Genomic DNA, 230,686 nt, shown 5'->3' with positions numbered 1-230,686 from the left:
GCTTCAGGCCGAGGGCCATCGACTCTATAAATGAGCTTGGACGAAGCTCCTTTCCACTGCAATCAACTAAGCATTCCATTTCAATACAAAACTTAAACAATGGCATCTGAGCTGACGGTTGGAGTCATTGGAGGCGGCCACGCTGGAACAGCTTTAGCGGCCTGGTTTTCAAGCCAGAAAGTTCAAACAGCCATGTGGGCTCCGGCAAATCATCCAGGTTCATTGCCTTCAATTCGCCAACATGGTGGGATACTGGCCAGCGGCTTGATCGAAGGTAAGCATGAGGTTACAATATATCAGGAATTGTCTGATCTGCTTGCTTCAGCGAAATTTCTGATCCTCGCAACCCGAGCTGACGTGCACCAAGCTTTCGTTCAAGATCTCGAAAAGTTCGTCCTGAAAAAGCCCCTGCTCGTAATCTGCGGGCACGGATTCACTGTCAATTACGCGGCTCGCTTGATGTGCGAACGCATTCTAGAGACTGACGATTCCCCTGTAACTGCAAAGCTGATCGGCGGACAGGGAAACGAAGTTCACATCAAAGCGATACTGCCTTCGTTTGGTGTGTCGTGCTATCCTGTGACACGCGATGGCGGAGGCAATTTAAAACTGCCGAAGTCAATTAGCGAGACACTGGCAAAGATCTTTGGCTCCTCGATAACTGCTATCTCGCCACTCCACTCGCTTTTTTTCTCTAACTATATAATCCATGCAGTTTCAGCGACGCTCAATATTGGCCGGCTGCGCGATCCGGAAGGGTCGCTTACCGAGCGCGCTGAGGGTTGGCGCACGGAATTGGAATCCCGTGTGGGCGCCGATTATCGCTTTTACTTTTATGGCCAAGGTACCAATAGTTACGTGTGCGCTGTGATAGATGCTGCGGACAAGGAGCGTCTTAAAGTTGCAGGCGCTCTTGGGATAAAGCTAGACACCGTCCTGGCAGAGTGCAACACCCAGTCAAAGACTGACTATGTGAATATGAGGGAATTCAGTCTGGCACCGTTCCCGTACAACGTCAACTTTGCTTGTCCCGACACCTTGCAGCACCGCTATTTCTCAGAAGAAATCCGCACTATGGAGATGATATGCGCGATTGCCAAATCGCATCGTATCAAAATTCCAGTTACGAAAAGCATCATGTCGCTGATAAAGGCCGCAAGAGGCGACGATGTGGACGCACTTTCATTGATGGGCGGCCTGCCTTTCGATCCAACTAAACTGTCAATCTTTGGAGCGCGCACCGTCTAGTATCTGATGTCCGCTACGGCAGTCCAAAATTATATATGTGATGACATACTTATTAAAGTATCTCAATAAACGGCAGGGCGCTGATGTGAAGCGACTGCCTGTGTGTTGTGTGCACTGTTTTCGTTTTATTGTGTATAATAAATCATAATTATATTGCGTGTAATTTTCTTTGAGATTATCATGTTTATAATCATGAATGTTTATTTATAATTTATTATTTCTAGAAAATATTAAATAGTCAATATAATACACAATCATCACAACATAAGCTTTATTGGATTTTCAGCAACAAAAGAAAACAACAAGCTCCATAAACTATAAATATAAAATTCAACACAAACACTAACTCAATTCCCATAGAAGCAAGATACGAATTTTTTAAACCCCTTCGTCTTGGAAGGCACCTCTTGAATTGCTTCTAGGGGAATACTTGGGTCGAACAGAGTGTTGTCATTCGGAGAACTGTTGCGGAAGTGTGAGCGGCCAAAAGCAATGATATCGTATTTGGCTCTCACACCATCTGCGTGGAAAAATCCACAATATTCGCCGCTGCTTTCAAGTAAAAAGCTAGGGCCCTCTGCAAACGTCTGGTTTGGTAGAATAGCCACATAGTACTCCACATCAGCGTCAGTATTGTATGAAACAAAAGATAACCTATTGTGCAAACGGAGAATCTCTTGCTTGCATATCTCTCCTCTAAAAGGGGGCATTGTACAAGCTACGATGTCTTGCCTCCTGGGACGCCAGAGCGTTCGAGTTTTAACGTAATCAGCAATAAAATCCCTCGGCCCGTAGACATAGAGCAAAGCTCTATCAAGTTGGACCTCACGGAATCCACGCCCTTTAGCGGGGCAATCAAGGAGAGGTTTTGTGAAGAACTCACCAGCTACCACTCTCCAGTAGAAGTCTGCTGTGAGTGGTACCGTCTGCGCCCATTCCTTTTGCCGCTTCATCAAATCGAACACGACGAATTTCCTATATACGTTGAGAGCGATCTCAATGGCTATCGCCACCTGCTCAGGGCGAAAGACCAAACAGAGATTAGATGGAATGAAAACTGGCCTGTTAAACTCCATAATCAAACGTTGAATATCAATGCCAACCGTTCTGACCAGCTTTAATAAGCGAAAATGCGATCATTGCGGCCGCAGATTGGGCCGCCGTTTACGGCTTTAAAAAAAAAGACCTAAAATAAAGCGACAGGCTTTGAATAACTTTTAATGTACCTTCAAGCACTAAATGCACTTTACCATAGTACTCCGAAATTTCAGCCGTAATTGTATGATCTTTTTTTGAAAAAAGTCGTTTGATAAAAAATACCACTCTTTAATTGTAAATTCAGGACATTTGTTGATTTCAAAAATACAGTAGGTTGTCGGTTGGCGGGTGCCAGTGTAGAGAGACTACTAATTGGTTCACGTATCGAACCTAAGTCGATCTATTTTAGCACAAATGTTTACACACCAATATATCCTGCCAACGTCTAATTATGTTAAACAGCCTTTGGGACTTATCATCGGCTGGAATCACTAGAACATTCGGCGGCCTTCTGGTTCGATCCCTCGCAAGGCGGTGGCGATTTTGCTTCTGAGGTATGTTGATGCCTGAATAGCCCCGAGTTTCGTAGACACCCTCGGGTTAGATTTTCTGCTGCTTCTCGAACTCGACGGGCGACAGCATCCCGTTCCTGACGTGTTTGCGTTTCGGGTTGTAGAACATTTCGATGTAGTCGAACACGTCCTGGCGTGCTTCATCGCGTGAACGGTAAACCCTGCGACGTATCCTCTCTCGTTTCAGAAGATTGAAGAAGCTCTCGGCCACCGCATTGTCATGGCAGTTGCCGCGTCGGCTCATCGAGTGAACCAGATTGTGGTGCCTGAGGAACGAGGCCCAGTCCATGCTGGTAAACTGCGAGCCCTGATCCGAATGGATCAGCGCCTTGTCTTTCGGTTTGCGTCGCCACACCGCCATGAGCAGAGCCTGCAATACGACGTCCGTGGTCTGTCGGCTCTGCACCGCCCAGCCGATGACCCGGCGAGAATAGAGGTCGATGACAACCGCAAGGTAAGCGAAACCTTCGTAGGTTCGAATGTAAGTGATGTCCGTGACCCAGGCCTTGTCCGGAGCTGCTACGTCGAATTGCCGGTCGAGCTTATTATCGACGACGACAGACGGTCTGCCGCCATAGATGCCGGGACGGCGTTTATAGCCGATCTGCGCCTTTATTCCGGCGAGACGCGTCAGGCGCGCGACCCGGTTCGGGCAGCACATCTCTCCCTGATCGAGAAGGTCGTCGTGCAGCTTGCGATAACCGTAGACCTTGCCGCTCTCTTCCCATGCCTTCAGGAGCAGATCGGTCTGTCGCTTGTCCTCATTGGCTCACCTGCTCAGTGGGTTCTTCAGCCAGGTGTAAAATCCACTCGGGTGAACCCGCAGAAGGCGGCACATCGTCCGCACCGAAAACTGCAAGCGATGCAAAGCAATGAACGCGTACTTCACTTTGCATCCCTGGCGAAATACGCGGCCGCTTCCTAAGAAACACAGTCCCCAGGCGCCAGGGGTGAGAGATCATAGCCCATAGACCGAGCGCGGCGTTGGAGATTCGCAATGACACGGCCACGATGGCGCTCAGCATAGGCAGCAGCGCCTGGATCGCGATACACCATCCCATAACGCAGCGCATTGTAGAAAAGGACGGCAATCTTGCGTGCGGTCGCCGTGACGGCTTTCTGTTTTCCAATACGCCCTGCCAGCCGCCGGTAGAATGCGCCAAGTACAGTGTCGCTGCGGCCGAGCGTGGTCGCGGCCAACCACCATTTCTTCCCTTTGAACGTCACCACCACCTCATCGAGCTGCCACTTGTCGGCAAACTGGCCTCGTGAGCAGCCCCGGTGCGGATGTGCGAACTTCAAGCCAAATTTCGCCGCCCATTCCACGACGGTCTGGAATGAGACGGCGATGCCGCGTTCCGCCACCAGATCCTCGACGTCGCGGAAGCTGAGCGGAAAACCATAGTAGAACCAAACCGCATCGGCGATGATCTCGGCGGGAAAGCCATGGCGTCTAAAGTGGGCGGGCGGGGCTTCGGTCATGACAAGCCGTCTATCAAGCCCAGCCCAACCACGCGGTTAAGGCGACTTCATCCGTGAACTCATACCCGTGTAATTGTCGACATTGCTGGGAAATATGCTGACTGGCTAATCGCCCGACCATCTGAAGTTCGCGGAAATCGCGACAGCGCCTGGGTGTCCGCGTTGGTAGGTTGGTTGGCCTATCGTTGAAGAATGACCGGGACGCGAGGTGCTCTCTCGGACGACGAGTTCTCCGGGTAGTAGATTTAACGTCGGCGCGGGAAGTTTGGTGCCCACTTCCATTAACTGGACCAAGCGGGAGACTGCAGCTTTCGCAAGAGCTGCGCCGTCGTTCTGAACGCTCGTGAGTGAGGTGTGAGAAAACTTTCCAAACTCGATGTTGTCATATCCAACGATAGAAAGCTGTTCGGGAACTGAGATCCCATTGTCTTGTGCCCATCGCATAGCCCCCAGACCATAAACGTCCGAGCTCGCAAACAGCGCCGTCAAATCAGATTGGCGGGCTGATAGCTTCTTCATACCATTGTAACCTGCTTCCATGCTGAAACCGTCTGGTTCGACAATCTGCCGCTCATCGAGGGGGATGCCGTGGACGCGATGGGCATGCCTGAAACCATCGATCTTAAGCGGCTTCTCATTGAGTGGACCAAGCGCACCTATTCTGGTGTGCCCCAAGGCAATCAGGTGTGTAGTGGCATCAAAGGAAGCTTTGAATTCGTCCACCCCAACGCAATCAAGACCAGTATCCCGCATGCCGACCAGCATGACGATCGGAAAATTTCGCGCCCTCAGTCTGTGGAGATGGTCAAGGTTCGTGTGATCGACAGGATAAATGAGCAAGCCATCTACGCCGTGCCGACGAAACATCTCAATCGCAGCAGTTTCCTGTTCGGGCGTACTGCTTGTGGCGAACAAAACACCGTAGCCGCGCTCGGCCATCTCGCGCTGGAGCTCGGTGGCGACCGCGGTGGGCTGCGGGTTTGTAAGATATTCAAGGAGCATCCCGACCGTGTTGCTCCTCTTCAATACCAGTGATTTCGCAGAGTTATTCGGAATGTAGTCAAGTTCTGATGCGGCTTTTGCAATGACATCGCGTGCTTCCTGCGAGATGCGAGTACTGCCGCGAAGCGCCAGCGAGACAGTGTTTGTGCCATATCCCGTCTTGGCTGCAATATCAGCCAGCGTTGTTTTCCTTTGCCCCGTCATACCAGTCCTGTCCTCCCACACACCTACGATTCTAAATAAACGACACGAGGCCTATTGCAAACCACATGTAGTAACGCTACTACATTTACATGGCGCATCGTTATTGCACAACGGGCTCCGGGGTTCCTTAAAGAGGATAAGGCATCCAGAAGATCGGCCCACGCGTGTGGGTTAAAGATTTCCATTTCTTGAGGAGGAAGATGGAATGCATGCATTTATGAAATCCGCACTGCTTGGATTAACCCCCACACTTTTATCGACTGCCGCATTCGCTGAAGACAAAGACCTCAAAGTAGAGGTCTACTCGAACCTGGTTTCGGGTGGCGAATCCGCCGCGCTCAATGCGATTGCGGGCGCTTTTGAGGCCAAGGGCGGCAAGTGGATCGATTTTGCTGTTCCCGGCGACTCCACCGCCCCCGCGGTCTCGCGTATCGTCGCTGGTGACCCAATGGGCGCAGCAAAAATGCAGGCGACCGATCTGGATGAACTTCACGCAGCAGGACTCATGGCTGAAGTTGACGAGGTCGCTGCTGAAGGTAAATGGAAAGACCGTCTTCCGGATTTCGTCTGGGCTTCGATCACACGAGATGGGCATGTCTATGGTGCGCCGATCAACTCGCAATCGGAAGTTTGGCTCTGGTACAACAAGAAAGTGTTCACTGATCTCGGCCTTCAGGAGCCGCAGTCTTACGACGAACTATTTGCCCACATGGACAAGATCAAGGCTGCGGGCATTATTCCGTTCGCAGTCGGGGGCCAAAAATGGCAGCTCGCAATTCTGTTTTATAAGATTCTTGCGGGCGTTGCGCCTGATGCCTACCTTCAAATGCAGACAGACGATTACGAAACCGCCGTGAAATCGGAAGGTTTCAAAAAAGCTGCCGAAATCTTTGGCCGCCTCCGGCAGTACGACGATGAAGGGAGCCCCGGCAGACAGTGGAACGTTGCTGTCAACATGGTGGCGACGGGCCAAGCCGCAATGATGGTGATGGGTGATTGGGCAAAGGGCGAGTTCACGGCAGCCGGTCTGACTGCCGATGTTGAGTACGGATGCATGCTCGGCCCACAGAACGACGCAATCATCCTGACCGGTGACATGTTTCTGTTCCCAAAAGACGACGCTGAACGAGCTGGACAGTTGCTCCTTGCTCAGACGATGCTCGAACCCGAAACTCAAGTAGCCTACAACATCGCCAAGGGATCCATGCCCGCCGTCCTGGATGCTGATGTCAGCAAGATGGATGCCTGTACGCAGAAGGCCATGGCCGTTGTGAAGGATCCTGCCAAGCGTCTTCCAGGCCTCTCCTATGTCATGTCACCTGACAGACGCACGGGACTGCAGGACGTGATTGGCCAGTATTGGAGCGATGAGAAGGCAACTCCAGATAGCCTCGTCTCTGGGGTGCTACAGACCTTCCAGTCAACGAACTAGCCCTCCGTCTAGTTCGCGCCGGCGGGTTATTCTCCCAGCCCGTCGGCACTCCCAATCACAGCATCGTCCTTCTGGCGGTGCCTTGATGGAATCCGCTATGACCTTACCTCCACGACTACGCAAATTGCCTGCCGTCCTTGCGATGACGCCGACAATCTTTTTCGTTGTTGTTGTCCTCTGTTTTGGCCTTGCCTGGACAATCTGGACTTCGTTTACGGCATCGAAGCTTCTGCCAACAAACAGCTTCGTTGGCATGGACCAATACGTTCGTCTTTTCGCATCAAACCTATGGCAGGCTTCGATCGTCAACGTCTCCGTGTTCGGCCTTCTATTCATCGGTGGATGTCTCACGCTCGGCTACGTGCTGGCCGTGCTTCTCGATCAGAACATTCGTTTTGAAGACGGATTTCGAACCATCTTTTTAATGTCCGCGTCCCTGAGCTTCATCGTGACCGGAATCGTGTGGCAGTGGGTGCTTGATCCCACTTACGGAGTTCAGGCTGCGGTCCGTGGCTGGGGCTTTGAAGGATTCAGGTTCGACTTTCTGACACGACAGGATACCGCAATCTACGCTCTTGTGGGTGCTGGCGTCTGGCAGGCTACCGGGTTGGGTATGGTCATCATGCTTGCCGGGCTGCGCGGGATTGACCAGGATATCTGGAATGCTACGCGTATTGATGGCGTGGCCAAGTGGAAGGTCTACGTTCACGTCATTCCGGCAATGATCCGACCAATGATAGCGACTGCAGCCGTGCTCCTCTCGCTTACGGCCATCAAGATATACGATCTCGTGGTTGTCATGACAGGCGGTGGTCCCGGTACTGCGACTGAAGTCCCCGCGAAATACGTCATGGACATGCTTTTCCAGCGATCAAACCTCGGTCAGGCGACCGCTGCGGCCACCATCATGCTGCTTGCGATCTGCCTGCTTGTTGGCCTCCCGTTTGCCATTATTCATTTCCGTCGCAAACGCAGTGCAGGAGGAGCACATTGATGGACAGCGCTACGTTAATTCCCGAGGGGCGAAAGCCTCGACAGGTCTCGGCTTCTCGGATTGCACTCTACGTGTTCCTGGCTCTGACAGCCGTGTTCTTCCTGCTTCCCGTCTACGTAATGGTTGTGACCTCGTTGAAGCCGATGGCCGAAATACGAACGGGAAACATCTTTGCGCTGCCACAGGCGCTCACGTTCGACGCTTGGATCAAAGCATGGTCCGGTGCCTGCACGGGTCGCGTTTGCGAGGGCATGCGGCCGGGTCTTGTCAATTCGTTCAAGATCGCAATTCCGGGAACGCTGTTTCCCTTGCTGCTCGGTGCGATCAATGGCTATGCACTTTCGTTCTGGCGCTTCAAGGGAGCGAACCTGATATTCACACTGTTGCTCGTCAGCACTTTCGTACCGATCCAGGTCTTCATTTTTCCTCTCGTTCGGATGATGACGGCAACTGGTCTGTTCGGGTCCCTAACAGGTATCATCCTGATCCACACAGGCTTCACCTTGCCGATCATGACGTTGCTGTTTCGCAATTTTTATGCGGCGGTGCCAGAAGAGATGTTTAGTGCAGCCCGGATCGATGGTGGCGGGTTCTGGTCGATATTTGCCTTCGTACTTCTCCCCATCTCAACTCCGATCATCATTGTGGGTGTGATCCTTCAATTCACTGGGGCGTGGAATGATTACCTCTTTGGTCTGATTTTCGCGGGCCGCGAGAACCAGCCGATGACCGTTCTTCTCAGTTCCATCGTGACCAGCCAGTACGGCGAGAAGGAATACAACGTGAACATGGCGGCGACCATGCTGTCGGCCGCTATCCCACTCCTTGTCTATTTCGTTTCGGGGCGCTGGTTCGTCCGCGGGATTTCCGACGGCGCATTGAAGGGATAAACAATGTCAAAAGTTACCAATGGTGGACGCACCAAGGGCGTCTCGGTTCGCAACCTCAACGTCTCCTACGGCTCCCTGAGCGTTATACGCGATCTGAACATCGAAATCGAACCGGGCGAGTTCATCGTTTTGCTCGGCGCGTCCGGATGTGGCAAGTCTACACTGCTGAGTGTCATCGCTGGGCTCCGGGATGCCAGTGGCGGGCAGATCTGGATTGGCGACGAGAACGTCACCTGGCATGAGCCGAAGGATCGCGACATCGGAATGGTCTTCCAATCCTATGCGCTTTATCCGCAAATGACGGTTCGGGGAAACCTGTCTTTCGGGCTTCGCATGACCGGAGGCGACAAGGCTACGATCGAAAAGCGCGTCGCCGAAGCGGCTGAGGTGTTGCAACTCACGCACCTGCTCGACCGCAAGCCCAGGCAGCTTTCAGGGGGACAGCGGCAGCGCGTGGCCATCGGCCGTGCCCTTGTTCGTCAGGCGAGCGTGTTCCTCTTTGATGAGCCGCTCTCCAATCTCGATTCCAAACTCAGGACTGAACTGAGATCCGAGCTGAAGCGTCTCCACAAGCAACTCGGCGCGACAATGATCTTCGTAACACATGACCAGATTGAAGCTCTCACCCTCGCTGATCGGATCGCCGTAATGGAAGGCGGTAAAATCCGCCAGTTCGGGACCCCCAAGGAGATATATCGTCATCCGGAAAATCGTTTCGTGGCAGACTTCATAGGCTCGCCTGGAATGAATTTTTACGACGGTGAAGTTCGATTTCGCGGAGCAGAGCCTCGCTTCATTGGAGACGGTTTCGATCTTCCACTGTCGGGATACGAATTTGCCGCAGCGTTGACCGGGCCTACCAAGGCGGTTCTGGGGGTACGCCCGGAACATGTTAGAACACGACTGACTGGACAAACGCCTTTCCGTGCAACAACGCCAATTACATCCGTCGAACCAATGGGGGCAGAAACACTGCTAGTCGGTCGTCTGGGTGCCAATCCGCTAGGGATCCGCGTCGATACCCTACAAGGCCTTGATGAGGCTTCCGATGTCGAATTCGAGATCGACCCTTCGCTCGTCTCACTCTTCAGCGCAGGCTCAGGGCAGCGGCTCTGATTAGCAACCTCCACTAAAATTAACAGGATTTATATCATGGCTCACACTGATGAGACTGGTTTCGTTTCGCTCTTTGACGGCAAGACCCTCGACGGATGGTTCTCTACACCCCGCACGTATGGCCAGATGTGGCCAGGCGGACCTACGATCCAGGAAGCCCATCCCGGATCGATACCTGATGACTACAATGAGCAGGCGCCTAAGCATGAGGCTGTGTGGACGGTGGAAGACGGTGCCATCGTTGGCCGCCAGGATGAACCCGGAAGCGGCTGGGGCGGTTATCTGCTGACTGAAAAGACCTATGGGGACTTCGAGCTTCGTTTCGACGCTAAGCCCGATTGGCCCGCCGATACGGGCATCATGCTTCGAAAGAAGCCCGACACATTCCACGGTTTCCAGGTTCTGCTCGACCACCGCAAATCAGGCTCCATCGGTGGTTTTTATGGCAACGGCATCAGTGGCTTTCATGCGGTACCGTTCGCGCTCGATGTCAAAAACGACGCAAGCGGGAATCCGATCGGCCTAAAAGATGATGATCCCGCGACCTCCATTGAAATCTTCACCCAAGAGAAGCGAGACCTCCTGACCGAATATTGCAGCGTCGAGCAGTTTCTTGATGTCTGGAAATTCAACGACTGGAATTCATTCCGGATCGTCTTTGTTGGCGCAAAGCCAAAAGCGTCCGTCTACATCAATGACCTGCTTATCGCCTCGACAGACTTCGCCACAATGAAATTCCCGAACTACGACGCTGACGACGTGGCGGAGTTCCTTGGCCCCAAAGGCCATATCGCGTTTGAGGTGCACGACAACGACAAGAAGCTTGGTGAGGGTCGATGGGGCCGAACCGCGGCGTGCCGTTGGCGTAACATTCGCATCAAGGAGCTCTGAGGATGAAGGAGGAAATCGACATCCGTTGGGGTATAGTTGGACCAGGCTGGATCGCCAGCCTGTTCGCCGAAGATCTGGCGCACACACCAGGGTCAAGATGTGTTGCGGTTGCGTCCCGTGACCTTGGTAGAGCAAAGGCCTTTGCCGAAAAGCACGGCATCGACAAAGCGTATGGCGACTACGCAGCAATAGCAGCGGATCAAGATGTCGACATCGTCTATATCGCAACGCCGCATAGCCACCATCACCAGCATGCCAGACTTATGCTCGAGGCTGGCAAGCCACTGATGGTCGAGAAGCCGTTTGCGATGAATGCCGTGGAGACAGAGGAGATTCTGACACTGGCAAGCGAGCGAGGTCTGTTCGTGATGGATGCCATGTGGACCTTGTGCAACCCGTTGTTTCGCACACTTGCTGCGCGGGTTGAAGCGGGTGACATTGGCACGCCCCGCGCCTTTACTGCCTCGATTGGCCCAATGGGTGGTCCGAAGAACTCACGCGTGTCCGATCCCGAGCTTGGTGGCAGCTTTACGCTTGAGTGCATGGTCTACCCCATGAACATTCTCGCAGGGCTTGCTCCCAATCTTCTGACATCCCCCAATATTACGGCATCGGCTCGATTGACGGAACGCGGCGTCGACAGTGCATCAGCAATTCTGGTGAGCAACGCTGAGGGACACGCGGTCATGTCTGGAGGCTTTGTTCCCGGAGCGGGAGGCGCAGACATTTCCACATTCCGACTTATCGGGGACAACGGCTGGCTGTCTGTCACAGACAACCTTTTCAATCCAGGTAGGGCTCTTCTGAGTTCGGGAGATAAGGAACCAGAGGAAATTATCGAGCCTGCCAGCCAAGGGCGTTACCGCTGGGAGATCGAGGAAGCTGCAAATTGCCTTCGTGAGGGTTACAAGGAGAGTTCCCTTGTTCCACATGATCTGACTTTAAGTGTGATGAAGCTCCTCGATCAGGCTCTCATCCAAACGAGAGGACGCATCTTGCCATGAGTGTTCCACTGCGAAAACTAGCGCCAAATCAGGTATGTCAGATCTGGATCCATGACACAGCGACCGGAGACAATCTGTTGCTGTACGAAACGAAAGAACTCCTTCTGGAGGCTCCGAACTGGAACCTAGATGGTGACACCCTCATCCTCAATGGGGATGGGCATTTGTGGCGTCTTCCCCTCTCCTTGCCTCACCTTGAACTCATACCCCTGAGTGGCCTTCCCCCGGTGAACAACGACCATGTGCTCGATCCGGATGGCGAACATATCTTTGCCTCGACGTATGACGATTGGCAAATCTACCGAGCACCTTTGGATGGCGGCGAAGCTGTGAAGATCTCCGGCCGAGAGGGTCCTGAAAACCTGCTGCATTTCTTGCACGGCGTTTCGGCGGACGGGAGGCAACTTGCGTTCGTAGGCGTTGAGGCTCAACTCGTTGATGGACGGCTTTCGTTTCAGTCTGCAGAGATTTGCACACTCGGTGCCGATGGCAAGGGGTTTCAGCAGATCACATCTGGCGGTGTTCCAACGGATGGTCCGGAGTACAGTCCGGATGGAGCATGGCTTTATTTCAACACCGAGGCTTTCTCGGGCCATGCCCAAATCGCTAGAATGCGTGTAGATGGAACTCAAACCGAGCGGCTGACCGAAGACGAGACTGTCGACTGGTTTCCTCATATCTCCCCGGACGGCCAGAAAGCGGTATACCTTGCCTATCCTCCTGGTACGCGGGGCCACCCAGCCGATCTGTGGGTTGAATTAAAGTTGGTTGAGGACGATCAATGGTCTAAAGCCAAAACCGTTGCCCGTCTTTTCGGAGGGCAAGGGACGATCAACGTCAACAGTTGGTCTCCGGACTGCAAACGTTTTGCGTTCGTTGCCTATCCTATCAATGCCTCGTGAATGGATGATTTTTGATGACCTACACTTTGGAGAGCCTCGCCACCGAACAACAAGAGCTTCAGCTCGAAAGGTTCGACTACGATTTTGCATGGGCTCTCGGACAAGAAATTCGCGCACGGGCAAGCGCTGAAAATGCGCCTGTCGCGATCGAAATCAGTCACGGTCTATCCCCGGTGTTCACGACCCTGCTGCCCGGCGCAACCATAGACAATCTCGACTGGACCGCGCGCAAACGGGCAGTTGCGCATCGTTTTCACAAGAGCTCGCTTGCGGTTCGACTTGAGGCGGAGGCAGGGGGCTACGATTTTAACGACCGTTTTCGCTTACCAAACGACAGCTTTGTAGCGAGCGGAGGTGGCTTTCCGTTGATAATGCGCGGCGGCACTCTTATCGGAACCGCCTGTGTCAGTGGCTTGCCAGATACTGATGATCATCGATTGATTGTCGAAGCTCTACGGGCTGTTGCGTGAAAGCTGACCTTACCTGAACCGGTCAGCCAAGAGGGGAGTGCGAGCCGTATATGGAGCGGTTCTTCGAATAAAATCGCGATTAGTATCACCTTCCTTCGATGCCATGCGGCGCAGATCCTGGTTGAATTCGCAGTCAAAATTGACGTGGGAGCTAGCTAGGGACAGGACCCCCTAATTCGTGATTGCTGTACTTCTGACTGGCCCGTCACGGCGTTGGTCGACAGAAAGACCTCGACCCGTGGCGCTTAAGCCAACTATACCGCCGCGTTGGAGTTTCGAATGCAACGGATTGACCCAAAATTTAGTGCCCACGTGCGGGTTGAACAGATATAAACCTCACACCGGCGCGAAGGAGATTCTGACTGTCTGCAATTATGCGATGCATAATTATGCTTGGCACTATAGCCAGGAAGAGTGACATCATGCGGTATTGGCTTGCTCAAGATTTTGCTGCCGTAATCGCTCAGCAGCCGTTGCCAGACCGCACGGCTAAGGATGAAAGCCTGAGCGTCCATCAGTGGCTGCCTCCACCAACGCATCGATAACCACCCTAAGCTTTGGTTTCATATAACGGGATTGGGGCCAGACGGCGTGGATTGGCATTTCCGCACCCGCGTACTCTTCAAGCACGGGAACCAACGCGCCAGTCGCGATGTGTTCGCTGATAAGCCATGACGGAAGCTGGGAAAGGCCGGCGCTTCCTAAAACGGCGTCCAGCATCGCGTCGCCATCGCTAAACTCATGTCGGATTCTTGCCTCCTGAGAAAAGGCGGGGCCGCCTTCGTGCTTGAGCAACCAGGTCGCTCGTCCTTCTCGACGCCAGCCAACGACGCAGTCTCTTTGCAGTAGCTCAGCGGGATCACGCGGTATCCCGTGCTCTGCCAGATATTGGGGCGCTGCACAAATCATCAGCCGTTGTGTACCCAGGCGCCTTGCTGACAGACCGACGTCTTGTTTCAGCTCGCCAATTCGCACCGCGAGATCGGTCGCTTCCGCAAAAATATCGACCGTTCGCTCCGAAAACATGACTGACAGATCAAGCTTGGGATGACGCATCGCCAAGTCGAGCAGGACCGGCATGACGTGTCGCCGACCAAACGCGCCCGGCAGATCGATCCGTAGACGACCAACGGGAACACTCGCCCCGGCCGTTAGTGTCCCTTCCGCGCTTTCGAGTTCTTCGAGAATGTTCGTGCACGAGGCTAGGAAAGCTTCTCCCTCGCTCGTCAGGCTCAAACTTCTCGTCGTTCGATGCAGAAGTTTCGTACCAAGCCGCGCCTCGAGCCTTGAGACACTTTTCCCCACGGCCGAAGCCGTGACGCCCAATGTCACCGCAGCCGCAGTGAAGCTCCCTGTCCGTACAGTTTCCGCAAATTCCTGTATGCCATCAAATCTATTTTCATATGCCATTCCGGAATCATAGGACGAAATGAATGGAACTTGAAGGGGATTATCTTCGAATTCGCAATCATTATTTTAGATTGCAAACGAAGGATTTCAATTCATGACACTTCAGTGGAAACCGGAAGGCTCAAGCGGCACCATTTTCTCCGCTCCAATACAGCACCCCGGCAACAGGCGCCTATTTGCGAAGGACCACCTTACGGTCGGCCTGATCCTGCCGCTAGAAACGCATCCTGATACACCTGCACCAACCATGCGCCATCATATCCGGATGGCTCAACTTGCAGAGGAGAGCGGGATAGGTGCGTTGTGGATGCGCGACGTACCATTTTTCGATCCAAGCTATGGCGATACCGGACAGGTCTTCGAACCATTGATCTATATCGCAACGCTTTCAGCTGCGACAAAGTCTATCTCGCTCGGAACCGCAGGCATCGTCCTTCCGTTGCGCGAACCGAAAATCCTCGCCAAACAGGTGACATCCCTCGACCATCTTTCCGGCGGCCGCATGATCCTCGGTTTGTCGTCAGGCGATCGACCAGCCGAATATCCTCTGTTTGACATCGATTTCGACACACGGGGAGATCGCTTTCGAGATGCGTACAACGTCTACCGCACTGTCACCGATCAGGACTTTCCGGCCTTCATGTCGCCGCGCTTTGGCAATTCTCACGGTCACGTCGATCTGCTCCCCAAGCCGCCCTTCGACCGCACCCCGTCAATTGCGATTGGGCGTGGACAGCAATCGATCGAGTGGATCGCCGAAAATATGGACGGCTTTATCGCGCCCTCGCCCGCAGTTGAGAATTTGGGCGTGTTTGCAGGCGAATGGGCAAAGCTCGTCCGCTCCATCAATGGCGAAAACACCTTCAAGCCGATCGGCATCGCCGGATATCTCGATCTCGTCGAAGACCGCAATCATCCCCTTGAGCGTATCCGCGCAGGCTTTAGGACGGGATCAATCGCTCTGGCGGAATTTCTAGAAGCGGCACGGCTCGCTGGCGTCAGCCACGCCGCGCTCAACCCGAAGATCAGCCGTCGTCCCTATGACGAGTTGCTGGCTGACCTCGCGGAAAACGTCATCCCGTCCTTCCCGCCAATCTTATCCGAAGCTTCCTGAACACCAAGGATTTCCTATGACCAAGATTTTCGAACCCTACGATCTCGCTGGCATCACGCTTTCCAACCGGATTGTCATGGCCCCGATGACCCGTGCCCGTGCAATCGACAACGTTCCGGACGACCTGACGGCGCTCTATTATTCTCAGCGCGCAGGCGCGGGACTTATCATCACCGAAGGTGCACCTATCTCGCGTGAAGGACAGGGATATCTGTTCAATCCCAGCCTCTACACGGAAGCGCAGGTCGAAGGATGGCGCAAGGTCACGGATGGTGTGCATGCCAAGGGCGGCAAGATTTTCGCCCAGCTCTGGCATGTCGGCCGCGTATCTCACACGTCTCTTCAGCCGGACGGCGCAGCGCCGGTATCGTCGACAGCCAAGCGCGCAGAAAACAGCAACGCATATGCTTATGGCGATGACGGCAAGCCGCAGAACGTCCCGACCAGCGCGCCACGTGCACTGGAGACGGATGAAGTCGCAAGGATTACGCAGGACTTCGTGAAAGCCGCCCAAAAAGCCATAGAGGCGGGCTTCGACGGGATCGAAATCCATGGCGCGAACGGGTACATCTTCGAACAGTTCATCAACGGCTCGGTCAACGACCGGACCGACCGTTATGGCGGATCGATTGAGAACCGCCTCCGTTTTCTGCTGGAGACCGTCGATGCGGTTTCCGCCGCAATCGGCAGCAATCGCACGGGCGTGCGGATATCCCCGTTCGGTCGCCTCAACGACATGCGTCCATACGCAGACGAGGCGCAGACCTGGCTTGAAGTCTCCCGCGAACTCAATGAACGCAAGCTCGCCTATGTCCACCTGAGCGATCAGATCACCATGGGAATGGACGGCATCCCTGCCGACTTCGCCGAAAACTTCTGCAGGCTTTACAAGGGCACCCTGATCGCCGCCGGCGGCTTCGACCTCAAGACCGGCGAAGAGGCCCTTCAGAAAGGTCATCTCTCCCTGATCGGGATGGGACGACCATTCATCTCCAACCCTGATCTCATCGAGCGCCTGAAGAACGGCTGGCCGCTGGCTGATGTTGATCGTGAGACTTTCTACGGCCAGCACGGCGCCCGTGGTTACACCGACTATCCGAATTATCAAGCCTGAGCCGCGCGCCGCGCATCAAAACCATGGAGATATGATCATGACCGACGAACGAATTCAAAACCTCTTCGACATTGAGGAAATCCGCAACCTTCGCGTCCTTTACAGCCACTATCTGGACGGCGCCCACACCGAAAGGCTTGCAGACATCTTCACAGAAGATGCCGTCGTCAGCGTGACAGTCGGCAGCATGCGCGGCATCGAAGAGATCGAGAAGGGTCTGGGCGAGGCAGTGACCCTGTTCGATCGCGATGGCAAGGGCAACTATCCTTTCCTTCATGCGGTCACCAATCACTGGGTCAGGATCACAGGTCCGGATACGGCAGAAGGCCGTTGCTATCTTATCGACTTCGAAACCGCTTCGAAGCCCGATCCCAACCCTCTCCTGCTCCTCGGGCTTTATTCCGATCAGTACCGCCGCGTCGGTGGCCAATGGCGCATCAGCCGATCACAGCTGGAAACCGTCTGGCCTCAGCGCGCGGGTGGCGAAGGCCGTGGTCAGCCGGGCAACGGCATGACGTTTCCATCGTAATTGCGGAGGGAAAAAATGAACGTGACATCGTCCCCTGTCTCAACCGAACTTGCAACTGAAGCCGCTACGGCTCATCGGGCGGGCCTATCGGAAATCAGCAACGTCCTCTCCGCGCTGCAGTCTGGCAACGTTGAGGCGCTCAATACGCTGACTGTCGAGAATGTCAGGGCGCAAACAAGCCATCAAGGGACACTTTCCGGTCGTTCCGAACTTGCTGGCATGTTTGGTCCAATCCCTGAAGGGCAGAACTTCGAGCTTTCGTCGAGCAATCTGTATCTCGGCGGCACGATGACAGAAGCGCGCGGCAGCGGCTACCTCGCGTGCCGGATCGTCGGGAACAGCCAACTGTCGTTCGGTGTCGTGTTTATCATCGACCTCAGACGGGGTAAGGCAGAGGACCCGTGGATGGTGTCCGCACTGAAGGTGCAGATCTCCTGGGTCGAAGGCGACAAGGAACTACGTCCGACCTGGAGATTCCCGGCTCACGAAAGAATCTGGACGATCGGCGATCCACTTCATGTGATCGTCAGTGAGGTCGATGCACCATGGCACGTCTATCCCGACAATCTTCTGCGACCGGACGTAAAGCAGGAAGTCGAAGATACGTATGCTCGTTATAGCTGGGGCATCGACCAGGCGGATATCGGATTGCTGACCGGAAGCTACACCGAGGATGCAGCCGGCGTGTTTACTCCGATGGGACCGCTGTCCGGCAGGCACGCCATTGTCGGTGTGCAGAAGGACTTTCGACGGGCATGGCCTTGGATGCAGCATTACGGCCAGGTGCTGGCCAGCGCCGTCGATGGCGATGAGGCCGCCATGATCGTTGGTCGATCCATTCCCCAGTCTAACCTCGAGCCCGGTACGTTCGGTGCCTACTATCCTCTGCGCCTGAGACGACACGGGGCGCTGTGGCAGATCAGCTGGTTCGAATACCGCCCCGGATGGTTCAACGCAAAGGATGTCGACCTTGATCGGCTTCTGGCTGTGACGATGTCCGGAGAGGGCGACCGAACGGAATAAACGCGTAACACGGGTCTTGGACAAGCCGGAACGGATCCTTTTGGAACATCAATCGGACGGTCCCACATTGTCTGCCACCCCATCACAAGAAACGAATGAGGACATTCTCATGCGATTGAGCATTCTGGACTATTCACCCGTCGATGAAGGCCTTCAACCAAGCGACGCTCTGGCAGCGACCGTACGCCTCGCACAACATGTGGAAGAAAAGGGTTTCAAGCGCTATTGGGTTTCGGAACACCATGGCATGCCCGCAACAGCCAGCAACTCGCCGGAAATCCTGATGGGGCGCATTGCATCCGCCACCAGCCGCATTCGCGTCGGTTCTGGCGGCGTCCTCATTCCCAATTACAGCAGCCTCAAGCTTGCAGAAAACTATCAACTGCTCGAAGCAATGTTCCCGAACCGTATCGATCTCGGCTTCGGCCGCGCACCGGGCGCCCACCAGCGCACCACCTCAGCGCTCAATGACGAGAAACGCGAGGCGCTCCCCTATCCGCAGAAGGTTTCCGATCTGATGGGCTTCATCACGGGCGACCACCTGCCCGGTTCCCGCTACGCTGGAATGCAAGCCCATCCTTTGACCGCCGGGAGGCCGCAGCCATTCGTACTGGGAGCATCAGGCTCGACGGCGGAGTTTGCAGCTCAGATGGGGTTGGGGTTCACCTTTGCCCACTTCATCAACCCCACATCTCGTGGCCCGAATGCGGCCAAGGCTTATCGTGCCGCCTTCCGTCCTTCAGGCTTCTCCGAAACGCCTGACGTCGTGGTGGCGATCTTCGTCAGTGTCGGTGAGACCGAAGAGGAAGCCCAAACGTATGCGGACGCATTTCACCTCTGGTTGTCGCATGCAGAAAGCATGAACCCGTTCGAGCGGGTTCCGTCACTGGCAACGACCCGAAATCACCATTGGGAACCGCATGAGCTTGCTGTCCGCCAGCAAAATCAGGGCAGGCTTATTTCCGGAACGGGACCGCAGGTCGTCGCCCAGCTTCGCGCGCTCGCTGATGCCTACGGTACCGATGAAGTGATGATCAACCTTATGATGCCGGGTGAACAGGCGCGCCTAGAGGCCGTGGATGCCATCGTTGCCGCTATGAGCGCTGAACCTGCCGAACCGGCATCCGTAAAATTCGCCTAAGGAAGAGAAATGACTGTTGAAAATACGATGGCTAAGCGCCGTCATATAGCGCTTCATCTTGCTCATCGATGGTTCGCATTTCTGGAAGCACCGGGTGGCAATCTTGAAACGCATCTGACCATATTCCACCCGCAAGTGCGTCTTTCCGGACGTCGCGGCAGCCATCAGTTCGCAAATGACCACGCAAGCCTCGTCGCATGGTTTGCAGCCGTGCCCGATGAAATCAGCTCGCACCACATTTTGCACTCCAGCTATGCGACCGCGGAGAATGGCGACGGTCTCCTTTCCATGGTCGTCGCCTACCAGGCCAAGGGCGATGAAGACGTACACGGTTCCATCATCAGTTACGAAACGCGCATCGAGTTCGTGCCCGGTGGTGCCAGGTTCACCGCGTTGGACAAAACGCCGATCCTGCCCAACACCCGGACGGAGTACGAAACATCATGGGCCAGTAATCGCGTTGCAGCTTTGGTTCATGCGGAACTTGGAAGTGTGCCGACCTCGGAGAACTGCTTTCGGGCCCAGTTCGGGAACGATGTTCGTCAATTGACCGTGAGTACCGTGGCACCAGAAGGCAGTCGGCAATACGACGCCGTCATCACCTACAGCAAGGAAGGCGCTGCTACCGTCAACGTCTTGCACGTTAACGTAAGAGATGACGTTGGTTCGGAGTTGCCTGACATCGAGAAATGGACGGTTTTAAATTCCTGAGTTCGGTCGGGGCGCAACTGCTGCTTAGGCGAATATACGCCAGGTTCGTTATCTCAAGCAAAGCGAAGAGTACAACTCGTTCACCACCCGAAGGAACGGCTATAATGGATGTTATTACCTCAATACTTCGGAGAAAAAATAGTCGATGTCATGACAGGTGCGCGTTGAAATCGAATAGTGGCGCCCAAGCGCTTCTCATCCGAAATGTTGTTTTATTGAAAGGATCATGATGAAAGCCGTCGGCTACAAAACACCCTCTCCGGTCAATTCGCCGAATGCACTCGTGGACATCCAGCTCCCGAAGCCGTCACCGTCGGGGCGAGATATCCTTGTCGAGGTGAAAGCAGTTTCCGTCAATCCAGTAGACTACAAGGTTCGACAAAGCACCGCTCCGGCAGATGGGGAAGAGTGGAAAGTCGTAGGTTGGGATGCAGCGGGCACAGTGACTGCGGTCGGCGAAGACGTCGAAAACTTCAGCATCGGCGATGAAGTCTGGTACGCCGGTTCCATCACTCGACCAAGCGCGAACGCCGAGTTCCATCTGGTCGACGAACGAATTGTTGGTCGCAAGCCGTCCAGTCTCGGTTGGGCCGATGCAGCGGCTCTCCCACTGACGACCCTGACAGCATGGGAAGCATTCTTTGTTCCCGCTGGATGCGGCCGTTGATCGCCATCATCGAAGCACCAAGAACGACCCGCCGACGCTTCTCGAACAGTGACGGCCAGACGACGATGTTGGCCGGTCCAGTCTCGTCCTCGATGGTGATGAACATAACACCCTTGGCCGATCCAGGCTTTTGCCGCAACAACACCAGACCTGCAGTATAAACCCATCGCCCATCCCGAGCATTCATCGCCTCGGCACAGGGGATGATGTTGCGTGCCGACAGGTCCCTGCGCAGGAACGCAACCGGATGCTGCCGTAGCGTCAAGCCCGTATGGCTGTAATCCTCGATGACGTTGTGCCCGTCCGTCATCTGCCGAAGGGCAACCTCCGGCTCCTGCTGCTCGGCGACCGCAGCCATCTCCCGTTCGGCTGCGGCCGCAAACAAGGGCAATGGTTCGTCGCGCAGCGCCTTGATGGCCCAGAGGGCATCGCGTCGTTCGAGTTCGAGCGATGGTAGGAACGCATCGGCCTCCGCCAGCTGAACCAGCGCTTCCGTCGGTACGCGGGACCGGCGCCATATGTCGTCCACCGACGCGAAAGGACTGTTCATTCGAGCCGTCACGATCCGCGCTGCGTCTGCGACGGCCAGTCCTCTCACCTGCCGAAACCCACGCCGGACCGCATGACGATCGGTACTTCCGATCCTTTCCAGCGTGCAGTCCCAGCGCGAGCGGTTGACGCAGACCGGCCGCACCTCAACGCCGTGTTTGATCGCATCGCCGACGATCTGGGCTGGAGCATAAAAGCCCATCGGCTGGCTGTTCAAAAGCGCTGCGCAAAAGACATCGTGATAATGGCACTTGATATAGTTCGAGGCGTAGGCGATCAGGGCAAAGGAGGCGGCGTGGCTTTCCGGAAAGCCGTAGGAGCCAAAACCTTCAAGCTGGGAAAAAGTCTTTTCAGCAAATTCCGGCGAGTAACCGTTCTTCACCATGCCAGAGACGAGCTTGTCCTTGAAGCGTGACACGCCGCCCGTGAACTTGAAGGTGGCCATGGATTTACGCAGTTGGTCGGCCTCGCCGCCGGTAAAACCGGCACAGACCATAGCGACGCGCATGGCGCTCTCCTGAAACAGCGGCACGCCCAGCGTCTTACCAAGCACCGCCTCCAGCTCGGGCGTCGGATACTCAACAGGCTCCTTGCCTTCACGGCGACGAAGATAGGGGTGCACCATATCACCTTGGATCGGACCGGGCCGGACGATCGCCACCTGCACGACGAGATCATAGAAGGTGCGTGGCTTCAGGCGCGGCAGCATCGCCATCTGCGCGCGGCTTTCGATCTGGAATGTGCCGAGCGTGTCAGCCTTGCGGATCATGGCGTATGTCGCGGCATCTTCCTGCTCGATTTTCGAGAGATCAAGATCCTCGCCCTTGTGTTCGCGGATCAGATCGAAGGCTTTTGCCATGCAGGTGAGCATGCCGAACGCCAGCACATCCACCTTCATGAACTTCAGAGCCTCGACATCGTCCTTGTCCCACTAGATGATCTGCCGGTCTTTCATCGTCGCCGGTTCGATCGGCACGAGGTCATCAAGCCTATCGTGGGTGAGGACAAAGCCGCCGGGATGTTGGCCAAGATGACGCGGCGCTCCCATCAACTGCTGCGCGAGTTTGAGGGTGAGCGCTAAGCGCCGGTCGTCAGGATTGAGATTGAGCTCGCGGATGTTCCTGTCGGGCACCTCCTCCGACCAGGACCACATACCTGAAGATAGCGCCTTGATGACATCTTCAGGCAGGCCAAGCGCCTTGCCGACATCGCGTGTTGCACCCTTGGCCCGGTAGCGTCCGCCATCTTGCGCAGCTGCACCGCGCAAGTATCGTCCGGAAGGTCCGGCACGAGAATACCGATCACGCCCTCCGAGTACGCCACAACGTCGTCCCAGTGCAGTATGCAGTTGTTCTTGCCGCCGCGCGACTTGCCGAGCGTGATCAGCCGGGTCAGGCGCGAATAGGCAGGACGATCCATCGGATAAACGAGCAACGACATACCATCAGCCAGATCGAGGAGGCAGCCGACCACCAGCCGGACACCCGTCGCGCGGGAGGCTTCGAGCGCGCGGACGATCCCGGCCAGTGAGTTGCGATCGACGATGCCAAGCGCCTGTACACCCAGAGCTTTTGCGGTCTCGAACAGTTCCTGTGCCGAGGATGCACCGCGCAGGAAGGAAAAATGTGTCGTGACCTGGAGCTCGGCGTAGCTCATGCGAAAATCCCATGGCAGAACCAGCGATGCGAGCCGATCTCAGGATCAACACCGTCGCCGGAGCGAAAAACCCAGAGGCGCTCGCCTGCCTCATCCTCGATGACAAAGTAGTTGCGTACGGTCTCCATGTCGGCGTCGCGCTGCCACCACTCGCCAAAAATACGTTCCGTGTGGAACGTATGGCCCGCCCTGTTTGCAAGTCGTTTTTTAGATTCCCTGTTCAGTCTGCTTCAACGTATTCGGTCTTACGGTCACGCCGTAGCCAAGATGGATATCCGCAGGTCCAGAGCCACGATAACCAACACTGTTTCAAGAACCATTTCCACGCCTGGGCTTTCTGAACGCCGATTGACTGTCAGGCCATCTGTATTCCTTCTCGCAAACAATGATGCAAGTCGGCATCTTGCCGACAAACTCAATCAGCGTCTGACGTCGCATCGTTCGGCGGACAATCACCGCACCTTTGTCATTAACTCCGACAACGCTACAGCTGTTCTTTCATATGTCGATGCCAAGTATCGAAATCGTCATGATCTGGCTCCTCTTCCTTCAATGACGAGACATCATACTCGATTTTCTCGGAAGGGCGGGCCATCCCATAATCAACACATATTTATTCAATACGGGCAGTGATATGTTTTGGTCGGTCCAGGCTTCGTCTGGAGCTACAGCAAGACGGACAGAAGCGTCGTCCCAATAGGCGCAGAATCGTCGGTGACCTGTTCCAGTTCTCACGCTGAACTGCCAGCGCGCCTGCCGCAAGGGCTATCTGGTGCTGGATGGCGTCGCGGGTCTGATGCTCGGCAAGATACAACACAGTGACGACCATCGTCAGGATAAGTCCGGCAATGATCGAGGCGATTGGCAAAATCATGCGGCGTTGAAATCGTGTCTCGTTCGCCAACACGGTCATGGGGACTCGACACATCTGAACATTGTCCTTATACGCAAATTGATTGCGGTCGCGAAAGTTTGTGTAAAGCGGCGGTCTCTAATAGGCGTCCAACTGACCGATGCTCTTGGCATACTCCTCCCTTGCCATGCCAAGCGCTGCCAGAGTGTGCAAGATTCTCAGAACGCGTTCATCGTTTGAACGATAGTAAATGGTTTGCCCGTCACGCCTTGTCGAAACCAGATTGTGTTTACGTAGCTTGCCAAGATGCTGTGACAGTGCCGATTGACTGATGCCGACTGCTGTAGCGAGCTCGTTGACGGATCGCTCCGCTTCCTGTAGCAGCACGAGCACCTGCAGACGTCTTTTGTTCGCCATCGCGCTCAGTAGGACGGCATCCTCTGAAAAATTGAAAACGTCGTCACGCCCCATTTCATGCTCCGATCTGCAATCGTCACCCGATGAAGGTTGCCAGCAACAAGGTTCAGAAGTCTTCCCAACAATCTTGCTTGTGCGCCAAGGCTGTCCGACCGCGCACAATGTTTGCGGCGCTGGTCGGCTGCGTCGACTGAGATTGTGACGTCACTTCCTGTCGTACCTCAACAAACGTGCTAATCTTGAATTTGCTGATCAAGCTGAACAGTGCGTGGGCCTCTACCGCCAGATTGTGATCGGCAGCATTGGTCTCCTCCACCATGGCAGCGTTCTGCTGCGTGCCTTGGGATCGCATTGACAGCTATATTGATCTCTTTCGCAGCCTTGGCTGAACGCTGAGCGAGTTCGCGCAATTGCTGCGCGACGAGCGCAAACCCCTTACCGGCATCCCCCGTTCGAGCAGCTTCGAGCCCGGCGTTTAGAGCAATCAAATTGGTCTGGAACGCAATGTCATCGATAATACCAATGATATTGGTAATTTCGCGTGACGACCGTTCGATCTCGCCCATCGCCGCGAAGGCATTGCGGACGACCTCTCCAGATTGCTGGGCATTCTTTTTCGTGCGGCCGACCAAGCTGCCTGCTTCCTCGGCGCGCTGGCTAGAATCAATTCCGGTCGCCATAGTCTCCTCCAGCGCTGCGGCCGTCTCCTCAATCGATGCGGCCTGCTGTTCGGTGCGCTTGGCAAGATCGTCATAAGCCTCGTTCGAATTTGCAGAGATCGTGCGAGCATTCTGTGAAACCGTGCCGAGCGCGGCTCGAAGTTTCTCGAGTGTGGCGTTGAAGTCGGTCCGCAATTGCTCCAGCGACGTGATGAAGCTCTTTTGCAATCCGGCTGTAGAATCCCTCGATGCCAAGGCATTCAGGCCCGCAGCAAGCGCATGGACATTTTCGACACGTGTCATAAAATTGGTTGCGAACTTCGCAACTTTGAACACTCGTCCGTTTGTGTCGAAGATTGGATTGTAAGACGCCTCAATATAGACTTTCGCGCCGCCCTTCCCTATGCGCAAGAATTCCTCAGCTATGAACTCACCGCCGCAAAGTCTCTCCGAGGACCGGCGATAGTCATCCGTGCGTGTGTAGCGGGCGTCACAGAACATCGAGCGGTGGCGCCCCTCGATCTCCCTTATGGTGTACCCCAGTGAAGTGAGAAAATTCTCATTCGCAGTCAGAATGTCCCCCTCTGGTGTAAATTCAATAACAGCCTGGGATCGCGATAGGGCCGCCAGCTTTCCAGTATCTTCAGCCGCCTTTATTTTGATTTGTATAGTATCAGTTGCGAATTTGACGACCTTGTAAGGCTTTCCGCCGCGCATCACAGGATTGTAGGACGCTTCGATCCAAACTTTCTTTCCCCCGTTGCCATTGCGTTTGTACTGCCGCTGATCGAACTTGCCGCTGTTGAGGCGCGCCAAAAATTCACCGTATTCCCGAGCCCAAACCTCGCTCGGATCGACAACTAAGCAATTGTGCTGACCGATAACTTCGTTTTGTCGATATCCGAGCTTTCGGCAGAAACTCTCGTTGGCGCTCAGACTCCTGCCCCCCTTGTCAAATTCGATATTCGCCTGTGACTTGCCAAGGGCGTCGAGGATTCTCCCAGGGTTCGCTCTATAGTCCAGTATCATTGTCCGATTCACCATTTGTCCACGATAATGCAGAGTATACGACAGGTCTAGATGCTGAAATGTCACCTATGGCTTTAGATTAGTATGATTATAAATCGTTGTAATATATTTAACTGAAATAAAAATGCGCCAATTTCGTAATAATTGTACTTAGTTCGCTTTTATTTCATTGATTAGTGATTTATACAGTTCGCGTGAATGCGAATAATTATTGGACGACGACAGGTGCATTACGATACTCGGCGCAACGATCGACAGATACTGAAAGATCGCCAAGCTTGACCGTGACACCTGGCAGGACCGTCGAAGAGAAGCATCCGGCGACCGGACATCCCTACTGCTCGGCCTATTTGAAGCCATTTTTTCGCGGTCCATGCCACGCGACGTGTATGATGTCTTCTGTTCACCGCTAGGCTCCCTCGTAGCCCTATAGTGCGCAGCTGGTGCTCGACATTCGCATCGCTCCATGCTTCGACGGGATCCAGCCTCCATTCGGGTCAAATCGATATCAGCGCCCAGTCCTTCACATAGGTCATGATTGGGATCGAACTGCTAGTGAAAAAGAGAGCACCCGTCTTACGGATTCTTTGATGAAAGGTCCGTGGCGAGGCAAGCGTCATGCGGTTTGTGACGGAGAGACAGGAATCCATCGCTGGGCGGTTTCCTGATGTCAACACTATGTCGGCTGCGGGCGCGTCCCTTGCGTCGTTTGCACAGTGCGTGTTGACGGGAGAGGGACGGATCGCCTCGCTCCTGAGTGAATCCGGTTAGAGTGAAATTTTCAAAATGAAAGTAATATGTGGTTTAATAAAAGCGAATTGAATGTAAATTTTGCGAAATTATGGTGTATGTATTTGTATCGGATGCCGCAAAAAATCTTAATATCACAATTTAATTAATTAAATAGCGTATTTGTGTCGCTTGACATATGTTATTGATGAACCGAATCTTCACGGAGATCGCACTATGCTATCCGCCTGCGAAGTCAATTCGCGCAAGATTTCTAACGCACCGCGCGTCACGCTAGGAGTTTCCGAATTCGCAATGATGGAGGAGAGCCTCATAGCCAAGGCAACCAGCATGCCGCTTGCCTATAAGAAAGCCGGAAGTTTCAGCGTGGGCCTCCGGTTGCGCGTTGATGCAGACGGTACCGACACTTCGGGTTCCGATGCGTTCTGCGCCTCCTTAGCTTGCGGCGGGTCCGACCAACGGGCAATCAAAATCTTCGGTGAGAGTGGCAAGGCTGATGCGTCTTTCCTCAACCGCTGAGTACAGCGCAGCTAGTGCTGACGAGGGTCAGCATTCCGCACGTCCTTTTTCGGGCGTCTCATCAACCCATTTCCTCAGACTGGTAGAAGAACGAGGCCAGATAGGTTTCTGGATGCTGGATTTTGCAACCAACCGTATGACGCTGTCCGCTGGCCTCTATCGCCTGCTTGGATCGGACCGTCTGACGCCTCTTTGCTGGGACGATTTGATTATGATGATTCATCCTGAGGATCGAGCAGCCCAGCATGATATAGACGCGATCCTGCGCGCGGGCCAGCCCATAAACGACGAGTTCAGGATTGTTCGGCCTGACCGGACCGTGCGGTGGCTTCAGTACAAGGCAGAGGTGATCATCGGTGCGGAAGGCCGGCCATCGCGGGCCGTCGGCCTCATGACTGACGTGACTGTTCAGCACGCGGCTCGCAAATCGGTTGAGGAAGGGTGGCACCGATATAAGACCTTGGTCGCGGCCGTGGCCTCAATTGAATTCAAGGCTTTAGCGAGTGGTGAGATCACATTCTCAAGGGGGTGGCAGGAACTCACAAGCCAAACGCCGGCAGAGTCCGGCGGGTGGGGATGGCTCGATGCGCTACATCCCGATGATAGGGAAGGCGCGCGCGAGCAATGGTTATCGTGTGTGGGCGCCCGCGATCCCTATGCTGTCGACTTCAGGGTCCGGTGCAGAGAGGGCGCATATTTGATGTTTCTTGCTCGTGCCGCACCCATGCTCAATCAGGACGCAACTGTAAGGGAGTGGATTGGAGCACTTGTCGGAATGGCGCCGGACCAGCTTGGGGCGGATAACAATAGCGATGTACGCATTTCCAGCTTGGAGGCCGCGCATGTCCGGGCGGCTCGTGCGCTCCTCGACTGGACTATCGATGATCTGGCCTTCCATGCCAAGGTCTCAGTTTCCTCCATCCGCCGGCTTGAAAGAGAAGAGGAGAGCTCCGTTCGTGACCATGTGCGGGTTTGTGTCCGGACGGCCTTCGCTAAAAAGGGTATTTCCTTCACAGTAGGAGAAGACGGCGAGATCATCCTCCGTTTCGCAAAAAATCTATGACAATCGCCGCGCCTCACGCCACGTCATCTCGATCATTGTGGGAGCCTGGGTTTCAATTTGCCGACTAGCACTACTTTGGCAGAATGCATTTTGGCGGTCTGAAGCGGATTCTGCAGTGCGGACATCGTTCTGGGGCTGACGCTGCCAGGAGGGTGTTTATGACCGCGCGTCGGATGGCTTACAGTGTCGGTTCAGGCGGGCCGTGCCTCTTGGTTTTTTTCCCGCTTGGCCTGGTGTAGGCGCTGATGTTGCAGGAAGGCATAGGCGATCATTGTCATCAGCGCGTGTCGATGCAGACCTTGCCATGATCGGCCTTCGAAGTGATCGAGGCCGAGTTCTTCTTTCATTTGTTGATGCGCCTGCTCGCAGACCCATCGGGCTTTGATGGCAGCTGCCAGCTGCTTTAACGTTGCTTCGGCCGGCAGATTGGAGAGATAGTATTTGCGCTCGCCGTTCGAGCGCCATTCGCCCACCAGCCACGCCTCTTCGCCCGGCATATGCTGCTGTCCCTTGTCGAGGATACGTTGCGGACTACCATCAGCGATCCGAATGCGGAGCGCAGCAAAGCGCGCTGTCAGGCGACCTTTCGTGCCGCGACGCCAACTGACCTTCTTCCAGGAGGATGCTTCCAGGATCGTTTCGGCTGCCATCGACAGGGTGTCGGGGATCGAGTGCTTGCGCGGTCTGCCATGACCGGAAACCGGAAAAATCAGGGCGACATCATGGGGATAGACCGTTTGATGTTTAGGAATACCGACAGCCCATGTGAGGCCGCGTGCACTGAGCCCCTGGCGAAACGCGGCCGATAAACCATAGCCGGCATCGGCGAGCACGGTGCCAAACCGCACCCCCGCCGCGATCAGCCTGTCGATCTCGTCGAGCGCGATCGTCGGCTTGGTGCGGGATATACGCATCTCCTCGGGGACGCCAGCCTTCACCATCCGATCCTGGTTACTGGTCCAGCTTTCCGGCAAGAACAGTCGCAAACCAACCGGAACGGGAACCTCATCGTGTGCTAACGTCAGCGATACCAACGTCTGGCAATTAGCGCGTTTGCCCAGCATCGAAGCATATTGTGGAGCGACCCCGACCGAATGATCACCCTTCTTCGGTAGACCCGTATCGTCGACCACCAGAAAGGCGTCTGAAGCTCCGACTATTCTGTCCGCCTGCACAGCCAGTTCAGTCTCAAGCGGACTGGCGTCCCAAATCCCATCCGAGATGAAATGATGCAGACGGTCGTAGTGATCGGGCGCAAGGCGTTCCGCCATCGGCTCGAAACTCTTGCGATCACCCGGTCCGATCAGGCCTGAAACATATACCGGGCACATCTGCCGCCGCTTTTTGTGACCAAGCTTCTCAACGAACGGCTTCAGCCAATCCGCCAGTGCAATATTCTGCTCCACCATCCACCGCACCCCTTTTTGAGGGGCCAAAGATGGCCGATCATCGTTAACCGTCGGTTAATCTGCCAAAGTAGTGCTAGCACTTCTGTGGTTGCCGCCCGTTATGCAAGAAGTTTTTGTCCATCTGAACGTGTGATCGAGTGCCGGTCGTTGACGGCGGCGACAATCTATTCTTCCAACTCGTCAACGCGCGCTATGAACACGGCGCAATGATCCTGACGTAAATCCCGTCGCCGCCGCGGCGCGGCTCGACAGATTGTTGCATCATGCCGTCGTTGTGCAGGTCGAAGGGTCCAGCTATCGGCTGCAGCAACAAGCTGAACTCATGCCAGTATACGGTCCAAAGCCCTTGGCGCGCCTCGAGCATTTGCCCCTCCTCAAAAGCCACGCGGCAAGCCGCCGAAAAACCCTCGACTCTCCATGTCGTCGACATCGGCATAAATGGGGAATTCTACTTCGGCACTTCGGAGGTGCGGACGAAAACTTGGACTAACAGGAGATAGTTCATGTATTCGTATGAAGACCGCATGATGGCTCGGCGTAAACGACCCATTCGCTGCGACGAGCGTGCGCGTGGTGGCAGGTAAACGCGACCGGGTCGGCAAGATGTGCAAGCGCATTGGAGAAGGGAAGCTCTCCTAGAGGCCGTCTCCTGGTATAACGCAATGGACATGGGGATGGTGGGTCATCTCCTGGCCCCAAGGTGTGAAGCACGGTGATGATACGGATCTCGGCACCTAACCGCTTGCAATTGGCGGCGACCATTTGTAGCGCAAGAGAGCGGAGATGCGTGCCGCGACCCATTTCCTGCGAGGTATGCATTGGCAGTTCGTGCAGTGGCGATTGCGGCAGGAATTATAGGAAATGCGTCGTCGTGCCACAGTCATCGCAGGCATTACATGGCCGCCTAGCCGAAGTGTCCGACAAGCTTCGTTTACGCCCACGACACCTCATTCGCGACGACCAAGATGACCGGCGTTCTATTGCCTAAAGCGAGCGTACCGATCACGAAGGCTGGGCGCATAGATATCTGAGATAGTTCGGCAGGACCTGTATTTCCTGAAGTTCCTGCCGATTTGCTCACGCAGCGCCGATGATCGAGTTGAACCGCGACGGAGCCTTCGCCATCATAAAGGCTGCTCCGAGCGCTCCGACAAGAAAGGACACAACGAGGGTCGCAAGGATAATAATATTGACGACATCCCAACCTTCGCTGCCCGTTAAAGCTCCTAGATTGGTAAGTGCCAGGAGAACGAAGCCGACGAGACCGATCAACGAAACGATCGGAGCAACCTGCGTCCTCAAGTGTCCGCTCGTTGAAGGATTACTGCGAAAAAATAGGTAGACGGAAAGGCACGTCAACGCAACGAGGACCAGATAGCCAAGCGTGCCCGTAGCCGCGCCCCAGGTATAGATCTGGGTGACAGGATCTGCACCGTACACCGCCGCCCCCAGAAGAATGCTCAGCGAAATAAACGTCTGAACCGCCGATGCGACGTAAGGCGAGGCGTGCTCCTCATGCACTCGGCTGAGCTGCGCGAACAGTACGCCGCAACTGCCCAATACGTATTTATAGCGTGCAATGATATTGTGTATCGACAAAACTACCGCAAAAAGGCTGGTAACCAGAAGGACCTGAGCTATTTCCTCCGCTAAGTCACCCAAGTAACTCCTGACGATGTCCAGGTACATGGTTCCCGCATTGTAGGTTGCGACCTGAACCACCTTATCCCCACCGATCGCCGTCACTATTGCCCAAAAGGATACAAAATAGAGGAGCGTGATGAAGGTCACGGCCAGATAGGTCGCAATTGGGATCGAACGATCTGGATCCGCGGCCTCTTCACGGTACACCACTGTCGATTCGAAGCCGACAAAGCCCCATACGACAAACAGTATGCCGAGCCCAGGCGAACCCGACACAAAGGTAGTGGTGTTGAAACCTGATGTGTCCAAACCAGCTACACCAGCAGACATGAAGATCACGACATTGGCGATGAGGATCACGCCAATCTCGAGCAGAAGAGCGATTCCAAGAACCTTGGAGCTCACTTCGATATTCCGATATCCCAGGACGCCTACAATAGCCACTACCCCAATCGTATAGAGCCACCACGGGAGGTTCACACCTGTGAAGGTTATCACTGCTTCTGAAGCAACAAAACCAATGTAGGCCTCAAGTGCAATCAGCATAAGCGTGTAGGACACAACCGCCAATGAGGCAGCGCCCACACCGACGACGCGGCCCATGCCCTTAAGGATATAAGAATAGAATGCGCCAGCATTAGAAATCGACTTCGACATCTCAACGAAGCCCACTGAAAACAAAAGCATCACAAAGCCGACAAGAATTACGTCCACAGGTGCTGAGGCGCCATTGCCGAAGGCTATAATCAATGGGCTAACACCAGCCATCACTGTCAAAGGCGCAGCGGTTGCGACCACCATCATTGCGATACCGATTGGCCCAAGATTGCCCGTCAGTTTGAGCGTTTTCTCATATCTGCCAGAGCCCACCGGCGCATGAGCATCCAAGATAGCATGTTCGTGTTGCATAGTTCCCTCTTTTTTTTGGAGTTGCGGGCATACGGACCCGTGACCGTCGAAATTGGCGTCGCTCTCCTCCCCTTGAAATTCTTGCCCAGTGTGACCGCCGAGCCCGGAAAACGTTTCATCAACCGCTCATGAGTGATCCGTGAACCGTTGCTCGATGAATTGCGAACTTAGGGCCAGCGCGTAGTCAGAACCTGACGGCGGGTGTAGAAATTGATTGAATCCGGCCCATGCATGGCGAGATCTCCATTGAACGATTTCTTGTTGCCGCCAAAAGAAAAATAGGCAACCGGTGATGGAACAGGCACGTTCACGCCCGGCATGCCGCAGAGGATGTTGCGTTCAAATTTCGCGGCATCGGAGCCTGAGGCCGTGAAAAGCACGGCACCATTAGCTAGTTCGTGATCGTTGGCCAGCGTAATCGCTGCATCAAGGCTTTCCACCTTCATGACTGCCAGAACAGGACCGAAGACTTCCTCACGGTAGATCGACATGGACGTATTGACGTCTTCAACGATGGTTGGACCTACAAGATAGCCAGACGTCTCGTCACGGCGCCCGTCGAGACTAAGCCTTCCTCCTTCTTCAACAGCCCGTGCGATATGCTGCAATACGTGGCCGAACTGACGAGCGTTCGAGATTGGTGGCACGAAGCATTTTGGATCGGTGCCAGCCGATACCTGGAGCGCCTTTGCACGATCCAGGAGCAGAGGCACATAGCGATCATACGCGTCGCCAACGCAGACCGCCACGGCGATCGCCATGCAGCGCTGCCCTGCAGAATTGAACGCGCCGTTCAATGTGGCATCAACGACGAGGCTCATATCCGCGTCGGGCATGATGATAGCGTGGTTCTTAGCGCCTCCAAGGGCTTGCGCACGTTTGCCTTCGTGCGTAGCGAGTCGGTAAACGTCTCTTGCGGCAGCGGTCGAGCCAACGAAAGAGACGGCAGCGATGTCACGATGTTTGATCAACGCCTCCGCGGCCGTCTTATTGCCTTGCACGACATTGAACACCCCATCGGGAACGCCAGCTTCGTGCAACATCTCAGCCAAGCGGTTGGCTGCTCCGGGTACCGACTCCGACGGCTTGAGAATGAAGGTGTTGCCGCAAACAAGGGAAATTGGAAACATCCATAAAGGGATCATTACCGGATAATTGTAAGGCGTAATACCAAGGCAAACACCAAGCGGCTTTCGTGCTGAGCGGGTAGAAATGCCCGTTGCAACATGGTCCGCGTTTTCTCCCTTGAGCAGATGAGGCGCTCCTATGGCGAATTCAACGACCTCAATCCCACGCTGGATCGAGCCCAGTGCGTCAGCGATAGGCTTGCCGTGCTCGCGGGTAACGATCTCCGCCAAGTCCTGCTTGTCGCGGTTGAGGATTTCCAGGAACCGCAGAAGATATCGTGCTCGTTGGGCAGGTGCAACTGCGGCCCATGCCGGGAAGGCTTTTCTGGCCGCATCAACCGCCGCAATGACAGTTGGCTCGCCTGCCAAGCTGAGCTTCGAATGTGCTCGCCCCGTAGCCGGGCATACGACATCGATGAGCACACCGGTCCGGTCTTCTGCTCCGTTGACGATGGATCCCGAAACAGACAGCTCTTCAATCACATCAAACAATCTTCGTCCCCTTGGCCTAGATCTGCGGTCTCCAGCTGGGAACCGCTTCAGAGGAGAAATGGTAGGAAGGAGGATCGCTTTGGCACAGTCCCAGATTTTGAAACTCTTTAGGTCCAGTGAAGCGGGATCGATAGCACTGTGGTTCCAGGTGCACGCGTGCATCTTCACAGCGTACGGGACGGATCGCTTCAGCCAGCGACAGTTTTGCTTGTGACGATTTCCGCCAGTCTTTCGATGCCCGGACCGATCCGCTCTTCGGAAATCGATGAAAATCCGAGCCGGAAGAAACGATCGGCTTGCGGTTCTTTCCAAAAGAGGCTCCGTCCGGCTTCTATGACAACGCCGTGGTCCAAAGCTATTTTCGCGAGAAACGTAGCGCTAAATCCTTCAGGACCGCGAAGCCAGAAGGAAGAGCCACCAAAAATCGCTTGCTGATTCCAGCCAGGCAAGAAATTGCCTAGCGCTCGCTCGAGCGTTCGCCAACGCATGGCATACGCCCTCTGAAGTCGTGTCATAAAGGTATCGTGGTGTCCTAGCGAAAGAAAAAACGCCACTGCTCGTTGATTATTGCTTGGAGGGTGGCGCATAACTAGGCCGCGCATAGAGCGCATTTCCTCAATCAGCGACGGATGCGCAACGGCAAAACCGACTCTTAAGCCCGGCATTAGGGACTTTGACAGGCTGCCTATGTAAACCACTCGTCCATGAGTATCGAGCGCCTTTAGAGGCACCGTCTCATGACCGCTGAAATTGATTTCGGATTCGTAGTCGTCTTCGATGATTAGGCCGTCATTCTTGTGCGCCCACTGCATCAGACTGTGACGTCGTTTGAGACTCAACGCGACATTGGTCGGGAATTGGTGGTTCGGCGTTACGAAAACCAGTCTGGCATCCCCTAGATGGTCCGGATTGAGGCCATCCTCATCAATAGCAACAGGATGGATGTCGCCGCCGACCAGCTCAAATATGTTGCGAGCAGCATAATACCCAGGATTTTCCATCGCCACGGATGCGCCGGGTTTCACCAGCAGGCGACTAGCCAAGTACAGTGCGTTCTGCGAACCCAACGTGACAAGGATTTCATTGGGTTTCACATATATGCCGCGGCGTGCCAGTATCTTGCTTCTGATCTGTTCTACCAGAAGCAGATCGTCGCCGGTATAGAGATCGTCTGTCCAGGAGTTTTGCCACTTTTTGCTCATGGATTGCCGCACACAGTCGCGCCAGGCAACAATGGGGAACAATTCCGGATCGAGTTGCCCGTAGACAAAAGGAAAGGGGTACCGATACCAGTCAGCCGGTCTGGTGATGATCTGAAAGGCGCTCGGAAACGATGTTAGCTTTTCTTTCCAGTCTGGTGCTCGTCCGCCAGTCATTTGATGCGAAACCGGAGCTATATTGCGCGCTGTGCCCTCCGCAACATAAAAACCTGACCGCTCACGAGATACGAGAAAGCCGCCGGCAAGCAAGGCATGATAAGCCAGCGTCACTGTGTTTCTCGAGACGTTAAGCCGCGCCGCCATCATGCGGCTGGAGGGTATCGCAGCACCCGGCTCCAGGCGCCCCGAGACAATCGCGTCAAGCAGCATCTCGCGAATGCGAGCCTGCAGCGAACTGCCAGTGAAATCGCCGCTTTTGCGAAATGAGAACTCTCGGACTCCAGCCACGTACCCGCCCCATTGACCAACGTCATCTGGCCCTAAAATCTTTGACTATCTGGTTCTATTCCTACAGCTCTTTCGGCTTCAAGTTAAATCTCGATTGCGCTGAGGGGAAGCGGGCAAGACCGTTCCGGCATCAGAATGAAAAAGGGGAACTTGTGATGGCTGCAGATGTGCAAGGTCTGAGTGTGACGGCAAACAGTCACAGCATAGATGCCCTTGATAGAGCAATCAGCGATTACTATGCGTGGAAGGGAGATCCGGTTGGGCTGCTGATGGGCGCAGCTGATGCAGATCCGAAATTCTCTCTCGGCTACAGCGCGTCTGCTTCTCTCCTGTTGTTGAGTGGCTTTACACGGAGCAATCCTATGGTTGCTGAAGCTCTTCAGGGGGCGGAGCGCACTGTTAGCGAGGCAAATCCACGCGAGCGCAAACATCTGGAAGCCGCAAAGGCCTGGGCAGCCGGTGAAATGATCCGGGCGACAACAATCTGGGAGGACATTCTACTCGACCATCCACGTGATGCGCTCGCGCTGCGCTTCTGTCATGACACCTATTTCTATCTGGGAGCTTCGCAGACTATCCGTGATTCTGTCGCGCGGGTATTGCCGCATTGGAGCCATAGCGATCCGGCGTACGGGTATGTGCTTGGACAATACGCGTTCGGACTTGAAGAATGCAGCGAGTTGCGTCACGCTGAAAAGGTGGCCTATCAGGCGATTGAGATAAACGAGGAAGATGGGTGGGCAGTCCACGCCTTGGCCCATGTAATGGAAACTGAAAGCCGCCAGGAAGACGGCATCCGCTTTCTACGCAATTCGCAGCCGGCTTGGAGAAAAGCACATGCCCTTGCAGCTCATAATGGGTGGCACCTCGCCCTCTATCTGATCGAGCAACAGCGCTTTGACGAAGTTCTTGCCAGCTATGATAAATTTGTTCAACCAAAAATTAACAGCGACGCCATCCTCGATCTTGTAGATGCAGCCTCACTTCTTTGGCGTATCGAGCTTGCAGGTGGTAGTGTGGGGAACCGGTGGCGGGATATCTCGCGGCAATGGATGCACCACGTCGACGAGCATGTTCTCGCGTTCAACGACCTGCATATTGCCTTTTGCGCGGCGCGCAGCGATGACGCTGATGATGCAACTCGTCTTCGCGCCTCGCTTGATCGTTATGACCGAGAAGGTACGGGCGACAATCACCGTATTACCCGCAGCATCGGACGCGAGATCATCGAAGCGATGTTGGCATTCGGAGAAGGCAACTATGGTCGTTGTGTCGATCTAATTTTACCTCTGCGATATGATGCTATACGCGTCGGTGGTAGCCATGCGCAGCGTGATATCATTGGCCAGACCCTCATAGTTGCTGCCGAACGCGCCGGTCGAATGACGCTTGCCAGAGCACTTTTGAATGAACGTTTGGCGCAGCGCCCGACGTCGGCCACGGAACAACACCTTGCTCATGTGGTGAAGGCCGTGACGGCTGGGCACAATTTAAGTGCGCTGAATATGCTCTGAGGCAAAGTCAAAAGGAATAGGTTGCAAAAATTCTGCAGCAGGTCCGCCAACTCCTTGGATAAACGACGGCCTGCTATATTCTGTGCCAGATGCGAGAGCGACTCGAGATTGTCCTGCTTTCAACCTCCGAGTATCGCCCGGCGACATGATAGGCATCTGTCCATCTTTTTTGGAAAATCTGCAGCGTATACTTCTCTGATCGGTGAGGCGGATAAAAAATTAGAATGCTTTACAAGTTCAGGCCAAGGCTCTTACGATAGTCAACCGGGCTGAGCGATCCCAGCGATATTTTTATGCGCTTCTCGTTGTACCAGCGAATATAAGCATCGACCTCCGCGACGACCTGTTCGACTGTGTTGGCCTTCCAGTCGCGTGGATAGAATAGTTCAGTTTTGGGTCGGCCGAAGGAGCCTTCGCAAGCGGCGTTGGCTTAAGAGCAACCCTTTCGGGACATCGAGCGAACCAGTCTTGCTTCGCTGATACGGGTTAGCCAGACGGGCCAGCCATAATGGGCTCCGCGATCAGAATGAATGATGGGCCGTTCCGCCGCTTCAGTCGCGGTCTCAATAGCTGCATCTAGCATCGTGTTGACCAGCCCCGCATCTGGTTGCGTTCCGATCGATCAACTGATGACCATGCCGTCTGAGGAGTCGATGATGGGCGGAAGGTAGACCTTGCCAGAAGGTATCTGGAACTCTGTGATGTCTGTCAGCCCCTAGACGTTCGGCACTTTCGCATGGATATGATTAAGCATGGAATAAGGACCACGCAAATGGGGTGACCGGCGTCGTAACGGGGCTCTGATGCACTCTCAGGGAGCCGCTCCTCGATGGCTGTAACCGTCTTCGTTTGGGCCTTGGTCAAATTATTCCTTTCAAGGGTCATCAGACGAACGATCGTGCGTGCGGCGGGAGCCTAGCCGAGTCCGCTTTCAGTCTTTTCGGCACGTCTTCGTCGGATTGCCCACTCGGTAACGACACGGAGACCGCCGCCAAAGCCTGCCAGCTGAAGATACCGCCACAGTTCGGCACAGTTTTGCAATTCGGCATCCCATTGCGCCTCAAGCCAGGGCAGATGCTGTTCCAGGGATGTTTGCCGGACCCGGAAGATGTCGGTCCACTGACCACGAACGACGCTGCGAACCAGCTTTCGGCTGTGACCGGTTCTGCGCACGATTTCCTTGATGGACACGCCTTCGCTGACGAAGCCGCTGACAACGGCGTTTGCCTCTTCACGCCGCAGATATTCCTCTTATCGGAGCCGCTCAGCGGCGGTCACAGGCTTCGGATCTACTGTGGCTGTACCTATTGCCACGCGAACCCGCCGCATTGATTTGCGCACAGCGTCGAGAAAAGCCTGGCTGGCGTTCTCCGTACAATGCCAGCGGTCGGCGACCTGATCGGCATGTGGCAGGGGCTGCCTCTTCATGCACATCACCATGGGCCAGACTCTAATCAATTCTGGAGGAAATTCTTAGAGCCTGACCGAAAAAGAGTTGAGTGAAATCAGCCAGTTGTGATTCTGTTTGTTTGCTTAGGACGAACGGAGACCACAATGGGCTGGACTGATTTCACCCGTCGGCAATATGCCCGACGCGCCAGGCGGTATGCAAGTGACATGACGGACCGGGAATGGGGATTGATCTCGCCCCACTTGCCAGGGCCAAGGCGTTTGGGCAGGCCACGCAGCACCGATCTTCGGGAGGTCGTGAACGCACTGCTTTACATTGCTTCCACAGGCTGCCAGTGGCGGATGCTGCCAAGGGATTTTCCACCGTTTACGACAGTTCAGGCGTATTTCTACGAATGGCGCGCAACGGGGTTATGGGGACGGATCAACCATCATCTTGTGATGGAGGCGCGCGAGCTTGAAGGTCGGCAAGCCTCGCCGTCTGCTGGCGTGATCGACAGCCAGAGCGCGAAAACCACCGAAAGCGGAGGAATTGCGGGCTATGACGCGGGCAAGAAGATCAAGGGGCGCAAGCGTCACATCGTCGTCGACACACTCGGATTGATGGTCGGCCTCGTGGTTCACAGCGCCGATATTCAAGATCGCGACGGCGCGCCTGCCGTTCTTGGGACCATTCTCAAGCGCTGACCTTGGCTCAGACATATCTTCGCCGATGGCGGCTATGCCGGACCAAAGCTGAGGGGCGCGCTGCAAAAGATCGCTGCGTTCACCCTCCAGATCGTCAAACGCTCCGACAAAGCCAAGGGCTTCGAAGTCCTGCCGCGTCGCTGGGTCGTGGAACGCACCTTCGCATGGCTTGGCAGATGCCGACGATTGGCGAAGGATTGGGAAAAGTCCGTCGCATCATCCGAGACCTGGATCGCTATCGCCAACATCCGGGTCCTGACACGGCGATTGGCAAGGTACGGATATTGTTGAAACCTTTTCGAGTCAGGCTCTCAGGTCAACACCAATCAATACGGCGGCTTCCCTTTCCATGCGGAGTGCGGTTCATGTCCCAGGCCTAAAACAACTCATCACAAGTTTGAGCGATTTAGGTTCAGTCCGATTGACAAGTAGAACAAGTGCAAAGCATCTGAGCACTTTTTGCTCTCAGCAGTCGCAATTTCAACGCGTCGGGGGCAACTGACTTAAGCCTCACGATACCGCGTTGTGGGATCCTTTGCCTCACAAGCCTCCCGTATGGCTTGCCACGCTGCCAGACGCTTTTGGGTGATTTGGCGGCGCCGGTCGGTGACCATTCGGAACAGGCGAGGTTGAATTTCGTACCCATCCGCCTCGGCAGAATGAATTTGCTTGCTGGATCTTTTCAACACCCCGACAGGACATTCGCAAGGAGCTCGATTATGGCTCGTCCAAACAGCAAAGCCGCTCTCAGGGCCGTGCACTGGCTGATCACCGCCACAGTGGTCGGGTTCGCCTCGGCGACCTTTGCCGCCGATGAGTTGAGATCTGCACCAAGCTTCGCAACGGGCGACATCATGATCCGTGGCCGGCTGTCCGGCATGCTGCCTTACCATGTGGAATCGAGCGTCAGCTTGATCGGCGGCCATGTCGATGTGCCTGCGATGATCCTGCCAGACCTCGACGTCAGCCTATTTCTCAGCGAGCATTGGTCCATCACTATGCAAACAGGGGGCCTAAAAACTAAGATAGAACTCAAGAATACGCTCTATGGCGATATAGACGTGGGCTCGGTGTGGAGCGTGCCGATGTCGCTTGCGGTAAACTATCACATTAAAAGCAGTGAACGTTTCAAACCCTATATCGGTGCAGGGATGATCGCGACCTGGTACCTCGGAGAGAAACCCGCTGGAGGCTTTGTCCGGGATTTCAGCGTAACGCCCACATACGCGCCGCTGATAAAGGTTGGCATCGACTACCAGATGACCGACAACTGGTATGCGAACGTCGAAGCCAAACAGCTCTTTCTCCCGACCCAGACCATCGAGAACCAAGGCGTTACCGCCACAACAAAACTCGATGCAACCTCGGTCGGATTCGGGGTGGGGTATCGGTTCTGAGGCCGCCGTTCGAACCGTTTTCTTGATGTGATTGCCGCCCAGCCTGCGGATCTCGCTCAGTTCCGCAAAGCCAACCAACAAGTCGCATCGCGTGACCTAGAACCCGCGCGCCGGCTCCGAACAGGCGCCGAGCGCACCTTTCTGAAAGGCGGTGCGATGCGACAATGGTACACTTAGAGGGTGCGAGTGGATAAATAAGCCGTCTCTAAATCATGCGTGAAAGGGCTTATTCGAATCTAACAGATATAAATGCTTTCAATGCCTTATCTCGATGCTCGAGGGTTTCGTCTGGCATTTCCAAGCCGACAGGGGAGACGAAAAATGGTTGAAACTCAAACGTTGCTTTTCGCCAGCGTCAGCGCGCGCGCCGGCTTTATCATAATCTTCCTAATCGCCAGTTTCAGAAGCGAAGCACGTGTTGCATTTTGCTTTTGGACGGCAAGTATTGTCGGGTCGTCGATCGGCATGCTGCTGATCTATAGCGATCCCAACTATCCCTATTTCCTCGCGACGCGGGGGATGTGGATCTACATTATCATCGGTTTTAGCCTGTCCAGTCTCTGGGCAGGCGGTCATGCCTTTTTCGGAGGCGCAGTCAACAAGGCCGGCGTCGCCCTCATGGGACTGGTTCCTGGGGTCATCTATGGCATTGCCCGCACCTCCGGTCTGATGCCAGACGTTGCAGTGGCGCTGACAATCGCGGCTTTGTCCGTTTTTACGGCGGCCGGAGCATACCCGTTCGTTCGAAGAAGACGACGCCGGTATCTGCCTTCCCAATTGCTAGTAGGGGGTGCGCTGTCGGCTTATGCGATCGCCTTGGCTGCCTCTTTCCTCTTAATAATGATAAGACTCCACGTTTCTGGTGCAGTTCCGGCTCCCGGCGTGTCAGACATATCCTTGGCCTTGTTTATCGATCAGTTGATGAGTGTTCTGGTTTACGTTGGCCTCGTTGCGATGTCGCTCGAAGATGTGCAAATGCGCATGAAGGAATTGGCGGCGATCGATCCGCTGAGCGGCCTGGCGAACCGGCGCGGCGTTCAGGACCGTGCGTTGGATATCATTGGGGCCTGCCAGCGCGTCAATAGACCGATTTCTGTATTACTCATGGACCTCGACCACTTCAAATCGATCAACGATCGTTACGGCCACGGCGGTGGCGACATCGTACTCAGGGAGTTTGCGAGACGCCTGTCCTTGCATTGCCGGCACGACGATGATGTCACGGGACGGTGGGGCGGCGAGGAGTTCCTGGCACTTTTGAGCAATATGACCCTGTCGGAGGCCGCTGCCTTCGCAGAGCGATTTTGTCATTCCGTGTCACTCGAACCTTTCAACATCGGAGATCAGGAGTTCAGCGTCACGGTCAGCATCGGTGTTGCCGAAATTGATCTGAGCGCGCCTCGCCTCGACCAAACGTTGAAGGCGGCAGATGAGGCGCTTTATGAGGCGAAGCGAAGAGGAAGGAACCGGGTCCATACCTACCCAAACTTTTCGAATCCACCGCTTGCGCCACGCGACATAATCCCGGTACAGAATGAACGGCTAGGGCATGTTTTACTGTCGAAATAAAATGATACCGATAGAGACCTTGGCAAATAAACCGTACAAGGTCGTTGCGGTGCGCTCAAAAGTCCGCTGTTCGGTCACGTTGCTAGCACTACTTTGGCAGATTAACCGACGGTTAACGATGATCGGCCATCTTTGGCCCCTCAAAAAGGGGTGCGGTGGATGGTGGAGCAGAATATTGCACTGGCGGATTGGCTGAAGCCGTTCGTTGAGAAGCTTGGTCACAAAAAGCGGCGGCAGATGTGCCCGGTATATGTTTCAGGCCTGATCGGACCGGGTGATCGCAAGAGTATCGAGCCGATGGCGGAACGCCTTGCGCCCGATCACTACGACCGTCTGCATCATTTCATCTCGGATGGCATTTGGGACGCCAGTCCGCTTGAGACTGAACTGGCTGTGCAGGCGGACAGAATAGTCGGAGCTTCAGACGCCTTTCTGGTGGTCGACGATACGGGTCTACCGAAGAAGGGTGATCATTCGGTCGGGGTCGCTCCACAATATGCTTCGATGCTGGGCAAACGCGCCAATTGCCAGACGTTGGTATCGCTGACGCTGGCACGCGATGAGGTTCCCGTTCCGGTTGGTTTGCGACTGTTCTTGCCGGAAAGCTGGACCAGTAACCAGGATCGGATGGTGAAGGCTGGCGTCCCCGAGGAGATGCGTATATCCCGCACCAAGCCGACGATCGCGCTCGACGAGATCGACAGGCTGATCGCGGCGGGGGTGCGGTTTGGCACCGTGCTCGCCGATGCCGGCTATGGTTTATCGGCCGCGTTTCGCCAGGGGCTCAGTGCACGCGGCCTCACATGGGCTGTCGGTATTCCCAAACATCAAAAGGTCTACCCCCATGATGTCGCCCTGATTTTTCCGGTTTCCGGTCATGGCAGACCGCGCAAGCACTCGATCCCCGACACCCTGTCGATGGCAGCCGAAACGATCCTGGAAGCATCCTCCTGGAAGACGGTCAGTTGGCGTCGCGGCACGAAAGGTCGCCTGACAGCGCGCTTTGCTGCGCTCCGCATTCGGATCGCTGATGGTAGTCCGCAACGTATCCTCGACAAGGGACAGCAGCATATGCCGGGCGAAGAGGCGTGGCTGGTGGGCGAATGGCGCTCGAACGGCGAGCGCAAATACTATCTCTCCAATCTGCCGGCCGAAGCAACGTTAAAGCAGCTGGCAGCTGCCATCAAAGCCCGATGGGTCTGCGAGCAGGCGCATCAACAAATGAAAGAAGAACTCGGCCTCGATCACTTCGAAGGCCGATCATGGCAAGGTCTGCATCGACACGCGCTGATGACAATGATCGCCTATGCCTTCCTGCAACATCAGCGCCTACACCAGGCCAAGCGGGAAAAAAACCAAGAGGCACGGCCCGCCTGAACCGACACTGTAAGCCATCCGACGCGCGGTCATAAACACCCTCCTGGCAGCGTCAGCCCCAGAACGATGTCCGCACTGCAGAATCCGCTTCAGACCGCCAAAATGCATTCTGCCAGAGTAGTGCTAGTGTCGCCGTCGTCTGGTCTGCAGCGGGCTTTCGCCAAATAGCTTTCGATAGCGGCGAGCAAAATCGGCCATGTGAACAAAGCCCCATTTTCGCGCGGTGGCCGAAATGGAAGTGAATTCAAAGGCGTCGCATTTGAGCTCCCGATGAACATTCTTTAGGCGACGTTCGAGAATCCATTGCACCGGCGTCTTCCCCAGTTCCTTGCGAAAACTAAGCTGCAGCGATCTCACGCCGGTCTGAGCGATGGCCGCTATTTCAGCCAGCGTGATCTTCTGCTTCAGGTTTGCGTCGATGTACTCCATGGCCCGTCGGACCTGCCACGATGGCTGTAATGCCGGGACCTGTTTCTGGGCTACAACTTTCGGCCAGGCGGTCAGAAACTGATAGATAACCAGCTCTTCCAGAAGGGCAAAAATGAGATCCCCGTAATCGACGCCTTCATGTAGCCGCTGATACACAAGCTGAAAATTGTGCCTGAACGCCCGCAAGGAGGCGGTGTTGATGTCGACGACCGGCTCGAATTGTGGAAGAGGGTGCTCATCATCCCCTTCGAGAGCCTGATGGCTTGCTAACAGTGCCGAGCGATCGACAGTACCAGCGAATGCGCGAAATCCCGGTGAGGCTTCTTCAGTTACCATCTCCTCGAAATCGACAAACATTCCCATGCCTGATGTTCCCAGATAATCTGATTGATAGTTGCGCCTCACAATGGAGCCGTGTGACACAAACCGTATCGTGATTTTATCAAGCGCCAATTTCGGCGTAGAAACAAACCCATAAGGAGCACTGGTTTGCCATTGGCTAACACTTTGCCCATGCGCCCCTTCGGTCTCCAAATAAAAAGCATCGCTTAGCACAGGCCGAAACGTAACGGGGAGGAATGGAATGCTGTCTAAGGCCTCTATCTGCTTTCTCTCCTTCGCGTGTAGTGTAAATACTCTAGGAGGGCGTATCCATTTCGAGCCTTCTGCTAAGTCTGTCTCGGTCATGTCTTTAACCTCGAAGGTCTAAAGAGAGTGAAGTTTTCCCGGATAAACGGTAAAACGACTACTTGAAAAAGCATATTAATGCTCAGTATATCGTGCGAAGATGACCGCATTCTAAACTTCCAACTTAAGCCTATGTATTCATAACATTGGACCGACCACTTCCGGCGGCTAGCAAATTTTCACGACTTCCAGATCCAACAGCTTTCCAAGCTTCTCGATACGTTGAGCAATATGCCCTACGCCGACAGCGCAGTGGTGGGCTGGTCCTTTTGCATTCCACGCCTCGACAAAGAGCCGGGCCCCGAGCGGAAACTCATACCGGCTGTTGGTGTTACCGATTTCTAGGATCGGGCCGGCGACGGATGCGCCTTCGGCGCAGAGTAGCTTGATCTTGCCTTCGCTTTCGACGACCGAAAGCAGCGTGACGGGTCCATGTTTGACAGACATCTCGACGCTGACGCCGGAGCCAACCTTGCCGTGATAGACCTGCAATGGTCGGATCTTAGTGCGCCCCTCGGCGATTTTCGTGTGCCCAGGCCCGTCATGCCCCATCAGCACAACATCGGCGGCAAAATCCATGGCGTAGTATTCCGTGAACGAGCCGCCGACACCAAAGCTGTCCATGATCTTCATAGCCTGGGCATTCTTGATCTCGTACTCTCCAGCAACCGGCACGCCATCGGCTGTTAGCATGGAGCAGCCCACGATGACGGAACTAATGATGTCTTCGTAATCGTGACCAGGCTGGGACTCGTAATAGTAAGCAAGCGACCCGAGCGATTTGTTGTCTACCAGCTTGCGCAACGCCACGGCAGTTTTTGCCGCGCGCTCCAACTCCTTCGGCTCACAGTCCGGCTGGACATCGAACTCTGTCTCGATCTTCGCCAAACAGGCAGAGACATCCGTCTCGCTCACCTCATTGCGGAGACGTGCAAGCTCGTCGATTTCCAGCACCTCGATATGGGTTCCGAAAGCTGCGGCCTGCGCGGTCAGATCGGAGTAGATATCGAGCATGCCATTGTAGTAGCGGCCCATGACGCCGAGCCGATTGTGCGCCATGACGTGCGCGACGCGGGCGGCTTCGATCCAGTCGTTGATCTCATCATCGACGATCTGATCGCCGGTCAGAACGCCAGTCACCTGATGAAAGCTGATGCCTGCCCTGTGGAAGACATTGGCAATTTCGGGAACCGGGCAGGCCGAGCAATGTGCCAGCCAGTCGCCGGTCATCGCGGTGCGGTCGCCAAGCGCGTTGAAGGTGGCATAGTCAATGGCTGCGGTCGGCTGCAGATTGAGGATGATCACCGGAACCTTGGCGCGACGGGCTACCGGCAGAACGGTCGACGACAGGGCATAGGTGGTGATGTAGAGAAAGATGATATCGACATCGGCCTGACGAAACTGATGGCCGGCCTCGAGCGCCTTTTCGGGCGTATCGATCAGCCCGAGGTTGACAACCTCGACGCCTGGCCGCGCAAGTTTCGCCTCGACGGTATCGATATAGCCGCGCAACCGCGCTTCTAGACCTTTGAATTGCGGCCAGTAGGCTTCCAGACCGATGCCGAAAAGGCCAGCCTTCAAGGGGCGTTCAATCATGTCTGTGTCTCCGATGCAATAGTGAAAGCGTCAGCTCTGTAGGCGCACGCGCAGCTGATCGAGTCCGACAGCCATTAAGAGGACGACACCGCGGGTCACATCCTGCCAGAAGGAGGACACGTTCATCAGCGTCAGGCCGTTGTTCAGCGTGCCAAGGATCAAAACCGCGATCAACGTGCCCCAGACGCTGCCGCGTCCGCCGAACAGGCTGGTGCCGCCGAGAATGATGGCGGCAATGATGGTCAACAGATGCTGTCCGGCGGCATTGGGTGCTGCTGCGCCGAGCATTGCGGCAAGGATGATACCGGCCGCAGCCCCTGAAAGTCCGGAAACGATATAGAGTACCATCTGTGTCCGCTCGACGGGCACGCCGAGCAGGCTGCTGGCTTCTGGATTACCGCCGGCGGCGTACACGAAGCGGCCAAAAGGTGTCTTGGACAGGATCAGCCAGAGCGCGACGAACACGAGAAGCATCATGATGATCGGAAACGAGATTCCGAACAGGCGGCCGGATCCGAGCCAATTGAAGGCAGGAACGAAGAGAGGTTTCGACAGGCCCCCGGTCATCACCATGGAAAGACCTGAAAAGATGCTCATCGTCCCGAGGGTGGCGATCAGTGGATTAAGCTTCAGCCGGGTAATGATATAACCGTTGAGGACGCCGACCGCGCAGCCGATGACAAGGGCCGCAAAACATCCCGCCCAAATATTAATCCCGTTGGCATACATCAGCGCCACGATGACGCCGGCAAGACCGGCAACGGCGGCAACCGACAGATCGAGCCCGCCGCCGATGATCAGAGGCGTACCGGCGGCGGCCATCAGGCCGATGAAGGCCATGTTGGTGCCGATGTTGGCCAGGTTGCTTAGAGTCAGGAAATAGGGCGAGAGCAGCGTGAATGCGGCCAGAAGCAGGATGTAGAACACTAGCAGGAGGACGATGCCGGCAGCCGGGCGGCCGAGAAGGTCGGCCAGCGAACTTGCCTGCGTTTTCGAAACGCCCGACGCTGCGGGAATAGAGGACGACTTGCTCATGCTTTCTCCAGTTCATTCGTATTGCGCACGGCGGACCGAGGCTCGGCCGCCCGCATCAGGTCCGTCGCGGTTGCATCCTGTCCAAGCTCGGCCACGACCTTTCCATCTTCCAGAACGAGGCTGCGATCAGCGAGCCCGGCAATTTCTTCGGCATCGGAGGAGACGATCATGATCGAAAGCCCCGTCTTCGCCAGACGGCGAATTTCCGCGTAGATTTCGCGCCGGGCGCCGAGATCGACGCCCCGTGTCGGCTCTTCGAGAATGAGAAACCTCGGGGCTCCGAGCAGCCAGCGGGCCAGACAAATCTTCTGCTGGTTGCCGCCGGACAAAAGACGGATTTCCTGATCCGGGCCTGATGTCTTGACCCGCAGCGTCTTGATCCAGTCTCTGGTGCCGGCGTCTTCCCGCTTCTGGTCGACGACGCCGGATTGCGTGAACAGGCTGAGATAAGGCAGCGTCGTGTTGGTACGCACCGACAGATTGCCGATCAGCCCCTGACGCTTGCGCTCGGCGGCAACAAAGCCGATGCCGTTGCGCACGCTCTTTCGCGGTCCCGACAGGCCGATATCGATATCGTTCAGCCGGACGGCTGTGGCGCGGGCAGCAGGCTCGGCACCGTAGATGGCCCGACCAATCTTCTCGGCACCCGAGCCGATCAGTCCGAAAACGCCGAACACCTCACCGCGCCGCACAGAAAGCGAGACGCCGTCGAGCCATCCAGGAAGAGACAAGCCTTCCACGGATAGGACCGTCTTTGCATCCGGAACCGCCGTCGACTTGGCTGGATATAGATCGCCGAGCTCGCTGCCTAGCATGGCCGTCAGCACCTCGTCGCGACTAGTCTCCCCCGTCTTGAACTGGCCGCGAACCTCGCCGTCGCGCAACACGACGATACGGTCGCTGAGCCGGAAGACCTCGTCCAAATAATGCGAGATATAGATGATGGTGACGCCCTGGGCTTTCAGGGCCTCGATCACCTCGAACAAATTGTCCGCGTCCGCCTCGCCCAGCGATGCCGTCGGTTCGTCCATGATCAGGATCCGCGCCCTGCCGGCAAGCGCCCTGGCGATTTCGATAATGCGCTGCTCCGACAAAGGCAGCGAGCCCATACGCCGACCGGGCGCGACATGCTCGAGCCGCAATCGCTTGAGCAGCGTCTGCGCCTGGCCTTCCATCGCAGGCCGGTCGATCAAGGCGATGCCCGCAAACCACCGCTTCGGCATCGAGCCAAGCGCGATGTTTTCGGCAACAGACAGGTCCGGATGCACCGAAAGCTCCTGCGGCATCAGCCGGATGCCTGCCGCAATCGCATCCTGCGGGGTGGCGATACTAATGATCGTGTCGTCAATTCGGATCTGTCCGCTGTCCAGCGTGTAAACGCCGGACAGGATTTTCATAAGCGTTGACTTGCCGGCACCATTGGCACCGAGAAGTGCGACGATCTCTCCTTCATGGGCCGAAAGCGATACGTTCTTCAAAACCGTCACGCCGGCAAACGCTTTGCTGACATTGGCGATCTGGAGCCGCGGATTGCGGCTCCGTTCGGTTCTCTCGTCGGTCATGTGACGCTCCCTGGACGTTATCCCGCTCACTGCTGAGGGAGAATGGCCTCGTAGCCCTTCAGCCAGTCCTGCTTCTTCAGATCTGCGAGATAGGTTGCGAATTCCGTCTCCGGGAATACGTAGCTATCCGCCTCGCCGACGCAGGGAAACTCCTTGTAGAACTGGCAGATATTGGCCTTGGTGACCATCTGATGGGTCACGAACGTCGCCTCCGGAACGGGCTTCCCGGCCAGAGCCGAAAGTGCGATCGGGATCAGATAGTTGCCGTAGCTGCCGGGGAACGAACCGGTGGCGGCAACCAAGTTCGGATCGGTCGCAAGCGCCTCGGCCTCGTCTGCGCCGTTGCCGACCGCGATCGTCTGATCGACGCGACCCGCAGCCCGCACGGCCTGCAGCATCCCCATCGTCGCCTGGTCGTTGATCGCTATGATGAGGATCGGTACGCCCGGTGGAATGCGGCCGATGACATTGTTCATTTGTGTAAAGGATTCCTGCAGCGTATTCTTGGTATCGATCTCGATGATGTGATTGGCCGGGAATTCCTTGGTCAGCGCCATGAAGCCGGCCCGCTGGCCTTCCGTGCGCATGCGCGGGATGACGCCCGATTGCGGCAGGGCGCCGATGACGAGATAACCGGTCTTGACGACATTGACGCCGAATTTTTTGGCAGCTGCCGTCGCCAGATAGGACCCGCCCATGAAGCCCGACTTCGGGTTGTTGACTCCGAAGAAACTCGCGCCCGGCATAGGAATATCGATCGCGGTCACCTTTGTGCCGTCCGCGTTGAAGACTTCCATCACAGCCTGGCCGAAATTGGCATCCGTCTGGAATTCTATGACGTAATCGACCTTGCGCTCGACAAAGGATTTAGCATTGGCCAGCGCCGTCGGCCCGTCGAGACGGTTGTCCGTGATTACGAGTTCGACGCCCGCGGCGTCCGCATTCCGCTGGATGCCCTTTTCCACAAGCACACCAAAGGAAATATCGCGCTGCAGATTGGCGAACCCGATGCTGTAGCCCTTGCCGTTCTTCGGCGGGGTGACCTTGGCCGCATCCGCCGCCATCGCCTCCAGATTTTCAGCAGATAGCATGTTTCCGTCGAACTTCAGCGGGTCAAACCCATGAAAATCCTGGGCATGGGCGGCAGACGCTGCAAAGCACGCAGCAGCTACCAGCAGTCTGGCTTGATGTTTCATGTCTCTCTCCTCCGGCCCCTGCCCTCCCTGGCAGCGGCAGCGCTGATGATCTCAGCGCAGATGTTCAGGTCATCCGAAAACTGACCTTTCCTCTTGACGTTAACACCAAGCATTTTCGTTGACACGACAGCATATTCCGCAAAAATGATCTTTTGCATACAAAATATGATCCTCAGGTGCAGCAAGGAACATGAAGAACTATTTTGTTTACATGCCGGACAATCGTCTTTGCGCCGCCTGGGGATGTACGGCCGTGTCCACCGGCTATACAGAAATCGCACCCCACTCCGACTACCCGCCGAGCCGTCATCCGGACGACCATCACTTCAGTTGGTCGCGTGGTCGCATCCTCAATGCTTATCAGGTCGTGCAGATCAGCGCCGGCAAAGGGCGGCTGGAATTCGGAGCCGAGCGTCGACAGGTCACGATCGGGCAAGGATCCATTTTTTTGCTCTTTCCAGGCGTCTGGCACCGGTTTGCTCCTGATCGTCGCACCGGATGGGTCGAGCACTGGATCGAATGCCGGGGAAGCGCATTTGACTTTGCTTGCGATGCCGGTCTGCTGCATCCGGAGCAACCGGTTCATGCTGGCACCTCCGAGATTGCAGGCGTTTTCGCATCGATACATGCATTGGCGCGGAACGAACCCTTGCGCAGTCAACCCCTGATCTCAACTCTCGGCCTGCAAATGCTCGCCCTTTTATGCAGGCCCACCGATATAAACAGCAACTCCTTCGGCAGGCTCGTCGATCGTGCACGGATGATTCTCATGGAAAGGTGCGGTCAGCCCTTGTCTGTCGAGCAGCTCGCCGAAGAGCTGGGGGTCAGCTACCCCTATTTTCGGCGCCTGTTTCGTGAGCAGACAGGTATGTCGGCCAAGCAATATCAGATGATTGTCCGCATCCAGCGCGCCAGCGACTTTCTGCTAAACACCGACAAATCGATCAAGGAGATTGCGGGCATCCTGGGTTTTCACTCAGCGTTCCACTTCTCTACCCAGTTCCGACAATTGATGGGCGAAAGCCCGACGGATTTCAGGTCTAATAGACACCTGTAACTCGCAGACAGAAGAAATCGGCTTAAAGATCCGTCTTTAAAAATCAACTACAGATCGCGTGAGTGAGCGGCGTGATGTCATCGAGGTTGCGTCAGGCCCGTTTGGATACGATGACGTAGTTGCTCGCCTTCGTTCTTCGAATGACGCTCAATATTTGAGTCTCATTTTCGAAGGAGAATCGCATAAAACACTACGTTTGCCTCGACCTATCACAACGGGAAACAGACTTTTTGTCGTGGACGAGACGGGAAGACCGATCTTCGAAAGTAGGGCCAAGTCGAATGCCGGGGCCATAGCAGAACTGATGGAGTTGTCTAGTCGCAATTGGGGCGTCAATAGCAATCTTTTGTAAGCGGCGCTGCCGAGTGCTTGGTTGTCTTCGCTGTCGACATCAGTCGCCGCATGATGGAGGTTCGCAGCACGAGCCTTCAATTTGGACGACGCATTCAGCTGAGACAGCGATGCAACCCCATCAACTGACAGCCAGCTTTGGCGCGAAAGCCACGGCAGCTCTTTTGAAGCCGATCCTCTCTCGCAGCTGAAGACCCCATGTTTGGGGAGCGATGGAGTGGATGCCCCCTCCCGACGGCATCGCAATGTGCCGAAGTGATATTTGCAACAACGTCACTCAGAGGAGAGAGCATCCATCAAGGAAGTTAGCATTGTAGGTCTAGACCTTGCAAAGCGGGTATTCCAGCTCCACGCGGCCGGCGCCGATGGCGATTTGTTATTTTGTAAGAAGCTATCTCGCGTTCATGTTTTGGCTTTTTTCTCTGAGTTGCCGAGGTGTATCGTTGCGATGGAAGCATGTGCGACTGCGCATTACTGGGCTGGCGAAATTGGGAGCCTTGGCCATGAAGTTAGGCCGCTGCCACCGGCTTATGTTAAGCCTTTCGTCAAACCGCAAAAGAATGACGCGGCAGATGCTGAAGCCATCGTGGAGGCCGCCATCCGCCCCTTGATGAGTTTTGTCGTGCCGAAAACGGAGAAGCAGCAAGCTTCTTCCATGATCTTTCGGACGCGCGATGTAGTCGTGCGTCAGCGGACGCAGTTGATTAACGCTCTTCGTGCTCACTTGGCAAAACATGGGGTGATTGCACCGCAAGGGCTTGCAAGCTTGGCCGCGGTGAAGGGCATCGTAGAAGACGATGACAGCAGCCTTGAGCTCCTGGTTGTGGAAACTGCCCGGATTTATTTGGAGCAGATTGATCTTCTAACTACCCGTATCTCCAACCTGGAGAAGGTACTCAAATCTGAAGCTCAGCAATCGGATAATACCACTCGGCTGATGTAAATGCCCGGCGCGGGCCAATCACGGCCATGGCGATAGAGGCGTTTGCTCCAACTATGACGACGTTTCATAAGGGACGTGATTTTGCAGCTTGGCTCGGGCTTGTACCTAAACAACATTCGAGCGGAGGAAAGCAGGTGCTCGGCCGGACGTCAAAGATGGGACAGCGCGATATTCGGCGGCTTTTGATTATCGGTGCAACGACGGTGATCCGATGGGCATGCCGAAAGCCCTCCTCCGAAAACTCATGGCTCGGGCGTATGTTGATGCGCAAGCCGCGTATGCTCGTTGCTATTGCGCTTGCTAATAAGATGGCTCGATCCGTCTGGGCGACGATGACGAAGAATGAGAATTACAAAGATAACAGTCTCGCAAACGCGTAAGCAAAGCTGACGATATAGTGAGATCGGATCGTCGGCGTGTGAGTAGATAAGCGAACGGTAAGGACAAGAGATTCGAAAGAGGGGGGAAATGCCGCCGGCTCAGTGGGCCTCGAGCTCGTAGAACTGATTTGCGCCAGCCCCGCTTAGCTCCATACCGGCCAGCAGTAATATCCAGACTGCAAAGGAAGTGTCAATATTGCGAATACTATGAAATGATCGCGAAAATATAAATACACACGTGGAAATAAATTTGTAGTATTACATTTTTATTTACATTTTTATCGAATGTTTTATCTAACGTAGCGGCGCATGGAGATGGCGCAAGAAGACCATAGTTGGGGATCTACCACAACATCAGCATTTGTCGTTTCTTTCTCCAATCGACGGGTTGAGGAAGGACCGATCTGAAGACCTAATACCACTAGATGACATCGACTTCGTCTCCAACGGCATTCGACAGAATAATTTGCTCTCGGTGGCGCAGTTCCCTCACAACTCAATCATACCTAAAATCACCGTTTACTCAGGTAATGATTTTAGCCGGACAGTTTCCGGCGAAAATTTAACACATATGACGAAAATGTATTCGTCTCAATCGCCTAAAGGTGAAATGATTTTACTGTCTGGCATCTTTCCATCAACAAATGATTACTATTTGCCAGGAGAACAACGTCATGTCATTCATGAAAAATACCAAAATACGCACGAAGATCTTCGCGTTGATCATCCCTCTTTGCGTTGCGGGAATTGCGAGCGTCACTGCGATCTCATTAAATTACAGAGACGCTGACACAACGTACAGCGACTTCATAAAAAACGATGCCATCGCAGCTGTTGAACTGGCGAGAATGAATACTGCTCTTCTTGTAGCGGTATATAATGCCGATCAATCGCTGCTCTACACCTCTAACGATCCGTACATGGCGACCGTTCTTGCCAGTTATAGCAAAAATACCCAGCGGATTGCTGACCGTTTCGTTCAGTTGGATAGGCTCATGCCCGAGATGGCTGGTGAAATTTCAGAAATAAAAACTCAGGTAGGCTCGGTGCTCGGCATGACGGACAAAGTCGTAGCTCTGGCCAATAAGGATCAGGACGAAGAAGCGAAGCAAATCCTCGCGACTGTCGACCCTCTCGTAGATGAGCTAAGAAACAAAATGCGCTCGCGCGTTGATACGATGATAGCATATGTGGGCTCCGAGAATGACAAGATGACTGCCAACATGCAGTCGACGATTTTCACCTTCATCAGTTCGCTCGTCACTCTCTTCATAGTTTTGATATTGGCGGCCCTATTTGTTTCGAGCCGCGGGATTACCGGGCCCATCAACACATTGCGGGCTCGCATGTTGACGCTGGCTGATGGTAAAACCGACGAGCCTATTACTTGCCTGGGTCGCAAGGATGAAGTGGGGGAGATGGCCCAGGCGGTCGCCGTGTTCAGAGACAATGCAATCGCCAATATGCGTCTTGAGCAGGAAGCTGCCACAAACCGAAACCTGACGGAGGAAGAGCGTCGCCTTAAGGCGGAGGCCGATCGTCTTCGCTCCGAAGCAATGGCTCAGGCCACTGTCGGTCTAGGGGAAGGCCTGAAGCATCTGGCGAGCGGCGATCTGACCTTCAAACTCATTGATCCGTTCGCATCTGATTTCGAAACCCTTCGCGCCGACTTCAACGCCGCTGTCTCGCAACTGTCGGAAACCCTGCGGTCTGTCGCCGAGGCGACCACCGCGATCGATACCGGCAGCAAGGAGGTTAGCGCAAGCGCCGACGATCTGTCCAAGCGGACCGAACAGCAGGCATCGGCACTGGAAGAAACGGCGGCCGCACTAGACCAGATCACTGTTAATGTGGCCAACTCGTCCAAACGTGCCGAAGACGCCCGCAAAATTGCAGTGCAAGCGAATGAAAGTGCGGCCGAGTCTGGTCTGGTCGTCGCCAATGCCGTCGACGCGATGCAGAAGATCGAGGCCTCGTCCAACCAAGTCTCCAACATCATCGGCGTCATCGACGAGATCGCCTTCCAGACCAATCTGCTGGCGCTCAATGCTGGGGTGGAAGCAGCACGTGCCGGCGATGCAGGCAAGGGCTTTGCCGTCGTTGCACAAGAAGTGCGCGAACTTGCCCAGCGCTCCGCCCAAGCCGCCAAGGAGATCAAGGACCTGATCCGCAACTCCTCCGTCGAGGTTGAAAACGGCGTCAGGTTGGTCAGCGCGACAGGCCAGGCGCTGAAGACCATCGAGGGCTATATTGTTGCTGTCAATCAGCACATGGACTCAATCGCGACGTCAGCAAAAGAGCAGTCGGTCGGTCTCGCCGAGGTTAACACTGCTGTCAACCAGATGGACCAGGTCACCCAGCAGAACGCTGCGATGGTGGAGGAGACCAGTGCGGCCGGAGCTACGCTTGCCAACGAGAGCGGTAGGCTACGAGAACTGATCTCGCAGTTTCAACTTGTCGGTGCGCTACATCAGACAGCCACAGTCATGGCGGCAAGCTCCACGCACCGTCAGGTGGACTCACCGGTCAGGCATCTGGCCGGAAAAGTTGCAAAGGCTTTTTCCGGAAATGCCGCCGCCAAGCATACGTGGGAGGATTTTTGATAAGCGGTGCGTACACGCCGGCAGGCGTTACTGACGCAATGCTTGAGATCATCGCATTCAAACTCCACGACCAGGAGTTTTGCATGCGCACGACAACCATCCGCGAAATTCGCGGATGGGGCCAATCTACTCCGATTCCACATGCTCCTCATGACGTGGTCGGCGTTATGAACCTGCGTGGGTCGGTGATCCCAATCATCGACCTTGCCAACAAGCTCGGAATGCCGAGCACTGAGCCAACCCCGCGAAGCGCCATCGTCGTTGCCGAGGTCAATGGTACCGCCATAGGTCTCGTCGTGGATATGGTTTCGGACATCCTGACGATCCAAGAAAACCTTCTCCAGCCGGTTCCGGAGATCAGTGTCACCTCCGGCATGCGCTTTGCTGAGGCGATCATCGCCCAGCCAACGGGCATGATCTGCTTTCTCAACCTTCAGGCCATGTTCGGAAAAACTGAAACAATGAGGACGATCGCTGCTTAGCCAAGTACATAAAAGATGAGTATCGAGTCTCGTTTTCGCGTTCTAACCCTATACTCTTGAGTTACTTGTCGTTCTTTGCGCTAATACAATGCGGCCGCGTGGCGGCACTGGAGGGACTTTGCGAAAACGGATTCGGTTGCACCAGGTGCGAAAGGGAATGTTTGTCGAGGAGTTGGAAGGCGCGGCGCGTGGTGGAGCAATGACTGTCTGCGAGTTCTTCATTGAAACCGAGTCCGATCTTGATCGGGTACGGGGCAGCTGCGCGATGAGTGTCGTTATCGACATCAAGAAAGGTATTGATGCCAATATTGCTTCGGGCGCCGTCAATGATTTGAACTTATTAAGTTCCGCCTCTGATCTCGATAACTCATTTTCAGAGGAGCAGATTGCGCGGGCGCGAAAAACGATAGAACAGACCCGCCCACATGTTCAAAATGTGCTGGCCCAAGCGCAACGTAACGTTTTCCATTTTGAAGCGGCGTGCCAAGCGGTCGAAAAAGTCATGGCTGATGCGTTGACCAATGCCGGGGCATTGATCCAGCTTGCCAAACTCAAAAACAAGGATGAAAGCACGTTTCTTCATTCGGTTTCGGTGAGCGCTTTGATGATTGCATTCGGACGAGACCTTGGCTTTTCGGGGGGGACAATCCATACTCTCGGCGTGAGTGGACTGGTGCACGATCTTGGAAAAATGACCCTGCCGGTTGGGTTGCTAGAAAGATCGGGAAAGTTGACACCTCAAGAGATGTCTATCATTCAGACGCATCCAGACCGCGGCTATAAAATCTTGAAAAGGGTGCCGGGGGTCTCAAAAGCAGTTCTCGATATGTGTCTTCATCATCACGAGAAATTTGACGGTTCGGGATATCCTCGGCAACTGGCGGGAAAGGAAATCCCGTTGATTGCCCGGATCGGAGCAATTTGCGATGTATATGACGCACTGACGACGGTACGTCCATACAAGCGCGCTTGGACACAAGCCGAAGCGATTGACACGATGATGAATTCACCAGGCCACTTCGATCCGGATCTTCTAAAGGCCTTTGTTTCCGGTGTGGCGATCAGCGGACTGTGTTAAATGCCGCAATGGGCTGGCTCTTCGCGAGTAGCCAGTTCACCGGCCTTACGCGATGACCGTTTCCGGCACCCTGCGCGATAGCTTCAATCTGCTCGCCATTGTGCTGGAGCAGGAGACAGAGCTTTAGCCCACCGGGATAACGACCGACACGACCGGATACACCTACACGATCTTCGGCATATTTTATCTGCCCGGATACCAGTTCAGCCCTCGCATTGCAGATGTCGGCGGCGCAAGATTCTGGCGTACCGATGCTAAAGCCGTAAGCGCGATTTTCCTTGGACATTGACGTAGGGGGCATCGCTCCTTCGCTCTGGCGCAAACGCAGCCCAAACACCATGCCAGCATCAGAGCAGTCTCGATCGCCAGATCCGAATAGAGTGGCTGACCACCGCGCGTTCTGCGACGTGTGGCTGCCCAGTCCGCCAGCGCTTCCGGCTTTATCCAAAGGGTTAAACTGCCACGGCGGCGAAGGCCCGCATCATACTCCGCCCAGTTCGTCACCTTGAACTTCATTTTACCGGGGTGATGGCGGCGGGCGGCGTTATGTTTGTGCGGCGTGCTGGATCAATCAACCTCTTTTCGATCCCAGCCGCATAGACTAAAGTGTTGAGATTTGATTCCTGCACCAATTTCATATGCGACTAATACGCTTCCCTTGGCCTTCAAGTCACAGGTGTTGACGATTACACAAGGACTTTCAAGTCGTTAAGGCTTGATGGAAACACGACAGTGGCTTTCCTTGCTTCTGCTGCAATCCACTGGCGAATCCCGGGTATCGAAAAGGGGTTTTTATGAGCTCTTAACGTTCTTGGCGGCAACAGCGCCGATGATGCCGCTCGCTGCAATTATCGCCGCGCCAAGCAGGACCGCGCCGTCGAGCGGCGTGCCCCAGAAGATCGTCGAAATGAGGAAGGCCCACACGAGACCGCTATACTCGAAAGGCGCCAGCATGGTCGCGCTAGCCCGCTCGAAGCTCGCAAAGAGCGCGAGTTGACCGAGACCTCCAACAAGGCCAACGAGCGCCATTGCACCGATTTGATCCCAGCCCGGCATTGACCCCTGCCAGGGCAAGGTTGCCCCCATAGCCGCTACAAACACGAGATTAGTCATCATAACCTGGGCGGCGAGGCCCATGCGCCCGCCAAGCTGGCGCATCAAAATATAGCTGTACGCCCAGAACACGGCGGCCCCCAGCACCATGACCACGGCAAGCGGCTCGCTCGCCCCCCCCGGCCCGGTGGCGACGATGACCCCGGTAAAACCAACCAGGACGGAGATCCATTGCCACGGGTTTGCTCGTTCCTTGAGAAGTAAAACTGCAAGGATTACGACGATCACCGGCGCGGAAAAATAAAGCGTAGTCATCTCGGCCAGGCTCAAGTGACGGGCGGCCAGATAGTAGAGCACCCAAGCGGTGACCGAGACGAGTGCCCGCCACACGACGAGGCCCTTGGCCGATGATGACGCGGCATCGCGGACAATTCGCCGTCCTCCGAGCAGAAGGCAACCCATAAGCACCGCGAGGCTGCGCCAGAACAATGATACGGTGACCGAATGATCCTCGACCAGCCATTTCATGGCGGCGTCCTGTAGGCACAGAAAACCGTAGGCAACAATGCAAAGCAAGATGCCTTGCATCGGTCGGTCGGTCGGTCGGCTTCGTGCCATGCCGGACTTGCGGAGGCTTGCCAATTTTGTCTCCTGCTCGTGGGGCTGCCGTGTCCGGCGATCAGCCGTATGTCGGGGAGCCTGTTTGTCTCGTCGTGCCAAGTATCAGGCTCCTTAAGGAAGACGTTTCCGTTTTCAGCAACGGAATTGGCACAAACATCGGTGAAGGACGAAGTACGATCAAAAACTCCCCTGTACCGCGGTCGTCAGCCTTGCCACAGCACGGCAACCGGATACGTGCTGCGCCCGCAATCTTGCTGTCGTTCTGGTAATCCTCTTGCTCGGCCGAGGCTCTGGATTCTTGGCAACCGAAAGCTCGATTGCCGGCGTTAACGCGCCACGCCATCGGCCGTACCAAGGGGTTCCTCAATCGTTGCGCAATCGAGAACCGGGTTGAACGGGCAGCACCCGAAGTCCTGTCATGGACGACGCGTCGGAATACGGTTTTCAAGTGCGCGGAACGCCAGGACCAACGCACCGGTCAATAACATATAGATCAAAGCGAGTAACAGGAGAGGCTCGTAGGTTAAGTAGGTCTCCTGCCGCACCTTGGAGATGACGGCGTAGACATCGGTAACGGTGATCGTTGCAATAAGTGGGGTCGACTTGAGCTGCAGCACAGTTTCACCGCTCAGGGTCGGGAGCGCTCGATGCATCGCTCGAGGCAGCCAGATGCGGCGAAAGACTGTCCATTTACTCATTCCGTAGGCTCGTGCCGCCTCCAGCTCTCCTGCCGGTACCCCGGCGAACGCGCCCCTCATGATCTCCCCTTCATAAGCAGCAAACGAGATGGTCAGGGCTGCGACGCCGTAGGGCCAAGCTTCCCGCAGGTAAGGCCATAACCACGATTGCCTGATGGCAGGAAATTGCGGAAACAGCGAGCCGAGCCCATAATAGAGCAACCATAGCTGTAGTAGCAGCGGTGTGCCGCGAATGATCGTGCAGAAGCCCCGGGCAAGCAATTTCGGGATACTTGGTCCCGTGACCTGGAGCAAACCCAGCGGCACGGCGAGCAGGAAACCGAGAGCAGCAGTGCCGAACAGCATCGTCAGCGTCACCAAGACGCCCTGGCCTATGCGTGGCAGATAGCGCGGCAGCCAGTCCCAGCGCATGAACAGCACAATACAACATACAATGCCAGCTACCAGTAGCATCAGCACGATGCGATGCGGTTTCAAGAAGCTACCCTTGATCGACAGGTCTACGGGAGCGATCGGCACGGCGTCGGTCATCGGGTCCGGGGGCATAGTCATGGTCACACCGCAAAGCCGCGTCGAGCGTGTCGCTCGATGATTTTAAAGAAGAGGTTCGAAACGAGCGTCAGTGCCAGATAGAGAGCTCCGGCTGCACTGAAGAAAAGCATATACTCCTTGGTCGTCCCTGCTGCTTGACGCGTAACAAGCGTTAGTTCGGAGAAGCCGACAACCGCCAGGAGCGCGGTGTCCTTTGTGGCGATCAGCCAGAGATTGGAAAGACCTGGAATTGCATGGGGCAGCATCGCCGGTAGGGTGATGCGCGCAATGACCTTGGTGGGAGGCATGCCGTAGGAACGTGCAGCTTCGATCTGCCCGGCGGGGACGGCGTTGATGGCGCCGCGCAAGACCTCGGTCGAATAGGCACCCTGTACGAAGCCGATGACGAAGATGCCGGCGACAAGACCGTTGATATCGACGGCACCGATCCCCATCAGGCTCAACACCTGATTGATGCCATCGGTGCCGGCATAAAAGATCAGCAGGATCAGAACGAGCTCCGGAACTGCGCGCACGATGATCGTATAACATTCCAGGAGATCACGAATCAGGGGACCGCCATAGAGTTTTCCGCACGCACCGCCGACGCCGAGAAGCAGGCCGAAACAAAAGCCGCCAAGCGCAATTTCGACGGAGTTGATGAAGCCCGCCAGCAGCACACCACCCCATCCGGGTGGTGCGACCGCGAGCAAAGCCCAGTTAATTTGGGACACAGGATCAGTCATGAAATTGAACCACGCTAGAGCCGGCTTCCGCAGGGCGCATCATCAGTTTCCATAGACATCGAAATCGAAATACGTCTTCGAGAATGCGGCGTAGGTGCCATTTGCGCGTATAGCCTTGATGGCCGCATTGATCTTTGCCTTGAGGTCGGCATCGCCCTTACGGATGCCGACGCCGATGCCAGCTCCCAGAATGGAAGGATCATCCTTGACAAGGCCTTTCAGATCGCAGCATGCCTTGCCAACCTCAGTCTTCAGGAAGGCATCGAGTGCGATCGAATCGGCCTGGACCGCGTCGATCCTGCCTGATGCCAGATCCTGGTTGGCTTCATCCTGCGTCTGATATTCCCTGACGGTCGCACCGGCGCTACCGAAATATTTGGTCGCATAGACCTGTTGTATCGTGGAAACCGCGACGCCAATTGTCTTTCCGGCAAGGCCTTCCGGCGTCGCTGTGAAATCGACGCCCTTCGTTCCGATGACGGCACTTGGTGTGTTGTAGTATTTGTCGGAAAAGTCGATCGTCTTCAGGCGCTCATCGGTGATCGACATCGAGGCGATGATAAGGTCGATTTTCTTGGACATCAGTGCCGGAATGATCCCGTCCCACGAAACGGGGGTAATCATGCAATCGAGTTTGGCTTCTGCACAGACGGCTTTTTCGAAATCAATTTCCCAGCCCACCCAGTTCCCTTGTGCGTCTGGCGAGGTGAAGGGCGGATATGGTTCTGCGGCAATGCCGACCTTGATCGGTTCTGATGCTGCGGAGGTTACCGCAGCGAGTGCGACCGCGAACGACAATGCAACGAATTTAAGCGGCTTGTTCATGTGCATCCTATCTTTTGGTTAATACAACGGCACGCATGGCACTATTGCGTGCGACGACACTGACGAGGTCGCTGCAGCAATTCCAGAATGTCGAAGCGATTGCGTGCTGATCGTTTGAAAACAGAGCATGTTTTCCCGATCCGACGAAAGGCGCAAATGCTTCAGTGGATCGCGCTGATGAAGCGCTTCAGGCGCTCGGATTTCGGCGCACCGAACACCTGCTCGGGCGGCCCCTGCTCCTCGATGACGCCATCGGCGAGGAAGACAATATGGTTGGCGACGTCCCGCGCAAACTTCATTTCGTGGGTCACGAGGATCATGGTGCGTCTTTCGCTGGCAAGATCGCTTATCACCCTTAGAACTTCGCCAACCAGTTCCGGATCAAGAGCCGATGTCGGTTCGTCGAACAACATCACCAGGGGCTGGACTGCCAAGGCCCGGGCAATGGCGGCGCGCTGTTGCTGGCCGCCGGATAGAAAGGCCGGATAGGCGTTCCGCTTGTCAAAAAGCCCGACACGTCGAAGAATGTCCTCTGCCGTTTCGATTGCTTCAGCCTTCGATTTGCCGAGAACTTGTACCGGCACTTCGATGACATTCTCCAAGATGGTCATGTGTTGCCACAGATTGAAACTCTGGAAGACCATCGCCAGTCGAGTCCGCAGCCGCTGGACTTGCTTGCGGTCGGACGGCATCAAGCCTCCATAACCGTCCTTTTTCAGGGAGATGCTTTCTCCATGAATACGGACCGAGCCCGATGTGGGCAGTTCCAGCATGTTGATGCAGCGCAGGAATGTCGATTTTCCTGAGCCGCTACCGCCAATAATGGCAATAACATCACCCTGGCGGGCCGTCAGCGAAACACCCTTGAGAACATCAAGCGGGCCGAAACGCTTGTGCAGGTTCTCGACGATAATGGCTGGCGCGCTTCCTGTCATGGGACGCACACGGCCCTAACATTGGCATTCGAAATTGAAGTCATGAAGCCAGTTCCCATTGTTTTTGTCGTGTGGAGATTGCCCAGTCACGTACTGCTTATTTGACGCGATAATGGCAGTTGCTCAGCAGTTATACAAGTGTATAATAGCGAAGTGGCCGATTTTTTTGGCATGTCACGGAAATGACTAAAGTTTGAACAGGGGCGCAGGGATGACAGGGTACGGTTTTCAGGGAATGGTCAACGATCTCGGAAGGGTTTTAATGCGCCGTCCAGGCCGAAGCCCCATACAGGCGGACCAGGAAAAATGGCGCTACGGCCCCACCTTCGACGGTGAAACCGCGGTCCGCCAATATGGGGAGTTCGCCAAATTCATCGAGACATCCGGAGCGGAGATACTCTGGTTCGAAGATAGCGGAGATGGTCTGGCCGATGCGATGTCTACCCATGATCCGTCTCTGATGACGGGTCATGGTGCGATTATCCTGCGCATGGGCAAAACCTTTCGCAATGGCGAAACGGCACTGCATGAAGCCGCATATGACAAGGCGAGCATTCCCGTCATCGGAAGAATTGAAGCACCCGGCACCGTGGAAGGTGGCGATTGTATCTGGCTCGATCCCACAACGCTGGTCGTCGGACGTGGCGTGCGCAGCAATGCAAACGGCATCTCGCAGCTTGCTGGAATGCTCGGTACCTACGGTATTAGAGTTTTAAGCTACTATCTTCCCCTATGGCAGGGCGAGGAAGCCTGCCTGCATCTGATGCCAGTGATGAGCCCCCTTGCCCATGACATCGCTCTCGTGTTCGCGCCCCTGTTGCCCGCCCCCTTCTACCAGTTGCTCAAAGAACGAGGTGTCAGACTGATCGAGGCGCCGGCCGACGAGTTCCATGCCAGCAATGGCCTTAGCCTCAACGTTCTGCCGGTGCGCCCCAAAGAAGTCATCATGGTGGCCGGTTTTCCCAAAACCCAGGCGGCGATGGAAGCCGTCGGCTGCAGGGTCAGTGTTTTCGAAGCGAGTGCCCTTTGCATCGCGTGCGAGGGCGGGCCGACCTGCCTGACCCGACCGATCCTTAGGAAGGCCGCATGAGCCGGGCGACTTTTCATCGGGCTCCGGAAGCAGAACGGCGGCAAGAGCTGATTGAAGCGACACTCGATTGCATCGCCGAGGCGGGACTGGAGGGCGCTACCGTGCGCCAGATCGCGTTGCGGGCGGGTGTGACAGCCGGGCTGTTGCGGCATTACTTCGAGAGCAAGGAAGAAATGGTGGCGGAGGCGTATCGTTCTGTTGTGGCCACCTTTGCCGCCAAGGCGGTCGACATGGAGGGCACTCCGGGTCGACAGCTGCGGGACTTCATTACACTGAATCTAACCGCACCGGTCGCCAACAACCGCACCCTGTCGATCTGGGCGGCCTTTATCGGCAAGGTACGTGTCGATGCAACACTGGCCGCGATCCATCGTCAAGGATACCTGGACTTTCGCGACGACTTGCAGGGCCTGATTGCAAATTTTCTGAGATCACGTGGCCGGACGGTCGTTGAAGTAGATTGCCGCCGCCTTGCCATTGCGATCAACGGCATGATCGACGGTCTGTGGCTGGAAGCCTGCCTGGCGCATGAGCTTTTTACAAACTCGGAGTTGGCGACGGTCGCGGTGTCGACCGTCGAATCGCTGCTCGGACTAGAATTCGAACCCATCGATGAGGCTGCGGCCCAAGAGCGCGGACAAAACCGCGCAGAACAATAGTTGGAGAAACCATGCGATATGCCTCGATCACCAACAGACTTGCCAATCTGGGCTCTGGCAAGTGGGCCTTGCACATTCGCGCTCGTCAGATGAAGGCGAGCGGCGTCAATGTCATCGAGCTCACGATTGGCGAGCCGGACCAACCACTAGACCCCAGCCTTATCGCCGAATGCCAACGTTCCATGAATGCGGGCCGTTATCGCTATTCCAACGGCCGTGGCGAAGCGGCTGTCGTGGAAGCTCTGGCCGCCCGTTACGCACAACGTCGTGCAGGTGTGAACATTGACAATGTCCTGTGTTTTCCCGGTACCCAGACGGCACTGTTTGCGGTCATGCTGGGCCTAGTGGAAGCGGGCAATGGGGTTCTGGTAGGCGATCCGCTTTACGCGACCTATGACGGCGTCATCCAGTCGACCGGAGCCCATCGGATCACTGTCCCCCTGCGTCAGGAAGAAGGCTTTCGCATGCAGGTAGAGGACCTGGAAAGGGCGATCACGCCCGATTGCCGGGTGCTGCTTTTGAATACGCCGCATAATCCGACCGGCGCGGTGCTGACAAGCAAGGATATCGAGGCGCTTGGCGAGGTTTGTCGAAGGCACGATCTCTGGATCGTTTGCGACGAGGTCTATGAGGAACTGATTTTTTCGGGAACTTTCGCCTCACCATTCGACATCGCCGCACTTGCGGAGCGTACGATTGTCGTCTCCTCCATCTCCAAATCTCATGCCGCCCCTGGTTTTCGAAGCGGATGGGCGATCGGGCCAGCGGATTTTACCCGCCGGCTTCTGCCCGTGTCCGAAACGATGCTTTTCGGCGGCCAACCCTTTATTGCTGATATGACGGCTTACGCCCTGACCCATGAAATTCGGACCGCATCGATCATGCGCGCTTCTTATGGTGCACGTGCCGCGCAGGTCGTTGCTGCTCTGGGTAACGCAACCGGCATCATCCCTCTCCCGCCCGAGGCCGGAATGTTCATCCTCGTGGATGTCTCAGGCACCGGCCTCTCGGGCGAAGCCTTCGCCTGGAGGCTGCTTGAGGAAGAAAACGTTGCTGTTATGCCTGGCTCTTCCTTTGGCGGGCATGCAAGTGCCTACATCCGCTTAAGTTTAACCGTGGTAGATTCGTCTCTTGCAGAAGCATGCGAGAGGATCAGCCGCCTTGCAGCGCGCATTCACGCTGAGACAGCAAGCATTCACGAGGCTGCTCAATCGGAGTATGTCTACGGGACATGAAGTCTGATGCGCTCGAGCCGACCTGTGGCGATGGCTCAGCACAGAGTTCACCGAAAAATACCATGCCGGTGCCGGCATGTCGACTGGACGCGCCGGCTAAAGTGCAAGTGAGCTGCTTCTTTAGGCTTGGTTGTTGTAAGAGTTGGAGACAGAGGGCAGATGCCCGATATCCGATTCTATCAATCTCGCTGGGCCACAAAGAGCAGCCATCCCGAACGCCCGGAACTGCCGGTCGTCGAGCGGTTCGACATCATCAAATCGGATGGCTGGCATGGCATGTCGATCGATCTGGGCGCACTCGCGCTGGATGAGGCCAAAGCAACAGTTCCTGAATTTGCCCGGACGGGGCTTGCCAGCCTGCTCACGGCTTTTCCGACGATGATCGACGAATTGCGGCCGGCGCTGCGCTTCGCGAAGGATATCGGTTCACCCTATGTCATCGTCGTCGGGCAGGTGATGCCGGTTAAGCTCGAAGAAATGATTCCTGTCATCCGCCAATGCCATGGCCACCGAGGAAGGCATGCCGATCCGATGCAGCCGATTACCGAACAGTACCAGGCGATGGTACGCCAGATCTTGCGGCAGGCTGATTCTTTTCAAGGGCGCGTGGCGACGCGCAACCAGGTACAAGTGCAGATCGACTTTCGCAGCACAAGATCTGGCTCGATACGTTCACCGACTGGTGGCGATATGGACTGGGCGATTGGAAGCAGCGGGAGGCGGCGAATGACACGGTGATTTTCCTGAGTGAACTCGGGCCGCCAGCCTATGCCATCACAGATGCGCGTGGTGAGGAGATGTCTGACCGCCGTCAGAAGGCGCTCTCCTTGCGTCGGATCACCGAGGAAATCTGGTCGAGTCCTTAGCCTACAGCCAATCGACACGGTATCTACTTTTAACTTGTGTCTCCCTTCGTTGAAAATCTCATGGCACGTGCCCGGATATTTTCCGCCGGAAGCTAGGACTAAGTGTCCGCGACCGTGGCTAGTTTTTGCACGCCTCTCACACGCTTAAAAGCCAATCTGAAAACTGCTGGCGCTGCGGAGCTTTCACGGATGTTGATGGCGGCAAAACAAGGAAAAAGCTGTCTTTTGGTATCAACGGCTTGTCGAGAATTGTTACCAGTTGGCCCTCTTTGACCGCGTCGCCGGTTATCGAACGCCATCCCAGCATCAGACCTTGGCCTGCAATGGCAGCCTGGGACGCTTGGATGTAGTTTGTAAACCGTGGCCCATCGGTCTTCTTTCTCAATGAGGCTCCGGTTGCCGACAGGAAATACTCCCACGTCAACCACCGTTCGTCCTCAACGTCTACATGGATCAACGGCGCTGTATCTATCAAGGTATTAGGGTCTTTGGCTCGAGAGAGGAACGCGGGACTACACACTGCGTCGACACGCTCATCGAATAGCTTGCGGACTTTGCCATCGTTCCATGCCCCATTGCCAAAGCGAATGGCAATGTCAATGCCCGGCAAGAGCCTCGGCGCACCCTGCACCGTCGTCACAACGTTAACGGAAACGTCGGGGTGAGAGGCGTAAAATGAAGAAAGCCGAGGCATCAGCCAAAAGGTAGCGAAACCGACTGAACACGCGACCGTAATATAAGCGGATGATGCATCTCTAAGCTCGTCGATCTCTATAATGGCCTCCGATATTTTCGCAATGCTCTCTGTCGTTGCCCGCAACAGTATCGCTCCGGCCTCGGTCACGGTCAGCGGACGCGTGCTTCGGTCCAGGAGCTTCACACCCAGTGACTCCTCGAGCTGCCGGAGAGATTGACTGATTGCCGGTTGGGAAACATTCAACTCATCAGCCGCGTGCTTGACGCCTCTATGCCGCAATACCGATTCGAAGACTGTAAAAAGACGAAGTGGGGGTAAAGGACGGCGCACAGTATAATCCTGAATTATATTGCTATTAGTTTTTGTAGGCTTCCAAAAACGGAATTTCAACGACAGATTTGCCACATCGAAGTCCGTGCGAACGCCGGACAAAAACCGAGAGGACCAAGTCTATGGATGTCAGTCTGTCGCACGCAATCAAACTAAAGGACAAGGGCCTTGAAACTCCCTTCAACGACGGGACGACGGCCTATTTCAACTACTACTGGCTTCGCGACAACTGCCCGACATCGTTTGACAGTCAGACCCGAGAGCGGACGTACGACATCTTCCACGAAGAAAACGAGCCTAAGGCGGAAAGCGCGATGATTTCCGAAGGCCATCTCGAGATCGTGTGGCGCGGCACTGGTCATGTCACCCGGCATGGTTTGGCCTCGCTTGCGCAGTACGCCTCTGGGAAGCGCCGCGTCGACCCAGCCGATCTACCGCGTAAGCTTTGGTATTCTTACCACTACAAGGACATCGCACGCTTCACTCAGCCGGAACTGCTGCGAGACAAGACTGTTGTCGCCAAATGGATTGAGTCCATGATTGTCGAAGGCGTCGCTATCATCACCGATATGCCTGACAGCGATGAAGGTCTGACCGAGACAGCCAGGCTCATTGGACATATCCGTCCGACATTCTTTGGCGAGTTCTTCGACGTCCGCACACATATCAAGCCGACCAATCTGGCTTACACAGCAAAGGCTCTCGAACTCCATACCGACACCCCGGCCGAGGATGAAGCTCCTGGTGTTCAGTTCCTCCACTGCAGAGCAAATTCCGTCGAGGGTGGAGCAAACCTCTTTCTGGATGGAGCAGCCGTCGCCAACGACCTGAAGGTCGAGCGACCCGCCGATTTTGCGCTGTTGTCAACGACCGACATTCCCTATTACTGCGAGCATGATACCTATGATATGCGGTCCCGCCGTAAGCCTCCGGTGAAGGCCGCAGGTTAGGCCGCTTTTGCGTTGATGGTCGGCGGTGTCCAATTCCACGGAAGCAGTTGCTCCAGCCTGATAATCGGCGTGTCCGCGATACGGGCAAGAACGTCGCCAAGCCACGCCTGGGGATCGATGTCATTGAGCTTTGCCGTCATGATCAATGTGGCCATAAAGGCTGCTCGATCTGCACCGCGGTCTGATCCGGCGAAGAGCCACGATTTTCTGCCGAGTGCGAAGCCTCGCAGAGCTCGCTCGGCCGCGTTGTTCGTAAGGCAAATCCGGCCGTCGTCCAGGAATGACGTGAAGCCATCCCAGCGCTTGAGCATGTAGTCAATTGCCTCTGCGACCGGAGAACTGCGTGAGAGCTTTGCCCGCTCGGTTTGAAGCCAGGCCTGCAGATCATCGACGAGCGGCAGGCTTTCCTTGCGGCGACGTTCCAGGCGTTGATCGGCCGTCAGCCCGTTGATCTCGCGCTCGATATCGAACAGGCCGTCGATCCGTTTGACGGCTTCGAGCGCCATAGGCGAGAGCGGCGCGGCGTTCTTTCCACGCTTGGCGTTTGCGGTAATGTCGGCGAGCACGAAGAACTTGCGCCGCGAGTGTGCCCAACAGAGTGCCTGCGTCAGCGGTTCGGGATCGCGATCGACCTTGAACAGTGGATTGTAGCCGCCATAGGCGTCCGCCTGCAGAATGCCGGTGAAGGTCTTCAGGTGGCGCTCAGGATGTTCCTGCCGTCGATCTCGCGAGGCATAGTAAAGGGCGGCCGGCGGTGAGAGCCCTCCGAACGGCCGATCGTCCCGGACATAGGTCCAGATGCGGGCCCGTATCGGTCTTTCCTCTGGCAAGGATCGGCACGGTCGTGTCGTCGCCGTGCAGACGTTCGGCAGCAAGGACATGCGCCTCGATGAGGGAGTGAATGGGCTTCAACGCCGCGGCACAAGCACCAACCTGGTCGGCCAGCGTTGATAGGCTAAGATCGACGCCTTCGCGGGCATAGCGTTCGCTCTGGCGATTGAGCGGCTGGTGCTGGGCGAACTTCTCGAACAGGATCATCGCCAGCAGGTTCGGTCCTGCAAAACCGCGGGGCGTTACGTGGAATGGTGCGGGTGGCTGTGTGATCTTCTCACACTCGCGGCAGGTAAACTTCTCCCGCACCGTCTGGATGACCTTCCACTGACGCGGGATGACTTCCAGGGTCTCGGTGATATCCTCACCGAGCTTCGACAGTTTGGCCGATCCACAGCAGGCGCAATTGGCGGGAGCGGCGATCACGACGCGCTCGCGTGGCAGGTGTTCGGGAAAGGGCTTGCGTGACGGACGCCTGCGCTCGAATGCTTTGACGGCTGAGGATTTGGCGGCGATTTCCGCCGTCAGTTCATCCTCACCGGCGTCCGCTTCCAACTCCTCGAGTTGCAATTCCATCTGCTCCAGGAGTCGCGCCTTGCGCTCGGACCGGCTGCCGTAGAGTTCACGGCGAACCTTGTCGATCTCCAGCTTTAGCCGCGCGATCAGCGCCTCGGAATGCGATACGAGTGCCTTAGCACTGGCGGCTTCTGCCTTGGCGGTCGCCACTTCTGCTTCGGCTGCGACACGTCGAGCGCGTTCCTGGGCCAGCAGTGCGAGGGCACTGGCAAGGTCGTCCGGAAGCTCTTCGGTCGCATCGTTCATGACAGGATGGAATCATATTCGACCCCGTCATTCCAGTGTTTTTGCTTATCCGGCCGACGTCGGTCGCCACGTCTTTTGCGGCATCCGCCAGTCGATACCTTCCAGCAGATAACCGAGCTGCGCGGGCGTGATCACCACTGTGCCATCGGCCGCTGATGGCCAGATGAAGCGGCCACGCTCCAGCTTCTTCGTGAACAGACAGGCTCCCTGGCCGTCATGCCACATCACCTTGATCAGGCCGCCACCGCGGCCGCGGAATACGAACAGGTGACCGCACATCGGGTCGCGCTTCAGCGCCTCCTGCACCATCAACGACAGGCCGGGGAAGCCTTTGCGCATATCGGTATGGCCTGTCGCCAGCCAGACCTTCACGCCAACAGGAGCCGGGATCATCGACGACCCAGCACGCAATCGAGAATGCGGCCAAGCGCTTCCGTGTCGATGTCGCTATCAACGCGGACGCGCCGACCCCGACCAAGTTCGATCGTTACATCGCTGCGCTTCCGACGAGGATGGGGTGTGGTGGGCGGTTCCGGCTGAATGGGAGAGACTGATGAAATGGCCTCGGACACGATCACCGGCACCAACACGGTTCCCGTCTCGGTCTGCGGCTCCTCGAGCCGGCACAGCTCTTTGCGCCAACGAAACAACTGGCTGACATGGATACCAGCCGCGCGGGCAATCTCGGAGATGACCGCGTCTGGCTCAAAGCAGGCAGCGACCAGGCGCTCTTTGTCTTCTCGTGACCAGCGCCGACGGCGCTCTACGGACGTGATCACCTCAATTGGATGCTTCGTCATATGACTACTCCTAGTGTTACCACTAGGACTGGCAGTCAGCAGGCCGTCATCGCAAGACGGCCTTCACCGTGGGCTTACGTCCCGCCAACGAGTCATCGAGTTGGACAGTCACGGCGATGTCTCCGGCCTGACGATTAGCCAGCATATGGCAGATATCTTTGATCTGAACGCAGGCGAGTGCATTGTGTTCGACAATCACCGGATTGTTCACGGCCGCGCTTCCTACACCGCCGAGAGCGGCGATCGCCATCTGCGTGGCTGTTACACCGATCGTGGTGAGATGCGAAGCACCTATCGTGCCCTGACTAGTGAAGGGCGTTTCAAATGAGTGCCATCGCTACCAGTGTTCCTTTGAATGTCGAAAACTCCGAATGGCAGGTGCGTGTGGATCTGGCAGCCGCATTTCGGCTTGCCGTAGATTTTAATTGGCACGAGTCGGTCGGAAACCATTTCAGCGCTGCTGCTTCCTCTGATGGAAGAAAATTTTTAATGAACCCAAAATGGAGGCATTTCGCGACCATTCGGGCAAGCGATCTGTTGCTCCTCAACCTTGACGATCTGGAGACGATGACCCGTCCAAACGCGCCGGACGCCTCTGCCTGGTGCATCCATGGGGCAATCCATGGTGCTATGCCGTCGGCGAAGGTGCTGCTCCACTGCCATCCACCCTATGCAACCGCATTGGCATCACTGAAAGACCCGACGATGAAACCCATCGACCAGAACACCGCGCGGTTCTTCGGACTCGTCGGTGCCGACTTAAACTTCGGAGGTCTGGCTGACGAGGCGGAGGAAGGTGCGCGCTTGGTCTCGGCCTTGGGCAATCATCCGATACTGCTGATGGGAAACCACGGTGTAACGGTCACTGCAGGATCTGTGCCAGAAGCCTTCGAACACCTGTATTTCTTCGAACGCGCCGCCCGGACGCTAATGCTTGCTTATGCCTCGGGACAGCCGCTAAACGTGATGTCGGACGAGATCGCGGAAAAGACCGCACAGGGGTGGTATGACTACAACGATATGGCGTTCGCTCACTTCGACTATCTTAAGTCCAAGCTGGACAAAGTCGACCCGTCTTTCCGTGATTGAGGAAGTTCATTTATGTCGAGCGTATTTTCCCCGCTGTTCGGTTTGGCTCCCAAGTCCACAAGGGATTACAGGGCAAAGCTTACTGATGAGAAGGCCGCACAATGTAGGAATTGCCAAAGCCGTGAAAAATGCGCTGCTGAAGTTTCGGAAGGTCTCTTCGAGATGCATACGGTTTGGCATCCGCCGGAACCTGCGAAGGAGAGCGTCTCGGATTCAGGGCCGAACACGAGGACGGGCTTTAATAAAGCGTCGGGGACTTCAAGGCCCTTAATATGCTACGATCGGCTTGAAACCGTCGTCGGACGCTGACCCTTGAACACTCAGATTTCTTGCTGATCGTGGATATCTCGGTGCGAAAGTTAGGGGCAATTGCGCTAGGTGGCGATTTTTTACTTCAATGAACCGGTAAGGCAAAGTGCTAGGATTGTGCCGGCTAATGGGCGCGTCCTCGCTTCACTCGGTAAAGACTGGTGCCCGTCCGCCATGTTGGCAGCGGGGAATAAAGCCCAGCAAGTTGCGGTCTCCGCCGAGTCATAAGACGTTCAGAAAGATCGACAGACCTTTCGAGGGTGTTGGCGTTCAGCCTGACAAATTCGTTCCACTGTCGATCGAACAATTGAAAAGCGGAACTGATACACAGCTCGACCTTGCGGCTAAGGCGGCGTTCGCACATTAGACAGCGAACCGGAAGTGCCTGTCCGACAAACGAACGTTTGGCGGCGACCACAGATTTTGTCCGCGGACATTGCCATTAAACGGGAAATCGGACAAATCGCACCTTATGACAGCGATCGGCTATGCAAGGGTCTCGACCGGGGACCAGGATACAGCGTTGCAGATAGACGCCTTGAAGAAGGCCGGTTGCAAGAAACTGTTCGGGGACAAGGCGTCGGGTGTGAAGACCGATCGGCCGGGGCTGGCGGATGCTATCCGCTATGCACCAATTTCCCGTGGCCGCCGCTCTCAGCCGTTGCTTCTGTTCCCGCTCAGCGCCACTGCTTTTCCTCCAACGTCCAGTTCGAGCCCGGCAGTTTTCCAGTTTTGCAGAAAGTCGTGAGGATATTTCCAAGCAGCTTGGAGATATTGTTGTCGAAATTATTGTAAGGGAGTGACTGGCTGAAGGCGATGGAGCCAGTGGAGAACACCGCGCCGTTTTCCGGCGTGGTAAAATACACCATGTCGGCGCGAATACGGTAGTCATAGGATCCCATAAGGCCTGGATAGGGATAGAGAACCTCCTCGACGACGGTCTGATAATTGTCGCTATGGCCACCGGACGAGGCAACGATCAGGGCGTGTGGTGGCGTCCCGAGCGTGAGGTCGTAACGGTCGATTTCGAGACCAGCAGCACCATGATGGGCAAGACCGAAATCGCCGAGGATCTCACCTTCTATCCCTTCGAACATCCAGTCCGCGCGGCGATGCCAGCTATCCGGCATGCGGCGGTAGGGGCGCGCGGAATCGAAGCCTTCGGAGATGAAGCCGACGCCGAGGACTTTTTGCGGCGGACGACCGAGATCTTTCCAGATGCCGCTCTTTTGCCCCGACGTCGCGAGATAATATTCACCCGGGCGGGCCTGCCATGCCCGCATGCCGGAATTGAGCTTGCGCACTTCGACACACCAGGGCTCGTCCTGCCTGTAGGAAACATTCCAGTAGTAGCCGTTCCCGCCAAGATAGATCAGGCGGCCGCCATCGGCCGCATAGTCTTCCGTCGCATCCATCAGCTCTTCGGAGACATATTCCGGGTGGGTGCCGGTCAGCACGACGGTGTAGGGTTTCAGTGCCGCGACGCCCTCGCGCTGCACGTCCTCGTCGGTGATCACCTCGTAATCGTAACCCAAATGGTCAAGCCAGGCGATGACCGAGAGATCTGCCGGAAACTGCCAGGTGACACCCATCGACGACATGCGGGCCTTCGGCCGCATATTGAGGATGGGCCGGAGATAGGACGAATAGCACACCCCTGCCCCGTCGGCATGATGATCATAAAGCGACAGCCCGAATTCCTTCGTCTGGTAAAGTTCGATGTCCACCTCGGAAATGATCGGCGACTGGCCGGCCAGCGGCTGCATGATTTCGGCGTCGAAGGTCAGATGCTCATTGGCATAGGCGAGATAGCTGCTGGTGGGAATGAGGAAACAGATTTTCGACTTCGGTGTCTTGGCGCGCACGAAGAAGGGGATGTATTCCTCGCGCAAGCCCTTGCCGTTACCGATGCGCAGGCGAAAGGCATATGCTCCAGAGCGCACATCCGGCACGCTAAAGGATCTGGTTTTCTCCCATCGGCAATCGATGATCGCATCGTCATGGAATTCGATGCCGCCATATTCACCCGGTGCCAGACGAAAGCAATCATTGCGGCCTGCCCAGTTGAAGCCGGTCTGTCCGCGAACCGGCCGGTTATAGCCCTCGGCATGCAGTGCATAAGGACCTGTATCGATCACCCGGTCGCCAATGCCCTTGTCGGTGTAGCCGATCGAGGTATCCCAGGCGGCGAGACATCCATTCGCAGGCGGTTTTCCGGACGCGCGAAAAGCGTCCAGTTCCTCCCGCGACAGCACCCGGTTGAACACGGCCGGGCGGTCAAGTTTGCCATTGTAGCATTGCGTCTTGAAAGTACCACGCAAGCTATGCCAGTCCTGCGCCGCCGCCAACAGGAACGTGACATCCGGCGGATTGAGTGGCTTGAACCGCAACGTTTCACACACATGCGAGCGGAAATCGATCCCTGCCACCTTGCCGATTAGGCTATTGTAGCGTGTGCTGGCACTTTCCTGATAGAGCGTCGCATTGCCGGTGGACGCATCATAGGTGGCCGCAACGAAGTACCACTGGCTTTTCATCAACGGCACCTCGGCATCGACATAGTCGACCTCACGGCCGTCGCCATAACCGAATTCCAGCAGCCCCGCTGGATTGATCCAGAGCCCGTAGCCACGGTTGTTGTAGGCATCCCAGCGTCCCATCAGGCATTGCCGCTCTCCCCCGCCCGGCTTGTTCGGGTAAATGAAAGCCGCGAGCGTGAAACTGCCCTTCGGCGCCAAATGCCCTGCCGGATCATCGACCGTCAAGAAGGATCCGACCTGGGTGAATTGTTTGCGTACGGTCCAGCTGCCATTTTCAACACTCGCGATCTCCTCTTCCTTGTAGCCGGGTCCGGCCGGATGGATATCCCCATGCACCAACCTGACAAGCTGCGCCTCGACGCTGGTCGTACCGTCGGCATGTACATAGAAGCCGATGTCATCGCCCGGCCGTACCGAGATCTTGTCTGCGTAACCAAAGATTTTCTGTTCGGCCATGGACCGGCACTCCATTCAAAAATTCTGCGTCATAGCGTCAGCGATTGTCGGTTCAGGTTTCGAGCAGGTCCTGCACGCGGCGCAGGAACAGCGCGTGATAGGCTTCGTCCGGCGTCGTATAGGTCTGGTCCTCGACAAGCCGTGGAGCCGTGCCGCGATGGCCGGCAAGTGCTACGATGCGGTAGGCCTTGAACTCCTCGATCACCATGATCGCGTATTTGTCGATCTGCCCCCGCCGCCGAAAATAGTTGAGCAGCCGTTCCAGTGCTTCCGAATGCTGACCGAGTGGACGCGTCCTGTGTTCCTCGATCACAGCATCGGAGATCAGGCGCTTGAGAAAATCGCGCTGCATCTTGTCGAAGCGGCGGAAGTAGATCTGGTCCTTGTCGTGGATTTCGGTGGCTTCCTCGGGGAGCATTTCTCCACCTTTCTCCGCGCGCGTTGCGCGGCGTTCACTGCGCTTCTTGGCGCGCCATGTTCGAAACTGGTCTTTGATGCCGAACAGGCCGCCGCGCAGAAACAGGACCACCATCAGCATGATGAAACCGATCAGCATGAAGCGCAGCGGGCCGAGATCAATCAGCACCCGGTCGATGAAGACGACGATGATGGTTCCGACAACCGCGCCTTCCGAGCGTCCAATGCCGCCGATAACCAGCATGGCAAGAGAGAGAAGTAGTGTGTCGAACGAAAACAGATTGGGGGAAGCGCCGCCGAAATGGATGGCGTAAAAGCCGCCGATGAAGCCGAGCGCTGCGGAAGAAATCAGGAATACCCAGACGCGGGCGCGCAGGTAATCGACACCGACAGCTTGCGCGAAAGCCTCCTTCTTTTCCGGCGCCATCCGCAAGACCCGGCCAAGCCGTTTGCCGTTGACGAAGCGGTAGACGAACAAGGTAGCGAGCAGGAGCGCCAGACAGGCATAGTAGCCCAGGAGGAGTTGACCATGCTGCCCGAAGCTGTGCGGCAGGTAGCTTGGCGCGCCATAGAGCCCGCCTGTGGCCGAGCCCAGTTGCCGCGACTGCACCACATAGACGCGGCAGAGTTCGACAACACCCAAGGTCAGCAACGCATAATAGAAGCCATCCAGCCGCATGGCGGGAAAGGCGATGACGGCGCCGAAGGCGAGACCGATGACCGTACCCATCAGCGGCAGCGTCCAGAACGGCAGCCCGAACTGGATCGCAGCATAGGCCGAGCCGTAGGCCGCTGCTCCGACCACGGCATAGGTGGCGAGCGAAAATATACCGGCAGTTCCGATGACCAGCATCCAGCAGAGGTTGATAGCCCCATAGATGCCCATCACCGACATGGCCGTCATAACCGTGTTCCAGGAGCCAGCAGGCACCAGGAAAGGCATCAGAAGAAACAGCACGAAGGCCATCGACCACCAGATCGGCCGCTTGTCGAGAATGGTCTTCTCGCGGCGCATGGTCTTTGCATTATAGCCGCCGGAAATATTGAGCATGCGCCTGCGTGTCGGCCAGTATCGGGTGCGATGCCAGACGCTTGCGCCATGGCCCGGCCATTTATAAAAGAAATTGAAGCGACCGACTTTGTGCATCTTGGGCTTGAAGGAAGTCGTTTCATTCCAGGTCGACTGGTGGGACGCCCAGGAATTGGTCTCGACCTCGCGTGTTTCCTTTTCTGGATCGAAACATCCAAGCGGATCGATCCAGACGGGTGGTGGATTGCTCGTTACGTCGGTCATGGCTCAGGCCTCCCGTGCTTTGTCGAGGATCCCGGCAATGCCGCGCGGCCTGAACAGAAGAATGACGATAATCAGCAGGAACTGGGTGATGAGAACATATTGGCCACCGAGGAGTGACGATGTCAGCGCCTCGTTGAAACCCAGCAGAACAGCCCCGATCACAGCGCCGGGCACACTGCCCAGCCCACCGACGAGCGCGATGCTCAAGCCTTTGACCATCGGCGTGATGCCGCTGAACGGTGCCACATAATAGGTCTGCGCCAGAAGCACGGCTGCAAGACCGGCAAGCGCCCCCGTCAATGCCATGACGGAAATCGCTGTGCGGCGCACGCCGATGCCAACGATAGCGGCGGCATGCGGGTTCATCATCATGGCGCGGATTTCCAGCCCGCGACGGCTTGAGCGCATCCACAGCAAGATCAGCGACAGAAGAACGATAGCGGACAGGGATGCGCCAATCTTGTCGGTTGTCAGAACTACGCCGAAGATTTCAACCTTCCCGCGTCCAAACAGTTGCGGCAACGATTTGGCCCGCGGACCGAATATCCACAGCAGGACCTGATTGCCAGCAAGGCTGATCGCGAGGGTCGCAATCAGGGCGCGGATCGGAAAGTTTGGTTTGTCATGGACGGGAATGAACGCAACCAGACACACGAATACTCCACCAATGGCACCTGTAAGAATACCCACCGCCATCACAAGCGGCGGAAATGGTGCAAGATAGACGCTTGCAAGCCAGGCACCATATCCGGAAAGGGCAAAGATGAAGCCGTAGGCCATGTTGACGAGGCCAAGGCTCGACCAGGTCAGCGATATGCCGATAGCGATTGTGCCGTAGATACAGGCGAGCGTCAGGGCGTTGGAAACGATGAAACCGAAATCCATCAATGCGCTCCATGTCCGGTGAGCCTCTTCATGACCGATGCCTCGCCCTTGAGTTTTCCGGCATGCATGCCGATGATCCGATCGACCTTGCCCTCGAGTAGCGCCACGTTCTGCTCAGCAATCACCATTGCGCTATCGCCGAGTTCGACCGCCATCAGCGCCTCGATCACCGACTTTCCGATCTTCGGCGCCAAGCCGAGTGACGGCTCATCGACAAGAAAAAGGATTGCATCCGCCATCAGGCCGCGACCGATCGAAACCATGCGTCGCTCGCCTCCCGAGAGCCGTCCGACCGGCGTTGCCATAAGTTTTTCCAGTGGCGGAAATATCTGCAGAATTCCCTGCTTGCGCTTTTTGCGCTCCGACCACGCACGGGGGGTGAAGGCACCGCTATCCAGATGCTCCTCGACCGTCAGCCCGTGAAAGATCTCGTCGCCCTGCGGGATAAGCGCCAGACCCCGCCGCACGATATGGTGGGTATAGCGTCCCGGCCCCTGGCTTCGGGTTCGTCCGACCTCATGTCCGTCCAGAAGAATAGAGCCGCGTTGCCAGCCGGTCAGTCCGGCGATTGCCTGGAAAAGGGTCGACTTGCCATGGCCGTTCAGGCCGACGAGACCAACGCGTTCTCCCGCATAGACCTTCAGATCGAGGTCGTGGATAACGCGCATCGGCCCCCATCCGGCGGAAAGCCCGCCAACATTCAAAATTTCGCGATGAGTAATGTGCGGCGCGGTGATTGTCGTCGTCATGCTGCGGCCTCGTCCCTGACAGTTTCGAAATAGGCCTCGTTCACCCTTGGGTCGGCGAGTACCTCCGCCAGCGAGCCTTGCGAGATCACGTCGCCCGCATCCATCACCATCACCCGGTCGGCGATGGTTTCCAGAAGCTCGATACGATGCTCGACGATGACGATGGCGATGCCCAGTTCCTTGGCCAGAACCCGCATGATCTCGTCCAGCTCGTCGATCTCGGAATTGATCAGACCCGCCGCCGGCTCGTCCATCAGCAGCAGCTTCGGACGCCGCATCAGCAGACATGCCATGAGCAGTTTACGCCGGTTCAGCGTGTCGAGGCGTTCTGCGATCGTGTTGCCGGGCTCATGGAAGCCAACCAGTCCGGCGCCCCATTCGGCATCATCCGGCGTCAGATACGGCACAAAGGCCTGTCTCGCGGCCTTGAACACCTCGGCCACTGTCAGTTCCTCGGGAACGACGGGCGTCTGGAACGTCCGTCCAAGTCCCAGCCTTGCGCGTTTCTGCAATGGCAAAGACGTGACATCCCGGCCATCGAAGATCACCCGCCCTGATTTCGGCTGCATGCGTCCCGACAGGACCTCGAACAGGCTGGTCTTTCCAGCGCCGTTCGGGCCGATGATTCCGAGCACTTCGGCGGGATCGACATGGAGGGAGACGCCGTTGAGAATCTGGCGTCCACCAAGTTCGAGTGTGATGTTCTCGCAGGCGAAAAGGGCGCCGAGGGGGCTGTTCAAGACCATGCTCACCACTCCCTGATCACCACCATGGTGCAGCGCGCAGTTCGGTTTCCTGCAGCGCGTCGGGATAGATGATCTTGTGCTCGCCATCCTGCACCTGGAAGAACAGCTGGGCCATGCCCCTATCCAGCTCCGTCGCCGTGACGTCATAGCCGTTGTCGGGATAGTGGGCGCATTCCTGGAACGCGTTACCCATGCTCATGTAGCCGCAGACGCCACGATAGGGATTGGTGCGGATCCAGTCGGCGACCGCCTCGAACTTCGAGGGATCGCCGACCGCTTCCCAGGCCGCCTTGAGATAGTAGGTCGTGTCGTAGCCGTTGCCCGTGTAGCAAAGGCCCATGATGCCGGGGAACCGCTTCTGGTACTTCTCTCTAAACGCCTTGCCCTTCTCGTCGGCATAGACGCCAAGCACCGTGCTCCAGACGAACCCTTCGGCAGCGGGACCGGAGAGTTCGAGGAATTCCGGCTGGGACGGGCCGTATTGCAGGTAGACGAGCGTGCCTTCCAAAGGATCGGCCTGATACTGCTTGACGAAGGCTGCATATTCGGCCGCGACCCAATGGTCGATCATCACGGCGCCAGCGCCGATCTTCTTGATGTCCTGGATGACCGGACCCCAGTCCTGTACAGGGTACTGGATATCGGTAATGCCAGCGAGTTCGAACTTACTCTTTGGCAGCGCCTCCTGCAGGCATTTCGAAATAGTCTGGTTGTAGGCGATCTGCTCCTGAACGATATGGACGCCGTTGTTCTTCGGCTTCCAGACGCCCTTGTCCTGCATGGTCTGCAGGAACATCGGAAAGGTATAGCCATAATGGACCTCGGACGGGTCCGTCTGGAAGATATGACGGTACTTTTCCGGGTTCTTGACCAGGGCATCGGCCATCGCGCGTTGCGTTAGGCCCCACAGCAATGGCGCCTTGTAGCTTGCGGAAGCATCGGCTAGCGGAATTGGCGTGAACGTAAACGCCGTGGACATCGCATGCACCTTGGCATCGACAAGGCTGTTAACCGCGACACGCCCACTTTCGGGCGACAGCACGTCGAAATCGACGACGACGGGCTTGATCTCGCGTCCGAGAACGCCGCCCGCCGCGTTGATCTCCTCAAGAGCAAGGGTCGTTCCGTTCAGATAGTCCTGATGGTCTGCCACACCAGCCATGGCCGTCTGCGAGACCGGCAGACCCAACAGGATCGGATCGGCCGCAAAGCTGCGGCGCACGAAGGGTGATGGAAAGGTCGAGGCCGCAACGCCGGCAGACAGCGTTTTCAGGACAGTGCGACGCGAAATATCATTCAGCATGAGAATAGTCCCCTATTTCCTTGCAACTGACCCAGCTTGGAGCCAGCGTTGCATTTTTGCAGTGGAGGGAACATTATCGCGGCAACGCGGCTGCGTATTGCCTGAGACAGACCGCATTTTGTTCCGAGAGTGAACTATAAAGGCCCATGTCTAACGACTTTTGGAAGCGGCATGTTCCTTGCGTCGGAATTGCGACATACTGTGACTGTTCATGGTTTAAAGGCGGGGTGCCTATCATGCCAATTGTCCATCATTACAACACTGAACAACTCCAGAACGCAAAAAAACTCAATGCTTGGCAAGAATACATGTCTGCCGTGTATTACGACTTGGATATCGTCCCGTTATCGGCAGACAAGGTCCGGGGCGAACTTTATGAAGTGCAATTTCCATCGATTGGTCTGTCGCAATTTAAAGCAGATGCTCAAAAAGTGGTTCGGCACAAGTCGGCGGCACAGCGTGACAAGTCGGAGAACTTCGTATTCCTGTTCCCCACACGTCAGCGAATGGCGTTCGAGCAAAACGGACGAGCAGGCGTCGTGCTGCCAGGAAGCGTTTTCCTTTTGAATTCTGCCGAGGGATACATGATCGATGTGCCTGACCAATCTGAAAACGTAACTCTCAAAATTTCTTGCACCGATTTGCGATCACGTGTGAACAAGATTGACGATATCTGCGGCACTAAGAACTTTGCAAACCCGTTCCTAGTGCCCGTAGTCGCGCAAATGGGAGCTCAGTTGTTGAAGTTTGACGGCGGCGGCGACAGCATGAAGCTGGAGCAGATGCTGACCGACCTTCTCTGCCTGATGATAGAAACGCGCTCCGAAGACGATTTGATGACGAGGGACCGTCAATCGTTGGTCTCGGTCATGTATGACCGGCTGATGTCCTTTATGCGCACCCAATTTCGCGATCCCAACCTCAGTCCCACAAGCGTCGCAGGAGCGCACCGCATATCGGTTGGATATCTTCACCGCGTCTTCCATCACCATGGCACAACATTCGGCGACGTGGTGATGGAAATCAGGCTGATGGAAGCTTGTCGGTTGTTGCAACATGCCAGGACGTCAAACCGACCGATCAACTTGGGCGAAATCGGATATAGCTGTGGGTTTGTCAGTCAGGCGCATTTTTCATCTCGGTTCAAGAAGCGCTTCGGCGCAAGTCCGCGGGATTTCAAGTAATAGGCTTTTCGCCGGTAGCATTTGGTTCGCTCGGGTCGCGAATTCGACTATTGTGTTCAATTACATCGCCTTGAAAGGATTCAAACCGCCGACTCTCCAGTTCAGTGATTCTGTCTGTCTGAAATTCTAACCCAAGCAACTACTTGGCCTTTGGAATGGCGGGCTTGGTCGGCGATCTCGGCAGCCTTGCATCAATTTTCGTCAAAGGCCTCTTCTGGGGTCGTAACAAGATGGGGTGGTTGCCGTCTTCTCCGTCCTGTGGGCTACAACCACATCATCTTGGCAAATTGCAATGCCGTGAGGAGAGGACGGCAACCACCCCATCTTGTTCCGACCCCAAAAAGGCGCCCAATCGGCGATATATATATGCAAACGATGTGCACAGGAGCTATCGCTTCACACCCCCTTGATTTACAGCCCATACAGCGACAAAAGATTTTACCGTAATAGGATCCGAACATTGAACTTGTTTTGGCGAGAGCAGAGTTCAGCTTTGCACAAAATGTCCCTCAGACACTTCCGTCATCGGCTTGCGGTCAACCACAAAATCGACCGAACGCAAGGCGCTTTTGGGTTCGCTAGTATCTGCCGCCCGGCGAATGAGGCGACTGTCCGGGTCCGGCATTGGCACCGCAGAAAGAAGCTTTTGCGTGTAGGGATGAGCAGGTGAGGCGAAGATCTTGTCGCGTGGTCCGATCTCGACGACCTCGCCAAGATACATGACCGCGACACGATGGCTGACCCGCTCGACCACAGCCATGTCGTGCGAAATGAACACAAAGGCAATGCCGAGGTCACGTTGCAGATCCATGAGCAGATTGATCACCTGCGCCTTCACCGACACATCGAGCGCCGACACGGACTCGTCGGCGACAATGACCTTCGGTGACAGGGCGAGCGCACGCGCGATACAGATGCGCTGCCTTTGGCCGCCCGAGAACTGATGCGGCAGCCGGTTTGCCATGTCGGGCTTCAATCCGACCCGCTCCAGCAAATCGGCAACCAGTGTGCGAGCCTGCGCGGAATTGCCAAGCCCATGGGTAATGAACGGTTCCGCGATAGCTTGCCCCACGGTCCGGCGCGGGCTGAGGCTGGCGAACGGATCCTGGAAAATCATTTGAATGTCGCGACGTGCCTCGCGAAGTTCGCCCGGCGTCATCGACATCAATTCGCGCCCAGCAAGGGTAACGCTGCCGCCGGTCGGTTTGACCAGCCGCATCAGGCCGCGGCCGGTGGTCGACTTCCCACAACCCGACTCTCCGACGATCGACAATGTCTCGCCGGCATGAAGATCGAAGGAAACGCCCTCGACCGCGTGGATGCGACTGGACACCGTGCGGAACCAGCCACCCCGGATATCGAAACGTACGCAGAGATCCTTGACCTGCAGAACCGGATTGTCGGACTTGACCGTATCGACCGGTTCGTCGGGTGCACCGCGAATGCCGGTCTTGGGATCGATCAGCGAAAACTTGACAGGTTGGGAGACGCCCTGCATCGACCCTAGCCGTGGCACGGCGTCCAGCAGCATGCGCGTGTAGGGGTGCTGCGCACCCTTGAATATTTCCTTCGTTGTGCCCGTTTCAACGATTTCGCCCCGGAACATGACCGCCATGCGATCAGCAACCTCGGCCACCACGCCCATATCGTGCGTGATGAAGATGACCGACATCTTTTCCTCTTCCTGAATTTCCTTGATCAGGTTGAGAATCTGCGCCTGGATGGTCACGTCGAGGGCAGTGGTCGGCTCGTCCGCGATGAGCAATTGCGGACGACAGGAGAGTGCCATGGCGATCATCACCCGCTGACGCATGCCGCCTGAGAAATTGTGCGGATATTCGTCATATCGCGTCGTTGCTGCCGGTATCCGGACACGCTCCATAAGACGCAGCGCTTTCTGCTTGATTGCCTCCGGCGTCATATCGGGATTATGCAAAGAGATTGCCTCAGCAATCTGCTTGCCGATTGGAAAGACCGGATTGAGGCTGGTCATCGCCTCCTGAAAAATCATCGAGACTGCATTGCCGCGAATGCGGCGCATTTCATCTTCGGGCACAGAAAGCAGATTGCGCCCACCAAGCATGATCTCGCCTTCGGTGCGGGAGTTTTCCGCAAGCAGACGCATGATCGAATAGCCGGTCACGCTTTTGCCGGAACCGGATTCGCCGACTATTGCCAGTGTTTCGCCGGCGGCAACATCAAAGGAGATGCCTTTTACTACCTCGGTCCAGTTCCCGCCCTGACGAAACGCTGTTTTGAGGTTTCTTACGGATAACGCCGTCGATGTACTCGGTTCATAACTGCCTGTTGCTCGAAGCTCGGCTGTCATCTGCATTTTGTTCTCCTCTATTCTTATCGTTGCCCTTCAAGCTGCAAGCTCTGCATGGTTGCGGACGACATGGCATTGCTGGCCCAGACCAGTGCCTTCGAGCCGGACGGTTTGGCCTGCACTCAAAAAGCGGGGCGGCTTCTTGCCGGCGCCGATGCCGGCCGGTGTGCCGCTGGCAATGATGTCGCCGGGCAGAAGCGTCATGAATTGCGAAAGATAGGCGACGAGATAATCGACGCCGAAAATCATGTCGGACGTGTTGCCGCTCTGGATGCGCTGCCCATCGATTTCCAGCCAGAGATCGATGGATTGTGGATCGAGGATGTCCGAGGCGGGTACGAAATAGGGACCGATAGGGCCGAAACTGTCATGCCCCCGGCCTTTGCTGGTATCGCCACCACGTTTGCTCTGAAGCTCACGGTCCGCAATGTCGTTGATCAGGCAATAGCCGGCAATGTGTTCGCGAGCGTTTCGTTCGTCGATATATTTCGCGGACTTTCCGATGACGATACCGAGCTCGACTTCCCAGTCCGTCGTGGTGGAGCCACGCGGCAGCTCTATCCCGTCATTGGCACCGCAGATGGCCGAAAGCGGCTTCATGGCGATAACGGGCTCATCGGGAATAGGCTGACCAAGAGACTTTGCGTTGCAGTTATAATTCAGACCGATGCAAATGAATTTGCCGGGTCGTGCGACGCAGGCACCAAGCCTTGTTCCTTCTGGCACCACCGGCAACGCGGCAATGTCGATTGCAGCAACGCGACCCAAAATGTCGGCCACAAGATTATCACCGGTCCAATCGGACACATGGCCGGAGAGATCGCGGATCATGCCGTCTTTGTCAAGGATGCCGGGGCGCTCCACCACGGGGGGGCCAAAACGAACGAGTTTCATGGGTCCACCACTCATCTTTCGCTCGAATTCGGATCGAGCATGTCGCGCGCCGCGTCGCCGATGAGGTTGATCGACAGCACGATCGTGGTGATCGCCAGCCCCGCGCCGATTATTGGCCAAGGAGAACCGAACACGTTACCTAGGCCTTCGCGGATAATGTTGCCCCAACTTGGACTTGGCGGCGGCGTGCCGATGCCGAGAAAGCTCAACGCGGCCTCCAGCCGGATGGCCGAGGCGATCCACAGCGTCCACAAGAGGACGATGGGCGCTGCAATGTTCGGAACAACGTGACGAAAGATGATGACGGGTGTTTTCACGCCGATTGCCAGCGACGCCTCGATGTAGGGTTCCTGACGCACGGCCAGCGTCGAGGCGCGGGCAACACGGGCAAAGCCGGGAACGAAGGCAATGGTCAGAACCAGAATGACGTTCCAGAAGCCGCCACCCAGCGCGGCAGCGACGATGATGGCCAGAAGCAGTTCGGGAAACGCCATCAGCAGGTCGATCATCTTGGAGACCATGCGGTCGATGATGCCTCCGAAATATCCGGCAAGCACGCCGAGCGTGGTGCCGATCACGGCAGCGCAGGCAGGCGCAATGAGGCCGAACAGAAGCGAGGTGCGCGACCCGTAAATCAGGCGGGAAAGGACATCTCGCCCGAACTGGTCCGTGCCCAGCCAATATTGTGCGGATGGATATTTGTTGATCGCCAGAAAGCTTTGCTTCAGCGGATCATAGGGCGCAATCCACGGCGCAAAAATCGCCAGAATGCAAAACAGCAGCACCGTGATGAAGGCTATTGTCGTAGAGACCTTGCCGAACAAGAGCTTTCGCAGGACTGCGAATTTTTCTCCACCTGCATTCCTGGCGGGTGAGATATTGATAGCTACCATGATTTAGCTCCCCAGACGCGGATCGATGATGGTGTAGAGCACATCGACAAGAAGATTGACGACGACGACCATCAGCGCAAAGACGACGACCGTGCCCTGAATGAGGGTATAATCCCGTTCCGCGATAGCCTTGATCAGCGTGGAGCCGAGACCGGGTCGGTTGAAAACGAGTTCCACAGCGACCGCACCCGAAAGCGTGGCGAGCAGGCTCAGACCCAGACCCGTGACAATCGGCAGAAGCGCGTTGCGCAGTGCGTGCTTGTAAATGACGGTTCTGGGCGGTGCGCCTTTGGCCTTGGCGGTGCGCACATAATCCTTCGAGAGAACTTCCAGCAGCGCGGTGCGTGTGAGGCGACCGAGGAAGGCGATCTTTAGAACTGCCAGCGTGATGGCAGGCAGGGCGAGATGATAAATCTGATCCCAGAAACCATCGCCACCGCCGTTGATCGGAAACAATTTCAGATTAAGTGCGAACACGATCAGCAGGATTGCGCCGAGATAGAAGTCGGGAATGGCATAACCGACAAGCGAAAAGACGCGCATGCCTTGATCGGGAGCCTTGTTTTTGCGCACGGCAGCAAGCACACCGAACGGAAGGCCGATAATCAACCCGAGCGCGGTGGCACCTATTGCCAGACTGACGGTAAAGGGAAGATTGTAACCGATCACCCCGGCCACGCTCTCCTTGGTGATGAGGGAATTGCCGAAATTGAACGTCACGACATCCCACAGGAAGGCGAAATATTGCTGCCATAATGGAGCATCAAGGCCGGCCTGTTCCCGGAACAGGGCAAGCTGTTCCGGTGTAGCGAAATCGCCAAGCGCCACCAGCGCGGGATCACCCGGCAGGATACGTAGGGCGACGAAGACGAGGGTCAGCACGAGCCATAATGTCGGTATGGCATCGAGCAGTTTGCTGGCAATGAGACTGGGCATGCTTGCCTCCTATGCCTGAACGATTTTGGCGTGGCGCAGCGGCCAGTAGGCCGGGCCGGGTTCGACCTTGAAGCCGATATCGACGCGCGGGTTGCGGGCGACGACATAAGATAGGGTGACGATACCGAGCAGCGGTAGATCGGTAAGGATCTGCTTCTCCATGTCCTGAACCAACGCCGTGCGCTTGTCGAAGTTCGGCTCGGCCAGCGCCTTGTCCATCATATCGTCGATGCCGGGAATTGCGGTGCCGTAATGGGCAAAATTGGTCCCATCGGTGCCATCGGATTTCACCGCGAAGGATTTCGCCAGCTGATCGGAAATGATCTGTGTCGGCACCGGCGAATAGCTCGATGACCATAGCGCTAGCGTATTCTTGTCCAGCCGGTTGTCGCCATGGAAGGTCGCGTGGTCTATGATTTTGAGATCTAGATTGATGTTCACAGCCCGCAATTGCTCCTGAATCATCAGCATGATCGAGGCGTAGTCCTCACGCTGGCTGACGTAACAGGGGATGGTGAGACCGCTGGCAAACCCGGCTTCTGCGAGAAGTTCGGTCGCCTTTCCCGGGTCATAAGCATATTGAAGCTCGGCTGGTAAATCCTCTTCGCGTACGGCGCCCGGGAATTGTGATGCCACGACACCGACCATGGGCACGGCGATACCTCCGAAAGCACCGGCGATTGCATTCGCGTCAATGGCGTAACGGATAGCCTTGCGTACCCGCACATCCTTCAGTGGGCCCCGCGTAAGATTGATGGCCAGACTGTTGAGGCTGCCCGGAGCAGTGGCGTCAAAAATCGTGTCGCCGGACTGTCCGCGCATCGTATCCATCCAGCCCGGAGAGCGAACGCCTTCGATCATGTCGATGTCGCCTGAAGCAAATGCCAGCGTGCGCGCGGTCGTATCGGCGATGTAACGGATGCGAACTTTTCCCGTATTGGCAGGACCATCGAAATATTCCGGGAAAGCCGTCAGCAACATGCCCTGATTGGAATCCAGGCTTTCAAACTGATAAGCGCCCGAACCGATAGGGTCCTTGTTGAATCCCTCACCTTTTTCCTCGAATGCGATCTTGCAGAGGATCGACGCGCTGACATGGGAATGACAGGTCGTGTTGAACAACGGGTCAGGGCTTTTCAACGAAAAGACGACCGTCGTTGCATCCGGTGCCTCCACAGTTTCGATATTGGTGTAAAACGTCTTCGAATTGGTGACGAGCTTGGGATCGAGATGGCGGCGGAACGAGAATACGACATCTTCGGACGTCAGTTCGCCATATCCCTTATGAAACTTGATCCCTTGGCGCAGCTTGTATGTCCAGGTACGTGCATCTTCACTGGCGTTCCAGCTTTCCGCCAGACCGGGCTGATAGTCCTGCGGCTGGTTTGCCCATTGGCCGGCGGGCAGGTTCACCAATCGGTCGAATACCTGATAGACAACCCAGTTATCTGCCCCGCTCAGACCCACTTCCTGCGGATTGAGACTGTTGCTAGAACGCGCTGCAAAGGCGAACGTGATCGTGTCGTTTGCTTTTTGGGCGAAGGCGACGCCCGCTACGGCAGGAAGACTTGCGGCCACTAATCCGGCTGCGCCCGTGGCAAGCAAGTTTCTGCGTGTTATTTTCATTGGGCACTCCCGTTATATTTATGTGTTGCCTTACGCCCGGAGCACTTCGCCCCGGGCAGGTATTTTTTTGCCTGTCAGCAGCCGAAAAGCACTGTTGTCATGCGACACGTTTCGCCTTGTTCATTGGCCAGTATGCCGGTCCTGACTCGACTTTGTATCCGAGGTCGACACGAGGATTTCGCGCAACAACGTAGGACAGCGTGATCATTCCCAAGGCCGGCAAATCCTTGAGAATTTGTTTTTCCATGTCCTGAACAACCACCATGCGCTGTTCGAAGTCGGCGGTAGCGAGCGTCTTCTGCATCAAGTCATCGATGCCTGGGCTGGTGACGCCGTAATGGGCGAAATTCGTACCGCCGGAACCGTCTGGCTTGGTTTCGCCAGCCTTCGCGAGAAGGTTGGATATCGTTAGCGTCGGCACCGGCGGATAGCTCGTCGATTGCAGGATCAGCGTCCCCTTGTCCTTGCGATTGTCTGCATGGAAGGTCGCGTGGTCGATGATTTTCATATCGAGGTTGATGTTTACCGCACGCAACTGCTCCTGAACCATCAGCATGATCGACGCATAGTCCTCGCGCTGGCTGACGAAACAGGGAATGGTGAGGCCGCCCGAGTGACCCGCTTCGGCAAGCAGGGCAGTTGCTTTTTCCGGGTCATATGCATAACGTACGTCCTCGGGGAGCTGGTCTGCAGTTACGTGACCGGGGAACTGTGGCGCGATCAGCCCGACCATAGGCGTTGCGATACCGCCAAACGCATCAGCGATTGCCTGTGTGTCGATGGCGTAACGGATGGCCTGACGCACCTTGAGATCGGCGAGCGGCCCCTTGGTCAGATTGATGCTGAGCGTGTTGATGCTGCCCGGCGCGGTGGCATCGAAGATTGTGGAACTGGCCTGCTGGCGCATGGAATCCATCCAGCCGGGGGCACGCACGCCCTCGATCATGTCGACATCTCCAGAAGCGAAAGCGAGTGTTCTGGCCGTGGTATCGGCGATATAGCGAAGTCGCAGGTTTTCGGTCGCAGCAACACCGCCGAAATAATCGGCAAAGGCTTTCAGATGCACGCCACTGGAACTGTCGACCTTTTCCACCTGATATGGACCAGTCCCGACGGGGTCCATATTGAACGCATCACCCTTTTCCTCGAATGCCTTCTTGCACAGAATTGCCGAGGCGAGCAGCGAAACACTGGAGGCGTTGAGCAGTGGATCAGGCTGTTTCAGCTTGATGATAATCGTGGTCGGATCACCCGCTTCGACAGAGGCGATATTACTGTAGTAGGTCTTAGTGGCGGTATTGATTTTCGGATCGAGGTGGCGGCCGAAGGTGAAGACAACATCGTCTGCCGTCAACTCTCCATATCCCTTGTGGAATTTCACACCGGAACGCAACTTGTAAGTCCAGGTTTTCTGGTCCTCAGATGCCTGCCAGCTTTCTGCCAGACTGGGTACGAACTCCTCCGGTCTGGTTGCCCAGCGACCATCGGGTGTCTTGACCAGCGTGTCGTAGATCTGAGCGCATACCCAGTTGTCCGCCCCAAGCAGACCCTGGAACTGGGGATTGAGCGCGACCGGCGATCTGGCTGCGAAGGCCATGGTGATGGTGTCGTTTTTGGCCTGTGCCATGGCAGGGGTTCCTCCAACCCCGACGATGGCCAGTGCCGATCCGGCTACACCGGCATGAAGAAGCTGTCTGCGTGTAATCGTCATTTCATCCTCCCAGATGGCGATTATTACCCGGCGATAGGCTGGCGCCGTGCCTCCATTTCCTTTTCATCGAACTGGATGCCCAATCCCGGCGTTTCCGGAACGGTAAAGCACCCATCGACCGGCTGAGATGGGTTGACGAAAATGGGCTCTCCTCTTTCCCATTTGTCGGCAAGCTCCACAGGCTTTGCGAGATGCATGATCGTGCTGAGCACGTGAATATTGGCTAGATGCCCGACGGTCGGCTGCGTCTGGTGCGGAACCAGTTCGACGCCATGGGCATGGGCAAGCGCCGCACACTGCATCATGCCGGTGATACCACCCATCTTGACGATATCCGGCTGCACCATGCGTACACCCGCCTCGATCAGGTCTTTCAATCCCTGAATGGTGTAGGTCTGTTCACCTGCGGATACCGTGATGTCCAGCCGGTGTGCGACTTCGCCCATGGCGGCAACGTTGTAATGCTGGACCGGCTCTTCGAACCACGTATAGCCGAGGTCTTCGAGGACACGCCCGACCCGCATCGCACCGCCGATCGAATAGCCATTATTGGCGTCGAAGCCGAGTACGAAATCATCGCCGAGCAGTTTTCTGACTGCTTTCGCCTTTTCTATATCGCCCTTGATGTCGACGTCCTGACGGGTGCGGTCGCCATCCCAGCGGATTTTGACTGCCGCTGGCTGTTCCTTATTAACGCGTGCTTCCACGGCACGTACGACTTCATCGACGGTGCGACCGGCGTTGCCGCCGACCGAACTGTAGCAGGGCAGGGTCTTGTTCCAGGCTCCACCCAGCAACTTGTAGACCGGTTGTCCAAAAGCCTTGCCCTTGAGGTCCCAAAGGGCAATGTCGAGCGCCGCAAGCGCACCCGTCACAATGCCATCGGGGCCGAGTTTGATGCATTTGTGCAGCAATGTGTCCACCAGAACCGCGTGATCGAGCGGATCCTTGCCGATCAGAAACGGCGCCATGTCCCGAGCGATGACGACCAGCGAGGCATAACCTCCCTGCATGGGGGACGCTTCACCGAGACCGAACAGGCCTTCATCGGTTTCGATCCTGACGAAAGCGCTTTTCGGCATCCAGCCACTGCCATCTCCCATGGCAAGCTGGAACACGTCGATTTTGGTGATTTTCAAGACAGTCTCCTCCGACCTGTTCCGGTTACCAGCTGACGGCGATGTATTTGGTCTCGCAGAATTCAAGGATGCCGTGATGGGCACCTTCGCGTCCCAGACCGCTTTGCTTGGTTCCGCCAAAAGGTGCCGCTGGATCGGACACCAGACCGCGATTGAGGCCCACCATGCCGCTATCCATACGCTCAGACACGCGCAGGCCGCGTGCGAGGTCTTTGGTGTAAACGTATGAAATCAGGCCATATTCGGTGTCGTTAGCGAGCTCGACGACTTCATCGTCACTCTCGAATGTCGTGATCGCGGCAATCGGCCCGAAGATTTCCTCGGAAGCGATATCGGAAGCAGACGAGACACCAGAAAGGACCGTTGGTGCGAAGTAGAAGCCGTTACGATTCAGCGGCCCGCCACCGGCCAGAACATTCGCACCCCTCGCCTTCGCGTCTTCCACCAAAGCCTGAATGCGATCGACGGCTTTCTGGTTGATCAGCGGTCCGCACTGGGCGCTGCGATCATAACCGGCAGCGACCGTCATCGATCCCATCCGCTCGGCCAGCTTGCGGGAGAAGGCTTCGGCAATGCCGGACTGAACATAAAAGCGATTGGCAGCCGTACAGGCCTCACCGCCGTTACGCATCTTGGCAATCATCGCGCCTTCGATTGCGGCATCGAGATCCGCATCGTCAAAGACGATGAATGGCGCGTTGCCGCCTAGTTCCATGGAGCAGGAAACGACTGTATTGGCCGCCTCGCGCAACAGAACACGACCGACCTCGGTCGAACCTGTGAAGGAGAGCTTGCGCACGCGCGGATCATTCAGCATAGCGCTGACTGCGGCACCGGATTTCGAGGTCGTGATGACGTTGACGACGCCATCCGGCACACCGGCTTCCTTGTAAAGTTCCGCCAGAACGAGAGCCGTAAGGGGCGTTTCTGTCGCGGGCTTGAGGACGCAGGTGCAACCCGCTGCCAGGGCGGGCGCTATCTTACGAGTGGCCATTGCTGCGGGGAAGTTCCACGGCGTAACCAGCACGGCAACGCCAATCGGCTGATGTTCCACGATGATCTTGTTGGCGCCGGACGGCGCTGTCGAAATTTCACCATTCAACCGAACGGCTTCCTCGGAAAACCAACGGAAGAATTCGGCGGCATAGGCCACCTCGCCCTGCGCATCGGCAATCGTCTTGCCGTTTTCAAGGCTGATGAGTTCGGCAAGCATTACCTTGCGCTCGATCATCAGCTCGAAGCAGCGACGCAAAATCTCCGAGCGCTTGCGCGGTGCGATTGCTGCCCATCCCTTGGCGGCACGGTGAGCGGAGGCGACTGCCTCCATCGCGTCCTCCACGGTCGCGTCTGCCACCGGTACGATGACATCGCCCGTCGAAGGGTCGATGACGTCAATCGTGTTACCGCCCTGCCCCTGACGCCATTCGCCACCGATGAAAAGCCCGGTCGGCAGCGAAGCGATATCGAAGCTCAGCATGGAATCGATCTTTGCAGCAATATTCATGTCAGCTGGCCTTTCTATGATTTTCAGATGCCCGAAGAGATGTGCAGTCGCCGGAGAATGCAGCGCTGACCAGCATATCCATAGACGATGCGTCGAGCGGACGCGGGTTGTTTTTGATGAGGCGGGCAATACCCAACGACTGCTCGCACACGGTAGGCAACTGCTCGCGGGTGATACCCAATTCCTGCAAGGTGGCGGGTATGCCAATCGCCTTGAACAGCGAAGCCACGGCGTCGATGGTGGCGTCCGCTGCCTTGTCGCCTCCGCCTTCCGGCAGGGAAACGCCAAGCGCGCGGCCGATTTCAACGATTTCCGAAACGCACCAGTCGCGATTGATCTGCATGACATAGGGCATCATTAGCGCAACCCCGGTGCCATGCGGCGTATGTGTCATCGCACCGACCGGATATTGCAGGGCGTGCGCAGCGGCAGTTCCCGCCGTACCGAAGGCAAGTCCGGCAGCCATGGCACCGAACATCAAGCGCTCACGCGCGACCTGATCATCGCCATTTTCGACAGCTTGGCGAAGACTGGCGCCGATATGCCTGATCGCCAGTAAGGCATAGTGATCGCTGAACGCATTCTTTCCGAGAAATACATGATCGTGCACCAGACTGGAAGTCGCTTCACGGCGGGCGGTCGTGAATGCTTCGATGGCATGTGTCAGCGCATCAGCGCCCGACACGGCAGTCAGTGATGGGGGGCAGGAATAGGTCAGTTCCGGATCGCAGATGGCGGTATCGGAAATCAGATACGGGCTGGCGATACCGATTTTCAGCGCCCGGTCGGGATCAGTCAAAACCGCAACGGGCGTAACTTCCGAGCCCGTGCCAGAGGTCGTCGGCAACAGGACGAGCGGGAGAACCGGCCCCGGAACCTTGAATTCACCATAATAATCCGACGCCGTGCCGCCGTGGGCAAGCAGCAGCGAAATCGCTTTGGCCGCATCGAGGCAACTGCCTCCGCCGATGCCGATCACGCAATCGGCACCGAAAGCTTTGCCCGTCGCGACACCTGCCGCGATGCATTCGACGGGAAGTTCCGCGATGACGCCAGTGAAGGTGTGCGTATCGACACCTCCAGAGTGGACGGCGTCGATCATGTCACGAAAGTCAGGATCGGCTGCGAGACGTTCGTCTGTTACGATCAATGCACGCAGTCCGGAGCGCGATGCGAATTGTGGAAGCGACCTGCGCTGGCCCGCACCGAACACGATGTTTCGTGGTGTGCGGATGGCTCCGAATAAAGTCACTTTGCTCCTCCCAATGCTTACAAAATCAAGAAATCATTTAATTCAGGCCGCAGCAGATGCCCCGGCAAGCTGAAGCAGGCTCTGGTAAACCTCGGCGACAACCGGAACGCCGTCGCGCAGCCTCTGCTCACGGCAGGCACGTCCCCTCTCCCCGGGGATAAGCACCTTATCGAAACCGTCAGCTGGCGGCATATCTCGGATCGCCTGCAAATAGCTGGCAAGCTCGCGGCGCGGACCCGGCATGACGATGATAAGGTCGCCCTTATTGCAGACACTCGTGTCATCCAGCGTGCCATGCACATCACGACCGATTGCAGACGCCGCCAGGCCGCTGACCAGAAGTTCGAAAGCGAGACCAAGGGCGTAGCCTTTCGCTTGGCCGAATGGTGCAATCGCGCCTTTCTTGGCAGCTTCCGCATCCGTCGTCGGATCGCCGTTGTCATCGAGCGCCCAGTGCTTTGGGATGCTTGCCTTACGGTGCGCATGGTCATGGATTTCACCCATCGACACCAGGCTCGTCGCCGTATCCATGACGAATGGGCCATCTTTCGTCGGCACGCCAATCGCAATCGGGTTCGTCCCGATCATCGCCTTGCGCGCGCCCCAAGGATGAACGAGCGCTTCACTCGTCGACAGGACGACGATCGAAAAACCTTTCGATGCAACCTTCTCGGCATACCATGCGAGCATCCCGATATGATTGGAATTGGTGATTGCCGCAGCCGCGATGCCTGTTTCCCTGGCGCGCTCAAGCAGCGCATCTATCGCGGCGTTTGCAACGACCGGACCAAGGCCTTTTTGACCATCAACCGTCAGAAACGCGCTCGACGCCCAATCATGCGAGCCAGTCGCTGCCGGATCGGAGACGCCATTCTGAATGCGAGCAATGATGCGTGAAAGTCTCAACAGACCATGTGACGGCACGCCACGCAGTTCAGCTTCCAGAAGAATATCTGCCTGAAGGGCTGCATGCTCCGAAGAAACCCCTACCTTTTGAAGGGCTGAACTCGCGAGGTTGAGAAGGGCTGTGGCGTCGATGGTGGACACAATATAAAATCCTATCGGATATCTGATTGATGTCAGGGAGCTTAATTGATAGATTGCAGTCGTCAAGGCCAAAATTTATTGCGAGGAAAGAAATGAAGTTGTTGGAAGATGGCGAGATGGAACAATTGCGGCGACCGACAGGCCTTGGAAACGAGGTGTATGAGGCTCTATACGGCCAGCTCATGTCCCTGAAAATTCCGCCCGGTGGCCGGATTTCAGTCGACAGGCTCGTTCGCTCTCTCGGTGTTTCTCAGACACCGATTCGCGAAGCGCTGTCACGGCTGGAGGCTCAAGGACTAGTCATTAAAACGCACCTCGTCGGCTACCGAGCCGCCGAACAGCTTGATCGTGATCGCCTCAATCAACTCTACGAGTTGCGTTTGTTGTTGGAACCGTTTGCTGCTGGCAAGCTGGCACTCAAGCGCAGCGCCGAGATCATTGCCAAGTTGAAAGCACTTGATGCCGATATGCAAGGCGAAAACAAGGTCCAGTCGAGGGCAGCTTATGGTGAGTTCGCCAAGCGCGACGCCGCTTTCCATAACTTCATCGCGCGCAACTGCGGAAACGAGCTCGTTTACAACAGCTTGCAGCGCCTTCACACGCATGTGCATCTGTTCCGTCTTTATTTCCACGCGAGAGCGACCACCGACGCGAACCAAGAACATAGGGACCTGATCACAGCTATCGAAGACGGGAACTCTGAGAATGCGGAAGCGGCAATGCGCCACCATATCCTGTGCTCGAAATCACGTTTCGAAGACGCGTTTTTGAATGAATGAGCCGGGATAGGAAATCGACGATGCCTTTATTCCATTCCTGGGATTGCCATTGCAGCATCTCAACCGAGTTTCAATAGTAGTGTGAGAGCACGACGTCGACGACAACCAAACCCGAAACATTGAACGCCGCTCTTGAGATTTCAAACGCTTCTTGAACCGCTTCACGACAAAGTGTCGGAGTGAGGTTGATCCGACCTGAGAGATAGGTGACGTTTTGTACCGGAGACATTGTGCGCTCTTGAAGGGATCCGAACCGGCGATCCTGTTAGAAAACTCACTCAAAACGCGATCAGTAGCTAGGCAGAACACGCGATGGCTGGAATGGCTGATTTGGGACTGGAGCCGGAGTGAGACCTCCCAATATCCAAACTGTGACAACGTTCTTTTATCGAGATATGTAAAGGAGGAGGCTTCCGATCTCACTCAAGTCATTCACAGTTTGGATCGTGGCATCACAAAGTGGCATGATTCGATAGGCGGAACGGATCACAGGCTTTGGGATATTTGCGACAGCCCGCTCGATTTCAGGCTCCAGAACCCTCCACAAGATGATGGCCCTGCTGTTAGCTATCTGCCGATATTCCTCTGTAAAGCCAGTTCCAGGTCCTGTCGAAATACAGATCGACAGACTGCCTTGTATCAAATTCGGCGCTGCCCATCATCGCCGATGAGGTGGGCAATGCGACAAGACAGTGGATGAGATGGTTGGCGATCAGGCTCACATCCCCGGTCGAAACCATGCCCGCATCCTGCGCTGTCTGTACGGCATCAACGAGCCGGTTCATGATCGGATCGGGCTGCGGCGGGATCGGTCTTTTCTTTTCGAACACGACAGCTTCACTGAAGGTGATGCGCTTCAGTGCAATGAGGTCCGGCTCCATGTTGATATGCAGCAGTTCGCGCATCAGGGTCCGCAGGCGCTCAAGAGCGTTGCCCTGTGCCATCGGCAAGTCTCTCAGCCGCGCCACCGCTCGGGCATGAGCATGTTCCACCACGGCCTCGAACAGGGCGACTTTCGAGGGAAAGCGGCGATAGACAGTATCCTTGCCTGCGCCGCACTGCGAAGCGACCTGCTCCATGGATGTACCGGCAAAACCGCGCGTCGCAAACAGCGTGGTCGCAGCGTCGATTATCCTTTCCGCTGCGGCGTTCTGTTCCGCCTTCAGAGGACGACCTACCCGCGCTGTTGCGTTCGTTCTTTCCGACACCAGATTCCTCCGCATTTGCCCGTGCTCGACCTGCTTGAAGACGTCGACCAGGATTGCCAACATAAAAGTTGACCAGCGCTTTCATATTAACTGGACAGGACGGTCCCGTTTGATTTATTCACTCTAGCAGATTTCCCAAGCTTCGACCATGGGGGCGAATAGTGAAGCAAGGTCTTTCCTTTAAAAACATTCTGACAGCCACAACCTTTCTGGCGGCAACCCATGCCCTGGCTCAGGAGCAGGGCACACGGTTGGAAACAATCGTTGTGCAGGGCAATGCCGACGCCGCTGGGATTGCTGCCAAGTTCACTCGGTCGGCAACAAAAACCGGGACACCTTTAGCGGAAACGCCGCAATCTGTTACGGTGATAACGCGCAAACAGATCGACGACCAGAACCCGCAAACGGTCAGTGAAGCGCTGCGTTACACGGCCGGTGTATTGTCCGACCGGGACTCGAACTCGCGTTACGATTCCGTATTTCTGCGCGGCTTCGGCGCATTTGGCACGGCGACCAATTATGTGAATTATCTGGATGGTTTGAAACTTCAACGTGGTCAGGCCTTTGCGAAACCCTCCATTGATCCGTTTCTCCTTGAGTGCATCGACGTCCTGAAGGGGCCGGCGGCACTTCTTTATGGCCAGGTGAGCCCCGGCGGCCTTGTCAATCAGGTCAGCCGCAAGCCATCGAGCGTGCCGTCAAACGAGGCAAGACTTGAAGTCGGGACCGATGGAAGGGTTCAGAGCGGTCTTTATTCCACCGGCCCCATCGCCACCGATGGAACGTGGCAATATGGTATCGGCATTGTTGGCCGTTCCTCCGGCACACGCTATGACGATGTGGATGAAAAGCGTCTCGGCATTGCGCCATCCCTCAAGTGGCAGCCGGACGAGGATACCTCGCTCGTTGTGTCCGGTTATTATCAGCGCGATCCGGAAGGCGGCTATTTCAACTCGCTTTATCCGAAGTTTCTGGCGCCCGCAGGCAATGCCGGTTTCCTCAGTCGGGACCTCAATGTCGGGGATCCCAACTACGACGCGTTCAGGCGCACCCAGTATGGTGCCGGTTACGAGTTCGAGCAAAGGTTCGATGACCAGGTCACCATCCGCTCCAACTTCCGATATTCCGGCGTGGATACCGATATGCGTTCGCTCCAGATGAACGGGCCAATGTCCGCGACGGGTATTATTCCCCGCTGGGCTGTCCATTCCATCGAGGACGCCGAAGGCTTTTCCTTCGACAACCAGGCTGAATTCAAGTTCGAAACCGGCGCCATCGGTCATACGCTTCTTGCCGGCCTCGACATTCAGCACTCAAGCAGCAGCTGGGAATATCTGCTGGGTGGCGCGACGCCGCTTGATGTGGCCAATCCCGTCTACGGCCGACCGGTCGGCCCGTTCATGACGGCAGTCGACAATGATCAGTCGCTTCGCCAGACAGGCATCTATCTCCAGGATCAGATCGAGATCGGCGGGCTGCGCGGTGTTTTCGGGGTGCGGCACGACTGGGCCCGTCAGGACACTGACAATCTCCTTGCCGGAACATCGTTGAAACGATCCGACAGCGCAACAAGCTATCGCGCCGGCCTGCTTTACCTTTTCGATAACGGCATTGCGCCTTATGTCAGTTATTCCACCTCGTTCGAACCTTCCACCAGCGTTGGCGCCAATGGCAGTCCGTTCAAGCCGACGGAAGCGCAGCAATATGAGGTGGGCGTCAAGTACCAGCCTACAGGGCTTGACGCCATGTTCACGCTCTCCGCTTTCGATATTCGTCAGCAGAATGTGGTCTATTACAACGCCTCATCAGGCTTCAACGAACAGCAGGGAGAAATCCATTCCCGCGGGCTGGAGTTCGAGGCGAGAGGAAACCTCACCAGCAATCTCGAACTGATCGCTGCGGTTTCCCTGCTCGACACGGAAGTTTCCGAATCCGGCATCACATCGATCATAGGCAACCGCCCGCAGGCCGTGCCGCGTTATTACGGTTCTCTCTGGGCGAACTACACCGTCTCATCCGGTGCGCTGGAAGGCTTGAGCATCGGCGGCGGACTGCGTTTCGTCGGCTCCAGCTATAGTAACGACACAAACACGGTGAAAGCCGATGGCTATACCCTGCTCGACGCCGCACTTCGTTATGATTTTGGAGCAACGAACCCGAAACTCAAGGGGCTGCAGGCGACACTGAACGTCACCAACCTGCTCGACAAGGACTATTACTCCTCCTGCAGTTCCGAGTATTATTGCCAGTACGGCAACGGTCGCACGGTGCTCGCCGGCCTCAGATACAAATGGTGATGTCGCCGTGATCATAACGAGACGAGGCTTTTGCATCTCCTTTGCGGCGGCCGGCATCCTTTCCGGCATTCAGCCCGCCGTAGCCGAACAGTCGGTTACCGTGAGGGATATGGCGGGGCGCGAGGTGCGCCTCCCTGCCCTGCCGAAAAGGATCGTTCTGCTGGAGGCGCATGACCTGCTGACGATGTCGCTCCTGCATCGCGATCCTGCGTCGCTGGTCGTGGGCTGGGCCGCCGTCGATCGGCTCGACAGCGGTGAATTGCAGACGATCCTGCTGAACGGCCATTCCGTCAGCACGGTCGGAACGCTGAGCCCGGACACGCTTTCCCTGGAAGGACTGATCGCCCTGTCTCCCGACCTGATCGTGACCACGGCCTTCATGACGCCGCAGGGGGATGAGAATTCCCTGCTGCAGAGGCTGCAGGAGATCGGCATTCCCGTGGTGTTCAGCGACGCCGCCTCAAACGCGGTCGATGAGGCGCGGGCAAGCGGCCCTGTTGATGCGATGAAAGCATCTATGCGCATGTGGGGAACACTTCTGGGCGCTTCAGACAAAGCCGAGGCCTACATCGCCTTTGTCGAACGGGAACTGGCGGGCATTGCAACGCGCATTTCAGGTGCGAAGCCCGTCACGACCTATCTGGAGGTCCAGTCGACGCTCGACGACTGCTGCTGGGCGGCGGGCAGAAAGAACTGGGGCGAATTGCTGGCGCTGGCCGGTGGTCAGCCGCTTCCGGGCGTGGTCGCGCCGTGGTTTGAGAAGCTGGCGCTCGAATATCTTCTCGCCACACCGCATGAGGTCTACATCGCCTCCGGCGGCGGCTGGGCCTCGGGTGGCCGTCCGTCCATCGGCCCTGGAATCGACGCCGAACAGGGTCGACAAGGATTGCAGCATCTGATCGAGGGCCGCCGGAGTTTCGAACATCTGCCGAGCGTTCGTTCAAAGCGTGTTTACGGGATATGGACCGGGTTGATTACCAACTTGCCCCTCAACGTGCTGTTTATCGCCCAGGCAGCCAGATGGCTGCATCCGGATCGATGTGCCGATATCGATCCAACCGCCATTCTCGACACCATCAATCGCGACTTCGCAGCATTTCCCATAAAGGGACCGCTGTGGGCGGCGATCTGAGACACGGAGCCACGCCCGATGCCATCGACCAGCAACAACCGATACCGCGCACATGCCTCGGTCCAGTTTGAAAAGATTAACGACTATATCGAACCGATTGTTGAATCGATTGCAACGCACGACATGACCGTTAAGAAGGCAGGTGGCATTCATCATATCCACTCGCCATTCGGCAACGCCACATTCGAGGCGACCGGAAACGGTTTCCGGTTGACGGCGGAAGCTTCCGATCCCGGCGGTCTGAACCGGCTGAAACATGCTCTGGTCGGGCCGATCGGTTTCATCGCCGCCCGTGAAAATCTCGATATTCAATGGGAAGGCGACCATGCGGATCCCGCCTTACCTGACGATCTGCGCATTTTGCAGGTGCAGACCATTGAGGACCTGTCGCCCCGCTTTCGCAGGATCGCCTTCAAGGGCGAGAACCTCGAACGTTACGACCGTAAAGACCAGCTCCACTGTCGTCTCATTTTCCAGCCGCGCGACATCGCCGCGCCACGCTGGCCGCTACTTGACCATCGCGGGCATGTCGTCTGGCCGGACAATACTGCGGTTCCCACGCGTGTCTACACGATCCGCTTCATCGACATGGCAAGGCAGACAATCACGATCGACTTTGCGCTTCATGCTCATCCCGGGCCGGCGACCCAGTGGGCGATGAATGCGCGGACAGGCGATGTCGTCGGCATTCTGGGGCCGGCGGCCAACGGCCCCAGGCCGGCAGACTTTTATGTTCTCGCCGGAGACGAGACTGCATTGCCGGGCATTGCCAGAATTCTCGAGTATCTGCCGCCGACGGCAACCGGCCATGCCTTCATTGAAGTCGACACCTCCGCCGATAAACTGCCGCTTTCCTCTTCCAGCCGCGTTTCGATCCAATGGTTGTATCGCGACGGTAAGGGTGCAGGCACAACGACGCTGCTTCAGGACGCAATTCGCTCCATTCAATGGCCAACATGCCGAGAGAGCGTTTTCTTCTGGGGTGGATGCGAACACAAGGCCTTCAGTGCCATTCATCGTCACCTGAGGAATGTCGTGGGGCTATCGCGTGATCGCTTCGTGCTCTATTCGCACTGGCACCGTTCCCTTAGCGAAGAAGACATCATTGCCAAGGGCGGCGATGCCTATCTGCCTCAGCAAAGAGAATGATTTAACCTCTTGATAAGATCGGAGCCATCAACCCTGTCATTTAAGCAGCACAGATTTTTACTGACGTTGATAAGCGGAAGATTAACTTTTACTCCAGGATCGCGGGGATTGAGCCAAGACAGACCGACAGGTTTGTTTGTTCAAGACTGATAAATTCGCCACGGATGGCAGACCTATTCACCGCTGCAACAAATGGCTGATGCAGCGGTGTTTTATTCAGTTCGGACGCAAGTCTTCAGATTTTATCATAAATGCCCGATGACCTCACGGTGATCGTCAAGGACGCAGCGTGGTCTTACTCGACCGTGGTTGACAAGCTGTATGAGATCAAGCTTTGACATGCCCTCGATACCCATGCGCCGCAAATTCCGCCCGGCCTCGAAATAGTTAACGTTGTTGATCACCGAGGCGAGCTCTACAATTGCGTGTATCATCGGAACCTTGACGCCAACCATAGAAGCTAGTTCACACCACGGCACTAGGACGAAGGGAACATCTTCAGCAATAAAGCGGTCACGCATGTTCGCAGGCGCCGCCTTGGTAGCGTTATGAACTTTCGTGTGGAACGCGAAGTCCGAAAGGCGTTCATAGTTCCCGCCGTAAAAGCCCGTCAACTCGCTGAGGACAGTCGGCAACTCGAAACCAAAGGCCTTGCAGATCTTTAGGCGTTCCTTGTCAGCCGCCTCCACCACATTCCCGACCGAGGGTGAAATACCCTCGCGATAAAAGTAGAAATCCCCCTTGGTGCTTTCGATCCACCCGGTATGCAGAACCGAAGGAATCGCGTGCAAAACTCCGTTTGTACAAAATAACCCGATCTCGAGAATGTTTTTATACCAGTGTAGCGGTACTCCCAAAATATCGGCGGCCACCTTCTGATCCTGCGTGCTGATGTTTGAAGGATATGCAGCAATGGGCAGGTTGGCTTTGATGCCGGTTACTTTTATCTCACCGTCGCTCATGCGAGAGGCGTAGGTCGATCCGTTGGCTTCAAGAATTAATCTGGCATTCAACCGGCCGAAGGCCGCCAGCGTGAAGAAGTTTCCACTCATAACAGCGATGGTATGGTTACTGAGGTCAAATCGCTCAAGTTCAGAGACGATAGTCTCGTGTCCGTAAGAGGGAACGCCGATGATCAGGAACCTCGAGAAGTTAACGGCGTCGGCAATATCCGTCGTGGTCAAAGGGTGAAAAGTACCCTCGATTTTCATACTCGCCGTTAAACCACCTCTTTGCCGGATGGCATCGATATTACGGCGGTGATCGGGATGGCTGTAAAGCAACACATCCATCCCCCTCTGACAAAGATCCGCAGCAAAGGCACAACCGCAATTTCCTGCGCCGATTATAGAAACAGAATACGTATCAGACATTCGTTTACCTCCACAAATCGTTGTTTGATTGCAGGTTCAGGGAATTAACCGCTAATCTCAGCTGGAAAGTTGAGCGCACTCGGCATTCGCCGCTGACGATTGGATCGCCTCTGCGAGGCGTTCCATATGCGCTTCACTGGGAACGGTGATGCGCAGCCAGTTTTCTGTCTCGGGATAGCCGAACCTTCGAACGAGAACATTGAAGTGTTCGAAATGCTTCTGAAGGGAAGTACCGGTGATCTTGGGGTGACTTGTGAAGATAAAATTTCCGTGCGGCTCAACAACGTCGAAGCCGTAGCGAGAAAGCAGGTTTAGCAATTGCATACGGACGTGCAGCATCCGAGCTGCGGACGCTTCAAACTCATTCGCATCGGTCAGCGCCTGGATAGCCATGGCCTGGGCGACGCCGTTCACATTGTACACATCTTTAATCTGGTTAAGGCTGGAAACCAGCTCAGGACTACCGATGCAGTAGCCAATCCGCAGACCTGCAAGACCATAATATTTGGAGAAACTACGAACGATGGCCATATTCGACATGTCATCCGGGATCTGTAATCTTCTGTCTTCGAAGTCACCGTAGCAATTGTCCCAGATGACGAAGTTCGCAGATGCGCCAGCGATATTCTCGTAGACAGACGCGGGAACTGTCGCTCCAGTGATCGCGTTAGGCGAGTCTATGACCGAAAGCCCCACAAGTAGGCTCGTGTCTTTCTCGTTCAGGATACTCCTGTACCGCCTGACGCCATAGTTAAAGCGTGCTGCCAAAATGTCGTAAACCTTATAGCCGACATCGGGGAGATTTACCCGTTCAAACCTGAGCCGTAGCAAGGCGAGTATGTCTGCCAGGACTCCGTCCGACCCGTTGCCAACGTAAATATTAGACGAGTCGACACCATAAAGCTTCGCGAGCTCTTCTCTGATTGTAGCGGAAAATGGGTCAGGATAGCAGTCGAACCTGATGTTTGCGCTTGCACGAAGCGCGCGTTCTGCCCACGTAGGGGAGATAAAATGATTTTCGTTTTTGTGTAAGGCGATCCACCCGCTGCCTTCCACAACTCGTCCTGCGTCGTAAGATACAGACATCAAACACCCTTCCATGTTGGATTGTAAGGCGCTTGGATAGTCTACCAATAGGAGAGCCAATCAATACATGATCGGCGGCAATGACATTCCAATTGGTTATGTTTATTCCGCGCGGTGATCATGCCGAGGCACGCTGATGGCCTGTGTCATCAAAATCGTTGGTGAAGTAGGCGCGCGCTGACGTAAAATTCGGTGAACGTAGTAGCTCCGACAGCTCCGAAGCTATCACCGAGCGATATGGATCTAGGAAGCACCAAAGGTGGCGTTGCGTAATCGCGGAAGGGCTATCGTCAATGTCAGGCCCCTCAATATCAGAAAAATGTGCAGTGCCAGCCAAAGGCCGTAATTTGCGAAAAAGTGCCCAAGTATGAAAAGTGCTGCAATGTAAATAGTAAACGACAGCAACATCATATTCCGGAGCGTTGCGGACCACGTAGCCCCCAAGTAGATTCCATCCATCTGGAAGGCAAGAACCCCCGTCAGACCAGTGAGAGCCGCCAAAGGAAGATATTTGATAGCTTCCGACCTCACCTCTTCTGAAGTCGTTATTACTCCGATCAGAGAGCCACCCCAAATGAGAGCGACTGCGCAAAATATTAGGGCAAGAACAGCTCCCCAAAGTGTCGTGAGTTTGATTGCTTTGTCGAAAGCCGGCCGGTAGCGCGCACCGACGGCCCGACCTGACAGCTGCTCCACAGCCGCCGCAAAGCCATCCAGAAAAAAGCCGGCAATGACCAAGAAATGCATCAGGATTGCATTTGCCGCGATCTCAACAGTTCCAAGATGCGCGCCTTGCCTTGTGAATAGCGCGAAAGCTCCCATCAGCACAAACGTTCTAATAAGGATATCTCTATTAAAAACCATCAACCTTTTGACCGCCGTACGCTCTGCCAGTTCTTTCAAAGAGAAACTAGCGAAGCGCTGAAATCCACTAAGGACGATCCCGGTACCGAGAGCGGCGGCGAGGGTTTCGGAAGCTACCGCTGCCCACGCCACACCACCAACCCCCAGGTCCAGGTACAGTCCCCACCACACCGAGAGGGTAATGTTCAGCACATTTATAAGAACCTGAAGACCAAGCGCGATCCGTGCTTCTCCCTTCCCGAGCAGGTAACCGAGGATCACGTAATTCAACAACGACAGAGGCGCGGCTAACAGGCGGATTTTGATGTAGGTGCTCATCGCGGCACTAACAGCTTCAGATGCGCCGATAAACCACATCCCTACGAGGGAAATGAGCGGAGAAGCGATCGCTAGGATTAAACCGCATAAAATCGCCAGGGCAGAAGCCCGCCAGAATATCGTCTGCTCCTCAGCTGGATTCCCTGCGCCGTAGGCCTGAGCTATAAGTCCTGTCGTTCCCGCACGCAGAAAGTTAAAGCTCGTGAACACGAGATCAAAAATGACCGCGCCAGCCGCCAGTCCGCCTAACAACGCAACATCTCCCATTTGCCCGACGACTGCGGTGTCGACCAAACCTAAGAGGGGCGTGGTGAGGTAGGCGACCGTCATCGGTGCCGCGATGGAAAGGACAACTCTGTTGGTAACCTCGAACGGGCGCCGATCAGAACCGTCAACGGTCTCAATGGACATCATACGTCGCACTCCTTCAAATGCCAGCCAAGTCGCTTGTGCCAGGCATCCAGGCCACACACTCTTCCGGAGTCAGTTTGGGACCTTCGATGACTTTCATTTCAGGACTGCTATGGCTACAACATGATAGCTACTAATAACTCGCCATAGGTCGGCTGAAATCAATACAAGATTGGCCTTTCTGACATTCCAAAAGGTTATAGAAGAGGTGGGAAATTGCGGATCCGCCAAATCGAGTTGTTCCGGCTGATCGTTCGTCATGGGACATTAACCGCCGCAGCGGATGCCTTATCTATAACACAGCCGGCCGCAAGCAAGCTTCTTTCTCAGCTTGAAAGTCGCGTTGGCCTGGAATTGTTTGAGCGAACACGGCGACGTCTAATCTTGACGAGGGAAGGTGAGGTGTACGCCGCGGAGGTTGAACGCGCCTGGGAAGGAATACAGCGTCTTCACCGCACCGCTGTCGATATAAGGCAGCTGAAATTTGGACGCCTGAATATCGCTGCTATGCCGAGCGTCGCCGGTTCTTTCCTGCCATCGATCGTCACCTCTTTTTCTCAGAAGAAGAAGGGCGTTTCCATCTCTGTACACGCCAGAACTTCCGAGCGCATCCACGAGTGGGCGATAGCGGGGCAGATCGATATCGGCTTTACCCACAATCGAGCCACGCATCCTCAGGTTTCCAGTGAACTTTTGACGCGAGTGCAAGAGGTCTGTGTAATGCCGTCGAGCCATAGACTGGCCGATCGCCAGAATATCAGCCCAAAAGATCTCGACGGCGAACAGTTTGTGCGGATCGGAGATATCGGCGATGTCACTGAAGCGGACCAGGTGTTCCTCGACGCTGGGGTTTCGCGCAAATTGAATCTGGAGACGCCGATGTCACTCGTTGCATGCGACTTGGTCGCCAACGGCGCTGGTGTTTCTCTGGTCGATGAACTCACGGCGGGAAGCTACGGGAGACCGGGTTTAGTCTATCGCCCATTCGTGCCGACAGTCTTTTCAGAAATTTGGTATGTTAGGCCCAAGATGCTCAGAGCATCTGGCATTGCGGAAGAGTTTCTCGCTGCTGTCCGGTCGTCCATTTCGAAACTCGATAAGTCAGCTTCCAAGGCGGCGGACGCGCATCAAACACCCCGTTAAACTCCGATGGCGCACCAGCAAATTGCTATAGCTCTTGAACAGATTCGAACTGTCGGCCCGCCATAGCTTTCGATGAATGCCGGCAGATAAATGAGGCAGTTCAAGTATCTAATCAATTTAAACGCCTGGAATGGGGCCGCGAGCGGGACTGTCCGCTGAGGTGGCGCAAGGCCGTAACGCGACATTCGCGCGCCTCGGGTAGAGTTATCTGCGTTCGACCCTTAGCGGACCCTGAAGTTTAAGTTTGATTGGAAGCACCATAACTCGGTGTCCAGGAAAGCCGCAGCAGGCCGCAAAGTTTAGATAAAATTTACGCTAAATGCTAACGGTTTGAACCGATCCGCCCATGCTACGTTTCAGGTAAAGTCGAACCGGGAGCCCGCCTGTGATTATCTGGAATCTGGAAAAGTTCGAAGAGGAACGTCTCGACCTCATTGAGGTCATCGACAATCTCAAAAGGTGGGAACGTTTCTCGATAGATGATCGGCACATCATCTCATTGCAGATCACCGCCCATATGATGAGGCTGAGCGAATTGGATGAGAACTTGGCACGCCTGCGCGATGAAGAAAGGCGCGTTACGGCGTGTCTTGCCGCCAGCTAAGCCTTGTCATGAATGAGGCAGCAAGCATCGGGGACGAGTCGCGCGCAGGCAAGAAGGTATCCTGCGCGCACATAGGCATCACCCTTTTTCAGGGTTTGCTTCAAGGAGTTGCTTGACCTCTTCCAATAGCCCGCTGACCCCCGGCATTGCGATGCGATAATAGACAACAAGTCCGTGGCGTCTTGTTTCCACGACACCCGCCTCGCGCATTTTTGCAAGATGCTGCGAAAGCGCCGATTGCGACAGATCGATCTGGTGCGCCAACTGCGTCACGCTCCGCTCGCCTTTGAACAATGTTAGCACGGCCTCCTGTCTTTTTGCGTTTCACAGGACGCTGAGCACCTGACTGCAACGCTGGAAATAGAGGGAGCTATCATGTTCAGACAATCGACGCATCTTCGTTCTCCCTGTAAGGGGGTGGCTTCAAGCTTGAAGTGCGACTTGCGAATGATACCAATGGGTTATCAGTCACAAGGAAGATGCAATGGAACGCTCCTACTCCCACATCGATCTCGATGAACGTCGGAAAATCGCCTGCTGGCGAACGGCCGGCTGAGTGTTGGTGCGATCGCAGAGCAGCTCGGCTGGCATCGCTCGACGATCTTTCGCGAGATCAAACGCAACACTTTTGTCGACAAGGTGGTGCTCGATCTAACCGGCTATTACTGCGTGACTACGCACGACATGTCGTGTGATCAACATGCGAAACTCTGCAAGCTGGCGCGGTTCTCTCACGTTCGACAGTCGGTGATCGAACGCATCATGCATGGCTGGGCGTATCCGAAGCGGAAATCGCCAAAGCGCTCGAACGAATGTCCCACGATCGTTGCTCTCCTATCTAAAACCAGTTGAAATGGATGCACGACACCGGATTTTCCGAGGTGGACTGCAGCTCCAAAGAATTGCGTTTCGCGGTCCTGGCCTGAGCCGCAAAACTTCCTTCAAATCCTGGTAGGGTCGGTTGTTCTGAAGAGACAGGCAGCACCAAGCACCGGTCGCTTAAAAGACGGCTAGCGACTATTTGATCAGCGGATCATTTACCGGAGGCGCCCACAGATCCTGAATGACCGCATCGATCAGGCGGGTCTGTGGGATCGAGGACGGAGGTGCCGCTCTCCAGAAAGCACACAAAGAAGAGCAACCGAAATATTCAGTTGAACTCTCGTAGCAATTTCAATCCTGAGGCACTTGCAGTCACCGCCGCCATTATTCTCGGTCACATCCTGACAACGATCAGCAGTCCGCCGCTTCAACGGCAGAAATAACCCCGTGATTTTAGCGATCTCGTTGGCCGCTTAATTCTTTCTCATTCGACCAATAAATGGTCAAATCCCACAAGTTTCGCCGACCCAAAAGCGCGATATCCGTCTGAAAATTGAATTGGCACGCCGTTTGCTTGTGACTGATTTGACCGTTTTGACTGATTTGACGGTTTATTCAAAATAGAAAAGGGGAACTCGATGGGTTCAGAATTCAGTCGTCGTCGCTTCCTGCAAGGATCCGCGGGCGCAGCCGCCGTCGCTGGCTATATGCAGATCAATCCTGACTTCTTCATCTCGCCGGCCTTCGCGCAGGCCGGCAAGACCATGACCTTCCTGTCGGCTGAAAACATCACCGGCAACTGGGACCCGACCGCTCATACGACACTTTCTCAGAAGAATATCGAAGGTTTCGTCATGGGCTTTCTTACCCGCACGCCGATGAAACTCGATGATCCCGGCGCGGTCGTCTACGAACTGGCCACCGACATCAAGCTGCTTGACCCCCACCGGCTACAGATCAAGCTGCGAGAAGGCATCGTCTTCCATGACGGCAAGCCGTTCAAGGCAGAAGACGTCAAGGCAACCTTCGAATACGGCTCCAGGGCAGATCGTCCGGCGCAGTGGTATCCCGGCCCGACCGAGACTCTGACGATCGAAACACCTGACGATTACACCGTCATCGTCGACACATCCAAGGGCGGCTATCCGGCCCATCTCTTCATCTTTCTTGCATCCTTCCTGCCGATCATGTCGGCCAAGGACGTCGCCGGCGGCCCCGGCGGCCCGCTCTCCCAGCGGCTCAACGGCACCGGTCCATTTAAATTCGTCGAACAGCGCGGCAACGACACCGTGATGCAGGCCTATGACGGCTACTTCAAGGGCAAGCCGGTCATCCCCGGCATCAACTTCACTTTCACAGGCGACTCCACCACCCGTATGTTGTCGCTGATGAACGGCCAGGCTTCGATCGTTGAACGTCTTGAGCCTGAACAGGTTGACACGATCAAGGACAATCCCGCGATTTTCATCAACAAGGTCGTTTCGGTCGAGAACAAGTATCTGTGGTTCCGCTGCTCGAAACCGCCTTTCGACGATCCGCGTATCCGTCTTGCCGCATGCCATTCGATCGATCGCGACATGATTATGGAACTGATGGGCTCGGCCGGCCATGCCTCGTCGAACTTCGTCTCGCCGGTCAAATTTGGCTATGTCGATCTGGCGAACTACCCGAAATTCGACCCGGAAAAGGCTCAAGCCTTGCTCGCCGAAGCCGGTTTCCCAAACGGCAAAGGCCTGCCGCCACTTGAATACATCACGTCCGTCGGCTTCTATCCGAAGACCAAGGAATATGGCGAGATGCTGACCGCCATGCTGCAGGAGCAGGGATTCAACGTCAGCCTGACCGTGCTTGAACCTGCGGCCTGGAACGAGCAACTGTACCATCGCCCCGGCGGCGGCCCGGGCCATATGGTCGATTGCGGCTGGTCGACAGCGTCTCCGGAACCGGATCTGGTGCTGCGCACCCATTTCCATTCCACCTCGCACCGCATCTGCGGCATCGAGGACAAGGAGATCGATGCCAGCCTCGACAAGGAACGTTCGGCACCGACTCTGGAAGAGCGCAAGAAGATCCTTCAGGAAGAGACCATGCCTCTCATCACCGCCAAGATGCCGGCACTCTCGCTGTTCACATCCGTGATGATCCACGCAATGCAGAAGGACTTTGAGGGCATGTACATCTATCCCGACGGGTCGATCGACGCCGCCAAACCTGCTGCCTGACCGTGATCAGCCACACGCCGCGATCAGGCGGCGTGTGGACATGCCCGTGACTTCTCGAGCGGAGTGACTGAATGTTTGCCGTGAACTTCCTGATGCGACGCCTCATGCAGGGCGCCATCATCATATTCCTTGTGTCCTTGCTGATCTTTACCCTCTTGCGGGTGGTGCCGGGTGACCCGGTACGCCTCATGGCGGGCGGCATGGCGCCCGAAGCACTGATCGAAAAGATCGCAACCGACATGGGCCTTCGCGATCCCATACTGGTGCAATTCGGTCGCTACATGGGCGGTGTGGTTCGTGGCGATCTTGGCCAGTCCTTCGTGCGCCCGGCAAACGGCGCCTCGACCGGTGGCGCGACATTCAACGACTCAACTCGCGGCGAACGAGCAAAGGTCTTCGACCTGATTTTCGATGCACTTCCAATGACGCTTCAACTGGCGGCCGTGACGCTGGTGATTGCACTGATCTTCTCGGCAATCATCGGCATTGCGGGCGGGCTTTCGATCGGCAGATGGCCAGACAAGCTTGCCTTCTACATTTCATCGATATTCATCTCGCTGCCAAATTTCTGGCTCGGCATCGTTCTGGCATTGCTTTTCTCGGTGAAGCTCGGATGGCTTCCTGCCATTGGCTATCAGGGCTTTGCCTACACAATCCTGCCGGCAATCGTGCTGGCGGTCGAATTGTCTCCGGTGCTGATCCGCACGCTGGTCAGTTCCGTATCCAGCCAGATGATGGAGCCCTATGTGGCAGTCGGACGCGTACGTGGCCTGAGCCGTTCGCGGATCATCTCCAACCATGCCCTGCGCAACGCCTCGGTGCCGCTTCTCAACCTGCTCGGTGTGCAATTCTCCAGCCTGCTCGGCGGGGTCATCATCGTCGAATATATCTTCGATTATCCCGGGCTCGGCCTTCTGACCATCAATGCCGTGCTGCAGCGCGACTTTCCGTTGATCCAGGGTATCGCGATCGTCACGAGCGCCATCTTTGTACTGATCAACATTGTCGTCGATCTCGTCGCAACAACCATCGATCCGAGGCTTGAATACTGATGTCCATCACATCCGCACTCGACACCCCGATCACTTCGAAAATGGCAAGCCGCTCGATTGCGCGCCGCATATTCGATCGCGCCGCATCGACGCCCGGTTTTCGCATTGGCCTTGCGATCTTCCTGCTGCTTGCGATTGCCGCCGCACTTTATCCGGAAATCAGTGGCGTCGACCCGACCAAGATGGATGTGAAGGCCCGCCTTCTGCCGCCACTTTTCTTCGGCGACAACTGGAGCTGGGGCCACCCGCTTGGCACCGATCAGATTGGCCGCGACATGCTGGTGAGGTCGCTTGTCGGCCTGCGTTACTCCTTCCTGATCGGGATTGCATCGGTTGCAGTGACACTCGTCATCGGCTGTGCCCTCGGCACGATCGCCGGTTACTTCGGCGGTCGTATCGACATGCTGATCATGCGTCTGACCGATGCGCAGCTGTCTATCCCGATGATCATTCTGGCGATCGCCGTTCTTGGCGTGTCGCGCCCGACAATTCCGGCCATCGTCCTGGTGCTTGGTCTCTCAAGCTGGCCGGTCTATGCGCGCATCATGCGCAGCATTGTGATGACGGAAAGGCAGCGGGAATATGTGCGCGCTGCCAAACTTGGGGGCTCGACCGATTTCCGCATTATCGTCAGCCTGCTTCTGCCGCTGCTCCTGCCGCCGGTGATCTTCACCTCGGTGCTTGATGTGGCGCGCATGATGATCTTTGAATCGACACTCGGCTTCCTCGGCCTGGGTGTCCAGCCGCCGACGCCGACCTTCGGCAATATCATTGCCGATGGCCGAAAGTATCTTCTAAACGCCTGGTGGATCGCAACCATGCCCGGCATTTTCCTAGGCCTCACTTTAACCAGCATCAATCTCATAGGCGCTTCGCTGGAACGGGCCCGCAACACCATTCACGGAGGGTCCGAGTGATGATCAAGCCGCTTCTTGAGCTGCAAAACCTCACCGTTAATGCCGGTCGCTCGGACAAGGCGAAGATTATTCTGGACAATATCTCCTTCAGCCTCGCGCCGCGAGAGATCGTCGGTGTGGTCGGGGCCAGCGGAGCCGGCAAGACGGTGCTGTCCAAGGCAGTCGTCAACTGGCTGGAACCGCCGCTTTCCGTGCGTTCCGGCAGCGTCCACTTCGAAGGCAAGGATATTTACGGCATCTCCGAGAACGAGATGCGTACCCTGCGCCGCCGGGTCGCCTATGTCGGCGCCAATCCGATGGGTGCACTCGATCCGACACTGCCGGTCGGCGTCCAGATCGTCGAGAAGCTGCGTGCGGTCGTTCCAGGAACCTCGCGGAAAGAGGCGGAAAAGCGCACGATCGAGCTTCTGGAGGCCGTCCGCATTCCCTCGGCCCGCAGCCGTTTCAGCGACTACCCTTCGCAGTTTTCCGGCGGCATGATGCAGCGCGCACTGATCGTTGATGCGTTGGTAACGAACCCGGCGCTGCTGATTGCAGATAACGTCACCCAGCCGCTCGACGTTACCGTCGCAGCCCAGGTCATCCGTCTGATGAAGGAACTGACAGATGGTTTCAATACCGCTGTGCTGTTCGTCTCCTCCTCCCTTCCCGTTGCCCGCGAAGCCTGCAACCGGATTTTGGTGATGGAGAAAGGTCGCATCGTCGAGGAACAGGAAACCGAAAGGCTGATCGCCGCCCCTGCATATGCCTATACGAAGGAGCTTGTCGAACAGACGCCGAAGATCTGGATCGAAAAGACCGAGATGCCGCGTCTCAACGACAAACGCGACGTTGTCTTGAGCCTGCGCGATGCCTCACAGGTCTACAGGGTAAAGAAGAAGACCGGCTTCGGTGGCTTCAACCATGTGCGTGCGGTTCGCAACGTCACATTCGATGTCCGGCGCGGCGACAGTTTCGCGATCGTCGGTGAATCCGGTTGTGGCAAGTCGACGCTGATGCGGCTTCTGAGCAGGCTGGAACTGCCGAGCTCCGGCCAGGTTCTGTGCGGTGCCGACGATATCGCCATGCTCGGTGGCAAAGACCTTCTGACCTTCCGCAAGAAGCTGCAAATGGTACTGCAGGATCCGTTCGGCTCCCTGCCGCCACGCACATCGGTCGGGAAGATGCTGGAGGGCCCGCTTCGCACGCACGGATGGAAGGACAGTGCCAAAATTCGTGAGCGGGTGCTCAAGGTCATGGGCGAAGTCGGCCTCTCCGCCGATCTCTACGAGGAATTGCCGATCGGCCTGAGTGCCGGCCAGCGCCAGCGCATCAACGTTGCCCGTGCGCTGGTTCTGGAGCCTGAAATCCTGATCATGGACGAAACGCTTTCTGCCCTGGACCAGACAGAACAGTTCAAGCTTCTCGATCTTTTCCAGAAGCTGCAGAAGGAATACGACCTCACTTACATCTTCATCTCCCACGACCTTGCGATGGTCCGCAAGGTCTGCAACCGGGTGGCGGTGATGTATCTCGGCGAGGTCTTCGAACTGGCTGATAACGAGCGGTTGTTCTTCGATCCCGGACATCCGTACACAATGGCGTTGCTCAGCGCGATGCCGACACTTGAAGAACGCCGCTACAAGGCGGAAGACTGCCTTCTGGAAGGTGAACCGCCAAGCCCGATCGATATTCCTCCAGGTTGCAGCTTCAAGTCGCGCTGTCCGCGTGCGATGGAGAGATGCGGCAGCCTGCAGCCTGCGCTTACCGCGCGTGGCAGCCAGGATTTCGCCGCCTGTCATCTCATCCAGCCATTGGCTCTCGATGACGCAACCCGTCAAATGGCTTTAGCCTGACCATGGTTGCGGCGCCACAGACGGGGCCGCGACGATCACTAGAATCCAGGGTGCATTCATGAGTTTCACCGAACATCGCCTCAAGCTTATCCTCGACATGCTGAAGCAAACCCAGCGCGTCAATGTGAGGGAGCTTGCCGATTATCTGCAGGTCAGCCAGGAGTCCATCCGGCGCGACCTTAAGGAACTTGAGATGCGCGGTTATGCCCGCCGCGTCTATGGCGGCGCGGTCCTTGACCAGCAGGAAAGCGATCAGCCGTTTACCGACCGACTGCGCGTCAGCTCACGCGAGAAAGCCAAGATCGGCGAGGCCGCAGCGTCGCTGGTCGAGGACGGCATGAAGGTGTTCATCGATACCGGCACTACAACGATTGCCTGCCTGAAACATATCGAGACGCGCAAGGACTTGACTGTTGTCAGCAATTCGCTGGCGGTCGCAGCCCACTTCTTCAATCTGCCGCAGGCAAGTGTGCGGGTTCTTGGCGGTCGCATGCGCCCGGATTATCAGGCGACCTACGGCCATGAGACCGTGGCCGCGCTGAAGGAGCATTTCTTCGATCTCGCGATTATCGCCATCAGCGCCATTCACGCCGAACGCGGGTTCATGGATTTCGGCGAGGACGAGGCGATCCTGCGCCGCGTCGCCAAGGCCCAGGCAAAACGTTCGATCATTGTTGCCGACAGTTCCAAGTTTGGTCGCCTCGGCTCCATCCACACATTCGGCCTCAGCGAAATCGACGCGGTGGTGACCAGCGGCGTCATCGCGCGGGAATTTGAAGATCAATTCAATCAATCCAAAGTGGAAATCATACATGCCTGATGTCTCCTCCTCCCCTGCCCCGATCAATGCCGCGCGGCTCCAGATGCTGATGGAGACCCTCTCCACTTTTGGCGGCGGCCCCGATGGCTCGATGACCCGCCTGACGCTTTCCAGGGAAGACGGAATGGCACGCGACTGGCTGGGGCACTGGTTTGCCGAAAACGGCTTCGAGCAGGCCGTAGACGCGATCGGCAACCAGTTCGGCAAGATGACCTTGGCGGGCGCAAATGCGCCCGTCATCATGGTCGGTTCCCATATCGACAGCCAGCCGAACGGCGGTCGTTTCGACGGAGCGCTTGGCGTCGTCGCCGCCTGCGAGGCGGTTTTATCCGTCAGCGAACGTCTCAAGGCGGAAGGCAGGTTGTCCGCCTGCAACTTCCAGATCGTCAACTGGACCAACGAGGAAGGCGCCCGTTTCCAGCCGAGCCTGCTCGGCAGCAGCGTGTTTACCGGCGCCATTGACCTGGAATGGGCGCTGGAACGGGCCGACGGTGACGGCATTACGGTGCGCCAGTCGCTGGACGAGATCGGTTATGCTGGCAAGGAAAAGGTGGAAATTCCCGACGCATTGATCGAGCTGCATATAGAAGGTGACACGACGCTCAGCCGCGCCGGGGAGCGGTTCGGTATCTTCACGCGGTTCTGGGGCGCGACAAAATATCGCCTCGCCTTCCATGGACGCCAGGCACATACCGGCGCAACCCCGATGGCAGATCGCAAGGATGCGCTGCTTGCTGCTGCCTATCTGATCGCCGATCTCAAGCAGATATCGACCGAACACGGGCTGGACCTGCATACGTCGGTTGGCCGCCTGGAAGTCTTCCCCAATTCACCCAATGTCGTGCCGGCCGAAGCCGTGCTGTTCATCGAGCTGCGCTCGGGATCGCCAGACGTCCTGACGGAGGCGGAACGCAAGATGAAGATCAGGATCGAGGAAGCGGCGATGAGAGCCGGCGTCACCTCGGAAGTCCGCTCTATCGACCGCCGCAAGGCAGGAAGGTTCGCGCCGGGCCTGGTGACGCTTGCGCAAAGTGCTGCGGCGCATCTCGGCCAGAGCGCCCGTCACCTCGATACGATCGGAGGCCATGATGCCGTTGCCGTCTCCGATGTCTGCCCGGCGGTGGTACTGGCGGTTCAGAGCCGTGACGGCGTTATCCACCACCCCACCGAGTATACCTCGCCTGAAGACCAGGCCCTTGGCACGCAGATAGTGGCGGACATGCTTTACAAGATCGCCTGCGAAGGTTTGAAAGTTGTCGAACTCAGCGAGGCTGCCGAATGAAGAGATCGGGCTCTCCTCAATCACCGATGGAAGCCCGCGCGGAGAAGGCGCTTTCAGTCTTTTCCGCAGTGATTGGCGACACCCCTTCCTATGCGCCGGGGACGGCAGCTGTCGCATCGCCGTCCTATCATGCCGTCGAATCCTGCGGTTTCGTGGTCGCGCCGACAGACGGGGAGGCACGTTATTTCCTGCGTCTCGGTGCCGATGAGGTAACCGATCTCGTGGATGCTGAGACCGCAAATGCTGCAGCACACCGTTTTCACAGCCTTGGTCTTTCGCCTGAGCCGATTGGTTACGATGCCGGAACGGCCAGCATGCTGTTTGCCCGACTTGGCGACGGCTGGCGAGCGGCAAGGATCGACGATCTGATGCAGCCGAAAACTGTTGCCCGCCTGATCGAGATGCAGACGACGATCGCAGGGAGTGTTTCCACCGGCCGAACATGGTCAGTCTTCGACGGCATCGATCAGCTCTGGGCGATCGTGAGTGCCGGTGACACCAGCCTGCCCGGCGATGTCGAATGGATGCTCTCCTGGATGACGCCGATCCGCGAGGCAGTTTCAGCGGCCGGCGTGGACCTGAAACCGGCCCATGGTGATCCGCAGGCTTCGAATGTCATGCTAGGCCCAGACGGGAAAATGCAGCTCGTGGACTTCGACATGGCTGCCGACATTGACCCCTACTATCAGCTCGGCGTCCAGATGAACGAACTCTACCAGTTCGAAAGCCAGATGAGGCCCTTGCTGGAAATGCACGATGGAGGTTTCAGCGAAAGAACCTTCAACCGCTGCCGTGTCTATGCGGCGGCAGACGACCTCTACTGGGCGTTGCGCAGCCTCGTACTGGAGCTTCGTTCGCCGCCGCGGGGTGTCGAATTCCTGAAATATGCCGGCTGGCGGTTCCTGCGTTGCCGAATGCTGCTCGGCCAGCCGGATTTCGAGGCCAGGCTGAGAGCGCTCTAGGCATACGATAACGACAACGGGCTAGAAACAATAACGGGAACAAGCCTATGAATGAACTGGGAATGGCACGATCCGATGCCGAACGGGCAGTTGAGGCTGCAATCATCCAGGTGCCACCTTGGGAAGGACGGCGGCTGCGCTACAGTCCGGTTTCCGGCGGAATCAGCAACACCAATTTCCGCATTGAGGTCGAAGGCGAAGAGCGCGGGTATTTTCTAAAGATTCCCGGCCGAGGCACCGAGATGTTCATCGATCGCAAGGCCGCCGCTGCCGCCAGCAAGCAGGCAGAAGTCATCGGAATCGGCCCGAAGACATTCGACTATCTCGATCACCTCGACATCGAAATCGCCGAGTTCATCGATGGTCGCCGCGCCTCGACACATAGGGATTTTGCAGACCCGGCGATCCGCAACGAAGCGGTACGCGTCTACCGGCAGTTTCACGATGCCCCTGCCCTGCCGCTGACAAAAACCGTCTTCGACATGATCGAGGAACATTTCGACCAAGTGCGTCAGCTTGACGGCCACTGGCCGCTCGACCACGACTGGCTCTTCCGCAATTACAGACAGGCGCGCGCCGCGCTTGAGGCATCCGGGCTCGATCTGGTGCCCTGTTTCAACGACCCGATGCCGGGCAATTTCCTGATCGGTGACGACAAGTCGATTAAGCTGATCGATTTCGAATATGCGTCGAACAATGAGAGGCTCTACGATCTCGCGATCTGGAGTGGCGAGATGTTCTATTCCGAGGCGACCGACTGCGAGATAATCGAGGAGTATTTCGGTCGTTACGACAAGGCGCATCACGCTCGCTTCATCGTCCACAAGGCACTCGCCGACATCAAGTGGAGCACCTGGGCGATGGTACAAAACCGGATATCGACCCTCGATTTCGACTTTTACAAGTACGGAATCTGGAAGCATATGCGCGCCCGCTCGATCATCCACGATCCCCGTTGGCCCCTGTTTTTGAAAGCCCTTTGATGCCCGTCACCGATATCAGCCCGCAAGAAGCTGCGACCTATATCACCTTCGCCGCGGAACTCGCCGACGCCGCGCGTCCGCTGGCGCTCTCCTATTTCCGGACCCCGCTCGACGTGATCTCAAAACTCGACGATAGCCCGGTGACAATCGCCGACCGGACGATCGAAAAACATCTCCGCGAGATGATCGAGGCGCGCTTTCCCGATCACGGCATCCATGGTGAGGAGTTCGGCGTAAAGGAAGGTAACGCCTTTACATGGGTGCTGGACCCGATCGACGGCACCAAGAGCTTCATCACCGGTTTCCCGCTGTTTGGTACGCTTGTCTCACTGACATTTCAGGAAAAGCCATTCTGTGGTCTGATCGATATTCCGGCCACCGGCGAACGCTGGCAGGGCCGGCCGGGAGAGACACTCTTTGCTGGCAAGCCGGCCCACGCCAGCGGCTGCGAGAACCTCTCCAGCGCCCGTTTTTATACGACTTCGCCGGACATGTTCGTGGACAGCGAAGCCGAGAGCTTCGAGCGTCTCTCCCGCAAAGCCAGGCTGCGGCGTTTCGGTGGAGACTGCTACATCTATGGTCTGATCGCTTCCGGCCATTGCGACATCGCTCTCGAGACGGGACTTCAACCTTACGACTACATGGCTCTCGTGCCCGTTGTGACGGGTGCCGGCGGATGCATTACGGACTGGCGAGGCAATGCGCTTTCGATCCATTCCGACGGACGGGTTCTGGCGTCGGCTACCCCGAGACTTCATGACGAAGCCCTGGCCCTCCTCAACCGGTGACGTGAACAAATGCCCTATACTACGACAATCGAGCAGACTGTCTTCCGCTTTGATGACCTGAAAATGCTGCTGGCGAAAGCAACCCCGGAGCGCTCCGGCGACCAGCTGGCCGGTATTGCGGCGCAAGGCCCGGTCGAGCGCTTGGCAGCCCAGATGGCGCTGGCCGATCTCCCCTTGAAAGCATTTCTCGGCGAGGAGCTCATTTCGTCGGAGGATGACGAGGTTTCCCGACTGATCGCGCAACGGCACGATCCGGCAGCCTTTTCCGCAGTTTCCTCGCTTACTGTCGGTGAATTGCGCGAATGGCTGCTCAGGCCCGAGACGACGCACGAGCGGCTGGAGGCGGTGACCTTCGGACTGACACCGGAAATGATCGCGGCCGTGTCGAAGATCCATGCGCCTGCAGGACATGATAGCTGTTTCTGCCAAGCGACGTGTCGTGACGCGATTCCGCAACACGATCGGGCTCGCCGGGCGGCTTTCCACCCGCAACCAGCCCAACCACCCGACGGATGACAGCCGCGGCATCATAGCGTCTGCCATCGACGGGCTGCTGATGGGGTCGGGAGATGCCGTGATTGGCGTCAATCCCGCGACCGATGCGACAGATGACTATATCCGCATTGTTTCCTTGCTCGACGAATTGCGGGAAAAGCTTGCGATCCCGACGCAGACATGTTGCCTTGGCCATGTAACGACGGCGATCCAGGCAATCGAACGGGGTGCGCCGGTCGATCTCGTCTTCCAGTCGGTGGCGGGATCGGAAAAAGCCAATCGCGGCTTCGGCGTCGATCTGGCGCTTCTGAAGGAGGCGCACGAGGCGGGGCGGTCGCTGGGTCGTGGCGGGCCGGGCGCAAACGTCATGTATTTCGAGACTGGGCAGGGCGCGGCGCTTTCGGCCGATGCGCATTTTGGCGTCGACCAGCAGACGATGGAGGCACGTGCCTATGCCGTGGCGCGCGAGTTCGATCCACTGCTCGTCAATACGGTCGTCGGTTTCATCGGGCCGGAATACTTGTTCAACGGCAAGCAGATCATCCGTGCCGGCATCGAGGATCATTTCTGCGGCAAGCTCCTTGGCCTGCCGATGGGCGTCGACGTCTGCTACACCAACCATGCCGATGCTGATCAGGAAGATATGGATACGCTGTTGACGCTCCTCTGCGCAGCCAGTGTCAATTTCGTCATCACCGTTCCCGGCGCCGACGATATCATGCTGAACTACCAGTCGCTATCGCATCACGATGCCGTCTATTGCCGCGAGACGCTGAAGCGGCCACCCGCACCAGAGTTCGAGAAATGGCTTTTCGAAATCGGCCTGACCGATCCAGATGGCGCGCTGGTCGGCGAGCCTGCCGCGCTTTCCCATTATGTCCGCAACAGCGCATTGATCGGAGCCTGACATGGAAAAGGTGCGAGAACCCACTGCTGCCGGAAAAAACCTCACTATCAAGGATATGACCGATGCGCGTGTTTCGCTCGGCCGTCATGGCGCGGGTCTTCCGACACGCGCTCAACTTGCCTTCCTTCTGGACCACGCGCGGGCACGCGAAGCGGTCTGGACGAGCGTCGACCGGCCCTCGCTGGCAGAGAGGCTCGATCGTCTCGGCCTTCCGGCTGTCAATGTCGATAGCATGGCAAGTGACCGCAGCACCTATGTGCGGCGGCCGGATCTTGGCCGGCGGCTTGCGGCGGAATCCGAAAAACGGCTGAAACATGAGAGAACGATCAATGGCTATGATGTCGCAATTATCGTCGCGGACGGCCTGTCGTCCCACGCGATCGATCTCAATGCCGTGCCGTTGATCGAGGCGCTTGTTTCGAAGCTCGCTATCCTGAACCTGACGGCTGCACCAATTGTGCTGGCGTGCCAGGCGCGCGTCGCGCTCGGCGATCCTGCCGGTGAGGCACTAGGTGCAAAACTGACGATCGTGCTTGTCGGCGAACGTCCGGGACTTTCAGCTGCCGACAGCCTCGGTGCTTATATCACTTACGGTCCCAAGTCGGGAAACCTGGATTCCAGCCGAAATTGTGTCTCCAATATCAGGGATGGTGGTCTGCCGGTCTGCGAAGCTGCCGAGATCATTGCGACGCTGACCAGGGATATGATGAGGACCCGCGTCAGTGGCGTGGCGCTCAAGGCTGCCATGGTGGAGTTTCTCGAAAGACATGACAATTCGCTTCCAGCTAAAGACCTACTGACAATTTGAAGTTTTTGGGGTGCGAAACCCTCGGAACGTGGCGCATCTGCTTTGGAAGGATTGCGGCCTGTCGTCGAAAGTCCAGTCGGCTGCGTCGTGTTGAGTGCGGAGAGGCTGATGAAGGGAAGTTAGACATCGCTCGCTGGAGCAAGGAGGGTGTGCGTATTCTCGATGCTCAGGCGAAAACGTGGAGGAATTTTGATCTCATGATTTTACATTTTCGAGTGTTTTCGGCTCTCCTCCATGTTGCCACCGGACAAGGAAACTGACATCATCATTTTGCAGGCTTCAACGGGCCGCTAATATTCCATGAGCAGGGTAGCTCTCGACCGGAAACGGGCGGGAGCTTTTTTATTTTTTGGTGGGCGATGATGCATTCAGAAAGCTGGCGGGTCGGTGTGCTGTTCTCCGAGACGGGTGTGACCGGAGCCGTCGAAAAAACCCAGAGGTTCGCGACCTTGCTGGCGATTGACGAAATCAATGCGGCTGGCGGCGTCCTCGGCCGGATGATCGAGCCTGTCGCCTATGACCCTAAATCGACGCCCAATTTCTATAAGGAACTTGCGGTCAAGCTTTGCGACGAGGATCGGGTCCGGGTCGTTTTCGGTTGCCATATGTCTAGCACCCGCAAAGCCGTACTGCCCGTCATCGAAGCTCGAGAGGCCCTGCTATTCTATCCGACACTGTATGAGGGGTTTGAATACTCTCGGCACTGTATCTACACCGGGGCCGCACCCAACCAAAACTCCGTGCAGCTGGTCGACTTCCTCACAAAGCATTATGGAAAGCGGGTTTTCCTTGTGGGTTCGAACTACGTCTACCCTTACGAATCCAACCGGACGATCAGCGATCTCTTTCTTCAGCTGGGCGGTCAGGTGCTGGACGAAATATATGTTCCTCTCAACCTAAAGCCCGAAGACGTCGCCAAAATCATCCGGCACATTCGAGCGGCGAAACCGGATGTCATCTATTCAACGATCGTCGGCGACGGTATCATTCCCTTCTACACGGCGTTCAAGGAGGCAGGGTTTGATGCGGCGACGATGCCCATCGCCAGTCAATCGACAAGCGAGGCCGACGTGATCCGCATGCGGCCGGAGGTGGCCGAAGGACATATCACGGCTGCGCCCTTTTTCGCCTCCCTGGATACGCCTCGCGCGCGTGCCTTCGTCTTGGCTTACCAACAGCGATACGGCCAGCAGATGCTGCCGACGGCGCCGGCCGAAGCGGCCTATTTCCAGGTCTATCTCTATGCGGGAGCTTTGCAGCGGGCCGGTGGCGATGGGCTGGAGCAGCTTCTTCCAGCCCTTTACGAGGTCGAGTACGACGCTCCGCAGGGCGCTGTGAAGATAGACCGGCTGACGAACCACACCCATCTGTGGCCAAGGGTTGCAAAAGTAAATGCGCAAGGCAGCTATAACATCGTCCATGACCCGTCGCTGCGCGTGGCGCCAGATCCGTTCATGCGAGAATATCGCCCGGACCTGACACAGCCGTTCCCACATCGTGTTCAGGTCTGAGAAGGAGCGACGATGTCTTTCGCCCTTCTCAGAGATTTGCGGGACCTCAAGGTTCTGGTGATTCATCCCCGGACATCCGAAGGAGAGTTTCTCGTCGATCACCTGCGCCGTATCGGTTGTACGGTCAGTTGCCTCTGGCCGGTCCCTGCCGAGTTGCCACACGGCACGGATGTCGTCTTTCTTGCCATGGAAGACGAGGCGCGACCGGAAATCGAACGCCTGCTGAAGTGCCTCCCCAATCCCGCTCCGACCATGCTCGCCATCGTCGGTTACGAAAACCCCTCGACGTTGCAGATCGTTCTGGAGAGCGGCGCTCTCGCCATTGTCGAGAGACCGATCAAACCTTTCGGCCTGCTGACCAATCTCGCCATCGCCCGCAGCCTCTGGCTCGAGCGGCAAAAGCTGGTCAAAGAGGCGCGCAAATACAAGCGCAAGGTATTGGGCGACCAGAAACTCGCCCGGGCAAAAGCCATTCTGATGGCCAATCGCGGCACCAGCGAGAATGAAGCCTATCGCGAAATGCGCGAGCAGGCTATGGCCCGGCGCGTGCCGATCGATGAGATCGCCAATTCGATTATCAGTGCCGAACAGCTCTTGCGCCCTCCCCAAAAACATGATTAGTTTTTCGTGTGTTCCAGATGAACACCTCCGGCACATCCCTTCCTTTTGCGAAGCCATGTGTCGCTGTTGCACGCGGCAAAAGCCGTGATGCGGTGATGGCAAGGGTGCCCGCAGGCTGTGACAAGCCTCGCGGGTTTTTTGTTATCTGCTGACAGTGACGTCAGCCCTCCAATATTTTCGGCATGAAAGCCTCGCCATAGAGCCGGGCAGTGCCGTCGCGTGCGCCAATCAAAAAAAGGGGAACCAAGATGGTGTTCAACAGACGTGAATTTCTGAAAACCGCAGCCACCGCTTCAGCCGCACTCGCCTTGCCGGCGCTGGGCGGCCGGGCCTTTGCAGCCGATGCTATAAAGGTCGGTGCGCTCTACTCCCAGACCGGCGGGCTTTCTGTCGCCGAGAAGCTTCTCGCCAACGGTGTCATGATGGCCGTGGCCGAAATCAACGCGGCGGGCGGCATTCTCGGCCGCCAGGTCGAAGTGGTGGTGGAAGATGGGGCTTCCGATCCGAAAACCTTCAGCGAGAAGGCTTCGAAACTGATCCTCAAGGACAAGATTTCCACCGTATTCGGTTGCCATACCTCTGCCAGCCGCAAGGCGGTTTTGCCGATCTTCGAACGGCGCGGCGCAATGCTGTTCTACCAGACGCATTATGAAGGCTTCGAATGCTCGCGCAACGTCGTCTATTCCGGCGCCGTTCCAAACCAGCAGCTCTCCAACTACATTCCCTGGATCGTCGAGAAACTGGGCAAGAAGAAGTTCTTCATCGTCGGCTCGAATTATGTCTATCCGCGCGAGATGGCCAAGGTTTCCAAGAAACTGATCGAAGCGGCGGGCGCCGAATGGGTGGCGGACGAATATCTGGAACTGGGCCACTCCGAATGGGCCGTGATGGTCAGCAAGATCAAGGAATCAGGTGCCGATGTCGTTCTTTCCAACGTCGTCGGAGACTCGATCATCGCCTTCTACCGCGAGTTCAAGAACCAGGGCCTGTCGCAGGAGGTCATCCCGATCTGCGCGACGGTCACGTCCGAGATCGAGATAGCGGCCATGGGTGCTGAATATGCGGCGGGCAGCTACACCTCATTCCCTTATTTCATGTCGATCGAAACGCCTGCAAACAAGAGCTTCATCGACCGCTTCAGGACATTCGTCAACGATCCGAAAGCCGTGACATATCATTCTCTCGAGGCGGCCTATTTTCAGGTATTCCTGTGGAAGCAGGCTGTCGAGAAATCCGGCGATCTGTCCGCCGATGCTATCCGGGCCGGCATTCGTGGCCAGACCTATGACGCGCCCGGCGGCAAGGTGACCACCGACCCCGACAACCTGCATTGCTGGCTGACGCCGCGTATCGGCCAATGGCAGCCGGATGGACAAAGCAAGGTCGTGAACGCCTACCCGTCACCGATCAAGCCGCTGCCCTATTCGGCCTATGGCGAGACGGAAAGCAATCTTTTCTGCACCAGCAACGGTCTCGACGCAGCAAAGCTCAAGGGCTGACCCCTCTTTCCGCGTCCTCCCGCCAGCCATGCCTGGCGGGATCATGTCTCGGCAAGGCGGATCTGCGTTTTTTCCTCTGCTCGGTGCCAACCCGATTTTGGGGCAGGCAAGGAGCAGGACAAAGTCTGATCCGCCCTTCTCACGAACGGTGGCGTTATGCTCGACATTCTCTTTATCGGCCTCAGTCTCGGCTCAATCCTTCTTCTGGTGGCACTCGGTCTTGCCATCACCTACGGCGCCATGGGCGTCATCAACATGGCCCACGGCGAAATGGTCATGATCGGTGCCTACGTCGCCGTCCTCTCGGGCATCTGGCTGAAAACAGGCCTTCTGTTCGCAATTCCCTTAGCTTTTGTCGTGACCGCCCTGCTCGGCCTGGTGATCGAGCGGGTGGTGGTGCGCAGGCTTTACGGCCGCCTGCTCGACACGCTTCTTGCCACCTGGGGCATTGCCATCCTTTTGCAGCAGGCCGTAAGGCTCGAATTCGGCCTCAGCTTTTTCGGCATTCATATCGAGGGCCTGGGAGCCGGACTGCAAAACGTCGCCGTGCCTTCGTATCTGCAGGGCACCTTCAGGTTCGCCGGCGCCGACATCAACGCGTATCGCACCTTCATCATCGCGGTGACGGCCACGTTGACGCTGGCGACATGGTTCATTCTCTACCGGACGACAGCGGGCATGCAGGTGCGCGCCATCATCCGTAATCCAAAAATGGCTGCCGCTTGCGGCATCGATGTGAAACGCATCAATGCCCTGACTTTCGCCTTCGGTTCCGGCCTTGCGGGCGTCGCCGGCGTAATGATGTCCGGCTTCAAGACCGTTTTCCCCGACATGGGCACGACGATGGTCGTTGACGGTTTCATGGTCGTGGTGACCGGCGGGGTCGGCAGCCTTTTCGGCACGGCTCTGTCGTCAGGGCTTCTGGGCGAAATCAATGCGCTGGTGGCGATTGGAACGAACGACATTCTGGCGCGCGCCGTCGTCTTCGGGGTCGTCATCCTCGTCATTCTCGTCAAGCCCAGCGGGCTATTCTCGTTCAAGGGGCGCTAACATGAGCATCGAACGAAAATTCCAGATCGCCGCCTATGTGCTTTTCATCGCGGTGATTTTTGCAGCGCCGGTTTTCGGTGACGAATTCTGGCTGAACCGCATTTCGAAATATCTGGTCTACGGCATGCTCGGCGTCGCCATTGCGCTCACATGGGGATATGCCGGCATTCTCAATCTCGGCCAAGGGCTGTTTTTTGGCCTGGGCGCCTACATGCTCGCCATGTCGCTGAAACTGTCGAGCCTGACCAGTCTGCAACAGGGCTCCGACAGGCCGGTTCCGGATTTCATGCTGTGGAATGCCGAGCCCGGCGCGCCGACGGAACTTTGCTGTATCAACAAGGGCTCCTTCCTCTGGCTTCCGTTTCAGAGCCAGTCCGTGGGTCTCGTGCTTGGCATCGTGCTTCCCGTCGTGATTGCCGGGGCACTCGGCATGCTGGTTTTCCGCAAGCGCATTTCCGGTGTCTTCGTCTCGATCATCACCCTGGCGCTTGTTCTGCTTGTGCGTCTCGTCATGGTCGATGCGCAACCGGTGACGAACGGCTTCAACGGCCTGACCGATCTTGGCTGGCTGACGATCGGCGGCATCGAATTCGACCCCTACAGCCGGGCAACCTATTATCTGTGCGCCGCTTGCCTGTCCCTGACGCTCATCGGCGCGCGTCTCATTGTGGAGACCCGTGCAGGTATGATCCTGCAGGCGATCCGCGACGATCAGCTTCGCGCCCGCTATCTTGGCTTCGACGTCTCGCTTTACCAGGTATTCTTCTTTGTCATTTCTGCCGGCATCGCCGGCGTCGCCGGCATGCTCTATGTGGTCGTCGCGGAGTTCGCCTCGCCGACCTTCATGGACCTGTCTTTCTCGGTGACGATGGTCGTCTGGGCTGCCGTTGGCGGCCGCTCCTCCCTGCTCGGCGCCTGCATCGGCGCGATCCTGATCAACATGATCGAGGCCGAGGTCAGCGAGACCGAAGCGCTGGTCGAGGCCTGGAAAGCGATCATCGGCCTCATCTTCGTCCTTGTCGTCCTGTTCATGCCGCGGGGCCTTGGCGGCGTCGCGCACGATGTGCTGCGGCAGTTTATCCGCCGTGTCAAACCAGGCCCGGCATCCTCATCGTTACAGCAACAAAGCGAGGCATTGTAATATGAGTGCAATCGCATTGACCATCGACGGTCTCAGCGTCGATTTTGGCGGATTCAGAGCCGTCAACAATGTCAGCATTACCGTTCGCGATGGCGAGTTGCGTGTGTTGCTCGGCGCAAATGGCGCCGGAAAGACAACTTTGATGGACCTGGTCAGCGGCAAGACCCGCAGCACAAAAGGCAGGGTCTTCGTCTACGACACAGACATCACCAACTGGCCGGAACACAAGATCGCCCGCGCCGGGATCGGTCGAAAATTCCAGATCCCCAGCGTTTTTCGCGATCTCACCGTGCGGCAGAATCTGGAGGTCGCCAATTGCCGCAATCCATCGGTGTTTGCCAATCTCCGGTTTGGATTTTCGCGCGCCGAAGCCAAACGCGTCGATGAGGTACTCGCCCTCACCGGCCTCGAAGCGGAGGAGAATGTGACTGCGGCTTATCTCAGTCATGGCCAGACGCAATGGCTGGAACTGGGCATGCTCATCGTCCAGGATCCCAAGGTTGTTCTGCTCGACGAGCCGACGGCGGGCATGACCCAGGCCGAAACCCGCAAGACGGCCCAGATCATCAAAAATCTCAAAGGCCGCCACACCATCCTCGTCGTCGAGCACGACATGGGGTTCGTCCGTGAAATCGCCGAACGCATCACCGTTCTGCATCTGGGAGAGATTCTCGCCGAAGGAAGCGTCGAGGATATCGAGAGCAATCCGAAGGTCCGCGAGGCCTATCTCGGTTCGAAAGGAATATCCTGATGCTGACATTGAAAAACGTACACAGCTATTACGGCCGCAGCCATATTCTGCACGGCGTCACGCTTGATATCCCGGCGGGAAAGGTAACCAGCATTCTTGGCCGCAACGGTACCGGCAAGACGACCCTGTTGAAAACCCTGATGGCGCTGACCGACCGTATGACGGGCGAGATGTATCTGCAGGGGAAAGACATAGGCTCATCTTCGACGCATATGAGGGCACGGGCCGGGATCGCCTACGTCCCCCAGGGCCGGGAGATCATTCCCGATTTCACCATCCGCGAGAACATCCTGATGGGCGCCTTTGCGCGCACCGATCGCAAACGCGAAATTCCGGCACTGGTGCCGGAGCTTTTTCCATACCTGATGGCCAACCTCGATCGGCCGGGCGGTGTGCTTTCGGGCGGCCAGCAACAGCAGCTCGCCATCGCCCGCGCACTGGCCGCGGATCCGAAGGTACTGCTTCTCGATGAACCCAATGAAGGCATCCAGCCCTCGATCGTCGAGGAGATTGAAAAGATCATCATCCGGCTCAATCGCGAGATCGGCATGACGATCATCCTCGTCGAGCAGAACGTTGCATTTGCGCGGCATGCCTCTCACCACTTCGCCATGCTGGAGAAGGGAGGTGTGGTCGCGGCCGGCGCCATCGACGCGCTCTCCGACGCGCTGGTTCATAGGCATATGGCTGTTTGAAAAGACGCATCCTTTCATAAGACAATGGGAACAATCATGACACCGACACAGAGCTACACCGCCGCCGCTATCCAGTTCGAACCGACCATGTTCGAAAAGGCGCGCAATATCAGCCGGCTGAGCGCCCTTTGCGAGGAAGCGGCGCAGGCCGGCGCCCGCCTGATCGTCACCCCCGAAATGGGGACGACAGGCTATTGCTGGTTCGACAGGGCCGAGGTGAAGCCCTTCGTCGAGGCGATCCCCGGACCGACCACCGATGTTTTCCAGGCGATTGCCCGCAAACACCGCTGCTATATCGTCGTGGGCATGCCGGAAGTCGATCCGTCGAGCGATCTCTATTACAATACGGCAGTTCTGATCGGTCCGGATGGCATCGTTGGTCGGCACCGCAAGTCGCATCCCTATATCGCCGAGCCAAAATGGGCCGCAAATGGCGACATCGTGCACGAGGTCTTCGAAACGGAGATCGGACGTATTTCAATGCTGGTGTGCATGGATCTGCACTTCTTCGAGACGGCGCGGCTGGAGGCTCTGGCCGGTGCCGACATCATATGCCACATCTCCAACTGGCTGCAGGAGCGCGCGCCCGCTCCCTACTGGATCAACCGCGCCTTCGAAAATGCCTGCTATGTCATCGAAAGTAATCGGTGGGGTCTGGAAAGAACCGTGCAGTTTTCCGGGGGAAGTTGCCTGATCGAGCCCGACGGAACGGTTGCCGCATCCATCGACACAGGCGACGGAATTGCCTATGGCAAGGTCGATCTTGCCCGTGCCCGTCGCCGCGAGGTCTTAAGCGAACCGGTCTTCAAGACGCGCCGGCCCGAGCTCTACATGAACATGATGACCAACAGTTTCACCTGGAACCCTGGCGATTATTTCCGCCTCTATGGCTATCAGCCAATCCCGCGCGGACGCAGATCGCGTGCAGCCGTTGCCCAGTTCGCGCCAACCTCGGTCATTGCAGACAATATTGCCCACATAACAAGGCTCGCAAACGAGGCTAAGGCGACAACGGCGCCGGACATTCTGGTGTTCCCGGAACTTTCGCTGACCGGACTTGAGGCCCCGCAAACGCGGGCGGAGCCGCTGTCTGGTCCCACCGTATCCGCCTTCGTTCGTCTGGCCATGAAGCTCGGCTTTTATCTCGTCGCCGGATTTGCCGAAGCGGACGAAGACAGGATCTATAACAGCGTGGTGCTTGCAGGGCCCGAGGGGCTGGTGGGCAGCTATCGCAAGACGCATCTGGGCGTCGCCGACAGTTGGGCAACGGCCGGCGACGAATGGAAAATCTACGACCTTGCCATTGGCCGGGTGGGCCTGGCGATTGGCCACGACGCGCTTTATCCGGAAGCCATCCGTTCGCTTTCACTCATGGGATGCGATCTTGTTGCCTGCTCTTCGGCGATCGCCGGCACCTTCACCGGCAGCCATGGCGGTACGAAAATCCCGCACAACTATCCGATCCCAAAGGGCGCCGATCCCTACCACTGGCATGCGCTTCGCGTTCGCGGCGGCGAAAACAACGTCTATTTCGCCTTCGCCAATGTGCTGGACCAGGAAAAGGGTTATTTGGGCAAGAGTGCGGTATTCGGGCCGGATTCCTTTGCTTTTCCACGTCAGGAATCGGCGATCCTGGATGAGGAGGGGATTGCCGCTGCGGCTGTCGATACCACCAATCTCGACACGCCATATCCGACGAACATCGTCCGGCGAAAAGACCTTGTCGTCATGCGTCAGCCGCATCACTATCAGCCTCTCGTCAAATGGCATCAGTAAAAGTCGGCACAATGTTGACATTCACGTTCACGCCCGTCCCGCAGATAATTGCGGGACGGGCTGCAGCGCAAGGCTTTCAAAGCTCAAGTCCAAGCTCGGAGCGCGTGTCCTGGTGATTTCCGACGGTGGGGTCGTCAAGGCGGGACTTGATCAGCCGCCCCTCGCCAGCCTCGCTCAGACTGGCGCTGGAACATCAATTTTCACTGGCGTCATCGCCGATCCGCCGGAAACCGGCAAGTGGCTGCAGCGCAGTCCCTCGTTCCGCTCGAAACCCAGAAGTTGCGCCAATGACGTTCCCAGATTGACCAACAGGGCAAAGATGCGGTTGCAGCAATTAGTATAACTCAAAAAACCTACGGAGACCGTTGGCCTCCGTAAGCCATTTTGTCAGTTGTCGCCCGTGCACAATGCCGGTCAGGCTCCGTATGGCACCCAAATGTTCTTCACCTGGATCGCCCTGCGCAGATAATCACGACCCTGCGCTTCGGTGCGATTTAGCCAATCGGGCTGACGGCCATTATTGACCCAGGTGGCCTTCAGGTTGCCTGCAGAAGCACGCTCGACCATCGTGCTTCCCTCGGTCGAGCCGAAATACCAGACAGCCGCAACGTCATCATGCTCGGCGAGTGTCTTTGCAAGCAGATCGCTTTCGCCGGTCACAATGTTGATGACCCCGCCGGGCATATCCGACGTGTCCAGCACCTGGTAGAAATCACCGGCAATCAATGGATGGCGAGACGACGGGACCACCACAACGCGATTGCCCATGGCGATTGCAGGTAGAACCAGCGACACCAACGACAGGAGGGGTGCCTCATCGGGGCAAACGATCCCGACGATGCCCCAAGGCTCGTTCATGGCAAGCGTGACGTGACGTGACTTGGTGGAGTGCACGGCGCCATCGAACTTGTCTGCCTGGGCGGCATAATAGGAAATACGGCGCAGAGATGCGTCGACTTCGTCCTTTGCCTTCTTTTCGCTGACACCGGTGCTATCGATGATGCGGGCGACAAATTCGTCACGCCGTGCATCAAGGTTCTCTGCAAGATAATAGAGCACTTGAGCACGGTTATGGGCGGTTGCTGAACTCCAGCTGCCTGCCTTGGACGCTGCTTCCACAGCATTGCGGATGTCCTTGCGGCTGCCTATTCCGGCCATGCCAATCACGGTGTTGCCCTTGCCGGTCACCGAATAACTGTAGCCACCGTCGGGGCGGGCTTGTTTGCCGCCGATGTAGTTCTTCATGGTTCGATCAAGGCCATCGATCGCCATCTTGCTGTCAGCGTTCGGCAATGCAGATGGCGTGAAGGCTTCAGCGGGCTTTGTGACCGGCAGGCTCTTTTCCCAGTCTGCCGCCAGATATTCGTAAAGCCCCTCGCGCGCACCTTCGCGACCGAAGCCACTTTCGCGGTAGCCGCCAAAACCTGCACCGGCATCGAGCATGTTGGTGCAGTTGATCCAGACTACACCTGCCTTGACGCGGGCGGCCAGATCAAGCGCGACATTGATGTTTTCCGACCAGATGGAGGCGGCAAGGCCGTAACGGGTATTGTTGGCCAGCGAAACGGCTTCATCCGGCGTGCGGAAGGTGGTCGCCGCAGCGATCGGGCCAAAGATTTCCACCTGACAAACCGTCGATGCCTGATCGACTTCGGTGAAGAAGCCGGGAGCGACGAAATTGCCGGTGGCCGGCAACGGGTTGGAACTCTGCCAAAGTTCACCGCCCTCTTCCACGCCCTTGCGTACCAGATCCGTGATGCGTTTCACCTGCGTGGCCGAAACAATCGCGCCGACATCGGTCGACTTGTCGAGCGGATCGCCGACCCGCAGGGTTTCCAACCGCTTTTTCAGCCGTGCATAAAATTTATCGGCAATACCTTCCTGCACCAGCAGGCGGGAACCGGCGCAGCAGACTTCGCCCTGATTGAACCAGATCGCGTCAACAACACCTTCAACCGCCGCATCGAGATCTGCATCCTCGAAAACGATGAATGGTGACTTGCCGCCCAGTTCCAGCGACAGCTTTTTGCCCGAACCGGCAATCTGCTCGCGAATAACGCGACCGACCTTGGTCGAGCCGGTGAAGGCAACCTTGTCGACGCCGTCATGGCCGCAGATTGCAGCGCCTGTCGAGCCATCGCCCTGCACGATGTTGACGACACCGGCGGGAAGGCCGACCTCGTGGCAGATTTCCGCAAAGGCGACAGCGGTCAGCGGTGTGAGGTCTGCAGGCTTAAGTACCACGGTATTGCCGGCAGCAAGCGCCGGCGCAATCTTCCAGGCCAACATCAGCAGAGGGAAATTCCACGGGATCACCTGACCGCAAACACCGACCGGCGAGAAACCACGGAACTCGTCTTCCACCATTTCGGCCCATCCGGCGTGATGGTAAAAATGGCGGGCGACGAGTGGGATGTCGATATCGCGGGTTTCGCGAACCGGCTTACCGTTGTCCATCGTTTCCAGAACGGACAGGAAGCGCTCGCGCTTCTGTACATGTCGGGCAATGGCATAGAGGTAACGAGCGCGCTCGTGACCCGACAGCTTCGACCATTTTGCGAAGGCCGTGCGGGCGGCCTTGACCGCCTGATCGACGTCTTCCTCATTGCCGCGAATGATTTCCGCCAGCTTATCCCCGTTCGCGGGGTTTGACACGGAAATGGTCTCGCGGCCCTCCGGAGAAACGAACCGGCCGTTGATATAATGTCCAAACGAGCGTCCATGCGCGTCGAGCCACTGTTTCACATCACCATTGGCTTCGGGGGAAGGTCCATACTCCATGGTTTCCAAAATGTCCTTGATGGGTCGCATTTTTTCAGTCCTTATGCGGCAGCGTGATGGTGAGCGCTGGAATAGCGACCGGTTACGAAATGTTCGAGCTGGCGCTCGATATCGCCAAGCATCGAGCTGGCGCCGATGCGGAACAGGTCCGGTTCCAACCAGCGATTGCCCAGCTCCTCCTTCATCAGCGTCAGCCATGACAACGCGTCCTTCGCTGTCTTCAAGCCGCCTGCAGGCTTGAAGCCGACCATCTGGCCAGTCAGTTCGCCGTAGTCGCGCAGCGCACGCACCATGGTCAGACTGACCGGCAGAGTGGCGTTGACTTCTTCTTTGCCGGTCGAGGTTTTGATGAAGTCCGACCCCGCCTGCATCGCCACCATCGAGGCGCGATAGACATTGGTCAGCGTATTGAGATCACCCGTCGCCAGGATAGCCTTCATATGGGCGTCGCCACAGGCTTCACGCATCGCGGCGATCTCATCATAAAGTGCTGGCCAGTTCTGCGTCAGAACGAACTCGCGAGTAATGACGATATCGATTTCCTTAGCGCCCTGCTCGACGGCATAGCGGATTTCTGCCAGCCGCTGCGGTAGCGGAGTGAGGCCGGACGGAAAGCCCGTCGCCACCGATGCGACCGGAATAGTTGTGCCTTCCAGCGCCTTGACGGCATGAGACACCATGGTCGGATAGACGCAGACGGCACCGGTTGTGATACCGGCGTCAGCAAGACCGAGTGCCTCAAGAATGTCGTCCCTGACCGGACGTCGCGCTTTCGCACACAGGCGGCGCACACGACCGGGCGTGTCGTCGCCGGACAGCGTTGTCAGATCGATGCAGGTAATCGCCTTGATCTGCCAGGCAACCTGATATTCCTTCTTGACCGAGCGCCGGGTGGTGATTGTTGCTGCCCGCCGTTCAGAGGCACTGCGATTGACCGATACATCTTCAAACCATTCCGGTTTGAGAGCCGTGCCGTTGTTTCTGGGGAATGCTTCGCTCATTTTCTGTCCATTCTTCTGGTCAGGCTGCGGCATGGTCATGTTCGCGGCAGAATGCCTCGAACTCTTCGATGCTGGCGTAGGCCTTCTGTGTTCCGGGACGGGTGATGGAATGCGCCGCATAGAGAGATGCCTTCTTCAGTGAGGACACGACCTCTCCCGTTTCGGCATAAAAGCGGGCAAAGGAGCCAATAAAGGCGTCGCCAGCGCCGGTGGTGTCTTTCGGCGTTACCTTGACGGGCTCGATATTGACGATCTCATCTGACGTAATCATGCGCGCGCCACGTCCGCCCAGCGTCACGATGACGGTACGGATACCGCGTGCGATCATGGAACGGGCGGCAGTGATGATTGCTTCGTCGGTCTCGGTCGGCAAGCCGGACAGTAATGCCAGCTCGCTCTCGTTCGGAACGAGGAACGTTACCTGGCGAATACGCTCCGGATCGAGATTGGCAGCGGCGGGCGCAGGATTGAGGATCGTCTCGATACCGTTTTGGGCCGCAAGTTCGATGGTGTGATAGACTGTCTCAACCGGCACTTCCATCTGCATGAGGATCAGGCCGCACTGTTTCAGATCGGCGGCCGCCTTGTCGACCTCTGCCGGCAGAAGATCGGCATTGGCGCCCTTGACGATGAGGATCGAATTCTCGCCCGACTGCTCGACGAAAATCGGCGCGACGCCACTGGACTTGCCGGCAACCTTCACCACGTGACGCGTATCCACGCCGAAGCTCTCGAGATTGCGAATGGTATTGTCGCCGAAGACATCGTCACCGACCCGGGTGACCATCATGACGTCAGCGCCAAGACGCGCCGCAGCCACCGCCTGATTGGCGCCCTTGCCGCCGCAACCCATTTCGAAGGCGGGAGCCTCAAGCGTCTCGCCCGGTCCGGGCATACGGTTCACATAGGTGATAAGGTCGACCATGTTGGAGCCTACGACCCCGATTTTCTTGCTCATGCCGAAATTCCCTGGATATCCTGTTTCAAAGGGCGCTGATCCTGGCGCCGAACTGATCGGCGGCAGCGCAATCGAGATAGCCGAGCCGTACCGGAAACGCCCTGCGTTCGCCCGGTGCCAGGCTCTGCACGTTGTTCTTGGCCTTCTCCGCCAGATAGCCCTCCGGCTCGCAGGTCGACGGCAGGGCAAATGCGGCAACTTGCGAATCCCCATTGACCAGGATCCAGCGCACCGTCTTCGGGAAGGCGGCAAGCGGATAGGAGATGGCAAAGCCATCGCCCTCACGCCGCTGCATCATCAGATGCGTAAGCCCCTCGCCGTCCGTCGGCAGGCCGTTAATGTAAAACACCTGTTCGGGGTCGTAACGTTGCGGCTCGTTAAGCACTTCCATGGCTGAAGGCTGCTTTGCCAGCGTCTCCAGCAGGGAAAGATAATCGGGGTTTGGCGTCACATGGCCGGGCACGGCCGTGCGCACCTTCACCTGCTCCGGCGTATACGGCACGGGCTGAACGATGCGTGCACCCTCGGCATAAGCAAAGTTCACATGGCACATATACATGAGGTCCATGGGCGCTGATGACAGGTTCTGGATATCCATGACCATGTCAAAAAGCGTGTCTTCAGCGTGCAAAGTCACGCTGGGGCGGGCGAGATAATTGGCGCCGAAGCCCATGACATATTCAACTTCGCCTGTTACCCGAACATAGGCGCCGCGCGCGTCGTGGGCGACGACAAAACCGGCCTTGTCCATGGCGGCACAGGGCATTTCACCGTGCAGGGGGTGATTGTCCTGCGGCGACGGGCAACCATTGCGCAGCATGCCACTGTGGAATGCAAAACACCCATAGGTCTCGACGATTGAACCTGCCGGTCGTGGTATGGCAAAGCGGCTTCCCATGGTCAGGTCGACGCCGTTGAACGCCACGCTCCAGATCATCTGCCCCATGAAAGGCAATATGACGATCCGGCCGAGGCGGTTGTCCAATTGCAGTGCCTCAATGCCGGTGGCATAGCGGAAGGCGGTGACCTTCAGCCCATCGGTTGCGGCCAGAAGATGCGGGACGTCTGTAAAGTCCTGCCTGCGGAGATGAAATTCCGTCGCCTGCATGAGATCACCTGCCGGGGTTGCGCCACGCATTGATGGCGATGACGAGAATGAGGAATGCCCCCCAGATGAAGTCGATAAGGTGGTTGGAGAACCGCATCATCTGGAAGCCGGAGGAAAGCAGCATGAGGGCGATCAGTGCGATGGCGATGCCAAGAACCCGCCCCTTTCCGCCTGCGGGATTGGTGCCGCCGAGTACCGCGATCAGCACCGCCTGCAACAGATAGGACGCACCGTAGTCGGATTTCGCTGCATTGGTTCGGCCGGACAGAATGATCCCCGCCAGTGACGCCAGAACGCCGGTCAGCATGTAGGAATACAGCATCATGCGATCTTTGCGGATGCCGGCAAACACTGCGGCCCGCGGATTGGTCCCGATCAGCATCAGGTTGATGCCAAGCGTCGAGCGCGTCAGCAGGATAGCCACGATGATGCACACGGCGACGAACAGCAGGAACGGAGTCGCGATGCCGAAGATTTTACCGTTACCGATCCAGTTCCATGCATCGGGAAAACCGACGATCGCCGGCCCGCCGGTCATCACCAGTGCCAGTCCCATCAAGACCTGGCCTGTGCCAAGCGTCGCAAGGATTGGCGTAATCCGCAGTTTCGCGACCAGCAGGCCGTTGACCAAACCGGCCAGCAAGCCGACTGCCATGGCGAGCAGGATGCCAAGACCGGTGTATAACACCATGCCCGACGTAGAGGATTGCCCTGCCTGAACCATGGTGGAATGGAAATAGACGCCTGCGATGATACCCGCCAGATTGGCAATCCCCACCACGGAAAGATCGATGCCGCCGGTCAGCATGGCGATCATCATGGCGATGGAGAGGATCCCCAGTTCGGGCATGATATAGCTGATGGACTCGAAGTTGTAATAATTCAGGAACTTGCCGGGGTTCATCCAGGTCATCAGCGCGAAGACGATGACGGTGATCACAAGGAGCTGAAGGATGTTGTTGTCGTTGCCGAGAAGCCGGCGCATATCGAACGAATTTTTCATGATGCGCTCTCCCGTTACGCTATGCTTTTGCGATCGCGCCATGCGGTGATGGCGGTGGCGACGATGATGATCAGGCCGACAACGACGCGCTGCCAGGTGGTGTCCACCTTCATGATGATCAGTGAGTTTTTGACCATCACCAGCATGAACACGCCCATCAACGTGCCGAGAACCGTGCCGCGTCCGCCAAAGATCGATGCCCCGCCCAGAACCACGGCCGCTATCACGTCGAGTTCGAGACCGACAAAGTCACGCGGGTTGGCAAGCCAGATCATCGATGAGTGCAGCAGCCCTGAGAAACCTGCCAGCGCACCGGCAACGCAATAGACAAAGAAGATCGTCGCGCCCGTATTGAAGCCAACGCGCTTGGCCGCTTCGGGCGAGCCGCCATAGGCATAAACACTGCGCCCGATCATGGTGTAGGTGAGGACGAGGTGGATAACCAATGCCAGACCCATATAGACCACAAACATCGCGGTCAGGCCGAAAGTCGATCCCGTGGCCGACGTCAGCGAGATGACGTCGGTTTTGCCGAACCCGATCAGTTCCTTTGGCATCTTGTTGATGTTGACGATGCTGGTGCCGACGAGGCCTAGAACCAGACCACGCACGATCGATCCGGTTCCAAGCGTCACGATCAGCGGGATCATCCTAAAACGGTGGATAATGAAACCGTTGAACGCACCAAGAGCCAGCCCAATCAGCGTTGCCGCAACGAAGGGAACGAGCACGCCGTCATAACCCAGATAGACCATGGCGCGCACAGTCAGATACATCGCTGCAATGGCAAAGGCCGTGAACGAAACATCGATACCGCCGGAAATCATCACCAGCAGGACGCCGAGCGCCATAATGCCGATCACGACATTGGAACGCAGCAGCCCGAAAATGTTGTCCAGCGACCAGAATGCGGGGTTGATAGTACCAATAATGACCATGGCCGCCAGCAAGACGCCCGCGATAATAAATTCTGTGCTTCTGAAGAATTTCATGTTTTGCGGCCCCTCAATTCAGCGTCTTGAGCCGGTCATTAACGGCGTCTTCGGTCATGCCTTCTCCGGACAATTCATCAACGAAACGGCCGCGGTGCATAACCACCACGCGATTGCAGTTCTGCACCAGTTCCGGGACATCGTCGGAAATCATCAGCACGGACAGGCCTTCCTTTTCGGCCAGTTTGCGGATGATGTTATGAATCTGTGCTTTGGAACCAACATCGACACCGACGGTCGGGCCGTTCAGGATCAGCACTTTGGCGCCCGTCAGCAGCCAGCGGGCCAGAACCACGCGCTGTGCGTTGCCGCCGGACAGATGGTTGACCGGCGTGTGCGGTCCCGGCGCCACGATCTGCATGGCCGAGAACATATCGCGGGTCGTTTCGTCGGCCTTTTTACGATTGATGAAAAGACCGCGGACAAATTTCTCAATCGACGTGACAATGATATTGCGCTCGATCGATTGTGTCAGGAACAGGCCCTCGGTCAGGCGGTCCTCCGGCACATAGGCGACACCGCAGGCAATACCTTCCTGAACGGTCCTCGGGTGAACCTCGCGGCCTGCAAGGCGCACTGAACCTGTAAAGTCAGGGCGCATGCCAAACAGCGCCAGTGCAAGTTCGGTGCGACCCGAACCGATCAAGCCCGAAATACCGACGATTTCGCCCGACCTCAGCGTCAGGTCGGCATTTTCCACCGAACCCGGAACCGAGAGATTGCGCACTTCCAGCACCGGCATGTCGGCGCCCTCCCGAGGAGCCCACTGGTAGCTGTGAGCGGTCAGTTCCTGCCCCGTCATCGCGCGTGTGATTGCCGGCTCGTCGAATTCGGCAATCGGTCCTTCGGCAACCTTCTTGCCGTTGCGGAAAACGGTCAGGCGCTCGCTGATTTCGAGCATCTCGCGCATCTTGTGGCTGACAAAGAGAACGGCAATGCCCTGCGCCTGAATATCGCGCACGATCTTGAACAGGGCATCGACCTCGTGGCGCGTTAGCGCGGTCGTCGGCTCATCCATGATGATCAGGCGCGCATCGGCCATGAGAGCGCGGGCGATCGCCACGATCTGCTTGCCCGACGTGGGCAGGCTTTCGACATCCGCATCAAGATCGATGCTCACGCCGAGGCGGTCCAACGCCTTTTGAGCCAGCTGACGAACCTGTCGCCAGTCGACCGTCTTGCGGCCTTCCATCAAGAATGTATTGATCGCCAGGTTTTCGGCGACCGTCAGGTTACCGAACAGCGAAAAATCCTGATAGATCACCTGAATACCGTGGTGAACGGATTTTACCGGATCGAGTTTGCCAACAGGCTTCCCGTCGATCAGAATCTCGCCGTCCTCGGGCGTGTAAACCCCGGACATGATTTTGATGACGGTGGATTTACCGGAACCGTTTTCACCGGCAAGGCAATGGATTTCTCCCGGGCGAATGCTCAGCGACACGTCGTCGAGCGCCTTCACGCCGCCAAACCGCTTGCCGATATGGCGCAGCTCGATCAGATTTTCAGTCATAATGGCCTCGTGCAAGGCTGGAAAACACGGGGTGTAAGGAGAGAGGGTTGCCCCTCCCTCCGTGGTTCGGATCAGAAGTCGTACTTGTCCATGTTTTCTTTGGTCACGCCGACCCAACCTGCGCCATAGAGCAGATGTGGCTTGGAGGCGTCAGGAACCAGCAGGCTTTCGTAACCGGGCAGGCCCATATTCAGGCCGGCCTTGATCTGCTCGTTCTTCTTCTCGAGAACCGCGACAGCCAGCATGTTCATGGCATAACCGGCAACGGCCGGATCCCAGAACTGAATGTACTGGATGTTATCGTTCTTGATGTATTCGCCGGCAACGGAAACCAGGCCCGTGCCCGAGAAGAAGACCTTGCCCGACAGACTGCCTTCGGCGATCAGGCGACCCGCGCCTGCCGATGTCGGCATCGGCGCGCCGAGAATACCGGTGATATCAGGATAGGCGGTCATCGCTTCCTTGAGTTTGGTATAGTCGGTATTGGCGTCGTCATAGGTTTCCAGCCGCTCGGTCGCCTGCGACATTTCCGGGAAGTTGGCCTTCTGGTACTCGACGGCGCCATCTATCCATTCCATCTGCGACTTGGACGTCAGACTGCCAACGGTGGCGACATATTTGCCCTTGCCGCCCATGGATTTGCCGAGCTCCTTCATCAGGTTCGCGCCATAGGCCTTGTTGTCGAAGGCTTCGATGTCGAAATCGACGTTCTGGATATTGGAAGCCTCATGGCTGATGACGACAATGCCGCGATCGCGGGCTTTCTTGAGCACCGGTTCCACCGCTTCCACCGAGAACGGCACGATGGCGATGGCGTCAACGCCCTGCGCGATGAGATTTTCAACAATCTGTACCTGGGCGGCGGCATCGGCCTGACTTGGGCCAACCATCCAGACATCGTTTCCGGTATCGCCCTTGAACTGCTCGACGCCATCGCGCATGCGGTCAAACCACGCGATGCCATCCACCTTCACGACGGTCGCAATGGTGTATTTCTTGCCACTCGCCGCGGTGATCAATTCCTTATTGACCTTCGATGTATCGACGGCGCTCTGCGCAAAGACAGCCGACGCCGAAAGCGTGGCAGCAAGCGCGATGGTTGCGAAAATCTTGTTCACGGATAACTCCTCCCTTTGAAACTGCACTGTGCCGGACCTATTCCAGTCGCAGCACCCGACAATGGTCGATCCCTAACGCCGGTATCCGCTCCTCACGCGTCCGACGCCTCCTCATTCTCCCGGAAAAGGCTTCCCACGCCCCGGTAGATGGACCACGATGTGACCCAGAAACCTGTTGTCTTCCTCTCCCGATAATGCGAACTATTATGATACAATCCGATCATTATGTTTCGATCGTTTCATGTTTGTTGTTCTTCTGTCAAGCGTAGAGAGGGGCGATTGCAAGGAAACTAACACCGAAATATGAAGCGCAGGGACAAACCGAAAGCGGAGATAAGGTGAGCAGAATAAGTGCACACAATGCCAGGTTGGACGCACTGGCCGGGCTGGTTCAGGAAACGGGTGTCCTGAGGCTGCGGGACGCAGCGTCCCGGCTTGGCGTATCCGAAATTACCATTCGCCGCGACATTGCCGCCGACGGTCAGCGGCTTAGCTGTCTTGGCGGCTACATCATTCCGGTTCAGGATGGCGCCATCAGCAGCGACTATGTGCTCGAGCAGGAGAAGGACAGCCATGCAACTGCCAAGGCGCGCGCCTGCACGCAGGCGGCAGCTCTAATCGAACCATATGACACTGTATTCATCGATTGCGGAACGACGATGCCGCATCTGGCGCGGCAAATTCCGGCAAACGCCCATGTCACGGTCATCTGCTATTCCCTCAATGTTGCAGAGGAGCTGGCGAGCAGAACCGATGTCCGCCTGATCATGCTCGGGGGGGTCTATCATCCGGAAGCGGCTTCGTTTTCGGGTGATGAGGGTATCGAGGTGCTGAAGCGCATCAATATCAACAAGGCATTTTTGTCTGCCGGTGGCGTGGACGAACAGCATGGCGTCACCTGCTCACATTTTCATGAAGTGCCGATCAAGCAGATGGTTATGCAACGCTCGGTTCAAAAGCATCTGGTGGTGGACAGCAGCAAATTCAGAAAGGTGCGAGCCGCGCGCTACGCTGCCATAGGCGACTTCAACTCAGTTATTGCAGATCAGCCTTCACCCTGGGCTTGAGACAAACCGACAACGAGGGCTCCCAAATAAGCCTCGGGAGAGAGAGCTCAGCGATATCTTTCGCCCCACCAGGGCGAACATCACCGCAGTCCGGCCAGAAAGCCGGCAGAAACGCCCCTGCTGCTACACCATTCCTGCGTATCCTGATGGAAGATTTCAGCAATACGAAGGGAGAGGAAAGATCGGCTGATGTTCATCAGACGTGTCTTCCATGCCTCGTAGCGAGTTGGCCGAGTGAACGAGTGCCATCAATTAGCTGTTTGACTTGAACGCGCTCAAACACCATCTGTGCGACATGCCGAAGCATGAAAAACATCACATCGAACTGATCAGAACATGGACCCTGCCGGCTACCGTGACAATGGGGTCGGCCGTTCGCGCCAAAGGCGTCCTTCAAGAAATACAGGCAAGGCTGCCCGCTCATGCAAAAAAGTTGATCTCGCTCGAAGGAGTCGACCTCACCCTGGCGATGACGGCCAGTGAAAAGACCGCCTTCAATGCAGCAGCGACCATCGTCACAAAAGTGGTGACGGAGGCCGCTGCACTGCCGGTAATCCCGCGCGAAATCGAGGACATCCTGACTATCAAGACGAGCGAGCGGCATCGTTGGCTTGCCGACGGTCGCCTGCCGAGCGCGGGGACGCGAACGGTCAGACTGAATGGCCGCGCCCGTCAGATCACGTTCCATGTCTTTGACCCCAAGGTGGTCGAAGACCTTCTCGACCGTGGCGTTGTGGACGAATGGCGGGTGGAGGATGCAGAGGCGAAAGCCGAAAAGAGGCGGCGCGCGGCATATCAGGCGAAGCTGACGCGGTCGCTCAAGAAGAAGGTTGCGAAGCGGCCAACGACGTCTTCCGATGATCCGGCCTCGAAGCTCGGCGGCTGGGAGGAGTTCGACGTGGACGGACTGCTTCGTTAAGCACTTATGCCAGCACTCTTGGTATCACGCGCGATCACAGCACTTGGCCTGACATTTCATCGGCAGGGTCAATGTTCCAGCGGCGATCTTTGCCGTGAAAGAACATTCGTCGGCAGGTTCAACGCCGGAGCATTTTAAGTTCATCGGTTTAGAAACAGGAATGTTGGGTTATACGCCGGCCCACGCTGTAAACTATGCCGCTCTGCGGATCGGCATTGAAAACCACGTATCGTCGCTGCGGGCAGACCAGATCAAAGGAGGTTTTATGGCACTCAAGGATATCGGTCTTGCGTTGGACGTTGTCTTTGGCCACGACTGTGCGGTTTCGATCAAGGCTTTGGTTGCATCGGAAGCCGTTTCGCGTCGCCATCGCTCTTGCGGCTTCCAGGCTGACACCTACCGCATCCAGCTTGCTCACGTCGCGATCATGCACAAAATCAGGTACCTTGGTTAGTCCGCATCCGCTGATGCTCAAGCACGCAGCCACTATCACTGAAAAACGGAACATTTTCTCTCACTTTTTGTGCTTGCCTGATGGCGTGCTCCGATACGCATTGGCACAAGCCTCAAAGCAGCGGCTCGGCCAACATTCTTGGCCGTTCTTCCACAATTACCGCAATCGACACAAGGCGGTCGGAAGCGTTGTCACGGCCTCACCGCAAACTGGAAGCCCGAAAGCTGACAATTATTTCCGGTAGACCGTTAGTACCCCATGCGGCTGATCACTGCAGGTGTTGCGCGCGCTCAAAGGAGCGGCCAAGAACGCGCCTGCCAGATATCCTAACAAACGGCAAGCAGCACTTTCTCCACCACGCTGAACGGGGGACATAGTGGTCGTAGAACTTCATTCATGTTTGAAGTCCTCCCAACTGTGCTCGCAAGGCTGCGTTTTCGGTTTCTAATTGCAGCAGTTTTTCACGAAGGGGAGCGACTGCCTGCTCGACCTGCTGTTGGGTGTAGCGCGGAGTAATATGCTGGGGACAGTTCCAGTCGTACGCTTCAAGCCGAAGCCTGAAAATCCCCTCCGCGCGGCCTTTATATGTGGAGTCGGATACCAGATCGTTGAGCGTCGGGTCGGCATCAAGTGTCAGCCGATCTACATGAACATAGATTTTAAGCCTCGCCCTTCGCGCGTAATCCATCAGAAAAAGACAGGCCCGGTCGTTGGCAGCCAGATTGCCGGTGCTGATGTACTGTCGGTTGCCGCGATAATCGGCAAAGGCCAGAGTTCGTTGATCAACGACTTTGAGAAAACCGGCTTTGCCTCCACGATGTTGAACGTAGGGCCAGCCCGTTTCAGAGACTGATGCCATATAGAAGCTGTCACGTGCGGCGATGAAAGCGATCTCGTCTTCTGTGAGGGTATCGGAGGGACGGCTATCATTACCCAACCAGATCTGGTCCACGCCCATGGCAGACTGAGCGGCTCTGACGCTTGGCGTCACGGCGACTTCAAGGAAATGATATGGCATGTCTCAATCCCCTGTTAACGCAGGCTCGCACCGCTGTCTCCCGGTGTGAGCCTAAGTTGTCTTATAGCAAGCCCGATTTTTTTGCGCTGCTATACCCTTCAGACCTGGCGTATACGTTAGTCCTGCAAGCCCTAGCCTGCAACTTGCCAACGCATCTCGCCGCGATCAGCGACGATCCGACCAAGGCCCGGGAGAGACGATCAACATAAAGCTCGGCATCGGGGTAGTTGTTTCTTACCACCAGGGACCAGTCCTCCCATCTGGTTCTGGATCGTTCATGGCTAAAGCACCCGGTCTCCAGGCCAGGCTGGGAAACCTTCACGCCATCTCAGGCTGCGCGGATCCCATTAGCGGCGCGGAAGACTTCGAATGCGGGTGGGAAGCGTTAAGTCGCCGAGCCACAATGTCATGGTTGAGCCACAGAACTGGACCGGAGGGTTCGGAAGATTCACCGAAGATTAGCTGCCCTGTTGCCGTCACAACGAGACTGCTCAACAGATCGCTGATCATCACCTTGCTATCCCGATGCATCTGGGTGATTTCGTTGGACGTGCCGATGGTGAGATCAGCCTGCGCCTGGCTGTTTGCCATGGGCCATGCCGAAAAGTCATAGAACGGACGCATGACATCGCTGGCCTGCATGGCGGCGATCTTGCCGAAGACGTCTTCCATCGTTAGGCCATCTACCAGCAGCTGCTGGCAGGCCTGCCACTGGTCATCTGCCCATTGGCCGCCGTTTTCTTTCTTCAAGGCAAGCAGCAGCGGTATCAGGGGCAGCTCGATACCGGTGAACACGTCGGACGAATTGGTCCGGATTTCGGGGCAATTATAAACTGTTGCCTTGATCCCTTTAGCCCAGGCTTCCTCTGCAATGCCTTCGAGCCGCATCTTCGCGTAACCCTGGGTGTAGTTGGTGTAGGTCTGCCAACGATAACTTCCGTCGATGAGGACCGCCGATCCGTGATAACCATAGGCCGTATATCGCACTTGACCGCCTGAAGCTTCAACGCGCTCGCGGATCGCCGCACTGAAATCGATGAGATGGCGAAAGGTGTTTGCGGAGACGTCGTCAAAATTCTGCAGGATGAGTTTTCCCATGTCACTGTCGAGCAGGGTCTGCGAGGACATGTGGCGGGTTCCGGTTCCCTTGTAGATCCGATTAGCGATAACCAGGAACACCTTCGCCTTCGGGATGCCGCCTGCCATTGTGTGGGCGAAGAAAACATTGCGGCCATCGGCGATCATACCGTCGAGAACGGTCATGACTTTCGAAAGCGATTCCGTAAAACGCGCATTGGCAATGTCGCGGCATTGCCTGACATAGTCCCAGTCGAGCTTGTCGTGCTCCCAGCTCTCAAGCGTCATTTTTGCCAGGAGATCGGTGGGAGTCGGCCCGTCTGCGGGCGCATCGCGATCGAAACCCGCCATAAGAGGTATGTTGATGATCCTGCCGCCCAGCTGGGCCTCCGCCGAAGACAGTTCATCGGCGTCGAGCGGCCGCAGCGTGTTGTTCTCGTCACGCCGCCCGACGGTGATCCCCACAATCTCCATTCCAGCCCGTCTCGCTTCGTCGAGCAAGCCGGTGGCGTATCCGCGGCCGAACAGTTCGCCGAAGAGTACGAAAACGTCGCCTTTACGGAAGACCGTGTTTTCAGAAAGGCGATTCAATGCAACCGGATTTTCCATGCTGTCAACTCTTTAAAGTTTGTCATCGAACACTGGCTCGTGCAAGTTTTGCAAAGACATGACCGCATTGGCACGGAATGGGAACTCATTTTCGGTGACCGTTCATTTCAAAACGTGAAGTCGGTCTCTGTTCGCCCTACAATACAGGGGACGCCGAGGCTGGAGGATCGGCGCGCCGATACCAAAAAAGAGCTCGCTGGAAACATCGCGCCTCTCCAGTGGCGCACCACGCCGAATCTTGTCGCGTCGAAGACTGTTCAGACTGCCTTCTCGCAAGTTTGCAAGAAGACCGGTATCGACAAAATATGCACCAACGACCAGGCTTACGACAAAGATAGGCATCCTCGTTATCAATTGTCGCCAGTCGAACGCTCTCGGATCAGCTCGATGAAGGCACGCAGTTTGGCTGGCATGTGTCGCCGTTGCGAGAAATAAAGGCTAAGTCCCGGATATTCGGGAGACCAGTCTTCCAAAACAGGAATGAGATCGCCTGAGGCAATATGGGGCGCAAGTGCATGTTCACCCAGATAGGCGAGCCCAAATCCGGCAAGAGCGGCCTCCAGAATAAGGTCAGACCCATCAAATGTCAGATGGCCGCTGACATCGATCAAGTGTGTTTCCCCGTACTTCTCAAACTCCCAGCGATAGAGTCTCCCGCTTGTCATGCGCATCTGGATACAGACGTGCCGGGCGAGATCGGCTGGGACGACAAGCTTTGAACGGCCGTCGAAGTAGCGCGGCGAGCCGACGACGAAAGACCGCATTTTCGGAATGATCGGTACGGCCACCATGTCGGGCGAGATAGCCTCGGCGAGACGAATGCCCGCATCGAAACCTTTGCCGATCACATCCACGAGCGCATTTTCGGTCACTATCTCGATGTCGACATCCGGGTATCGACGGCTGTACTCGAGGATGAGCGGCTGCAGCAGAATGCGCGCCGCGCCCGGCGCCATATTCAGCCGGAGTCTCCCGGAGGGCCGATCTGAATGTTCACCGACATTTTCGATCGCCTTCTCGAGCGTCTGCAGGGCAGGTGCGATTTCAGATAGGAATTGCTCACCGGCTGCAGACAAGGACACGCTACGCGTGGTGCGGTTGAAAAGCCTGACGGCAAGGCGCTCCTCAAGTGCGGCGATCGCATGGCTCAAAGCCGATGACGACATACCGAGTTCGCGCGCGGCAGCCCGGAATCCACCGTGACGCGCGACGCCGGCAACCGCTTCAAGCTCGATCAGGCTTGCCCTCATTGCGCAATCCAGTTCATCAGGCTGTCCGATTTTGTCCTACTACACGCAACACTTACCGCATGCCATTTTTGCTGTGAAGCCATCACAGGAGAAGAAACATGCACATCATCGATCGGATCTATATCAACGGGGCGTTTGTCACGCCGCACGGCGATCAATGGGCGCCGCTTTTCAATCCGGCAACCGAGGACCAGATCGGCAGCGTGCGGCTCGCAGATGAGCGGGACGCCGACCGCGCAGTTGCTGCCGCCAAACGCGCTTTCCCAGCCTTTTCGAATACGACCGGAAAAGAGCGGATCGACATGCTGAACCGGCTGCATGCCGCGGTGTCCGCCCGAACCGACGATCTGGCGTCCGCCATGCGTGAAGAATACGGTGCGCCATCGGGCTTCATCGGCTTTTCAGCGTCACGCGCAGGTAGCGTCTTTCTCGACATGGCAAGAACGCTGAAGGACTACGAGTTCCAACGCCGCATGGGCAGCGCCGATGTCGAGATGCGACCGTCGGGTGTTGCCGTGGCGATCACGCCCTGGAACAGCAATTACAGTTTTATCTGCGGCAAGCTCTCCGCCGCCATTGCAGCCGGAGCAACGATGGTGATCAAACCTTCGGAGATGAGCGCCCTGCAGACGCAGGTGATCACTGAATGTCTGCACGCGGCCGGTCTTCCCGATGGCATTTTCAATATCGTCACCGGGTATGGAGGCGTCGTTGGTGCGGCACTGACGGCTCACCGCGACGTGTCCAAGATCACCTTCACCGGTTCCACTGCCACAGGTCGCGGCATTGTTCAGGCGGCCGCGGCCACTATGAAGCGCGTCACAATGGAACTTGGCGGCAAAAGCCCCAGCATCATTCTGGACGATGCCGATCTTGAGGTCGCCATCCCGCAGGTGCTGGTGGCAGGGTTCCGCAACAGCGGTCAGGCCTGCATTGCCGGAACCCGCATTCTTGCTCCAGAAAGCAGGTTCGGTGAAATCGAGGAACGGCTAAGCCACACCATCAAAGACTTCAGGTCGGGAGAACCGGCCGACGAACAGGTTCAGGTTGGTCCGATGGTCAGCCAGAAGCAGTGGGATCGCGTGCAAAGCTATATTCGCCTGGGACAGGAGGAAGGCGCCAGACTGCTGGCAGGCGGCGAAGGTCGTCCGGAAGGGCTGCAGCGCGGCTGGTTCGTCAAGCCCACCATCTTTACCGGCGTCCGCAACGACATGCGCATCGCGCGCGAGGAGATATTCGGCCCCGTGCTATCGCTGATCTCCTACCGCGACGAGGAAGACGCCATCACGATCGCGAACGACACCGATTACGGCCTGCAGGCGCACGTCTTTTCTTCCGACGTCGCGCGGGCAAAACGCGTCGCAAACCAGATCGAGGCAGGCCGCGTGTTCATCAACGATGCGCCGCATGACCCAATGGTACCATTCGGCGGATTCAAGCAATCCGGCTTCGGGCGGGAATTCGGCGTCTTTGGGCTCGAGGCCTTTCTCGAACCCCGTGCCGTACTGTCGTGACATTTAAAGGCCACGCAACTTTTTAGCTGCGTGGCCTGATGCCACATATCGTCGAGCGAACCCTGTTGGGCGGCCATTGTTGCACCTGGCGTAATGATGAAGTGTGAAGCGCGATCGTTCTCATCACCACGTAATAATAGCAATCTGCAGGCGCGGATCGGGAATTGACCCGAACGATACTCGCAGGAGCGCACAATGAAACTCTATCATCATCCTTTGTCGGGCCACTCGCATCGGGCCCGTCTGTTCCTTTCACTGATCAACCTGCCGCATGAGCTGGTTGAGGTGGACCTCATGTCCGGCGCGCACAAGACGCCCGATTTCCTCAAGATGAACCCGTTTGGCCAGGTTCCGGTTCTCGACGACGACGGCGAATACGTATCGGATTCTAACGCGATCCTGGTCTACCTTGCCAAGAAAGCCGGACGCACGGACTGGCTGCCCGATGACCTGAAGAGCGCCGCAGCGGTCCAACGCTGGCTGTCGGTAGCTGCCGGCGAGATCGCTTATGGTCCGGCGGCGGCCCGCCTGGTCACCGTCTTTGGTGCCAAGTTCAATCCGGACGAAGTCATTGGTCGCGCCCATGCGGTCCTTGGAAAACTCGAAACTCAGCTTTCCGACCGAGAATGGCTGGTTGGCGAACGCCCGACGATCGCTGACGTCGCAATCTACAGCTACGTGGCCCGCGCCCCTGAAGGCAACGTGGATCTCTCCACTTATCCTGCGGTCAACAGGCTGCTTCGTCGTATCGAAGCGCTTCCGGGCTTCGTGGACTTTATCGGGACTCCGGTTGGCCTTGCCGCCTGATCCGCATTCGGGTGCGCGCCGAAGCGTGCCCGATCCCTTCTTAGGAGAGCTGACATGACCGACACTTTGACAAAACTGCCGACATGGCACGAAGGCGAGAAGTTCATCCAGGAAAAAGTCGGTGTCGCCGAGCGTATGGAGGTCGTCGGCCAGCGGGTCGTTCGCGATTTCATGCCGGATCAGCATCGGGACTTCTATGCCCAGCTCCCGTTCATCGTCCTTGGCAGTGTGGATGGCCACGATGACGCATGGGCCACTTTTGTCGAGGGCCGACCCGGCTTCATGTCCTCTCCTACGCCGACCACGCTCGATATCCGCTCTACCTTGGAGCCAAGCGACCCCGCCAGCGAAGGAATGGCGGACGGCAAACCGATCGGCCTGCTCGGCATCGAGATGCACACGCGTCGCCGCAATCGCATGAACGGCTTTGTCTCCACCGCAGCGAACGGTTATCGGATCGATGTGGATCAGAGCTTCGGCAACTGCCCGCGCTACATACAATTGCGGGATTTCCAATTCGAGAGGGCACCCGGCCAACCAAGCCAGAACCAGCGTGAAGACCTGTCCGAGCTTGACGACCTTGCTCGCTCCACGATCAAGACTGCGGACGCGTTCTTCGTTGCCTCCTATGTCGACCGCGAAGACAGGCGCCAGGTTGACGTTTCGCATCGCGGCGGGAATGCCGGCTTCGTCCGCGTTGGCGATGATGACGTTCTCACAATTCCCGATTTCGACGGAAACCTTTTCTTCTCGACACTGGGGAATATTCTGCTGAACAAGAAAGCAGGTCTGCTCTTCGTAGACTTCGCGACGGGCGATGTGCTGCAGATGACAGGCGAAGCCGACGTCATCCTGGAATCACCCGAGATTGCGGCCTTCCAGGGCGCGGAACGGCTCTGGACGTTCAGGCCAACCCGGATCGTCCGGAGACCGAATGCACTCGCACTCCGCTGGGCATTCCAGAAGGATGGATGGTCGCCGAATTCTCTGATGACCGGGAACTGGGCGCAGGCAGCAGACCGGATGCGTGCCACCGGACTTTCAGACACATGGCGGTCGATGACGGTCACCAGGATCGTCGAGGAAAGCACGACGATCCGCTCGATCCATCTCCAGCCAAGCGACGGCGCGGGGTTGCTGCCGCATGCTGCCGGGCAGCACCTCCCGATCCGGCTGGTGCTGCCGGGAAGCGAGCGGCCTGTTGTCAGGACCTACACCCTGTCTGTCGCACCGTCCGATGGCATCTACCGCATCAGTGTCAAACGCGATGGGCTCGTGTCGCAGTTTCTGCACGACAGCATCTCCGTTGGCGACGTGATTGAGGCGCGGCCCCCCGCAGGGGAGTTCGGTGTTGACGCCCGTGCCACGCGCCCTGCAGTGCTCCTTGCCGGTGGTGTCGGCATCACGCCGCTGCTCGCCATGCTCCGTCATGTCGTCTACGAGGGAATTCGCAAACAGCGAATCCGGCCGATCACGTTGTTCCACGCTGCCCGCACGAAAGCCGAGCGACCTTTCGACAAGGAGATTGCCGAACTCGTGGCTGCGGCCAAGGGCGTGGTCCGGTTAGTGCGAGTTCTCAGCGACATCGGCGATGCCACAGAGGGCTCCGACTACGATACTGCCGGCCGTATCGACATGGCTATGCTCACCAAGCATCTGCCGTTCAACGACTACGACTTCTATCTGTGTGGTCCGCCGCAGTTTACGCAGGCGCTCTATGACGGTTTGCGCGGCTACAACATCGCAGACGATCGTATCCACGCGGAAGCGTTCGGACCCTCGTCGCTGGTTCGGTCTGTAGAGGCCAAAGATGCCAGGGCCGCCCCTTTGCGTGCGCTGCCATCCGACAAGCCGGTGCCTGTCATATTCACGAACTCGCTGAAGGAGGCCCGCTGGGCACCCGGCTCCGGAACGCTGCTGGAACTTGCAGAAGCACGCGGTCTTCAGCCCGAGTTCAGTTGCCGCGAAGGCAATTGCGGTACGTGCAAAACAAAACTCGTCAAAGGCGCTGTGACGTACCTGAAGGAGCCGACAGCGAAGGTTGACGATGACGAGATCCTCCTTTGCTGTGCCATTCCAGCGAGCCAGGAAGGCGGCATCCAGATCGCCGTCTAAACCAACATTACTACGCCTGACGCAACAGTCACTTCCTGCTTTTCGACGTTCAACAACAACCGGTTACCAATCATCTTGAGGATCAGAGAGCCACGTCTCTCAAAACCATTAAAGGAGAATACCATGTCACGCATTCCTACCCCCGCCACGATTGAGGAGGCGCCCGAAGCCTCACGGCCGATCCTGGAGACCATCCAGAAGCAGATCGGCTCCGTGCCGAATATCTTCCGCCTCGTGTCCAACAGCCCAGCCGCCCTCAACGGCCTCGCCTCGTTGCAGGGTGCGCTCGGCAAGGGCAAGCTTGCACCCGCCACTCGGGAAAGGATCGCCCTGGCTATGGCCGAAGCCAACGGTTGTGACTACTGCCTTTCGGCGCACACCTTCACCGGAGCGAAGTTCGCCAAGCTCGATGAAGCGGAGATCGCTTCGAACCGCCGCGGAACATCGAACGACGCCAAGGCTGCGGCAGCCGTCGAATTCGCCCGCGCCCTGACGACCGCGCGTGGCTCGGTGGCACCAGGGGAAATCGTAAAAGTTCGGGACGCCGGCTACAGCGACGCGGAAATCGTCGAGATCATTGCGCATGTCGCGCTCAATACCTTTACAAACTACGTCAACGAAGCCCTCGATACCGAGATCGATTTCCCGCGTATCGATCGTCTTGCGGCATGACATTCAGGACGGGGTGACACGAGAGCCGTCATCCTTCCCTCCCCCTTACGAAACCTGGAGCCATCACAATGTCCCGTCCCCCGCTTCCCCCTTTCACTGAACAGAGCGCCATCGAAAAGGTCCGCCTTGCGGAAGATGGCTGGAACAGCCGCGATCCTGCCAGGGTAGCGCTCGCCTACACGGTGGATACTCGCTGGCGCAACCGTGCCGAATTCGTAACGAGCCGCGATGAAGCCGAGGCCTTTCTGGGCCGCAAGTGGAACAGGGAACTCGACTACCGCCTGATCAAGGAACTCTGGGCATTCACGGGCAACAGGATCGCGGTGCGCTACGCCTACGAATATCATGATGACAGCGGCCAGTGGTTCCGGGCCTACGGGAACGAGAATTGGGAGTTTGCCGAAGACGGCCTGATGCGGGCGCGTCACGCCAGCATCAACGAACACCCGATCGCTGAAGCCGACCGCAGGTTTCACTGGCCGCTCGGCCGAAGGCCTGACGACCATCCCGGTCTCAGCGACTTCGGCTTTTGAGCCGGGCGTCGGTCCGTTGGCCTCGTCAATGCCGTCGTTCAAACTCAACGAGCGAGTTCGAGTGTCCGTTGAACTCGCTCTTACCGCATCGAGCGGCGACCTGTCGCGGAAGCGCAAGCAGGAAGACGATAGCCGTGCGCTTGGGCTGACGGGTGCGGAAATCGATCTGGCACGCCGTGGCCTGAGCTTCGATCTGAAAATAGCGAGGGCCATAGCGTTTGCGCTCGCGATCAATGAGCACACACGTGCACGTGCAAGCGCCGCTGGCCTTTGTGAGCGAAGCTGCGTCGAAATCGAGCACCTTGCTGCTGCCAACCGACAGGTCGCTGGCAGCTAATCCATGCCGCGGACGGCTTGCGGTCTTGTCGTCCAGGATTCTACTATGGACACCGTATCGAGGGCATGGGGGACCGGATGGATCGTTGGCAGGCAATGCGGATTTTCGTGAAAGTAGCGGAGACCGAAAGTTTCGCAGATACCGCCCGCCAGATGCACATGAGTGCTCCTGCCGTCACACGGTCTGTTGCAGCCCTGGAAGATATCATCGGAGCACGCCTGTTCGTGCGAACGACCCGTTCGGTAAAAATGACCGAGGCGGGTGCCCGGTATTTCGAGGACTGCCGCAAGATTTTGTCAGACATTGCTGAAGCAGAGGCGGCAGCGGGAGGCTCCTACGCTACACCGACAGGCACCCTGTCCGTAACTGCTTCGGTCATGTTCGGGCAGATGTATGTGCTGCCCGTCGTGACGGGCTTTCTGGACGCATTTCCAACCATGAAGGCGCGAACCCTGTTTATCGACCGGCCTGTCAATATTGTCGATGAAGGCATCGATGTCGCTGTCCGCATTGGTCACCTCCCCGACTCCGGCCTCTCCGCCATAAAGGTCGGGAGCGTCAGGCGTGTCGTGTGTGGTTCACCGGCATACTTTGACCGACATGGCATTCCGACAACGCCATCCGACCTCAGGGATCATCGCATCGCGGCGTCCACCAGCGCCTGGGCCTCCCCTGAATGGCGCTTTTCCGACGATTTCCGCGTGACGATAGACGCTGCTCTTCAGTGCAACACCAACGAAGCGGCCATAACCTCCGCACGCGAGGGCTGGGGACTGACGCGCGTGCTGAACTACCAGATAGGCCCTGACCTTATGGCGGGCGACCTTCAGATCGTGCTCAGCGAGTTTGAAGAGCCGCCCCTGCCTATCCACATCATGCATCCAGAGGGTCGGAATGCACCCGCAAAGGTGCGGGCTTTCGTTGACATGGCAGTTGCCCGCCTGCGTGAGAACCGTCTCCTGAACTGATCCGGGCGCAGCGGGCAGATCAAAAACCAATCAGAATCTTGCCAATGGCCTTGCCGCTTTCCTGCAGTTCATGGGCCTCGGCAATCTGATCAAGCCCGAGCGTTACGGCGATCTTGGGAACGTAGGCTCCCGAAGCCGCGCAGGCCGAGACTTCCTCGACAGCATCGCGCATCGCTGTTTCCGGCATCGTATAGACGTAGACGAAACGGAAAGAAAAGCCACCAACGAGCGCCGGAAAGAACGGGATCGAGAGCCTGGCTTGCGGCGATCCCGTGGAGTAAGCCGACACGCCCCCGTCACGCGCAAGGCAGGCGATTGCCGTGTCGATGTTGGCGGAGATGTCCACGTCGACAATACGGTCGACGCCGTGACCATCGGTCGCCGACCTTATTTTCACAGCAACATCACCGGCATGCCTGTTGACGACGAGATCGGCTCCGGCTGCGCGGGCAACGTCTGCCTGTTCGTCGCGGCTCACCGTTGCCGCCACCCACGCCCCTGCCCACTTTGCAAGAAGAATGGCGGCGTTACCGACCGCACCGGCGCCACCGTGCACGAGAACCCGCTTACCTCGCAGGTTTGTATCGGCAAACAGGCATCGATGCGCCGTCATCGCGGGGACGCCGAACGACGCACCGACCCCGAAGGGGACGTTGTCGGCCAGCCTGACTGCCTGCCTCGACGGCACCACGACGAATTCCGCAGCCGTCCCGAACGCCCTCCCCGTCTGGGCCATGTAGACCCACACCCGCTCGCCTATACGTTCCTGCGACACGCCGGGGCCGACACTGTCGATGACGCCCGACCCGTCCTGATGCGGAACGATTCTGGGAAATGGCATGGCCTTACCGCCGAAGCCGACACGCGTCTTGATGTCCGAAGGATTGATGCCCGAGACCACGATCCTGACCCGGACTTCCCCCGCCCCGGGCTGGGGATCGGGAAGCTCTCCAACGGTCAATACTTCTCTCGCAGTTCCTTGCCGTTCGTAGAACGCAGCTCGCATAACACACCTCTCCTAAATGTGGCTTCCATCTGGGCGTGACACAGGCAAACTTGCAAGTAGGCAACAGTTTTGCCTATAGGAATAAAAAGTACACTAATGGAGAACTGAATGGCTGTTGGCCCAAAATGCCCGGTAGAAGTTACCGTCGATGTCACGGGCGGCAAGTGGAAGCCGATGATCATCTATCGTCTACTCGACGGTCCGTACCGGTTTGGAGAGCTGCGCCGCCTGGTCGGCGATCCGAGCCAGCGCTCGCTCACGATGCAGCTCCGCGAACTCGAGGCCGACGGGATCGTGAGCCGCGAGGTCTTCGCCGAGGTCCCTCCGCGCGTCGAATATTCCCTCACCGAATTCGGAAAAACGCTGGCCCCCGTGCTGATGGCGATGCGCGACTGGGGAGTTTCCTTCCAAGGTCGCTGTCAATCCACGAAGGCATGACCGGTCGTCCGCGTCAGGGACCGGGCTTTGCCGCGAAGCGCTGCACGAAGAAGTCGATTAGCACTCTGACCTTCCGGGACACGTGCGATCCTGGCGGACGCACGATGTAAACGCCGATCTCCGGCAGGCCGTAGTCCGACATAATCGGCACAAGGGTCCCTGCGGCAACATAGCTTTCCGCGATCACAACCGGCAGTGCAGCGATGCCCAGTCCGGCTGCCGTCCCTTCGGCAATGCCAAGGGCACTATCCGCCTTGAACCTTCCCTGCGCATTGATGACGATGGTTCGGCTGCCATCGGACACCTTCCAGCTCTCGGTGCCCTGCAGGATCGCCTGATGGTCAAGCAGATCGGAAGGCTTTCGCGGGACGCCATGCTTCCGGAGGTATTCGGGGTTGGCAAACAATCCAGCCGCGAATGCACCGATCTTCCTCGCCGTCAGGTTCGAGTCCTGCAGATAACCGACACGTATCCCGCAATCAAAGCCTTCCGCCACCAGATCGACGTAACGGTCGCTGTAGTGCGCATGGAGCTGCAAGAGCGGATGCTGGCGGGCCAGTTCGGCGAGCGCTGGCGCAAAATGCCGCGGACCGAAGGATGACGGAACGGCGACGCGCAGCCGTCCCCGAAGCTCCCCGGTCGGCGCAATCTCCTCGCGCGCAACCTCCATTTCCAGGCACATGCGCGCGGCATGCTCGCGAAACGACGCTCCAGCCTCCGTCAGCGATGCACCTCGTGTGGTCCGGGCGAGGAGCTGGACGCCCAGCTCGCTCTCTAGACGAACGAGGCGACGGCTGACGATGGATTTCGGCAATCCGAGACGTCGCGCCGCAACCGTGATCCCGCCGCCATCGGCGACCTCAACGAAAGTCTGCATATCTTCGAAGCTGACCATTATTGCGTTCCATTTTCCGTTCCACAGAGTGGCTCATCCTAGAGCTACCGTGCCGTCTATCGCAACGCTAAATTCCACTCATCGAGCGGACCTAAATCCAACCCGACAGCCGCCGACAACGCAAAAAGGAATACGACAATGCATAAGGACGTCTTTACTCCCGAGAATTCCGCCATGCTGCTGATCGACCATCAGATCGGCACGATGGCCTGGACCCACTCCCACGACATCAACCTAGTCAAGCAGAACGCACTCAAGCTCGCCCGGATCGCCAAAGCCGCCAACATCCCGACCATCCTGACGTCCAGCATGGAAGAACAAATCCAGGGGCCGCTGATTCCGGAACTCAAGGAAATCCTGCCCGAGGCGTTCGAAGCCCGCATCAAGCGCCCGGGTATCGTCAACGCCATGCACCACGACGGCTTCAACCAGGCCGTCAAGGCGATCGGCCGCAACAAGCTGTTCGTCGCAGGCGTGACCACGGAAATCTGCGTCACCTTTCCGGTCCTCCAGATGCTTGACGAAGGTTACGAGGTGCAGGTCTCGGCGGACGCATCCGCCTCTTACACCAAATACGGCGACGATATCGCCCTGAGGCGCATGGAAAAGGCAGGCGCAATTATCACCACTGTCGACCAGATCATCTCGGAACTCGCCGTCGACTGGACGAGCCCGCTCGGCCAGAAGCTCGTCGGTATCCTGAACTACCACTGACAGCGCAAGTCGCTGCGTTCGGCGCGGGCGATTGTCGCCCGCGCCCGAGATCGAAGGAAACAGTCCAATGACCATCACCAAAATCCCTGCAGGACGTATGCGCGGCAATATAGGCCAGGGCTTCGGCGTCGAGATCATGTATCCGGGGCTGTCACTGACAACCGACGACAGCGGGATCGGTCCCATCGGCAGGATTGACCGCGCCCAGGTTCAGCCGGGTCATCTCATAGGCATGCATCCGCACAAGGACGACGAAATACTGACCTACATGCGCGGCGGCGAGATGCTGCACCGAGACACCGTCGGAAACGAGAAAAAGCTCGACAAGACACGTTTCATGATGATGAACGCCGGCCATCACTTCCAGCATGAAGAGCTTATGCTTGGGGAAACACCCGTCCGGGCCCTACAGATTTTCCTGCGTCCTAACGCTCAAAATCTTGAGCCAATGGTGCAGTTTCATGATTTCGTCGATGAATTCAGTGACGATAGCTGGAGACTGATTGCAGGGCCACGAAAAGCGCCATTGACGGTAAGATCCGATGTCTGGGTCTTTGACGTGCGCCTCAGCGCAGGCACGACGCTGAGATTGCCAACCCCTGATAACTCCGGGTTGGCTTGCCTGCTCTTTGTCTTCAAGGGGAAAATTCGATTTGGAAACGAGACGGTCTCCGACGGAGAGAGCGTGTTCGTGACCTCGTTCGAACAACATCCAACGGCATTGACCGAGACCGATATCGTCTTGTTCTCGTTCGATACTGACGTCCAGGTATATCGTGGCGGCATGTTCAGCGGCAACCAGAAACGGGGCCGCTGAAGTCGTTCTTCGAGCGGCGCAAACGTGAACCAGGGGCTTTCTCGCGCCAAGTCTCTTCCAACGTTTCGGTGTCACCCACCGATGGTGTTTTTATGCATAGCAAAGGGCACCACTAGGTCGGCACCATCGCCAGCGCCTTCCGTGGCCACCCTCGATGAACGGAAGAGCAGTTCTGGCTAATCGTCGCTACCATCCCAATCTTCATAGCGATCGCTGGTGCGGATCACGAAGACCGTGGCGTCCGAGTGGACACAAAGCGCGTGCCATTGAAAACACGCAACTGAGGAGGGTTTGCTTCAGTGCTTAAGGTTGATCCAGTCTTCGGAAGAAGAACCTTCTTCCCCGGGGACGCAATCGAGATCATGCTGTTTGTGACCTGACCTCCGCAGATTACTCCCGAAAGAGCCACGCGTACCCGGCGAAGTCAGCTTCCGGCCTGTGCAAATTACGGTGCCAACCGTCGCCAAACGCTGCGCGCTGCGGCGCTGAGGCGGGCGCCATCGGCAGTCCGGGCTCAGACACTCCCGCCGCTACGCCCTTGATTCTCCTGAGGTCGCGCCCTAGATGTTTTAGAAAGTCCGGAGGAAACATGCATCAGGTTTTAAGTCAAAAAGCAGAAACTGGCGTCAAGGGACTGGATGATGTTCTTTCCGGTGGCTTTACGCGCAGGCATGTCTTTTTACTTGAGGGCTCTCCAGGGACGGGCAAAACAACGATTGCTTTGCAGTTCCTTATTGAAGGAGAAATACGCGGCGAGCGCTGCCTTTACATCAGCCTGTCGGAAACGGACGAAGAATTGCGCGATTGCGCCAGATCGCATGGCATGGAGATTGGTAGCGGGATCGAGATATTTGAACTCGTCCCCCCGGAAAGCCTTCTCGACGCCGAGCAACAGCAAAGCCTGCTCTACTCCTCAGATCTCGAGTTGGGTGAAACGACAAAACTGATTTTCCAAGCCTTTGAGCGGATCAAACCCCAGCGCGTCGTAATTGATAGCCTCTCTGAAATTCGCCTTCTAGCGCAGAGTTCGTTGCGATACCGCAGACAAATCCTCGCATTGAAACACTTCTTCGCTCGCTCCGATGCAACGGTGCTGCTGCTTGATGACATGACGTCGGAAAATTTTGACAAGACGGTCCATAGCGTAGTCCACGGTGTCATTCATCTCGAACAGCTTGCTCCCGATTACGGCTCCGAGCGGCGTCGGTTGAGAGTGATCAAGTATCGCGGTCAGTCGTTTCGCGGCGGCTATCATGATTTCACTATCAAGACTGGTGGCGTTGCAGTTTTTCCGCGCCTTCGCGCGATTGAGCACAGAACCGAATTCGAACGAACGACCCTGTCGAGCGGTCTTTCCCAATTCGACGGCCTTCTCGGTGGGGGCGTGGAGCGTGGATCAAGCACTCTCCTCATCGGCCCTGCTGGAACCGGAAAGAGCCTGTTTGCTCTGCAGTTCGTCAACGCCGCAGTCGAGCGTGGGGAAAAGGCTGCGGTCTTCATTTTCGATGAGGAACTTGGTCTCCTTTACGCACGCACCAGATCAATGGGTATCGACTTGGAGAAGCTGCAGGCAGATGGGCACGTCCACATCGAGCAACTCGATGCCGCCGAACTATCACCGGGGGAATTTGCACAGCGTGTGCGCGACCGGGTATCAACTTTCGATGCCAAGACAGTGGTGATCGACAGCATCAATGGCTACCAGGCTTCCATGCCGGAAGAGAATGCTCTCATCTTGCACATGCACGAACTGCTACAGTACCTCAACAGGCAGGGAGCCAACACATTCCTGACGGTCGCCCAGCATGGCCTCGTCGGGGACATGAAATCGCCCGTCGATGTCACTTATCTGGCAGATAGCGTCATCCTTCTGAGATATTTCGAGGCGCTCGGAAAAGTGCGTCGCGCCGTATCAGTGATCAAGAAGCGCACAGGCCCTCACGAAGACACGATCCGTGAGTTCAGAATATCCGGCAACGGACTGACCCTCGGAGAACCACTTTCCGACTTCCAGGGCATCCTTCGCGGCGTTCCAAACTTTGTCGGCGATCAACACCCGCTTCTTCCTCTCAACGGGGAGGGTAGCAAGAATTCCTAACGGCGACACACGCGCACTTGTCTATGCTCCGATCGGCCGCGATGCGCAAATTGCAGCGTCACTCCTGAAGGAAGCTGGTGTATCTTCCACCACCGTGGCTGACATTGCGTCGTTTGTCGCAGGTCTGGGGGACAACATCGCCTTCGCTGTGGTGACCGAGGAGGCATTTCGTTCAGCGGACCTGAAAGGGATTTTTGCTTGGATCGCAGCGCAGCCCAGTTGGTCTGATTTGCCATTCATTATCCTGACAAACCGCGGCGGAGGACCTGAACGCAACCCGACTGCGGCGAGGCTCTCTGAGGTTCTGGGAAATGTGAGCTTTGTCGAGCGACCTTTTCATGCGACGACTTTCATAAGTGTTGCCCGGTCGGCCATGCGCGGTCGCCGGCGGCAGTTCGATGCCCAGGCCCGAATGGAAGCACTCGATGAAGGCGAGCGTCGCCTCCAGACGGCCCTTGCCGCCGGCCGGCTTGGCGCGTGGGAGCTCGATCTTGCAACCAATGAACTGACCACTTCGGCAACATGTCGATTAATTTTTGGCCGCGGTCCCGACGAAGAGTTTTCCTATGCGGACCTCTTAGCATCGGTCCATCCTGATGACTTCGAGCGCATGCAGTTGGCTGTTCGAGCAACGATCGAAACGGGCGCCGACTACGCGATAGAATACCGAACGGTCTGGAATGACGGGTCTACCCACTGGGTGGAGATCCGTGCCCAGCTCTACAGGGACCGCACTGGCAAGGCCATCAAGCTTGTTGGCGTATCGGCCGACATAACCTCACGTCTGAAAGCGGAAGAGCATCAACGGCAGTTGAATGAGGTTCTGGAAGAGCGCGTCGCGGAGCGAACGCGTGAACTGGAAGAAGCATATGCTACTGTCATGGAAGAGGTAAGCCAGCGAGAACGAGCTGAGCAACACTTGCGCCAGTCCCAGAAGATGGAAGCGATCGGCCAACTCACCGGCGGCGTGGCGCACGATTTCAACAACCTCCTGATGGCCGTCCTCGGTAATCTTGAGTTGCTGCGAAAGTGCGTTGGCAATGACGCAAGGGCAATCCGCCTCATCGAGGGTGCCCAACAGGGCGCAAAACGTGGCGCTTCCCTCACCCAGCGGCTTCTCGCTTTCTCGCGCAGGCAGGACCTACGCATTGACCCGGTCGATATGCGAGCGCTGGTTACCGGAATGGAAGACCTTCTGAAAAGGTCCGTCGGCTCGACCGTGGTGATCAAAACTGACGTGCCAGATCACCTTCCTCTGGTCTCGGCCGACGCCAACCAGGTCGAGCTCGCGCTCCTCAATCTCGTTGTCAATGCCCGTGATGCCATGCCTGACGGAGGCGAGATCGTTATCGGGCTGGACCATGTCCATCAGAACGTCCAGGCCGGTGAGCTTGCGGCAGGCAATTACGTCGCCCTCTCGGTCGTCGACCAGGGCCACGGAATGGATCGTGACACACTGCAAAAGGCTATCGAGCCGTTTTTTTCGACCAAGGAACTTGGAAAAGGCACCGGACTTGGTCTTTCCATGATCCATGGCCTGGCGTCCCAGTTGAAAGGCGACCTCAAGCTGACAAGCGAACTGGGTAAGGGCACAAGGGCGGAACTGTGGATCCCAATCTCGACATCCGAAATCACAAATGACTCCGCAGCGATTGAGGTCTCGGCTGGCCCGACCGCGAGCGCATCAGGACCGAAACGAATACTGCTGGTGGATGACGACCCTCTCATAGCGATGAGCTCAGCCGATATGCTGATGGACCTCGGTCACGATGTCGTTGAAGCGCATTCGGGGAAAGAGGCACTGGAACAGCTGGGAGACGGAACCGGCTTTGACCTCCTGATCACCGACTATTCAATGCCTGGTATGACCGGCGGAGATCTGGCAATTGCAGTGCGCCATATTGTCCCAAAGCTTCCGATACTCATCGCCTCGGGCTATGCAGAACTGCCGCCTGGAGTTGATCTTGACGTTTCCCGGCTCGGCAAGCCTTATACGCAGGATCAGCTTGAGCGGGAGCTTCATAAGCTGTTCAACGATCCAATCCTGACAGGCCACGTTGTCAGGAATGGACAGTAATATGAGGATGGTGGCGCAAGCGGTTTAACTTACCGACCAAATATCGGTGAGAATGCGTTTAACGGGCTTCGGTCATGAGCACACAAGCGTGAAGTAGACCGAGCCTACGTATTCCATACTGGCTGGCGGTTATGTTCTGCCGCGAAAGAAGCGGAACACATGTCCGCACCAAACTCAGAAGTCATATCAGAAGAATTCTCTTGTGCACCCGGAGGCTTCCACAAATCTCCTCAAGCACAGGCTTGGACTATCCAGGACCAGTCATCTTTCTAACACCCGGCAATGAATCAGTGTCCCTTCCTATGACTGACTCAACATCCCTAGTTTGCAGGATCACGAGAAATCGGTGACAAAGAAGACGGCCGCGCCAATTCCCGCTGCAAGCAACGTCGCTCCGGAAAGGGGAAGCCAAAATCGACTGGGTCCGGCGACCATTGCCAGTGAAAGGCGTCCAGCCCCGTTTGCGACTATTGCCATGAGGATAGCCTCTCCTACCTGACCTGTCGAAATGATAGCACCATCGAGGCGAATTGCACTCAGCACGGCAACATCGACATCGAACACGCCAGACAGAGCAGAACTCGCAAGAACACTGACTGACCCAAATCGCTCGACCAAGGCCGCGCTGAGCGTTGAAACAACCGCGAAACCTGCAGCAAATATCAGCAACTGCATAAGGTCAAAAGGATTGCGGGGGAGCGAGCTCTCGTCGGCCTTCTGCGCGTGCCCGAACGAAAGCAATAGCAAACCGCACAGGCCAAATGCCAACGCTGCAGCAATCGCCGATGGCGCAATTATCTTTAGCAAATCAGGTTTCAGCAGAGCGACTACGATGCAGACACGGATAATCGAGACCATTGCTGCAAGCGAAGCCCCGCCCGCCAGTGGAAAGGCATTCATCACACCATGTGCGCTTTTCGCCAAGGCGACGGTGACCGATGTCGATGAGATAATGCCGCCCGACAGTCCAGTGATAAGGGTACCCTTCGTCGGTCCAAGCATGCGGACAGCAATGTAGCCGAGATAGGACAGTGCGGCCGTCAGGACGGTGAACAGCCAAACCTCGTGAGGATTTAATCCACCCCACGGATCAATGGTCCGGTTCGGCAGCAGCGGCAGTACGATTGTGGTCATCCCAGCCAGGAGGACCGCCGACCTGACTTCAGGCCATGTCAACCGCTTCAGCAGAGAATGGAGGATTTCCCTGCTGGCCAGAAGCCCTGCCAAAGCTGCTCCACCAGCGGCGGCCACTTTGTAATCACCGACAACAGCGAGTGCACCCAATGCGAAGACACACAGCGCCGCAATTACGACCGTGACGCTGAAATCTTCGTCCTGACTCGCCTTCCAAAACTGGAACCAGCCGACTAATGCACCCATCACTGCAAATCCAATCACAAGCATCCAGGGAGCCCCAGAGAGTTGTGAGAGAGCTGCGATCACAGCGCCGAGCAGTCCCGTGATTGAGAACGTTCTTATGCCGGCAACACGCTTGCCTTCCAGTTCGTCGCGTTCACGCCAGCCCCGTTCCAACCCGACCAGCAGCCCTATGGCGATAGCGACGCCAAACCTAAGCATCAGCTCTGTCATGTCATCACCTGTCCGGTCATCTGTGTTGCAGCCAACTGAAAGCCTCGCAGCTACCCCAACCTTAAACACAGATGCCAGTTTCCTGCATGACTTTCTCGCGTTGTTCTTGCATCACGTTACAGCCATTGGGCACCCTAGAAACCTTGTCCCTCATGAACGCTGGTACCCGTCTTGATCGCAAGCGTGCCATCAGCGAAAAACCTGTCAATGTCGAGCGAAGCTTCCTCAGAAGTGCCGAATTAACATTCCCCACTTCACGAGTGGCCACCAATCTCGCCTTAGTTCGCTCGACGAGGTTTAGCGCCTTCATAGAAATCGAACCGTCGGGCTGCAGTCCCTTCACACACGCAGCGCATCAATGACGGCGCGCAGGCCGGCCGACAGGTATTTCCGCGTCGGGTAATAGAGATACAGCCAGTCCTCGGGCGCACTCCAGGATGCCAGGCATTCGACCAGGCTGCCGCTCTGGACATAGGAACGCGCGCGCTCTTCCCAGACGTAAGCCAGCCCCACGCCCGAAAGTGCCGCCTCGACCATCAGTTCATGGTCATCGAGCGACAGAGATCCGGTCGGCTCGAATTCGATGATCTTGCCAGCGCGGCTGAACTCCCAAGGGTAGGGTTTGCCGCTTGGATAAATATTGCGGATGCAGACATGGCCACGCAGATCATCCGGGGTTTTAGGAAGCGGATAACGTTCGAAATAGCTTGTTGAGCCCACGACGGCAAACCGAAGCCGCGGTTTGATCTTCACAGCCGTCATGCCATCGCGCAGACTTTCTCCAAGACGGATGCCGGCATCGAACCCCTCCTCCACAATGTCGACAAGCCGGTCGGTAGCGACGATTTCCAGCTGAAGCCCGGGATTTTCTGCAATCAGAGGACCGATGACTGACCGGAATACGAACGGTGCGACCGAATTGGGCGCATTGATGCGAACCTTGCCAAAAGGCGTATCGCGAAACTGGTTGAGGGCATCGAGCGCCGAGCCGATCTCGCCGAAGGCGGGCGACAGTTGCGCAAGCAACATTGCCCCGGCATCAGTCAGCGACACGCTGCGGGTCGTTCGATTGAGCAGACGAATGCCGACGCGTGCCTCGAGATTACCCACCGCATGGCTGATCGCCGAGGCCGTCACCCCGCGCTCTTCACCGGCACGGCGAAAGTTGCGGTGACGGGCGACCGCATCGAAGGCCGCGAGTTCAGAGAGATCCGTACTGCGCATTGTCAAATCTCACTCATCATTGAGAGGAAAATTATCTCTCTAATCCTGATCATTGAAAAGGTCCAGATTTCTCCTCGCAAACCGGCGCTTGTGCCGAACCACACAGGAGATAGGACAATGGCCGACTTCATTCCTCCCGCCCACAACACTGCATCACCCTTTGCCGACATGCGCGGTCATCACGTTGCCGTCCGCACGCCGGACCTCGAAACCGCAAAGCGCTGGTATGTCGAGAAACTCGACTTCCGTGTCGTTGCCGAATGGGACTACGCCGACGAACAATTGGCCTATCTCGCACCCGCGACTGACGACCATTTCTATGTGGAAATCCTGGGTGGCGGCGATCCGGCGCCGGCGGAGGTCCGCCCTTATACCGATCTCGGCGATAGCCTCAAATATGCCGGCTACCACCATTTCTGCCTGAATGTCGCAAGCGTCGACGCCACTGTCGAGGAATTGCGGGCGCGCGGCGTCACCATCGTGACCGAGCCGTTCGAGCTTTTGGCAATCAGCCGCCGCCTCGCCTTCTTCTGCGATCCCTTCGGCAATCTGATCGAGCTGGCGGAAGTCCTGCCGTGACCCTTTCTCACCCGGCTGGCCGTCACGGCATCGCGATGGCCAGCACATCAGGAGAATATCCCATGACGAACTCCATCATGATTATCGGCGCCGGCCCCGGCATCGGGCAGGCTGTTGCGGAGAAATTCGGACGGGAAGGCTGGCATGTCGTGCTCACCGCTCGCAATGCCGCTCGTCTCACCGGTCTGTCCAGAACCCTTTCCGGGCAAGGTCTCCACGTCTCGATTTTGCAAGCAGATGCGACCGACCCGATCGCACTGCGCAAGGCGGTCGCCAAGGGCGACCGGATCACCGGCGGGCTGACGGCGGTCCTTTTCAATGCCGCGTTCGTGCGTGAACAGGATCTGTTCAGCATGCGCGACGATGAGGTCACGGCCGACCTCGCCACCAATGTCGCTGCCGGCCTTCACACGATCCGGGCATCCGTTGAGTTGTTCGGTGCCCGCGGCGGTACGATTCTGGTCACAGGTGGCGGCCTCGCCGTCTCACCCCATGCCGGCTATGCCAGTCTCGGCCTTGGCAAGGCGGCCCTTAGAAATGTCGTCGAAGGTCTGGCCGGCCCTCTCGCCGAACGCGGCATCCGCATCGCGGTGGCGACAATCGCCACACTCGTCGGCCCCGGATCGACAGAGGCGAGAGAGGCAGCCGACATAATCTGGACGCTGGCAACGGACCCGACCGCAGGGTGGGAAGCCGTTTACCCCGCAGACGCCTTCAAGGGAGACTGACATGACCGAAACACTGACTTTGATTGCCAGGCTGACGGCCAAGCCGGACTGTGCCGCGACGCTTGGCGAAGCGTTGCAGGCTCTGGTCTCACCGACCCGCGCCGAGGGGGGATCGATCGACTATCACCTGCACCGCGACAACCATGATCCCAGCGTCTGGATTTTCTATGAGAACTGGCGATCGCGCGCTGATCTCGATGCGCATTTTGAGCAGCCCTACACCAAAGCCGTCATGGCGCGCTTTCCGGAGCTGCTGGCCCGCGACATAGAATTGACATTCTGCACCATGACATCGCCGCGCCCTTGAGCCCCCGGCCCAACGCTTTCCCCATCAATCCAGCATCAAGGAACACCCTCATGAAAATCTGGTTCATCACCGGCGCCTCGCGCGGCTTTGGCGCCCTCGTCACCACACGCGCTCTTGCACAGGGCGACGCCGTCGTCGCTACCGCCCGCAATCCCAAAGCGATCACCGATCGGTTCGGCGAGCATCCCAACCTGCTTCCGGTCGTCCTCGATGTGACCGACGACAGACAGGCAACCACAGCGGTCAAAGCCGGGATCGAGCGCTTCGGCCGCATCGATATCCTGCTCAACAATGCTGGGTTCGGATTGATGGGTGCCGTCGAAGAAGCAACCGTGGCTGAGGTCGAGGCTGTATACCGCACCAACGTCTTTGGTCTCCTCAACGTGACCCGCGCCGTCCTGCCCTTTATGCGCCGGGCCCGTTCCGGCCGCATCCTGAATATCTCGTCGATCGGCGGCTATCGCGGCGCAGCAGGTTTCGGGGTTTACTCCTCGACCAAATTCGCCGTCGAGGGGCTGAGCGAAGCCCTGCATGACGAACTGGCGCCGCTTGGCATCCATGTCACCGTCATCGAGCCGGGTTATTTCCGCACGGATTTCCTCGACAGTTCGTCCTTGTCGGTGAGCGGCAATATCATTGGCGACTACGAAGCGACGGCTGGCAAGGTCCGCACGATTGCGGCCGGACTCAGCCACAACCAGCCGGGCAACCCTCAAAAACTGGCAGAGGTCCTGATCGCCTTCGCTGACGCCCCCAATCCGCCGGTCCGCCTCCCGCTCGGTAGTGATACCGTCGCAGCGATCGAAAAGAAGCATGCACAGGACAACGCCATTCTCTCCGAATGGGGCACCGTCTCGGTCTCGACCGACTTCCCCGTTGACTCATAACGACGTGGGTCTGATTAATTTCATCCGATGGGAGGTCGCTTTCAGGCCTCCCATTGAGATCCCATCAGGGGTGAGTAGCGGCCTGCACCATGGCAGAGTGAGGTCGCTAGAAAACTCTCTGGAGGCCAATCATGCCGATAACAGCAGATCAAACTCAATCGCAGATCACTACTCCCGTCGATCTTGGCGCAATATTCGTCTCGTTGGAATTGAGTAAATCGACCTGGCTGGTGACAACTCTGTCCCCTGGCAGCGAGAAGATGTCTCGCCACTCCGTTACTGGAGGGGATATTGCCGGCTTGTTTGCATGCTTTGCAGCGCTTCGTCAGAAAGCCACTCGGCGAAAGAACATAGTTTACCCACTGGTGGTGATCCAGGAGGCCGGGCTGGATGGCTTCTGGCTGGGACGAGTGCTCAGCAAGGAGGCTTGGATCGAGAGCCACATTGTAGAAGCCGCATCAATTGCCATGCCGCGCCGGCATCGCCGGGCGAAGACCGACCGTATCGACGGTGAAACGCTGATCCGCGCATTGATGGCATGGAAACGTGGCGAACCTCGCGCGTGCTCAATGGTCAAACTTCTCTCACCCGAGGAAGACGACAATCGACGGATTGGACGGGAGCGGAAAACTCTGATTGCGGAACGTGTCTTCCACGTCAACCGCATAAAGGGGCTGCTCTTCACGCAAGGAATTCGGGATTACCAACCTGTCAACCGAGATCGCCGCCAACGCCTGGAAGAACTTCGGACTGGCGATGGTCGGCCACTCTCAAAGCATTTGAAAGGGGAAATCTGCAGAGAACTCGATCGCCTCGAATTGTTGCTCACACAAATCAAGGCTGTTGAAGCCGAGCGAGATGCCTTGATTGTTCAGGAGACGCCGGAAACGCCGAAAGAGGCGGCAGCGCTTTTAGGCATTAAAGGAATAGGCCCAGAGTTCGCTACGGTACTTTACACGGAAGGCTTGTTCCGACACTTCGACAATCGGCGGCAAATCGCATCCTATGCGGGCCTTGCGCCCTCCCCTTGGCAAAGCGGCAACGTCAATCGTGAACAAGGGGTCTCGAAAGCGGGAAATCCGCGATTGCGGGCAACGATGGTCGAACTCGCCTGGCTATGGCTGCGACACCAACCGAAATCGACTTTAACGCTATGGTTTAAGGAACGCATCGCTCGGAACGCCGGCCGTTTAAAGACGCCGATGATCGTTGCGCTCGCGCGTAAGCTGCTCGTGGCTCTCTGGAAGTATGTGAGCTCCGGCGTCGTCATCGAAGGTGCCATCATGAAAACCGCCTGAAAGACAAACTGCTGCGAAACACAGTTTCTAATCCTCAGGGCCTGATCAGCCCTGACGGATCCAGGTGAACGGACCGGGTATCCTTTTGGCTTCAAACGCCGACCTTGAGTTTGGTCCCGTTCTCCTGAGCCCGTGCCCGTCGAAAGCGGGATAATGGTGCAGCCGCGTGAGAGCGGCGACCGGATGTGAGGTTGTATAGGCCCGAGAACCGGGCCGGTAATTGCTATGGGCTCAGACCGTGGATCCGCCTACGAAGGAGAAATTCGATGCCACTCGAATGAACAATTGACAAAAATCCTGATGTGAAAGGATACGAACCGTCTGAGCGCGAGCGCCGTCGTCGCGACGCTGAACAGCATCATCGCGCGTACGATAATAATGATCACACGGGTAGGCCTGGCGCAACATGCAAACCTCCAGCCGGTGTTGGGTCGGGTCAGCAGGTGGACGGGCACGCCGATTGTCGCCACCGGGATCGGCATGATGCTGATCCTCATCTTCTCAACCGCCATACCGCCGTAGGGGCCGGCGAACTGACCTCGTGAGACACACTGGCTCCGTTTGCAACTGTAAATTTGGTGCTGATCTGCATCAAGTGGCTAGAGCTTGTCTCGCCTGCCGAGGTCTTAGTCTGCCCCAACTGCATATCCTATGCTGTCCTTGCAGCGAGCCTCATGATCTTGGTGGTGGACGGTCTTTCCTTGTCTTGACGTCGATCAAGTCCCGCATGAGGTCAGATGATACGGTGTCTCTCGTGTTCCTTCAAGAGGGTCACATGAGGGAGGACTTGCGATGCTTGAATACAGAATCTTGGCACGGCGGATTGATCCCAGCGAGAGCGTGGCGCGCACAGAGAATGCAGATATCAGGCTTGCTACCGGACTGACCGGCCCGGTCGACGCCTTCAATCCGGCCGAACTGTTGCTGGCGTCGATTGCAGCCTGCATGATCAAGGGGATCGAGCGCGTCCTGCCCCTCCTCGATTTCTCTCTCGATGGTGTCGAAGTGATGCTTCATGCCGTCCGGCAGGATGATCTGCCGCGTATCTTCTCCATCGACTACGAACTCTTGGTCGATACCGAGGAGAGCGAACAGCGGCTCGAACTCCTGCACAAGAACGTCCGCAAATACGGTACGATCTCCAACACCATCGCTCTCGCAGCTCGCCTTGATGGCGTCATCCGGAGGGCCTTATGAGGAGCCTTCACAGCGAAACGCATCTCGTTTCCCGGATAGGATGGCTGCGAGCGGCCGTTCTCGGCGCCAATGACGGCATCGTGTCGACCGCAAGCCTGATCGTCGGGGTGGCAGCCTCTGCGGCGGGGAGTTCCGAGATTCTGATCGCCGGCATCGCAGGACTTGTGGCAGGGGCCATGTCGATGGCGGCGGGCGAATATGTCTCGGTAAGCTCCCAGGCGGACACCGAGCAGGCCGATCTCAACCGCGAACGACTGGAGCTTGAGAGCCAACCCAATCTGGAGCGAGAAGAATTGGCGCAACTTTATGCCAGACGCGGTGTCGATATCGATCTGGCCAGAAGGGTGGCCGAGCAGTTGATGCAGAAGGATGCGCTTGAGGCGCATGCCCGCGAAGAACTCGGCATCTCCGAGATCACCACTGCGAGACCGATCGTGGCTGCCCTGACATCGGCGCTGACCTTTGCTGTCGGTGCCACGATGCCGCTCGCAATGGTGTGGCTGGCGCCGGCAGACCAACTTGTCTGGCTCGTCTCGGCTGCTTCGCTGTTGTTTCTCGCGCTGCTTGGAGCCATCGGCGCCAAGGCTGGCGGGGCAGACGTGATGAAAGCCACAATCCGGGTCACCTTCTGGGGTGCCTTTGCCATGGCGCTGACGGCAGGCATTAGCGCGCTGGTGGGCACCGCCGTCTAGGAGGTGCGCGACCCTCAGAGGATATACTCCGGTGTGGGTCCAACACCGGCAACAAGATCGGCATGCTCCGGTCGCCAGGGAGTGAGATCATGGCCTATACACTCGATAAGACAATCAAAGGCATGCCATTTGACGCTGTGGTCGCAGCCACGAGGGAGGCCCTGTCGACCAAAGGATTCGGTGTGCTAACCGAAATCGATGTGCGAGCGACAATGAAGAAGAAGCTCGACGTCGATGTAGCTGACTATCTCATTCTCGGCGCCTGCAATCCGATGATGGCGCTTGAGGCGATGAAGATGGAGCCCAGGGTCGGCGCCATGCTGCCCTGCAATGTGATCGTGCGATCGCTGGAGGAAGGGACCATCATGGTCAGCGCCATCGATCCCGTCGCCTCGATGCAAGCGATCGACAATCCCCACCTCAAGACGGTCGCTGGCCAGGTGAGGTGTCTGCTGCAAGACGCCGTCGCCGCGATCTGAGGCATTGGTTCCCCTGCACTGTCGCAGGCTGCCTGAGCGGGTCTTGATTGCGCCCGGCTTGTGGCGGTGTCTCCGATTTCGCGCTCAGGTCTCCAGGGCACGCCAGATGTTGCGGATGATTGCACAGCGTGGCTTGTCTTCTGCCGCCAAACGCAGCTCGGCCTGGAGGTCCTGGCTCGTTTTGTGTGAGACAAATGACCAGTCCCCAAACGATCCGAACGATCACCAGCGCAACAACGAGGTCAGGGTAGAATCCCAAATGGCCAAAAGCTGTTTCGATCGCGTTTGCAAAAAAATGGCCGGCGGTCGTCACGACTATCCCCCAGACCAAAGCAATGACCAGATTGATAGTGAAAAAACCAAAGGGGGACACACCGGAAAGACGGGTGATGACAGCACTTACCATCCGAAAGCCGAATATGAAACGGAATGAAAAGATGAGAGCGTCAGGGTGAGCGACCAAAAGTGCCTTCACTTGCTCGGCGTGAGGCGCATGCATTGCTCGGTTCCCGAATGGAAACGATTGGCGTAACGACCAGCATAAAACAGGGTCTGGTAACCTATCCACGAACCGCAACTGCAGCGGCCGCAACTTCCTAATAAGGCATCATGCCTTGACATTGCACTTGATAAGGACGCTGCGCTCATTTGGGAAAAGCTAATGGCGCAAGGAAAGGCAGTGGGCAGCCCGCGAAGCGGGTTGGACACAATCGTGGCTGCCATTGCTCAATCCAATAGCTGCTTGTTCACCAATAATGAGCGAGATTTTTACATGATCGAAACCATCAATCCTCGTCGAGGAAAGGCACGCTGAAAGACTTGGAAGATCTAGTGCCTCGAGTTCGCTTCCTCAGAACAGCTCAACTCATTGAACAGCCTTCCTTTTGGATCGACCGCGACGCAGCCTACCAAATGCTTCTCGTCGCCGAACTTGCAATTGCGCTACCCATAACCGCCACCGTCCGGTCTCTTGCCCAGATAATTCTTATTCCGAAATGAAATACCCGGTCTCGAATATAATCGGGATATCCGTTTCGCGCGCGCGGAGCCTGGCAAAATATTGCCGCTTGCTTCCTCCCCATTTGATAACTTATGTTGGCAATGTTCTCAGGGCGGGGTGTAATTCCCCACCGGCGGTATCGGGATATTCCCGGAGCCCGCGAGCGCTTCCGGTCTCCAAAGCCGGAAGGTCAGCAGATCCGGTGAGAGGCCGGAGCCGACGGTATAGTCCGGATGGAAGAGGACAAGGCAAAAGACGCCCGCATGCAGCGGGCTTCGCATTGCATTGTTCGCCCAAGGGATATTTGGCGCTTCTTGAAGCGCGAAAATGCCGCAAAACGGCATAACCCTTGAAAGGCTTGAAAGAAAATGACCATTGCTAAAATTGAAGACGCAATCGAAGCCATATCCCGTGGCGAGATGGTAATTGTCGTTGACGACGAAGACCGCGAAAACGAAGGCGATATCATCGCCGCGTCCGACAGCATAACCCCGCAGCAGATCGCATTCATGATGAACCATGCGCGCGGGCTGATCTGCGTCGCCATGCCGGGAGAGCGCCTCGACGCGCTCGACATTCCGCTGATGGTGTCGCGCAATACCGAATCCCTTAAGACAGCCTTCACCGTCTCCGTGGACTATATTCCCGGCACCACGACAGGCATTTCCGCTGCCGACCGGGCAAAGACCGTGCGTGCGCTGGTGTCGGAAGGCTCGCGTCCCGAAGACTTCGCCCGCCCCGGCCATATCTTCCCGCTACGCGCCAACCCTGAAGGCGTGCTCGGCCGCACCGGCCACACGGAAGCCGCCGTCGATCTGTGCCGCCTGGCCGGCAAGTACCCCTGCGGCACCATCTGCGAAGTCGCCAATGACGACGGCACCATGGCCCGCCTGCCCCAGCTCGAAATCTTCGCCGAACGCCACGGTCTGCTCGTCGTGACGATCAAGGACCTCGTTGCCTATCTGAAGGGCGAGGTTGTCGAGGAAGTGGCGCAGAAGCAGGTTGCCTAGTCTTCACGCGCCTGTGCGGTGAATAAAAAACGCCCGGCGAAAGCCGGGCGTAAAATCAAAAGGCAGACCACCTTACCTCTTGCACGTGGTCATCAATTCGGGCGGCGCTGCCGCGCAAACCCTACCAGCAGCAGAACCCGCCATCTACCAAAAGGTCCACGCCCGTCACGAAGCTCGCCGCATCTGACAGCAGGAAGATTGCCGGGCCGACCATTTCATCGACGCCCGCCATGCGCTGCATCGGGGTCTGCTCTTCGAACAGTTTCGTCTGGTGCACCATTTCCGGCCGCGTGTTCATCGGCGTCGCGGTGTAACCCGGCGAGATGGTGTTGACGCGGATGCCGCGCCCCACCCATTCCATCGCCATGGATTTGGACATGTGGATGACGCCAGCCTTCGATGCATTGTAGTGGCACTGCATCAGGCCGCGATTGACGATGACGCCGGACATGGAGGCAATGTTGACGATTGCGCCGCGACCGTTCTTCAGCATGGCATTGGCTTGCGCCTGGCAGGAGAGGAACACACCCTTCAGGTTGATGTCCATCATCGTCTGGAACTGGCTTTCCTCCATTTCCTCGGCAGGATTGGCGTTGGCGATGCCGGCGGCATTGACGGCAAGCGAGAGAGCACCGAGTTCGGCCTGCGTGCGTGCTACCGCTTCGCTCAGCGCCTGCTTGCTGGTAACATCGGCGGCGATCTGGATCGACTTGCGACCAGCCCTGGCAATGAAATCGGCCGTCTGCGCCAGGCCGTCATCGGTGCGGCGGTCAAGCAGCGCGACATCGGCACCGGACTGGGCAAGCCCCATGGCGATCCGCTGGCCGATGCCGGAACCGGCACCGGTGACGAACGCCACCTGGCCGGAAAGATCGAAAAGTTTCGGCGCGTTGAGCGTGATGGTGGACATCTCTATTTCCTTCTTCAGATGGTTGCCAGTTCCATGACCGAGACGTCGTTGGCCTCGTCGCGATTGAGGATTCCGGCCTGTTTTCCCTGTGCAAGAACGAGGATACGGTTTGAAACGCCCAGCACCTCTTCGAGATCGGAACTGACGACGATGACGGCAACGCCGCTTTTGGCCAGACCGACGATAATATCGTAAATGCCAGCCCGCGCGCCGACATCGATGCCGCGCGTCGGCTCGTCCAGCACAACCACGCGCGGGTTACGTGCAAGCCATTTGGCGATGACGACCTTCTGCTGGTTGCCGCCGGACAGATCCGAGGCAGGCTGTTCGCTGCGGCCCTTCACGCCGAATTTGGCAATTGCCTCCTTCGTAAAACCACGCTTGATGCTAGGCGTTATCCAGCCGGTGCCGACACGGTCGAGATTGGCGTAGATCAGGTTCTCACCGATCTCATGCTCGACAACCAGCCCTTGAAGCTTGCGGTCTTCCGGCACCATGACGATGCCCTTCGCAATCGCATCCGCCGGGCTTTTCAGCGTCAGTACCTGTCCATCGAGCAAAACCTCGCCCGCACTGGTCGGATCGGCACCGGAAATGGCACGCACCAGTTCGGTACGCCCCGCGCCGATCAGCCCGGCAATTCCAAGAATTTCGCCTGCACGGACGCCGAAACTGATGTCGCGGAAAGAATTGCCCGTGCCAGTCAGCCCCTTGACCTCCAGCACCGTTTTTTCCTGCGGTTCGGGCAGCGCCGGGAACAGGCGTTCCAACGACCGGCCAACCATGCTTTCGACGATGGTGCGCACCGGTGTCGCGCTGTCTTCAAATTCATGCACCCGCTCACCGTCGCGCAGCACGACGATGCGGTCGGTGATCTGCTTGATCTCTTCCATGCGGTGGGAAATATAGATGATGCCTACGCCCTCTGCGCGCAGCTTGCGAACCTGCTCGAACAGGGCCTGGGTTTCCGCACCGCCAAGGGCCGCCGTCGGCTCGTCGAGGATCAGCAGCTTGGCATCGAGCGCCAGCGCCTTGGCGATTTCGATCAGCTGCTGGTTCGCGGTCGAAAGGCCCGAAACCTTGCGGGTTGCAGGAATATGCAGATTGAGCCGCGCCAGCTGCTGCTGCGCCCTTCGCACCATTTCGGCGCGGTCGACGATGCCGTTCTTCATCGGCCAGCGGCCGATAAAGACGTTTTCAGCGATGGAGAGCTCCGGCAGAAGCTTCAGCTCCTGATGGATGAGTACAATGCCCTTGTCTATCGCCTCACGCGGCGAAGCGGGTGTATAGGGCTGGCCAAGCCAGGTCATCTTTCCTTCGGACGGCTCGCGGGAACCGGCGATGATGCCTGACAGGGTGGACTTGCCCGCCCCGTTTTCACCCAGCAACGCCACGACTTCACCCGGATAGACGTCGAGATCGACGCTTTTCAGAACCTCGAGCGGGCCGTAACGTTTGCTGATGCCACGGAGCGAAAGAACCGGCTCGCGCATGACGGGACCTCCTGGGAAACACGCGTGGCAGCGATGCGCCACGGCTTTGCGTCCGAATTGCCTGAAAACGAACAGATGACGCCCCCGCGCATCCGGATGGAGTGCGCGGGGGCGGATGCATCAGGGATGATTGGCAATGAAGCCGTCGACGTTTTCCTTCGTCGTCAGCGTCGCCTCGGAGAGTTGCACGGCCGGAACCTTCTCGCCGCCGACGATCTTGACGGCCATCTCGACAGCCGTGCGGCCCATCTTCTGGGTCTGCTGCGTCGCTGTCACGTCAAAGACGCCGTTCTTCAGCGCCTCAAGCGCTGCCGTGTCGCCATCGAAGCCGCCAACGACGATCTTCTGCGAGGGGTTGGCGACCTTGATCGCCTGTGCCGCGCCGAGCGCCAGACCGTCTGCCTGGGCAAAGACGATGGAAACATCAGGATTGGCCTGCAGCATGTTCTGCATGATCTGGAAGCCTTCATCCTGGCTCCACATGTTGGACCACTGTTCGGCAACGATCTTCACGCCGGAATTGGCCTTGACCGATTCCATGCAGCCCTTGGTGCGGTCGACTTCCGGTGTCGTTCCCTTCTGGCCATGAATGATGACCATCTTGCCCGAGCCGCTTGCCTGCTTGATGATGTAGTCGCAGACCGACTTGGCGGAAGCGACGGAATCGGTGGCGAGGAAGGTATCGCCCGGTGCGCCGTCGGCATTGCGGTCGATGTTGATGACGGGCACACCGGCCGCCTTGGCAAGCTTGACCGGAACGGTCGCCGCAGCGGCACCAGCCGGAATATAGATCAGCGCGTCGATGTTCTGCGTCAGGAGATCCTGGATCTGGTTGACCTGCGTCGGACCGTCGCCCTTGGCATCGACGGTGACAACGGTGATACCGCGCGTCTTGGCTTCGGCTTCGACGGCCTGCTTGATCTGGTTGAAGAAGTTCGCCTGAAGATTGGCAACGGCAAGGCCGATCTTCTTGACTTCGGCGGCGCTGGCCGAACCGAGCGACAGGGCGAGAAGGGCGGCGGATGTCAGCAGAATGCGTGAAAATTTCATGATTATTCCTCCATTTGTTGATTTTTGACCTTCGGGCAGATCAAACCTCCTCCCCTTCGGCCGCTTTTCACGCCTCCCATACCGGGAGGGTCGTCTATTGCGCGGACGGCTCATCGCCCTCCGCAGGCAAATTCAGCTTCTGCGCCGGCGCAATGTTTCAGCGCCCACGGCCAGCACGATAACCACACCGATGATGACCTGTTGCAGAAAGGGAGAAACATTGAGCAGGTTGAGGCCGTTGCGCAGCACACCGATGATGAGCACGCCGATCAGCGTTCCGCCGATGCCGCCGGCACCGCCCGAAAGCGAGGTCCCGCCGATGACGACAGCCGCAATCGTATCCAGCTCGTAGCCAAAACCGCTGGAGGGCTGCACCGAGTCGAGACGGGCTGCAAGAACGATACCCGCAAGACCGGCAAGAACCGCACAGGCAACATAGACGCAGATCGTCACCAGGGCGACGTTGATGCCGGCAAGTCGCGCCACTTCCGGGTTGCCGCCAACCGCATAGACGGTGCGGCCTTCGGAGCGGAAGCGCAGGAAAAGAAACGATACCAGAACAACGACCAGCATCAGCAGCACGGTCGCCGTCAGCACGCCGAAATGGCGGTCGATGGCCAGCATCATGAACCAGTCAGGAAAACCGACGATCTGCTGACCGTCCGTGATCATATTGGCAAGGCCGCGCGCCACCGACATCATTGCAAGCGTCGCGATGAAGGCCGGAACCCGGAAGGCGGTGACGAGAACGCCGACGACAAGGCCGCAGGCTGCGGATGCGATGAGCGCCAGCATGATGGCCATGCCCATGGGCATGCCCGCGACATTGGCTGTCCAGCCCATGATCATCATAGACAGCGCCAGCACCGAACCGACGGACAGATCGATGCCGCCGAGCAGAATGACGAAGGTCATGCCAACGGCCATGATGCCGAGCACGGTGATCTGGTCGAGGATGTTGAGACCGTTTCGAAGCGACAGAAAATTTTCGCTGGTGAAGGTCAGGAAGACACACAGCAGCAGCAGGCCCAAAAGAGGTCCGGTCGCACCGCTTAGCCAGGCAAGCGGGCTTCTGGTGTGCGTAACCCCCTCATTGCGTTCAAGCACGGACATGGCTCCTCCAAGTGGCTATCTTGCATTTTTTAAACCGATTAGAATAATTATTCATGCTCGGTGAAACATGCATAAGCCAGTTGAGAGAAACTTGTCAATAGGCTTGGAGGGCGGGACGGGCCTTGCGGGTGATGGGATGGCTTCACACCTGCGCCTCTCATCCCGTTCCGGTGCGCATCGCGGGAATCCTGCGCAAGCGCGCCTGCGTGGCAAGGAGAGCCCTTTCAGCCAAAGGACTTAGGCTGAGCAGGTTCCTTTTACGGACCGAGGAATGAGGCGGGGAGGCGCGCTTCATCATTGGTGAAAATGAAGCGGCAGAAATAATCGGCACGGATTGAAACAGGACAATTCACAATTCCGGCTTGACAGAAACGCCACGTCTGCAATTATATAAACAGCTGTATAAATATTCACACGCATGTTTTGAAGAGGATCCCATGCAGCCCACAGAGCTAGAGCGCATTGCGCGCCAGATTCGCCTTCGCGACGTCCAGGCTGTTTTCGAAGCGGGTGCCGGCCATATCGGCGGAGAAATGTCGGCGATCGACATCATGACCGCCCTTTATTTCCGCGTATTGCGCATCTGGCCGGAAGAACCGAAGAACCCTGCCCGCGACCGTTTCGTGCTGTCGAAAGGCCACACCGCCTGCGCGCTTTATGTGACGCTCGCCAAACGTGGCTTTATCCCGGAAGAGGAAATCTCGACCTTCCTGCAACCCAATTCCCGCCTCAATGGCCACCCCAACTGCAACAAGGTGCCGGGGGTCGAGACCAATACCGGCCCGCTTGGCCACGGGCTTCCAGTTGCCGTCGGAATGGCCAAGGCGGCCAAGCTTTCGGGAGCGGATTACCATACCTATGTCATGACCGGTGATGGCGAGATGCAGGAGGGCTCCAACTGGGAAGCCATCATGTCCGCCGCGCAGTTCGAGCTTAACAATCTGACGCTTATCATCGACCATAACCGTTTCCAGCAGGGTGCTGCGATCTCGGAAACCAACGACGTCGCGCCGCTTCGCCCGAAGCTTGAAGCATTCGGCTGGGAGGTGAGCGAAATCAACGGCAACGCGATGGAAGAGATCGTTCCGGCGCTCGAACATCGAGGCAAGCGCCCGCATTGCATCGTTGCGCACACCAATAAGGGTCACGGCATTTCGTTCATGCAGGACCGCGTCGACTGGCACCACAAGGTTCCAAGCAAGGAACAATACGAAATTGCCGTCAAAGAACTTTCGGAGGCATTGTAATGAACGCGCCCGTAACCGCCGCCAAACTCTATGATTGCCGCGACGCCTTCGCCGAAACGCTGGAAGCGCTGGCCGCTGCAAACGACAGGGTCGTGGCCGTTTGCAACGATTCGGTCGGCTCCTCGAAGCTCGGCGGCTTCAAGTCGAAATTCCCCGAGCGCCTCGTCAATGTCGGCATTGCCGAACAGAACATGGTGGGCGTCGGCGCCGGCCTTGCCAATGGCGGCCAGCTTCCCTTCGTCTGCGGCGCATCCTGTTTTCTGACCGGTCGCGCGCTGGAACAGATCAAGGCAGACCTCGCCTATTCCAACGCCAATGTGAAGCTCATCGGCATCTCCTCGGGCATGGCCTATGGCGAACTGGGTCCGACACATCACTCGATCGAGGATTTCGCCTGGACCCGCGTTCTGCCGAACCTGCCGGTCATTGCCCCCTGCGACCGCATCGAAACGGCCGCCGCCGTCAAATGGGCTGCGGACTATGCCGGCCCCTGCTTCCTGCGCCTGTCGCGCGTCGGCGTGCCGGACCTTCTGCCTGACGGCCACGTCTTTGAACTCGGCCGCGCCAACCTGCTGCGCGAAGGTTCCGACATAACGCTGATCGCCAATGGCACGCTGACTCACCGCATCGTCAAGGCCGCCGATATTCTGGCCGGTCGTGGCATCAAGGCGCGTGTGCTTAACATGGCAACCGTGCGCCCGATCGACGAGGCGGCCATCATTGCCGCAGCGAAGGAAACCGGCGCAATCCTGACGGCTGAAGAACATTCGATCTTCGGCGGTCTAGGCTCTGCCATCGCCGAAGTTGTCGTCGATCATGCCCCCGTGCCGATGAAGCGCCTCGGCGTTCCAGGCGTCTTTGCCCATACCGGCTCGGCAGAATGGCTGCTCGATGAGTTTGGCATGGCACCCGCGGCCATCGCGGAGGCTGCAGCAGCGCTGCTCAAGAGAAAGTAAGTCTCCTCCCAGGGTCGTCGCGTGTCTTCGGATGCGCGGCGACACCCTTTGCAATATCGTCGTTTAATCACCGCAAGGCTGAAACGAAAAAACTGCCGACGAAAGAACTCAAGTGATGCGCGCCATTCTGTCCATCGATCAGGGCACCACCAATTCCAAGGCCATTCTCGTTTCTGAAACAGGAGAATTGCTGGCGCGCGGTTCATCGCCGGTCGGCATCACCTATCCGCAGCCCGGCTGGGTGGAGCAGGATCCGAACCGTATCTGGGCCTCGGTGCGCGAAGCGATTTCCGCCTGCCTGTCTTCGGCACCCTCTGCCGTCAGCATTGAAGCCATCGCCATTTCCAACCAGCGCGAATCGGTGACGATCTGGGACGGTGAAACCGGCGAGCCGCTCGGCCCGGTCTTGAGCTGGCAATGCCGCCGCACTGCGCAGGAATGCACCGATCTCATCGGCAAGGGCCATTCTGAACGTGTCATGGCGCTGACCGGCCTGCCCATTGACCCGATGTTTCCCGGCGCCAAGATGCGCTGGCTGTTGGAGCGTGCGCCGAAGGGCCGCAGCCTTCGCCTCGGCACCATCGATAGCTGGCTGATCCACTGCCTGACCAGCGGCAAGGTGCATGCCTGCGACGCCTCCAACGCGGCCCGAAGCCAGGTGCTCGATCTCAACCGGCAGGTGTGGAGCGAAGAGCTTTGTGACCTTTTTGGCATCGACATCAACGCCCTGCCCGACCCGCGCGACAGCAGCGGCGACTTCGGCGTGACATCAGGTGTTCCCGGCATCAAGGACGGCACGCCTATTCTGGCTGCCGTCGGCGACAGCCACGCCGCCCTCTTCGGCCACGGCGCCTTCAATCCCGGTGACGGCAAGGTGACGTTCGGCACCGGCTCATCGGTGATGACGACCCTGCCGCATTTCATCGCGCCAGAGCGCGGCATCACCACGACTGTTGCCTGGAGGATTAACGGCAAGCCGACTTTCGCCTTCGAGGGCAATATTCTTGTGTCTGCCGCCTCCCTGCCGTGGATGACGGACATTCTCGGCCTGCCAGATGTCGCATCTCTTGTGGAGCTTGCCGCGACCGCTGAACCAGATGGCCCCGGTTTCGTCCCGGCCTTTGTCGGCCTCGGCGCGCCCTATTGGGATTCCAATTGCCGCGCGCTGTTTTCGCAGATCAATTTCAGCACAAGTCGCGCGCAGATGGCCCGCGCCGTTACCGATTCCATCGCCTTTCAGGTTTATGACGTCTTCTCGACCATGCGCGCGCAGTCGCCCTCCGGCTTCGGACAGCTTTTCGTGGATGGCGGGCCGAGCCAGAACCGTTTCCTCATGCAATGCGTCGCCGACATGCTGGACCACCCCGTCATCCAGCGTGACGCGCCGGAAGCCTCCGCGCTTGGCGCGGCCTATCTTGCCGGCCTCGCCCTCGGTCTATGGAGCGATCTCGACGCCATCGCCGCGCTCAACAGTCACGGCAACGCCATCGCGCCTTCGTCCGGTGACGGCAGGCAACGGCTTGCCGTCTGGCGCGACGCGATTGCGCGCTCGACGTTACCTGTGACGTCGGGTAAGGGTGAATAAAAATTCACCCTGGAGGGCTTATGGGCAGGATCAACGAACTTCGGATGATATCCCGCGTGGCGCAGATGTATTTCAGCGAGCACAGGCGGCAGGCGGAGATTGCCGAACATCTCAATCTTTCGCAGGCCACCGTTTCGCGCATGCTGAAGCGTGCCGAAACGGAAGGTATCGTGCGCACCAGCATCATTCCGCCGCCCGGTACCTATAGCGATCTTGAAGCACAGCTTCGCGAACGCTTCGATCTGCCGGAAGCCATTGTTGTCGATTGCAGCGAGGATCGCGACGGCGCGATCATGGCCCGCATCGGCGAGGCTGCCGCGCATTTTCTCGAGGTGACGCTGTCGCAAAACGAGATCATCGGCGTTTCCAGCTGGAGCCAGACGATCTTCAAGATGGTGGAAAACATCCATCCGCTGAAGGGCGCCAAAGCGCGTTACATCGTCCAGACGCTGGGCGGCATGGGCGATCCTTCCGTGCAGACGCACGCGACCCAGATCACCACCCGGCTGGCGCGGCTGACGGAGGCCGAACCGAAATTGCTGCCGGTCCCCGGCGTCGCCACCTCTCGCGAGGCCAAGCTTTTGATGCTGGCCGATCCCTTCGTGCGCGAAACCATCGATCTTTTCGGTTCGATCACGCTCGCCATCGTCGGTGTCGGTGCCGTCGAGCCATCGGAGCTTCTTGCCCGTTCCGGCAATATCTTTTCCGCCAAGGAGCTTGCCGATCTGGCACAGGCGGGCGCCGTGGGCGATATTTCGCTCAGGTTCTTCGACAAGGACGGCAAGCCCGTCAAGACACCGCTCGATGACCGGGTCATAGGCCTTCCGCTGGAGAACCTCTCCAATGTCGACCGCGTCATTGCACTCGCCGGCGGCTCGAAAAAAACCGAGGCGATCGCCGGCGCGCTCCGAACCGGCGTGATCGATGTTCTCGTCACCGACAAGTTCACCGCCGAACGACTGGTCGGCACATAAACATAGCCATTATCCCATAAGGAGGAGAGATGAGGCGCTTTGAAGGTCAATCCGTATTCGTGACTGGAGGCAACAAGGGCATCGGTTACGGCATCGCCCGCCGTTTTGCCGAGGAAGGTGCGAAAGTCGCCATCGCCTCTGTCGACAAGGACACCAATGACGCCGCCAAAAAGCTGGCGGACGAAACCGGCTCAGTCACCCATGGCGTGATCCTCGATGTGCGGGATGCGGCGGCGGTGCGCGAGGCCTATGGCGCAGCCGAAGAGGCAATCGGTCCCCTTTCCATCTCCGTCCAGAACGCCGGCGTCATCACCATCTCCAAGATCGAGGAGCTGACGCAGGAACAGTGGGATTTCAACCTCGATGTCAACACCAAGGGCGCGTTCCTGTGCTGCCAGGAAGCGATCCGCCGCTTCCGCGCAAGTGGCACCAAGGGCCGCCTGGTTAACACCGCCTCCGGCCAGGCCCGTCAGGGATTTATCTATACCCCCCACTACGCCGCTTCAAAATTCGGCGTCGTCGGCCTCACGCAAAGTCTGGCAAAGGAACTGGCGCCCGAAGGCATCACCGTCAACGCCATTTGCCCCGGCATCATCCACACCGAAATGTGGGATTATAACGACCGAGTCTGGGGCCAGATGCTCGGTGACTACAAGCCCGGCGAACTCATGGCCGAATGGGTGCGCAACATTCCAATGCGCCGCGCAGGAACACCAGCCGAAGTGGCAGCCTTGGTGGCGTTTCTCGCCTCCGAGGATGCGGCCTACATCACCGGCCAGACAATTAATGTCGATGGCGGGCTGATCATGTCGTAGCACTCAACCAATCGATGACGGCATCTGCGTTCTTCTCTGGCGGATGGACCGGGTAAAAGACATGCTTGATAACGCCCGTTTCGATAATCATCGTGAGCCTCTTGAGCAGTGTCAGGCCTCCAGCCTGGAAAGTTGGAAGGCGAAGGGCTGACACCAGAAGGAGTGAATGATCGGAAAGCAGAGGAAACGGCAGGTGAAGCCGCTCTGCTGCCTCTCGCTGATACTCCGTGGTCTGCGTAGAAAGGCCAAACAGACGCGTTGCTCCCAATGCCTTCAGTTCAGCGAAATGATCACGGAAGGCACAGGACTGTGGTGTACATCCCCTCGCGCCGGGTATTGCGTCCCATCCGTCAATCGCCTTTCCTCCGGGCGGGCTTGTCCAGGGGTAAGCATAGACCACGGTTAACCCCGGCTCACGCAGATCGACGGTCGTGCCATCCGTCGCAGCCAAACAAATGCCAGGCAACTCCATCCCGGGTAAATGCCTGGCTGCTCCGTCGTCACGTGGGGTAACTAATTGCTCATCCCCGCCGGGTTCAATCATTGCCACCTCGTTGCTCTTCCTGTCTGTCGACGTTGCGAAGTTAGCCGATTTTCATACTACCGCAATGTCTTGTGCGCAGGTGCAAAGCTGCCGTAGCGATTCGCGCCTTCAGCCTTGATGGAATACGAACGCCACGCCTTCATTCGATTTGACAAAGTCACCGATTGCCAAGTCTCTGACCGATAGAGATGGCGGCAGCCGATAAAACGGAAACTAATTTTCCCGCTGAACCTTGCCTGCGTCGATACCGAATTCGCACTCTCGCAATGCCTGAACGCCTTGAACAGAACCGAACCGTTGATCGTACTACTGTAGACCTATCGCCCTCAAAGTTATCATTTACGCCAGCAGGGTGCCCGCCAGTCGAACGACGAATATAGTCGCCCGCCGGAGGTTCAGATCGACCACGCTGACATGGCCGAAGGGGCAATGTGTGGCAAAGCGCACGGTAAGCTTGCAATCGCACGGATGATGCCGGTCAGGATGAGAGATCTCCGTGCGATTGGGAAGACACAGGCCAACGGCCAATCAATACATGCTTTGTGCGGCGCTATGCAAATTGCAGCAGCGTGGTCATATTGCGATCGAAATACAGGAGAGGAGAGCGACCCTTATTGCCCTTCGCGAAATGAACGTCACACACAAATATCGTGTGCGTTCCCGATTGAAGCACCTCGTGAACTGAACAGCTGAAATGCGCGCATGCGCCTTCGAGCAAGGGCTGCCCCAGTTCGTCCGATGTCCATTCTCCCAGTTCGAAGCGCTTCTCTGGCGGCACTCTTCCACCAAACGCCCCAGCGATTTCACTATGCTCGCTCGAAAGGAGGTTCAGGCTTAGCCGCCCATTGTCTAGAATGGCCGCGTGCGCCGATGCCTTGGTATTCACGCAGACCAGCAGCCTTGGCGGCTCCTGGCAGACTGAGCAAGCTGCGGTGACGGTCAGGCCTGCACGTCCTGCGCTGCCGTCTGTTGTCACAACCTGCACCGCAGCTGCCATCATCGCCATGGCATCTTTGAAACTCAGTGCATCCGCTCGCGTTAGAGTATTTACCAACATTTTTCCATCCATGGATGAGGGACAAACGAGGACCCGGACAAAGCCGGGTCCGTGATGCCTTACTCGGCAGCGTCGAGGGACTGCCCGCTAAATGCGCTTCGATAGGAAGCGCCAGGATGATTTTCAGGGAGAAGCGATCCCCGCCCGAAAAGCTTTTCGCGGAGCGTTCCTTCCGCATATTCGCTTTGCGCAAGACCGCGTTGTTGAAGTACCGGCGTGACGTGATCGATAAAATCGACGAACGTGTCAGGGTGAAGTTGGCATATCATGTTAATGCCATCGACACCGGCATCCTGCCACTGCTCCAATTCATCCGCGATGGATTCGGGAGTTCCCACGATACGACAATTGTAGGAGAGCGCGTTTGCCAGATCCTTGACAGTCGCCTTCTCGCCCTCGGGCTTGCCCATCTCGATCATACGGGCATAACCCTGCAATCCATCCAGACCCGACTCGTCGATCGGCTTGTCAGGCTCCATGTGTGAAAGATCGACTCCCATGTCGCGGCTGACATGTGCGGCCAGACCCTCATAGCTGACCCATTCGTCAATTTCCCTCGCCTTGCGTTCTGCTTCCTCCATCGTGCTGCCGACAACGAAGGACAGTCCCTGGATGAACTTGAGATCGTCAGGGCCCCGCCCTGCCTGGCTGGCCACTTGCTTGGTGCCGGCGATGCCGATACGGGCTCCGTTCACATTTGGATAGAGCACGAATGTCCCTTCGGCATGCTGCGCCGCAAACTTGCTTCCGCGCTTCGAGGCGCCGGCCTGATATAACATCGGCGTGCGCTGTGGCGAGGGGCTGACGAGATGCGGCCCCTGCACCCTGTAGCGCTCACCCTGATGGTTGATGCGGTGCACCTTGGTATGGTCGCTGAAGACGCCGCTTTCCCTGTCCGCAATCATTGCATCTGCGTCCCAGGAACCCTCCCAGAGCTTATAAAGCACGTCCATATACTCATCCGCCCAGTCATAGCGCTGATCGTGGGGAACGATCTTGTCGAAACCGAAATTCCGTGCAGCGTTGTCGGTCACGCTCGTGACGATGTTCCAGCCGATGCGGCCACCGCTGATGTGATCGAGGGTCGATGCCTTCTTGGCAAACGCGAATGGGTGTTCGGAAAGAAGAGAACTCGTAAAGACAAGCCCCAGATCCGTCGTCACGCCCGCCAGAGCAGCGCAGAGCGTGAAGGTGTCGTTGCAAGGCATGTGAAGGCCTTGCTGGAAGTATGCATCCCACTTTCCGTCATAGGCGGGATCGATACCCAGGATATCGGCAAAGAAGATGGCGTCGAATTTGCCCTGCTCCAGCTTCTTGACGAGGTTTGCCCATGTCGCGAAATCGTTGAAATTGGCCAGCTCATTTTTCGGATGCCGCCACGTCCCGTGGTAGATGTGCGAAGGGACGTTCATGGTAAAGCAATTGAATATCAGACGCTTGCGCATAGCTTCTCCTGTTTGTTGTCTTTGTTCCCGGAAACAAGCCTATGCCGCAACGCAACATGCGTCTTGGCTCACAGTGAACAGTTTTTGTGCGCAAAGTGACACTGGCCATAAAGGCATTCATCATCTTCATGCCCGAAGACTGCGGAATGACCCCGGTTCGGGTCGATCGTGCCAGCAGACGAAGATTGCTTGGCATGTTTTTTGCGTCATCATTGCGACAATCGTCGCTGACGGAGGCGCTGGAAATGACTGTCTGGAACGCAACCGAATTGCCGCAAAAGGACCGTTTCCCTTTCTGGAAAGAGGTGCTCTGCCAGGAATACGTCGCTTTGAACTCGACAACAGAAGGCCATGCCCCGTTTTTCGGCCACGTTCGTGCCAAGCTGCTAAACTCGATCAACGTCACGACAATTTCGTCGAGCAGGCAAAAAATTCATCGCCGTAGGCAGGAAATCAGCCGAATGCCAGAACAGGTGTACTTCCTCAATCTACAAGTGGAAGGTCACTGCCGGATGATGCAGAACGGCAGGGAAGCGCTCTTGCAGCACGGTGATTTCTCGATCGTCGATTCGACCGAGCCATATATCAACGATTACTGCAGCGACAGTTGGACCCAGCATTCGTTCCGCATTCCCAAGGCAATTCTGCAGCCTCTTCTGAAGCAACCCGACAGACTGATGGCCACTAAAATAAGCAGCAGTGCTCCACTTGCGGGTCTTGCGACCGACTATCTGTCATCGATTGCGATGAATGCCGAGCATCTCGACGCCGCCGCGTCCTTATCCATCACCAACCATCTGGTGGAACTGGTTGCGCTGGTTCTCGGCGTATCCGATCGCGAGGGAGACCGAGCGAGGGGGACATTGCGCAATCAGCTCGCTTTTTCCCTAATCAACTACATCACTTCGCATGCGGCAGACCCGGCACTGACACCGGCGAAGGCAGCCGATCATTTCCGCATTTCGGTTCGCTATGTTCACCGACTGCTGGAAGACAGCGGCGAGACATTTAGCCAGTTCTTGCTTCGGCAAAGGTTGCAAAAATGCGCGGACGATCTGCGTACCAAACGTGGCAGCTCTATTGGAGAGATCGCTTTCCGATGGGGATTCAATGACCTCTCGCATTTCAGCCGATCGTTTCGGAACCAGTTCGGTGTCGCGCCACGCGAATATCGAGTGCAGTAGTGCAAAGCAAGCAGCACCCGTTTGACGTAGACGGGTTCGTGGACGGTGGATAGCGACGGAATTACCGCGGCCGGCGACTTGTCTTAACCCTCGACAGGATCAAAACCATCAAATCCTCAGTTGAGTGGTAATGAATGTGTAAATTTTCTAATCTGGGGACGACCTGCTCTTCGGAATTGCCGGCTTGAACAGGCCGTCTTGGCAGCTTTGCGCCAAGAGGCGGACATCCGTCGAAGCCTTCAGGATGATCCGCGCCGTGACCCTATAGCCATTCGTAAGTCTCCCAGCGTTTGTCGCGATGGGCGCGGTGGCGGCGAACGGCTGCCATCCGCAGGTTCAGACTATCAAAAAACTAAACAGTGAGCTCTCTTCGGACGATCTCAGCTCCTGCGCTCAAGGAATTCAGCTTGTCTCTTGCCACACGACGAGAAAGGGGGCCATGCCGCAATTGGTGCAGGGGCAAAGTTTATCTGCGTCGACAAACTTAAGCGCCTTGCGCAGCGTTGCAGCGACTTCCTCCGGGGTTTCGATGGTATCGCTTGCCACATCGATGGCCCCAACCATCACTTTCTTACCTCGAACAAGTTCCAGAAGATCCATTGGGACATGAGAATTGTGGCATTCGAGGGAGATCATACCGATGCCGGATTTCTGCAGCCTGGGGAGACTTTCCTCATACTGCCGCCATTCTGACCCGAGTGTCTTTTTCCAATCCGTATTGGCCTTTATGCCGTAACCATAGCAGATATGGACGGCGGTCTCGCACTTCAGCCCTTCAATTGCCCTGTCCAAAGTGGCGACACCCCAGTCATTCACATCGTCAAAGAAAACGTTGAACGCAGGTTCGTCGAACTGGATGATATCGACGCCGGCAGCCTCCAATTCCTTTGCTTCCTCGTTGAGTATCCCGGCAAATTCCCAAGCAAGCTTTTCACGGCTCTTATAATGGCCGTCAAAGAGAGTATCGATCATCGTCATCGGACCCGGCAAAGCCCATTTGATGGGTTGCTTGGTCTGCTGGCGCAAAAACTTGGCGTCTTCGACGAACACGGACTTCTGGCGAGACACGGCGCCGACGACTGTCGGGACACTCGCATCGTAGCGATCGCGAATTCTGACTGTCTCGCGTTTTGCAAAATCGACCCCGTCGAGGTGCTCGATGAAAGTCGTGACGAAATGTTGGCGTGTTTGCTCGCCATCACTGACGATGTCGATGCCGGCCTGTTGCTGATCGTCCAGTGAAAGGCGCAGGGCATCTCTCTTGCCTTCCAGTAATTCCTCGCCCTCCAGCTTCCAGGGCGACCACAGTTTTTCGGGCTGCGCAAGCCAGGAGGGTTTCGGCAGGCTGCCAGCGGTCGATGTGGGGAGAAGTTTCTTCACGATGGGACCTCTTCTAAGTGATGCTCAGGCGGGGCGGTGAGCAAACAATTGCTCAAGGACGGCGCGGTATGGCTTGATGAAGTGTTTTTCGGTGAACTTACCCTGATCCACCGCCAAGCGATTTCGTTCGTCGCGATCGTAAATGACCCTGGTCAGCGAATAGTCCTGGTGCTTCAGGTTGGGCTGATAAAATGTCCCGGCTGCTGCGTTCGCATTGTAGATTTCGGGACGATAAATTCTCTGAAACGTTTCCATCGTGCTGATGACGCCGATTAGCTCAATATTGGAGTAGTCGCCCAGCAAGTCCCCAACAAAGTAGAAGGCCAACGGCGCAACGCTGCCTGCAGGCATGAAGTAGCGAACCTGCAATCCCATTTTCCCGAAATACTGGTCGGTGGACGAGAACCCATTCTGCCGGTATTCGACGCCCATCACGGGGTGATGATTTTCGGTCCGGTAATAGGTCTTGCTGGTCGAGGCGCTGATGCAAATGACCGGCGGCTTGCGAAAGTGCGAGCGGTAGGCATCCGACCGCAGAAAAGACTTGAACAGGTTTCCATGCAGGTCGCCGAAGTCGGCCGGAATGCTGAAGGCAGGAACGCTCTTGTTATGCTCCGGCAGCACAATGCTGAAGTCGTAGTCTCGCACATAGGAGGAGAAGTTATTCCCCACAATGCCGTCGATACGTTCACTGGTTTTGTGATCGATGATCGTCGTCTTCAGTATCTCGATGAGGGGAAATTTTTCACCTGCGACATCGAAGCTCATGTCGACCGAAATGATCTCCAACTCTACCGAGTATCGGTCCGATTTGGGATTATCCCAGTGAGCGAGGGCGTTGAAGCGGCTGTCGATCATGCGCATGACATTGCGCAGGTTTTCCTGCCGCTTTTTGCCCCTGGCCAGATTGGCGAAATTGGTGGTGATGCGCGTATTTTCTGAAGGACGATAGTCCTCATCGAAGGGTACGCTCGTGATCGTAGAAATGCAGGTCTGAGACATGTTGTGCCCCTATAAAGTTGGGGGCATGGGTCTGCGGACGCATAGCAAGACAGGCCGCGACAATGCAGCCTTTGCTACGGCACACTGGGACACCCCGCCCGTGGACGTTATTTCACCAAAGGCAGGTCTCCTGGCTCACGGATCATCACTTCCGTCCGTCTTCCCGGGGTAAACCAGTGACATGTTGGACTTCAGCTCGCCGCTTACAGTTGCGGGGGCAGCGTCGGCTTTTCCGCATGACACGGAGCACCGACTTCCCTCTTAGCCCCGGCACGTTGCGTGCAACGACTGGGGAACCTTAGGCGTGGCGACCATATTGTAAGCCACGTCATCGGTCAACATCATATAACGATATCTTTATGTCCTTAAGTCTACGTTTCCATTGTCGGTTCCGACCGAGTAGGTTGCATTCGGCGTTGTCAGGCGATTCTCACATACGCGGACCTGTCCGTGGCAAACGTCTCGCTCCACGCAGTTGAAAGGATCAGACCACACCACGAATAGTTCCTAGCGCGGGAGCAGCCTGGTGATACCGTCTAGGCGCCCAGAGCGCGTTCCGCCAGACTTAGTCGCTCCAGAAGAGCCAGTACGTCGATCGACGGTTCAGGAGGCAATTGGGGCAGCTAGAAGGCGCGCATGATTTCGCCTGCCACAGGCGTTTCATTGAAGCGGCCTCGCCGGAGGTTGGGATGCTATTCGAACATGCCCTACTGTGCCGGCGCAGCGCTAATAAAGGAATCGGCGTTTGAATTAAATAGCGAATGAGCGAAGGCAAGCACCCTTAAATTGCGGGCCGATAACATCACGGACGCGTATCCGCATCAGCACCGCCGAATTTGTGCTCGGGCCTTCGAACCGCCCCATGTCGTTGAAGGTGCACAGGAAGTTCCGATCCGCACCGGGCATCTGACAGGTCTGGCAGTGGGCGGTATTCGGCTTCGTTAATCGTACCGTCAGGCTTGAATCACTGGAACTGCTAGTCGGCAGTCAACGTTACGGTTTCACGCTTTTCGCCGCTTTCAGCAGCGTCATGCGTCCCCGTTTCCAATCTCCGGCGCAACGGCCTGGAGCAATATCCTCCTGCTGCCGCCGAGACGGACAGTTATCCCTCACAAAGACGAATACAACCGCTTTTTCGAAGAAAAGGGTTCCAGCCTTTCGCTGCAAGGATTGCCCAGGCAGTGGCGCCAACATGCGGCAACCTGAAATATTTGAAGTCGGCAAATGTCGAGGTCGGCCCGATCATCAGCCCGGTCGTCAGTTCGTCCCCGACTGTCGCGTAGATCAGGTTATCGGGAGATATTTGTGCGGCGATGGTGGCAAGCAGTGCCTCGGCCCGCTCGGCATCGCCGACCTGCTGAAATGTCAGCGCGGCCTGGGCCGTACCTTCCAGCCACACACCATCCCGATCGTCGTTAAAATCAAAACCTCCCGCAACCGCATAATGCCGATCAACCCAATGCAGAACACGCCCACTGCGGCCCCGAAACTCCGGCACGGCGAGAATGGGCCAGAGCTCGGAATCTATTCCGGACTGGCTCGAGTTGGGTGTGTCGCTTCCGGGTTGGCTGCCGACGTAAAACCGTCCCTGCTGCTCATTCCACATCGCATCAAGAAATTTGCGTGTTTTGTCCCGCATCGCCTGCCAGGCGCGCGCTCCCTCAATTTCGGCGAGCCAACCCGCAACGGCATATACATCGAGATTATGTTCCGTCGATTTCCACTCGAGTTTTGCCGGTGCAGGCTCATGACCGAATGTGCCACCTGTGTAGCCGATATCGCGGACGCCCGCCGTATGCGCATCGATCCAGCGCATGAGTTTGGTCGCAGCCTGTACATAGGACGGATTGCTTGATCGTTCACCGGCTGTAAGAAGCGCAAGTGCCGCCCAGGCCAGATTGCCCGTCGCGCTGCCGACCTGATAGTCATCCTCGACCCACGTCTTGCTGGCCTCACTCCAGAAACCGGGCAAAAGCATAGCATCATTTTCGTTCGCAACGGGGCCGGAACGGTAGGCGTTGCGCAGGCGGCCATCGCTATAATAGCGATCGTTGTTGACGGCGAGCAGCAGCGCATCGGCAACCCTTTTTGCCTCGGTATCGTTGCCACAGGAAAAAAGGGCGATCGTCGCCAGGGCATTGTCATAGGTGAAACCCGCATTTGAAAGAGCGGGATCAAGCGCTTTACCGCCCGGTGCAGGCTCAAAGCTCCGAAATACGAAGGGGGTGGTGGATTTGTCCATCTTCCCAACGAGACCCGCACACAAACTAACAGCAAGGCGGTCGCGAACTGATCCGGAACCGGTGCGCCCATCGCCAGCAGCGACCACTCCTGTTGTGAAGCAGGTCATGAGAACTGTCGCGATGATCGATTTGACAGACATGAGTTTCCCATTTGGTGCGCGCTTTTCCAAATAACCCCGCCTCTAGCTTGCGATTTACGTCGAGCACGGCCCCGGGTTTGGCGCGAATTGTCTTAGCTGAAGGCCCTTGCGAGAAACATCTGCATGGACTTCAGGAGGTCGCCCTGTTCCGCGACATTTTCGGGCGCATTGCGGAAAAGCAGCCTCAAGATTGCACGATGCTGGTCGGCAGTAGGGGTGAGAGTGAATTTGCCGGGCGTTTGCGAGACTTTCGTTGCATCGATCTGCAGCCAGCCCACCTCGGGCACGTACAGGGACTCTGCCTCGGCGTAAGACCGGTTGAAATCCGCCAGGGTCGCGGTTTCGGTCGAAAGCGCCACGATCCGTACCGCCTTCACCTCGCTTGCGCATTGCAAACGGCCTTCGAGATCCACGCCGATCGGCTCTTCCTTGTCGACACGTGGTAATTCAATGCAGCAGATGAGGCTGGTGAAGGCAATCACCATAGCGACCGCCGACCAGATGAGGTTGAGACAATCTCGCGCCGAAAATTCTACAGGGGCGTCCCATGCGTAAACGGCGAGCAGAACTGAAACCGCGGAGGTGACGGTGACGATTGCGAAAAATAGCGCTGTAGGCCCATGAATGCGCACCTGTGACCGGTCACCACCTTTCTCCGTGACTTTAAAGGGACGTCCGAAGGGTTTGCGCATAGCCTGAAACAAGGTGATGGTGATGGGAACAGCGGTCAGCGCATGCGTCACTTCGGTGAACAGCGGTAGGGTGCGTTTTCCCGATATCCAGGTGGAGTAGGCCCAAAACAAAGCCAGTGACGACAGTCCAAATTTCATGAACATCAGCTCGTCGGCCTGGAGGGCGGAAACGCCTGTCAGCCAGTAGATCGATGGTGCCAGCAACAGGCAGAGAATGAAAGGCTTCGACAGCCAGCAAAACAGCCCGTGCAGATAATGCAGCCTTTGTGTCAGCGTGAACTTGCCACGCCACAATGGTCCCGTCCGCAGAAGGCCGATCTGAATGGTGCCCAGGCACCACCGCGTGCGTTGCGTGATATATTCTGGCAGGCCCTCAGCCGATAGACCGACACTGAGTTTTTCGTTGAGCCAGCGTGTGACGTAACCTCGCTCCATCAGGCGGTAGGTCAGCAGCATATCTTCGGAAAGTGCATCATGCGGAAACCCGCCGAGCTCGTTGACCGCCGCACGCCGCACGACAAAACTCGTCCCGACGCAGAAAGCGCAACCGACCGCGTCCTTGGCCGGCTGGAATACATCAAAGAATACACGTTGATCATCGACGAAGGAATTGCGGATGCCGAGGTTGTGCTGGATTGGGTCGCAATTAAAGTAAAATTGCGGTGTCTGCACAACCGCTACCTTGGGATCGGCGAAAAGACCGGTTACGCGACGAAGGAAGTTGGCCTGTGGCGCGAAGTCCGCATCCAGAACCATGATGAAATCGGAAACCTGTGGCAGCGCATTGGTGTGTTCAAGTGCATTGTTCAGATTTCCCGCCTTGGCATGTCTATTGTCCGGGCGCGTCACATAATTGACGCCGACCGTCTCGCAATAGTCCCGCACTTCCGGCCTGCGCGTGTCGTCGCAGACAAAAACACGAAGCTGCGGATATTGCATGGCCTGGGCCGCGATAACCGACTTCTCAAGGACATTCAAAGGTTCGTTGTAGGTGCAGATAAAGACGTCGACGAGTGGCGCATCGGAATTATTTGCAATCGCGGCTTCCCCTCTATCAGCCAGAAAAGACCAGTCCGTCCGCCTCGTCAGGATCAGGATCGAGCCGATGGCGTAAAGAACGGAGATCAGCTCGAAGGTGAAATAAATGTAATTCCAGGCAGTCTCCAGAGAAAGCTCGAAGGGTGGCAGCGTATCGGTGGCGCGCCAAAATATGTAAAGGCCAAGAGACAGCAGCATAATCGCACTGAAGGCCAACCGGTCCAGGACCCTGCGCGGGTCGGCCAGTATGGTAAACAGGATCGCGCAAAGGGCGATGACAAGATTGACGTAGAGTACCGACTGAACATCGCCATCAGGGCTGAAATACATCGACTTATCCTCATGGTTGGTCAGGCGCGCGGCACGCCGCGCGTGAATGAGGTTGCTTCGAGTGTCTTAAACAGGTGGTGGGTCGCCCTGCGGGTTTGCGTCGCACTCCCGCAGGGGCCCGTCCAATCCATGCGGGTGTCAGGATTGGGTGCGCGGTGCCTTTCCGGTGGCATCCGTATTGCCGAAAGGGTGCTGGGTGATGATATCGGGCTGATGTGCCCGGCCAGGCACGTCCGGCCGCTGTTGTGGCCACTCGATACCAGTGTGTGCGGATAGCGTATCACGCGACGTTTCGATCAGTGCCCATGCGGCCTGCCTGACATCCGGCAATTCGCTGACGGAGGTCTTTGCAAACTGGAACAGGCTGGCTGATGCTTCATGCACATAGTTCCGGGTTTTGCCGAGCCACTCGCGCGGCAGGCTCACACTTACCCACGTGCCGACCGAACAGGCGCCGTTCTCGGTCAATTTTTCCTGTGCCCTGCTGTCCATGCGAATATAGGCGTAGAGCTCTCGCCGCTCTGTTGGTGGAAAGGGCACGGCATAATCAAGGTCGACACGTTCGGTAGTACGCGGCACCAGGCGCTCCACCACCCCATCGGATTCTTCCGCCCAGGCATCGGAACTCACCTTCACCCGAGAACCGACGGAAAGCGCCTGTGCCTGACGCTCTGAAAAAATCGCCACGACGAAAGCGTTGCGGCAGTCAAGCGCCTCCGCCAGCGTGTCGCCTGCAACCACTTCACGGCCGGTCGCAGCCACGGGCTTGTAGAGCGTTGTGCCCGGTGGAATGGAAAGATCGGCGCGGGTCAGCCTTTCAATACGTGCGCTCTCCGCCGATGCCAGCGTTTCGAGCTCGCTTTTGCGCGTCTGCATGGTGGTCATCTGCATCCGGATCTGCAGCAGATCTGCGGACCGTGTGCGAATTTCCTGCTGAAGATTTTGCAGCGATTGCAAATCGGAGCCGATATAGATGCCTTGGCGCGCGAAGTTCATTTCCTTGGTGAGTTTGTCAACGGCGACTTTGGCAGCTTGCAGCTTTGTATCTTCAAGTTGTATTGTGTCCGCTATATCCTCTCCGATTCCAGAATACATCCCCTTCGCCATCAGCTTCTGTTTTCGCGTGGCTTCCGCTTTTGCAATTCGGGTCGAATAGGTCACCATCTGCAAGGCTGCATTGGCTGCCTGTAGGTCAGACTCGGTTCTTTGCAGTAACGCCGTCTGCTGACTGGCAAGATCCCTGTTCAAATCGTCGATGCGGTTTGCATAGTCGCCAATAATTCCGTTCTTCTGGCGAAGTTCATTATCGAGTGCTGCCAATTGCACCTTCAGGCCGATGAGCGTGGTATTGTCGACCTTGTCGTTTTCAATAGCAGCCTTACCGTTCTTGTCGGATATCTTTACCACACCGCTGATCGGTGTCGTCAGCGGAATGACTGGTGCATTGATGAGGGCGCGGTTCGTCTGGGATGTGAAGACCGGCGGAAACACAGAAGATGAAAACACCGTGGCGACAACGCCAAGGACAGTATAGGAGGCCAGCTTCACCGACGCACTTTGGCGCACTTCTTTGTCTCTATTGCGGAACAGCATGATATCAACTCCTGTTTTGTTGAACAGCCTTTCCTCCCGCAGTATTAAAATAGTTCACCAAGTTTTTTTGCGACGCAACATCGTTAAGATTGCATTAATAAATTTTTCGATATCGCCTAAATCATAGGCATCTGCCAGCGTTGAAGTCGCAAAAACTCGTCCACGAAAAACTACAGAGCTAAATTTCAATCGTTTCGTATCAGCTGTGCCTTTTAAATGGCATCTGGTTACTATGCGGGCTCTCACCCGGCCGCCCAGGTTGCAACCTATAGAAGCATCCGCTTGCCCAAGGCAGCGGCACGAGTCTGGTTTTCTATATCCAACTTTCGATAGGCCGGCGTCCACAGGTCAGTATTCGCGGTAGCCCAAAAGGGGCCGGAACAAGATCTGGTCCTGGCAACACGCCAAGCTGTGACATTCGGCATGGCGTCGGTTCCGCCTTCGCCGGGTACGGCGAAGGCTCTGCGAAGAGCAGATTGCTGCTGGGCATCACAAGCATCAATGGCGAGCCGATCAAATCAGCTGCAATACGCAAGCGCTTGGCGGCGTAAAAACTTGATTGCAAATTTCATCTTATCTTGATTTGATTCCGAGCCAATGGTAGCAGCGTTTTCATGGAAAGCGCAAAACACCCTGAAATCCTCGAGACCTTTATGGGCGTACGCTCTCGTCTGATGCGCGTCATCTACCGTCGGGTCCATTGCCCGGCGACAACTGCCGATCTCCTTCAGGATACTTTTCTTCGCTTTTGGGAACGGCCGGGCCTGTTACGTGATGTTGTCGACCTGGCAGCCTATTTCATCATTACCGGCCGCAATCTTGCGCTTGATCACGAACGCCGCCGCAAGATCGCCCCCTTTGTCGACGGGATCGAAGGCCTTGAATCCATTCGTGATCCCGCACCATCTGCGGAAGCAGCTACCATCAGCCGTCAGGAACTGCTTCGCGTTCAGGCCGCACTGGAACACATGCCTGCCCGCGCCCAGCAGGTTTTTATCCTCGCTCGTATTGACGGCCTGACATATGTCGAGATTGGCGAACGACTGGGAATATCGCCCAAAACGGTCTTTGGTCACATGGTCGTGGCGCTTGAGCGGTTGCGTGCAGAGGTCAACTACGAGCGCTAAAAGTCGCATGGCGGCTAAGAATGAGGCGGCGGATGCAGGATTTTTCCCTTCAGGAGCACTGTCCTGACAATGATCCAGACATATCACGCCGTGCAGCCGAATGGTTCGCGCTGCTTCTCGATGACAGCGCGACACCACTCGACCGTGCCAATTTCAGGGTTTGGCTCGAACAAAGCCCGGCCCATGCGAGAGCCTATGCCGAACTGGAGCGTTTGTGGCTTGGAGCCTCGGCCCTGCCAGAGGTATCAAGCCCTGCATCTGTCAGACGGCGAAAAATCCTCAAATCCGGCGGTGCACTTGCTATCCTGACCGCCGCCGGGCTTGGGACGCACGCATATTTAAGGCAGCAAACAGATTACCGGACGGGTGTCGGAGAGACCGCGCGCTTTTCCTTGCCCGACGGATCGGTTGCCGAACTGTCGACGGCGAGTGCCATATCGTTAAATTTCACGGCGGGCCAGCGACACGTCATTTTACAACAAGGCGAAGCGTTTTTCACGGTCGCTCGGGACGCTGCTCGACCGTTCTCTGTTGATTGTAGGGACCTTAGAGCTTTAGCGCTTGGCACTCAGTTTTCCGTTGGGATGCATGAGGAAGGTATCGTCGTTGCGGTTGCAGAACACACGGTAAAGGTCTCATCGTTGAGCCAAGAGCGGATCGTCCAGGAGGGACAGTCCGTGCTTTTCGCCAATGACAAACTGTCGGTGCCATCACAGACGGATATTGAGACGAGACTTTCGTGGCGAAGCGGAAGGCTCGTTTTCATCTCGGCTCCGTTCGAGGATGTCGTTGCTGCCCTGTCAAAATGGCGCTACGGCAAGATGATTGTCATGGACAGAGCCTTGGCCCGCCGGCCGATCAGCATCATCGTGGACGTGCGCAGGGCCGGTCGGATACTGGAAAGTCTGGAGCACGGCCTGCCTATCCGTATTGCGAGCTACTCGCCTTTGCTGACGTTGATCTATCCGCAATAAAAAATCAAAAAATCGACCGAGGTTTTTTCCAAGCTGAAACGTCCCCTGTTCAGAAGCCCGAAAATGCTCGGGTATTGGTCCGTTTGCAGGGGGCAAAACGAGTGACACAGAAAAACCAAGCCGGCGGCTTTCGCATGAGACTGTACCGTATAATGTTGTTGGCGGCCTGCGCCAGTTTCACCACCGTCGTCTTGTCAACAGGAGCAGTTGCTCAGACCGCCAAGAGCTACGAATTTGCGATCTCCGGTCAGCCCCTGTCGGCTGCGCTGGTGCGCTTCTCATCGGTGACCGGTATCGATGTCGCTTTTGACGGTCCTCTGCCGGCAAACCTGCGCAGCGTCGGTACAGCCGGAAATCTCTCGGCTGAGGGCGCGCTCAGACGTCTTCTCGCGGGCACAGGCCTGACCTTCCGATTTACGACCGCAAATACGGTCCTTTTGATCAACCCGCAAAACTCCTCGTCAAGCGCCAGTGCGGTTGGCGCGACAATCCTTGAGCCCATCGTTGTGCAGGGAGAGAACGCTCGTGGGCCTGTAGAGGGGTTTGTCGCCACACAGAGCGCCACAGCGACGAAGACGGGCACCTCACTCAAAGACACTCCACAGGCCGTCAATGTTGTAACGAAAGACCAGATTGCTGCTCAAGGTTCGACCACGCTGACCCAGGCTCTTCGCTATACGCCAGGCGTCATCAGCCAATATGGCGACGATTCCCGATATGACTGGTTTACGATACGTGGATTTCGACCAAGTCGATATCTGGATGGCCTGCGCCTACCGTTTGGATCGCGCGGCTATGCCCAGCCACGTGTCGAACCGTTCAGCCTCGAGCGCGCCGAAGTCCTGAAGGGTCCAGCATCGGTCCTCTATGGCCAGGGCGATCCCGGCGGTCTGATCAACATGGTATCAAAACGGCCGAGCGCAACTGCTCTCAATGAAGTGGAGATGCAGTTCGGCACCGATAAGCGTATACAGACAGCGTTCGATCTCGGCGGTGGCGCTGGTGACGATGACAGCTTCCTCTACCGCATCGTCGGCGTCGGCCGGTTGACCGATACCCAGTATGACTATGTGCGCGAGAAGAAGGGATATATTGCGCCTTCATTCACTTTCAAGCCGGATGAGGGAACATCACTGACTGTTTACGGTAGCTATCAGCACATCGACTCTCCCGGCGGCGGCGGAGCGCCGGCGCTTCCCGCGAACGGCACACTCTATACCCGCATGTATCCGGAATTGCCCCGCAGTGCATTCCCAGGCGAACCGGGTTACGACCACTACAAGAGCGACCAGGCATCTGTCGGTTACGAGTTCGAACACGAAGTCGATGACACCTGGACCATCAGACAGAACCTTCGCTACTCCTATATCGGAACAGACACTCAGCGCGTTCAGCCCTATTGCCCGGCAGCCTGCAATCCCACGGCCTTTTACCGATATGCCTGGGCGTTTCCCGAAAGTGCCCGCGCCGTCACCGTCGACAATCAAGCGATCGGAAATTTCCAAACGGGGGACGTCGCTCATACCGCATTGTTCGGCCTCGACTATTCCTACGAAAGCAGCCGCTACGAAGAGTCCGCGCTTTCCCCAATTTTCACTCCCTTCAATGGACTTGACCCCGTCTACGGCGCAACGGCGATCACGCGCCCGCCGATCGCAACACGGATCGATCAGGACCGCAGCCAGACCGGGCTCTACGCTCAGGATCAGATGGAGTGGAACAATTTCGTGTTCTCGCTCGGTGGCCGCTACGACTGGGCAAATACAGATACGAGGACCCGGACGAGCGTCGCTGACAATCAGGTCGATCAGAGAGACGGCAAGTTTACCTGGAGGGCCGGCCTCGTCTATAATTTTGACAACGGTTTGTCGCCATACGCCGGCTACTCAACCTCCTTCAATCCGGCCAGCGGCACCGACCGTTTGGGTAACGCCTTCGAGCCTACTACCGGTGAACAGTTCGAGGTTGGGGTCAAGTACCAGCCCAATGGTAGCAACAGCTTCGTCACCCTTTCTGCCTATCACCTCACGCAGGACAATGTCCTGTCGCCAGATACGACCCCCGGATTCACGAACTACAGTGTGCAGACGGGCCAAGTCAGGATGCGCGGTGTCGAACTTGAGGGCAAGGCGGAAATCACAGACGCGTTCTCTGTCTTGGCATCTTATGCATACACCGACAGCGAGATCACCAGAGCCAATCCAAATGCTGCCGGTATCAGCAACGAGGGCAATCGCTTTGCCTTTGTCCCACGCCAGCAGGCATCGCTTTGGCTGGACTACACACTGCAGACATCGACCATCTGGGATGGTCTGAGCTTTGGCGGTGGCGCCCGTTACACCGGTCAGACTTTTGGCGACAATGCCAACAAATTCGACATCCCCTCATACACCGTATTTGATGCTGCCGTTCGCTACGATTTCGGCAAGGCAGACCCGAAGCTGGAAGGTTTGAAGGCGTCGCTGAATGTCAGCAACATATTCGACCGCAAGTATGTCTCGACCTGCATTGCTGCAACGGGATGCTATTGGGGCGAGGGTCGCACCGTCTACGCTACTCTCAAGTATAGCTGGTAGGATTGTGTCTGACGCTCGTTACCCAAATCGTGATTACAGGCTGACGCGGCGGCAATTCACCGCCGGGTTGGCTTCCGTTTTCCTGCCAGCAGTGGCAACAGCAAGCACGGAAACGCATCGGCTCGCCGTGTTGGACTGGGGCTGGGCAGAAAGCCTTCTCGCTCTGGACTACAAGCCATTTGCTGTTGCCGAAGCCCCTCTTTACGGTGACCGCGTTGTAACACCTGCACTTTCGACAGACACAATCGACCTTGGCCTGAGATCATGGCCGAACGTTGAACTGCTAAGAGCCCTGAAACCCGAGCTGATCGTGTCTCAAGCCGGATATGGTATCTCTGCTGAACGTCTCGGCGCGATTGCTCCCACCCTTGCGCTGCCGCTTTACGGCCCCGCCCGGCAACCATTGCTTGCCGCAGAACACGCCCTCAAGGAGATTGCACGTCGCATTGGCAGGGAAAAGCGTGCGACAGACTATTTGGAACTGTCCTATTCGAGACTGGACGCGATAGCTCACAACGCAAAAGACTACGACGGGCGCGCCCTTTTGATCATCAAGTTTACGGATGACAGGCTTATCGATATCTACGGCGCAGGTGGCTTGTTCGATGATGTCCTGAAACGGATCGGCATTGCCAACGCATGGGATGGCAAGACCAATAACTGGGGCTTCGCAACGGCGGGATTGGAGGCGATCGCGCGCTATCCTGAAGCAAGACTGGTCATCATCGAGCCGGGTCCACCGGGCCTTTTTTTGCAAAGCGCACTATGGAACGCCTTGCCGGCCGTACGGAATGGTCGTGTATCGATGATTCCACCCACATGGGTATTTGGCGCGTTTCCATCAGCAATGCGGTTTGCCGAAGTCCTGCGGCAGAGTCTCGGCATCGCATGACAAACCGTTTCATCACCCCACCGCGCCTCGCCTTTATCATCACACTGGCAGCGATCGCGCTCCACGCCTTTGCCGTTGGTCACTATGTGGCGATCTCCGACATTCCAGCGGCCTTATGGCAGCCGAATCCAGCTTCGTTCGGCCAGATCTATGTCTATTTCTCGATTGTCCCACGGTTCCTCATCGCTCTGCTGGCTGGTGGGGCGCTTGCTTTCACGGGTGTAATATTCCAGCAGCTCCTGAAAAACCCTCTGGCAGAACCCTCGACGCTCGGGATACTTTCTGGCGCTCAGTTGGCGATCACCCTTCTTTCCCTTTCTACAGTTGCAGTTACGGCAGGCGAGCGCGAGATAGCCGGGCTTGTGGGCGGCCTCGTCGCCGTAACACTCGTTGCGGGACTGGGAAAAGCTTCAAACTTCGCACCGATGACACTCCTTCTCTGCGGGATGGTGATCAGCTTTTCCGCCGGCTCGGCCTCCGTCATACTAGCCTTGTTTCACCACGAATATCTGCGCGGGGTGTTCATCTGGGGAAGTGGTTCACTCATCCAGAATGACTATTCCAACGCGACCGCATTGGCCTTGCGCATGATCGTGCTGATACCGCTGCTGTTGCTGTTCTTTCGACCGCTTTCAGTTATCGGTCTTGATGAAAGCCGTGCCCGCAGCCTCGGACTGTCCCCGGGCGGGTTGCGCGCGGCGGTACTGTTTATCGCAACCGTGCTGTCGGCTGTTGTTGTAGCCCGCGTCGGCGTCATCGCGTTCGTCGGCCTTGCAGCCACCAACCTCGCCCGAATAGTTGGCGCTCGAACGCTCCGCCAACGACTGCTGTGGGGAGGACTGCTTGGTGCCGGCCTCCTGCTGCTCGCTGACAGTCTCGTGCTTGCTGGAGCGCCCGTCGTCGGTGAGGTGCCAACAGGTACCGCCACCGCAATCATCGGCGCCATAGTGATGTTGGTGCTCATCAAACATGTACCCCATTCCATTGACCAGCTTAACAGCAATGCCCTGAACCAAAGAGAGAACCCGCTGGCAGGCTGCTTTTTGCTGCCAGGTTCTCTTGCCATTGCTGCCGTTATCGCATTGTTCTCGCTGACCGAGAGCTTCATAGCTGGCGGGGTGGAAACATCCGTGTTGTTTGCCGGTCGATGGCCAAGGGTCCTGACCTCGGCAAGTGCTGGCGCAATGCTGGCCATTGCGGGTTCCCTCACACAAACGATCACGCGTAATCCCATAGCGAGCCCGGAAGGGCTCGGCATCAGCGCCGGAGCCGGACTGGGGATTATCGCAGCTTTCTTCGCCGGAGGAATGGCGTCGCCTATTTTGCCGCTTGCCGGCGGCATAACCGGTGCAGTCGCCGCGTTTGCGATCATTCTGCTTGTGGCAAAAGGGAAAAGCTATGCGCCTGGACCTGTTCTTCTGTCTGGCATAGCCATCAGTGCGCTCGCGACTGCGATAATTTCGCTCATTGTTGCCAGTGGCGATCCGCGCGCAAGTTACATTCTGGCGTGGACCATGGGTCCTACCTTTCGTGCGACCAGCTTCGTCGCGAGCATCGCTGCAGCGTTGGTTTTGATCGGGCTGGCCATCTCGCCACTCTTGCGCCGCCCGCTAGAGGTCTTGGCGCTTGGGGACAGCACTGCACGCTCTCTTGGACTCAATCCGGCGCAATCCCGCCTCGTGCTTTTGCTGTTCATTGCCGTCCTGACGGGAGCTGCGACCGTAATTGTTGGCCCGTTAAGCTTCGTCGGCATGATGGCACCGCACATCGCCCGAGCGGCCGGGGCACGCGGCCAAATCCTGACGCTTCTCACGGCGAGCGCGGTCGGCGCAACGCTGATGATCTCAGCCGACTGGTTGGGACGGGCTGCCGACTTTCCCTATGAGATTCCGGCAGGCGTCATCGCCGCCTTTATCGGGGGGCCATACTTTCTGTGGGTGATCCGCTCGCGGGGCAGACAAAGCCCCAGGTTCTAAAATGAGGTAACAGCCTTGGTTCAGATATCCGAAGACAGCAGAAAGAGAACCATCTCGAGGATACCCTTTTTTGAGTTGGAGCGGGCCAGTTTCTCCGTCGGAACTCGGGTTTTGCTCGAACCACTGACAATAAGTTTGCCAGCACGGCGAATTATCGGCCTGATCGGGCACAATGGCTCTGGCAAGTCGACATTGATCAAGCTCCTGGCCCGCCAAAATCCACTCAGTGCTGGCAAGATTTCCTTTGATGGAAAAGACTTGCATGAATGGGGCAGCAGGCCGTTCGCTCGTAAGGTGGCTTATTTGCCCCAGCAGGCGCCCGATACTGCAGGTATGCTTGTCAGTGAGCTAGTCGCGCTCGGACGATATCCATGGCACGGCGCTCTTGGCCGGTTTGGCCCCGAGGACAAGACGAGGGTGGAGGAAGCGATGGGGCTGACAGACGTTGCGCGTTATCGCGCCCGCTTCATCGATACGCTTTCAGGTGGGGAGCGGCAGCGGGTCTGGCTCGCGATGCTCGTTGCGCAAAACCCCGATTGTCTCCTCCTTGATGAGCCGACCTCGGCCCTTGATATCGCCCACCAGATCGACATCCTCACGCTTGTTCGCCGGCTCGTTGACGAGCGTGGACTTGGGGCCATCGTCGTGCTCCACGACGTGAACATGGCTGCTCGCTTTTGTGACGAAATCCTGGCACTTCATTGTGGAAAACTCATTGCACGTGGAGGACCAGAGGACATCGTGGCCCCGGATCAACTGCAAGCAATCTACGAGACCCGAATGGGCGTTATGCGCCATCCTGATAGCGGTCTACCGCTAGCATATCCACGCAGTTGAAAGGGTCAGAACCGGCGACGCCGTTATTAAGGCAGATGCGTGGAGACAACAGCGCCCGCATTTACTACCCTTGCGCTCCGTCCTATGTCATTAGCTCCAGCTCGTGGCCTGGATGAACACCAAACTGCCCATCTATACTGTCGGAAAAATAATGCGAGCCTGCCTTCCGGTTTCCTGAAGAAGGCAGAGAAGTCCGCCGCCATATACCAACTCGAAAGGCTTGTCGGATGGGAAATGAGCAGATTTCCGTTTTCCAACGACAGGTCGACCCTTCGACATGATGGACATGCGGCGAGACAGCCACCATAGTGCCGAAAAAGAGCGGCGCGCCAGACAGACGCTTAACAGCGGAGCGAGCCAACGGACGGGGCTGAAATACCGGTGAAGGCCGAAGCTTTGCAGCAGTGAAGGAAGAGTTCTAAAAGTGGCCGTGCCGTGGTCGATAAAGGTTCGGCCTGCCTGCTGGCTCAGTTGAATGCCCTGCTACATTAACGAGTTGTACGTCGCTGGAGGATTTGGCTGATGAAAATGAAATTTTTCGGTGAGGCATTTTTCGCCTTGATGCTTTCCACCGCAGTCGCCTCCGCGCAGCAGGCGTCCGACACGGTGGCGCCCGAAAAAGCGACCGATATTGCGACTGCCAAACGCATCGAGGCAAAGAGCTTCATGGTAGCGGCGGCCAATCCGCTGGCGACTGAGGCAGGGCGTGATGTGATTGCCAAGGGCGGTAACGCCATCGATGCAATGGTGGCGGTGCAGGCCATGCTCGGCCTCGTTGAACCGCAGAGTTCCGGTCTCGGTGGGGGTGCCTTCCTCGTCTATTACGACGCAAAAAGCGGCAAGTTGACCACGTTTGACGGCCGCGAGACGGCGCCGATGGAAGCCACACCGAAGCTATTCCTGGATGACAAAGGTCAACCGCTAAAATTCATGGACGGAGTGGTCGGCGGCCGCTCTGTTGGCACGCCGGGAACGGTGCGACTTCTGGAGGAAACCCACAAACGCTATGGAAAGGCCGAATGGGCAAGCCTGCTGAAGCCGGCGAAAACGCTGGCTACAGAGGGCTTTAAGGTGTCACCGCGTCTTGCCTCCCTGATCGCGTCCGAGGGAGACCGGTTGAAGAAATATACAGAACCCCGGTCCTATTTCTTTGACACCTCCGGGGCCGCCCTGCGGGCTGGCGTTCCTTTGAAGAACCCGGCCTATGCCGAGACGCTTGCGGCGCTCGCCAAAGGCGGCGCCGATGCCTTTTACAAAGGGCGAATTGCCGAGGCGATCGTCAAGACTGCGCGAGAGGCGGCCGACAATCCCGGCGTGCTGTCGCTGGCCGATCTTTCCAACTATCGGGTCGTCGAGCGCGAGCCGGTCTGCTTTGCCTATCGTGCTCTTGACGTTTGCGGCATGGGGCCGCCGTCGTCGGGCGGAATCGCCATCGGCCAGATGCTTGGTCTGGTGGAGAATTTTGATCTCAAGGCGCTTGGGCCAAAAAATGTCGACAGTTGGCGCATTATCGGCGACGCCCAGCGTCTCGCCTTCGCCGACCGCGAGCGTTACGTCGCTGACACCGATTTCGTGCCGCTGCCGATCAACGGCCTCTTGGACAAGACCTATTTGGGCGGGAGGGCAAAGCTGCTCGACGGCGATAAGGCGTTGACCAACGATGCCGTCAAGGCCGGCGAGCCGGAATGGGACCACGCGCTTCTTTTCGGCCGGGATGCCGCGCTTGAGTTGCCCTCCACAAGCCATTTTGTCATCGTCGACAAGGACGGCAACGTGGTCTCGATGACGACAACGATCGAAAGTGGCTTCGGCTCGCGTCTGATGACGAACGGCTTCCTGCTCAATAATGAGTTGACGGACTTTTCCTTCAAGACCCATGATGGCGGTCTGCCGATCGCCAACCGCGTTGAGCCAGGCAAACGACCGCGCTCCTCCATGGCCCCGACGATCGTGATGAAAGATGGCAAACCGCTGCTCGCCATCGGTTCGCCGGGCGGCAGCCAGATCATCGGCTATGTAGCGCAGGCGCTGATCGCCTATATCGATTGGGGCATGCCTGTAGAGGCGATTGTCTCCCAGCCGCATCTCATCAACCGCTTCGGCACCTACGACATCGAGGCCGGTACAAGCGCGGAAGGTCTGGCAGGGCCACTGAAGGCGCTGGGTTACGAGGTGAAACCGGGCGAGATGAATTCCGGTTTGCATGCCATCGAGATAACCGCCGAAGGTTTGATCGGCAGCGCGGATCCACGACGCGAGGGAGTGGCGGCAGGGGAGTGAAACGCTCCGCCAGCGGAAAGGGCATGAGAATAGGTCAACACGAAGGGTGTGTATCTCGCCAAGGGGCGCTAACACCTTGACAAGAACCTGCGCCCTCCGAATGCAATCGTCGATAACGGTGCACGATCTCTTCCAGATTGCGCGGGTGAGGCTGACGGTTTATCTGCAGCAATTACGTTCTTCCGGCTAACCACTACACGTGGGTTGCGACCACCGCTGTGTTTAACATACAGCCTGCAAACAGAAACTGACAGGCTGCGCTGTTCGAGTGCACGACACAAGAGGATATATGACCATGGCAACACCCCGACGACCGTCCAATCCGAAAGACGCAGCCGAGGCGCTGTTCAAACCGGCAAAGAAGGTCGCAGCGCCAGCCGTTGAACGGCCTGCAATTCCTAACACCAAAGAGCTTGTATCATTGAAGATCGACAGCGATGTGCTCGCGCATTTTCAAGCCGACGGTCCGGGCTGGCAGGAGCGCATCAACGATACCTTGCGAGCCGCAATGAATGCGTCCAAATAAGCTCTTTAAGAGTCCCAACCCCATGCCCCGCCAATAGCTGCCGCTTCTCGGCCTCGCGGCTCGTTGGGCAAGCGTGGCGCAATCATGCGCCATTCACAGTCAGCCCGGACCTCTGTCGAATCGAGAAGGCCTTCTCCGCGTTGAAGGCGCTCGTACCAGAGGTGGCCCAGTGAACGATCCCGCGACTGTGGGATAGCATCGAAAGGCCGGTTGATCTGGTCGAGCCACAAAAGCCTGGTCATATCGCAGGGCCTTTTCGACCACTCCGCGATTGAGGAGGAGTTACTTTGGCCAGTACTTGTTCACATACATCTGTGTCTCACGAAGCATGAAACGGGCACTGTCTTCGGCTCGGTCCTCCCAAGCGAAAACGCAATTTGAAAGGACACCGTCGAATTTCATGTCGGCAAGAGTTGAGAAGAATACTTCCCAGTTGATCTCACCTTGGCCGAAGTCGGTGTGTTGATGGACGCGCACCTTCGCTCCAGGCGGATTTACAATGTAGCGCAGTTGCGAAGACTTGTTATGGTCATAGGTGTCTGCGAGGCGCACATGTGCAAGAAGCCCCTCGGTCGCTCGCAGGTTAGCAACCATGTCGGGACCGTAGAAGAAGGTATGGGGCGCGATGAACGATGCCTTTACGGCCTTTGAATTGATCGTCTTGATGATATCGATGGCAGGGGCGATTTCCTCAATCCAGTCCTCTGGATGCGCTTCGAGCGAGAGGATCAGCCCTTCGCGCTCCAGAATTGGCACGAGGATATCCATCGCACGGAAAAACTGCCCCTCACACGTCTCCGGACGATGCAACCCACTGCGGTCATTCAGGCTTCGATCCGGGGATCCCCCTCGCCCGAACTCCGAGACCAACATCGGGCATTCCATCTCTGCCGCAATTTCGATGGCACGCTTCCAGTTCTCTATCGCCGTTTCCCACTCGTCTTGGTATGGGCTGGCCCAGCGGTACATTGGCTGCAGCGTTGCCAGGCCCACCCCATGGTCCTTGAGGGCCTTCTTGAAGCTCTTTACCCTCTCGGGATAAACCTTCGGACGCGTCCACCAGGAGAGAAAGTCCGGACGGGGTGAGAGCTCAACATAGTCGTATCCCAGCTCGGCGGTCTTTCGGCAAATTTCCTCCAGAGATAAATGACGGATCATGTGCGGATCGAGTGCGTGTTTCATCAAAACCTCCTGATAATATAAATTCGCCCCTTCACGGGAGCGTCGATGCGGACAAGCATCGCTTGCTGGACCACGTCGCGTGGGTGGCAATCATTTATGGAGCTGCGCCAATGGTGCTGCTCCCTCCATCGCGCTACCGATAATCGACCCAGACCCCGCCGAGATCGGCGGAACGAACGCAGTTCTCAACCCAGCGAACGCCCTCAACCCCCGCCGCAATCCCCGGAAACCGGAGGCTCGCAAGGCGTTCGCCATCGTTTTCGTTGCGCGCCTCCATAGCGATAGCAAAGCGGTCGTAGAGGTTAGCCCAAGCTTCGAAGAGGCCCTCGGGATGGCCTGCACCGATGCGATCGTCGGCAAGTGCCTTTGCGTGCAGGTAGCCCATGCCACGCTCAAGAATGCGTACCGGCTCGCCCTGAACCTCAAATCGTAGCTGGTTTGGCTGCTCGTCCCACCATTCGATCGAAGCCTTTGATCCGACGACGCGCACCTTTTGTCCGTGCATGGAACCCGCATTGATGGCGCTCGACCAGACGGTGCCAAACGCGCCATTGTCATATTCCATCAGGGTCATGGCGTTGTCTTCGAGCGGTGCACGCGTCTTGACGAAGCTCTGCCGGGTGCACAGAAGCCGTTTGATACGGAGGTCGGGCAGGATGACCTCGGAAATATGAAGCGGATGTGTACCGATATCGCCGAGCACATAACTTGGGCCTGCGAATTTCGGATCGACGCGCCAGCGGGTCGCCGGGTTTTGAAGCTCGACAGCCTCGTTGTGAAACCCGTGGGCGAATTGCAGGTTGACCAGACGAATTTCCCCGAGCTCGCCGGCAGCAACGAGCTCGCGGGCATGCTCGATGACTTGGTGGCCGCTATAGCCGTAGGTCACTCCAACAATACGGCCGCGCTCTGCGGCGATACGCTGAAGATCCTCGGCCTCGGCCACCGTGAAGCACAGCGGCTTTTCACACACAACGTGCAGCACGCTTTCCAGTGCAGCCTTGGTGATCTCGTAGTGGGTATTGTTGGGCGTTGCGATCGATACTGCCTCGATCCCATCCGGACGCTTTGCCTCCTCTGCGAAAAGCGCACGCCAATCGGCGTAGCATCGCGAAGGCTCGAGCCCCAGTTCAACACCGAAGGCGCGGCCGCGCTCGGCATCGAGGTCGAAGGCGCCAGCGACCAGATCGAAGTAGCGATCACGCAGGGCGGCGCTGCGGTGAATATAGCCGATCTGACTGCCGCGACCACCACCCACCATAGCCCAGCGAAGAGGTCGTTTTGTCTGACGCGTTCCGTAAATCATGAGGTTTCTGTCCCGGATTGTTAGAAGCCAGCCGACTTGAGATAGTCACGGCTGAGTTTTACGTCGGCGAGGCTACCGCCCGCGTTGCGCGGATCACGCTCCTGCTCAACGGTGATAAAGCCTTCATAACCAAGCTCATCAAGAAGGGCGCGAATGGCGGGATAATCGATACAGCCCTTTCCGATGGGACACATGACGCCCTGCGCGCAGGCTTCAAAGAAGCGAATGTGCTCACCCATCACGCGGCCGAAAACGGCCCTGTCGATGTCCTTGAAGTGGATGTAGTCGAGACGGTCGGCGTATTTGCGCAGGGTTTGGACAGGGTCCATGCCGGCGTACCAGGTATGGCCAGTGTCGAGGCAGAAACCGGCAACCTCCTGGGGTATGTCAATGGCGAGACGGGCAATCTCGTCCTCGAATTCGATGTAACCGCCGGCATGCGGATGAATGGTGGCGCGAACGCCATATTTCTCGCGGGCAAGAGCGGATATCGCCCTGATATTATCCATCATGCCGTTCCATGCCGCGTCATCGAGCCGGGGTGCCCTCTCGGAATGACCCGCCGCATAATCGCGTTCGTCGTGTCCCCAATCCATCACCGTCAGATAAGGTGCGGCAAATCGCTGGCCCGACGCCTTCGGCGGCGTCGGCAGACGGGTGATCAGCGCGCAAATCTCGTCCGTCTGGCGCAGCAGGCTATCGCGGTTTTCCTCAGCGACAAGATCATTGAAGATCGTTCCGGCGACGATATAGAGCCCTCGACTTGTCAGAGCCTGAGAGACCATGTCGATGTTCAGCGGAACATAACCATAGGGGCCAAGCTCCACTCCCCCATATCCGGCCGCCTTGACTTCGTCGAACACCATTTCCCACGGAGGTAGGTTTGGATTGCGCACGTCATCGACGCCCCAGCAGCACGGTGCTGTGGTGACTGTTATACCCATAATATTCTGGTCCTTCCCTGGTGTCGCTCACTTGGTGGGCGACCCTCCCTGACGCAGAGATTTAGCTGGAGATCTCCGATTTACAAAGTTGGAATTTGATGGGATTCAATCAGAAAACCGGGCGGAGAGGTAAATGACTGCACGCAAGATAAGCATTTCGGATGTTGCAAAGGCAGCCGGAGTCTCGACCGCGACGGTGGATCGGGTTCTCAACAACCGTGGCGGCGTGCGTACCGACAAAGAAGACCGCGTTTTGGCCACTGCACGGGCGCTCGGTATTGACCGGGCCCTAGATCGTACCCCTTCACGCGCGCTACGTGTCGCGGTCCTTATCCAACCGCCAGTAAACCCGTTTCACGCGTCTTTGCGCGAGGGTATCGATCTTGCATCGCGAATGTACGCAACACTGAACGTGCAATTCTTCGTCCATCACATCGACCCACGAAAGCCGGCGGCGATCGCCGCAGCCGTCCGCGATTGTCGCTCCTACGATGGCCTCGTCATCACCAGCCCTGACGATATCAGGGTTCGGGAAGCCGTAGCATTCCTGTCGCGCAATGTCCCGGTGGTTACTCTGGCGACCGACCTCACAGATTGCGGGCGTGCCGCCTATGTGGGGCCGAACGACAGGCAGGCCGGTCGGGTGGCTGGCGACCTGATGGGCCTTTTCCTCGGACGGCAAGGCGGCCGCGTCGTCGTGGTTGCCGGCTCACGCGATATCACTGGCCATCGCGAACGGGAAGCCGGGTTTCGCGACATCATGACCGAGCGTTATCCTGAATTCAGTCTGGCCGTGGTTCTGGAGACCGGAGAAAATCAGGAGGAAGCTGGCCGTGTCGTAGAGATTGCATTTCGGGATGACCCGGGATTACGAGGCATATATCATCTGTCCGCGGGTGCTTTGCCGATTGTCAGTGCTCTGCAACGCCTTGGCCGAATCGACAATACGGTGGTCATCACCCACGAACTCACGCCCAATCGACGGATGCTGCTAAAGTCCAGAAAGATCAACGCGGTTATCGACCAGAGACCCCTTTTGGAAGCACGCCTGGCAGTTGAGACCATCGCAAAGCTCCTCGGTAGAATGCCTGGAGAAGCGGTCTCTATCTCAACGGACATCCAGATCTTTCTCGCGGAGAATGCCTAGCGTGCGTGTATCAGTCATCCATGATGTCGCGTTCGTTCAATACGTCGTATTTCCGTATTTCGCCTCGCATTTTACTGCTCAGCGGCCGGCAAACGCGATCGTGTCAGCTACCTGCAAATGAGCGCTGAGCGCAGCCTGATCGACCCAACGTTCCGAGATCAGGAATCGCCCTGATTGTGGATCGTCCACGGCAGCATCATAGGTGATGCTGTCCTACGCTTTCGTGTCGTGGATGCCACCGCATTCAGTTCTGTCATGAATTGCGACAGAGCGACGTGCATGTCGTCTATTATAATCAGCACGGGATAATCCCTGGATCAGCGCACCGACCGACTGTTCGCGGCGACCGGGGCCTTGACTGGTCAATGGTGATCAGGCGGCAACCAGCACGATCTTGCCCTGGATGCTACTTTCTGAAGCACGACGATGCGCTGTCGATGCCTCGGCCAGCGGATAGGTGCTGTCGATCACCACCCGTAAGGAGCGATCATCGAGCAGACGACCGGCCTCTGCCAATTGCGCACCGTTCGAACGCACCTGTGTCGTTGAGACGGTGATCTTTCGCCGGGCGGCTTCGTCATGGCCTAGAAAACCCAGCGGGTTGACGAGAAACAGGGCGCCGTCCGGCTTAATGCTGGGGAGAAAGCGTTCCATATTCGCGCCGCCGACGGCGTCAAGCACCAGATCAGCATCCCTCACCACTGCTTCGGCAGCCGTCTTCGTATAGTCGATGAAAATATCGGCACCGAGATCATAGAGAAGCGCCTCGTTTTTGCCGGAAGCAACGGCAATCACCTTCGCGCCTTGCCACTTCGCGATCTGGACTGCAAGATGGCCAACGCCGCCGCCGGCGCCGTTCACCAGCACGATCTTGCCGTCGAGCGGAACCGGTGCATGCCGGAAGGGCTGGAATGGGTTCGGCAAATCATGTCCCAAATCGACCAGAAATTGCCAAGCGGTCAAAAGCGACATGGGCGCACCGGCAGCCTGGATATGGTCGATCCCGGCGGGCTTCAGCGCCAACTCCGATACCGGAACGCGAACATATTCGGCATAGGCGCTGCTTCCCGTCATGAGGTTTTGCGGGAAGCGGACCATCGCATAGACCTCGTCGTTGACCTTGAACTGCGACACGTTTTCACCAACGGCCGCAACCGTGCCGGAAACGTCCGTGCCAAGGATCAGCGGAAAGCTTGGGCTGGGGTGCCATTCCGGCGGTAGAGCCCGATAACCATCGCGCAGATAGAGATCCGGCGGGTTGAGGCTGGCGGCATGGACGCGAACAAGCACGTCGTCCGCCGAGATTTCCGGCCGGGGCGCATCTTCATAACGAAGAACATCTGGCCCACCGAATTCGTGCAATCGCACAGCTTTCATCATATCAGTCATCACGGCCTCGCTTGAATATTCGTTTTGATGACTGAAGATACGATCATCTCCTTCGCTTGATAATCATCAGATAATTCGCTTTAATAGTGCCATGAAGGAACAAATCGGAATTGATAGACTGACTGGGTTGATCGCATTCGCTCGGGCCGGCTCGCTCGGAAGCTACACCGCCGCCGCCCGCTCCTTGTCCATCTCACCCTCGGCGGTCAGCAAAAGCATTCAGCGGCTGGAAAAGCAGCTCGGCGTTTCGCTTTTTGCGCGTACGACACGTTCCCTGGCCCTGACGACCGAGGGGCGCGATCTTCATGAGCGTGCGCTCAGGCTGCTGCACGACGCCGAAGATATAGAGCAGGCGGCAAAAGCAGCGCGCACCGAGCCCGCTGGCACTTTACGGGTTGCAGCATCGTTGCCTATCGGCCTGCACGTAATAGCGCCGATGCTTCCTCAGTTTCGCAGGCTCCATTCGAGGGTCAATATAGATCTACGTTTGAGCGATCACATGGTTGATCTTATCGAAGGCGGCTACGATGTAGCGGTCCGCATTGGTGATGTGGCAGATTCGCGCCTGCTTTCGCGCCGCCTTCTGCCACATCGGCTATGCTGTTATGCCTCGCCCGAATATCTGGCCGGGCGCAGCCCGCCGACCAATCCAGACCAATTGGAAGAGCACGAGACTGTCAACCTGCGCTACCAGAGTAGCGGCCAGCTGTTCCGCTGGCCTTTCCACGTAGGGGACAGGGAGGTGGAGATTGTGCCCACCTCTAGCATTATCGTTGACGCGAGCGAAGCCGTGCTTGCGACGATCGCAGCAGGTGCCGGAATCGGAATGGCAACCAATTTCATGGCCAGCACTTGGGTGAGGCGTGGAGCGCTTATTCCGGTTCTGGCCGATTATGCGGTGGAACGGCACAACATCACGGCGCTGTGGCCCGAGAGCCGGCGGTCAAACCCGGCCGTCCGCGCTTTCCTCGACACCTTAGTGAAGTTGTCCTGACAATGGCAGCGAATGTCTGCTCCTGGGGCGACGCTGACTAGGCAGCATTTGCCAAAAGCGGGCGTGAGGACAGATGACAACCCGTCGACAAATTCCCCAGATTTCTACAAGCGGCATTAAGCAGCCACCTTATCCAGCTCCAACAGTGCCTCCGAGGGGAGCTCTATCCTGGCCGCGGCGAGGTTTTCTCGCAGATGTCCCCGTGACGATGTGCCCGGGATCAGGAGAATGTTCGGCGATCGCTGGAGAAGCCAGGCAAGCGCAACCTGAATCGGCGTGGCGTTGAGCCGGGCGGCCACGTCAGACAGGGTAGAGGATTGCAGCGGCGAGAAGCCGCCAAGAGGAAAGAACGGCACATAGGCAACCCCTCGGGAGGCGAGTGTGTCGATTAAGGTTTCGTCCTGCCGATGCGCAAGATTGTACTGGTTCTGCACGCAAGCGATGTCGGTAATCTTTCCGGCATCCTCGATTTGCTTCGCCGTGACGTTAGACAGTCCGATATGCCGGATCAGTCCCTGTTGCTTTAAACCGGCCAGAACTTCATGAGGCTCGTCCAATGAGCCTTCCGCGGGGCCGTGCACGTCGAACATAGCGCGCAGGTTGACCACATCGAGCACATCGAGTCCGAGATTGCGGAGGTTGTCATGAACGGCCTGTGTCAGCTCCACGCGCGAGAACGACGGATACCACGAAGCGTCCGCGCCCCTGCCTGCGCCGACCTTGGTGACGATCACGAGGTCGTTGTCATAGGGATGCAAAGCTTCGCGGATTATCTCGTTTGTAACATGCGGGCCATAGAAATCGCTGGTGTCGATGTGGTTGACGCCGCTTTCCACCGCCTCGCGCAGGACAGCTATGGCCTCCGGACGATCGCTCGGAGGCCCGAAAACGCCCTTGCCTGCAAGCTGCATCGCGCCATAGCCCAGCCGGCGCACCGTATGATCGCCAAGCGTGAAGGTTCCTGAAGTTGCAATAGTGCTCATGGTCCATCTCCTTGTGTTCCTCCAAAATAGACAGGTGGCATATACGCTGCAAGAAGCTATAATCCGGACAGGCTGTCCGTGAAAACGGACAATTGTTTTTTATGTTTGGAGAGCAGGGTGTCGGATTTAACGGATCTGAATGCGTTTTTACTTGTGGCTAGATCCAAAGGTTTTCGGCAGGCCGCGCGCGAAAGTGGCGTCAGCTCCTCGGCGTTGAGCGATGCGGTGAAGCGTCTCGAAGAAGACCTTGGGGTAAGACTATTCAATCGCACAACCCGCAGCGTGCTCCTGACGGATGCAGGACGTCTCTTGCTAGAGCGCACCGGACCCGCATTCGCAGAGGTGGCATCGGCACTCGACGAGGTGAAAAGCAGCCGCGGCCGCACCTCGGGGGATCTCAGACTCAATGTTCCGATGAGTGCGGCAAGGCTGGTCCTGCCTCCGATCGTGCCGCCGTTCCTAAAGGCCTATCCCGAAATAAGGCTGGAAATCGTGACCGATGAGAATTTCGTCGACATCATAAAGAGCGGCTGCGACGCAGGCATCCGTTATGACGAACGGCTCGAACAGGATATGGTGGCTTTGCCGATCGGACCGCGCCAGCAGCGCTACGCCCTTGCCGCATCGCCGGGTTACCTTGCAAGAAGAGGCAAACCGCAACATCCACAAGACCTGCTTTCGCATGATTGTATTTTAGGCCGGTTTTCGGGGCGCGCGCTTCCCTCCTGGGAATTCGAACGCGATGGGGAAGAAATCGCCATAAATCCTAAAGGTAGCCTCGTTGTTCAGTTCGGCGGCGGCACCGATCTTGGTATCGACGCAGCCATTGCCGGTTCTGGCATCATTTATATTTTTGAAGACTGGCTAAGGCCACACTTCGATAGAGGAAACCTGGTACCGGTGATGGAAGAGTGGTGGCTGCGGTTTTCCGGCCCGTTCCTCTATTATTCCGGACGGCGGCTTGTGCCCGCGCCTTTACGCGCATTTATCGATTTCGTGAGACAATCGCACAAAGATGCAGCGAAATCCTTGCAGCCCGGCCCGTGAATTCAAAGTCCTTAGCTCTGTTTCTTGCCGCCGGCATTGGTCGATCCATCGTGCATATCGCGATAATCCGCATCATGCATTGGACTAGAGCGACTATTCAGACATGGGCACGTCTTGCAGTAATCCAGTCCGTTAATCAGATATCGGATGCAACAGATGAGGCGGAGACACTTTGGCTTGCCCTCGTATTGACGGTAGAGGATGGGCCTGAAAAGCGGGTTACGTGAGCCATCTGCCATGTGAGGCGATTCAAGCGGTTCCAGCGCATCGGCCACGCCATGGCCGCAAGAAATGTTTTCAGCGAAAAGATGACGTTCCCGCTGGTGACAACTGGCCGGGAACTCACACCTCATCCCCCGGCAGTGTGGCCTTGCGCTCGATGCCTTTTTCATCGGTGGTAACATTGTCTGCGAGGCCGTAGGTCGCTGGCGACACATAGAAAAAGAATGGTGCAGCGAGGCAGGCGTGCAGATAGGCTTCGACAGGGTCATCGCGCACAACAGTCGACATGGCCGGAGGCTGGCGGGCAAGCAATGCTCGGGCTTTCGAAAAAAGAATGCCTGTAATCCTTTTCAGAACAGCGGCATGATCCGGCCTTGTCCCCATCAGGTATGGGGGCAGGATGCAGAGCCTGCGAGGTCCTTTCGAGGTCAGACGAATTTCGGTCCGGACGATATCCGACCACCAGCGGTCGTTGTGTTTTTGAAGTGCCATGATCACCCTCCAGCTTCTTGCGAGATGACCCTATCGACAAACCGATCGGACGAATTTAGATATTCCCTCTAATGATCACTAAATACCACCATTCACCACTATCCCTGTCCGGTGCCCTCGCCGACCATGATGTCGAAAGCTCTTCATCGCGCGTTCGCGCTGTGAGGATCGACGTGTCTCAGAATGAACGCGAGGCTCCCGAACACCAGCACCGTAAGGGCCAGCTTGTCATGCCGCTGCTGGGAGGCGTGACTTGTCGCGTCCCAAGCGGCATGTGGATGGTTCCGCCTCATTGTGGCGTCTGGGTTCCAGGGGGCATGCTTCACAGCAATGTGGCCACCGCCAACGCACGTTTGTTCTTCCTGTTCATCGAGCCGGGGGCTGCCGATCTGCCGAACCGGTGCTGCACGCTTTCCCTGTCTCCGCTCGTCAGGGAACTGATCATCGAGATGGCCGACCAATCGGCTGCCGCGACTGCTGACTTAGAGCTCATGGAAACGCTGCTTCTGTCGGCATTGTCGCGGATGCCGGTCGAGCATCTTCACCTCCCGCTGACGGACGAGCCCCGGCTTGCACGCATTGCATCCGAGCTGGCAGACGATCCATCCAATCGCAGTACGATGGCGCAATGGGCAAAACGAGTGGCGATGAGTGAGAATTCGCTCGCCCGTCTCGTTCAAAGCGAAACGGGCCTTACCTTCGGCCGCTGGCGACAACAATTGCAGGTGATTGTCGCAATCCGAAGCCTTGCAGCGGGGGCAACGGTGCAGCAGGTTTCGGGGGATCTTGGATATCAATCCGTCTCTGCATTCATAACCATGTTCAAGAAAGCGCTTGGCACATCGCCTGCCCGATATCTGGGAAACTTCGACCGCTGAACGTCAGAAGGTACAGCGACACCTGAAAGGAAATCGGCCGGCTGGCGGAGCTTCCTCCCAATGGACACTCTCCTACCGCAATGGTTTTTACGACCCGCCTCCCACGTGCCGCCATGCGCGCATTTCTCGATTACATGAGAAGCTATAACGGTCAAACGAAGGGCGCGCTAGAACGCCTCGACATTGTCGATCAGCTGATAGACCAGCGACTGGACCGCTGCGCTTCTTACCCACGCCACATGCGGCGTGAGGATGAAGTTCGGCAAATCAAGCAGACGCATGAGTGGATGATAGTATGCGGCAGCTCCGTGATGACAACGTCGAAGCCAGGCCCGCACAATCGCCGCATTATCGGCGCTGGTTTTTCGAATGACGACCTCTCCAGACGATCACCGCAAAAGTTGCTGGGCCGAAACCTGCGTTCGGGACGTTTTGCATTTTTTTCAATATACGCCCGCTCAATAACCTCCGGTGAGAAAAATCGTTTCGCCCGTCATGAAACTACATGCCTCCGACGCCAGAAAGACAGCTGCCCCCACCATCTCTTCCGGTCGTCCGGCCCGCCCCATCCAGTTCAGTGCGCTTACATATTCATTCCAGCCCTCCGGGTCCTCGATGCGGCGATGAGCGTTGCGGTCCGTATCGATGAGGCCGGGAGCGAGAGTATTGAGCAACACGTTGTCGCGGGCATAATCTCTAGCCTGACTTTGAATTAAATTGTGCTGTGCGGCCTTCGTCGCCGCATAGGCGGTAACGACGCTTTTGGGCCTTAGCTGATTGACTGATCCTATGGAGACGATCCTGCCCCATTTCCGAGCCGACATTCGCGGCAGTGCCGTCTGCAGCATGTCGACCGTCGAGCCCAGATTGACCGCCAGTTGAAACGCCAGATCACCTGGCGTCAGCGCCGATAGAGTGGCATTGATCTGGGCACTGGCGTTGATAACAAGGATATCGAGTGGTGCGATCGCCTCTGCTCGCTCGATAAGATCCCGACCAGCCCCGACTTCGGAGAGATCGCCTGCCAGATGATCCGCCGTTCCCCCTTGCGTAACAATCCGCTCATGTACAGCCGCTGTAGCGCCCGGCTTGACGCCATGCAGGATGACATGGGCACCTGCCCCAGCCAACCCTTCGGCAATCGCCGCTCCTATCCCACGGCTTGAACCGGTAACGAGCGCCACGCGGCCCTTCAGGCCAAAGATGTTTTCAAGGTTCATCCTTTATCCTTCGAACAATGAGACGTGCGCACCGGAAACTCCCGGGCGGCAGGAAAACAGTCCACCTGACAGAGGCGCGTCGGCGAGTGTCGAGGCCGGCAGGCGGGTGCGGGCGCTGGTGATGAACAGCGTCGACAGATCCGGGCCACCAAAGGCGATGCTGGTGGGACGGGGCACCGGCATCTCAATTACCTGGTCGAGCTTCCCGTTTGGAAGATAACGGCGCACGGACCAGCCATCCCAGATCGCACACCAGACCCCTCCTTCCGCGTCCACCGCAAGACCGTCCGGCCTGCCGTCAGCGACGGGAATGCGTGCGAATTCGCGGCATCCCGACAGCGTTCCGGTCGCGGGATCGCAATCATAGGCGTGGATGAGGCCAGGTACCGTGTCAACAAAGTAGAAGGTTTTCCCATCCGCGCTCCAGCCGAGGCCGTTGGAGACGATGATGCCGCCTTCCTTGCGTTCGAATGCGCCATCGGTGCTGATACGATAAAGCGCACCCGTGGGCTTGGAGGCGTCAATCCTCATCGATCCCACCCATATCGCACCGTCAGGCCCGCATTTGGCATCATTCAAGCGGTTGTCGACGATGCCTGCCTCCGGGCTGACGAAGGGTGTGAGGCGACCTGATGCAAAATCCAGCCATTCGATCCCATCCTGAGACGCCACCAGCAGACGCCCACCGCGAACCGGAATGACCGCGCTGACCAACTTCCCGGTCTCGCAGGTTTCGTTCCGGCCACTCGCTGGATCAAACCGGTGGACAGCGGGATGCAGAATATCGACCCAGTAGAGCGTATTTTCGCCATCGTGCCACACTGGACTCTCGCCAAGCTGTGCGCCCCACGGCAAGACGCAACTCAGCTCGGCACTCGGACGGCCGGTGACAGACCGGGGCCTTGGCCTGGAACTAATGGCGACAGCCCCAGCCGCGCCCGTGATACGGCGGGCGGCAGCAATCAATTCGCGCCCAGCTGGATGGATATTGGAGGAACTGAGCCGCGATGATGGGCCAAGCGCAACAAGCACGCCGATCGGCGTATTGTCGCGACCCATGACAGGGGCGGCTGCCGAATTTACACCTGCCAAGTGCTCCTCATAAGAAATCGAATAACCACGTGCCCGGGTCAACGTCAGGTCGGCCTGGAGCGCATCGAGCGTGGTGATGGTTTTCGGGGTCTGCACATCCAGCGTCAGACGGTCCAGGAGGGCGCGGCCGACGGCGGGGTCCTGAAAGGCGAGCAGTGCCTTGCCGGGTGCCGTGCAATGCAGGGGGACGCGGCGCCCTACCTCGACGCGCACAGAAAGGCCATTCGGCGAACGTTCGGCCAGATATTGCGTCATCGTGCCGTCAAGCCGGCACAGCGCAACCGTTTCCCCCAGTTCGGCCGCCAGCCGCTCGAGTTCCGGGGTCGCCGCCGAGACGAGATCGAAACTCTCCCAGACCCTATGGGACATTTCCAGAAAACGCTGGCCCAGAACATAAGTGCCACGGGCCGCATCCTGACGGACGAGACCATAGGCGATAAGGGTGCGCAGGATGCGTGCGAAGGTCGGCTTCGGCAGGCCGGAGGCGCGCAACAACTCGGCAAAACGTAGCGGTTCCGGCGCGTCGGCAACCATATCGAGCAGGGTCAGCCCTTTGGCCAGCGCCGCCGTGCCGCCCGGCGTCTCGGGCTTCATCGCCTCTGCTCCTTCGCGAGTCGCTCCAGCCTTGCGGCCGCCGCTTCGTCCAGCATCCGGTCCATCGTCCATTCTGCTTCAAACCCCAAAGTGTTTCTGATCCGCTCGTTGGACGTATGGTAATAAACGCCGTCGCCGGGAAAATCGACTGTCACGATGGGAAGGCCGGTCAGCGCCGCAATCTTCGGCAGAAGCTCGGCGAAGTCGGCGGGTTCATCCGCGCCGAGATTGAAAATGCCGCCCGCCGCGTCGGGATGGTCGAGGGCAAGCAGAATTCCTGCCACCATGTCTCGCGTATCGGTGATGTGCATACGGAATGGACGGCCGTTTTTGTTGCGCGACAGAATGTGCGACGGCTCACCGATATCTCGGGACTGGAGCAATTCGGCGATGACGGTGTTTCCGAAATTCTGCTGCTGGCGGATGCGCGGCCGCAGGAAAAACCGGGGACCGGAAAAGAAACTCTCTTCGTCCAGCAGTTCCGTCGCATCCTGCGTATGAGAAAACCGCAGGATCACCGTTTCCATGGTGCCGCTTCGCTGGTGAAAGTGCACCAGCTCTTCGCCCAAAAGCTTGGTCAGGCCATAGGGCGAATTGGGGCAAAGCGGATGATCCTCGGTGACCGGCAGGAATTCCGGTCGGTTTTCCGGATAGACCTCGCCTGAGGAAGCGAACACAAAACGCCGCACGCCAGCCGCTGAAGCCGCATCCAGAAGCCGGCGCGTACCCTCGACATTGACAGCGAACATACGATCGCGATCCGCCGGAGCCCAGGACATGAAGGCTCCCAGATGCAGGACGGCGCTCACGCCCTTCATAGCTTCGGACAGTGCCTGCGCATCCTCCAGCGACCCGACGACTTCCTCGCCGCCGGTTCCCGATGGCCTGAGATCAAAACCGCGAACGGTGCGGCCCTGTGCGCGCAAGGCGGCGACAGCGGCACGGCCGACACGGCCCGCCGATCCGGTGACGAGGATCATAGCCGTGCTCCGGTCTTTGCATCGAAGAGATAAAGCTTGGCCGGATCGAAACCGAGCCGGAGTGCCTCGTTTCCAGGAAGATTGCCGGTATGCGAGACGCGCGCGATCAGACCCTTGGACTTGCCCTCCTCGCCATCGGCCACCCTTGCGCCTTCCGCGTCGAAATAGACGTATTTTTCCGATCCGAGGCTTTCCACCAGCGTCGGGTGAACATCGAAGGTGACCGGCGCATCGCCGAGAACGAGATGTTCCGGCCGCAGACCGACGATCACGCTGCCTTGGCGATCAGCCGCGCCCGGCACGGAAACATGTTGCCCAAACAGGGTAACAGTGCCGTCACGCAGTTGCGCATTGAGGAAGTTCATGCCCGGCGAGCCTATGAAACCGGCAACGAAAAGATTGGCCGGGTTGTTGAACAGTTCGTCCGGTGCGGCAATTTGCTGGATGATGCCGCCCTGCATGATCACGACCCGGTCCGCCATGGTCATGGCTTCGACCTGGTCATGCGTCACATAAACGGTAGTGACCCCGATGCGTTTGTGCAAAGCGCCGATTTCGGCACGCATATGGACACGCAGCTTGGCATCGAGGTTGGACAGCGGCTCGTCCATGAGGAAGGCTTGCGGCTGGCGCACGATCGCTCGTCCCAGAGCCACGCGCTGCCGCTGACCGCCTGACAGATCCTTGGGCTTGCGATCCAGATAGGGCGTCACTTCCAGAATGCGCGCCGCATCGTCGACCCGGCGGTCAATCTCATGCCTGTCCGTGCCGCGCATCTTCAGCCCGAAGCCGATGTTCTGGCGAACCGTCAGATGCGGATAGAGCGCATAATTCTGAAACACCATGGCTATGTCGCGGTCCCCGGGCGCCAGATCCGTGACTTCATTGTCGCCGATGAAGATCTGCCCTTCGCTTGCCGGTTCGAGACCAGCAAGGATTTTCAACATCGTCGACTTGCCGCAACCGGAAGGTCCGACCAGCACCACGAACTCGCCGTTCTCGATCTCAAGCGAAAAGGGCCTGAGCACGTTGAGCGCGCCATAGGACTTGCTGACGTTGCGAATGGAAATATTGGCCATGCTTATTTCTCCGCGCCAGCGGTCAAACCGCCGACCAAATAACGTTCAAGGAACAGATAGATTGCGATGATCGGCAGCGCGATGAACACCGATGCGGCGGAGATGTCGTTCCAATAGGTGACATATTCGCCCTGCATCGTGGTGATGCCGAGATTGGCGGTCCAGTTGTCCGGCGAGTTGACCAGAAAGGTACGCGCATAGGCGTAATCGGCCCAGCTGAGCACAAAGGCGTAAAGCGCGGTGGCGGCAAGCCCCGGTGTTGCGATGGGAAGCACGACACGCACCATGGCGCCGATCGGCGAGCAGCCATCCACCATGGCAGCCTGTTCCAGTTCCTTCGGGATCGTGTCGAAATAACCCTTCAGCATCCAGGTTGCGAAGGGAATGATCATGGTCGAATGTGCAAGCACAAGCGTCCATAGGCTGCCGATCAAACCGAAGCTCGAAAAGATCGAAAACAGCGGGATGACGAGTAGCGTGGCGGGCAACATCTTGGCTGTGAGAACGAACATTCCCATGGTGGCGCCGCCCCGCATCGAATAGCGGGACAGGGCGTAACCGGCGCTGACCGAAACCAGCATCGACAGCGCAACCGAGCCGACAGCGGCAAGCATCGAATTCCACAGCCACAGAAGGATCGGCTTTGCCGCCCAGACACGGGCAAAAATGTCCCATTGCGGATCGTCCGGCCAGAAAGTCGGTGGCAGGCGGTAGAGTTCGTCGGTGGTGGAAAGGGCGGTAACCAGCAGCCAGTAGACCGGGAACAGGATCATCACCAGCGTAAAGATCACCGTCGCGTAGAGGGCAAGGCTCTGGGCAAAGCTACGTTTCATCAAAGCCTCCTCAGTAGATTGATTTCGAGCGCCGGCCGAGCATCAGCAGGCTGGCAATGATGCAGATCACCAGCGTCAGCACGCCGACGGCGGCGGCGCGACCGAAGTTGTGATACTGGAAGGCCTGGTCATAGGTCATGATCGACAGCGTCTGGGTTGAACGCAGCGGGCCGCCGCCGGTCAGAACCTTGATGATGGAAAAGTCGCGGAACACCCAAAGCAGGGTCAGCACCAGCGTGACCCCGAGAACCGGCATCAGCAACGGCATGGTGATCCAGCGGAACCGCTGCCAGACACTGGCGCCATCCACCTTGGCAGCGGCGTAATAATCGGTGGGAATGGACTGCAGACCCGCCAGACACATGATCGACACGAAAGGAAAGCCCTTCCACACCATGGTGATGGCAACGGCCCAGAAGGCGGCCGTGGAACTGCTGACCCAGGGGATCATCTGGTCGGTGAAACCGAGCTTGATCGCCAGCCAACCGAACAGGCCGAAGGACGTGTCGAACATCCATGCAAAGATGACGACCGCGATGATTTCCGGCACCGCCCAGGGCAGCGCCATTCCCAGCCGCGCGACGGTGCGGCCCTTGAAGCGGTTATTGGCGAGAAGCGCCGTGCTGAGGCCGACGGCGACGCTGCCGGCGGTTACGACGATAACCAGCTTCAGCGTCACCCAGCAGGCCAGCCAGAATTCCGGCGAGGAGAACAACCATGTGTAATTGCTCAGCGAGAACGGCCGGCTGGCACCGCCAAGCCGTGGTATCTTGACCTGCTGGAACGACAGGTCGATGGCCAAAACGAGCGGCCAGACGATGATGGCGGCAACCATCAGGACTGCGGGCGCAATCAGAATATAGCCGAGGAGATGTTGCCGGCTGGGGCGCGCAAGATCGAAGAACTTGCGACGCCCAGCCCGAACGGGTTCGGTCATGGATGGTCCTCCTGCCGGATGCGGATGATGGCCATGGCCCTTTCCGGGCCATGGCAGGACAACGGGATCAACCCTTGATGGCTTCGGCCTTTGCCTGCATGGTTTTCGCCACCGCCGCCGGATCGAGATCCTGAATGATCATCCGCTGGCTTTCTTCCATCACCATCTTGCTGAACTCGTTGTAGAAGAGTTCAAGTCCGGTCGGAATGCGGTCGATCCCCGCCTCGGACGCGGCCTTCATCGTCTCGATCAGCACCGGAAAATGCGGGATGGTCTTTTCGACACCCGAGACGTCGGCGGTCGGGCTTGGCGGGGTGTTGCCGCCAAGGGTGGCATAGCTGCGCTGGAATTCCGGTGACATCGTCAGCTTGATGAAATCCCAGACCAATGCCTTCTGGTCGTCGGGAATATCGGCCGGCATGGCGAGTACATTGGACGAACCGCCAAGCGGCGGATGAAGCGGCGGTGCGGCGTAAATGATGTCAGTCTTGGCCGAACCCTTTTCGGTCGTACCGTAAAGCCAGGGCCCATCAAGCCGCATCGCCATCTTGCCATCGGCAAACAGCTTGCGCACGTCGCTGGCGCTCATGTCGACCGGGCTGATCCCGCTCTTCATCACGGTTTTCCAGCGTGAAAGACCCTCCACCATCTGCGGCGTATCGATGGTGATATTGCCGTCCTTGTCGGTCCAGTAGGCGCCAGCGTCGAGGATGTAGTTCAGCATCTCCGTCAGATATTGACCCGGACCGCCTTTCGTTTCATGGCCTGTGCCGAACTGGTCGATAATGCCGTCGCCGTTCAGATCCTTTGTCGTCGCTTTTGCCGCGGCCAGAAACTCGTCATAGGTCTTCGGAACCGTGACGCCCGCTTCTTCGAGAAGCTTCTTGTTGTAGGCCATGACGAAACCGAAATAGTTGGTCATGATGCAGACGGTTTCGCCATTCCATTCGCATTTCTGCTGGCCGGCCCAGCCGGTCATGTCGATGCCGTCCTTCTTCAGCCACGGGTCGAGCGGCTCGAGCCAGCCGCTATCGGCAAACATTTGAAATTCGAAGGACGCCAGATGCACGATCTGCGGCGGCTGGTTGGCCGCAAAAAGCGTCGTCATCGTGTCGGCATAGGAGCTGCGCTCGGCCTTGGTGAATTCGATTTTCACGCCCGGATGCTGTTTTTCGAAGGCGGCAATGGCCGAATGCCACCATTCGCCTGTGCCGGCATCGTCCGTCTGCCAGGAAATGAATTTCAGAACGGTATCGGCCTTGGCCGGGGCAAGGCTGCCCATTGTCATCAAAACGGCGGTCGCGGTGCCGAGCGCCAATCGGCTTATTGTTTTGTTCATGGCTTCCTCCTCCAAAAAACCAGTTCAGATACGTTCAATCAGACCGAGTGCCGCCTCCGACGGCCTTACCCCAAGTCCGGGTCCGGACGGCAGGTGATACCTGCCCTCCCGGCAATCCATGTCGCCTTCCAGCAGGTGACGGTTCGGCTCGAAGATCGAATGCTGGAATTCGTGACCTTTGAGCGTTGGCAATGTCGACGACGCCTGCAGGCTGGCGGCAAGAAATATGCCGGCGCCAACGGTGGCGTGCGGGATGACATCGATGCCGTGCTCGGAAGCAAGAGCACCGATACGGATGAAATTGGTGATACCCTTATGGCCCATTTCGGGCTGCACGATCGCAATGCGGCAGCGCTCGACGCGGGCGCGCATATCCCAATGGGTGCGCCATTCCTCACCAACTGCAATCGGCACTTCGGTATTCTTCGAAACCTTCTCCAGACCGGCAATGTCCTCCGTCCAGACCGGAGCCTCTGCGAACCAAGGGTCGAAGGGCTGCATTTCGGCAATCAGTTCCAGCGCCCGTTCCGGCGTTTGGTTCCAGTGCATGTCGGCGGCAATCTTTGCATCGGGTCCAAGCACCTTCCGGAGATTCGCCATTTCGGCCGCCGGGCCATCGTCTGCCACCGGCGTTGCGAACTTGAAGGCGTTGAAACCGCGGTCCTGCCAGTATTTCGCCAATTCCCCGCGGGCCTTGAGCGTCTTTTCAGGCAGGCCTGAAACATAGGCCGGAAACGTATCCACGCCGCCGCCGAGCAGGTCGCGAACGGACTTGCCGGCTTCCTGTCCGGCAATATCCCATAGCGCAATATCGAGCGCGGCGAGCGCATCCACGTAGAAGCCGCCGGTATAACCGCGCACCCGCATCATGTCGTAAAGGTCGTCATAGATCGCCGAAGGGTCCGAAGCATCTCGGCCGATCACGAAACCGGCGAGAAGATCGTTGATGAGAGCGGCGACCGCGCCTGGGGCGACGATACCGTAGGTCTCACCCCAACCAACAACACCGGCCTCGGTCGTCATGCGCACCAGCACGCTGCGGTCGAAGGTCGGGTAGACCGTACGATTTCCCTTGCGTACGATATAGCCGTTGGGATTGACCACCTCACCTTCACGCAAGGCGCCGAGATAAGGCACCTTGCGCGGCTGGGTCAGCGTGAAGACTTCGACGCTTGCGACGGGGCTGTTCATGCGGCCTCCACGGCAACGAGGCCTAGTTCAACCAGATTGGCGTCGATATCGGCAATGGCCGCCGCATCAAGCTCGGGTGTCGGCGCACGCACACCGACCCCTTCGATCACGCCGCGACGGGCCAGCACATATTTGGTCAGCCGCATGCGATAGACCGCCTGCAGCACCAGAAGAGGCAGGGTGCGCACATAAATCCGACGAGCCTCCTCCTGCCGCCCGGCAACAAGCGCCCGATCGATGGCAACATGTTCCTCGGCGATCTCCAGCGCCGGCATTGCGGCCGTAGCACCTCGGGCATATTCGTCGAGAATGTAGCGCGCGCCGCCCCCGCCGATGACGCCCTTCAGTGTCGAAGGCGCATGGGCGACGATGTGGCTGATAGCCGGGCCGGCAGGAAGCGTCTCTTCCTTGACATAGGTCACCTGCGGCAACGCCCGCACGATCTCCACGATCGCCTGCGGCGAAAGGTCGGAGCCGCGCGGCGCAGGTGCATTCTGCAGAATGATTTCAACTTCGGGCAACGCCTCGACGATCCTGCCGAGGAATTCGATCAGCGCCGGCGCATCCGTGCCGACCGACTTGGGCACCTGCACCATCAGGTGGCGGATGCCAAGCGCCGATGCCGCCCGCCCGTGCTCAACCACGTCACGCCAGTCGGCCGCACTTGCCCCGGCCACGACCGGCACCCGCCCAGCCACCACATCCACGACAATTTTCAGCAACGCCGCACGCTCGGCGGCGTTCAAAGTCTCCACCTCGCTGGCGAAACCGGGAAACACGACACCATCGACGCCCTTGTCGAGCGCAAAGACCACCAGTCGCTTCATACCCGCTTCGTCAATGCCGCCATCAGCCAGAAACGGCGTAGGCAGAACAGGCAAAATCCCCTTAAGGCCAGCCACCATCTTTCTCCTCCCGATTTAGTATCATATTTTGATACCTTGAATTCACTAATTGACACTATATAGACTTGCGACCTATGACAAGCCCCAAGATGAAATGAACGAGGAGGTTCAAGACATGGCAGCACCGGCGACATCGATCATCGTTGATTGGGGAACGACATCACTGAGGGCAACGCTCGTTGGTGAAGGCGGCGAAGAACTCGATCATCTGGAAACCGCCAACGGTATTTCGAGCCTTGGTAAGGGTGAGCACGAGGCGGCGCTGATGGATGCACTCGCACCCTGGTTCTCAAGCCATGGTGCCTTGCCCGTCGCCGCACTCGGAATGATCACCAGCCGCAACGGCTGGGTCGAGGTCGCTTATGTGCCGTGCCCGGCAGGCCCGGCGGAACTTGCCGCCGGCACGGTGCGCAGGTCGCTGCCGAACGGGTCCGATCTCGTCTTCCTGCCCGGTCTGACCGACCCCGCCCGCCAGCCCTTCCCGGACGTGATGCGCGGCGAAGAAACCCAGATCGTCGGCCACGGCCTTGGCGAAGACGCCACCTTGATCATCCCTGGAACACACAGCAAATGGGCGCGGGTGACGGCGGGAAGGATCGATGGCTTCCAGACATTCGTCACCGGTGAAATCTTCAACCTGCTTATCAATCACTCCTTCATCGCGCGCGGTTCCACGCAGCCGCCGGTCGATGATCACGAGGCCTATCGCTGGGGTCTGACAGAGGCAAAACGATCCGCCGCCATGCTGTCGCTGCTGTTTTCGGCGCGAACCGGCGGGCTTGCGGGCCGGCTTTCGCCGGATCAGTTGCGATCCTATGTGCGAGGACTGGTCATCGGGCAGGAGTTTCGGCAAGCCCGCGAGGCCGGATGGTATGCGGAAGGAGACGAGGCAGCTATCGTCGGCAATGACGGGCTGAACGATCTCTATCTGGTTGCCGCCGATGTGTTCGGGCTCAAGACATCCATGGGTGCGGATGACGCCCTCACAAAAGGCGCTCTGACTATCCTGCGGCAAGCGCTTTTATAACCCTTGCCGATCGCCGGTTGCCGAAATGGCGGCATCCGGCTTTCAAGACAATTTTTTAGGACCAATCATGTACGACTTCCCAGCCAATATCGGCACCAGCCGTCACGAAAACGATATCATTGCCGTTCTGGCCCGCATTCAGCGCATCGGCCTTCCAGACAATCCGATCGCCTTTTATGGCTCATCCTCGTTTCGAATCTGGAGCTCCATCACCGAGGATCTCGGCTCGCTGGAGATCGTCAATCTGGGATTTGGCGGTGGCACTTACCTCTCTGCCAGCCACTACCTCGACCGGCTCCTGGTTCCCTTGAAGCCAGGTAGAGTGGCGCTTTATTTCGGCGAAAACGATATTGCCAGCGACGGCCTCAAGGCGCAGACGACGCTTGGGCACCTGCGGGATTTGCGCGATCGCATCTCTCGAGCGCTACCGCAGGCGGACGTCTTTGTTCTGGCGATCAAGCCCAGTCCGGCGCGCTGGATATACCGCCACGAATTCGATCTTTTCAACCAGACGGCGCGCGACTGGTGCAACGGCCGCGAACACACGACATGGCTTGATCCGAACGCCGGCCTCATTGGTGAAAATGGCCTGCCGATGTTCCGTTATTATTTACCCGATCTGGTTCACCTGAATGCGGCAGGCTACGCGGTCTGGTCGGAAGCACTTAGAAAAAAGTTGGGTCTGTTGAACTGAGACAAGGGGCATCTTTATCTTTGGCTCTTGAAAGGAGCCGAACTGTCCCCAGCATCGTTCAAAGGCTGATTTCCATTGGATTTATAGATCACGTCCGTTGAACGCGGAATCGCGTTTAGGCCCCCCTTACTGGCGGAATTCTGATTCCATCGCTCCGACTGGTGATTTGGTCGCAAGCAACATGGCCTGAGCTTTCAACGATGATCTGCGTAGCCGCGTTCTAGCTGCGTCACGGGATGGCATATCGACGCGCTCAGCAGCGTCCAGATTTGGGATTGGTATTTTGACAGCCATCGCGTGGATTGCGAGCGAGCAGGAAAGCCGGCTGACCCGGCGAAACAGGGACGACTCCGTCCGCCGAGGCGGCCTCTATCCGGCACTGAAGTATCTTAGTTGAGCCTACCCGCCCTAAGGCGACAGCCAACAATGCGCACAGGCTGAAAGACGCAGTCTCGACCACCGACGAGGAAACGGTACACCTCGACTGCGACTCCAGAACCGCAGCCAGGTTTTTTCGGGCCATCGTCGAGGCTTATTTGCGCTTCCGCCGCAACTCGTCGCCATGGATGCCAAAGTGCTGGATGATCATATCGACATTACGGCGGTGCGATTTGAAATAAATATCAAACAGATCACCGAAGACAGGAACACTGCCCACAAGAGCATCCATGGCAATGTTGCCAACCATTCGCGCAAGCTTTTCCTGCGGCACACCAAGGCGGCGCGCTTCATTGACGATATAGAGGCCGACAATAGCACCCGCACCATCACCAATCAGTGGCAGCAAACCCATGATGGAATCTGCACCAAAACGGATTCCCGTGCCAGGAATGCGGATCGCTGTGTCCATCATACGAGCGATGCCCGACAGCCGCCGCAGACGGCGGAGCCGCTCAGCACCATCCACGAAGTCGTCCGATGTGCCGTGGGCGTTCCACGTTCTCGCTGTCATACAATCGTGCTCCATAAAAGAGATATGCCTCAGCCTAATATGAATGGGGATGTGGAGAGTTGCGTTCAAGAGCGTTGCGCAAGCTAT

At 57.2% G+C, this 230,686-nt stretch carries 187 protein-coding genes, 23 pseudogenes and 2 riboswitches; of the genes and pseudogenes, 111 read left to right on the top strand and 99 right to left on the bottom strand.

Going from position 1 to position 230,686, the window contains the following annotated elements; translation table 11 throughout:
• The first annotated feature begins 99 nt into the window (after positions 1-99).
• Positions 100-1,248, top strand: coding sequence for an NAD/NADP-dependent octopine/nopaline dehydrogenase family protein (locus tag J5276_RS28285; RefSeq protein ID WP_209160087.1), 1,149 nt, complete (start codon positions 100-102; stop codon positions 1,246-1,248).
• Between the two features lie 347 nt (positions 1,249-1,595).
• Here the strand turns inward: J5276_RS28285 and J5276_RS28280 are convergent, their stop codons facing one another.
• The 5 genes and pseudogenes from J5276_RS28280 to J5276_RS28260 all read right to left on the bottom strand — a co-directional run bounded on the left by J5276_RS28280 (position 1,596) and on the right by J5276_RS28260 (position 5,546).
• Positions 1,596-2,324 carry a RolB family protein gene (locus tag J5276_RS28280; RefSeq protein ID WP_032489284.1) on the bottom strand — a complete coding sequence of 243 codons (729 nt, stop codon included), beginning with the start codon at positions 2,322-2,324 and terminating at the stop codon, positions 1,596-1,598.
• Positions 2,325-2,886: 562 nt separating this feature from the next.
• Positions 2,887-3,771: pseudogene (locus tag J5276_RS28275) on the bottom strand (IS3 family transposase); the annotation flags it as partial.
• Positions 3,772-3,779: 8 nt separating this feature from the next.
• Positions 3,780-4,058, bottom strand: a pseudogene (locus J5276_RS28270) (IS110 family transposase); the annotation flags it as partial.
• Positions 4,056-4,340 (bottom strand): annotated as a pseudogene (locus tag J5276_RS28265) (IS6 family transposase); the annotation flags it as partial. The pseudogenes J5276_RS28270 and J5276_RS28265, both read right to left, overlap by 3 nt.
• Before the next feature lie 105 nt (positions 4,341-4,445).
• A complete protein-coding gene (locus tag J5276_RS28260; RefSeq protein WP_209160085.1) occupies positions 4,446-5,546 on the bottom strand; it encodes a LacI family DNA-binding transcriptional regulator in 1,101 nt (366 codons plus the stop codon).
• A 205-nt stretch (positions 5,547-5,751) separates the two neighbouring features.
• On the opposite strand from J5276_RS28260, the gene J5276_RS28255 reads away from it, so the two are divergent.
• The 8 genes from J5276_RS28255 to J5276_RS28220 all read left to right on the top strand — a co-directional run bounded on the left by J5276_RS28255 (position 5,752) and on the right by J5276_RS28220 (position 13,245).
• Positions 5,752-6,978 (top strand): ABC transporter substrate-binding protein, encoded by a 1,227-nt coding sequence (locus tag J5276_RS28255; RefSeq protein WP_209160084.1) that lies wholly within the window; start codon positions 5,752-5,754, stop codon positions 6,976-6,978.
• A 97-nt stretch (positions 6,979-7,075) separates the two neighbouring features.
• Positions 7,076-7,972: a carbohydrate ABC transporter permease gene (locus tag J5276_RS28250; protein ID WP_209160083.1), complete on the top strand. Its 897-nt coding sequence runs from the start codon at positions 7,076-7,078 to the stop codon at positions 7,970-7,972.
• Positions 7,972-8,862, top strand: a complete 891-nt coding sequence (locus J5276_RS28245) for a carbohydrate ABC transporter permease (protein ID WP_209160082.1) — start codon at positions 7,972-7,974, stop codon at positions 8,860-8,862. Before J5276_RS28250 ends, J5276_RS28245 begins: the two co-directional genes overlap by 1 nt.
• A gap of 3 nt (positions 8,863-8,865) precedes the next feature.
• Positions 8,866-9,978: an ABC transporter ATP-binding protein gene (locus J5276_RS28240; protein WP_209160081.1), complete on the top strand. Its 1,113-nt coding sequence runs from the start codon at positions 8,866-8,868 to the stop codon at positions 9,976-9,978.
• 36 nt (positions 9,979-10,014) lie between these two features.
• The gene (locus J5276_RS28235) at positions 10,015-10,869 is read left to right on the top strand and encodes a DUF1080 domain-containing protein (RefSeq protein ID WP_209160080.1); all 855 of its coding nucleotides are present in this window, start codon (positions 10,015-10,017) and stop codon (positions 10,867-10,869) included.
• A gap of 2 nt (positions 10,870-10,871) precedes the next feature.
• On the top strand, positions 10,872-11,873 hold the full coding sequence (locus J5276_RS28230; RefSeq protein WP_209160079.1) for a Gfo/Idh/MocA family protein: 1,002 nt from the start codon (positions 10,872-10,874) through the stop codon (positions 11,871-11,873).
• Positions 11,874-11,950: 77 nt separating this feature from the next.
• Positions 11,951-12,775 carry a TolB family protein gene (locus tag J5276_RS28225; RefSeq protein ID WP_370647640.1) on the top strand — a complete coding sequence of 275 codons (825 nt, stop codon included), beginning with the start codon at positions 11,951-11,953 and terminating at the stop codon, positions 12,773-12,775.
• Positions 12,776-12,789: 14 nt separating this feature from the next.
• Positions 12,790-13,245 carry a heme-degrading domain-containing protein gene (locus J5276_RS28220; protein ID WP_209160077.1) on the top strand — a complete coding sequence of 152 codons (456 nt, stop codon included), beginning with the start codon at positions 12,790-12,792 and terminating at the stop codon, positions 13,243-13,245.
• Between the two features lie 489 nt (positions 13,246-13,734).
• Here J5276_RS28220 and J5276_RS28215 read toward each other — a convergent pair whose 3' ends face one another.
• On the bottom strand, positions 13,735-14,655 hold the full coding sequence (locus J5276_RS28215; RefSeq protein WP_209160076.1) for a LysR family transcriptional regulator: 921 nt from the start codon (positions 14,653-14,655) through the stop codon (positions 13,735-13,737).
• A 94-nt stretch (positions 14,656-14,749) separates the two neighbouring features.
• Here J5276_RS28215 and J5276_RS28210 point away from each other — a divergent pair, with 94 nt between their 5' ends.
• From J5276_RS28210 to J5276_RS28180, 7 genes and pseudogenes are all read left to right on the top strand, one after another.
• Positions 14,750-15,769: a TIGR03571 family LLM class oxidoreductase gene (locus J5276_RS28210; RefSeq protein WP_209160075.1), complete on the top strand. Its 1,020-nt coding sequence runs from the start codon at positions 14,750-14,752 to the stop codon at positions 15,767-15,769.
• A gap of 16 nt (positions 15,770-15,785) precedes the next feature.
• Positions 15,786-16,883, top strand: coding sequence for an alkene reductase (locus J5276_RS28205; protein ID WP_209160074.1), 1,098 nt, complete (start codon positions 15,786-15,788; stop codon positions 16,881-16,883).
• Positions 16,884-16,920: 37 nt separating this feature from the next.
• Positions 16,921-17,412, top strand: a complete 492-nt coding sequence (locus tag J5276_RS28200) for a nuclear transport factor 2 family protein (protein WP_209160073.1) — start codon at positions 16,921-16,923, stop codon at positions 17,410-17,412.
• Between the two features lie 15 nt (positions 17,413-17,427).
• Positions 17,428-18,435, top strand: a complete 1,008-nt coding sequence (locus J5276_RS28195) for a nuclear transport factor 2 family protein (RefSeq protein ID WP_209160072.1) — start codon at positions 17,428-17,430, stop codon at positions 18,433-18,435.
• 109 nt (positions 18,436-18,544) lie between these two features.
• Positions 18,545-19,576 carry an LLM class flavin-dependent oxidoreductase gene (locus tag J5276_RS28190; protein WP_209160071.1) on the top strand — a complete coding sequence of 344 codons (1,032 nt, stop codon included), beginning with the start codon at positions 18,545-18,547 and terminating at the stop codon, positions 19,574-19,576.
• A gap of 9 nt (positions 19,577-19,585) precedes the next feature.
• Positions 19,586-20,287, top strand: coding sequence for a hypothetical protein (locus J5276_RS28185; protein ID WP_209160070.1), 702 nt, complete (start codon positions 19,586-19,588; stop codon positions 20,285-20,287).
• A gap of 229 nt (positions 20,288-20,516) precedes the next feature.
• Positions 20,517-20,930 (top strand): annotated as a pseudogene (locus tag J5276_RS28180) (alcohol dehydrogenase catalytic domain-containing protein); the annotation flags it as partial.
• On the opposite strand, the pseudogene J5276_RS28175 reads toward J5276_RS28180, so the two are convergent.
• The 5 genes and pseudogenes from J5276_RS28175 to J5276_RS28155 all read right to left on the bottom strand — a co-directional run.
• Positions 20,908-23,159: pseudogene (locus tag J5276_RS28175) on the bottom strand (PHP domain-containing protein); the annotation flags it as partial. The pseudogenes J5276_RS28180 and J5276_RS28175 overlap by 23 nt on opposite strands.
• Positions 23,156-23,326: pseudogene (locus J5276_RS28170) on the bottom strand (DNA polymerase Y family protein); the annotation flags it as partial. The pseudogenes J5276_RS28170 and J5276_RS28175, both read right to left, overlap by 4 nt.
• Positions 23,327-23,772: 446 nt before the next feature.
• Positions 23,773-24,072, bottom strand: a complete 300-nt coding sequence (locus tag J5276_RS28165; protein WP_209160069.1) for a hypothetical protein — start codon at positions 24,070-24,072, stop codon at positions 23,773-23,775.
• A gap of 78 nt (positions 24,073-24,150) precedes the next feature.
• The gene (locus J5276_RS28160) at positions 24,151-24,483 is read right to left on the bottom strand and encodes a metalloregulator ArsR/SmtB family transcription factor (protein WP_209160068.1); all 333 of its coding nucleotides are present in this window, start codon (positions 24,481-24,483) and stop codon (positions 24,151-24,153) included.
• A gap of 52 nt (positions 24,484-24,535) precedes the next feature.
• Positions 24,536-26,132, bottom strand: a pseudogene (locus J5276_RS28155) (methyl-accepting chemotaxis protein).
• Positions 26,133-27,083: 951 nt separating this feature from the next.
• Between J5276_RS28155 and J5276_RS28150 the strand changes: the two are divergent.
• Complete coding sequence (locus J5276_RS28150) at positions 27,084-27,386, top strand: hypothetical protein (RefSeq protein WP_209160067.1); 303 nt, start codon at positions 27,084-27,086, stop codon at positions 27,384-27,386.
• Positions 27,364-28,449, top strand: a complete 1,086-nt coding sequence (locus J5276_RS28145; protein WP_209160066.1) for a PAS domain-containing protein — start codon at positions 27,364-27,366, stop codon at positions 28,447-28,449. The genes J5276_RS28150 and J5276_RS28145 overlap by 23 nt, the downstream gene beginning before the upstream one ends.
• Positions 28,450-28,643: 194 nt before the next feature.
• Here the strand turns inward: J5276_RS28145 and J5276_RS28140 are convergent.
• Positions 28,644-29,858: pseudogene (locus J5276_RS28140) on the bottom strand (IS701 family transposase); the annotation flags it as partial.
• A 137-nt stretch (positions 29,859-29,995) separates the two neighbouring features.
• Between J5276_RS28140 and J5276_RS28135 the strand changes: the two are divergent.
• A pseudogene (locus J5276_RS28135) lies at positions 29,996-30,296 on the top strand (ATP-binding protein); the annotation flags it as partial.
• Between the two features lie 197 nt (positions 30,297-30,493).
• Here the strand turns inward: J5276_RS28135 and J5276_RS30860 are convergent.
• The 5 genes from J5276_RS30860 to J5276_RS28110 form a co-directional block, all read right to left on the bottom strand.
• Entirely contained in the window at positions 30,494-30,544 is a 51-nt protein-coding gene (locus J5276_RS30860) for a hypothetical protein (protein ID WP_370647648.1), read from the bottom strand.
• Positions 30,545-30,592: 48 nt separating this feature from the next.
• Entirely contained in the window at positions 30,593-30,742 is a 150-nt protein-coding gene (locus J5276_RS30855) for a transposase zinc-binding domain-containing protein (RefSeq protein ID WP_370647647.1), read from the bottom strand.
• A 193-nt stretch (positions 30,743-30,935) separates the two neighbouring features.
• The gene (locus J5276_RS28120) at positions 30,936-32,411 is read right to left on the bottom strand and encodes an APC family permease (protein ID WP_209160063.1); all 1,476 of its coding nucleotides are present in this window, start codon (positions 32,409-32,411) and stop codon (positions 30,936-30,938) included.
• Positions 32,412-32,578: 167 nt separating this feature from the next.
• Positions 32,579-34,021, bottom strand: a complete 1,443-nt coding sequence (locus J5276_RS28115) for a CoA-acylating methylmalonate-semialdehyde dehydrogenase (protein WP_229002330.1) — start codon at positions 34,019-34,021, stop codon at positions 32,579-32,581.
• A gap of 197 nt (positions 34,022-34,218) precedes the next feature.
• Positions 34,219-35,697: a PLP-dependent aminotransferase family protein gene (locus tag J5276_RS28110; RefSeq protein WP_209160061.1), complete on the bottom strand. Its 1,479-nt coding sequence runs from the start codon at positions 35,695-35,697 to the stop codon at positions 34,219-34,221.
• A 155-nt stretch (positions 35,698-35,852) separates the two neighbouring features.
• Here J5276_RS28110 and J5276_RS28105 point away from each other — a divergent pair, with 155 nt between their 5' ends.
• Entirely contained in the window at positions 35,853-37,211 is a 1,359-nt protein-coding gene (locus tag J5276_RS28105; RefSeq protein WP_209160060.1) for a tetratricopeptide repeat protein, read from the top strand.
• Between the two features lie 229 nt (positions 37,212-37,440).
• Here J5276_RS28105 and J5276_RS28100 read toward each other — a convergent pair.
• Positions 37,441-38,016 (bottom strand): annotated as a pseudogene (locus tag J5276_RS28100) (IS3 family transposase); the annotation flags it as partial.
• Between the two features lie 110 nt (positions 38,017-38,126).
• Positions 38,127-38,402, bottom strand: coding sequence for a hypothetical protein (locus tag J5276_RS28095; RefSeq protein ID WP_209160059.1), 276 nt, complete (start codon positions 38,400-38,402; stop codon positions 38,127-38,129).
• A 363-nt stretch (positions 38,403-38,765) separates the two neighbouring features.
• Between J5276_RS28095 and J5276_RS28090 the strand changes: the two are divergent.
• The 4 genes and pseudogenes from J5276_RS28090 to J5276_RS28075 form a co-directional block, all read left to right on the top strand.
• Positions 38,766-39,599: pseudogene (locus J5276_RS28090) on the top strand (IS5 family transposase).
• 428 nt (positions 39,600-40,027) lie between these two features.
• The gene (locus tag J5276_RS28085; protein ID WP_209160058.1) at positions 40,028-40,705 is read left to right on the top strand and encodes an OmpW family protein; all 678 of its coding nucleotides are present in this window, start codon (positions 40,028-40,030) and stop codon (positions 40,703-40,705) included.
• Between the two features lie 321 nt (positions 40,706-41,026).
• On the top strand, positions 41,027-42,274 hold the full coding sequence (locus J5276_RS28080) for a GGDEF domain-containing protein (RefSeq protein WP_209160057.1): 1,248 nt from the start codon (positions 41,027-41,029) through the stop codon (positions 42,272-42,274).
• A 159-nt stretch (positions 42,275-42,433) separates the two neighbouring features.
• Positions 42,434-43,648 (top strand): annotated as a pseudogene (locus J5276_RS28075) (IS701 family transposase); the annotation flags it as partial.
• 126 nt (positions 43,649-43,774) lie between these two features.
• Here the strand turns inward: J5276_RS28075 and J5276_RS28070 are convergent.
• The 5 genes from J5276_RS28070 to J5276_RS28050 all read right to left on the bottom strand — a co-directional run bounded on the left by J5276_RS28070 (position 43,775) and on the right by J5276_RS28050 (position 50,156).
• On the bottom strand, positions 43,775-44,767 hold the full coding sequence (locus tag J5276_RS28070; protein WP_209160049.1) for a helix-turn-helix transcriptional regulator: 993 nt from the start codon (positions 44,765-44,767) through the stop codon (positions 43,775-43,777).
• Between the two features lie 168 nt (positions 44,768-44,935).
• Complete coding sequence (locus J5276_RS28065; protein ID WP_209160048.1) at positions 44,936-46,363, bottom strand: arabinose isomerase; 1,428 nt, start codon at positions 46,361-46,363, stop codon at positions 44,936-44,938.
• 30 nt (positions 46,364-46,393) lie between these two features.
• Positions 46,394-47,398, bottom strand: coding sequence for an ABC transporter permease (locus tag J5276_RS28060; RefSeq protein WP_209160047.1), 1,005 nt, complete (start codon positions 47,396-47,398; stop codon positions 46,394-46,396).
• Complete coding sequence (locus tag J5276_RS28055) at positions 47,395-48,960, bottom strand: sugar ABC transporter ATP-binding protein (RefSeq protein ID WP_209160046.1); 1,566 nt, start codon at positions 48,958-48,960, stop codon at positions 47,395-47,397. The genes J5276_RS28060 and J5276_RS28055 overlap by 4 nt, the downstream gene beginning before the upstream one ends.
• A gap of 26 nt (positions 48,961-48,986) precedes the next feature.
• On the bottom strand, positions 48,987-50,156 hold the full coding sequence (locus J5276_RS28050; protein ID WP_209160045.1) for a sugar ABC transporter substrate-binding protein: 1,170 nt from the start codon (positions 50,154-50,156) through the stop codon (positions 48,987-48,989).
• A gap of 190 nt (positions 50,157-50,346) precedes the next feature.
• Here J5276_RS28050 and J5276_RS28045 point away from each other — a divergent pair, with 190 nt between their 5' ends.
• From J5276_RS28045 to J5276_RS28020, 6 genes and pseudogenes are all read left to right on the top strand, one after another.
• On the top strand, positions 50,347-51,213 hold the full coding sequence (locus J5276_RS28045; protein WP_209160044.1) for an AraC family transcriptional regulator: 867 nt from the start codon (positions 50,347-50,349) through the stop codon (positions 51,211-51,213).
• A 646-nt stretch (positions 51,214-51,859) separates the two neighbouring features.
• Positions 51,860-52,887, top strand: a pseudogene (locus J5276_RS28040) (IS110 family transposase).
• Between the two features lie 674 nt (positions 52,888-53,561).
• A complete protein-coding gene (locus tag J5276_RS28035; protein ID WP_209160043.1) occupies positions 53,562-55,490 on the top strand; it encodes a methyl-accepting chemotaxis protein in 1,929 nt (642 codons plus the stop codon).
• Positions 55,490-55,972, top strand: coding sequence for a chemotaxis protein CheW (locus J5276_RS28030; RefSeq protein WP_370647646.1), 483 nt, complete (start codon positions 55,490-55,492; stop codon positions 55,970-55,972). The genes J5276_RS28035 and J5276_RS28030 overlap by 1 nt, the downstream gene beginning before the upstream one ends.
• Positions 55,973-56,129: 157 nt before the next feature.
• Entirely contained in the window at positions 56,130-57,050 is a 921-nt protein-coding gene (locus J5276_RS28025) for an HD-GYP domain-containing protein (RefSeq protein ID WP_229002299.1), read from the top strand.
• 49 nt (positions 57,051-57,099) lie between these two features.
• Positions 57,100-57,312: pseudogene (locus J5276_RS28020) on the top strand (Tn3 family transposase); the annotation flags it as partial.
• 36 nt (positions 57,313-57,348) lie between these two features.
• Here J5276_RS28020 and J5276_RS28015 read toward each other — a convergent pair.
• The 6 genes and pseudogenes from J5276_RS28015 to J5276_RS27990 form a co-directional block, all read right to left on the bottom strand.
• Positions 57,349-57,566 (bottom strand): annotated as a pseudogene (locus J5276_RS28015) (transposase); the annotation flags it as partial.
• Between the two features lie 276 nt (positions 57,567-57,842).
• Positions 57,843-58,745: a DMT family transporter gene (locus J5276_RS28010; RefSeq protein ID WP_209160040.1), complete on the bottom strand. Its 903-nt coding sequence runs from the start codon at positions 58,743-58,745 to the stop codon at positions 57,843-57,845.
• Positions 58,746-59,140: 395 nt separating this feature from the next.
• Positions 59,141-59,953, bottom strand: coding sequence for an ABC transporter permease (locus J5276_RS28005; RefSeq protein ID WP_209160056.1), 813 nt, complete (start codon positions 59,951-59,953; stop codon positions 59,141-59,143).
• Between the two features lie 23 nt (positions 59,954-59,976).
• Positions 59,977-60,699: an ABC transporter permease gene (locus tag J5276_RS28000; protein ID WP_209160039.1), complete on the bottom strand. Its 723-nt coding sequence runs from the start codon at positions 60,697-60,699 to the stop codon at positions 59,977-59,979.
• A 42-nt stretch (positions 60,700-60,741) separates the two neighbouring features.
• Positions 60,742-61,524 (bottom strand): transporter substrate-binding domain-containing protein, encoded by a 783-nt coding sequence (locus J5276_RS27995; protein WP_209160038.1) that lies wholly within the window; start codon positions 61,522-61,524, stop codon positions 60,742-60,744.
• A gap of 161 nt (positions 61,525-61,685) precedes the next feature.
• Positions 61,686-62,459 (bottom strand): ABC transporter ATP-binding protein, encoded by a 774-nt coding sequence (locus J5276_RS27990; protein WP_209160037.1) that lies wholly within the window; start codon positions 62,457-62,459, stop codon positions 61,686-61,688.
• A gap of 211 nt (positions 62,460-62,670) precedes the next feature.
• Here J5276_RS27990 and J5276_RS27985 point away from each other — a divergent pair, with 211 nt between their 5' ends.
• The 4 genes from J5276_RS27985 (at position 62,671) to J5276_RS27970 (ending at position 66,181) form a co-directional block, all read left to right on the top strand.
• Positions 62,671-63,549, top strand: coding sequence for a dimethylarginine dimethylaminohydrolase family protein (locus J5276_RS27985; protein WP_209160036.1), 879 nt, complete (start codon positions 62,671-62,673; stop codon positions 63,547-63,549).
• Positions 63,546-64,208, top strand: a complete 663-nt coding sequence (locus J5276_RS27980; protein WP_209160035.1) for a TetR family transcriptional regulator C-terminal domain-containing protein — start codon at positions 63,546-63,548, stop codon at positions 64,206-64,208. The genes J5276_RS27985 and J5276_RS27980 overlap by 4 nt, the downstream gene beginning before the upstream one ends.
• An 11-nt stretch (positions 64,209-64,219) precedes the next feature.
• Positions 64,220-65,443, top strand: a complete 1,224-nt coding sequence (locus J5276_RS27975) for a pyridoxal phosphate-dependent aminotransferase (protein ID WP_209160034.1) — start codon at positions 64,220-64,222, stop codon at positions 65,441-65,443.
• 159 nt (positions 65,444-65,602) lie between these two features.
• Positions 65,603-66,181: a hypothetical protein gene (locus J5276_RS27970; RefSeq protein ID WP_229002298.1), complete on the top strand. Its 579-nt coding sequence runs from the start codon at positions 65,603-65,605 to the stop codon at positions 66,179-66,181.
• 264 nt (positions 66,182-66,445) lie between these two features.
• On the opposite strand, the gene J5276_RS27965 is transcribed toward J5276_RS27970, so the two are convergent.
• Positions 66,446-67,411: a LysR substrate-binding domain-containing protein gene (locus J5276_RS27965; RefSeq protein WP_209160033.1), complete on the bottom strand. Its 966-nt coding sequence runs from the start codon at positions 67,409-67,411 to the stop codon at positions 66,446-66,448.
• 47 nt (positions 67,412-67,458) lie between these two features.
• Between J5276_RS27965 and J5276_RS27960 the strand changes: the two genes are divergently transcribed.
• Entirely contained in the window at positions 67,459-68,286 is an 828-nt protein-coding gene (locus tag J5276_RS27960; protein ID WP_209160032.1) for a TauD/TfdA family dioxygenase, read from the top strand.
• Here the strand turns inward: J5276_RS27960 and J5276_RS27955 are convergent.
• The 3 genes from J5276_RS27955 to J5276_RS27945 all read right to left on the bottom strand — a co-directional run bounded on the left by J5276_RS27955 (position 68,283) and on the right by J5276_RS27945 (position 70,739).
• A protein-coding gene (locus tag J5276_RS27955; RefSeq protein ID WP_229002297.1) for an IS66 family transposase occupies positions 68,283-69,939 on the bottom strand; the annotation gives its coding sequence in 2 pieces (ribosomal slippage) (positions 68,283-69,089 and positions 69,091-69,939; 1,656 coding nt in all). The two genes, J5276_RS27960 and J5276_RS27955, sit on opposite strands and share 4 nt — an antisense overlap.
• Positions 69,940-69,984: 45 nt before the next feature.
• Positions 69,985-70,332 carry an IS66 family insertion sequence element accessory protein TnpB gene (gene tnpB / locus J5276_RS27950; RefSeq protein WP_209160031.1) on the bottom strand — a complete coding sequence of 116 codons (348 nt, stop codon included), beginning with the start codon at positions 70,330-70,332 and terminating at the stop codon, positions 69,985-69,987.
• Positions 70,329-70,739 carry a transposase gene (locus J5276_RS27945; protein WP_209160030.1) on the bottom strand — a complete coding sequence of 137 codons (411 nt, stop codon included), beginning with the start codon at positions 70,737-70,739 and terminating at the stop codon, positions 70,329-70,331. The genes tnpB and J5276_RS27945 overlap by 4 nt, the downstream gene beginning before the upstream one ends.
• Positions 70,740-70,812: 73 nt before the next feature.
• On the opposite strand from J5276_RS27945, the pseudogene J5276_RS27940 reads away from it, so the two are divergent.
• The 3 genes and pseudogenes from J5276_RS27940 to J5276_RS27930 form a co-directional block, all read left to right on the top strand.
• Positions 70,813-71,067: pseudogene (locus J5276_RS27940) on the top strand (TauD/TfdA family dioxygenase); the annotation flags it as partial.
• Positions 71,064-71,828: a class II aldolase/adducin family protein gene (locus tag J5276_RS27935; protein WP_209160029.1), complete on the top strand. Its 765-nt coding sequence runs from the start codon at positions 71,064-71,066 to the stop codon at positions 71,826-71,828. The pseudogene J5276_RS27940 and the gene J5276_RS27935, both read left to right, overlap by 4 nt.
• A gap of 781 nt (positions 71,829-72,609) precedes the next feature.
• Positions 72,610-72,765, top strand: a pseudogene (locus J5276_RS27930) (recombinase family protein); the annotation flags it as partial.
• A 49-nt stretch (positions 72,766-72,814) separates the two neighbouring features.
• On the opposite strand, the gene J5276_RS27925 reads toward J5276_RS27930, so the two are convergent.
• From J5276_RS27925 to J5276_RS27900, 6 genes are read right to left on the bottom strand one after another with little or no spacing between them, the layout of a single operon-like run.
• Entirely contained in the window at positions 72,815-75,133 is a 2,319-nt protein-coding gene (locus J5276_RS27925) for a LamG domain-containing protein (protein ID WP_209160028.1), read from the bottom strand.
• A gap of 52 nt (positions 75,134-75,185) precedes the next feature.
• On the bottom strand, positions 75,186-76,844 hold the full coding sequence (locus tag J5276_RS27920) for a branched-chain amino acid ABC transporter permease (protein ID WP_209160027.1): 1,659 nt from the start codon (positions 76,842-76,844) through the stop codon (positions 75,186-75,188).
• A 3-nt stretch (positions 76,845-76,847) separates the two neighbouring features.
• Positions 76,848-77,729, bottom strand: coding sequence for a branched-chain amino acid ABC transporter permease (locus J5276_RS27915; protein ID WP_209160026.1), 882 nt, complete (start codon positions 77,727-77,729; stop codon positions 76,848-76,850).
• The gene (locus J5276_RS27910; RefSeq protein WP_209160025.1) at positions 77,729-78,478 is read right to left on the bottom strand and encodes an ABC transporter ATP-binding protein; all 750 of its coding nucleotides are present in this window, start codon (positions 78,476-78,478) and stop codon (positions 77,729-77,731) included. The genes J5276_RS27915 and J5276_RS27910 overlap by 1 nt, the downstream gene beginning before the upstream one ends.
• Positions 78,475-79,224: an ABC transporter ATP-binding protein gene (locus tag J5276_RS27905; protein ID WP_209160024.1), complete on the bottom strand. Its 750-nt coding sequence runs from the start codon at positions 79,222-79,224 to the stop codon at positions 78,475-78,477. Before J5276_RS27905 ends, J5276_RS27910 begins: the two co-directional genes overlap by 4 nt.
• Positions 79,225-79,240: 16 nt before the next feature.
• A complete protein-coding gene (locus tag J5276_RS27900; protein WP_209160023.1) occupies positions 79,241-80,527 on the bottom strand; it encodes an ABC transporter substrate-binding protein in 1,287 nt (428 codons plus the stop codon).
• 236 nt (positions 80,528-80,763) lie between these two features.
• On the opposite strand from J5276_RS27900, the gene J5276_RS27895 reads away from it, so the two are divergent.
• Positions 80,764-81,711, top strand: a complete 948-nt coding sequence (locus J5276_RS27895; protein WP_209160022.1) for a helix-turn-helix domain-containing protein — start codon at positions 80,764-80,766, stop codon at positions 81,709-81,711.
• Positions 81,712-82,198: 487 nt separating this feature from the next.
• Here J5276_RS27895 and J5276_RS27890 read toward each other — a convergent pair whose 3' ends face one another.
• From J5276_RS27890 to J5276_RS27845, 10 genes are all read right to left on the bottom strand, one after another.
• Positions 82,199-84,040, bottom strand: a complete 1,842-nt coding sequence (locus J5276_RS27890) for an ABC transporter ATP-binding protein (protein ID WP_209160055.1) — start codon at positions 84,038-84,040, stop codon at positions 82,199-82,201.
• 36 nt (positions 84,041-84,076) lie between these two features.
• Positions 84,077-84,934, bottom strand: a complete 858-nt coding sequence (locus tag J5276_RS27885) for a fumarylacetoacetate hydrolase family protein (RefSeq protein WP_209160021.1) — start codon at positions 84,932-84,934, stop codon at positions 84,077-84,079.
• Between the two features lie 11 nt (positions 84,935-84,945).
• The gene (locus J5276_RS27880) at positions 84,946-85,827 is read right to left on the bottom strand and encodes an ABC transporter permease (RefSeq protein WP_209160020.1); all 882 of its coding nucleotides are present in this window, start codon (positions 85,825-85,827) and stop codon (positions 84,946-84,948) included.
• A 3-nt stretch (positions 85,828-85,830) separates the two neighbouring features.
• Positions 85,831-86,763: an ABC transporter permease gene (locus J5276_RS27875; protein WP_209160019.1), complete on the bottom strand. Its 933-nt coding sequence runs from the start codon at positions 86,761-86,763 to the stop codon at positions 85,831-85,833.
• Between the two features lie 9 nt (positions 86,764-86,772).
• Positions 86,773-88,389, bottom strand: a complete 1,617-nt coding sequence (locus tag J5276_RS27870) for an ABC transporter substrate-binding protein (protein WP_209160018.1) — start codon at positions 88,387-88,389, stop codon at positions 86,773-86,775.
• Between the two features lie 97 nt (positions 88,390-88,486).
• On the bottom strand, positions 88,487-90,100 hold the full coding sequence (locus tag J5276_RS27865; protein WP_209160017.1) for an ABC transporter substrate-binding protein: 1,614 nt from the start codon (positions 90,098-90,100) through the stop codon (positions 88,487-88,489).
• A 23-nt stretch (positions 90,101-90,123) separates the two neighbouring features.
• Positions 90,124-91,239, bottom strand: a complete 1,116-nt coding sequence (locus tag J5276_RS27860) for a mandelate racemase/muconate lactonizing enzyme family protein (RefSeq protein ID WP_209160016.1) — start codon at positions 91,237-91,239, stop codon at positions 90,124-90,126.
• A 25-nt stretch (positions 91,240-91,264) separates the two neighbouring features.
• On the bottom strand, positions 91,265-92,743 hold the full coding sequence (locus J5276_RS27855) for an NAD-dependent succinate-semialdehyde dehydrogenase (RefSeq protein WP_209160015.1): 1,479 nt from the start codon (positions 92,741-92,743) through the stop codon (positions 91,265-91,267).
• A 1-nt stretch (position 92,744) separates the two neighbouring features.
• Positions 92,745-93,995, bottom strand: coding sequence for an iron-containing alcohol dehydrogenase (locus J5276_RS27850; protein WP_209160014.1), 1,251 nt, complete (start codon positions 93,993-93,995; stop codon positions 92,745-92,747).
• Between the two features lie 42 nt (positions 93,996-94,037).
• Entirely contained in the window at positions 94,038-95,042 is a 1,005-nt protein-coding gene (locus tag J5276_RS27845) for an Ldh family oxidoreductase (protein ID WP_229002296.1), read from the bottom strand.
• A gap of 92 nt (positions 95,043-95,134) precedes the next feature.
• On the opposite strand from J5276_RS27845, the gene J5276_RS27840 reads away from it, so the two are divergent.
• Complete coding sequence (locus J5276_RS27840; protein WP_219256742.1) at positions 95,135-95,821, top strand: GntR family transcriptional regulator; 687 nt, start codon at positions 95,135-95,137, stop codon at positions 95,819-95,821.
• Positions 95,822-96,384: 563 nt separating this feature from the next.
• On the opposite strand, the gene J5276_RS27835 is transcribed toward J5276_RS27840, so the two are convergent.
• Positions 96,385-97,029, bottom strand: coding sequence for a TetR/AcrR family transcriptional regulator (locus J5276_RS27835; RefSeq protein ID WP_229002295.1), 645 nt, complete (start codon positions 97,027-97,029; stop codon positions 96,385-96,387).
• A gap of 161 nt (positions 97,030-97,190) precedes the next feature.
• Here J5276_RS27835 and J5276_RS27830 point away from each other — a divergent pair, with 161 nt between their 5' ends.
• The 3 genes from J5276_RS27830 to J5276_RS27820 are packed head-to-tail and all read left to right on the top strand — an operon-like array spanning position 97,191 to position 101,607.
• Positions 97,191-99,326, top strand: a complete 2,136-nt coding sequence (locus J5276_RS27830; RefSeq protein ID WP_209160013.1) for a TonB-dependent siderophore receptor — start codon at positions 97,191-97,193, stop codon at positions 99,324-99,326.
• Positions 99,327-99,333: 7 nt separating this feature from the next.
• On the top strand, positions 99,334-100,458 hold the full coding sequence (locus J5276_RS27825) for an ABC transporter substrate-binding protein (RefSeq protein WP_209160012.1): 1,125 nt from the start codon (positions 99,334-99,336) through the stop codon (positions 100,456-100,458).
• Between the two features lie 18 nt (positions 100,459-100,476).
• The gene (locus J5276_RS27820) at positions 100,477-101,607 is read left to right on the top strand and encodes a siderophore-interacting protein (protein ID WP_209160011.1); all 1,131 of its coding nucleotides are present in this window, start codon (positions 100,477-100,479) and stop codon (positions 101,605-101,607) included.
• A gap of 245 nt (positions 101,608-101,852) precedes the next feature.
• Here the strand turns inward: J5276_RS27820 and J5276_RS27815 are convergent, their stop codons facing one another.
• The 3 genes from J5276_RS27815 to J5276_RS27805 form a co-directional block, all read right to left on the bottom strand.
• On the bottom strand, positions 101,853-102,980 hold the full coding sequence (locus J5276_RS27815) for an NAD/NADP octopine/nopaline dehydrogenase family protein (RefSeq protein WP_209160010.1): 1,128 nt from the start codon (positions 102,978-102,980) through the stop codon (positions 101,853-101,855).
• Between the two features lie 57 nt (positions 102,981-103,037).
• Complete coding sequence (locus tag J5276_RS27810) at positions 103,038-104,066, bottom strand: histidinol-phosphate transaminase (protein WP_209160009.1); 1,029 nt, start codon at positions 104,064-104,066, stop codon at positions 103,038-103,040.
• 243 nt (positions 104,067-104,309) lie between these two features.
• A complete protein-coding gene (locus tag J5276_RS27805; protein ID WP_229002294.1) occupies positions 104,310-105,662 on the bottom strand; it encodes an MATE family efflux transporter in 1,353 nt (450 codons plus the stop codon).
• Positions 105,663-105,875: 213 nt separating this feature from the next.
• On the opposite strand from J5276_RS27805, the gene J5276_RS27800 reads away from it, so the two are divergent.
• The gene (locus J5276_RS27800) at positions 105,876-106,802 is read left to right on the top strand and encodes a LysR family transcriptional regulator (RefSeq protein ID WP_209160008.1); all 927 of its coding nucleotides are present in this window, start codon (positions 105,876-105,878) and stop codon (positions 106,800-106,802) included.
• 388 nt (positions 106,803-107,190) lie between these two features.
• Positions 107,191-107,406 carry a hypothetical protein gene (locus tag J5276_RS27795; RefSeq protein WP_209160050.1) on the top strand — a complete coding sequence of 72 codons (216 nt, stop codon included), beginning with the start codon at positions 107,191-107,193 and terminating at the stop codon, positions 107,404-107,406.
• 78 nt (positions 107,407-107,484) lie between these two features.
• On the opposite strand, the pseudogene J5276_RS27790 reads toward J5276_RS27795, so the two are convergent.
• Positions 107,485-107,712: pseudogene (locus J5276_RS27790) on the bottom strand (ArsR/SmtB family transcription factor); the annotation flags it as partial.
• A 178-nt stretch (positions 107,713-107,890) separates the two neighbouring features.
• Between J5276_RS27790 and J5276_RS27785 the strand changes: the two are divergent.
• The 20 genes and pseudogenes from J5276_RS27785 to J5276_RS27690 all read left to right on the top strand — a co-directional run.
• Positions 107,891-108,183: pseudogene (locus tag J5276_RS27785) on the top strand (helix-turn-helix domain-containing protein); the annotation flags it as partial.
• Between the two features lie 683 nt (positions 108,184-108,866).
• Positions 108,867-110,450 carry an ABC transporter substrate-binding protein gene (locus J5276_RS27780; protein ID WP_219256740.1) on the top strand — a complete coding sequence of 528 codons (1,584 nt, stop codon included), beginning with the start codon at positions 108,867-108,869 and terminating at the stop codon, positions 110,448-110,450.
• Positions 110,451-110,521: 71 nt separating this feature from the next.
• Positions 110,522-111,502, top strand: coding sequence for an ABC transporter permease (locus J5276_RS27775; protein ID WP_003516948.1), 981 nt, complete (start codon positions 110,522-110,524; stop codon positions 111,500-111,502).
• Complete coding sequence (locus J5276_RS27770) at positions 111,502-112,419, top strand: ABC transporter permease (protein WP_219256739.1); 918 nt, start codon at positions 111,502-111,504, stop codon at positions 112,417-112,419. Before J5276_RS27775 ends, J5276_RS27770 begins: the two co-directional genes overlap by 1 nt.
• Positions 112,419-114,254, top strand: a complete 1,836-nt coding sequence (locus J5276_RS27765; protein WP_219256738.1) for an ABC transporter ATP-binding protein — start codon at positions 112,419-112,421, stop codon at positions 114,252-114,254. The genes J5276_RS27770 and J5276_RS27765 overlap by 1 nt, the downstream gene beginning before the upstream one ends.
• A gap of 58 nt (positions 114,255-114,312) precedes the next feature.
• Positions 114,313-115,074, top strand: coding sequence for a DeoR/GlpR family DNA-binding transcription regulator (locus tag J5276_RS27760; RefSeq protein ID WP_219256737.1), 762 nt, complete (start codon positions 114,313-114,315; stop codon positions 115,072-115,074).
• Complete coding sequence (locus tag J5276_RS27755; RefSeq protein ID WP_219256736.1) at positions 115,067-116,356, top strand: Zn-dependent hydrolase; 1,290 nt, start codon at positions 115,067-115,069, stop codon at positions 116,354-116,356. Before J5276_RS27760 ends, J5276_RS27755 begins: the two co-directional genes overlap by 8 nt.
• On the top strand, positions 116,353-117,318 hold the full coding sequence (locus J5276_RS27750; RefSeq protein ID WP_229002293.1) for a phosphotransferase: 966 nt from the start codon (positions 116,353-116,355) through the stop codon (positions 117,316-117,318). Before J5276_RS27755 ends, J5276_RS27750 begins: the two co-directional genes overlap by 4 nt.
• 47 nt (positions 117,319-117,365) lie before the next feature.
• Positions 117,366-118,301, top strand: a complete 936-nt coding sequence (locus tag J5276_RS27745; protein WP_219256735.1) for a choline/ethanolamine kinase family protein — start codon at positions 117,366-117,368, stop codon at positions 118,299-118,301.
• Positions 118,301-119,089, top strand: a complete 789-nt coding sequence (gene hisN / locus J5276_RS27740; protein ID WP_209160002.1) for a histidinol-phosphatase — start codon at positions 118,301-118,303, stop codon at positions 119,087-119,089. Before J5276_RS27745 ends, hisN begins: the two co-directional genes overlap by 1 nt.
• 9 nt (positions 119,090-119,098) lie before the next feature.
• Positions 119,099-120,491: pseudogene (locus tag J5276_RS27735) on the top strand (ethanolamine ammonia-lyase subunit EutB).
• A 1-nt stretch (position 120,492) separates the two neighbouring features.
• Positions 120,493-121,299 carry an ethanolamine ammonia-lyase subunit EutC gene (gene eutC / locus J5276_RS27730; RefSeq protein WP_219256734.1) on the top strand — a complete coding sequence of 269 codons (807 nt, stop codon included), beginning with the start codon at positions 120,493-120,495 and terminating at the stop codon, positions 121,297-121,299.
• A gap of 359 nt (positions 121,300-121,658) precedes the next feature.
• The gene (locus J5276_RS27725; RefSeq protein WP_209159976.1) at positions 121,659-122,810 is read left to right on the top strand and encodes a transporter substrate-binding domain-containing protein; all 1,152 of its coding nucleotides are present in this window, start codon (positions 121,659-121,661) and stop codon (positions 122,808-122,810) included.
• 12 nt (positions 122,811-122,822) lie between these two features.
• A complete protein-coding gene (locus J5276_RS27720) occupies positions 122,823-123,431 on the top strand; it encodes an ANTAR domain-containing response regulator (RefSeq protein WP_006313570.1) in 609 nt (202 codons plus the stop codon).
• A 248-nt stretch (positions 123,432-123,679) separates the two neighbouring features.
• The gene (locus J5276_RS27715) at positions 123,680-124,930 is read left to right on the top strand and encodes a transporter substrate-binding domain-containing protein (protein WP_209159975.1); all 1,251 of its coding nucleotides are present in this window, start codon (positions 123,680-123,682) and stop codon (positions 124,928-124,930) included.
• A gap of 156 nt (positions 124,931-125,086) precedes the next feature.
• Complete coding sequence (gene urtB / locus J5276_RS27710) at positions 125,087-125,980, top strand: urea ABC transporter permease subunit UrtB (RefSeq protein ID WP_013637552.1); 894 nt, start codon at positions 125,087-125,089, stop codon at positions 125,978-125,980.
• 1 nt (position 125,981) lies between these two features.
• Complete coding sequence (gene urtC, locus J5276_RS27705; RefSeq protein WP_013637551.1) at positions 125,982-127,121, top strand: urea ABC transporter permease subunit UrtC; 1,140 nt, start codon at positions 125,982-125,984, stop codon at positions 127,119-127,121.
• A gap of 1 nt (position 127,122) precedes the next feature.
• The gene (gene urtD, locus J5276_RS27700; protein WP_209159974.1) at positions 127,123-127,872 is read left to right on the top strand and encodes an urea ABC transporter ATP-binding protein UrtD; all 750 of its coding nucleotides are present in this window, start codon (positions 127,123-127,125) and stop codon (positions 127,870-127,872) included.
• A complete protein-coding gene (gene urtE / locus J5276_RS27695) occupies positions 127,872-128,567 on the top strand; it encodes an urea ABC transporter ATP-binding subunit UrtE (RefSeq protein ID WP_035200801.1) in 696 nt (231 codons plus the stop codon). The genes urtD and urtE overlap by 1 nt, the downstream gene beginning before the upstream one ends.
• 24 nt (positions 128,568-128,591) lie before the next feature.
• Positions 128,592-130,343, top strand: a complete 1,752-nt coding sequence (locus J5276_RS27690; RefSeq protein ID WP_051376972.1) for a nitrilase-related carbon-nitrogen hydrolase — start codon at positions 128,592-128,594, stop codon at positions 130,341-130,343.
• Between the two features lie 414 nt (positions 130,344-130,757).
• Here the strand turns inward: J5276_RS27690 and J5276_RS27685 are convergent, their stop codons facing one another.
• From J5276_RS27685 to J5276_RS27650, 8 genes are all read right to left on the bottom strand, one after another.
• A complete protein-coding gene (locus J5276_RS27685; RefSeq protein ID WP_035200802.1) occupies positions 130,758-133,154 on the bottom strand; it encodes an aldehyde dehydrogenase family protein in 2,397 nt (798 codons plus the stop codon).
• An 11-nt stretch (positions 133,155-133,165) separates the two neighbouring features.
• Complete coding sequence (gene deoC / locus J5276_RS27680) at positions 133,166-134,125, bottom strand: deoxyribose-phosphate aldolase (protein ID WP_035201438.1); 960 nt, start codon at positions 134,123-134,125, stop codon at positions 133,166-133,168.
• 19 nt (positions 134,126-134,144) lie between these two features.
• Positions 134,145-135,083: a ribokinase gene (gene rbsK / locus J5276_RS27675; RefSeq protein WP_035200804.1), complete on the bottom strand. Its 939-nt coding sequence runs from the start codon at positions 135,081-135,083 to the stop codon at positions 134,145-134,147.
• A 25-nt stretch (positions 135,084-135,108) separates the two neighbouring features.
• Entirely contained in the window at positions 135,109-136,191 is a 1,083-nt protein-coding gene (locus tag J5276_RS27670; protein WP_013637543.1) for an aldose 1-epimerase family protein, read from the bottom strand.
• 4 nt (positions 136,192-136,195) lie between these two features.
• The gene (locus J5276_RS27665; protein ID WP_013637542.1) at positions 136,196-137,194 is read right to left on the bottom strand and encodes an ABC transporter permease; all 999 of its coding nucleotides are present in this window, start codon (positions 137,192-137,194) and stop codon (positions 136,196-136,198) included.
• A 14-nt stretch (positions 137,195-137,208) separates the two neighbouring features.
• Positions 137,209-138,186, bottom strand: a complete 978-nt coding sequence (locus J5276_RS27660) for an ABC transporter permease (RefSeq protein WP_003517007.1) — start codon at positions 138,184-138,186, stop codon at positions 137,209-137,211.
• Between the two features lie 13 nt (positions 138,187-138,199).
• Positions 138,200-139,699: a sugar ABC transporter ATP-binding protein gene (locus tag J5276_RS27655; protein ID WP_065662796.1), complete on the bottom strand. Its 1,500-nt coding sequence runs from the start codon at positions 139,697-139,699 to the stop codon at positions 138,200-138,202.
• Between the two features lie 71 nt (positions 139,700-139,770).
• On the bottom strand, positions 139,771-140,817 hold the full coding sequence (locus tag J5276_RS27650; RefSeq protein ID WP_209159973.1) for an autoinducer 2 ABC transporter substrate-binding protein: 1,047 nt from the start codon (positions 140,815-140,817) through the stop codon (positions 139,771-139,773).
• A gap of 338 nt (positions 140,818-141,155) precedes the next feature.
• Here J5276_RS27650 and J5276_RS27645 point away from each other — a divergent pair, with 338 nt between their 5' ends.
• The 3 genes from J5276_RS27645 to J5276_RS27635 all read left to right on the top strand — a co-directional run bounded on the left by J5276_RS27645 (position 141,156) and on the right by J5276_RS27635 (position 143,257).
• Complete coding sequence (locus J5276_RS27645; RefSeq protein WP_013637539.1) at positions 141,156-141,884, top strand: DeoR/GlpR family DNA-binding transcription regulator; 729 nt, start codon at positions 141,156-141,158, stop codon at positions 141,882-141,884.
• 295 nt (positions 141,885-142,179) lie between these two features.
• Positions 142,180-142,803, top strand: a complete 624-nt coding sequence (locus J5276_RS27640; RefSeq protein WP_035200805.1) for a hypothetical protein — start codon at positions 142,180-142,182, stop codon at positions 142,801-142,803.
• Positions 142,804-142,897: 94 nt separating this feature from the next.
• Entirely contained in the window at positions 142,898-143,257 is a 360-nt protein-coding gene (locus J5276_RS27635) for a hypothetical protein (protein ID WP_013637537.1), read from the top strand.
• Positions 143,258-143,651: 394 nt separating this feature from the next.
• On the opposite strand, the gene J5276_RS27630 is transcribed toward J5276_RS27635, so the two are convergent.
• The 3 genes from J5276_RS27630 to J5276_RS27620 all read right to left on the bottom strand — a co-directional run bounded on the left by J5276_RS27630 (position 143,652) and on the right by J5276_RS27620 (position 147,211).
• Complete coding sequence (locus tag J5276_RS27630) at positions 143,652-144,275, bottom strand: pyridoxamine 5'-phosphate oxidase family protein (RefSeq protein WP_025591660.1); 624 nt, start codon at positions 144,273-144,275, stop codon at positions 143,652-143,654.
• Between the two features lie 318 nt (positions 144,276-144,593).
• Entirely contained in the window at positions 144,594-145,961 is a 1,368-nt protein-coding gene (locus tag J5276_RS27625; RefSeq protein WP_060641980.1) for a hypothetical protein, read from the bottom strand.
• A gap of 350 nt (positions 145,962-146,311) precedes the next feature.
• Positions 146,312-147,211, bottom strand: a complete 900-nt coding sequence (locus tag J5276_RS27620) for a LysR family transcriptional regulator (RefSeq protein WP_013637534.1) — start codon at positions 147,209-147,211, stop codon at positions 146,312-146,314.
• Positions 147,212-147,309: 98 nt separating this feature from the next.
• Between J5276_RS27620 and J5276_RS27615 the strand changes: the two genes are divergently transcribed.
• The 7 genes from J5276_RS27615 (at position 147,310) to J5276_RS27585 (ending at position 154,157) form a co-directional block, all read left to right on the top strand.
• Positions 147,310-148,725 (top strand): aldehyde dehydrogenase family protein, encoded by a 1,416-nt coding sequence (locus tag J5276_RS27615; protein ID WP_209159972.1) that lies wholly within the window; start codon positions 147,310-147,312, stop codon positions 148,723-148,725.
• A gap of 195 nt (positions 148,726-148,920) precedes the next feature.
• On the top strand, positions 148,921-149,532 hold the full coding sequence (locus tag J5276_RS27610) for a glutathione S-transferase family protein (RefSeq protein WP_003517029.1): 612 nt from the start codon (positions 148,921-148,923) through the stop codon (positions 149,530-149,532).
• A 54-nt stretch (positions 149,533-149,586) separates the two neighbouring features.
• Positions 149,587-151,647, top strand: a complete 2,061-nt coding sequence (locus tag J5276_RS27605; RefSeq protein ID WP_065687676.1) for a pyridoxamine 5'-phosphate oxidase family protein — start codon at positions 149,587-149,589, stop codon at positions 151,645-151,647.
• 123 nt (positions 151,648-151,770) lie between these two features.
• Positions 151,771-152,319 carry a carboxymuconolactone decarboxylase family protein gene (locus J5276_RS27600; RefSeq protein WP_025591651.1) on the top strand — a complete coding sequence of 183 codons (549 nt, stop codon included), beginning with the start codon at positions 151,771-151,773 and terminating at the stop codon, positions 152,317-152,319.
• A 68-nt stretch (positions 152,320-152,387) separates the two neighbouring features.
• Positions 152,388-152,852, top strand: a complete 465-nt coding sequence (locus J5276_RS27595) for a DUF1348 family protein (RefSeq protein WP_003517037.1) — start codon at positions 152,388-152,390, stop codon at positions 152,850-152,852.
• Positions 152,853-152,913: 61 nt separating this feature from the next.
• Positions 152,914-153,189 carry a hypothetical protein gene (locus J5276_RS27590; protein WP_065687678.1) on the top strand — a complete coding sequence of 92 codons (276 nt, stop codon included), beginning with the start codon at positions 152,914-152,916 and terminating at the stop codon, positions 153,187-153,189.
• Between the two features lie 77 nt (positions 153,190-153,266).
• The gene (locus tag J5276_RS27585) at positions 153,267-154,157 is read left to right on the top strand and encodes a LysR family transcriptional regulator (RefSeq protein WP_003517041.1); all 891 of its coding nucleotides are present in this window, start codon (positions 153,267-153,269) and stop codon (positions 154,155-154,157) included.
• A gap of 19 nt (positions 154,158-154,176) precedes the next feature.
• Here the strand turns inward: J5276_RS27585 and J5276_RS27580 are convergent, their stop codons facing one another.
• On the bottom strand, positions 154,177-155,163 hold the full coding sequence (locus J5276_RS27580) for an NADPH:quinone reductase (protein ID WP_013637530.1): 987 nt from the start codon (positions 155,161-155,163) through the stop codon (positions 154,177-154,179).
• Between the two features lie 108 nt (positions 155,164-155,271).
• Here J5276_RS27580 and J5276_RS27575 point away from each other — a divergent pair, with 108 nt between their 5' ends.
• The gene (locus J5276_RS27575) at positions 155,272-155,601 is read left to right on the top strand and encodes a helix-turn-helix domain-containing protein (protein ID WP_003517048.1); all 330 of its coding nucleotides are present in this window, start codon (positions 155,272-155,274) and stop codon (positions 155,599-155,601) included.
• A gap of 13 nt (positions 155,602-155,614) precedes the next feature.
• Here the strand turns inward: J5276_RS27575 and J5276_RS27570 are convergent, their stop codons facing one another.
• The gene (locus J5276_RS27570; protein WP_013637529.1) at positions 155,615-156,496 is read right to left on the bottom strand and encodes a LysR family transcriptional regulator; all 882 of its coding nucleotides are present in this window, start codon (positions 156,494-156,496) and stop codon (positions 155,615-155,617) included.
• Between the two features lie 138 nt (positions 156,497-156,634).
• Here J5276_RS27570 and J5276_RS27565 point away from each other — a divergent pair, with 138 nt between their 5' ends.
• The 4 genes from J5276_RS27565 to J5276_RS27550 all read left to right on the top strand — a co-directional run bounded on the left by J5276_RS27565 (position 156,635) and on the right by J5276_RS27550 (position 162,202).
• Positions 156,635-157,210, top strand: coding sequence for an isochorismatase family protein (locus J5276_RS27565; RefSeq protein ID WP_003517050.1), 576 nt, complete (start codon positions 156,635-156,637; stop codon positions 157,208-157,210).
• 67 nt (positions 157,211-157,277) lie between these two features.
• A complete protein-coding gene (locus J5276_RS27560) occupies positions 157,278-158,027 on the top strand; it encodes a pirin family protein (RefSeq protein ID WP_003517051.1) in 750 nt (249 codons plus the stop codon).
• 589 nt (positions 158,028-158,616) lie between these two features.
• Positions 158,617-160,125: an ATPase domain-containing protein gene (locus tag J5276_RS27555; RefSeq protein ID WP_003517052.1), complete on the top strand. Its 1,509-nt coding sequence runs from the start codon at positions 158,617-158,619 to the stop codon at positions 160,123-160,125.
• 94 nt (positions 160,126-160,219) lie between these two features.
• Positions 160,220-162,202, top strand: coding sequence for a hybrid sensor histidine kinase/response regulator (locus tag J5276_RS27550; protein ID WP_255610426.1), 1,983 nt, complete (start codon positions 160,220-160,222; stop codon positions 162,200-162,202).
• A gap of 333 nt (positions 162,203-162,535) precedes the next feature.
• Here J5276_RS27550 and J5276_RS27545 read toward each other — a convergent pair whose 3' ends face one another.
• On the bottom strand, positions 162,536-163,792 hold the full coding sequence (locus tag J5276_RS27545; RefSeq protein WP_209159971.1) for an MgtC/SapB family protein: 1,257 nt from the start codon (positions 163,790-163,792) through the stop codon (positions 162,536-162,538).
• Between the two features lie 339 nt (positions 163,793-164,131).
• Positions 164,132-165,016 (bottom strand): LysR family transcriptional regulator, encoded by an 885-nt coding sequence (locus J5276_RS27540; RefSeq protein ID WP_003517057.1) that lies wholly within the window; start codon positions 165,014-165,016, stop codon positions 164,132-164,134.
• A 117-nt stretch (positions 165,017-165,133) separates the two neighbouring features.
• Here J5276_RS27540 and J5276_RS27535 point away from each other — a divergent pair, with 117 nt between their 5' ends.
• The 10 genes from J5276_RS27535 (at position 165,134) to ribB (ending at position 173,193) form a co-directional block, all read left to right on the top strand.
• Entirely contained in the window at positions 165,134-165,595 is a 462-nt protein-coding gene (locus J5276_RS27535) for a VOC family protein (RefSeq protein WP_013637024.1), read from the top strand.
• A gap of 62 nt (positions 165,596-165,657) precedes the next feature.
• Positions 165,658-166,323 (top strand): SDR family oxidoreductase, encoded by a 666-nt coding sequence (locus J5276_RS27530; RefSeq protein WP_174046671.1) that lies wholly within the window; start codon positions 165,658-165,660, stop codon positions 166,321-166,323.
• A gap of 1 nt (position 166,324) precedes the next feature.
• A complete protein-coding gene (locus tag J5276_RS27525; protein ID WP_174046673.1) occupies positions 166,325-166,630 on the top strand; it encodes a putative quinol monooxygenase in 306 nt (101 codons plus the stop codon).
• 50 nt (positions 166,631-166,680) lie between these two features.
• Positions 166,681-167,517: an oxidoreductase gene (locus J5276_RS27520; protein ID WP_113292212.1), complete on the top strand. Its 837-nt coding sequence runs from the start codon at positions 166,681-166,683 to the stop codon at positions 167,515-167,517.
• A 131-nt stretch (positions 167,518-167,648) separates the two neighbouring features.
• A complete protein-coding gene (locus J5276_RS27515; protein ID WP_025591801.1) occupies positions 167,649-168,815 on the top strand; it encodes an IS110 family transposase in 1,167 nt (388 codons plus the stop codon).
• 792 nt (positions 168,816-169,607) lie between these two features.
• A complete protein-coding gene (locus J5276_RS27510; RefSeq protein ID WP_113292211.1) occupies positions 169,608-170,012 on the top strand; it encodes an OsmC family protein in 405 nt (134 codons plus the stop codon).
• A complete protein-coding gene (locus tag J5276_RS27505; protein WP_209159961.1) occupies positions 170,009-170,704 on the top strand; it encodes a VIT family protein in 696 nt (231 codons plus the stop codon). The genes J5276_RS27510 and J5276_RS27505 overlap by 4 nt, the downstream gene beginning before the upstream one ends.
• 89 nt (positions 170,705-170,793) lie before the next feature.
• Positions 170,794-171,183 (top strand): DUF302 domain-containing protein, encoded by a 390-nt coding sequence (locus tag J5276_RS27500; protein ID WP_112191867.1) that lies wholly within the window; start codon positions 170,794-170,796, stop codon positions 171,181-171,183.
• 106 nt (positions 171,184-171,289) lie between these two features.
• Entirely contained in the window at positions 171,290-171,616 is a 327-nt protein-coding gene (locus J5276_RS27495; protein WP_152025778.1) for a hypothetical protein, read from the top strand.
• A 666-nt stretch (positions 171,617-172,282) separates the two neighbouring features.
• A riboswitch (FMN riboswitch) is annotated at positions 172,283-172,432 on the top strand.
• 119 nt (positions 172,433-172,551) lie between these two features.
• A complete protein-coding gene (gene ribB / locus J5276_RS27490) occupies positions 172,552-173,193 on the top strand; it encodes a 3,4-dihydroxy-2-butanone-4-phosphate synthase (RefSeq protein WP_035200834.1) in 642 nt (213 codons plus the stop codon).
• A 121-nt stretch (positions 173,194-173,314) separates the two neighbouring features.
• Here ribB and J5276_RS27485 read toward each other — a convergent pair whose 3' ends face one another.
• From J5276_RS27485 to J5276_RS27470, 4 genes are all read right to left on the bottom strand, one after another.
• The gene (locus J5276_RS27485) at positions 173,315-174,103 is read right to left on the bottom strand and encodes an SDR family oxidoreductase (RefSeq protein WP_003517081.1); all 789 of its coding nucleotides are present in this window, start codon (positions 174,101-174,103) and stop codon (positions 173,315-173,317) included.
• A gap of 14 nt (positions 174,104-174,117) precedes the next feature.
• Positions 174,118-175,596, bottom strand: coding sequence for a sugar ABC transporter ATP-binding protein (locus J5276_RS27480; RefSeq protein ID WP_035200836.1), 1,479 nt, complete (start codon positions 175,594-175,596; stop codon positions 174,118-174,120).
• A gap of 120 nt (positions 175,597-175,716) precedes the next feature.
• Positions 175,717-176,646, bottom strand: a complete 930-nt coding sequence (locus J5276_RS27475; RefSeq protein WP_035200837.1) for a sugar ABC transporter substrate-binding protein — start codon at positions 176,644-176,646, stop codon at positions 175,717-175,719.
• A gap of 132 nt (positions 176,647-176,778) precedes the next feature.
• On the bottom strand, positions 176,779-177,759 hold the full coding sequence (locus J5276_RS27470) for an ABC transporter permease (protein WP_003517084.1): 981 nt from the start codon (positions 177,757-177,759) through the stop codon (positions 176,779-176,781).
• Between the two features lie 437 nt (positions 177,760-178,196).
• On the opposite strand from J5276_RS27470, the gene J5276_RS27465 reads away from it, so the two are divergent.
• The 5 genes from J5276_RS27465 to J5276_RS27445 all read left to right on the top strand — a co-directional run bounded on the left by J5276_RS27465 (position 178,197) and on the right by J5276_RS27445 (position 183,336).
• A complete protein-coding gene (locus tag J5276_RS27465; RefSeq protein WP_076844245.1) occupies positions 178,197-179,006 on the top strand; it encodes a transketolase in 810 nt (269 codons plus the stop codon).
• Positions 179,006-179,962: a transketolase family protein gene (locus tag J5276_RS27460; protein WP_003517089.1), complete on the top strand. Its 957-nt coding sequence runs from the start codon at positions 179,006-179,008 to the stop codon at positions 179,960-179,962. Before J5276_RS27465 ends, J5276_RS27460 begins: the two co-directional genes overlap by 1 nt.
• Positions 179,963-180,077: 115 nt before the next feature.
• The gene (locus J5276_RS27455) at positions 180,078-181,547 is read left to right on the top strand and encodes an FGGY family carbohydrate kinase (RefSeq protein ID WP_076844247.1); all 1,470 of its coding nucleotides are present in this window, start codon (positions 180,078-180,080) and stop codon (positions 181,545-181,547) included.
• A gap of 20 nt (positions 181,548-181,567) precedes the next feature.
• Positions 181,568-182,521, top strand: coding sequence for a sugar-binding transcriptional regulator (locus J5276_RS27450; protein WP_019565848.1), 954 nt, complete (start codon positions 181,568-181,570; stop codon positions 182,519-182,521).
• A gap of 29 nt (positions 182,522-182,550) precedes the next feature.
• Positions 182,551-183,336 (top strand): SDR family oxidoreductase, encoded by a 786-nt coding sequence (locus tag J5276_RS27445; protein ID WP_003517095.1) that lies wholly within the window; start codon positions 182,551-182,553, stop codon positions 183,334-183,336.
• Here the strand turns inward: J5276_RS27445 and J5276_RS27440 are convergent.
• The 3 genes from J5276_RS27440 to J5276_RS27430 all read right to left on the bottom strand — a co-directional run bounded on the left by J5276_RS27440 (position 183,326) and on the right by J5276_RS27430 (position 186,382).
• Positions 183,326-183,880, bottom strand: coding sequence for a peroxiredoxin (locus J5276_RS27440; protein WP_076844251.1), 555 nt, complete (start codon positions 183,878-183,880; stop codon positions 183,326-183,328). The two genes, J5276_RS27445 and J5276_RS27440, sit on opposite strands and share 11 nt — an antisense overlap.
• Positions 183,881-184,430: 550 nt before the next feature.
• Positions 184,431-184,937 (bottom strand): flavin reductase family protein, encoded by a 507-nt coding sequence (locus J5276_RS27435; protein WP_076844253.1) that lies wholly within the window; start codon positions 184,935-184,937, stop codon positions 184,431-184,433.
• 59 nt (positions 184,938-184,996) lie between these two features.
• On the bottom strand, positions 184,997-186,382 hold the full coding sequence (locus J5276_RS27430; protein ID WP_141194238.1) for an LLM class flavin-dependent oxidoreductase: 1,386 nt from the start codon (positions 186,380-186,382) through the stop codon (positions 184,997-184,999).
• 86 nt (positions 186,383-186,468) lie between these two features.
• Here J5276_RS27430 and J5276_RS27425 point away from each other — a divergent pair, with 86 nt between their 5' ends.
• Positions 186,469-187,566 (top strand): helix-turn-helix domain-containing protein, encoded by a 1,098-nt coding sequence (locus J5276_RS27425; RefSeq protein WP_255610361.1) that lies wholly within the window; start codon positions 186,469-186,471, stop codon positions 187,564-187,566.
• A 352-nt stretch (positions 187,567-187,918) separates the two neighbouring features.
• Here J5276_RS27425 and J5276_RS27420 read toward each other — a convergent pair.
• The 6 genes and pseudogenes from J5276_RS27420 to J5276_RS27400 form a co-directional block, all read right to left on the bottom strand.
• Positions 187,919-188,946, bottom strand: a pseudogene (locus J5276_RS27420) (methionine synthase).
• 24 nt (positions 188,947-188,970) lie between these two features.
• The gene (locus tag J5276_RS27415; protein WP_209159960.1) at positions 188,971-189,948 is read right to left on the bottom strand and encodes a DUF1852 domain-containing protein; all 978 of its coding nucleotides are present in this window, start codon (positions 189,946-189,948) and stop codon (positions 188,971-188,973) included.
• A gap of 102 nt (positions 189,949-190,050) precedes the next feature.
• Positions 190,051-190,264: riboswitch (cobalamin riboswitch) on the bottom strand.
• A gap of 194 nt (positions 190,265-190,458) precedes the next feature.
• Positions 190,459-190,586: pseudogene (locus J5276_RS30605) on the bottom strand (Fic family protein); the annotation flags it as partial.
• A gap of 464 nt (positions 190,587-191,050) precedes the next feature.
• The gene (locus J5276_RS27410; RefSeq protein WP_112651529.1) at positions 191,051-192,331 is read right to left on the bottom strand and encodes a hypothetical protein; all 1,281 of its coding nucleotides are present in this window, start codon (positions 192,329-192,331) and stop codon (positions 191,051-191,053) included.
• Positions 192,332-192,423: 92 nt separating this feature from the next.
• Positions 192,424-194,391 carry a glycosyltransferase family 2 protein gene (locus J5276_RS27405; RefSeq protein WP_209159959.1) on the bottom strand — a complete coding sequence of 656 codons (1,968 nt, stop codon included), beginning with the start codon at positions 194,389-194,391 and terminating at the stop codon, positions 192,424-192,426.
• Positions 194,392-194,529: 138 nt separating this feature from the next.
• Entirely contained in the window at positions 194,530-195,984 is a 1,455-nt protein-coding gene (locus J5276_RS27400; protein ID WP_209159958.1) for an HlyD family secretion protein, read from the bottom strand.
• Between the two features lie 614 nt (positions 195,985-196,598).
• On the opposite strand from J5276_RS27400, the gene J5276_RS27395 reads away from it, so the two are divergent.
• The 8 genes from J5276_RS27395 (at position 196,599) to J5276_RS27360 (ending at position 207,172) form a co-directional block, all read left to right on the top strand.
• Entirely contained in the window at positions 196,599-197,111 is a 513-nt protein-coding gene (locus J5276_RS27395) for an RNA polymerase sigma factor (RefSeq protein ID WP_209159957.1), read from the top strand.
• A 32-nt stretch (positions 197,112-197,143) separates the two neighbouring features.
• Positions 197,144-198,085: a FecR family protein gene (locus J5276_RS27390; RefSeq protein WP_209159956.1), complete on the top strand. Its 942-nt coding sequence runs from the start codon at positions 197,144-197,146 to the stop codon at positions 198,083-198,085.
• Positions 198,086-198,219: 134 nt separating this feature from the next.
• Positions 198,220-200,661, top strand: a complete 2,442-nt coding sequence (locus tag J5276_RS27385; RefSeq protein WP_247750017.1) for a TonB-dependent siderophore receptor — start codon at positions 198,220-198,222, stop codon at positions 200,659-200,661.
• A gap of 4 nt (positions 200,662-200,665) precedes the next feature.
• Complete coding sequence (locus tag J5276_RS27380; protein ID WP_236736202.1) at positions 200,666-201,553, top strand: ABC transporter substrate-binding protein; 888 nt, start codon at positions 200,666-200,668, stop codon at positions 201,551-201,553.
• Positions 201,550-203,529 carry a Fe(3+)-hydroxamate ABC transporter permease FhuB gene (fhuB, locus tag J5276_RS27375; protein ID WP_209159968.1) on the top strand — a complete coding sequence of 660 codons (1,980 nt, stop codon included), beginning with the start codon at positions 201,550-201,552 and terminating at the stop codon, positions 203,527-203,529. The genes J5276_RS27380 and fhuB overlap by 4 nt, the downstream gene beginning before the upstream one ends.
• 24 nt (positions 203,530-203,553) lie before the next feature.
• Positions 203,554-204,366, top strand: coding sequence for an ATP-binding cassette domain-containing protein (locus J5276_RS27370; protein ID WP_370647653.1), 813 nt, complete (start codon positions 203,554-203,556; stop codon positions 204,364-204,366).
• Between the two features lie 522 nt (positions 204,367-204,888).
• Positions 204,889-206,646, top strand: coding sequence for a gamma-glutamyltransferase (gene ggt / locus J5276_RS27365; RefSeq protein WP_209159955.1), 1,758 nt, complete (start codon positions 204,889-204,891; stop codon positions 206,644-206,646).
• 295 nt (positions 206,647-206,941) lie between these two features.
• Positions 206,942-207,172: a BrnA antitoxin family protein gene (locus J5276_RS27360; protein ID WP_060643007.1), complete on the top strand. Its 231-nt coding sequence runs from the start codon at positions 206,942-206,944 to the stop codon at positions 207,170-207,172.
• A 282-nt stretch (positions 207,173-207,454) separates the two neighbouring features.
• On the opposite strand, the gene J5276_RS27355 is transcribed toward J5276_RS27360, so the two are convergent.
• The 3 genes from J5276_RS27355 to J5276_RS27345 all read right to left on the bottom strand — a co-directional run bounded on the left by J5276_RS27355 (position 207,455) and on the right by J5276_RS27345 (position 210,604).
• On the bottom strand, positions 207,455-208,354 hold the full coding sequence (locus J5276_RS27355) for a sugar phosphate isomerase/epimerase family protein (RefSeq protein WP_019565834.1): 900 nt from the start codon (positions 208,352-208,354) through the stop codon (positions 207,455-207,457).
• 133 nt (positions 208,355-208,487) lie between these two features.
• Positions 208,488-209,660, bottom strand: coding sequence for a Gfo/Idh/MocA family protein (locus tag J5276_RS27350; RefSeq protein WP_209159954.1), 1,173 nt, complete (start codon positions 209,658-209,660; stop codon positions 208,488-208,490).
• 20 nt (positions 209,661-209,680) lie between these two features.
• Positions 209,681-210,604, bottom strand: coding sequence for a sugar phosphate isomerase/epimerase (locus J5276_RS27345; protein WP_209159953.1), 924 nt, complete (start codon positions 210,602-210,604; stop codon positions 209,681-209,683).
• A gap of 133 nt (positions 210,605-210,737) precedes the next feature.
• Here J5276_RS27345 and J5276_RS27340 point away from each other — a divergent pair, with 133 nt between their 5' ends.
• A complete protein-coding gene (locus J5276_RS27340; protein ID WP_076844281.1) occupies positions 210,738-211,751 on the top strand; it encodes a LacI family DNA-binding transcriptional regulator in 1,014 nt (337 codons plus the stop codon).
• A gap of 372 nt (positions 211,752-212,123) precedes the next feature.
• Here J5276_RS27340 and J5276_RS27335 read toward each other — a convergent pair whose 3' ends face one another.
• The gene (locus tag J5276_RS27335; RefSeq protein ID WP_076844283.1) at positions 212,124-213,140 is read right to left on the bottom strand and encodes an NADP-dependent oxidoreductase; all 1,017 of its coding nucleotides are present in this window, start codon (positions 213,138-213,140) and stop codon (positions 212,124-212,126) included.
• Between the two features lie 91 nt (positions 213,141-213,231).
• Between J5276_RS27335 and J5276_RS27330 the strand changes: the two genes are divergently transcribed.
• Positions 213,232-214,134, top strand: a complete 903-nt coding sequence (locus tag J5276_RS27330; protein ID WP_076844284.1) for a LysR family transcriptional regulator — start codon at positions 213,232-213,234, stop codon at positions 214,132-214,134.
• Positions 214,135-214,250: 116 nt separating this feature from the next.
• Here J5276_RS27330 and J5276_RS27325 read toward each other — a convergent pair whose 3' ends face one another.
• Entirely contained in the window at positions 214,251-215,117 is an 867-nt protein-coding gene (locus J5276_RS27325) for an aldo/keto reductase family oxidoreductase (RefSeq protein WP_209159952.1), read from the bottom strand.
• 117 nt (positions 215,118-215,234) lie between these two features.
• On the opposite strand from J5276_RS27325, the gene J5276_RS27320 reads away from it, so the two are divergent.
• Entirely contained in the window at positions 215,235-216,164 is a 930-nt protein-coding gene (locus J5276_RS27320; protein WP_060643013.1) for a LysR family transcriptional regulator, read from the top strand.
• A 342-nt stretch (positions 216,165-216,506) separates the two neighbouring features.
• Here the strand turns inward: J5276_RS27320 and J5276_RS27315 are convergent, their stop codons facing one another.
• Complete coding sequence (locus J5276_RS27315) at positions 216,507-216,878, bottom strand: hypothetical protein (protein WP_076844290.1); 372 nt, start codon at positions 216,876-216,878, stop codon at positions 216,507-216,509.
• 71 nt (positions 216,879-216,949) lie between these two features.
• Here J5276_RS27315 and J5276_RS27310 point away from each other — a divergent pair, with 71 nt between their 5' ends.
• Positions 216,950-217,756 carry a helix-turn-helix domain-containing protein gene (locus J5276_RS27310; protein ID WP_179089179.1) on the top strand — a complete coding sequence of 269 codons (807 nt, stop codon included), beginning with the start codon at positions 216,950-216,952 and terminating at the stop codon, positions 217,754-217,756.
• Between the two features lie 458 nt (positions 217,757-218,214).
• Here the strand turns inward: J5276_RS27310 and J5276_RS27305 are convergent, their stop codons facing one another.
• From J5276_RS27305 to J5276_RS27265, 9 genes are all read right to left on the bottom strand, one after another.
• On the bottom strand, positions 218,215-218,976 hold the full coding sequence (locus J5276_RS27305; protein ID WP_076844292.1) for an SDR family NAD(P)-dependent oxidoreductase: 762 nt from the start codon (positions 218,974-218,976) through the stop codon (positions 218,215-218,217).
• A 3-nt stretch (positions 218,977-218,979) separates the two neighbouring features.
• Positions 218,980-220,662: an SMP-30/gluconolactonase/LRE family protein gene (locus J5276_RS27300; protein WP_112402642.1), complete on the bottom strand. Its 1,683-nt coding sequence runs from the start codon at positions 220,660-220,662 to the stop codon at positions 218,980-218,982.
• Entirely contained in the window at positions 220,659-221,642 is a 984-nt protein-coding gene (locus J5276_RS27295; RefSeq protein WP_209159951.1) for an NAD(P)-dependent oxidoreductase, read from the bottom strand. Before J5276_RS27295 ends, J5276_RS27300 begins: the two co-directional genes overlap by 4 nt.
• A complete protein-coding gene (locus J5276_RS27290) occupies positions 221,639-222,721 on the bottom strand; it encodes an ABC transporter ATP-binding protein (RefSeq protein WP_111801313.1) in 1,083 nt (360 codons plus the stop codon). Before J5276_RS27290 ends, J5276_RS27295 begins: the two co-directional genes overlap by 4 nt.
• Before the next feature lie 2 nt (positions 222,722-222,723).
• Positions 222,724-223,554: a carbohydrate ABC transporter permease gene (locus J5276_RS27285; protein WP_003492168.1), complete on the bottom strand. Its 831-nt coding sequence runs from the start codon at positions 223,552-223,554 to the stop codon at positions 222,724-222,726.
• Between the two features lie 10 nt (positions 223,555-223,564).
• Positions 223,565-224,491, bottom strand: coding sequence for a carbohydrate ABC transporter permease (locus J5276_RS27280; protein WP_013637453.1), 927 nt, complete (start codon positions 224,489-224,491; stop codon positions 223,565-223,567).
• Between the two features lie 67 nt (positions 224,492-224,558).
• Positions 224,559-225,830: a sugar ABC transporter substrate-binding protein gene (locus J5276_RS27275; RefSeq protein WP_111783777.1), complete on the bottom strand. Its 1,272-nt coding sequence runs from the start codon at positions 225,828-225,830 to the stop codon at positions 224,559-224,561.
• Positions 225,831-225,854: 24 nt separating this feature from the next.
• Positions 225,855-227,021: a mandelate racemase/muconate lactonizing enzyme family protein gene (locus tag J5276_RS27270; RefSeq protein WP_209159950.1), complete on the bottom strand. Its 1,167-nt coding sequence runs from the start codon at positions 227,019-227,021 to the stop codon at positions 225,855-225,857.
• The gene (locus tag J5276_RS27265) at positions 227,018-227,926 is read right to left on the bottom strand and encodes a dihydrodipicolinate synthase family protein (protein WP_003517164.1); all 909 of its coding nucleotides are present in this window, start codon (positions 227,924-227,926) and stop codon (positions 227,018-227,020) included. Before J5276_RS27265 ends, J5276_RS27270 begins: the two co-directional genes overlap by 4 nt.
• 115 nt (positions 227,927-228,041) lie before the next feature.
• On the opposite strand from J5276_RS27265, the gene J5276_RS27260 reads away from it, so the two are divergent.
• The 3 genes and pseudogenes from J5276_RS27260 to J5276_RS30595 form a co-directional block, all read left to right on the top strand.
• Positions 228,042-228,953, top strand: a complete 912-nt coding sequence (locus J5276_RS27260; protein WP_174004100.1) for a 2-dehydro-3-deoxygalactonokinase — start codon at positions 228,042-228,044, stop codon at positions 228,951-228,953.
• Between the two features lie 67 nt (positions 228,954-229,020).
• Complete coding sequence (locus J5276_RS27255) at positions 229,021-229,647, top strand: GDSL-type esterase/lipase family protein (RefSeq protein ID WP_174004099.1); 627 nt, start codon at positions 229,021-229,023, stop codon at positions 229,645-229,647.
• Between the two features lie 205 nt (positions 229,648-229,852).
• Positions 229,853-229,995: pseudogene (locus tag J5276_RS30595) on the top strand (IS630 family transposase); the annotation flags it as partial.
• Positions 229,996-230,179: 184 nt separating this feature from the next.
• Here J5276_RS30595 and J5276_RS27250 read toward each other — a convergent pair.
• The gene (locus tag J5276_RS27250) at positions 230,180-230,599 is read right to left on the bottom strand and encodes a DUF4112 domain-containing protein (RefSeq protein WP_076844305.1); all 420 of its coding nucleotides are present in this window, start codon (positions 230,597-230,599) and stop codon (positions 230,180-230,182) included.
• Positions 230,600-230,686 lie beyond the last annotated feature (87 nt).

This window comes from Agrobacterium sp. S7/73 (assembly GCF_019355535.1).
GTDB classification, from domain to species: Bacteria; Pseudomonadota; Alphaproteobacteria; order Rhizobiales; family Rhizobiaceae; genus Agrobacterium; species Agrobacterium tumefaciens.
The sequence above is the reverse complement of the archived record's forward strand: the minus strand, read 5'-3'. Positions and strand labels throughout refer to the sequence as shown.

Excerpts from the sequence above, each read along its gene's own strand:
- J5276_RS27765 (WP_219256738.1), top strand. The coding sequence starts at position 112,419 with ATGATCAAGCCGCTTCTTGAGCTGCAAAACCTCACCGTTAATGCCGGT.
- J5276_RS28060 (WP_209160047.1), bottom strand. The coding sequence starts at position 47,398 with ATGAGCAAGTCGTCCTCTATTCCCGCAGCGTCGGGCGTTTCGAAAACG.
- fhuB (WP_209159968.1), top strand. The coding sequence starts at position 201,550 with ATGACAAACCGTTTCATCACCCCACCGCGCCTCGCCTTTATCATCACA.
- J5276_RS27935 (WP_209160029.1), top strand. The coding sequence starts at position 71,064 with ATGAGTGCCATCGCTACCAGTGTTCCTTTGAATGTCGAAAACTCCGAA.
- J5276_RS27435 (WP_076844253.1), bottom strand. The coding sequence starts at position 184,937 with ATGTTGGTAAATACTCTAACGCGAGCGGATGCACTGAGTTTCAAAGAT.
- J5276_RS27275 (WP_111783777.1), bottom strand. The coding sequence starts at position 225,830 with ATGAACAAAACAATAAGCCGATTGGCGCTCGGCACCGCGACCGCCGTT.
- J5276_RS28045 (WP_209160044.1), top strand. The coding sequence starts at position 50,347 with ATGAAGAACTATTTTGTTTACATGCCGGACAATCGTCTTTGCGCCGCC.
- J5276_RS27865 (WP_209160017.1), bottom strand. The coding sequence starts at position 90,100 with ATGACGATTACACGCAGACAGCTTCTTCATGCCGGTGTAGCCGGATCG.
- J5276_RS27520 (WP_113292212.1), top strand. The coding sequence starts at position 166,681 with ATGAAAATCTGGTTCATCACCGGCGCCTCGCGCGGCTTTGGCGCCCTC.
- J5276_RS27815 (WP_209160010.1), bottom strand. The coding sequence starts at position 102,980 with ATGTCTGATACGTATTCTGTTTCTATAATCGGCGCAGGAAATTGCGGT.
- J5276_RS27625 (WP_060641980.1), bottom strand. The coding sequence starts at position 145,961 with ATGGAAAATCCGGTTGCATTGAATCGCCTTTCTGAAAACACGGTCTTC.
- J5276_RS27660 (WP_003517007.1), bottom strand. The coding sequence starts at position 138,186 with ATGAAATTCTTCAGAAGCACAGAATTTATTATCGCGGGCGTCTTGCTG.
- J5276_RS27295 (WP_209159951.1), bottom strand. The coding sequence starts at position 221,642 with ATGATCCTCGTCACCGGATCGGCGGGCCGTGTCGGCCGTGCCGCTGTC.
- J5276_RS27310 (WP_179089179.1), top strand. The coding sequence starts at position 216,950 with ATGATCACTAAATACCACCATTCACCACTATCCCTGTCCGGTGCCCTC.
- J5276_RS28120 (WP_209160063.1), bottom strand. The coding sequence starts at position 32,411 with ATGCAACACGAACATGCTATCTTGGATGCTCATGCGCCGGTGGGCTCT.
- deoC (WP_035201438.1), bottom strand. The coding sequence starts at position 134,125 with ATGAGCGAAGCATTCCCCAGAAACAACGGCACGGCTCTCAAACCGGAA.
- urtD (WP_209159974.1), top strand. The coding sequence starts at position 127,123 with ATGAGTGCAATCGCATTGACCATCGACGGTCTCAGCGTCGATTTTGGC.
- J5276_RS27770 (WP_219256739.1), top strand. The coding sequence starts at position 111,502 with ATGTCCATCACATCCGCACTCGACACCCCGATCACTTCGAAAATGGCA.
- rbsK (WP_035200804.1), bottom strand. The coding sequence starts at position 135,083 with ATGAGCAAGAAAATCGGGGTCGTAGGCTCCAACATGGTCGACCTTATC.
- J5276_RS28260 (WP_209160085.1), bottom strand. The coding sequence starts at position 5,546 with ATGACGGGGCAAAGGAAAACAACGCTGGCTGATATTGCAGCCAAGACG.
- J5276_RS27855 (WP_209160015.1), bottom strand. The coding sequence starts at position 92,743 with ATGAATATTGCTGCAAAGATCGATTCCATGCTGAGCTTCGATATCGCT.
- J5276_RS27335 (WP_076844283.1), bottom strand. The coding sequence starts at position 213,140 with ATGACTGATATGATGAAAGCTGTGCGATTGCACGAATTCGGTGGGCCA.
- urtE (WP_035200801.1), top strand. The coding sequence starts at position 127,872 with ATGCTGACATTGAAAAACGTACACAGCTATTACGGCCGCAGCCATATT.
- J5276_RS27775 (WP_003516948.1), top strand. The coding sequence starts at position 110,522 with ATGTTTGCCGTGAACTTCCTGATGCGACGCCTCATGCAGGGCGCCATC.
- J5276_RS28240 (WP_209160081.1), top strand. The coding sequence starts at position 8,866 with ATGTCAAAAGTTACCAATGGTGGACGCACCAAGGGCGTCTCGGTTCGC.
- J5276_RS27820 (WP_209160011.1), top strand. The coding sequence starts at position 100,477 with ATGCCATCGACCAGCAACAACCGATACCGCGCACATGCCTCGGTCCAG.
- J5276_RS27620 (WP_013637534.1), bottom strand. The coding sequence starts at position 147,211 with ATGAGGGCAAGCCTGATCGAGCTTGAAGCGGTTGCCGGCGTCGCGCGT.
- J5276_RS27840 (WP_219256742.1), top strand. The coding sequence starts at position 95,135 with ATGAAGTTGTTGGAAGATGGCGAGATGGAACAATTGCGGCGACCGACA.
- hisN (WP_209160002.1), top strand. The coding sequence starts at position 118,301 with ATGCCCGTCACCGATATCAGCCCGCAAGAAGCTGCGACCTATATCACC.
- J5276_RS28280 (WP_032489284.1), bottom strand. The coding sequence starts at position 2,324 with ATGGAGTTTAACAGGCCAGTTTTCATTCCATCTAATCTCTGTTTGGTC.
- J5276_RS27510 (WP_113292211.1), top strand. The coding sequence starts at position 169,608 with ATGCTTGAATACAGAATCTTGGCACGGCGGATTGATCCCAGCGAGAGC.
- J5276_RS27900 (WP_209160023.1), bottom strand. The coding sequence starts at position 80,527 with ATGCTGAATGATATTTCGCGTCGCACTGTCCTGAAAACGCTGTCTGCC.
- J5276_RS27360 (WP_060643007.1), top strand. The coding sequence starts at position 206,942 with ATGGCAACACCCCGACGACCGTCCAATCCGAAAGACGCAGCCGAGGCG.
- J5276_RS27870 (WP_209160018.1), bottom strand. The coding sequence starts at position 88,389 with ATGAAAATAACACGCAGAAACTTGCTTGCCACGGGCGCAGCCGGATTA.
- J5276_RS27805 (WP_229002294.1), bottom strand. The coding sequence starts at position 105,662 with ATGATGTCCATTGAGACCGTTGACGGTTCTGATCGGCGCCCGTTCGAG.
- J5276_RS27690 (WP_051376972.1), top strand. The coding sequence starts at position 128,592 with ATGGGAACAATCATGACACCGACACAGAGCTACACCGCCGCCGCTATC.
- J5276_RS27670 (WP_013637543.1), bottom strand. The coding sequence starts at position 136,191 with ATGCAGGCGACGGAATTTCATCTCCGCAGGCAGGACTTTACAGACGTC.
- J5276_RS27265 (WP_003517164.1), bottom strand. The coding sequence starts at position 227,926 with ATGGTGGCTGGCCTTAAGGGGATTTTGCCTGTTCTGCCTACGCCGTTT.
- J5276_RS27480 (WP_035200836.1), bottom strand. The coding sequence starts at position 175,596 with ATGCGCGAGCCGGTTCTTTCGCTCCGTGGCATCAGCAAACGTTACGGC.
- J5276_RS28065 (WP_209160048.1), bottom strand. The coding sequence starts at position 46,363 with ATGATTGAACGCCCCTTGAAGGCTGGCCTTTTCGGCATCGGTCTGGAA.
- J5276_RS27315 (WP_076844290.1), bottom strand. The coding sequence starts at position 216,878 with ATGGCACTTCAAAAACACAACGACCGCTGGTGGTCGGATATCGTCCGG.
- J5276_RS27355 (WP_019565834.1), bottom strand. The coding sequence starts at position 208,354 with ATGAAACACGCACTCGATCCGCACATGATCCGTCATTTATCTCTGGAG.
- J5276_RS27455 (WP_076844247.1), top strand. The coding sequence starts at position 180,078 with ATGCGCGCCATTCTGTCCATCGATCAGGGCACCACCAATTCCAAGGCC.
- J5276_RS27975 (WP_209160034.1), top strand. The coding sequence starts at position 64,220 with ATGCGATATGCCTCGATCACCAACAGACTTGCCAATCTGGGCTCTGGC.
- J5276_RS27495 (WP_152025778.1), top strand. The coding sequence starts at position 171,290 with ATGTTGCGGATGATTGCACAGCGTGGCTTGTCTTCTGCCGCCAAACGC.
- J5276_RS27410 (WP_112651529.1), bottom strand. The coding sequence starts at position 192,331 with ATGTCTGTCAAATCGATCATCGCGACAGTTCTCATGACCTGCTTCACA.
- J5276_RS27925 (WP_209160028.1), bottom strand. The coding sequence starts at position 75,133 with ATGGCCGAACAGAAAATCTTTGGTTACGCAGACAAGATCTCGGTACGG.
- J5276_RS27665 (WP_013637542.1), bottom strand. The coding sequence starts at position 137,194 with ATGAAAAATTCGTTCGATATGCGCCGGCTTCTCGGCAACGACAACAAC.
- J5276_RS28080 (WP_209160057.1), top strand. The coding sequence starts at position 41,027 with ATGGTTGAAACTCAAACGTTGCTTTTCGCCAGCGTCAGCGCGCGCGCC.
- J5276_RS28230 (WP_209160079.1), top strand. The coding sequence starts at position 10,872 with ATGAAGGAGGAAATCGACATCCGTTGGGGTATAGTTGGACCAGGCTGG.
- J5276_RS28070 (WP_209160049.1), bottom strand. The coding sequence starts at position 44,767 with ATGACCGAGACAGACTTAGCAGAAGGCTCGAAATGGATACGCCCTCCT.
- J5276_RS27300 (WP_112402642.1), bottom strand. The coding sequence starts at position 220,662 with ATGAAGCCCGAGACGCCGGGCGGCACGGCGGCGCTGGCCAAAGGGCTG.
- J5276_RS27465 (WP_076844245.1), top strand. The coding sequence starts at position 178,197 with ATGCAGCCCACAGAGCTAGAGCGCATTGCGCGCCAGATTCGCCTTCGC.
- J5276_RS27350 (WP_209159954.1), bottom strand. The coding sequence starts at position 209,660 with ATGATTTACGGAACGCGTCAGACAAAACGACCTCTTCGCTGGGCTATG.
- J5276_RS27325 (WP_209159952.1), bottom strand. The coding sequence starts at position 215,117 with ATGAGCACTATTGCAACTTCAGGAACCTTCACGCTTGGCGATCATACG.
- J5276_RS27290 (WP_111801313.1), bottom strand. The coding sequence starts at position 222,721 with ATGGCCAATATTTCCATTCGCAACGTCAGCAAGTCCTATGGCGCGCTC.
- J5276_RS27460 (WP_003517089.1), top strand. The coding sequence starts at position 179,006 with ATGAACGCGCCCGTAACCGCCGCCAAACTCTATGATTGCCGCGACGCC.
- J5276_RS27720 (WP_006313570.1), top strand. The coding sequence starts at position 122,823 with ATGTCTTTCGCCCTTCTCAGAGATTTGCGGGACCTCAAGGTTCTGGTG.
- J5276_RS27995 (WP_209160038.1), bottom strand. The coding sequence starts at position 61,524 with ATGAACAAGCCGCTTAAATTCGTTGCATTGTCGTTCGCGGTCGCACTC.
- J5276_RS27565 (WP_003517050.1), top strand. The coding sequence starts at position 156,635 with ATGCATAAGGACGTCTTTACTCCCGAGAATTCCGCCATGCTGCTGATC.
- J5276_RS28190 (WP_209160071.1), top strand. The coding sequence starts at position 18,545 with ATGCGATTGAGCATTCTGGACTATTCACCCGTCGATGAAGGCCTTCAA.
- J5276_RS27605 (WP_065687676.1), top strand. The coding sequence starts at position 149,587 with ATGACCGACACTTTGACAAAACTGCCGACATGGCACGAAGGCGAGAAG.
- J5276_RS28050 (WP_209160045.1), bottom strand. The coding sequence starts at position 50,156 with ATGAAACATCAAGCCAGACTGCTGGTAGCTGCTGCGTGCTTTGCAGCG.
- J5276_RS27405 (WP_209159959.1), bottom strand. The coding sequence starts at position 194,391 with ATGTATTTCAGCCCTGATGGCGATGTTCAGTCGGTACTCTACGTCAAT.
- J5276_RS27610 (WP_003517029.1), top strand. The coding sequence starts at position 148,921 with ATGAAACTCTATCATCATCCTTTGTCGGGCCACTCGCATCGGGCCCGT.
- J5276_RS28000 (WP_209160039.1), bottom strand. The coding sequence starts at position 60,699 with ATGACTGATCCTGTGTCCCAAATTAACTGGGCTTTGCTCGCGGTCGCA.
- J5276_RS27630 (WP_025591660.1), bottom strand. The coding sequence starts at position 144,275 with ATGCCATATCATTTCCTTGAAGTCGCCGTGACGCCAAGCGTCAGAGCC.
- J5276_RS27885 (WP_209160021.1), bottom strand. The coding sequence starts at position 84,934 with ATGAAACTCGTTCGTTTTGGCCCCCCCGTGGTGGAGCGCCCCGGCATC.
- J5276_RS28285 (WP_209160087.1), top strand. The coding sequence starts at position 100 with ATGGCATCTGAGCTGACGGTTGGAGTCATTGGAGGCGGCCACGCTGGA.
- J5276_RS27260 (WP_174004100.1), top strand. The coding sequence starts at position 228,042 with ATGGCAGCACCGGCGACATCGATCATCGTTGATTGGGGAACGACATCA.
- J5276_RS28255 (WP_209160084.1), top strand. The coding sequence starts at position 5,752 with ATGCATGCATTTATGAAATCCGCACTGCTTGGATTAACCCCCACACTT.
- J5276_RS28025 (WP_229002299.1), top strand. The coding sequence starts at position 56,130 with ATGTTTGTCGAGGAGTTGGAAGGCGCGGCGCGTGGTGGAGCAATGACT.
- J5276_RS27875 (WP_209160019.1), bottom strand. The coding sequence starts at position 86,763 with ATGCCCAGTCTCATTGCCAGCAAACTGCTCGATGCCATACCGACATTA.
- J5276_RS28055 (WP_209160046.1), bottom strand. The coding sequence starts at position 48,960 with ATGACCGACGAGAGAACCGAACGGAGCCGCAATCCGCGGCTCCAGATC.
- J5276_RS27340 (WP_076844281.1), top strand. The coding sequence starts at position 210,738 with ATGACTGCACGCAAGATAAGCATTTCGGATGTTGCAAAGGCAGCCGGA.
- J5276_RS28250 (WP_209160083.1), top strand. The coding sequence starts at position 7,076 with ATGACCTTACCTCCACGACTACGCAAATTGCCTGCCGTCCTTGCGATG.
- J5276_RS28245 (WP_209160082.1), top strand. The coding sequence starts at position 7,972 with ATGGACAGCGCTACGTTAATTCCCGAGGGGCGAAAGCCTCGACAGGTC.
- J5276_RS28150 (WP_209160067.1), top strand. The coding sequence starts at position 27,084 with ATGCTATCCGCCTGCGAAGTCAATTCGCGCAAGATTTCTAACGCACCG.
- J5276_RS27655 (WP_065662796.1), bottom strand. The coding sequence starts at position 139,699 with ATGACTGAAAATCTGATCGAGCTGCGCCATATCGGCAAGCGGTTTGGC.
- J5276_RS27745 (WP_219256735.1), top strand. The coding sequence starts at position 117,366 with ATGAATGAACTGGGAATGGCACGATCCGATGCCGAACGGGCAGTTGAG.
- J5276_RS27580 (WP_013637530.1), bottom strand. The coding sequence starts at position 155,163 with ATGCGAGCTGCGTTCTACGAACGGCAAGGAACTGCGAGAGAAGTATTG.
- ggt (WP_209159955.1), top strand. The coding sequence starts at position 204,889 with ATGAAAATGAAATTTTTCGGTGAGGCATTTTTCGCCTTGATGCTTTCC.
- J5276_RS27750 (WP_229002293.1), top strand. The coding sequence starts at position 116,353 with ATGAAGAGATCGGGCTCTCCTCAATCACCGATGGAAGCCCGCGCGGAG.
- J5276_RS27685 (WP_035200802.1), bottom strand. The coding sequence starts at position 133,154 with ATGCGACCCATCAAGGACATTTTGGAAACCATGGAGTATGGACCTTCC.
- J5276_RS27585 (WP_003517041.1), top strand. The coding sequence starts at position 153,267 with ATGGATCGTTGGCAGGCAATGCGGATTTTCGTGAAAGTAGCGGAGACC.
- J5276_RS28005 (WP_209160056.1), bottom strand. The coding sequence starts at position 59,953 with ATGACCGACGCCGTGCCGATCGCTCCCGTAGACCTGTCGATCAAGGGT.
- J5276_RS30855 (WP_370647647.1), bottom strand. The coding sequence starts at position 30,742 with ATGACTGTGGCACGACGACGCATTTCCTATAATTCCTGCCGCAATCGC.
- ribB (WP_035200834.1), top strand. The coding sequence starts at position 172,552 with ATGACCATTGCTAAAATTGAAGACGCAATCGAAGCCATATCCCGTGGC.
- J5276_RS27330 (WP_076844284.1), top strand. The coding sequence starts at position 213,232 with ATGAAGGAACAAATCGGAATTGATAGACTGACTGGGTTGATCGCATTC.
- J5276_RS27415 (WP_209159960.1), bottom strand. The coding sequence starts at position 189,948 with ATGTCTCAGACCTGCATTTCTACGATCACGAGCGTACCCTTCGATGAG.
- J5276_RS27450 (WP_019565848.1), top strand. The coding sequence starts at position 181,568 with ATGGGCAGGATCAACGAACTTCGGATGATATCCCGCGTGGCGCAGATG.
- tnpB (WP_209160031.1), bottom strand. The coding sequence starts at position 70,332 with ATGATCCCGGCTCCTGTTGGCGTGAAGGTCTGGCTGGCGACAGGCCAT.
- J5276_RS27615 (WP_209159972.1), top strand. The coding sequence starts at position 147,310 with ATGCACATCATCGATCGGATCTATATCAACGGGGCGTTTGTCACGCCG.
- J5276_RS27515 (WP_025591801.1), top strand. The coding sequence starts at position 167,649 with ATGCCGATAACAGCAGATCAAACTCAATCGCAGATCACTACTCCCGTC.
- J5276_RS27575 (WP_003517048.1), top strand. The coding sequence starts at position 155,272 with ATGGCTGTTGGCCCAAAATGCCCGGTAGAAGTTACCGTCGATGTCACG.
- urtC (WP_013637551.1), top strand. The coding sequence starts at position 125,982 with ATGAGCATCGAACGAAAATTCCAGATCGCCGCCTATGTGCTTTTCATC.
- J5276_RS27755 (WP_219256736.1), top strand. The coding sequence starts at position 115,067 with ATGCCTGATGTCTCCTCCTCCCCTGCCCCGATCAATGCCGCGCGGCTC.
- J5276_RS27810 (WP_209160009.1), bottom strand. The coding sequence starts at position 104,066 with ATGTCTGTATCTTACGACGCAGGACGAGTTGTGGAAGGCAGCGGGTGG.
- J5276_RS28145 (WP_209160066.1), top strand. The coding sequence starts at position 27,364 with ATGCGTCTTTCCTCAACCGCTGAGTACAGCGCAGCTAGTGCTGACGAG.
- J5276_RS28215 (WP_209160076.1), bottom strand. The coding sequence starts at position 14,655 with ATGGCATATGAAAATAGATTTGATGGCATACAGGAATTTGCGGAAACT.
- J5276_RS27905 (WP_209160024.1), bottom strand. The coding sequence starts at position 79,224 with ATGGTCTTGAACAGCCCCCTCGGCGCCCTTTTCGCCTGCGAGAACATC.
- J5276_RS27980 (WP_209160035.1), top strand. The coding sequence starts at position 63,546 with ATGAGCCGGGCGACTTTTCATCGGGCTCCGGAAGCAGAACGGCGGCAA.
- J5276_RS27250 (WP_076844305.1), bottom strand. The coding sequence starts at position 230,599 with ATGACAGCGAGAACGTGGAACGCCCACGGCACATCGGACGACTTCGTG.
- J5276_RS27760 (WP_219256737.1), top strand. The coding sequence starts at position 114,313 with ATGAGTTTCACCGAACATCGCCTCAAGCTTATCCTCGACATGCTGAAG.
- J5276_RS28035 (WP_209160043.1), top strand. The coding sequence starts at position 53,562 with ATGTCATTCATGAAAAATACCAAAATACGCACGAAGATCTTCGCGTTG.
- J5276_RS27440 (WP_076844251.1), bottom strand. The coding sequence starts at position 183,880 with ATGATTGAACCCGGCGGGGATGAGCAATTAGTTACCCCACGTGACGAC.
- J5276_RS27505 (WP_209159961.1), top strand. The coding sequence starts at position 170,009 with ATGAGGAGCCTTCACAGCGAAACGCATCTCGTTTCCCGGATAGGATGG.
- J5276_RS27555 (WP_003517052.1), top strand. The coding sequence starts at position 158,617 with ATGCATCAGGTTTTAAGTCAAAAAGCAGAAACTGGCGTCAAGGGACTG.
- J5276_RS27540 (WP_003517057.1), bottom strand. The coding sequence starts at position 165,016 with ATGCGCAGTACGGATCTCTCTGAACTCGCGGCCTTCGATGCGGTCGCC.
- J5276_RS27715 (WP_209159975.1), top strand. The coding sequence starts at position 123,680 with ATGGTGTTCAACAGACGTGAATTTCTGAAAACCGCAGCCACCGCTTCA.
- J5276_RS27475 (WP_035200837.1), bottom strand. The coding sequence starts at position 176,646 with ATGAAATTTTCACGCATTCTGCTGACATCCGCCGCCCTTCTCGCCCTG.
- J5276_RS27910 (WP_209160025.1), bottom strand. The coding sequence starts at position 78,478 with ATGACGACGACAATCACCGCGCCGCACATTACTCATCGCGAAATTTTG.
- J5276_RS27305 (WP_076844292.1), bottom strand. The coding sequence starts at position 218,976 with ATGAACCTTGAAAACATCTTTGGCCTGAAGGGCCGCGTGGCGCTCGTT.
- J5276_RS27895 (WP_209160022.1), top strand. The coding sequence starts at position 80,764 with ATGCCAATTGTCCATCATTACAACACTGAACAACTCCAGAACGCAAAA.
- J5276_RS27500 (WP_112191867.1), top strand. The coding sequence starts at position 170,794 with ATGGCCTATACACTCGATAAGACAATCAAAGGCATGCCATTTGACGCT.
- J5276_RS27430 (WP_141194238.1), bottom strand. The coding sequence starts at position 186,382 with ATGCGCAAGCGTCTGATATTCAATTGCTTTACCATGAACGTCCCTTCG.
- J5276_RS27560 (WP_003517051.1), top strand. The coding sequence starts at position 157,278 with ATGACCATCACCAAAATCCCTGCAGGACGTATGCGCGGCAATATAGGC.
- J5276_RS27545 (WP_209159971.1), bottom strand. The coding sequence starts at position 163,792 with ATGACAGAGCTGATGCTTAGGTTTGGCGTCGCTATCGCCATAGGGCTG.
- J5276_RS27535 (WP_013637024.1), top strand. The coding sequence starts at position 165,134 with ATGGCCGACTTCATTCCTCCCGCCCACAACACTGCATCACCCTTTGCC.
- J5276_RS27985 (WP_209160036.1), top strand. The coding sequence starts at position 62,671 with ATGACAGGGTACGGTTTTCAGGGAATGGTCAACGATCTCGGAAGGGTT.
- J5276_RS27990 (WP_209160037.1), bottom strand. The coding sequence starts at position 62,459 with ATGACAGGAAGCGCGCCAGCCATTATCGTCGAGAACCTGCACAAGCGT.
- J5276_RS27595 (WP_003517037.1), top strand. The coding sequence starts at position 152,388 with ATGTCCCGTCCCCCGCTTCCCCCTTTCACTGAACAGAGCGCCATCGAA.
- eutC (WP_219256734.1), top strand. The coding sequence starts at position 120,493 with ATGGAAAAGGTGCGAGAACCCACTGCTGCCGGAAAAAACCTCACTATC.
- J5276_RS28165 (WP_209160069.1), bottom strand. The coding sequence starts at position 24,072 with ATGACCGTGTTGGCGAACGAGACACGATTTCAACGCCGCATGATTTTG.
- J5276_RS28195 (WP_209160072.1), top strand. The coding sequence starts at position 17,428 with ATGAACGTGACATCGTCCCCTGTCTCAACCGAACTTGCAACTGAAGCC.
- J5276_RS27530 (WP_174046671.1), top strand. The coding sequence starts at position 165,658 with ATGACGAACTCCATCATGATTATCGGCGCCGGCCCCGGCATCGGGCAG.
- J5276_RS28205 (WP_209160074.1), top strand. The coding sequence starts at position 15,786 with ATGACCAAGATTTTCGAACCCTACGATCTCGCTGGCATCACGCTTTCC.
- J5276_RS27880 (WP_209160020.1), bottom strand. The coding sequence starts at position 85,827 with ATGGTAGCTATCAATATCTCACCCGCCAGGAATGCAGGTGGAGAAAAA.
- J5276_RS27600 (WP_025591651.1), top strand. The coding sequence starts at position 151,771 with ATGTCACGCATTCCTACCCCCGCCACGATTGAGGAGGCGCCCGAAGCC.
- J5276_RS27525 (WP_174046673.1), top strand. The coding sequence starts at position 166,325 with ATGACCGAAACACTGACTTTGATTGCCAGGCTGACGGCCAAGCCGGAC.
- J5276_RS27395 (WP_209159957.1), top strand. The coding sequence starts at position 196,599 with ATGGAAAGCGCAAAACACCCTGAAATCCTCGAGACCTTTATGGGCGTA.
- J5276_RS28200 (WP_209160073.1), top strand. The coding sequence starts at position 16,921 with ATGACCGACGAACGAATTCAAAACCTCTTCGACATTGAGGAAATCCGC.
- J5276_RS28235 (WP_209160080.1), top strand. The coding sequence starts at position 10,015 with ATGGCTCACACTGATGAGACTGGTTTCGTTTCGCTCTTTGACGGCAAG.
- J5276_RS27390 (WP_209159956.1), top strand. The coding sequence starts at position 197,144 with ATGCAGGATTTTTCCCTTCAGGAGCACTGTCCTGACAATGATCCAGAC.
- J5276_RS27960 (WP_209160032.1), top strand. The coding sequence starts at position 67,459 with ATGGATGTCAGTCTGTCGCACGCAATCAAACTAAAGGACAAGGGCCTT.
- J5276_RS27280 (WP_013637453.1), bottom strand. The coding sequence starts at position 224,491 with ATGACCGAACCCGTTCGGGCTGGGCGTCGCAAGTTCTTCGATCTTGCG.
- J5276_RS27725 (WP_209159976.1), top strand. The coding sequence starts at position 121,659 with ATGATGCATTCAGAAAGCTGGCGGGTCGGTGTGCTGTTCTCCGAGACG.
- J5276_RS28220 (WP_209160077.1), top strand. The coding sequence starts at position 12,790 with ATGACCTACACTTTGGAGAGCCTCGCCACCGAACAACAAGAGCTTCAG.
- J5276_RS28160 (WP_209160068.1), bottom strand. The coding sequence starts at position 24,483 with ATGGGGCGTGACGACGTTTTCAATTTTTCAGAGGATGCCGTCCTACTG.
- J5276_RS27890 (WP_209160055.1), bottom strand. The coding sequence starts at position 84,040 with ATGACAGCCGAGCTTCGAGCAACAGGCAGTTATGAACCGAGTACATCG.
- J5276_RS27570 (WP_013637529.1), bottom strand. The coding sequence starts at position 156,496 with ATGGTCAGCTTCGAAGATATGCAGACTTTCGTTGAGGTCGCCGATGGC.
- J5276_RS28185 (WP_209160070.1), top strand. The coding sequence starts at position 19,586 with ATGACTGTTGAAAATACGATGGCTAAGCGCCGTCATATAGCGCTTCAT.
- J5276_RS27445 (WP_003517095.1), top strand. The coding sequence starts at position 182,551 with ATGAGGCGCTTTGAAGGTCAATCCGTATTCGTGACTGGAGGCAACAAG.
- J5276_RS27780 (WP_219256740.1), top strand. The coding sequence starts at position 108,867 with ATGGGTTCAGAATTCAGTCGTCGTCGCTTCCTGCAAGGATCCGCGGGC.
- J5276_RS27920 (WP_209160027.1), bottom strand. The coding sequence starts at position 76,844 with ATGACCGACGTAACGAGCAATCCACCACCCGTCTGGATCGATCCGCTT.
- J5276_RS27385 (WP_247750017.1), top strand. The coding sequence starts at position 198,220 with ATGAGACTGTACCGTATAATGTTGTTGGCGGCCTGCGCCAGTTTCACC.
- J5276_RS27255 (WP_174004099.1), top strand. The coding sequence starts at position 229,021 with ATGTACGACTTCCCAGCCAATATCGGCACCAGCCGTCACGAAAACGAT.
- J5276_RS27285 (WP_003492168.1), bottom strand. The coding sequence starts at position 223,554 with ATGAAACGTAGCTTTGCCCAGAGCCTTGCCCTCTACGCGACGGTGATC.
- J5276_RS27915 (WP_209160026.1), bottom strand. The coding sequence starts at position 77,729 with ATGGATTTCGGTTTCATCGTTTCCAACGCCCTGACGCTCGCCTGTATC.
- J5276_RS27945 (WP_209160030.1), bottom strand. The coding sequence starts at position 70,739 with ATGACGAAGCATCCAATTGAGGTGATCACGTCCGTAGAGCGCCGTCGG.
- urtB (WP_013637552.1), top strand. The coding sequence starts at position 125,087 with ATGCTCGACATTCTCTTTATCGGCCTCAGTCTCGGCTCAATCCTTCTT.
- J5276_RS28210 (WP_209160075.1), top strand. The coding sequence starts at position 14,750 with ATGACACTTCAGTGGAAACCGGAAGGCTCAAGCGGCACCATTTTCTCC.
- J5276_RS27270 (WP_209159950.1), bottom strand. The coding sequence starts at position 227,021 with ATGAACAGCCCCGTCGCAAGCGTCGAAGTCTTCACGCTGACCCAGCCG.
- J5276_RS28105 (WP_209160060.1), top strand. The coding sequence starts at position 35,853 with ATGGCTGCAGATGTGCAAGGTCTGAGTGTGACGGCAAACAGTCACAGC.
- J5276_RS27970 (WP_229002298.1), top strand. The coding sequence starts at position 65,603 with ATGCCCGATATCCGATTCTATCAATCTCGCTGGGCCACAAAGAGCAGC.
- J5276_RS27485 (WP_003517081.1), bottom strand. The coding sequence starts at position 174,103 with ATGTCCACCATCACGCTCAACGCGCCGAAACTTTTCGATCTTTCCGGC.
- J5276_RS28085 (WP_209160058.1), top strand. The coding sequence starts at position 40,028 with ATGGCTCGTCCAAACAGCAAAGCCGCTCTCAGGGCCGTGCACTGGCTG.
- J5276_RS27470 (WP_003517084.1), bottom strand. The coding sequence starts at position 177,759 with ATGTCCGTGCTTGAACGCAATGAGGGGGTTACGCACACCAGAAGCCCG.
- J5276_RS27345 (WP_209159953.1), bottom strand. The coding sequence starts at position 210,604 with ATGGGTATAACAGTCACCACAGCACCGTGCTGCTGGGGCGTCGATGAC.
- J5276_RS27640 (WP_035200805.1), top strand. The coding sequence starts at position 142,180 with ATGCCGAAGCATGAAAAACATCACATCGAACTGATCAGAACATGGACC.
- J5276_RS27400 (WP_209159958.1), bottom strand. The coding sequence starts at position 195,984 with ATGCTGTTCCGCAATAGAGACAAAGAAGTGCGCCAAAGTGCGTCGGTG.